Below are 173,232 nucleotides of genomic sequence, written 5' to 3'. Positions count from 1 at the left end.
ACCCCGCTGATCACCCAGCTCAACACGATCCGCCGCGCACACCCCGCCCTGCGGCAGCTGCGCGATCTCCACTTCCACCCGACCGACAACGACGCGGTGATCGCGTACAGCAAGCGCACGGATTCGGACATGGTTCTGGTGGTGGTCAACCTCGACCCGCACCGATCCCAGGAGGCCACGGTCTCGTTGGACATGCCGCAGCTCGGCCTGGATTGGCACGAGTCCCTGTCCGTCCACGACGAACTGGCGGGCGAGACCTACCGCTGGGGCAGGAACAACTACGTGCGGCTGGATCCCGGTCGGGCGCCCGCACACGTGTTCCATGTCCAACGGTCGTCCGCCACGCCGCAGATCGGAGGGTCCCCCGCCTCATGACCGTCAACGAGCCCGTCCACGACACCTTCGAGGACACCCCGGCCAAGGACCGGGATCCCGAATGGTTCAAGCGCGCCGTCTTCTACGAGGTCCTCGTCCGCTCCTTCCAGGACAGCGACGGCGACGGTGTGGGCGACCTCAGGGGCCTCACGGCCAAGCTCGACTATCTGCAGTGGCTCGGCGTCGACTGTCTGTGGCTGCCGCCGTTCTTCAAGTCACCTCTGCGGGACGGCGGTTACGACGTCTCGGACTACACCGCGGTCCTGCCGGAGTTCGGCGACCTCGCCGACTTCGTGGAGTTCGTCGACGCCGCCCACCAGCGCGGCATGCGCGTGATCATCGACTTCGTCATGAACCACACCAGCGACCAGCACCCGTGGTTCCAGGAGTCACGCTCGAACCCGGACGGGCCGTACGGCGACTTCTACATGTGGGCCGACGACGACAAGCAGTACCCGGACGCCCGGATCATCTTCGTCGACACCGAGGTGTCGAACTGGACCTTCGACCCGGTGCGGGAGCAGTACTTCTTCCACCGCTTCTTCTCCCACCAGCCCGACCTCAACTACGAGAACCCGGCGGTGCAGGAGGAGATCCTGGCCGCCCTGCGCTTCTGGCTGGATCTGGGCATCGACGGGTTCCGGCTCGACGCCGTGCCCTACCTGTACGCACAGGAGGGCACCAACTGCGAGAACCTGCCCGCCGCGCACGAGTTCCTGAAGCGGGTACGCCGCGAGATCGACGCCATGTATCCGGACACGGTGCTGCTGGCGGAGGCGAACCAGTGGCCGGAGGACGTCGTCGACTACTTCGGCGACTACCAGAGCGGCGGCGACGAATGCCACATGGCCTTTCATTTCCCGGTCATGCCACGCATCTTCATGGCGGTGCGCAGGGAATCGAGGTATCCCGTCTCGGAAATCCTCGCCAAGACCCCGGCCATCCCCTCGAANACGTCGTCGACTACTTCGGCGACTACCAGAGCGGCGGCGACGAATGCCACATGGCCTTTCATTTCCCGGTCATGCCACGCATCTTCATGGCGGTGCGCAGGGAATCGAGGTATCCCGTCTCGGAAATCCTCGCCAAGACCCCGGCCATCCCCTCGAACTGCCAGTGGGGCATCTTCCTGCGCAACCACGACGAGCTCACCCTCGAAATGGTCACCGACGAAGAGCGCGACTACATGTGGGCGGAATACGCCAAGGACCCCCGCATGCGCGCCAACATCGGCATCCGCCGCCGTCTCGCCCCGCTGCTGGACAACGACCGCGACACGATCGAGCTGTTCACCGCGCTGCTGCTGTCCCTCCCGGGCTCGCCGATCCTCTACTACGGCGACGAGATCGGCATGGGCGACAACATCTGGCTCGGCGACCGGGACGCCGTACGCACGCCGATGCAGTGGACCCCGGACCGCAACGCCGGCTTCTCCACGGCCGACCCCGGCCGCCTATACCTCCCCACGATCATGGACCCGGTCTACGGCCATCAGGTCACCAACGTCGAGGCGTCGATGGCGTCCCCGTCCTCGCTGCTGCACTGGACCCGCCGCATGATCGAGATCCGCAAGCAGAACCCGGCCTTCGGCCTCGGCTCCTTCACCGAGCTCCAGTCCTCCAATCCGGCGGTGCTGGCGTTTCTGCGGGAGTACGAGGACGACCTCGTCCTGTGCGTGAACAACTTCGCCCGGTTCGCGCAGCCGACGGAACTCGATCTGCGTGAGTTCGAAGGGCGACACCCGGTCGAACTGTTCGGCGGGGTCCGCTTCCCGGCCATCGGTGAACTGCCGTACCTGCTGACCCTCGGCGGACACGGCTTCTACTGGTTCCGGCTCTCCCGAGTCGCATCCCGCATCGGTCGACGACTTTGAGCGTGTGCCGACGAAAGGACGCGTCACCATGCCGAAGACCGCATTCCTCCGCCCCAGACGTATGGTCGTCGCCGACCCGATGGTCTCGCTCGGCGGCCTGCTGCGCGAGTGGCTGCCCAGGCAGCGCTGGTTCGCGGGCAAGGACCGGCCCGTCACGGACCTGACTCTGCTGTCGATGACCGAGCTGTTCCCGGGCTGTCTGCACCTGCTGGTGCAGACCAGTCACGCGCCCGTGCCGGCCCCCGGCGGCGGCGCCCCGGCCGGTGACTGCTACCAGCTGCTGCTGGGCGTACGACAGCATCGGTCGCCGCGGCTCGGGCGGGCACTCATCGGCCGTGCGGAACAGGGGCCGTTCGCCGGGATGACGGTGTACGACGCGCTGCACGACCCCCGTTCGGCGCAGCTGCTCCTGGAGCGGCTGCGGCACCCGGGGACGTCCGGTCCCCTGCGCTTCGAATGCGACCCGTCCGTGCCGGTGCCCGCCGGGCTGCCACCGCGGCTGCTGGACGCCGAGCAGTCCAACTCCTCCCTGGTGTACGGCGACGAGTTCATCCTGAAGCTCTTCCGGCGCATCCAGCCCGGCGTCAACCCGGACCTGGAAGTGCCGGGCGCGCTGGCCGGGCAGGGCTGCCGCCGGGTGCCCGCGCCGGTGGCCTGGTTCCGGACGGCGCATCCGCAGGAGGCGACGCTGGGCGTGCTCCAGCCGTATCTGCGGGACGCGTCCGACGGCTGGACGCTGGCGCTGCGCGCCCTCGCCCGCGGTGACGACTTCACCGCGCAGGCGCACGAGCTGGGGCAGGCCACGGCGGAGGTGCACCTCGCGCTGGCCTCGGCCTTCCCGGCCGGCACGCACAGCGAGAGCGGCCGTACGGCGGCGGCGATGACCGAGCGGCTCGACTCCGCCGCGCACTGCGTGCCGGCGCTCAAGCCGTTCGTGCCCGGACTGCGGGCCGCCTTCGGCGCCCTCGCCACCTGCGATGCCGGACCACCGGCCCAGCGCATCCACGGCGACCTCCACCTGGGGCAGGTGCTGCGGGCGGGGCGCGAGTGGTTCGTCATCGACTTCGAGGGCGAACCGTCCCGTCCGCTCGCCGAACGGCGCAGCGCCCACTCCCCGGTGCGGGACATCGCCGGGATGCTGCGTTCCTTCGACTACGCCGCCCGGCAGCGCCGCCCCTGGCGTCCGGAGTGGGCGCGCCGTTGTCGGGAAGCGTTCTGCGCGGGCTACGCGTCCCGCGCCGGATGGGACCCGCGCAAGAAGCACGGCCTGTTGCGTGCCTACGAGACGGACCGAGCTGTGTACGAAGTCCTTTACGAAGCCAGGCACCGACCGGACTGGCTCCCTGTACCCATGGCGGCGATCGAGCGTCTCGCCGTGAGAGGAGACTGACCCGTGGCCCTGCGCGACGATCCTTCGCTGCCCGAGCACTCCGGACCTGCCCGGTGCGGTGCGGCCCCACCGCTCGACCCCGCCGACCGTGGGCGCCTGCTGTCGGGCGCCCACCACGACCCGCACGCGCTGCTGGGCGCCCACCCGGCGCCGGACGGGATCGTGTTCCGGGCGCTGCGTCCGTTCGCCCGTTCGGTGAGCGTCGTGGTCGACGGCGAGCGCAGCCCGCTCGCCTCGGAGGGCGACGGGCTCTTCTCCGGCGTACTGCCGCTCGACACGATTCCCGCGTACACGCTGCTGGTGGCGTACGCCGATGGGGAGCAGGAGGTGCACGACCCGTACCGCTTCCTGCCCGCTCTCGGCGAGACCGACCTGCACCTCATCCGTGAGGGGCGGCACGAGCAGCTGTGGAAGGCGCTCGGCGCCGAGCCGATGACGCATGAGGGCGTGGCCGGCACCCGGTTCACGGTCTGGGCACCCAACGCCCAGGGGGTGCGGGTCGCCGGGGAGTTCACCTTCTGGGACGGACAGGCCTTCCCGATGCGGTCGCTCGGCGCGTCCGGTGTGTGGGAGCTGTTCCTGCCGGGCATCGCCGAGGGCACGCGGTACAAGTTCGAGATCACCTCCCGCTACGGCGGCCGGTTCCTCAAGGCCGACCCGATGGCCCGGCGCAGCGAGGTGCCGCCCGACACGGCGTCCATCGTGACCTCCTCGCAGTACGAGTGGGGCGACCGGGAGTGGATGGCCCGGCGCGGTGACCTGCCCGTGCACGAGGCCCCGTTCTCGGTGTACGAGGTCCATCTGCCGTCCTGGCGAGCAGGGTTGACGTACCGTCAGCTGGCGGACGAACTCCCGGCGTATGTCAAGGACCTCGGCTTCACCCACGTGGAGCTGATGCCGGTCGCGCAGCACCCCTTCAGCGGCTCCTGGGGCTACCAGGTCACCGGCTTCTACGCGCCGATGGCACGACTCGGCACACCGGACGACTTCAGGTACCTGGTCGACGCCCTGCACCGGGCGGGCATCGGCGTGATCATGGACTGGGTGCCGGCGCACTTCCCGAAGGACGACTGGGCGCTGGCCCGCTTCGACGGGGACCCGCTGTACGAGCCGGGAGACGACCGGCGGGCGGAGCACCCGGACTGGGGCACGTACGAGTTCGACTTCGGGCGGGTCGAGGTGCGCAACTTCCTCGTCGCCAACGCGGTGTACTGGTGCGAGGAGTTCCACATCGACGGCCTGCGCGTGGACGCCGTCGCCTCGATGCTCTACCTCGACTACTCCCGCGACTCGGGACAGTGGTCGCCCAACGTGTACGGGGGCCGCGAGGACCTGGACGCGATGGCGTTCCTCCAGGAGATGAACGCGACCGTGTACCGGCGGGCGCCCGGCGTGGTGACGATCGCCGAGGAGTCCACGGCCTGGGGCGGGGTGACCCGGCCCACCGACAGCGGCGGTCTGGGTTTCGGCCTGAAGTGGAACATGGGCTGGATGCACGACTCGCTCGGCTACATCAGCCACGAGCCCGTCCACCGCAAGTACCACCACAACGAGATGACCTTCTCGATGATGTACGCGTACAGCGAGAACTACGTCCTGCCCATCTCCCACGACGAGGTGGTCCACGGCAAGCAGGCCCTGGTCTCGAAGATGCCCGGCGACTGGTGGCAGCAGCGTGCCAACCACCGCGCCTACCTGGGGTTCATGTGGGCCCATCCGGGCAAGCAACTCCTCTTCATGGGCCAGGAGTTCGCCCAGGGCGCCGAATGGTCCGAGGCGCACGGCCCGGACTGGTGGCTGCTCGACCCCGCCTACAGCGCGGAGCCGGACCACCGCGGGGTGCGGGACCTGGTCCGCGACCTCAACACCGTCTACCGCGACTGCCCCGCCCTGTGGCAGCGCGACAGCGACCCCGGCGGGTTCCGGTGGGTGGTGGGGGACGCGGCCGAGGACAACGTCTTCGCGTTCGTCAGGTACGACGCCGAGGGCACCCCTTTGCTCGCGGTCTCCAACTTCTCCCCTGTCGTCCGCCACGACTACGTCCTTCATGTGCCCGGCTCCGTGCCCGCGTGGCAGGAAGCCCTCAACACCGACGCGGCGCGGTACGGCGGCAGCGACCTCACCCGGCCCGACCCGGTCAAGCCGGAGGACGGGGTCCTCAGGCTGACGCTGCCGCCGCTGGCGACGGTGTGGCTGGTTCCGCAGCCCGGCTGAGGTCCCGCGGCGACGGCAAGTGTTCGAACGGCCCCGGAGGGGGCAGTCGGGGTCGTACACGAGCGAGCACCCCCGTCGCCGCAGCGGGGCCGGAGAAAGGCTGCATACAGGTGCGCACCGTCGGAGTGGAGGAGGAACTCCTCCTGGTCGATCCCGAGACGGGTGAGCCGCAGGCGCTGTCCGCCGCGGTCCTCGCCCGCGCCGCGCAGGACGGCGCCGACAGGGACGTCTTCGAGAAGGAACTGCACAACCAGATGCTCGAGTTCGCCACGCATCCGCAGTCGGGCATGGAGGAGCTGAGGGCGGAGATCGTCCGCTGCCGCAAGGAGGCCGCTCGGCACGCCGAGGAGATCGGCTGCACGGTCGCCGCGCTCGCCACCTCACCCCTGCCCGTCAGCCCCTCCGTGGGCGTGGGCCGCCGCTACCAGTGGATGGCCGAGCAGTACGGGATCGCCACCCAGGAACAGCTCGTCATGGGCTGTCATGTGCACGTTTCCGTGGAGTCCGACGAGGAGGGCGTCGCCGTCATCGATCGGATCCAGCCCTGGCTGACGGTGCTGTCCGCGCTGAGCGCCAACTCCCCGTTCTGGCAGGGAAAGGACACGCTCTACAGCAGCTATCGCAGCCGGGTCTGGCAGCGGTGGCCGTCGGCCGGCCCGACCGAGCCCTTCCGTTCGGCCGAGCGCTACCACCGCAGGGTCGCGGACATGGTGGCCACCGGCGTGATCCTCGACGAGGGAATGATCTACTTCGACGCCCGGCTGTCCCGGCGCTACCCGACCGTGGAGATCCGGGTCTCGGACGTCTGTCTGCACTCGGGCACCGCCGTGCTCGTCGCCACCCTGGCCCGCGCTCTCGTCGAGACCGTCGCGCGCGAGTGGCGGGCGGGCCGGGCCCCGCTGGGCCACAGCGTGAGCCTGCTGCGGCTGGCGGCCTGGCGCGCGGCGAGGTCCGGGCTGACCGAGGAACTGCTCCACCCCGTGACCATGCGGCGCATGCCGGCGGCGTCGGTGGTGCGCGCCCTGTTGGACCACGTCAAGGACGCCCTCACCGAGACCGGCGACTACGACCGTGCCCGCGACACCTGCGCCGAACTGCTGAGGCTGGGCAGCGGCGCCGGGGTGCAGCGCGCGCTGATGGAGCGGACCGGAAGCCTCAGGGACGTGGTCACCGAGTGCGTGCACATCACCCAGGCGTGAGGCGGCCGCCCACACTCGTCACCGACGGTCGTCAGCAACTGTTCGCACCAACTGTTCTCACCGCCTGTTCTCACAGCATGAGGATGATGGCGTACACCAGGAAGAACGCCGCGATCAGGATGACGAGGCCGAGAATCAGCGTCAGCGGTGCCTTGGCCCATCCCTTGGGTGGATTGTGCGTCTCCCTCGGGCCCGCCTCGGGCAGGCTGCTCTCGGCCGGCGGGGTCTCGCCGGGAGGCACGCCGCCGCCCGGTTCCAGGCCGGTGGTGCGTTCGGGATCGGGGTCGGGGTTCGTGTGACTCATGCCGTCCGAGTCCCCCGAACGGGCCGAGATCATCGGTGCCGCGGCCAGTTCTCCGATCCCGGCACCGAGCGCCCTCACCTGGGCTAGATTCGAGCACCGCAAGATAACCGTGCACGTCGGCGGAGTCACACCCCGTACACAACAGGAGCAGCGCATGCGCGACCTCGCCCTCGCTCCCCCGGCCACCCAGCCCCTGACCGGCGGACTCGCCGACAGCGTCTTCGAGACGGCGGCCCGCAACCCCACCCTGCCGGTGATCGCGCGTCGCGCCGACGCCGCCTCCTCCGTCTGGGAGGAGGTGACCGCCGTGGAACTGCGGGACGAGGTGGTGGATCTGGCCAAGGGGCTGGTCGCCTCCGGGATCTCGCCGGGGAACCGCGTGGCGATCATGGCGCCCACCCGGTACGAGTGGACGGTCCTCGGCTACGCGCTGTGGGCGGTGGGTGCCGAGGTGGTGCCGATCCATCCGACGTCCTCGCGGGACCAGGTCGAGTGGATCCTGCGCGACGCCGGCTGTGTGGCCGTGGCCGTCGAGGACGAGCAGAGCGTGATGACGGTCGGTTCCGTGTGCGCGGCGCTGCCTCGGCTGCGTCACGTCTGGCAACTGGACGCGGGAGCTCTACGGGATCTGGCCGAGCGGGGCGAGTTCATCCCGTTCGCCACTGTCGACTCGCTGCGCCGCATCGTGCTGCCGGATTCCACCGCCGTCGTGGCCTACACCTCCGGCACGACCGGGCACCCGCTCGGCTGCGCGCTCAGTCACCGCGGTCTCGCGAGCCCCTGCGACACCCTGCTCGCGGGCTGGGGACACACGGCCGCGCCGCCCGGGCAGCAGGCGTCCGTCCTCGCGTTCCTGCCGTTCTCCCACGTGTACGGCCTCATGATCCAGGGCATGTGCGTGCGCGGCGGTCTGCTCATGGCCCATGAACCCGACCTGAGCGGGGAGGCGCTGTCGACGGCGCTGCGCTCCTTCCGGCCCACCTACTTCTACGCCGTACCGTCGGTCTTCGAGAAGATCTACAAGACCTTCCTGCGCACCGCCCAACAGGCGGGCCGCGGCGCCCTGTTCGAGCGGGCGGCCGAGACGGCACGCGACTTCGCCGCGGCGTGCGAGCGGCAGCGGCTGGACGCCGGGCCCGGCCCCGGCCTGGATCTGCGGCTCCAGCACGCCTTGTACGAGCGCACGGTGTACCGCAAGCTGCGGGGCGCGCTCGGCGGCAGGGCCCGCCGCGCCACCTCGGGCGGCTCGCCCCTCAACCGCGACCTCAGCCTCTTCTACGAGGGCATCGGCGTCTACGTCCACGACGGATACGGGCTCACGGAGACCAGCGGCGGGATCACGATGCAGCCGCTGGGCCGGGAGAAGTCCGGCACCGTCGGGCGGGCCCTGCCGGGCACGGACATCCGGGTGGCCGACGACGGGGAGATCCTGGTGCGCGGGCCGTCGGTGTTCCAGGGATACGTGAGCGACGAAGCGGCGACCCGGGCCGCGCTGCTGCCCGGCGGCTGGCTGGCCACGGGGGACATCGGGCGGCTGGACCCCGAGGGCTATCTGACGATCACCGGGCGCAAGAAGGACGTCATCATCACCAACAGCGGCAAGAGCGTCGCCCCGGCCGCGCTGGAGCACCGGCTCCGGATGCACCCGCTCATCCACCAGGCGGTGATCGTCGGCGACAACCGGCCCTGCGTGGGGGCGCTGATCACGCTGGACCCGGAGTTCCTCGCGCACTGGCGGGCGGGCCTGGCCTGGCAGAGCGACGCGCCGAACCGGGAGGCTCGCGAGGAGAACGCGCTGCGGGAGGAGATCACGCGGGCCGTGGCGGCGGCCAACAGTGCCGTGTCGCGCTCGGAGTCCATCCGGGTCTTCCGGGTCCTTCCGGAACCGTTCGACCTGGCCAGCGGGCTGATGACGCCGTCGATGAAGCTGCGCCGGGACCTGATCGTGCGGGCGTACGCGTTCGAGATCGACGCGATGTACCAGGCGCGCTCGCGCGGGGGGCGGCAGGGCGTGCAGGACGATTCGGCGAGCTGGGACGAAGCGGACAACGTGTTCCGGTGAGGACGTGCGTCCGGGGCGGGGCACGTGCGTCCGGGACGGAGCAGGCGCGCCTTGCGCGGCGCACGCCGAAGGGCGCATGCCATGGTGCGCATGCGCCCTTCGATCGCGGTCACGGGCTTCGGGTCAGCCGCCGATGTACCAGGTGGAGCCGCCGTTCGCCGCGGCCAAGGCGAAGAGCGCCGCGAAGATGACCAGGTCGACGATGCCGAGGACGATACCGGCCTTGGCCATTCCCGCCCCGCCCTTGGCCGGTGCCTGGCGCATACCCACGGCGCCCAGCACGATCGCTATCGGACCGAGAATCACGTTGAAGATGATCAGCCCGATGATTCCGCAGATGAGGCTCGCGATGGCCAGACCGTTGGTGCGTGACCTGGGGGACGCGGCAGATGAGCCGCCGTAACTCGTCATCACATTCTCCCGGTGTCGGGTGCTCGGATATCCGGCGAGTTCCCTCCAAAATGCCGCACATACCGGCTAATTGATGTGACATCAGGGAAATTCCGAAATTCTCGATTCCGCTTGTCGGGCGGTCAGCGGCGTCGACCGCGGGCCGCCCAGGAACTGCCCACGCCCGCGAGATGCAGGGCCAGCACCATCAGGCCGAGCAACATGACGTTCGTCGACGTGAAGGCGTCGTTGGTCGAGATCTCGGCGGCGTTGATCAGGAACGCGATGAAGAACAGAACTGCCGCGGCTATGGCGAGCACAAGTCACCCCTTCGTTCGTATCCTCCTACGAAGTCCCTCTGCCCCCGATCCGCGGCGGCAGACAGGAGGACCCCACGCGGTCCGCCGGTCTGATCGTGTGCGGGCGCGTAAGCTCTGTCCGCCTGGGAACTCTGCAGACGGAGGGGGAGCAAGGGAAAGCACTACAGCCCTGCTGACGCCGGGCCGGGAAGGCGAGATGGCAGCCGAGCCGCATAGGGACGACACACTGGCTTCCAAAGAGATGCCGAGCCGCAGCACCCGCTTCTCGGGTGAGCTGCGCAATGTGACAGGTGCGCGCCTTGAAGCGGAGAAATTCCTCTACGACCTGGCACGCACCTCACCGCCGGCCACGCCGGAGTACTGGGACGACATTCTCCTGGTGGTCACGGAGCTGGCCGCCAACGCGGTCCAGTACGCTCCGGGTCCCTTCGAACTGAGCATGCGCCGGACCTTCGACGGCGTACACGTGGTCATGCAGGACACCAACACCACTCCGCCCGCGCCCCGGCCCTTCCATCCCAGCCGCGGTGGCGGCGGTATCGGCTGGCACCTGATCCACACGTTGTGCGACCAGGTCAGCGTCGTCACCGGCGAGAGCGGCAAGGAGATCCACGTCTTCCTGCCCTGGTGAGGCCGGCCCGACGCGGGCGGGACCTCAGGCGGACGCCTCACGCAGCGGCACGAACACGCTGATCGTCTTGCCGCCTCCGGAACGCGGCTCGATCACGATCTCCTTGGCGAGGCGAATGATCAGCGGCCAGCCGTACCCGTTGCCGTGGTGCGTGACGGGCAGGGCACCGGATCCGTACGCGACGTCGGGCACGACCTGACTGTTGTCGTGGACGGCGAGCCGGATCCCCTGGGGGGTGGGCAGGACGTCGAACCCGGCCAGTCCGGCACCGTGCCGGATGGCGTTGGTGACGAGCTCCGAGACGACGAGGAGCAGGTCGATGACGTCCTCCTCCCGAGCGGCGCGGGATTGCGAGCCCCACTCCTCGCGCACCACCGTCTGGACATGAGCGCGTGCCGCCGCCGCGGTGGTCACCGGGGGCGACGTCCGGGTCCCCTGCTCCGCCGCCGTCACGACCGCGTCACTGCCCGGGGACCCTCCGTCGCGACTCCGCCGGCCCCGGCCAGTACGGAGAACCCCGCCGTTCCTGTCACCTCGATCAGCCTTTCCCCATCTGTGTGGGCCCGTACACCCCGGCGGAGTCCGTGTGGCCGCCGCCGGTCGGTTCGACGTCGGCGACCAGCGCTTTCGGCGTCCCCGCTCAGGTGGTGGGCGTCTCGCTCGGCGGCAGCCGATGGTAGTACTCGCCCACGCTCGCCAGATACGCCCGGTCCATGGTCTCGCTGTCCGTGCGGAACCGGGGCGCCGCCTTCACCGCGCTCCTCGTGCACGACAGCGTTATCGTCCGGCTCTCGCTGTCGACGCCCGTCATCACGCCGACCGGAACCAGGACACTCCGGCCGAAGACCCAGACGCCGGTGTCGACGACGAGGTGCCGCATCCCGAAGTGGTCGGCCTGCCGGTCCACATGGCCGATCGTGCCGTCGGTCGCCGCCACGGTGTAACCCGTGAGCTCCTGTCCCTCCACATGACCGCTGTCCGGTGCGTACGACCAGATTCCGTCGATGGCCACACCGCTCCTTCCTCCCCGCGCCGATGTCTTGTCATGAGCCCGCGGATCCAGGTGCGGCCGCAGGTTCCACAGCAGCAGTTACCCGCCGACGGCGTTCGCATTCTGAACAGCACGCCCCAACCGCCGAGCACCTTCACGGGCAGCGGAAGAAACCACTCCCAGTACCCCTGCCGAGTGCGCGCATGCGCGCACTCCGGCTGTTTTCCGTACCCCGGGCACAAGTTCGCGCGACGCTTTGTCCGGCACTCGGCAGCTGGGTTAGCCTACGTCGTCTTTCTCATCACGCAGATCCGTGAACTGCGGAAATGCACGCACGACTTGCGAGGGCCACCCGGCCCGGCTTTGGTTCCGAGTCCTCGTAACCGGGGACTCTTGGGGAGCGGAACGAGGGTACGCATGACCAGCAACACGATCGAGGTCAGCGATGCGGTCCCGGGGGACCACGAGCTGCGGCAGCTCCTGGCCGGGCTGACGGCCGTACGGGACGGCGACTTCGGCACCCGCCTGCCGGACGACGGACAAGGCCTCCTGGGTGACATCGCCACCGTCTTCAACGGCATGGTCGACCAGCTGTCCGTGTTCACCTCCGAGGTCACACGCGTGGCCCGCGAGGTCGGCACCGAGGGCACGCTCGGCGGGCAGGCCGAGGTCCCGGGCGTCTCGGGCACCTGGGCCGATCTCACCGACTCCGTGAATGCCATGGCGGGCAACCTGACGACCCAGGTGCGCGACATCGCGCAGGTGGCCACGGCGGTGGCCAAGGGTGACCTCTCACAGAAGATCGACGTCCCCGCCCGGGGCGAGATCCTGCAGCTGAAGGAGACCGTCAACACGATGGTCGACCAGCTCTCCGCCTTCGCCGACGAGGTCACCCGCGTCGCCCGCGAGGTCGGCAGCGAGGGACGGCTCGGCGGACAGGCGCAGGTGCCGGGGGTCGCCGGCGTCTGGCGGGACCTGACCGACTCGGTGAACGGCATGGCCGGCAATCTGACCGGCCAGGTCCGCAACATCGCCCAGGTGACGACGGCCGTCGCCCAGGGCGATCTCTCGCAGAAGATCACCGTCGACGCCCGCGGCGAGATCCTCGAACTCAAGAACACCATCAACACGATGGTCGACCAGCTCTCCGCCTTCGCCGACGAGGTCACCCGCGTCGCCCGCGAGGTCGGTACCGAGGGACGGCTCGGCGGCCAGGCCGACGTCAAGGGCGTCAAGGGCACCTGGCGGGACCTGACCGACTCGGTGAACTTCATGGCCGGCAACCTCACCTCCCAGGTGCGCAACGTCGCCCAGGTGGCGACCGCCGTGGCCAAGGGCGATCTCTCGCAGAAGATCACCGTCGACGCCCGCGGCGAGATCCTCGAACTCAAGAACACCATCAACACGATGGTCGACCAGCTCTCCGCCTTCGCCGACGAGGTCACCCGCGTCGCCCGCGAGGTCGGTACCGAGGGACGGCTCGGCGGCCAGGCCGACGTCAAGGGCGTCAAGGGCACCTGGCGGGACCTGACCGACTCGGTGAACTTCATGGCCGGCAACCTCACCTCCCAGGTGCGCAACGTCGCCCAGGTGGCGACCGCCGTGGCCAAGGGCGATCTCTCGCAGAAGATCACCGTCGACGCCCGCGGCGAGATCCTCGAACTCAAGAACACCATCAACACGATGGTCGACCAGCTCTCCGCCTTCGCCGACGAGGTCACCCGCGTCGCCCGCGAGGTCGGTACCGAGGGACGGCTCGGCGGCCAGGCCGACGTCAAGGGCGTCAAGGGCACCTGGCGGGACCTGACCGACTCGGTGAACTTCATGGCCGGCAACCTCACCTCCCAGGTGCGCAACGTCGCCCAGGTGGCGACCGCCGTGGCCAAGGGCGATCTCTCGCAGAAGATCACCGTCGACGCCCGCGGCGAGATCCTCGAACTCAAGAACACCATCAACACGATGGTCGACCAGCTCTCCGCCTTCGCCGACGAGGTCACCCGCGTCGCCCGCGAGGTCGGCACGGCCGGAAACCTCGGCGGTCAGGCCCAGGTCCGGGGTGTCTCGGGCACCTGGAAGGACCTCACGGACAACGTCAACGTCATGGCGTCGAACCTGACCGGCCAGGTCCGTTCGATCGCCCAGGTCGCCACCGCGGTGGCCCGGGGCGATCTGTCGCAGAAGATCACGGTCGAGGCCAAGGGCGAGGTGGCGGCCCTGGCCGACGTCATCAACACCATGGTCGACACCCTGTCCGCGTTCGCCGACGAGGTCACCCGCGTCGCCCGCGAGGTCGGCACCGAAGGGCGGCTCGGCGGCCAGGCCCATGTGCCGAACGTGGCCGGCACCTGGAAGGACCTGACCGACAACGTCAACTCGATGGCGAACAACCTCACCGGTCAGGTGCGCAACATCGCGCTGGTGACGACCGCGGTGGCCAAGGGCGACCTGTCGAAGAAGATCGACGTCGACGCCCGCGGCGAGATCCTCGAACTCAAGACGACGATCAACACGATGGTCGACCAGCTCTCCGCCTTCGCCGACGAGGTGACCCGCGTCGCCCGCGAGGTCGGCACCGAGGGGCGGCTCGGCGGCCAGGCCGAGGTCGAGGGCGTCTCGGGCACCTGGAAGCGCCTCACCGAGAACGTGAACGAACTCGCCGGCAACCTGACCCGGCAGGTACGCGCGATCGCCGAGGTGGCGAGCGCGGTCGCCGAGGGCGACCTGACGCGCTCGATCACGGTGGAGGCGTCCGGTGAGGTCGCCGAGCTCAAGGACAACATCAACTCCATGGTCGGCTCCCTGCGCGAGACCACCCGGGCCAACCAGGAGCAGGACTGGCTCAAGACGAACCTCGCCCGGATCTCCGGCCTGATGCAGGGACACCGCGACCTGCCCGTCGTGGCCGAGCTGATCATGGACGAGCTGGTGCCGCTGGTCTCGGCCCAGTACGGCGCCTTCTACCTCGCCGAGGACGGTGACGACGGCCCCGAACTGCGGTTGGTCGGCTCCTACGGCCGTCCCGACGACGACAGCCGGCCCACCCGGATCGCCTTCGGACGCACCCTGGTCGGCCAGGCGGCGCGCAGCCGACGCACCATCACGGTGGACGAACTGCCGTCCGACTACGTCACCATCTCCTCGGGGCTCGGTCAGGTGGTGCCCAGCGCGCTCGTGCTGCTGCCCATCGTGGTGGAGGGCCAGGTCCTCGGCGTGATCGAGCTGGCCTCGGTCACCGCCTTCACCCAGATCCACCAGGACTTCCTGGAACAGCTGATGGAGACCATCGGCGTCAACCTGAACACCATCGTGGCCAACGCCCGGACCGATGAGCTGCTGGGCGAGTCACAGCGCCTGACGGCCGAACTCCAGGCCCGGTCCGCCGAGTTGCAGGCACAGCAGGAGGAGCTGCAGCACTCCAACGAGGAGCTGGAGGAGAAGGCCTCGCTGCTGGTCGCGCAGAACCGCGACATCGAGGCGAAGAACCTCCAGATCGAACAGGCCCGGCAGGAACTGGAGGCCCGCGCCCAGCAGTTGTCGCTGGCCTCCAAGTACAAGTCGGAGTTCCTGGCGAACATGAGCCACGAGCTGCGCACCCCGCTCAACAGTCTGCTGATCCTCGCCCAGCTGCTCGCCCAGAACCCCTCGCGCAACCTCACCCCGAAGCAGGTCGAGTACGCGGGCATCATCCACTCCGCGGGGTCGGACCTGCTCCAGCTGATCAACGACATCCTCGACCTGTCGAAGGTCGAGGCCGGAAAGATGGACGTCGCACCGGAGGTCGTGTCACTGCGCCAGCTCATCGACTACGTGGAGGCCACCTTCCGGCCGATGACGACGCAGAAGAGCCTGGACTTCACGGTGACCACGGCCCCCGGCGCCCCGGCCGACCTGCTGACCGACGAGTCCCGCCTGCGCCAGGTGCTGCGCAACCTGCTGTCCAACGCGGTCAAGTTCACCGAACAGGGCAGCGTGGAACTGCGTATCGAACCCGCCTCCGACGAAGAGGTACCGCAGGGCGTGCTGCGCAGCAGCACCATCGTGGCCTTCCGCGTGAAGGACACCGGGATCGGCATCCCCGAGCAGCAACTGGAGACGATCTTCGGGGCCTTCCAACAGGCGGACGGCACGACGAGCCGCAAGTACGGAGGCACCGGGCTCGGCCTGTCCATCACCCGGGAGATCGCCCATCTGCTCGGCGGGGCGGTCACCGTGGACAGCACACCCGACCAGGGCAGCACCTTCACGCTGTTCCTGCCGGTGGCCCGTCCCGACTTCGGGGAACTGCTGAGCAGCGGCCTGCCCCCCGAGACGGCGGCGGACATGGCGTTCGCCCTCGACGCCGTGGGAAGCCGTCCGACGGCGATCGGCCTGCCGGTCGGGGCCGGGCAGCGGCGGCGCCGTCTGCTGGTGGTGGAGGAACGCGCTCGCGGACTGCTGACCCTGGTCGCCGAGAGCGTGGTCGCCGACGTGGCCCACGGCCGCGGCGGAAACGGCCCCGGGGCGGCGGTGGACGTCATCACCGCCGTCGGCGCCCAGGAGGCAGCGGGCGCCCTGGCCGACGAGCCGTGCCACTGCGTCGTCCTCGAACTGGGCATGCCGGACGGTGAGGCCTCCCGGTTCCTGGAGGCCCTGCGGGGCGACTCCGCGCTGGCGAGCGTCCCGGTGCTGGTGCACAGCGGTCACCGCGCCGACCTCGCCCTGGAGGAGTCGCTGCGCTCGCGCGCGCAGGGCGGGTCGCTGGAGTTCCTGTCCAGCCTGGACGAGCTGCGGGAACGCATCGCGCTGCACCTGTCGGCGGAGGAACCCGGAGACGTGCTCTCACTGGTGCGCCCCGAGGACCCGCAACCGGTCACACCACAGCCGGTCGACGAGTCGTTCGCCGGCCGTACGGTGCTCGTCGTCGACGACGACGCGCGCAACCTCTTCGCGCTCAGCGGGATCCTCGAACTGCACGGCTTCCGGGTGCTGCACGCGGACAACGGCCGCAAGGGCATCGAGGCGCTGCTCGACAACCCGGACGTGGCCCTCGTGCTGATGGACGTGATGATGCCCGAGATGGACGGGTACACGGCCACGGCGGAGATCCGCAGAATGCCGCAGTACGCGGACCTGCCCATCATCGCGGTCACCGCGAAGGCCATGCCCGGCGACCGCGAGAAGTCCCTCGCCTCGGGGGCCAGCGACTACGTCACCAAGCCCGTCGACACCCAGGACCTGATGGCCTGTGTCCGAAGCTGGTTGCCCGTATGAGGCCGCCGAGCTCCGACCAGCCGCAGGCTCACGGCGACGCGGGGGGCCTCGCGTCCGCCTCGCCCCCGGCTTGCCCCGACCCGGAGCCCGACGGCGGGCCCGTTCCCTCCGCCTCGCCGGTGGGCAGGCTGGCCGCGACCGTCGAGCGGTTGCGCCGCGAGGTGCGGGCGGCCCAGGCGGAGGCCGAGGGGCGTGCTCTGATCGAACTGGCCAAGGGCATCCTGGTCGAACGTCTGCAGTGCGGTCCCACGCAGGCCGCCCGACAGCTCGCGGAGCTGGCCGAGCAGGCCAAGGTGACACCTCTGGAGTTCGCGGTCGAGGTCATCAACCAGGCCGCCCGGGACAAGATGTCCGAGGTCACCGAGGCCTTCCTGGCCGGCACGTCCGAGACCGCGGAACAGCTCGTCGACCCCGCGGCCGTACGGCTGCGGGCGGCCGAGAGCGGTGCGCTGGCCGCGGACGACACCCAGGCCGTCGCCGACTCCCTGTTGCAGCAGGCACTGCAGCCGCTCGGGGCGGTGGCCGTGGCCATCTGGGCGGCGGGCCCCGACGGGTCCCTGACCCTGGCGGGCAGCGCCGGGTTCTCCTCGGTCGAGGCGGCGCGCTGGCGCTATGTGCCGCCGGACGTGGCGACGGTGGCGCGGCGCGGCCTGACCGAGCGCGACGGTCAGTGGATCACGTCCCTCGCCCGAACCGGACTGCCCAGCATCGGCCGGCACCAGCATCCGGACGGTGGCCGGGCCGCGCTTCCCGCCGGCACCGGTGGGCGGGTGCACGGCGTCCTGGAGATCGCCTGGCCCGAGCCGCTGGCCCCGCAGTCGCCGCGGATCGTCCGTCAGCTGGAGGCCCTGGCGGAGCTGTGCGCCCACACCCTGGAGACGTACACGCCGGTCCACGACTCCGCACCGGAGCCCCGCGTGCTTCCGGACGCGGCGGAGCTCATGGACCTGGCCGACGGGCTGCACGACCCCGCTCTGGTCCTCGTGCCGCACCTCGACGACTCCGGCCACCTGGTGGACTTCCGCATCCAGCATGTGAACAGCCGGTTCCTCGATCCCGCGGGCCGGCCGCGCGCCGTCGTCAACGGGGCCCTGCTGCTGGAGGCCTACCCGATGGCCGCGGGGGACAGCGAGCTGTTCCAGCGCGTCGAGCGGGTCTACGCCACCGGCGAGCCGTTCCGTGCGCGCCGGATGAACCTCACCGCCCTGGTCGACCAGGTCCCGCTCTCGGCGATCGCCGACATCAGCATCAGCCGGCACGGAACCGGCGTCCTGCTGCTGTGGCGGATCGAGGACGAGACCGCGCGGCTGGCGAGCCTGTTGCAGAACGCCCAGCGGCTCGGGCGGATCGGCGGGTTCGAGGAGAACCTGCTGACCGGCGAGATCACCTGGAACGGGCAGCTGTTCGATCTGTACGGCCGTTCCCCGTCGAGCGCGCCGGTCCCGCTCGAGGAACTGACCGCCCATGCCCACCCCGACGACACCGACGCCATCCGCCGGTTCCTGCGCACGGTGCTGCACCAGCGGCGTCCCACGTCGACGGCGTTCCGGCTGCAGCGGCCCGACGGGGTGACCCGGCACATCCGGGTCGTCGCCGAGCCGGTGCTCGACACGGACGGCCGGCTGTTCGCCGTCCGCGGGGCCTACCAGGACATCTCGGCCCAGCACTGGACGGAGGTCGCCCTCGCGGCCACCCGCGACCAGCTCGCGCACACCGAGCAGCAGGCCACCGAACGCAACCGCCTCACCCTGCAGTTGCAGCACGCCATCATGCCGCCCACCCAGGCCCCGCTCCAGGTCCCCGACCTGCAGGTGGCGGTCCGCTACCGGCCCGCCGAGATGGAGCAACTCGTGGGCGGCGACTGGTACGACGCCGTCGTGCTGCCGTCCGGGATGGTGCTGCTGTGCGTCGGCGACGTGGCGGGGCACGGAATGGAGGCGGCCACCAGCATGGTCGTGCTGCGCAACGCGCTGCGCGGACTGGCCGTCACCGGCGCCGGGCCGGGCCAACTGCTGTCCTGGCTCAACATCGTGGCGCACCACCTCACCGGCGCCGTCACCGCCACGGCGGTGTGCGGACTGTACGACCCCGCCCGGCACACACTGCGCTGGGCGCGAGGGGGCCATCTCCCGCCCGTGCTGGTGCGCGGCGCGGAGGCCACGCCGTTGCCTCTGGTCAAGGGCATGCTGCTCGGTGCCGTACCGGAGGCGCAGTACGAGGAGGCCGAGGTCCAACTCGTGGCCGGGGACACCTTGTTGATGTACACCGACGGTCTGATCGAGCGTCGGGACCGTTCCGTGGAGGAGTCGCTGAAGCAGCTGCTGACCACGGCGCGCACGGCTCCCCGGACACTCGACCTGCAGCTGGACCGGTTGCTGACCTACAGCAAATCGGACACGGACGACGACACGTGTCTGGTGGGCATCCGGGTCGGGTGACATACCTCGTTGATTCGGGGGTAAACGCGGGGCGCGGTGGCAGATGACGACCGGCGACGGAAAGGCGCACAGGATGGGATTCGGTAACTGCGGGACGTGTTGCGTGGCGGGGAACGGAGCCGCTCAGCACCCCCCGGACCGATGAGATCTTGATCACGGAGCACCGACGGAATCGGTGTGCATCGAAGTCGCCCGCAGGGGTAACCAGCCCTGGCCGTAACTTGTGGAGGTACTTGTGTCCATTGCCCAGAACCCCTTGTCCGTCGAGGTCACCCTGCCGCGGGAGGACGTCGCTCTGATCTCGGTCGAGGGCTACTTGGACGTAGACACCGCAACGGAGTTCCAGCATCACCTGGCCAACCAGCTCCACCACGGCCGGCGGCATTTCCTGCTCGACCTGTCGTCCGTCCCGTTCATGGACTCGTCCGGCATGAACATCATCCTGAGGGTCTACCAGCAGGCCCGCGACATACCGGGCAGTGTGCACATCATCTCCCCCACCCCGGCGGTGCGGCGGATCCTGGACCTGACGGGCGTGAGCATCACGGTCCCGGTGTCGGAGAGCCTCGACGAGGCACTGGCCCGCGTCGACGCTCCGGGCGCGGAGCAGAACGGACAGGACGGGCAACATGCCTGATCCGGCGGGCAGTCCGCGGGCCGGCAAAAGGGCTTCCCGCACCATGTGATCGTTTGTCCGGGACGCGGTGTCTCACGACGTGGGGCCATGGTTACAGTGGTCGCCCGGCAGGGTCACATCGCCGTCTCGTTGCCTCCAGCGGGTTCGGTGCGACGCAACCCCGAAGAGGACGCTGAGGAGTAATACAGGTGCCGGAGCACGAAACGGTAGGCCAGCACGAATCGCCGGCACGGGAGGTCGGGGACTTCCTGCGCCGCCGCGCCGAGCAGATCGCCCAGCGATGGGCCGACGAACCCCTGTTCCGTACGGTGTTCACCGTCTCGCGGGACGAGGCGGTGGAAGCGGGCAAGATCGTCGTCGACGCGCTCGCCCAGGTCGCCGACACGGACCAGGTGCACGACCCCGACGCCGCCGGATTCACCGTGGTGCGCGAGCAGTTGGCGCGGATGGGCGCGGCCCGCTCCCGGGCCGGCTTCACCACCGCGCAGGTCTCGAACGACGTGGACGCACTGCGCCCGCCCGTCGAGAACCTCCTGATCGCCGACCTCCCCGAAGAGCCGACCGAGCTGGTCAGGGACTGTACGACGGCCCTGACCGTGCTGATGGGCACCCTGCGGCTGGTCGTGCTGGAGACGGCGCTGAGCGAGGGGCAGGCCCTGATCGAGCGGCAGCGGCTGCAGCTGATGGAAGTGGCCACGCCGGTCATCAAGCTCTGGGACGGCATCGTGGCCGTCCCGCTGATCGGGACGCTCGACAGTGCCCGCAGCCAGGTCGTGATGGAGACGCTGCTGGAGGCCGTCGTCGACCAGCACGCCCGGTTCGCGATCCTCGACATCACCGGGGTGCCGACGGTCGACTCCCTGGTCGCCCAGCACCTGATGAAGACGGTCGCGGCCGCCCGGCTGATGGGTGCCGAGTGCGTCGTCTCCGGCATCCGTCCGGCGATCGCGCAGACCATCGTCCACCTGGGCCTGGACCTGGGAACGGTGATCACCCGGGCGAGCCTGGCCGATGCCCTGGCGTACGCCCTGCACGAACTGGGGGCCAACATCATCAACGCGACGCCCGGCGGTGCGGGTCCCCGGTGAACCACGACTTCTCCTCCGTCCCCGTCACGGGGCACGTGCCGGTGCTCAGGCTCGGCGACGTCCTCCTGGTCACCCTCCAGGGGGACCTGCACGACAGCACGGCGCAGCAGCTCCAGCAGGACATCGGCGAGACCATCGTCGGCACCGGGGTGACCGGTCTGGTCATCGACATCTCCGGTGTCGAGATGGTCGACTCCTTCCTCGGGCGCGTGCTGGCCGAGATCGCCGCACAGGCCACGCTGCTGGCCGCCCGTACCGTCGTGGCCGGTATGCGGCCGGCGGTGGCGATCACGCTGGTGGAGCTGGGGCTGACGCTTCCGGGGCTGCGTACCGCGCTCACCACGGAGGCGGCCATGGACCTGCTCGCGGGACTGGATCCGGCCACCCGCTCCGGCGGACCGCGCCAGGAGAGCCGGTGATGCAGACAGCCGCGGGCGTCGACGCCTGCCTGCCGATCCGTTCGGACATGGATCTGGTGTGGGTGCGCCAGCACGTACGGCAGGCCGCCGGTCTGCTGGGCTTCGGCCTGGTGGAGCAGACCAAACTGGTCACGGCGGCCAGTGAACTGGCCCGCAACACCCTCGTGCACGGTGGAGGCGGCCAGATGGAGACGGCGCGCGTCGACAGCGGGCACGCGCACGGGCTGCGCCTGACCTTCTCCGACGAAGGGCCGGGCATCCCTGACCTGGAACGGGCGCTGAGCGACGGCTACACCTCCGGCGACGGGCTGGGAATGGGCCTGGGCGGTGCGCGCCGTCTGGTGCACGAGTTCGCCGTCGACAGCACCCCGGGGGTCGGCACCAAGGTCACGGTGGTCTCCTGGGCGGCCCGTCCGCCTCACCCGCGCGGGGAGTTCTGATGCCGCGCGTATGGGAGGTCCCGGTCCACGACTCGACCCGGGTGCGGGACGCCAGGGTGGCCGCGGAGAAGGCCGCGATCCTGGCGGGGCTCGACGAACCGCGTACGGCGGCCGCCGCGCTGGTGGCGACCGAGCTGGCCACCAACCTGCTCAAGCACGCCGGGGGCGGTCTGATCCTCATCGAGGTCGTCGCGCCGCCCACGCCCTCGGACGGCGGTGCCGGCCTGGTGCAGATCGCCGCGATCGACCACGGGCCGGGCATGAGCGACGTGGATGCCGCCCTGCGCGACGGTTTCACCACCACCGGTTCCCTCGGAGCGGGACTCGGCACGTGTCGCCGTGTCGCCGACGACTTCGGCCTGCACAGCGCGCCGGGCCGGGGCACGGTGGCGCTGGCCCGGGTCGGTGCCCACCCGAAGGCCTCGGCGCCGGTCGCCGCGGTGCGGGCCGGCGGGGTGAACATCCCGCTCGCCGGTGCGGAGTACTCGGGCGACGCCTGGGCGTGGGCCCGGTCCGGCGACCGGCTGACCCTGATGCTGGCCGACGGGCTGGGGCACGGTCCGGAGGCGGCCCGCGCCTCGACGGCGGCGGTGGATGCCTTGAACCGCGCCGCCCATCTGCCGCCCGCCGAGGCGCTGGTGCACCTCGACACGGCGTTGCGCGGGACCCGTGGCGCGGCCGTCGCCGTCGCCCAGGTGGAGCCCCGGGCCGGGCTGCTGCGGTTCGCCGGCGTCGGCAACATAGGGGCCCGGCTGCGTCAGGGCGACGGCTGGCGGTCCCTGCTGTCCCGGCCCGGAATCGTGGGCGTCCACCGGCACGCCACGCTGCGTGAGGACCGGATGCCCTGGGCGGCGGACCAGCTGCTGATCCTGCACAGTGACGGCCTGCCCAGCCGCTGGACGGCGCCGACGGACGCGGATCTGCTGTCCGCCGACCCTGCCGTGGTGGCCGCCTTGACGGTGCGCGACGCGAGCAGTTCCGCGCGGCCGGTACGGGACGACACGGCCGTGGTGGTGCTGTCCGCGACTCCGGAGGGTCCATGACGCGCAGTTGGCAGATCACCGACGTCGTCGACGCGGCCCGGGCGCGGATCGCGACCGCCCGGCTGGCCGCCGCCCACGGTGTGCCCGCCCTCGACCGCACTCGCCTGACCACCGCGCTCAGCTCCCATCTGCGGCAGTGCCTCACCAAGGGCGGCACCTGGCGGCTCAGCCTGGAAGCCACGGCGGCGCCCGCCGAGGAGGGGATGCTGCACGTGGTGGTGGCCCCCGCGCAGGACACCGGTGCCGCCGCCGCGCAGCCGCCGTGGCGTACGACGGTCCGCTGCCCCGAGACGGCGGACGCGGCCGGTTCCGCCGCGGTGGCGGACGACCCGGCGGTTCTGGCGCAGGCCCTGCTGGGTGCCGACGAGGACACCGCGCTGGTGTTGGAGAGACTCAGCGAGCAGGAGGAGCTGGTCACCTTCCACCGGGAGGAGCTGCACCAGACCAACCAGGGCGTGCTCGCCCTGCATGCCGAACTGGACGCCGCGGGGCGGGCCCAGCGCGACGCGTTCGCCGCCGAGCGCAAGGCGCGCACCGAGGCGGAGAGCGCCCGCCGCAGACTGACGTTCCTGGCGGACGCGAGTGCCGTCCTGACGGCGTCGCTGAACCACCACGAGATCGTGCGCCGGCTGCCGGATCTGCTGGTGCCCGAGTACGCCCGCAGCGTCGACGTCTGGCTCTTCGACGGCGACGGCGACCGGCACCCGCCCGCCCCGCATCCGGCCGCCGCCGTGCTCGCCGCCCGCACCGGGCGCCCGCAGTACGCCGCCGATCATCCCGGTGGCCTGCCCGGCGTCACCGACCAGCCGCCCTCGGCGCTGGACCCGGACCGGCCGCTGCTGTGCATCCCGCTGCCGACGCGGCGCGCCCCGCTGGGCGTGCTGACGCTGTCGCCCCCCGGCAAGCGCTGGGACCCGGACGACGCGGTGATGCTGATCGAGCTCACCCGGCGGGCCAGCATCGCCATCGACAACGCCCGGCGCTTCGAGCACAACCGGGACATCGCCGAGACGCTCCAGCGCGCCCTGCTCACGGACCTGCCCACCACACCGGGCCTGAGTCTGGCCGCCCGCTATCTGCCGGCCACGTACGGGCTGAACATCGGCGGTGACTGGTACGACGCCTTCCGGCAGCCCGACGGCAGCCTGATCACCGTCATCGGCGACGTCACGGGACACGGTCTGCACGCGGCGGTGATGATGAGCCAGCTGAGGACCGCGCTGCGGGCGTACGCCGTCGACGGCGGCAGCCCCGGCCAGCTGCTGACGCGGCTGCACACCTTCCTGCACCATCTCCAGCCGGACCTGTACGCCACCGCGGTCATCGCGCGTTTCCGGCCCGGGGATCCGACGCTCACCTGGGCCGCCGCGGGCCATCCGCCGCCGGTGCTGCGCACTCCCGACGGGCAGGTGCGGACACTGGACGCCAAACCGGGCGCCATGCTGGGCATCCCGCTGCGGCAGGTGATCCACGACCACACCGCGCCGCTCGAGCCCGGCTCCACGCTGGCGCTGTACACGGACGGTCTGGTGGAGCGGCGTGCCCTGGGCATAGATCCCGGCATCGAGCGCCTGGCCCAGGCGCTCGGGTCGTTCCGCTCCGCGGAGCTGGAGGCCGACCTGGACGGTTCGGCGGACCGGATCCTCACCCCGCTGCTGAGCGACTCCGAGCGGGACGACGACGTGTGCCTGCTGCTGTGCCATCTGGCGGCCTGAGGACCTGGTCCACGGCTTCCGTCCCACGATCTTCACGATCGCCCCGGTGCGCTTCTGCGGCCGGGCGGGCATGGTGGTCCTCGACGCGTTCGTCTGTTCGCCGCGCCCGGCGGGCGGGACGGCACCGCGATGGGATCGATGAGGTGCGAAGCAGCGATCCATGGGCAGGCGAATGGCGTTCGAGGCAGACCGCCTGGAGCCGCAGAAAGGGATGAACACCGTGACACGACCCAGGATCCTGGTGGTTGGGGCAGGCTTCGCCGGAGTGGAGTGCGTCCGCCGTCTGGAACGGAAACTCTCCCCGGACGAAGCCGACGTCACCTTGGTGACGCCGTTCGCCTACCAGCTCTACCTTCCGCTGCTCCCCCAGGTCGCCTCCGGCGTGCTGACGCCGCAGTCGATCGCCGTCTCCCTGCGACGCAGCAAGAAGTACCGCACCCGGATCATCCCGGGCGGCGCGATCGGCGTGGACCTGAAGTCCAAGGTCTGCGTCATCCGCACGATCACCGACGAGATCGTCGACGAGCCGTACGACTACATCGTGCTGGCTCCCGGCAGCATCACCCGCACCTTCGACATCCCCGGCCTCACCGACCACGCCTTCGGCATGAAGACACTGGCCGAGGCCGCCTACGTCCGTGACCACGTCATCTCCCAGCTGGACCTCGCCGACGCCAGCCAGGACCCGGCGGAGCGCGCCTCGCGGCTGCAGTTCGTGGTGGTCGGCGGCGGTTACGCCGGCACCGAGACCGCGGCCTGTCTGCAGCGCCTCACGCACGCCGCCGTCAAGCGCTACCCGCGGCTGGACCCGAGTCTCATCAAGTGGCACCTGATCGACATCGCGCCGAAGCTGATGCCGGAGCTGGGCGACAAACTGGGCCGCAGCGCCCAGGAGATCCTGCGCAGGCGGGGCATCGAGATCTCGCTCGGGGTCTCCATCGCCAAGGCGGGACCCGAGGAGGTCACGTTCACGGACGGGCGGGTGGTCCCCACCCGCACCCTGATCTGGACGGCCGGCGTGGTGGCGAGCCCCCTCATCGCCACGCTCGGCGCGGAGACGGTCCGGGGCCGGCTCGCGGTCACCGCCGACATGAACCTGCCGGGCCACGACGGTGTGTTCGCGCTCGGCGACGCCGCCGCGGTGCCCGACGAGGCCAAGGGCGAGGACGGTGCCGTCTGCCCTCCCACGGCCCAGCACGCCCTGCGGCAGGGCAAGCACGTCGCGGACAACGTCATCGCCACGCTGCGCGGCCAGACGACGAAGCCGTACGTGCACAAGGACCTCGGCCTGGTCGTCGACCTCGGCGGCAAGGACGCCGTGTCCAAGCCGCTCGGCATCGAGTTGCGCGGTCTGCCCGCCCAGGCCGTGGCCCGCGGCTACCACTGGTCGGCACTGCGCACCAACGTCGCCAAGACGCGTGTGATGACGAACTGGGTGCTCAACGCCATCGCCGGTGACGACTTCGTCCGCACCGGCTTCCAGGCCCGCAAGGCCGCCAAGCTGAAGGACTTCGAGTACACGAACGCGTACTTGACGCCGGAACAGGTGCGGGCGCACGTGGAGGGGACCGAGCGGCAGGACGGGTGACACCGCACGTGTGACGCCGCTCACTCCTGACCGCCGATCATTTTCCGCCCGGTCGGCGGTCATAGGAGGGACAGCACGACGTCGCACCGAAAGGACACCGTCATGCCCGAGACCGTGAAGGGCCCCGCGAGCTACTTCCCCTCGATCGAGAAGAAGTACGGCCGGCCCGTCGCCGAGTGGCTGGAGCTCATCCGCTCCTCGCCGCTGACCCGGCACATGGAGCTGGTCACCTGGCTGAAGACCGAACACGGCCTGGGGCACGGCCATGCCAACGCGCTGGTGGCGCACACGCTCGCCGAGACCCGGGACCGGTGAGCCCGGCCCCGTCATGTCATGCTGAGGGCGGAGATCATGACGTGACACGGGAGTGAGTACGGCAGCGTGAAGGCGGCGGGACGTTCGGTGCGGGCACGACTGCGGGACGGCGTCGCCGCGTCCGATCCCGGCCTGCTGAGACTGACCGCCGGTCTGCGGACCATGGGCGCGATCGCCCTCACGCTGGCTTTGCTCAGTATCCTGGACGTCGACGTCACGCACCTGGTGGCGGGGGCCATGGCGGCGATGGTCGCGACCTTCGCCATCCGCGAGAAGCAGCGCGGGCCGCAGGCCGTGACGCTCGCGCTGGGGCTGCCGGTGGCGCTGGCGTCGGTGACGCTGGGCGCGCTCCTCAGCTCCCGCGTGGTGGCCGGCGACCTCTTCTTCGTCGCCCTCATCTTCAGCGCCGTCTACGGCCGCCGGTTCGGCGACCGCGGCACCGCGCTGGGGCTGATCGGCTTCCAGGTCTACTTCCTGTCCCTGTTCGTGGGCGCCACCGTCTCCGGCCTGCCCGAGTTGTACGGCGCCATCGTCGTCGCCTTCCTCAGCAGCGGGCTGGTGCGCTTCGTGCTCGTGCCCGAGACGCCGGCGCACCTGCTGGGGCGGCTGCGCGAGGCCTTCCGGGCCCGGCTGGCCCAACTGGTGTCCGCGCAGCTCGAACTGCTCGACGCCGGTCCGGACGAGGTGGAGAAGGCGCTGGAGGACGTGCGCAGCGGCACCGCCCGCCTGCACGAGACGGCGATGATGATCCAGGGCCGGCTGGAGGAGGGCACCTCCGACGAGGCGGCGGCCCGGCTCGTACAGCGCCGTATCGCGGACGCGGAGATCGCCGCCGAGCGGCTGGGCCTGTTGCTGCTGACCGCGCGGAGTGCGGAGCGGGCGACCACCCTGACCCTGCACCTGCCGGGCGCTCCCGTCCCGGCGGGAGGCCATCTGCCGGTGCGGGACGAGTCGACCGCCACCTTGCGCCGCGATCTCCAGGCGCTGCGGATGCTCGTGCTGCGGCCCGTCGCCGGGGGGTCCGGCACGTCGCTGTCCCATGTGCGCAACCGTCTCCTCGGCTACCGCGACGAGGAGAACCTGCCGCCCGCCCCGGCCGCCGTCCAGGACGTCTTCCGGGGCATCGGCGAGGCCGCCCGGGCGGTACTGGGCCTGCGGATCGCTTTGGAGGGCCCTCAGGACGACTCGGACGACACCGAGTCCACGGCCCGCTCGCGCGAGGAGCTGGACGCCGAGGACGCCGCCATCGACGCCGGCGAGGACGACAGCGACGAGGAGGAGCCCACCGGGCTGCGACGGCCGACCACCCGGGCCGCCGTACAGGTCTCCGTGGGGTCCGCGCTGGCCATCGTCGGCGGGGAGCTCCTGTCCAGCCAGCGCTGGTACTGGGCGGTGCTCGCCTGCTGGATCGTGTTCATCAACACCGCGTCCACGGGCGAGATCATGGTCAAGGGCTACCGGCGGCTGCTGGGCACCGTGTTCGGGGTCGTGGCCGGCATCGTGCTGGCCGGACTGGTCGGGCAGCACACATGGACGGCGTTCGCGCTGGTGCTGCTGTGCGTGTTCGCGATGTTCTACACCGCGCCCTTCTCGTACACGCTGATGTCCTTCTTCGTCACGGCGGCCCTGGGCGTGCTCTACACCCTCCTGCACACCTACAGTCCCTCGGTGCTGCTGCTGCGCGTGGCGGAGACGGCGCTGGGCGCGGCCTGCGGAATCGTCGCGGCGGCGTTCGTGCTGCCGGTGCGCACGGACCGCCGGACCAACGACCTGCTGGTCACCGTCCTGGACCGGCTGGCCGACGTCACGGAGGCGGCCGTGGACCAGCTCAGCGGCGGCCCGCCGGCCGACCTGCTGGACAAGGCACGCGACCTGGACCAGGCGCTGGCCGACCTGCGCGCCGCCACCCAGCCGCTCACCCACCCGGTCACGCCGCTGCGGGCCCGCCGGGACACCGCACGTTATGTCGTCGCGCTCCTGGAGACCTGCGCGTACCACGCGCGGTCGCTGGCGGCGACGGCGGAGCTCCTGCCCACCCATCCCTCGATAGCGGCGGACCCGAGGCTGCGCCGGGCGGGGCAGCGCATCGCGCACAACATCGGGGCGATCGCCGCGCACGTCGCCGACCCGCAGGCCGCCGTCGAGATCGAGATCACCGGCTCCAGCATCGCCTCGCTCCTGGAGCCGGACGTGCCGGGCACACCCCGGTACGGCCGGGTCACCGATCGCGTGCTGCGGCATCTGCAGCGCCTGGACGAGTCGGTGAGCGGCCTGGCCAGGCCGCTGAAGACGCCTGTCGCGGCGCCCCGGCGGTGACGGTGGGGGTGCCTGGTCAGATGTCCGTCGGCAGGTCGCTCACCTCGGCGATGCCCCGCAGTTCGTCGTTCATCTGCTGGCGTTCGCGGATGTAGTCGGCGATCTCGCCGAGGCGCACCGGGTCGGACGCGGTGACCGCGTCGGTGACCACGCGGACCGGGCCGGTGTCCTCGATGTTCAGTTCGATCACCTCGTTGTCCAGTCGGCCCGTGACCGCGGTGGCGATGACCAGCGCGGCCTCGTCGCGGACCTCCTGGGGGAGCCCTTCCGCGTGCGCCTCGTCAAGGGCGAAGTCGAGCGCGGGCAGGCGTTGTTCCTCTATCGCCCGCAGAACTGGTTCGACCACGCTGAGCAGGAGGCGGTAGTCCTCCGTGTCCATGCGGACACGCAGCAGGTCGAGGTAGACGTCCACGGGCCGGCCGTCGGGCGGAAGCTCGGGTTCGTTCATCCGGTCCGTGTTCCCCCTGTGACGGATCTCAGACCCTGTGGCGGGTACCGGAAACCGGTCGCCGTTTCTCAGACCCGGCGCCAGCGGGCCATCGCGAACGAGAACAGCCCGAACAGTACGAGCCCGGCCGCCACGCAGACCAGCAGCCACGGCCCGAGCGGGGTGTCGGCGAACGAGCGGAGGGTGTCGTCGAGGCCCTTCGCCTTGTCGGGTTCGTAGTCGACCGCGGCGCGCACGGCGAAGGCGCCCGCCGCGGCGAACACCGCTCCGCGCGCCGCGCCGCCGCCCATGCCCGTGATGTCGACCAGCTGTCGGGTCCGCCGGGTCATGGCGCCGAGCTTGAGCTTGTCGTGGTACTTGCGCAGCAACGCCCGCGCGGCGATCCACACGCCGGCGACGGCGATCCCTGCCCCGGCCGCGCCTACCAGCCACTGCCCGGCGGGGGCCTCCAGCAGCCGGGCGGTGACGTCCTTGGACTGCTTGTCGCTGGATCCGCTGCCGCCCGATCCGGCGGCGAAGGACAGCACGGAGTAGGCGACGAAGGTGTAGAAGACGCACCGCGCGGCCGACAGCAGTCGCTTCTTCGCCTTGTGGCCGTCCGGCCCGACCGCACCGAACAGGGCCTCGGACAGCCGCCACAGCGCCATGCCGACCAGGCCGATCCCCAGCGCCCACAGCAGCACCGCGCCGAACGGCTTGTCGGAGAGCTCCGCCAGGGCACCGCCCCGGTCGGCCTGCCGCTCGCCCTCACCGAAGGCGATCTGCAGCGCCAGAAGACCGACCAGCAGGTAGATCACCCCCCGCGCGGTCAGTCCCGCACGCGCGGCCCCGTCGCGCGCCGAGCCGTTCGCGACCCGGCGGGCGTCCGTCCGGGCGCTTCGCGCTGTGGCACTGGTACTCATGTCCGTCCTCCTGAAATCCGCATGCCCTGGTCGCGGGTGGGCACACCCGGGCGCATTACGTGGGGTTCCAACGGCGCGCGGTCGTGGATGCACGACCGCCGGACCCGCTCGGCCGCGTCTGCCGCGGCCGAGCGACCGCGGGTCGCGCATGGCGTCCCGCAGCCGCTCCCATCAGTTCGTCGCGCTCCGCACTCCGCACCGCCGTTCGGCGGTGCGGTCGTCATGCGGGCGCTGTCATTCGGTCAGTGGTGCGGACCGGGACTCCGGTACCGCCCGCAGGACACGGCGTGCCGCGTCCAGCGCGAGCCGCACGTCACGCGTGCCGGTCGACACGCACAGCGTGTAGGCGAGGTCGAGGGAGCGCGGGCTCGGTGCCGCCAGGCCGCGTGCGGTCTCCTCGGCCCGGAGGGACTCGTACTCCCGAACGAGTCGGCGCAGAAAGGCCGGATGGGGCCTGAGCATCCCTGTCACTCCTCGTTTCCTCAGACCGCCCGGCCGCCGGGGCCGCGCGGGTTCGTCCGCCGGCCCAGCGCCTCGTCGCGCACCCGGGCGCAGCTGCGGCTGATCAGCCGGGAGACGTGCATCTGGGAGATGCCGAGCTGGTCGGCGATGCGGCTTTGGGTCATGTCCTCGAAGAAGCGCATGTAGAGGATGGCCCGCTCCCGCTCGGGCAGTCGGCGCAGGCCCTCCTTGGCGGACTCGCGGTCGACGACGGTGTCGTACGAGGCGTCGGAGGAGCCCAGGGTGTCGGCGAGGCTGTAGCCGTCGTCGCCGGCGGAGAGCTCGGCGTCCAGCGACAGGGTGCTGAAGCTTTCCAGCGCCTCCATTCCGGCGGCGACCTCGTCCTCGGTCAGTCCGGTGTGGGCGGCGATGTCGGCGGCCGACGGTTCGGCGGAGCCGGGGTTCTGGGTCAGCTCGCGCCGGGCCACCCGCACCTTGTTGCGCAGTTCCTGCACCCGGCGGGGCACCCTCAGCGCCCACATCCGGTCCCGGAAGTGCCGCTTCACCTCGCCGGTGATGGTCGGCACGGCGTAGCTCTCGAAGGCGCCCCGTTCCGGCTCGAACCGGTCGATCGCCTTCACCAGGCCGAGGGCGGCCACCTGACGCAGGTCCTCGATGGACTCCCCGCGGTCGCGGAACCGTCCGGCGATCCGGTGGGCCATGGGCAGCCAGGCGTTGACGAGCTCGTCGCGGATGGCGTCGCGCTCGGGGCCGTCCTCCAGGGACGCCAGGCGGGTGAAGAGGGCGATGGTGTCGGGGGCGTCGTCGTGCCGGCGCCGGGTCGGAGCGGCTTCTCCAGTGGGCGTACCGGGACGGTTGGTCGACATGTCGATGAGCATGCGGAATCGCTCCTGAACGGTCGTCTCAGGTCATTACCGCGGAAGGAAAAGGCGCTGCCCGGATGACCTGGAAGGGCCCCGGAGCAGTCATACCGCTCCCGCTGGCGCGCCTCCGGTCCGAAGCACGAAATTGCGTCTGCCCTGCCCCCCTTGGTGCAAACTCCGGTTCCGAAAAAGTCTTCAGGACAGGGGCACCAAGGCGGTGATGCACTTCCCGCCCGAAGGCAGGTCGGTCACCCGGACGTCGCGGGACAGCCGGCAGACGATCGGCCAGCCGTGACCGCCGACGCGTCGGCGCCCGTGCGGGTCCACCGGCGCGTGGACCACCGGAAGTTCGTCGCTGCGGTCGCTCACCGACACGCGCACGCCGGGCCCCACGACGTCGACGTGGAAGTCCGTGATGCCGCCGCCGTGCAGTATCGCGTTGGTGGTGAGTTCCGAGGCGACGAGCAGGGCGTCGGACAGCGTGTCCGCGTCGCACGGTGTGTGGGTGGCGCGGCAGCGTTCGTTCACGGCCCGCTCGACCGCCCTGCGCGCTTCGGCCGGTTTGCACGGCCGCGGGTGCCCGCGCCCGCCCTCCACGGACGACGACTGGAGGGCGAATTCGGTCCTGTGCTGCTCGCACATCCCTGTAGCTCCCTGAATCGCTGAAGAACAAAGCCACGCCCGGTGCAGCCCGCGGCGCTCACGGAAGGGCGCGGACACTCTGCGGGCACTGTGCGGGCACGTCGCGGGACCGGCGGCCGACTGGTCCGGCCGCAGCGGATTCCGCGTCACGCTGCGTGAGATTCCGCAGGTCTCTCTCTTTCGGCTCACCTCTCCCCGGCATGCCAAACCTCTCGCGCCGGGCGGGAACTCGGGCCCATCCCCGCGCCGGGAGCGGGTACGCGGAAGACATGACCGATGTGGTGGACTCAGACGAACTGCTGCGACGTATCCAACGCGCCCGAGCCTGTGCGGCGGAGGAGGAACGGACCTGGCGCACCCGAAGCGACGACCTGCGCCGGGCGGACCAGGACGACAAGGGCGCCCATGACGCGGCCGTGCGGACCCTGGCGTACGAGACCGTGGTCAGGGTGCTGGACGAGATCCTGACGCCGGGCCGGCACGCGGCACAGGGGTGAGCGGCCCTCGGTGGTCGGCGGATTGACGGCCACCGAGTCCGGGAACCCGCGGCCCGGCCCATGGCAGCTGAACACACTCGCGCCCCTGTTCTGGAAGCCCTGGCCGACTACCACCGCAAGGAGCGGATGTCCTTCACGCCACCGGGTCACGAGCAGGCCCGGGGCGCCGATCCCGCGGTGCGTGAGGTGCTCGGTGACGCGGTGTTCCTCGGTGACGTGCTGGCGATGGGCGGCCTGGACGACCGGCTCACCCGGGGGCGGGTGCTGACCGGCTCACCCGGGGGCGGGTGCTGGAACGGGCCGAGGAGCTCATGGCCGACGCGGTGCACGCCCGACCGCACGTTCTTCACGACCTGCGGGAGCTCGCTGTCCGTCAAGGCGGCGATGCTGGCCGTGGCGGGCCCGCACGAGAAGCTGCTGATCGGGCGGGACGCCCACAAGTCGGTCGTGCGGGGCTGATCCTGTCCGGGATCGAGCCGGTCTGGGTCGATCCCCGGTGGGACTGCGCTACCTGGTCACCGGTCTGAAGGCGGGCATGAACCTTCCGGACGCCGCCGACCCCCGGCTGCGGATGATCAGGGTGGCGGCGCGGGACCCCGAGTGAAGAACGAGTGAAACAGGTCACCTGCCCCGAATGTGGTTGCGCACAGGCCCCATGGATGGTTTACGGTTCATTCATACGTGGTCGCGGAGTCGAACGTAACCGTCCTCCGTGTGCCACCCTAGAACGGCCCTGGCTGGTCTCCCCCGTCCAGCCAGGGCTTTTTTCTGCCCTCGGCACCCCATGGCACGCACGACCCGGCGGCTTCCCCGTTCGATTCTTCGGTCCGCCGAGGTGCCCGGGGCGGCGGCAGCCGCTGAAATGGGCGTAGGGAAAAACCGGAATCCATCGCCGGCGAGGAGCCCCGCGTCATGACCAAAGCGATCAAACTGCTCACCGCCCTTCCGTCACCCCAGCGCCAGCGCCTGATGTCGCTCGCCCGGGAGGTCGCCTTCCCCGAGGACGCCCGGATCTTCGAGGCGGGCGGCACGGCCGACCGCTTCTGGGTCATCCGCTCGGGCGCGGTCTCCCTCACCCAGCAGGTGACGGCGCAGCGACGGGTGACCGTCGCCGGCCTCGGCGCGGGCGACCTGCTCGGCTGGTCCTGGCTGTTCCCGCCGTACCGGTGGGACTTCGGCGCGGAGGCCTTCAGCCCGGTCCGCGCCTACGAGTTCGACGCGGCGGCGGTGCTCGGGCTGTGCGAGGAGGACGCACAGCTCGGCATGATCCTGGTGCGGTCCGTCGCCGAGATCCTCGCGCACCGGCTGGAGACCACCCGGGGCAAGCTCATGGAGCAGTACACGACGGGCCGACGGAGCGCCCTGTAGGACCTCAGACCCGGTAACGGCGCAGCGCCGGCACCGCGAAGGCCAGGCTCAGCATCACCACCATCACCAGGATCCCGCCACCCGCGACCGCCGTGGGGGCGCCGAAGGCCGAGCCCGCCGAGCCGTGCAGGACGTCGGCAAGGCGGGGGCCGCCCGCGACCACGACCGTGAAGACGCCCTGCATACGGCCGCGCATCTCGTCGGTCGCGGCGGACAGCAGGATCGCCCCGCGGAAGACCATGGAGACCATGTCGGCCACCCCGGCCAGGGCGAGGAACACCACGGCGAGCCACAGACTGTGGCTGAGGCCGAACCCGGTGATGGCGGCCCCCCAGGCGACGACCGCGCCGATGACCATCCAGCCGTGCCGGCGGGCGCGGGAGAACGTGCCGGAGAGCAGGCCGCCGATCACTGCGCCGATGGGGATCGCCGCGAAGAGCAGGCCGAGGGCGAGGCCCTCGCCGTAGGGGGCGTACGTCTCGGACGCGAGCTGCGGGAACAGGGCGCGGGGCATGCCGAAGACCATCGCCACGATGTCGGCGAGGAAGGACAGCAGCAGCACCTTGTGCAGGGAGATGTAGCGGAACCCGGCCGCGATCTCCCGCACCCCCGCCCGGCGCGGGCCCGTCCCGGTGCCGGCGAGGGGCGGCAGCGAGGGCAGCCGGTAGACCGCCCACACCGTGACGCACAGCGCGAGGGCGTCGATGAGGTACAGCTCGGGCAGGCCGATGACGGGGATGAGGACACCCGCGAGCAGCGGGCCGACCACCTGGCCGGTCTGCATGACGGTCGAGCCCAGGGCGTTCGCGGCGGCCAGCTCCTGCTCGGGGACCAACCGGGCGATGGACGCGTTGCGCGCCGGGGCGTTCAGGCCCCAGAACGCCTGCTGCACGGCGAGCAGGACCATCAGGACGGCCACCGAGTCCAGCCCGGTGACGGCCTGGAGCCAGAACAGGACGGACGTCACGGCTATGCCGCTGTTGGTGATCAGGAGCAGCTTGCGCCGGTCCATGCTGTCGGCGATCGCCCCGCCCCACAGCGCGAACACGATCAGGGGAAGGAGCCCGGCGAGGCTGGCGGCGCCGACCCAGGCCGACGATCCGGTGATGTCGTAGATCTGCTTGGGCACGGCGACGGCGGTGAGCTGGCTGCCGACGGCCGTGACGATCGTCGACGACCACAGGCGGCGGTAGGCCGGCCGGCGCAGGGGGCGGGTGTCCATGGCCCAGCGGCGCCAGCCACGCCCGGCGGTCTGCTTGCCCTCGTCCGCGGCCGCCGTCCGGGGTTCACTGCTGCTCTCGCTGGTGTCCACGGGCTTCCTGGTTGCTCGATACATCTTTCGGACCAGGGATCACTATCGCAGCACCGGCCGAGCGTTCGGGATCCGCATGCTCGGTTCCCGCCGTCAGGCCCGTCAGGCCCGTCCGGTCCGTCCCCCCGTCCCGCCCGTCAGGCCCGTCAGGTCTTGCCAGGCCCCCAAGGCTCCTAGGCTCCGGTGACGAGCATGAGGCCCATCACGATCATGGTCGCGGCGACCAGGCCGTCCAGGACCCGCCAGGCGGCCGGCCTGGCCAGGAAGCGGCCGAGCAGACGGGCACCGAAGCCGAGCGCGGTGAACCAGCACAGACTGGCGAGCACCGCGCCCAGCCCGAACGTCCAGCGCAGCGGGCCGCGGTCGGCGGCGACGGAGCCCAGCAGGAACACGGTGTCGAGGTAGACGTGCGGGTTGAGCCACGTCATCGCCAGGCAGGTCAGCACAGCCCGCCGGACCGACCCTTCCGCCTCGCCCTCGGTGTGCAGGGCGCCGCCCGGCCTGAACGCCCGGCGGGCGGCGAGGGCGCCGTAGCCGAGCAGGAACGCGCCGCCGATCCAGCCGACCGCGGTCAGCGCCCCCGGCCATGCCACCACCACGGCACCGACGCCGCCGACCCCCAGGGCGATGAGCAGGGCGTCGGACAGGGCGCAGATGCCGACGACGGCGAGGACGGCGTGGCGGCGGACGCCCTGGCGCAGGACGAAGGCGTTCTGGGCGCCGATGGCGACGATGAGGGAGAGGCCGGTGCCGAAGCCGGCGGCCGCGGCGGTCAGGGAGGCGGTCATGACGTCGACGCTAGAGACACGATCAGCGCGCGTACAGCTAAAGATTCTTACGTATCATTAGCTGTCGTGATGATGAGCGAACTCCCGCTGGATCAGGTCCGCACGCTGCTCGCCGTGGTCGACGAGGGCACGTTCGACGCGGCGGCCGCCGCCCTGCACGTGACACCGTCGGCGGTGAGTCAGCGGGTGAAGGCGCTGGAGCAGCGCACGGGGCGGGTGCTGCTGGTGCGCACCAAACCGGTGCGGCCGACGGAGTCCGGCGAGGTCGTGGTGCGGTTCGCCCGGCAGCTGGCCCGGCTGGAGCGGGACGCGCGGGCCGCGCTCGGCATGCGCGGGGAGGGGGAGCCGACCCGGGTGTCGGTCGCGGTGAACGCGGACTCCCTGTCGACGTGGTTCCTGGGCGCGCTGACCCGTGTCCCGCAGGAGCCGCGGCTGTGCTTCGAGTTGCGCCGCGAGGACGAGACACGCACGGCGGAGCTGTTGCGGGAGGGCCGGGTGATGGCCGCGGTGACCTCGTCGCCCGACGCCGTGGCGGGCTGCTCCGTCAGGACCCTGGGTCGGATGCGGTACCTGGCGGCGGCGAGCCCGGAGTTCGCCGAGAGGCATCTCGGGGGACCGCTGGGGGAGGCCCTCGCCCATGCGCCCGTGATGACCTTCGACCGGACCGACGACCTCCAGGACGCGTTCGTCCGGCGGCTGCGCCGCGGCGGGGGCGGCGCGAGTGCGGTACGGCACTCCGTGCCCACCTCGGAGGGTTTCGCCGAGGCCGTCGCGGCCGGTCTGGGCTGGGGTCTGGTACCCGAAGTGCAGGCCGACAGGCTGCTGCGTGAGGGCCGCCTGGTGTCTCTGGCGCCGGACCGCCCGGTCGACGTACCGCTGTACTGGCAGCAGTGGAAACTGGACTCCCCGGCGCTGGCCGCCGTGGCCGAGGCGGTGGTGGCGGCCGCCGCCGAGGCGCTCCGCGGCTAGGGTCTTTCGTTTGGATCACGCCGTCAGACGCGGGGTGTGGCACGCCCATCTGCGTTCGCAGGGCGCCGGCGATTTCCTGTGACTTGATCCGAACGACAGGCCCTGGTGTCCCGGCGCTAGGCACCAGCCTTGAGCTGGGCCTCGGCACTGTCCAGGAGCATCTCCAGGGCCGTCGGATAGGCGCTGGTCACCATGCGGGTGGCCAGCAGAGGTGCCGCTTCGGCGATGCGGGGGTGCGTGGTGCGGGGCAGGCGGGCGTAGGTCGAGCGCCACACGTCCTCGTCGGCGTGGAGCGAGTCGCTCGGCAGGGCGAGCGAGGCGGCGTCGAGGGCGGCGAAGGCCAGGGTCTGGTCGATGAAGGCGTGGTAGATGCGCACGGTGTCCGGCAGCGGGAAACCGGCCCGGCGCAGGACGTCCAGGACGGCCTCGTCGGCGGCCAGTTCGTTGGCACGGCCGGTGACCCGGCTCGTGGTCAGCAGCGCGGCCTGCGGATGGGCGAGGTACTCGGCGTGGACGCGCAGTCCGACGGCGCGCAGGTCCGCCCGCCACTCCCCCGTCGGCCGCCAGTCGTCGAGTGCTTGGCCGATGAGCGCGTCGCCGATGGCGAGGGTCAGGTCGTCCATGCCGCGGAAGTACCGGTAGAGCGTGGACGGGTCGGCGTCCAGGGCGAGACCGAGGCGGCGGGCGGTCAGGCCCGCGCTGCCGTGCTCGCGCAGCATGCGCAGCGCGGTCGCCACGATCAGCCCCTCGGACAGCACGGTGCCGCTCCTGGTGGGGCGGCGCCGGCGCCGCTTCTCCTCGGAAACCACTGGTTTCGGCACGGTCGGCTCCTCCCGGTCCTTATGCCAACGCCATTGACCTTATGCGAACCGGCGGCGTTGGATCGCTCCCGGGCCCGCTCTTCGACCACCCGTCGACCCTCGACCGATGGAGTTCTTGTCATGCGCTTACTGCTCGTGGGAGCCGGTGGTGTGGGCACCGCCATCACCCGGATCGCGGCCCGTCGTCCGTTCTTCGACGCGATGGTCGTCGCCGACTACGACCCGGCCCGCGCCGAAGCGGCCGTAGCGGCCCTCGGCGACGACGGGAGCCGGTTCCTGGCCGAGCGCGTGGACGCCGGCGACGAGGAGGCCGTGGCGGCGCTGCTCGGCCGGCACGGCTGCGACGTCCTCCTGAACGCCACCGATCCGCGCTTCGTGATGCCGCTGTTCCGGGCGGCACGCACGGCCGGCGCCACCTACCTGGACATGGCGATGTCGCTGTCCCACCCGCACGCCGAGCGGCCGTATCAGGAATGCGGGGTGAAGCTCGGCGACGAGCAGTTCGCACAGGCGCAGGAGTGGGAGAAGGCGGGGGTGCTGGCGCTCGTGGGCATGGGGGTCGAACCGGGTCTGTCGGATGTCTTCGCCCGGTACGCGGCCGACGAGCTCTTCGACGAGATCGAGGAGATCGGCATCCGCGACGGCGCGAACCTGACGGTGGACGGCTACGATTTCGCGCCCTCCTTCAGCATCTGGACCACCATCGAGGAATGTCTCAACCCGCCGGTCGTCTATGAAGCCGACCGGGGGTGGTTCACCACGGAACCGTTCAGCGAGCCCGAGGTCTTCGACTTCCCCGAGGGCATCGGCCCGGTCGAGTGCGTGAACGTGGAGCACGAGGAGGTGCTGCTCGTGCCGCGCTGGGTCGGCGCGCGCCGCGTCACCTTCAAGTACGGGCTGGGCCGGGAGTTCATCGAGACGCTCAGGACGCTGCACCTGCTCGGCCTGGACCGCACCGACCCGGTGACCGTGCCGAGCGCCGCCGGTCCGGTCGCCGTCTCGCCGCGGGACGTCGTGGCCGCGTGTCTGCCGGACCCGGCGACGCTGGGTGAGCGGATGCACGGCAAGACCTGCGCGGGCACCTGGGTGCGGGGCGTCAGGGACGGGGCGCCGCGCGAGGTGTACCTGTACCACGTGGTCGACAACCAGTGGTCCATGGCGGAGTACGGCTGCCAGGCGGTGGTGTGGCAGACCGCCGTCAATCCGGTCGTCGCCCTGGAACTCCTCGCCACCGGCGCCTGGTCCGGCGCGGGCGTCCTCGGCCCGGAGGCCTTCCCGGCCCGGCCGTTCCTGGATCTGCTGACCGCCTACGGCTCCCCGTGGGGCGTCCGCGAGCAGTGAGAGCGTCTCCCCGCCGCGTCCTCCCGGGGCGTCTCCCGCGGCGTCTCCCGCGGCGTCTCCCGGCCGTGTCTTCCACCGCGTCCCTTCCGTGCCGTCTTCGCGTCGCACAGGACTCGGTTGTTTCACCCACGCCTCGACAGGTGACCCGCAACCGAGTAAGGCATCCCCGAGGGCACACGACTTTCGATCGCAGGTGACATTTCATGGACAACTGGCGAGACCATGCCGCGTGCCGCCAGGAGGACCCGGATCTCTTCTTCCCGATCGGCAGCACCGGCCCGGCGCTGGTGCAGCAGGAGCAGGCGAAGGCCGTCTGCCGTCGCTGCCCGGTCAGGGAGCAGTGCCTGCAGTGGGCGCTGGACACCGGGCAGACTCTTGGCGTCTGGGGCGGCACGAGCGAGAACGAACGCCGTGCGCTGAGGCGGCGCGCGGGCTCCCGGAGGAACTCCGGGTGACGCGGGGCCGCGTCAGCGGCCGGGGCGACGCAGTGGACCCCAGGAAGTGTCCTGGCGGTCCACTGCGTCGCGCGCCTCGTCGATCGTCTGGAAGTCGAGCCGGCACATCGGCCGGACGTCCGCGACCAGCGGCTCGTTGTCGGGCCCTCGACCGGTCTCCCGGCCCCTGAGGACCCACGGGTACACCCCGGGGCCCTTCTCGTGGGGCAGATGGGAGTAGTCGTACAGGCGGCGGGCGACCCAGACCTCCACGGGCCGCCCGTCCCACCACTCCTCGACGTCGAGCGGGTTCGCCGACAGCCCCGACATGCGTACGCCCGTCAGGTCGTCCGCGCTGGAGGCGTCGGCGAGGTCCACCTCGGGGCCGCGGGACCAGCGGACGTAGAGGCCGTGGTGCCGCTCGACCAGGTCGGCGACTTCCGCGAGTGTCCTTACGACCGGCAGGTCGTCCACTGCGCTCATGTCCTGACCTCCCTCTTTGCCGTTCGCGACGAACGGGGTACCCCGTTCGTCGCGAACGGAATCGGACCGGCCGCTACGGCTCCTCGGCCACCGAGGCGGCCGGTTCCCCCGGCGGCCCGTCCTGCCCCGCCGCGCCAGGCAGCCGCAGTGTGAAGACGCTGCCGGCGCCGGGCTCACTCGTCGCGTCGGCCGTTCCGCCGTGCGCGGCGACGAGGTGCCTGACGATCGGCAGGCCGAGGCCGCTGCCGCCGGTGCGACGGCTGCGGGACTTCTCCGCGCGCCAGAACCTCTCGAAGAGGTGCGGCAGATCGTCCGCTGCTATGCCGCTGCCGGTGTCGGTGACCTCCAGCAGGACGAAGTCGCCGTCGCGACGCGCGCCCAGCGTGACGGTGCCGCCCGCGGGCGTGTGGCGCAGGGCGTTGGACACCAGGTTGCCCAGCGCCTGCCGCATCCGCAGCGGGTCGGCGTCCAGCCACGGCGTGCCGTCGAGGGCGGTGCGCAGACGGACGCCGGCGGCGTCGGCCGCGACGCGGTGGGCCGCTGCGACCTGGTCCAGCAGTTCGTCGCAGCGCACGGGCTCCGGGTGCAGGCGCAGGGTGCCGGCGTCGGCGTCGGCGAGGTCGCGCAGGTCGTCGATGACGCGCTGGAGGACGAGGGCCTCGTCGTGCAGGGAGGCAAGGAGGGCCGGGTCGGGGTCGACGAGGCCGTCGCGGGTGACCTCCAGCCAGCCGCGGATGTTGGTGAGGGGGCTGCGCAGTTCGTGGGCGATGTCGCTGACCATCGCCCTGCGCTGCGTTTCCAGGCGTTCCCGGCGCTCGGTCAGCTCGTTGAAGGCCGCGGCGAGGATGCCGGTCTCGTCGCGGGTGGTGACGGGGACGCGGACGTGCCGGTCCGGCGGCTGCTGGGCGGCCTCGGTCAGGGCCCGCAGCGGCCGGACGAGCCGGGTGGCGACCACGGCGGTCACGGCGACGGTGACGGCCAGCACGAGCCCGGCGGCGCCGATGATCTTGGCCTTGTTGTCGGGGGACATGTCGAAGCGCACGGCGGGGGTGTCACCGCCGCCGCCCAGGAACAGTTCGGCGGTGGGGGCGACGTACGGGTCGAGCTGGGTGCGGCGGGCGTCGTCGAGACAGGCCCGGGCCGTCCGCCAGGCCTTTCCGTCCCCCGCTTTCACGAACGCGGGTGCGGGGGTCGACGCCTGGAGCGACCCGCCGGGGGTGAGGTCAGACCCGAGCGCCAGCGGCATGCCGGGTTCCAGGCCGGCCCGGGTCAGACAGCCACGGGCCTGCTTCTCCAGTGCCCTGAGCGCTGTCTCCTCCGTGGGCATCGGCGTGTTGAGCCGGCCGTCGGCGCACGAGTCGGGCACGTACGCGCGGTCTGCGGCACCCTCCGAGGGTGTGAGGACCGGGCGGCCGCTCGGTGTGCGGGTGAGGGTGGTGTCGATGCCGTAGCGGGCGAAGCAGTCCTGCCGTTCCCGGGCCAGGGTGTCGAGCTTGGCGCGTTCCGTCGGCGTCAGACGGTAGGGGCCCACCACCCGCGGGTCCGTTCCGCCGAGTTGGGCCCCGCGTTCGCTGAAGGTGTCGGTGCGCAGCGGGTCGACGGTGGCGGCGGCGCTCACCGGGAGCAAGGTGCCGCGCGGCGCGGAGTCGGCGATCGGTGTGCGGTCGGTGGTGGTGAGGGCGATGCGTCGCCCGGTCTTCGCCGACAGCTCCCGTACGGTCTTCTCCACTCCCCTCCAGTCGGGATGGGTCGCGGCGTAGCCGCTGAGCCGGGCGAGGACGTCCATGTCGTCGGCGAGGACCTGGCCCTGTTCCTCCCGCAGCGCGCGGGTGGTGGTCTCCACGGCCAGCCAGGCGGTCGCCGCCACCGAGCACACGGCGATGAGACCGGAGGCGATCAGCAGCCGGACCAGCAGGCGCTTGCGCAGCGGGATCCGGCCGCTCATCCGCGACCGCCGCTGAGCTTGTAGCCGACCCCGAAGACGGTCAGCAGCCGCACCGGCCGGCGCGGGTCCGCCTCCGTCTTGCGGCGCAGGTTCATGATGTGGACGTCGACGGCCCGTTCGGTGGAGGAGCGGTCGGTGCCACGGGTGATCTCCAGCAACTGGCGCCGCGAGAAGACCCGTTCGGGCTCGGCGGCCATCGCGAGGAGGATCTCGAACTCGGCCGGCGTGCACTCCACGGGCATGCCCTCGCGGCGCACCTCGTGCCGTACCGGGTCCACCGTGATCCCCCCGGCGCTGACGACGGGAACGTCCCGCCGGTCGACGGCCGGGCGGCCACTGCGCCGCAGGACCGTGCGGATGCGGGCCATCAGCTCGCGCGGACTGTACGGCTTGGTCATGTAGTCGTCCGCGCCCAGTTCCAGGCCCAGCAGCAGGTCGTCCTCGGTGGCGCGGGCGGTGAGCATCAGGACGGGCACGTCGTCGTCCCGGCGCAGCACCCGGCACACGCCGAAGCCGTCGATCACCGGCAGCATCAGGTCCAGCACGACGAGGTCGGGCCGCAGCGCGCGGGCCGCGTCCAGGGCGGCCCGCCCGTCGTGGACCACCGTGGCGGTGTGACCCTCCGCCAGCAGGGAGCGCCGTATGAGTTCGGCCTGCATCTCGTCGTCCTCGGCGACCAGCACATGTGCGCACACGCGGCGGATCCTAAGCTGTTCGGGAGACCTCGGCGGGCTCAGCGGGTCAGGGACGTGGCGTCGCCCATGACGACGACGGGGTGGCGGTCCGGGTCGAGCGCGAGCAGAAGTTCCTTCATGTGCTTCCTGCTGATGCTGACACAGCCCTGCGTGGGGCCGTCGTGGTCGACGTGCAGCCAGATGCCGCCGCCGCGGCCCGCGCCGAGCGGCCGGGTCCAGTCCAATGGTGAAGTACCGGGCCTGCGGTTGTAGTTGACGGCGATCACGTAGTCGAAGGACCCGGCCAGCGGCTCCCCCTCGAACCCCGTTCCGGTCGCCGTGAACCCGCTGCCGTGGTCGTAGGGCAGCCGGGTGCCGGGGTCGCGGAGCCGGCCGCCGGCGTCGGTGAGGGTGTAGACCCCGATGGGCGAGCGCAGGTCGCCGGCCCGGTGGTGATCGGTCCAGCCTTTGAGCGCGTTGTGCGCGGGCCAACTCTCCCCGGCGGCCTCCCAGCCGGCCGCGGTGCGCTCGTACAGCACAACCGTGGACTTCGGGGAGTCCTTCCGACTGCCGGTCACCACGACGGCCTGCCGGGCGCTGGAGGGGACCTGCGCGAGGGTCTTCGGCCCCAGACCGGGCAGTTGTCGCGGAGCCTTCTGGACGGAGATCTCCGGGGAAGGCACGGGCACGCTGGTCACCGGGGCGGCCTCGGGCCGGTGGTCCGAGACCGCCGCCGCGCCGCCGCCGCATCCGGTGAGCAGCAGCGACGCGGCGAGCAACGCGGCGGAAGGCCGGTGTCCGATCATGGATCGATCTTGACCGACACTTGTGAGGAACTCGTCAGGTTCCAGGACCTGTTGTGTCGATCCGGCCCTCTCGGTGCTACGGCTTGGCCGGCTTGCCCTCCGTGTACAGCCAGGTCCGGAACAGATCGCCCAGGTCCTTCCCGGACTCCCGTTCCGCGAGGCGCACGAACTGCGGTGTCGTGCCGTGGCCGCCGCGGTGTTCCGCGGCCCAGGCGCGCAGGATCCGGAAGAACACCCGGTCCCCCACGGCCTTGCGCAGGACGTGCAGGGTCATGGCGCCGCGGGCGTAGACGGGGGTGCCGAAGATGTTCGCGCCGCTGCCGGGGTCGCCGGGCGGGAAGGCCCACAGACCGTCGCTCGCCGGGCGGTCGTAGAGCGCGTCGAAGGTCTGCTGGGCGGTCGTGCCGTCGTGCTGTTCGCTGTACAGCCATTCGGCGTAGGTCGCGAAGCCCTCGTTGAGCCAGATCTCCTTCCAGGAGGTGAGGGTGACGGAGTCTCCGAACCACTGGTGGGCGCTCTCGTGGACGAGGGTGCTCAGCCCGGGCGCCGCGTCGTAGACGGGACGCGTCTGGGTCTCCAGCGCGTAGCCGACGTTCGGCGCGCGGTCCACGATCGAGCCGGCGGCGCGGAAGGGGTAGGGGCCGAAGAGCTTGCTCTCCCACTCCAGTACGGAGGGCAGTTGCTTCAGGACGGGTGCCGCGGCCTCGGCCTCACGGGGGTCGACGGCGTCGTAGACCTGGATGCCGTCGCGGGTGGTGTACTGCCTCACCTCGAACTTCCCGACCGTCGCGGTGGCGAGGTAGGCCGCCATCGGCTCCCGCTGGCGCCAGCGGAACGTGCTCTGCCCGTGTGCGGTGCGCTCGCCGAGGAAGACGCCGTTGGCGACGGCGGTCCGCCCTTTGGGGACGGTGATCGTGAAGTCGTAGGACGCCTTGTCCGTGGGGTGGCTGTTCGCCGGGAACCAGGTCATGGCCCCCTGGGGTTCCCCGGCGACGAAGGCGCCGTCGTCGGTGGGGATCCAGCCGTCGAGCGAGCCGTCCGGGTCGGTGACCGGGCCGGGCTTGCCCTCGTAGGTGACGGCGATCCGGAACTTCTGCCCCTTGCGCAGGGCGTGGCGCGGGGTGACGACGAGTTCCTGGCCGTCACGCGTGTGCCCGGCCTTGGCGTGGTCGACTGTGAGGCCGGTGACCTTGAGTCCGTTGAGGTCGAGGTCGAAGCGGGTGAGCCGCTGGGTGGCGCGGGCGGTGAGGACGGCCTTGCCGGCGAGCCGGCCGTTGCCGGGGTCATAACGGAGGGTCAGGTCGTAGTGGCCTACGTCGTATCCGCCGTTGCCGGCGAGCGGGAAGTACGGGTCACCGACGCCGGAAGTGCCGATGGTCGCCGCCGACGCGGGTCCGGCGGCCGCGAGCAGGGCGGCGAGGGCGACGGGGACGGTGGCGAGCACGGCTTCGCGGCGGAGAACGGCGGTACGTCTGACGGGCTGCGGCACGAGCGCTCCTACATGTGGGGGGCCGACGGCCTCAGGCTAGGGCCGACGGCCTCGTGGATCGCCCTCGGTCGGGTCAAGGCGCGTTGCGTGGACCGGACACGGCGGATCACGGCGATACGCTCCCGGCACCTTGGCCCGCTCGAGAAAGGTCCGCCCGTGAGTGTGCGCGTGCGCCGCGTCTACGAACCGCCCGAGCCGGAGGACGGCGTGCGCGTCCTGGTCGACCGGTTGTGGCCGCGCGGCCTGTCGAAGGACGCGGCACGGGTCGACGAATGGCCCAAGGCCCTCACCCCGTCGACCGAGCTGCGCCGCTGGTACCACGCGGGCGAGGGGTCGTACGAGGAGTTCAGCCGGCGGTACGAGGCCGAGCTGGCCGCTCCGGAGGCGGTCGAACTGCTCGATCACGTCAGGGAGTTGGCCGCCACATCCACCACGACCCTGCTGACCGCCGCCAAGTCCCCCGACCACAGCCACGCCGCCGTGCTGGCCCGCCTCCTTCAGGGAGAGGGAGACGGGCCGTAGCGGTCAGGCCGTCTGCCGGGCGGCGGCCCGCCCCGCCGCCCGCCCGGAGAAGAGGCAGCCGCCGAGGAAGGTGCCCTCCAGCGCGTTGTAGCCGTGGACGCCGCCACCGCCGAAGCCGGCCACCTCGCCCGCCGCGTACAGACCGTCGAGGGGCTTGCCGTCGGTGCCGAGGGCGCGCGAGTCGAGGTCGGTCTGGATGCCGCCGAGGGTCTTTCGGGTGAGGGTGTGCAGCTTGACGCCGATGAGGGGCCCGGCGGCCGGGTCGAGGATGCGGTGCGGGGTGGCGACACGGCCGAGGCGGTCGCCGATGTAGCGGCGGGCGTTGCGGATGCCCTGCACCTGGGCGTCCTTGCTGTAGGCGTTGGCGATCTGGAGGTCGCGGGCCTCGATCTGGCGCCGGATCCCGGCGGCGTCCAGCAGCGCCTTGTCCGTCAGTGCGTTCATCTTCTCGACGAGCTGCTCCAGGTTCGGGGCGGACACGAAGTCCGCGCCCTTGCGCAGGAACGCGTCCACGGGGCCGGGCGCCCCCTTGCCGAGCACCCGCGTGCGCAGGAAGCCGGCCCGGTCCTTGGCGGTGATGTCGGGGTTCTGCTCGGAGCCCGACAGCGCGAACTCCTTCTCGATGATCTTCTGGGTGAGGATGAACCAGGAGTGGTCGTGCTCCGCGATGTCCTCGGTGGTGCGCAGGTACTTGAGCGTGCTGAGAGTGTCGTAGCCGGGCAGGCACGGCTCGGGCAGGCGGCGGCCGAGGGCGTCGAACCACATCGAGGACGGGCCGGGCAGGATGCGGATGCCGTGGCCCGGCCATATCGGGTCCCAGTTCTGCAGGCCCTCGGTGTAGTGCCACATGCGGTCGCGGTTGACCAGGCGCGCGCCGGCGTTCGCGCTGATGTCGAGCATCCGGCCGTCGACGTAGGCGGGCACTCCGGTGACCATCTCGGCGGGCGGGGTGCCGAGCCGCTCCGGCCAGTACCGGCGCACGATGTCGTGGTTGGCGCCGATGCCGCCGGTGGTGACGACGACGGCCCGGGCCGTGAGCTCGAAGTCGCCCACGCGGTCACGGTTGGAGGCGACACCGCGGGGGGAGTCGTCCTCCTCCAGCAGAGTGCCGCGCACCCCACGCGCCGTGCCCTCCTCGACGACGAGTTCGTCGACCTGGTGGCGGTGATGGAAGGTGAGCAGCCCGTCGCGCTCGGCCTGCTTGGCGTACTCGACGAACGGCTCCACGACCCCGGTGCCGGTGCCCCAGGCGATGTGGAAGCGGGGTACGGAGTTGCCGTGTCCGTGGGCCGTCAGGTCGCCGCGCTCGGCCCAGCCGACGGTCGGCAGGAACTTGATGCCGTGCCCCTCCAGCCAGGACCGCTTCTCGCCCGCCGCGAACTCGACGTAGGCGCGCGCCCAGCGCACCGCCCAGGAGTCCTCGTCGTCGGTCCGGTCGAACTGCGCGCTGCCCTGCCAGTCGTTCCAGGCGAGGTCGAAGGAGTCCTTGATGCCGAGGCGCCGCTGTTCCGGAGAGTCGACGAGGAACAGCCCTCCGAAGGACCAGAACGCCTGCCCGCCGAGGTTGGCGGCATTCTCCTGGTCCACCAGCGCGACCCTGCGGCCCCGGCTGGTCAGTTCGTGCGCGGCGACCAGGCCCGCGAGTCCGGCTCCGACGACGATGACGTCCGCATCCATGGCGACCGTTGCCCTTCTCATTGGGGTCTCAGGGGGTCTTGTCCGGGTGTGCCGCTGCCGTCGGTCAGCAGCGCGGTGAGCAACTGCCCCAGCCAGACGCGGGCGCGTTCGACGTCCTTGTCCAGCAGCAGTTGGGTGGTGACTCCGTCGTACGCGGCGACGACCGCGCGGGCGGCGCCCTCGATGCCGTCGAGCACGGCGGGCAGTGCGGTGTGTCCCGTGGCCCGGGCGAGCCGGTCCTCGATGGCCCGCCGCAGCCGCTCCCGGTGTTGCAGCAGGGAGTGCGCGACGGCCGGGTCGCGGGCGGCGTGCACCAGGAAGTCCGTCTTCACCAGCAGCCAGTCCACGTCGAGCAGGAGCACCTCGGTGACCCGGTCCACGGACGCCGGCACGTCGAGTTCGGGTCCGTCCAGGGCCAGGGCGTCGGCCACCTGCTCGGCGATCAGGTCGGCCCGCTGCCGGTACAGGGCGAAGAACAGCTCGTCCAGGCTGTCGAAGTTCGAGTAGAAGGCGCCCCGGCTGTAGCCGGCGGCCTCGCAGACCTCCTCGATCGAGACCCGCCCGAAGCCCTTGGCGGCGAAGACCGCGAAGGCGGCGTCCAGCAGGTTGGCCCGCGTGCGGACGCGACGCCTGGTCACGCGCCTGGTCGTCTCCTCGACCGCCATGTCAGAACCTCCGTTCGATACGGGAATGTATCCAATACAGCGATGTATCGAAAGAGCCTGACCCGAGCACCCGCACGCCACCGGCCGAGAACTCGCACCCCATAGGAACAAATATTCGATTAAGGAGTACGCTGGTCTCATGACCAGGCATCTCCAGGGCTCCCTCTTCGACCAGACCGACGAGCTCCGCCTCGGCCCCCTCGACGGGATCCGCCGCACCGCGCTCGGCCTCGGCGCCTGGATCGACGTGCTGCCCGGTTGGCTGAGCGGTTCGGACGAGCTGTTCGAGCAGCTGGCCTCCGAAGTGCCCTGGCGGGCGGAGCGCCGGAAGATGTACGACCACGTCGTCGAGGTACCTCGACTGCTCGCGTTCTACGGGGCCGACGACGCACTGCCGCACCCCTTGCTGGCCAAGGCCCGCGAGTCGCTGTCCGCGCGCTACGCCGAGGAACTGGGCGAGCCCTTCACCACGGCCGGGCTGTGCTACTACCGCGACGGCCGGGACAGCGTGGCCTGGCACGGCGACCGGATCGGGCGGGGCGCCCGCGAGGACACCATGGTGGCGATCCTCTCGGTCGGCGCCCCCCGCGACCTGCTGCTGCGACCGATGCGCGGCGGGGACACGGTCCGACGGCCGCTCGGGCACGGCGACCTGATCGTGATGGGCGGCTCCTGCCAGCGGACCTGGGAGCACTCCATCCCCAAGACCACGCGCGCCGCCGGACCGCGCATCAGCATCCAGTTCCGGCCGCCGGGCGTGCAGTGACGCGCCAGGACGGCGTGCGCCGAGGCGGAGAGGCGGCCGCTTCGAAGGCGCGCGGGGGCCGCCTCCGGCGGACGGTGCCGGAGGCGGCCTCTTGCCCTTGATCGGGGTGCACCCGATCCCCGGCTCACCCGCTGGTTCCGGCCCTGTGATCATCTGCTTTGCTGTCCCCGTCGAGCCGGACCTCATCACGCGGGGACGATCATGCGGGCAGATGTGCAGCAGGTCGCCGACGGCACCTATCTGGTGCACGGCAGCAACACGAACTGGGTGATCCTCACGGAGGGCGACTCCGCCACGCTGGTCGACACCGGATACCCCGGCGACCGGGAGCAGCTTCTCAGCTCCCTTGCGGAGGTGGGCAGTTCACCGGAGGCGGTCACGGCCGTGCTGATCACGCACGCTCACAACGACCACCTGGGCTCCGCCGAGCATCTGCGCGCCGCGTACGGCATGCCCGTCTACCTGCACGAGGCCGAAGTGCCGCACGCCCGGCGGGAGTTCCTGCACCAGGTGAGCGTCGGCACGGTCCTGAGGAACGGCTGGCGGCCCGGTGTCCTGCCGTGGGCCGTGCACGCGATCCGCTCGGGCGGCACCGTCCCGGTCCCGGTCGCCTCGCCCGAGTCGTTCCCGGCGACCGGTCCGCTCGATCTGCCCGGCCGGCCCGTCCCGGTGCACACGCCCGGTCACACCGACGGACACGCCGCCTTCCACCTCCCGGACGCCGGAGTGGTGATCTCGGGCGACGCCCTGGTGAGCGCTCACCCCACCTCGCGGATCAAGGGTCCGCAGCTGCTGCCCGACATGTTCCACCACGAGCGGGCCCGTGCCGTGGCCTCGCTGGACGTACTCGAAGGACTGGCGGGCGACCTGCTGCTGCCCGGGCACGGGCCCGCGCACCGCGGTCCGGTCCGTGAAGCGGCACTTCAGGCCAGGGAGCGCGCGCTCTAAAGTGAGGTGACGATCACCGGCGAGGCAGTACGCGACGCAAGATGAGGACACGCGACCCATGGCACTGCAGATCAGCGCGACCAACCCGGAGCACCCCGCGCTCCTGCTCGAACTGCCGTGGCACCTCCCCCTGGAGGAGTGGCCCGACGAGTACCTGGTGCCGCTGCCGCGCGGCATCTCCCGCCACGTCGTGCGCTACGCCCGTGCCGGCGACGAGGTGATCGCCGTCAAGGAGCTCGCCGAGCGCCCGGCCCTGCGCGAGTACGAGCTGCTGCGCGACCTGGACCGGCTCGGCATCCCCGCGGTCGACCCGCTGGCCGTGGTCACCGGACGCACCGACGCGGGCGACGCGCCCCTGGAGCCGGTGCTGATCACCCGGCACCTCGGCGGCTCGATGCCGTACCGGTCGATGTTCGAGACGACGATGCGGCCCGCGACGATGCACCGGCTGATGGACGCCCTGGCGGTGCTGCTGGTGCGGCTGCACCTGGCGGGATTCGCCTGGGGCGACTGCTCTCTGTCCAACACGCTCTTCCGGCGCGACGCGGGCGCGTACGCCGCGTATCTGGTGGACGCGGAGACCGGTGACCTGCACCCGCAGCTCAGCACCGGGCAGCGCGACTACGACCTGGACCTGGCCCGGGTGAACATCAGCGGCGAGCTGCTCGACCTGGAGGCGTCCGGGGCGCTGCACCCGTCCGTGGACCCGATCGAGTTCGGCATGGAGATCTGCGCGCGCTACGGGCGCCTGTGGAAGGAACTGACCCGCAAGTCCGTCTACCCCGCGGGCAAGTACCACTACATCGAACGCCGGATCCGCCGTCTGAACGAGTTCGGTTTCGACGTGGCCGAGATGCAGATCGAGCACTCCTCCAACGGCGACACCGTCACCTTCGTGCCGAAGGTCGTGGACGCCGGCCACCACCAGCGCCAGCTCCTGCGGCTGACCGGCCTGGACACCGAGGAGAACCAGGCCCGCCGGCTCCTCGGCGACCTGGAGTCCTGGATGGCCACCCAGGACGACTACGCCCCGGGCGACCCCCTCGCGGCCCGCCCGGAGGTGCTCGCCCACCGCTGGGTGCGGGACGTCTTCCGCCCCACCGTGCGGGCCGTGCCCCTCGAACTGCGTGGCTCCATGGACCCGGCCGAGATCTACCACGAGCTGCTGGAACACCGCTGGTACCTGTCCGAGCGGGCCCAGCACGACATCGGGCTGGACACGGTCGTCCAGGACTACATCAACAACATCCTTCCCAAGGCGCGCGAGACGCTCCAGCCCACCCCCTCCGCCGACTGACTCAAACGTGCGGCACCACGGCCACCGGGCAGCCCGCGTGATGCAGGACGCCATGGGCGACCGAGCCGATGCGGGCACCGACGGCCGTCCGGTGGGCGCGGCGCCCGACGACCACCAGCTGGGCGTTTACGGCCACCGACAGCAGCACCTGCCCGGCGCTGCCCATCTCCACATGCTCGACGACCGGCACGTCGGGGAAGCGGTCCCGCAACGGCTGCAGTGCCGCGGACAGGGCCTTCTTCTCGTACGGTTCGAGGCCGCCGGCCTCGTCGAGGAGCTTGAGCGAGCCGGGGCTGTAGGCGAAGACGGGCGGCAAGGTCCAGGCCCGCACCGCACGCACGGTCGCGCCGCGCGCCGCGGCCGCCTCGAACGCGAACCGCAGCACCTCGGTGCTGTCCTCAGGGCCGCCCTGTTGGCCCACGACGATCTCGCGCCCGCCGGCCTCGCCGGAGGGCTCGTCGCCCGCACGCACCAGCACGACCGGCCGTGCCGCCTCCACGATCACCTGCTGGCCGACCGAGCCGACCAGGAAGCCGACCAGCCGGCCGTGCCCGCGTGAGCCGAGCACCAGCATCTCGGCCTCCGCCGCCGCGGCGACCAGCGCGTCCACGTCGGTGCCCGTCAGCACGTCCGTGGACACCTCGAGGTCGGGGTGCCGCTCGGTGACCGTGCGGGCGGCCTCGCCCACCGCCTCCTTGGCCCATCCGGCCTGCACGTCGGGGTCCGCCGCCTCCACCACCTCGTGCGGCTCGTACCGCCAGGCGTGCACCACTCGCAGCGGCAGCCCCCGTCGGACCGCCTCCCGGCCTGCCCAGGCCAACGCGGCCAGGCTCTCCTCGGTTCCGTCGACCCCTGCCGTGATCGGGCGCGTCATGCTGCCGGCCTCCTAGTGTGGTGTTCCCCGTGCCGGTACCCAGTTTTCACTAGCCTTGCCGTCATGACCTTGGAATGGGAGCAGGTTGTCGTGGACGCGGCCGATCCGGCCGCTCTGGGCCGCTGGTGGGCGGAGGCGCTGGGATGGGTGGTCGTGGGTGACCTCCCCGACGAGTTCGAGATCCGGCCGGAGAAGGACAGCCTTCCCGGACTGAACTTCGCGCCGGTACCGGAGGGCAAGACCGTCAAGAACCGCCTCCATCTCGACTTCCGGCCGGACGACCAGGAGGCCGAGGTGGCCCGCCTTCTCGCCCTCGGCGCGCGCCACGCGGATGTCGGCCAGGGCGAGCAGCCGTGGGTGACGCTCAGGGATCCCGAGGGCAACGAGTTCTGCGTGCTCGCACCGCGCCGGGGCTGACCTCCCGGCAGGCTCCCGCATACGTGAGCGAAGCGGCTCGATCGAACATACGATGGGCGGGAACCGGCCCGGTGGCTGCACGACCACGGGTTTCACCGTGCCGTGAGTCCGATCTCGGGTGGGAGACGCATGACACAGGCCGCGGACGCAGCGCGGACCGTCATCTTGACCGTGGACGACGACCCGGGGGTGTCCCGGGCCGTCGCCCGGGACCTGCGACGGCGCTACGGCGAGTCGTACCGGATCGTGCGCGCCGAGTCCGGCGAGTCCGCGCTGGAGGCGCTGCGCGAGCTGAAGCTGCGCGGTGACCTGGTGGCGGTGATCCTGGCGGACTACCGGATGCCGCAGATGAACGGCATCGAGTTCCTGGAACAGGCCCTGGACGTGTATCCGGGCGCCCGGCGGGTGCTGCTGACGGCGTACGCGGACACGAACGCGGCGATCGACGCGATCAACGTCGTCGACCTCGACCACTACCTCCTCAAGCCGTGGGACCCGCCCGAGGAGAAGCTGTACCCGGTCCTGGACGACCTCCTTCAGGCATGGCGGAGCAGCGACTACCGGCCCGTGCCCGCCACCAAGGTGGTCGGACACCGCTGGTCGGCGCGTTCCTCGGACGTCCGGGAGTTCCTGGCGCGCAACCAGGTGCCGTACCGCTGGTACTCGGCGGACGAGCCCGAGGGGCAGCGCCTGCTGGCGGCGGCCGGGCAGGACGCGACGCGGCTGCCGCTCGTGATCACCCCGGACGGCACACCCCTGGTCGAACCGGAGGCCCCTGAGCTGGCCGCGCGAGTGGGGCTGGCCACCACACCCGAGGCGGACTTCTACGACCTCGTCGTCATCGGCGGCGGCCCGGCCGGGCTCGGCGCGGCCGTGTACGGGGCCTCCGAGGGGCTGCGGACCGTGCTCGTGGAGCGGTCGGCGACCGGCGGGCAGGCCGGGCAGAGCTCCCGCATCGAGAACTACCTCGGCTTCCCCGACGGCGTGTCGGGAGCCCAGCTCACCGACCGGGCCCGACGGCAGGCGACGAAGTTCGGCGCCGAGATCCTCAGCGCCCGCGACGTGACGGGACTGGAGATCAACGGCGCCGCGCGCGTCGTACGGTTCTCGGACGGCTCGGCGGTCGCCGCGCACAGCGTGATCCTGGCGACCGGCGTCTCCTACCGGCAGCTCCAGGCGCCCGGCACGAACGACCTGACGGGCTGTGGGGTCTTCTACGGCTCGGCCCTGACGGAGGCGGCCTCCTGCCAGGGCCACGACGTGTACATCGTCGGCGGCGCCAACTCCGCGGGGCAGGCGGCGATGTACCTGGCCCGCGGCGCCAAGTCGGTGACCCTGCTGGTGCGCGGGGAGTCGCTGACGGCGTCGATGTCCCACTACCTGATCCAGCAGATCGAGGAGTCGCCGAACATCTCGGTGCGCTGCCGCACGGTCGTGGAGGCCGCGCACGGCTCCGGGCACCTGGAGCAGCTGACGCTGCGCGACGTCGACAGCGGGCGGACCGAACTGGTCGACGCCCAGTGGATGTTCGTCTTCATCGGCGCGGCCCCGCTGACCGACTGGCTGAACGGCACGGTACTGCGGGACGAGCACGGGTTCATCCTGGCCGGACCCGACCTGACCCCCGACGGGCGACCGCCCGCGGGCTGGGAGCTGGACCGGCCGCCGTACCACCTGGAGACCAGCATTCCCGGCGTGTTCGTCGCGGGCGACGCCCGTGCCGAGTCGGCGAAGCGGGTCGCGTCCGCCGTCGGAGAGGGAGCCATGGCCGTGATGCTCGTCCACCGGTATCTGGAGCAGTCGTGAGCGGGCAGGTGATGCCCTGCAGCCCGCAGGAGGTCGGCTCGCTGTTCCTGTTCGAGAAGCTCTCCCCCGAGCAGCTCGGACGGCTGTGCAGCGAGGGACGAATCGAGAGGTTCGAGCCCGGTCCCGTCTACACCGAGGGCGAGCCCGCGACCTGCTTCTACGTCATGATCGAGGGCACGGTCGTGCTCTCCCGCCGGGTCGGCGGCGACGACGTGGAGGTCAACCGGACCTCCCAGCGCGGGGTGTACTCGGGGGCCATGCAGGCGTATCTCGGTGACCGAGTGCGGCAGGGATACAACAACTCGATGCGCGTCACGGAACCGACGCGGTTCTTCGTGCTGCCCGCGGAGACGTTCGCGAGCTTCATGCGGGAGTGGTTCCCGATGGCGGTGCATCTGCTGGAGGGGCTGTTCTTCGGGGCCAAGAGCACGCAACGGGTCATCGGGCAGCGTGAACGGCTGCTGGCACTGGGCTCCTTGTCCGCCGGCCTCACCCACGAGCTCAACAACCCCGCGGCGGCGGCCGTCCGGGCGACCGCGACGCTGCGTGAACGCGTGGGCAAGATGCGGCACAAGCTGCGGGTGATCTCCGCGGGCTCGTTCTCGCCGGAGACCCTGGCGAACCTCATCGACATCCAGGAACGCACCGCCGAACGCGTCGCCAAGGCACCCTCGTTGAGTCCCCTGGAGGCATCGGACCGCGAGGACGTCGTCACCGACTGGCTCGACGACCACGACATTCCCGAGGGCTGGCGGATCGCGCCCACCTTCGTCCAGGCCGGGCTCGACATCGACTGGCTGGACCAGGTCGCGGCGGCCGTGGACGAGGACATGCTGCCGAGCGCGATCGGCTGGCTCAACTACACGGTCGAGACCGAGTTGTTGATGGACGAGATCGAGGACTCCACCACCCGGATCTCCCATCTGGTCGGCGCCGCCAAGCAGTACTCCCAGCTCGACCGGGCCCCGTACCAGGTCGCCGACGTTCACGAACTCCTCGACAGCACCCTGTTGATGCTGTCGGGCAAGATCGGGCCACGGATCAAGGTCGTCAAGGAGTACGACCGTGAGGTCCCGCGGATCCCGGCGTACCCGGCGGAGCTCAACCAGGTGTGGACGAACCTGATCGACAACGCGGTCCACGCCATCAACGGTACCGGCGGGGAGGGCACGTTGACCGTGCGGACGGCCCTCGACAACGACCGGCTGCTGGTGGAGTTCCGCGACACCGGCCCCGGCATCCCCAAGGACGTCCGCGGCCGTATCTTCGACCCTTTCTTCACCACCAAGCCGGTGGGCGAGGGCACCGGGCTCGGCCTGGACATCTCCTGGCGCATCGTCGTCAACAAGCACCACGGCACGCTCCAGGTCGAGTCCGAGCCGGGTGACACCCGTTTCCAGGTCCTTCTCCCGCTCACGGCCGCGGAGTCCGACACAGCACCCGAGGAGCCGGCATGACCAGCGACAACGCGATCGACGGAATCGAGCCGGGCGTTCCGCCGAGCGGCGCCGGGTGCGTGGAGTGCGACGCGGCCGGCGGATGGTGGTTCCATCTGCGCCGCTGTGCGCAGTGCGGCCATGTCGGCTGCTGCGACTCGTCGCCGGGCAAGCACGCCACCGGTCACTTCCGGGAGACCGGTCATCCGCTGGTGCAGAGCTTCGAGCCGGGTGAGGGCTGGTACTGGGACTTCGCGACGAACGAGATGTACGAAGCCGGGCCGGAACTCGCGCCACCGGCCAGCCATCCCTCGGACCAGCCGGCGCCGGGGCCCGCGGGGCGGGTGCCGGCCGACTGGGCTCGGACGCTGGGGTAGTGAGCGCCTGAGAGCCCGGGGGGTCCGACCGGCCGCGGGCGCAGGTTGTCCGTGGCTGGTCGCGCCCCCGCGGCGGAGCCACATGTCGATAGAGCCCCGCGCCGGCCCCGCGCCCCTTGGGGTCGGCTCGGTCGCCCTTTGTTCGCCGAGGCGCTGTCAGTGCCACCTGCCAGGATGGACGCGTGCCGCAGATCTCGAGCTCCACTCCGCTCATCGGCCGGGAGGACGAACTCGCACGCCTCACCGGTGTACTGGAACGCGCCAGGGGCGGTACGTCCCGGGCGGTCCTGATCGCCGGGGACGCCGGGGTCGGCAAGACGCGGATGCTCGACGAGGTGGCCGGGCGGGCCGCCGCAGCCGGGATGACGGTGCTCACCGGGCACTGCGTGGACCTCGGGGACGTCGGTCTGCCGTATCTGCCGTTCACCGAGATCCTGGGTGTGCTCGCGGGCGACGAGCGGTTCGCGGGCGCCCTCGCCGGGCATCCGGTGGTCGACCGGCTGCTGGGCGGCGGCACGGACGCCGTGCGGGACGTGGGCGGACGGCTGCGGCTGTTCGAAGGCATCGCGGGGCTGCTGGCCGACCTGGCGGACATCACTCCCCTGCTCCTCGTCCTGGAGGACCTGCACTGGGCCGACCAGTCCTCCCGGGACCTCCTGCGGTTCCTGCTCAGCCGGGGCATCCTCCAGCGGGCCGCGGGCGGCGCGCCCACGCACCGGCTGGCGCTGTTCGCCTCCTACCGCGCCGACGACCTGCACCGCCGCCACCCCCTGCGTCCGCTGCTGGCCGAGCTGGTGCGGCTGCCCGCCGTGGAGCGGCTGGAACTGCGGCCCATGGCGGATGCCGAGGTGAGCCGGCTGGTGCGCGCGGTCCAGGACCGTCCGCTACCGGACGCCACGGTCCGCCGGATCGTCGAGCGCGCCGAGGGAAACGCCTTCTACGCGGAGGAACTGGTCGCGGCCACCGAGACGGACGTCGGCGGGGTGCCCAGCGGCCTCGCGGACGTCCTCCTCATCCGCTTCGAGCAGCTCTCCGACACCGCCCAGCAGGTGCTGCGCACGGCCGCGGTGGCCGGGCGCCGCGTCGAGCACGACCTGTTGCGGGAGGCCGTGGGGCTCCCCGAGGACGAGCTGGAGTCGGCGCTTCGCGAGGCCGTGGGACGGCAGCTGCTGGCCCCCGGGGACGGCGACACGTACGCCTTCCGGCACGCCCTGGCCCGCGAGGCGGTGTACGCGGATCTGCTCCCGGGTGAACGGTCCCGGCTGCACGGCGCTTTCGCCCGGCTGCTCGCCGGCCGCGGGCACCGGACCGACAGTGCCGCCGAGCGTGCCCACCACTACCGGGAGAGCCACGACCTGCCCGAGGCGCTCGCCGCCTCACTGGAGGCCGCGGACCACGCCCAGCGGGTCGGCGCGCCCGCCGAGGAGCTACGCCACCTCGAAGCCGTCCTGGACCTGTGGTCGGCGGTGGAACCGACGGCACGGCCCACCGGCGAGGGAATCGACCGGGTGACGCTCACCCTGCGGGCCTCCGCGGCGGCCGCGCACGCCGGTGAGGCACACCGGGCGGTCTCCCTCACCCGGGCCGCGCTCGCGGGCATCGGCCAGGACGCGGACTCCGAGCTGGCCGCCCGAGTGCGGTACACGCTCGCCGGGAACCTGATCACCGTCGACAGCCTGACCGCCGCCTTCGCCTACAGCAGCGAGGCGCTCGCCCTGATTCCCGCCGATCCCCCGTCCCGCACCTGGGTGTGGGCGGCGGCCACGCACGTCATGGCGGCACGTCAGGTCGGTGCGAACGAGACCGCGTTGCGGGTCGCCCGGCAGGCCCTGGCCATCGCCGAGCGACTGGACGTGGCGGACGCCCGGGCCGACCTGCTCGTCTCCCTGGCCAGTCTCGAAGGGGGCGGCCGCCGTACCCCGGAGGGCCGGGAACGGCTGCGGGAGGCCCGGGACCTCGCGCGTGGTGCGGGCAACACGCCGGTGGAGATGCGCGCCCTGTTCAACCTCGCCGTCGGCTGCTTCGAGTCGGGTGACCTCGACGAGTGTCTGCCGTGGCTGACCGAGGGACTGGACCGGGCCCGGCGGGCGGGACTGCTGTCGTCGCCGTATCCGCTGGAGATGCGCTATCTCCGGCTGCTGGTGCTGTACACGCTGGGCCGCTGGGACGAGTGCGTCGATGCGGCCGCCTCGGACGCCGAGGTGCTGCCGGCCGCCGGGGGATACACGGTGGGCCCGGCGTTGTACGTGGCGCTGGCGCGCGGTGACCTGAAGGCCGCCGACCGGGCCGGCGCCCTGCTGGAGGGGCCGTTCGACTGGATGGGCACGCTCGTCGCGGGCATCGTGCTGACCGACGCGGCCGCGCGGCGGGGGGACCCGGAGGCGGCCGTGGAGCGGATGCGGTCCACCGTCGCGGCCCTCACCGACGACGCGGGGACCCTCCCGGACGTCACGGTCCGGCTGGCCGCCCTCGCGCTGTCCGCGGTGGCCGACCGGGCCGTCGCACTGCGCCGCACCGGGGACGAGGCCGGGGCGCGCGGCTGGGTGGCCACGGCGACCGAACTGCGCGACCTGGCCCGCGTCACGGCCGTACGCGGCGAGGACGGCACCCCGCAGGGTCCGGAGGGGCAGGCGTGGCTGGCCCGCGCGGAGGCGGAGTGGGCGCGGGCCGTGACCGGACCGGACGTGGCGGCTTGGGCGAGGGCGGTCGAGGCGTTCGACTTCGGCGATGTGTACGAGCGGGCGCGCTGCCAAGTGAGCTTCGCGGAGACGCTGTTGGCGGCCGACCGGCGTGAGGAGGCGGCCGTCCAGGCCCGCGCGGCCCGCGAGACGGCCGTCCGTTTCGGTGCGGCCCCGCTTCTCGCGCAGCTGGACTCCCTGATCCGCCGCGGCCGTCTGTCGGACACCCCGTCCGCCGCCGACCGCGTCGCGATCCTCACCGCGCGCGAGCAGGACGTGCTGCGGCTCCTCGCCCTGGGCCGCAGCAACCGGCAGATCGGCGAGGAGCTGTTCATCAGCGGCAAGACGGCGAGCGTCCATGTCTCCAACATCCTCGCCAAGCTGGGCGCGGCGAGCCGTACGGAGGCGGTGGCGGTCGCCTACCGGGAAGGCCTGATCACTCCGGAGCCGAGTGGACCGGGCCTAGGATCGCCGTCCGGGACTACGGCAGCGGGTCGGCGCAGTCCAGGCTCTTGAGGTCGACGGCGTCGGCCATGGCCTGCATTCCCTTGTCGTTGGGGTGCAGGTGGTCGCCTCCGTCGAAGGCGGGGTGGATGCGCTCGGGGTCGTAGGGGCTTCGGAGGATGCGGTCGGCATCGGTGACGGTGTCGAACTCGCCGCTGGTGCGGATGAACGCGTTGACCTCCCGGCGTACGGCCTCGGCGTCCGGGTCCCATTCGGACCAGCCCTTGAAGGGGCCGACGGTGGCCGCGGCGACGCACTTGCCGGCCGTGTGCGCCCGGTCGACGATCTCGCGGTAGCCCTCGATCAGATCGTCCGCGGTGACGCCCGTGTGGGCCTTGATGTCGTTGACGCCCTCGAAGAGGAACACGGTGCGCAGGCCGGGCTGGGAGAGCACGTCCCGGTCCAGCCGGTTCAGGGCGCTTGGTCCGGCGCCGTCGGCGAGGACCTTGTTTCCGGCGATGCCCTCGTTGGCGACGCCCTTGACCGAGGTGTTTGCGCGTTGGAGGCGGCGGGCGAGGTAGTCGGGCCAGCGGCGGTTGCGGTCACTGGTGGACTGCCAGCCGTCGGTGACGGAGTCCCCGAGTGCGACCACGGCTCCGGTGCCCGCGCTCGCCCGGAGGGAGACCGCGTCGAGGTAGAACCAGGAGCCGGTGGTCTCCGTCCAGTTCGCGGCGCTCTCCTCGGCGGTGTGGTCGCCCCGGGTGGCGTAGGACGTCTGCAGGGCCATCCAGTGGCCGGTTGCGGGGCCCGCCGCGTCGGACGTGTGGATGCTGACCACCAGGTTGCTCGCGGCGGGCAGCCTTCCCGGCAGCGGGTCGCTCAGTACCGTCTCCCCGGCGGGGACGGTGACGGAGCGCGCCCTGCCGAAGGTCAGGCGCCGGTTGCTGCCGCGGACCAGTTCGGCGCCGTTCTTCTGGAGGCCGGCGTACACGCTGTCGAAGGTCACCGGCTGGTCTCCGAAGGCGTTGGAGAGCCTGATCCGCGGATCGCGGCCCCCGACGCTGGTGTGCACGACCAGCCGGTAGCCGCGGTCGGCGGCGGCCTCGCCGAAGCGGTCGGCGCTCGCACCCCAGGTGACCACGCCGGCGGGGACGTCGAAGGCTCCGGCGGGGCTGGACGTGGACTGGCAGGCGGAGGCCGGCAGCAGTACGACGACTGCCAGGCCCGCACGTACGGCACGGGCCTTCACCGTGCGATTTCCTTCGACGTGACGGACTCTCCGGGCTTCAGACTCACGGTACGGACCCTATCTCCGTGTGCCACGGTGGTGGTCCGGCCGCCCACGCCGCGGATCCGGGCCCGGGCCGGCCGGCCGGCCCGCCAGTCCAGGTCGACGACGAAGCCGCCGCGGGCACCGGCCCCGGTGAGGGAGCCGGACCGCGCCCGGGTCGGGGAGGGCCGGGAGGAGTTCGACGTGGCCCGGGCGGGACGAGAGGAGCATCTCGATCATCGCCGCCGGGGTACCCAGGTTGGCGTCGATCCGGAAGATGCCCCGGCCCCGTACCACTTCGACAGTCAGGACGTCTTCGGTACGTCGATGCGGTCGATGTCGGGTGCGTAGCCCGTACCGCTGTCGAAGGTGACGGTGTTGCTGCCCGCCTTCAGCGCGACCGGCACGGAGACCGTCCCGACGGTTCCCCAGTCGCCGGTGGACGGGAACTTGTGGCGGGTGGCGCCGCCGGTGTTGGCGGAGACGTCGACGGAGCGGGCGTCACCGCTGACGTAGGCCACCTTGACCCAGTAGGTGCCGGCCTTGGGCACGACGACGTCGTTGAAGCGGAGCTTGCCGCCGAGGTACAGGTTGCCGACCTTCTTGCCGCCCGAGCAGGCGGAGCGGTCGGCCGAGGAGGCGTTGCCGCTGAGGGTGTTCGCCGGGGACTCGGCCTCGTAGGCGGTCGCCGTGAGCGCACTGCCCCGCGGGGTGACGGTGAACAGGCGGGAGCCGTGGGCGGGGAGGGCCTGGGTGACCTTGTTCTTGTGCGTGCCGAGGTTCTCGTGGTTCCACAGGTCCCGGACGGCCGCCCTACCGGTGAAGCCGAGGGTGGACCAGTCGGCGGTGACGGCGGCGGGCGCGTCGGCCAGGTTGAACAGGGCGACGGTGTAGGTGCCGTCGGGGTTCGCCGCCCACACCTGCTGGGGGGCGGAGGCGGTCACCGGGCGCGCGGGCGGGGTGGCGCCCTGGTTGACGGCGATGACCTCGCGGTTGGTCAGCAGGGACAGACCGTAGGAGTCGAGGCGGGTGAGGTCGTCGCCGGTGTAGAGGGGGGACTTGGCGATGGCCCACAGCGTGGCGTAGCTCTGCCGCTCGGCCTTGGTGAGGCCGTCCATCTCGCCGTTTCCGACGTCGAGGGCGTCGAGGTCGTTCCAGCCGCCGGGGCCGGCGTGCCGGGTCCAGGCGGGGGTGTCGTCCCAGCGGTCGTCGACGGAGTTCTCCCAGCTGACGAGGGTGTTGCAGTAGCACTCGACGTCGGTGTCGACGCGCCAGCCGTTTGAGCAGGCGGGATGGCGGTGGACTCAGGGCCGAAATGACCTGTTTCGTGCGGTTCGGCAGCGATACTGCGCGCATCCGCATCGCGCAGAGACCCCCGTGTGACCAGGTGAGCTGATGATCAAGCGACCAGGTGCCCAACCGAGGCGCCGCTGTGCCGATGTGACGTTCCGACAGGACAGGAGTGCAGTCGCATGGCAACAGCAACAGTGCGCAGCGGCACGGTGGCGGGGGCGGTTCTACTGTCCCTGCTGGCGGTTCCCGCGCATGCCGCGCCCCAGGAGTCAACGACCCCCGAGACCGGGACCACCTCGGCCGGCGCCCTGCCCAAACCCGACCTCACCGGTCTGCGGAGCGTCCTGCGCACGGCGCTGAAGCAGGGGGCTCCCGGCGCGATGGCGCGGATCGACAGCGGCGGCACGGCACGTCTGGCCGCCGCGGGCGTCGCCGACCGGAAGACCCAGCGGGCCATCGGCGACACGGACCGTTTCCGCATCGGCAGCGTCACCAAGGTCTTCACCGCGACGGTGTTGCTGCAACTGGTCGACGAGGACAAGCTCAAGCTCGACTCCTCGGTCAACCGCTATCTGCCGGGGCTGCTGCCCGACAGCCGGATCACCGTGCGCCACGTGCTGAGCCATCGCAGCGGACTGCACGACTACACGAACGAGATGTTCGCGAGCACGGTCCCGGGGTTCGAGGCGGTCCGCACGAAGGTCTTCACCCCCCGCCAACTGGTGGAGCGGTCGCTGCGCCGACCGCGGACCAACGCGCCGGGCGCCGTCTACTCCTACTCCAACACCAACTTCGTCATCGCCGGGATGCTCGTCGAGAAGCTGACCGGCCACTCGGTCGGGACCGAGTACCAGAGCCGGATCATCACGCCCCTGCGACTGCGGGACACCTTCTACGTGCACCCCGCCACGAAGATCCCCGGCCGGCACGCGCGGGGCTACCTCACTCCGGACCGGTCGGGCGGCGCGCTGGTCGACGCCACCAGACAGACCGCGTCCTGGGCACAGGGCGCGGGCGCGCTCATCTCCAGCACCCGCGACCTCAACACCTTCCTCACCGCGCTGCTCGGCGGCCGGCTGACCTCGGCCGCGCAACTGGCGCAGATGCGGCGGTGGGTGCCGGCGGGCAGCCATCAGTCGTACGGGCTCGGGCTGCGCCGCCGCAGCCTGTCGTGCGGCGTGTCCGTGTACGGCCACACAGGTGCCGTCCAGGGGTACTACACGTACGCCTTCACCACGAAGCACGGCGGGCGCAGCCTCAGCGCGCTCGCCAACACGTCCAACAACGGCACCGTCCTCAACACGATGCTGGGCACGCTGGAGTCCGCGTTCTGCGGCAAGCGGACCAAGGCGACGCGTGGATTCGCCGCGCCGGTCGAACGGCACGAGGACATCGCTCCGGGGATCACCCTGGACTGACCGCCGGCGGGTACGGGCGGGGAACGCTCGCGTGCCGACGCACGTTGTCCGGACGACCCCCCAGGGGTCCCGAACGAGACATCAGGACGGCACGATGAGCGAATTGGTCCCCGGGGGCAATCTGCCCCTCCCGGGCGGTGCCGTGAGCGTCCGGGTGGCCGGCCCCTTCGACGTGTCCGCGCTCATCACGGACGACGGCGGCAAGGTGCGGGGCGACGACGACTTCGTCTTCTACAACCAGCCGGCCGCTCCGGGCGCCCGTCTGCACGGCGACACACTGACCGTCGATCCGCGGGGTCTGCGTGCAGGCGCCACTCGGGTCACGGTGGTGGTCAGCGCCGCCGATCCCGCCACTCCCCTGGGCCGGCTGCCTGCCCCCACTCTGAACGTCACCGACGCGGGCGGCCGCCCCCTCGCCCGGTTCGCCCCACCACGCCCGCGCCAGGAGACCGTCCTGCTCCTCGCGGAGATCTACCGACGCGGCGACGGCTGGAAGGTGCGGGCTTTGGGCCAGGGCTACGCCGACGGCCTGGCCGGCCTGGCCCGCGACTTCGGAGTGGACGTAGCGGACGACCCGCCGCCACCGCCGCGGACCCGCCCGACGCCGTCCGCCAGGTCGGCGACGCCCGGGCCGGCACCGACCGCTCCCTCCGCGACCCGCCAGACACGCCCGACGCCGGGCGCGCCACCTCTCGCCCGTCCAGCACCCCTCGTCCCTTCCCCGGCCCGCCCGGCACCGTCGCCGGCCATGCCCGAACCCGACGGCTTCCTCGGCCTGGTCAACTCCGCCCGCTCCTCGGTCGGTTCGCCGCCGGTCTCCCTCGACGCGCGCCTGTCCGCCGCGGCGCGCGCCCACGCGGCCGCCATGGCCTCGGCCGGGCGGCTCGGCGTGCAGGGCGCGGACGGTGTCTCCGTCCACCAGCGCGTCGCCGCCGCCGGATACGCGTATGTCACGGTCGGCGAGCACCTGGTCTCCGGCCCCCGCACCCCCGCCGAGTTCGTGGCGTACTGCCTGCGTACCGAACAGCCCCGACGCACCCTGCACGACCCGGCGTTCACCCACGCCGGCCTGGCGTACGTCACCGACGCCCGCTCCGGTGACACGTACTGGACCGCACTGTGGGCAAGGCCCCTCACGCCCGCCGACCTGGCGCGTGCGCAGGCCGATGTCGTCGCGCTCACCAACCGGGAACGCGCCCGGGCCGGGCTGCAGTCCCTCGCGGTGGATCCGCTGCTGGCCGCCGCCGCGCAGGCGTACAGCGCGGACATGGCGACTCGTGCCTTCTACTCCCACACCTCGCCCGAAGGCACACAGCCCTGGGACCGGGCCGCCGCCGCGGGCTCCACCCGGCGTACGATCGGCGAGAACATCGCCTGCGGCCAGCGCTCCGCGGCCGAGGTCGTGGAGGGCTGGATGAACAGCCCGGGTCACCGTGCCAACATCCTCAAGCCCGCGTTCACCCACATCGGGGTCGGCTTCGCGGGCGGCGGCCCGGCGGGCACTTATTGGACACAGCTGTTCGGCGCCTGAGAAGGCCCTGCTCCAGGCAGCCGCACCCGAGACAGCCGCAACCGGAAAGCGCCCCGGCCCGCGATCTTGGCGGAACGCATCCCTCCGGGACAGGATGCCCGCATGAAGGGTGACCTGTTTTCCAGCGAGCACATGGTGCAGCCGGCCGCCGCGCCGGGCATGACGGTCCAGAACTCCAAGTGCATCAAGTACGCGGTGAACGGCGAGATGTACTCCCGTCAGGGGGCCATGGTCGCCTACCGCGGCAATCTCCAGTTCGAGCGCAAGGGCCAGGGCGTGGGCGGCATGCTCAAGCGCGCGGTCACCGGTGAGGGGCTTCCCCTCATGGCGGTGCGTGGGCAGGGCGAGGCATGGTTCGCGCACGAGGCGCAGAACTGCTTCGTCGTAGAGATCGACCCCGGCGACGAGTTCACCGTCAACGGCCGCAACGTCCTGTGCTTCGACGCCTCGTTGTCGTACCGGATCGCCACCGTGAAGGGCGCCGGCATGACCGGCGGCGGCCTGTTCAACAGCGTGTTCACCGGGCACGGCAAGCTGGGCCTGGTGTGCGACGGCGATCCGCTGGTCATTCCGGTGTCGCCGCAGTACCCGGTGTACGTCGACACGGACGCGGTCGTCGGCTGGACGGCGGGTCTGGGAACCTCGCTGCACCGTTCACAGTCCATAGGGTCGATGCTGCGCGGCGGGTCCGGCGAGGCCGTGCAGCTGATGCTCCAGGGCCAGGGACATGTCGTCGTCCGGCCGAGCGAGGCCACGCCCCAGAAGCCCCAGCAGCACTGAGGCCTCGTGAGGTGATCTGCGCCTCACGGGCAACCCGTCCGGCTTCGCCCGCGTCTTGATCGGCGACAGACCAAGCCCCGGCCTCCGGGCCGGGGCTGATTCCCGATCCGCTATACACGTCATGTATACACACGATGTAGACATGCGTTGCATAGGCGGGGACATACGGACCGAAAGGCATGCATGTACGGCAAGGCATTCGCCCCGGAGTACCAGGGCGCCCTCACCACCCTGTCGGTGAACTCCTCGCTGACCGACGTACTGGCCGCCGGTACCGAGCAGTTGAGGGCCGCGGAGCGGGCCGGGCAGCACGGGGAGGCGGCCCGCTCCGGGCTCGCGGTCGCCGAGGCGCACCGGCGGCTGGGCCGGATCGGGGAGGCGGACAGTGCGTGGAAGGCGAGCTACCGGGCGGCTCGGTCGGCCGGGGACCTCGCGGCGATGGCCTGGGCGCTGTGGAGCGGCGGCACACTGGCCCGGCAGCGCGGAGCCCTGCCTCTGGCCCGGCGACTTCTGGAACTCGCGGCCGAACTCGGTGAGCGCGGCGAAGACGTCGTCGTCCGCGGCTACTCGCTGGCGGGCCTGGCCGAGACCGGCCGTATCCAGGGCGACTACGAGGCCGTCGGCAGGCTGCACGAGCAGTTGCTCGCCGAGGCCCGTCGGCGCGGCGAGGCACGGCACACGGTGTGGGCGCTGGAGGGCATCGCGCAGATGCACCGCAACACCGGCGCCTACGACACGGCGTACGCGATGTTCGAGGAGGCGGCCGGTATCGCCGCGCGCGCCGACGACCGGCGGGGGCACGCCTGGGCGCTGCGCGGGCTCGCCGACGTCGTCTCCGTGCGCGACGGCGACACCGAGCGGGCGCTCGCCCTGCTGTCCGAGGCGGAGACGACGTGCCGCACGATGAAGCTGTCCAGCGCGCTGGCGTACAACCACAAGATGCGCGGCAACGTCCTCTACCGGGCCGGGCGTTACGCCGAGGCCCGGGACCTGTACGAGCGGGCTCTGACGGAGTTCCGTGCCATGAGCGAGCCACGCGGGGAGGCGCTGGCCCGGCTCGGGCTGGCCAAGTCGCTGGCCCGGCTCGGCCGCGACCGCGCCGAGACCGCGGCCGAACTGGCCGATCTGACCCGCGTGTTGGAGCGGATCGGGTTGCGGCACGCGCGGGAGATGGTGGCGCGGGCGCAGGACGAGTTCGGCCTGCGGGCGGAGGTCGTACGGTGACGGCGCTGACGTCGGCCGTAGTCGCACCCGAAGTCCTGGACCGTTGCCGCGCGTTGGTGCGGCCGGCGTTGCGGGAAGCCGTCGGACGGATGCATCCGTGGGTCGGCGAGATGGCCGCGTACTCCTTCGGCTGGTGCGAGGTGGGCGGAGGGCCCGCCGTCGCGTCCGGCGGCAAGGGGGTTCGGCAGGCACTCGCCGTCCTCGGGGCCGAGGCGGCCGGTGCGTCAGGGCGGGCCGGGGTGCCCGCGGCGGTCGCGGTGGAGTTGGTGCACGCCTTCTCCCTGCTGCACGACGACATCATGGACGGTGACGCGGCCCGGCGCCGCCGCCCGACCGTGTGGAAGGCGTACGGCACCGGTCCGGCCGTCCTCGCGGGTGACGCGCTGTTCGCCCTGGCCGTCGAGACGCTCGCCGCGACGCCGACGGGCGGCCCCGCGGCCCTGCGTCTCCTGTCCGGGGCGCTGGGTGACCTGGTGCGCGGGCAGGCCGACGACCTGCTGTTCGCCTCGCGTCCGTGGACGGGGCCGGGCCGGGTGCGGCCGGGCGCGTACCGCACGATGGCCGAACACAAGACCGGCGCGCTGCTGGGCTGCGCGGCCGCGCTGGGGGCCCTGCTCGGCGGCGCGCCGCCCACCACGGTCACCGCTCTGGACCGGGCCGGGCGGCACCTCGGGGTCGCGTTCCAGCTCGTCGACGACGTGTTGGGGGTCTGGGGAGACCCGGCTGTCACCGGCAAGCCCGTCCACGGCGACCTGCGGGAGCGGAAGAAGACGTTCCCGGTGCTGGCGGCGCTCGACTCGTCGGGCCCCGCGAGCGGACGGCTCGTCGCCCTCCTGGAATCCGCCGAGGAGCCCGAGGAAGCGGCCGCGCTGATCGACGAGGCGGGCGGCCGGGCCGCGGCGCTGGCCGAGGCGCGCCGTCAGGTCACCGCCGTGGACGCGGCCCTCGCCGACGTGCCGATCATGGCGGGCACGGCCGCCGACCTGCGGTCGCTGCTGGACTTCCTCCTGCGGCGCGAGCTCTGATGCCGCCTTGACCCACGCCGCGCCGCGCGCCAGGGTGCGAGGCGGCGTGGATCATCGCCCCGCGCCGGGAGGATGACTGACTTGATCGGGATCACGGAGATCGAGAACGCGGCCGAGCGAATCGCCGGACACGTCGTACGCACGCCGACGATGCCGAGCCCCGGCCTGGCCACGCTGCTCGGTGTCCCCGTCACGGCGAAGCTGGAACTGCTCCAGCGCACCGGCTCCTTCAAGGCGCGCGGGGCCACGGCCAAGCTGCTGTCGCTGAGCGGGGCCGAGCGGGCCGCCGGGGTCGTGGCGGTCAGCGGCGGCAACCACGGGATCGCCCTCGCGGTCATGGCGGCGGCCCTCGACGTGAAGGCGACGGTGGTCATGCCGCGTTCGGCGCCCGCCCGCTCCGTCGAGATCGTGCGGGGGGCGGGCGCGTCGGTGCAGCTGACCGAGGACATGGACGGCGCGTTCTCGCTCGTGACCCGGCTGCGGGACGAGGGGCTGACGCTGGTGCACCCGTTCGACGATCCCGTGGTGATCGCCGGACAGGGCACCGTCGGACTGGAGTTCGCCGAGGACGCCGGCGAGCTCACCGACGTGCTCGTGAGTGTCGGGGGCGGCGCACTGATCGCCGGTGTCGCGACCGCGTTGCGGGCCCGCCGTCCGGACCTGCGGATCTGGGGTGTGGAGACCGAGGGCGCCGAGGCCATGTCCCGGGCACTGGCGGCGGGCGGCCCGGTACCGGTACCGCTCTCCTCGATCGTGTCCACGCTCAGCGCGCCCTCCGTGTCGCAGCTGACCTACGACCATGTGTCCGCCCTGGTCACCGAGGTGCTCGTGGTCCCCGACCGGGAGGCCGTGCGCGGCTCGCTCGAACTCGCCGACCACGCCAAGGTGTGGGCCGAACCGGCCGCCGGCTGCCTGCTGCCCGCGGCCCGGCAGGTCCTGGAGCGGGTCGGTGAGGGAGCCCGGCTGGGCCTCGTGGTGTGCGGGGGCAACACGACGACGGGTGACGTTCTGGCCTGGTCGGAGCGGTTCGGGTTGCTCTAGAAAGGTCAACTCCGGTCGCTGCGTGGGCAGTTCCTACTGGCCTCTCGTACAGCGGGTGAACAAAAGAAAAGAGACGCCGTTCCGTTGAGGATTCATTGAACACATCCCGCCGCGGGCGCCGTACCTGTGTAAAAGGTGAGAGCCAGCGGTTCAGCGAGGGATGACATGGTCAAGGCGCACGTCTCCACACAAGAGTTGGTCGCCGGAAGGTACCGGCTGCTGGAGGTCCTCCACCGCGAGACCAACCGCATCTGCTGGTACGGCGAGGACATCCAGGTCGAACGGCCCTGTCTGCTCACCCAGATCGGGCTGCCGGCCGACCCGGACGGGGACAGCGCGCGCCGGGCCACCGCCCGGGTCATCCGGATGTCGGAGACCATGGGACTGCTGTGCCCGGGCCGGGTCGCCCCGGTCGTCGACGCCGTCGTGGAGTCCGACATCCTGTGGACCGTCACCGAGTGCATCGACGGCATCCCGTTGGGCGAACTCGTCGGCCGGCAGGGCACCTTCAGCTACATGCGGGCGGCGCGCATCGGCCTGGAGCTGCTCGACGTTCTGGAGGCGGCGCACGGCGAGGGCATCACGCACGGCGAACTCAGCCCCGGCCAGGTGTTCGTACGGGAGGGAGGCGCCGTCGTCGTCACCGGCTTCGGCCTGGCCGGCGCGACCCTCGCACCCCGGGTCACCGTGCCGTCGTACGCCTCCCCCGAGCAGGCCCGCGACGAGCGCATCGGGCCGGCGGCCGACCTGTGGGCGCTGGGCGCGATCCTCTACACGATGATCGAGGGCCGTCCGCCCTACCGCGACCGGGACCGGCCCGAGAGCACCCTGAAAGGCGTGGACCGGCTGCCGCTGCGCGCGCCGTTGCGGGCCGGACCTCTCACCCAGACCGTGCAGGGGCTGCTGCGCAAGACCTCCCAGGAGCGGTTGACCCGGCCGGTGGTCCGCGAGGCGCTCACCCGGGTGCTCAACGAGGACCCGGACATGGCCGTGGACTCCATGCCCAGGCCCCGGTTGCGCGGCTTGTACGCGGCCGGCCCGGGGTGGAGCAGACGGACCGTGGTCGCCGGCACCGCCCTGGCCGTCGTCACGGTCGCCGTCGCCGTCCTCGCCGTGACCCGGCAGCTGCCGGGCACCAGTACCTCCGCGAGCGACTCGCCGCCGAGCCCGTCCCCGTCCGTGTCCGCCGTCGCGCCCGGCAACACGGGAGGCACGGGGACCTCCGAACCGCCGGCGACTGTGTCACCCTCGCCGCCGACCCCCACGCCGACACCGACGCCCACGCCCACACCCACGCCCACACCCACACCGTCGGGCAACGCGCTGCCCGCCGGATACAGCCGGTACCACTCCCCCGAGGGCTTCTCCGTGGCCCTACCCAAGGGCTGGAAGCCGCTGAGCACCACGCGCCAGTCGGACCTGGCGTACCGGGTGACCTTCGGCGCGAAGGGCGATCCGCGCACCCTCGCCGTCACCTACAGCGAACGCGTGGGCGAGGACGCCGTGGCGGTGTGGCGGGACGACGTCGAGCCGGACCTCAAAACGTCGGGCGACTACCGGCGGATCGGCGAGATCCGCGCGACGACGTACCAGGGGCGCGAGGCCGCCGACATGGAGTGGCTGGCCGACGTCGGCGGCACCCGCGTGCGCACGTTCGGCCGCGGCTTCCTCATCGGAGAAGGCCGCGGCTACTCGCTGCGCTGGACGGCCCCGGCCGCCGACTGGAACGAGAGCGCGAACCGGGAGGCGCTGAACACTTTCCTGGAAACCTTCCGGCAGGCCTCAGACTGATCCGCGCGGAGCCCTCATCGCCTGCAGCCGCCCTCCGTGCAGCGGCTCCGTGCGCCACCGCGCGGTGCAGGTCCGGTCGGTGAGCGAGCACGTCACCACCAGATGGTGCGGCGTCTCCAGGAAGGCCACGTCGACGACCAGGGTGTCCACGTCGGTCCATCCCCCGCTGACCGCGACGGGGACCTGTCCCTCGGTCACGGTCCAACCGCCTTGTCCGAGAGGCAGTTCCAGCCGGTGACCTTCCTCGACGAGCGTCAGACGCCAGCCGTCCCCGTCCGCCGAGACCTGAGCCTCGGTCAGCGCGCGCAGGGTCTCGCGCACGGCGTCGTCCGGGGCGAACGCGGCGCCGGACCAGTCCTCCGCCCTGTCCGGCGGTGCCGGCTTGCCCGGGGCGGACGGCAGTTCCAGCCGGGTCAGCCGCTCGGCCAGGGCCGCGTCCTCCTCCTGCCGGCCGGACAACGGTCCGGGACCGAAGGCGGGCAGCAGGTGCTCCCAGGCCAGGTTCAGAATCCCCTGCATGTCCTCGCTCGCCGAGGTCATCGCGACCACCACGTCGTACTCGGGCAGCACCAGGCAGTACTGCCCGTACGCCCCGTCACCGCGGTAGCCGTGCCGGGACGTCCAGAACTGGAAGCCGTAGCCCTGCTGCCAGTCCGACAGCGCGCTCTCCGGCGTGCCGTCGGCGTTCGCCACGTGCACACGGCTCGCCTCGGCCGCCCACCCCTCGGGCAGCAGCCGCTCGCCCTCCCACATCCCGTCCCGCAGGTACAGCCGGCCGAGCCGGGCGATCGCGTCGGTGGTGGCGTGCAGCCCGCTGAAGCCCAGCTCGCGGCCCGCCCGGTCCCGCGTCCACGCCACCTCGCCGATGCCCAGCGGATCCAGCAGCCGCGGCCGCAGGTAGGCGCTCACCGACTGGCCGGTGACCCGCTCGATGATCGCGGCCAGCGTGTACGTGGTGGGCTGGTTGTACGCGAACACGGTCCCCGGATCCCGTTCCGGCGGCAGCAGCAGGAAGCCGCGGACCAGCTCGTCCGGGTCGAGCGCGTGCGCCCGTTCGTAGGTCTCGTCGAGGTGACCGCTGGACATGGACGCCACGTGCCGGACGAGCATGGCGCGGCTGCGCGGGTCGGTGATGTCGGCGTCGAGCTCCGGGAAGTACGAGATCACCGGATCGTCCAGCCCGATCAGTCCCTCGGCCACCGCCAAACCCGCGGCCGTCGCCGTGAAGCTCTTGCTGAGGGAGTACAGGAGATGGAGACGATCCGGGGTGTACGGCGCCCACCAGCCGGACGCCACCACGTGGTCGTGCCGCAGGATCATCAGGCTGTGCGGCTCGATGCCGGGGGCGGCTTCGAGGGCGTCGAGGAAGGCGTGGACGCCCGACGCGTCGACACCCTGGGCTGCGGGGGCACTCGTGGGCAAGGAACGACCGGGCAGACGGCGAGTACTCATGCGGTCATCCTCTCCCGATCCCCTGCCGTGATCGAGAGGCGGCCATCGGTCCGTTTTCGCTGCCTCTCACCGGGGACCCGGCCCTTATGGTGCAAATCGGATACACGATGATGACCGAGCAGGCCGGCCCCCGTGAGCTCGTCGACCACCTGGTACGGGCCGAGGAGGCGGGCTACGACTTCTCGGTGACCTCGGACCACTACTTCCCGTGGCTGCGCTCACAGGGTCACTCTCCGTACGCGTGGAGTGTGCTGGGCGCGGCAGCCCAGGCGACCTCGCGCATCCCCTTGATGACGTACGTCACCTGTCCCACCGTCCGCTACCACCCGGCGGTCGTCGCGCAGAAGGCGGCGACCATGCAGTTGCTCTCGGAGGGCCGGTTCCGGCTGGGACTCGGCTCGGGCGAGAACCTCAACGAGCACGTGGTGGGCGGGGGTTGGCCGGCCGTCGACGTACGGCACGAGATGCTCGAAGAGGCGGTGGAGATCATCCGCGCGCTCTTCAATGGTGGCCATGTGAACCATCGCGGGACGCACTTCGACGTCGAGTCGGCCCGGCTGTGGGACCTGCCCGACCAGCCGCCGCCGATCGGCATCGCCGTCTCCGGCGAGCAGTCCTGCTCCCTCGCTGGACGTTTGGCCGACCTGGTCATCGCCACCGAGCCCAAGGCGGGGCTCCTCGACTCCTTCGACCAGCACGGCGGCACGGGCAAGCCGCGCGTGGGCCAACTGCCGGTCTGCTACGACCCCGACCGGGACGCGGCCGTCAAGCGCGCCCACGCCCAGTTCCGCTGGTTCGGCAACGGCTGGAAGGTCAACTCCGAGCTGCCGCACCCCGACGCCTTCGAGTCGGCCACGCAGTTCGTCAAGCCCGACGACGTCGCCGACTCCATCCCCTGCGGCGACGACCCGGAGGACTTCGTCGAGGCGGTACGGCCGTACGCGGAGGCCGGTTTCACCGAGATCGCGCTGGTGCAGATCGGCGGGGACTCGCAGCCCGCCTATCTCGACTGGGCGGAGAAGACCCTGCTGCCCGCGCTGCACGACGCGTTCGACTGAGCGGGCCGGGCCGCCCGGGCCGCACCCTTAGGTGCAATAGGCTTCCGACCTGCACACGGTGCGGTCCGACCAGCCTGCCCAGGAGAATGACCTGTGACCCTTGCCATCGTCCCGTCCGAGACGTCCCCCCTGCCTCTGTCCGACCTCGTGGCGCGGGACGCGCGCGAGTTCGGGGTCTACGCGCGGACCGGAGGATGGGCCTTCGGCCTGATGGTGGCGCGCAGCGTGCGACCCGGCGGCCAGAGCGCGGACGAGACACCGAAGGTGTCCGCGAAGGAGTTCGCCGAACTCGCCGGCTGCTCGCCCGAGCGCGTCATGCGCTACTACAAGGCGTGGGACCGGGCCGCCGACGACGGTCTCGTCCCGCACTTCGAGGCGCTGGCCCCGGGCCAGGAGGTGGAACTGCCGGACGCCGACGTGTGGCTCGGCTACTACGTCTCCCGCAACAGCGCGACCTCCGAGCGCGGTACGGCCATCGCGCAGGCCGCCGAGGCCGAGGGCATCCGCCCGACCAAGGCGCTGGAGGTCGCCGAGAACCCGACCGCGCTGCGTGCCGCGATCCTCGCCGACCCCTCCACCGCCCGCGCGGCCCGCAGCGCGCTGCTCGACCGGCTGCGGGAAGATCCCGAACTCCAGGCCGAGTTGGCGCGTGACGTCGTACGCACCGACGATCTGAAGAAGGCCGTCGCCACCGAGAGCCGGGCGGCCGACCGGATCGGGTACGTGCGCCAGATCGCCGAGTCCGGGCAGGTCAAGACCCCCGCCGGGCAGACCATCGACGCGCCCGTGGACCTGCGCCAGGAGGCCGAGCGGCATCTGTCCCTCCTCGACGAGCTGGAGGAGGACGAGGACACCGGCGAGTGGGCGACCGAGGCGTACGACACCATGAAGTCGCTCGTCGTCGAGGCCGTGGAGGCCGACCCCGAACTGCGCGTCCAGGAACGGCGGACGAAGTTCTACAGCAGCCTGCAGAAGGCCACCCGGGTGTTCGAGGAGCTCACCTTCGACGACGCCCAGGACTTCTACGAGGACGACATGGTCCAGCGTCTGGAGGACCTCCAGAACGCCATCGCCACGTGCATCACGGCCCTTCGCGGGGCGCGGGGGAATCACCCGGAAGGCTGAGCATCTTGTGCGGAACGGGGGTACTAGAGGGCTCTACGACCTGTTCCTTCCGGAGGCCCTCCCGTGAACTCCTTCGTGCACAAGACCCTCGTCGTGCAGCTCCAGACGGGCGGCACGGAGCGTTTCCCCGTGCTCGCCCATCTGAGCTACGACGCGGCGGACCCGTTCGCCGTCACCGTGGTGTTCAGCCATGACGGCCGGGTCCTGGCGCGGTGGCGGCTGGACCGGGAGATGCTCATGGCCGGACTGAGCCGCCCCGTCGGGGTGGGCGACGTCCGCATGGGTCCCGTCTCGACCGGGGTGTGGGAGGAACTGCGCATGGAGTTCCTCGGCGACGCCCGACCCGACGGAGGCCGCCAGCGTGCGGTGGTCTTCGCGTGGGCCCCGGCGCTCGCGACCTTCCTGCGGGAGACCCGCGAGGTCGTGGCGCCGGGACGGGAAGAGGTCCGGATCGACGACTTCCTGCAGGAGGTCATCGCGGGCGGCTGACCCGGGCGTACGCGTCGACCGGTGTCACCTGGCCGGACTCGCCGGTGGCGGTCACTTCGCCGTGTGGCGCCGACGGGTCAGCAGCGGTACGACGAACCAGCACAGCAGATACCAGGCGACCACTCCCGCGACCAGCCAGGGGACGTAGCCGTCGTGGGTCGCGACCCGGAGGATCAGCAGGAGCGCGGCCGTCATGGTGGCGAGGAGCAGCACCAGACCGACGAAGGTCAGCCGGGAGGCCGCCTCGACCGCCTGTGGTTTGACCCTGCGCCCGGACACCAGGCGGTGCAGGGACACCGGGCCGATCAGCGCACCGGTGGCGGCGGCGCCCAGGACGACGGTCACGATGTAGATGGTCTTGTCCGTGTCCGTCAGGTCCGCGTACTTCGGGGTGAACACGACGGTCAGCAGGAACCCGAACAGGATCTGCACGCCCGTCTGGGCGACCCTGACCTCCTGGATGAGCTCGGCCCACTTCCGGTCGGCTCTCTCCTCCTCGGTCTCGTTGCGTCCGGTCTTGTGCTTGGCTGCTTCGCCCTCGGTGGCCGACAAGCTTCCTCCCCGCCGATCGAACCGCGCTTCGTCCTGTGCACCGTGTTCCCTGTTTCGCGCGTTTCTGACCGACCGTCCGCCTGTCACGGCATCGAGAGAAACGGGACGTGACGGAACGTGTTTGCGATGCAGTCGAACGGCAATGCGGATCCCATGACGGAATCGGACAAGGACACGAGCAAGAAGACAGCAACCGCTACGACCGCCGCCTCCAAGGCACGGCAGAGCGCGGACAAGGCGACGGCCCCGGCCACGCAGACCGCCCGGGCCGCGGCCACGAAGACCGACGAGGCGGCGTCGGCCGCGAAGGGCGGCGCGCAGCGGGCGGCCGACGCGACGAGCGCGGCCGCACACACCGCGGCCAAGAGCGTCGAGGTGAGCCGCCAGGCGATCGTCTCGGCGTCGGGCCAGGTCGCGGCCGGCGCGAAGACGGCGTGGACGGTGCTCAGCCAACGCAAGCTGGTCGCCGCGGGCGTCGGCGCCGGCCTGACCGCCCTGGGCGCCGCGTCCTTCGCGGCGGGCCGCCGAGCGGAGCGCCACACCTACGGCCCGGTCACCCGCCTGACCGGCGGCCGCATCTGAGCTGCGGCACCGGTGAGGCGGCGGCCCCCTCAGAGGGGCCGCCGCCCTTGGGCGCGGCTCTCCCCGGGGGCTTTGCCCTGGAGCGCGGCTCCACCTGGGGGCCCTGCCCTTGGTGCGGCTCCCCGGGGGGCCGCTGCCCTTGAGCGCGGCTCCACCTGAGGGCTCTGCCCTTGGTGCGGCTCCCGCGGGGCCGCTGCCCTGGGAGCCGGTCCTCTTGAGGGACCGCTGCCCTCAGGGGCGGCTCCTTCTAGGGGTCGCTCCTCTCAGGGCCTTCCCCTTGAGGTCAACTCCGTTGAAGACCGGCTCTCCACTGGGGTGCGGTGCGGCCTTCGCTCAGCGTCGGTGGCGCCCGGCCGGGTGGGCACGGCCACAGGCCCGTCAGCCGCCTGACCGGCCGCCACACAGCAGTACCCGAAGACCGCCTCCCCCGAAGCACAGAACCCCCGCAGGGCACCGACTCCCTCCGAGGGACGGCCCCCTCTCAACATCGAGGGCCCCCGGCAGGTGGCACGGCCACAGGCCCATCACCCGCCTGACCGGCCGCCACACCCGCCGCCACACCCGCCGCCCACGGCAGTACCCGAAGACGGCCTCCCCCGAGGCACAGCACCCTGGCAAGGCCGGCCCTCTCCACGGGGCGGCCCCTCCCGGCGTCGCGGCCTCTGCGGCAGGGGCTGTTTCAGCGATCACCGGGCGGTTACACGGAGCACGAGCGGGCCGTGGGCGGGTGGTGCAGCCGCATCAGCCGTCCCGCCCCGCCCCAGACGCCGACCATTTGAGGAGTCCCGTTGACCACGCCCGGCACCGAACTCACCGTCACACTCTCCGGCGGCAGCGCCGACGACGCGCAGAAGGTCGTACGCGCCCTGGAGCCCGCTTTCGGCGCCCCCGACGAGCTGCCGACCGACGAGAACGCCACGGTCCACACGGCCACGTTCGCCGCCGGCGAGGCAGGGTCTCCTCAGGAGAGCGTCGGGCACCTGTCCGCGCCGGTCACGGTCACCGTGCAGGGCACGCCGGAAGCCGTCGAGAAGGCGAGCGACACCCTGGCCCGCGCCTTCTCCGCACAGGACCAGGGAATCGCCTCGGGCGACCAGGAGCAGGAGCGCCAGCTCCTCCTCACACCCTGACCGGGCCGGCGGCCGGGTGACCCACCCGGCCTACCAGCGGCCTTCCACCTGGTCCTTGATCCGCCGGTCGTACAGCTCGCGGATCGCGGTGAGCGTCGCCTCCGGCAGCTCCGGCAGCTTCGCGGCGGCCGCGTTGGCGCGGGCCTGCTCGGGCGAGCGGGCGCCCGGGATCACGCTGGTCACGCCGGGCTGCTGCACGATCCAGCGCAGCGCGAGCTGGGCCGGCGTGTACCCCTCCGGGGCGAGCGCGGCGAACTCGGCGGCGGCCTCGACACCGGTCGCGTAGTCCACGCCGGAGAACGTCTCGCCCTGGTCGAAGGACTCGCCGTGCCGGTTGTAGGTGCGGTGGTCGTTCTCGGGGAAGACGGTGTCCTTGGTGTACTTGCCGGACAGCAGGCCGGAGGCGAGGGGGACGCGGGCGATGATGCCGACGCCGGCCTCCCGGGCCGCGGGCAGCACCTCGACGAGGGGCTTCATGCGGAACGGGTTCAGGATGATCTGGACGCTGGCCACGCCCGGCCGGGCGATCGCGGTGAGCGCCTCCTGGCAGGTCTCGACGCTGACGCCGTAGGCGGCGACGCGCTCCTCCTCGACCAGGGTGTCCAGTGCGTCGAACACCTCGTCGCTGGAGTAGACGGGCGTGGGCGGGCAGTGCAGCTGGACCAGGTCGAGGCGGTCGACGCCGAGGTTGCGCCGGGAACGGTCGTTCCACGCCCGGAAGTTGTCCAGGACGTAGTTCTCCGGGATCTGGTCGACGCGGCGGCCCATCTTCGTCGCGACCAGCACGTGCAGGTCGGGCCGGCCGCTCAGGAAGGCGGCGATGGTCTGCTCGCTGCGTCCGTCCCCGTACACGTCGGCCGTGTCGAAGAAGGTGACGCCCGACTCCGCCGCCGCCTCCAGAACCGTGAGGGCTTCCTTGTCGTCGACGTCCCCCCAGTCGGCACCCAGTTGCCAGGTGCCGAGACCGACGACGGATGCGTGCTGTTGCGACCTGCCGAATGTGCGCTCGTCCATGGGGTCAGTCTGTCACCCGCCGCCACCTCGCGTGGAACCGACCGCTCCGGCCCGTCACCTGTGAGTCTTTCACCCACACGAGTGAATGACCCCACGGAAAGACATGCACGTGTCAACCGGGCCCTAGCGTGATCACGTGACTGATCGTTCCGTAGGCAACTGCTCACCGCAGGACTCGTCCTGGACCCGCCGCGGCTTCCTCCGCTCCGCCGCCCTGGCCGCCGTCCCCGTCCTGGTGGCCGCCGATCCGACGGTCGCGGCCGAGGAGTTGCCTGATTTCCCGGCCGGCGTCGCCCTCTACCGCTCGGCGTACCGGAACTGGGTCGGCGAGATCACCACCGACGGGCTGTGGGCCTGTGCGCCGGAAGACGGCGAGCAGGCGGTCGCCGTCGTCAACTGGGCCCGGCTGCACGGCTGGACGGTACGCGCCCGGGGTTCCTCGCACGGCTGGTCGCCGCTGACCGTCACGGAGGGGACGGCGGCGGACGCGCGGGTCCTTCTCGTCGACACCGCCTCCCATCTCACCGGCCTGGCCCTGGAATCCGCCTCGTCCGTCCGGGCCGGTACGGGCGTCACTCTGGAGGCGCTGCTCACCTATCTGGAGGAGCACGGCCTCGGTGTCACGGCCGCGCCCGCCCCCGGCGACCTCACTCTCGGCGGAGCGCTGGCCGTCGACGCGCACGGCACCGCCGTACCGGCCGAGGGCGAACGACGGCTGCCCGGGCACACGTACGGCTCGCTGAGCAATCGGGTGCTGTCGCTGACGGCGGTGGTGTGGGACGAGGGCAGCGGCGCCTACGTGCTGCGGACGTTCCGCCGCGACGAGGCGGACTGCGCCGCGCTCCTCACCCATCTCGGGCGGGCCCTGGTCACCGAGGTGGTGCTGCGGGTGGGGGCGAACAGCAACCTGCGGTGTGTGAGCCGGGTGGACATCCCGGCGGGCGAGCTGTTCGCGGCACCCGGGCAGGACGGCCGGACGTTCGCGAGCTTCCTCGCGGAGTCCGGGCGGGTCGAGGCGATCTGGTTCGCCTTCACGGAGTTTCCATGGCTGAAGGTGTGGAGCGTCTCCCCCGCCAAACCCCTCACCTCGCGGCGCGTGACGTCGCCGTACAACTACCCGTTCTCCGACAACGTCCCGAGGCCGGTGGCGGACCTGGCCGGGCGGATGGTGTCGGACGCGGCCTGGTATCTGGCGCCGGTGCTCGGCAACGCGCAGTACGACGCGGCGGCGCTCGGGCTCGTGACCACGCTGTCCGCCGACATCTGGGGACCCTCCAAGAACACGCTGCTGTACCTCAAGCCCACCACGCTCAGGGTGACCGCGAACGGGTACGCGGTCCTCACCTCCCGGGACCAGGTGCAGCGTGTCGTCGCCGAGTTCACCTCCTACTACCGGGAGCGGCTGACGGCGTACGCGGCACGTGGCCGCTATCCCGTGAACGGCACCGTCGAGATCCGGGTGACCGGTCTCGACGACCCGGCCGAGGCCGAACTGGACGGCGCCCGTGCCCCGCTGCTGTCGGCGCTGCGGCCGAGCGAGGAGCATCCCGAATGGGACACGGCCGTCTGGCTGGATGTGCTGACGCTGCCCGGCACGCCGTACGCGGAGATGTTCCTGCGCGAGATCGAGCGGTTCCTGCTGGCCACCTACGACGGCGGGCACGCCCTCACCCGGGTCGAGTGGTCCAAGGGGTGGGCGTACACCGACGAGGCCGTGTGGAGCGACGAGGAGGTGCTGGGATCGGTCGTGCCCGCCTCGTTCGGCGAGAGCGTGTGGGGGCAGGCGGCCGGCACACTCGACCGGCTCGACCCGCACCGCGTCTTCGGGAACGGCTTCCTCGACCGGCTGTTCCGGTGAGGCTCCGGCGCGGTCACTTGCGGGACGCCAGCGCCCTCGCGTGGACGGTCCGCGCCACCTTGGGGCCGAGCCAGCGCTTGAACCGGCGCAGTGCCTCCAGTTGCCCGGCGGCCCGGTCGATCCGGTAGTACAGCTGGGGCGGGACGTAGGGCAGCAGGGGCGAGTGGCGCTGGCCGAGCAGGGCGAACATCTGGTGTGGGGGCAGGTGGATGTAGCGCGGCAGGTTCTCGTACCACTGGGCGCTGTAGCGGGCCGCGCTCTGGATGGACAGGAGTTCGGACTTGCGCTGCCGCTCGTAGTGCGCGAGGGCGTGCGGGACAGACGCGTGTTCGCCGAGGGCGTCGGCCAGCGCGACGGCGTCCTCCAGGGCGAGGGTGGTGCCGGCGCCGACGGAGTAGTGCGTGCTGTGGGCCGCGTCGCCGAGCAGGACGAGGTTGTCCCGGTGCCAGGTGTGGTTGGTGAGGGTGCGGAAGTTCAGCCACTGGGCGCCGGGCCGGGCCGCGGAGCGCCCGATCAGGGGGTGGCCGTCCAGTACGTGGGCGAAGAGTTTCTCCAGGACGGCCACGCCGTCGGCCTCGTTGGCCTGGTCGAGGCCGAGACCCGTCCAGGTCTGAGGCGCACACTCGACGACACAGGTGCTGTGCTCGGGGCCGAAGGCGTAGCCGTAGCACCAGATCCAGCCGTGGTCGGTCTCGACGAACGCGAAGGTGAAAGCGTCGAAGACCTTGGTGGTGCCGAGCCAGATGTACCGGTTGCGGCCGGTCCTGACCTGGGAGCCGAAGTGGTCGGCGTGGCCGGTGCGCAGCGTGCTGTGCACGCCGTCGGCGGCCACGACCAGGTCGGCGTCGGGAAGGTTGCCCGCCGTGATCTCGTGTGCGAACTCCAGCCGCACCCCCAGGGAGCGGGCCCGGCCGGCGAGGATCTCCAGCAGGCGGTGGCGGCCGATGCCGAAGGCCTCGTCGCCCTTGTGCCGGGTCGCCAGGTCCCCGACGTGGGCGACGCCCTCGCTCCAGCGGACCGAGTGCTCCTCCACGGCTCGGGCCGACTCGGGGTCGCACTCATGAAGTTTGTCCAGCAGACCCCGCCAGTAGGTCACGCCCCAGCCGTACGTCGAGCCCTCCGGGTCGCGTTCGTGGACGGTGATGTCGTGGGACGGGTCCCGTCGTTTCAGCAGGATCGAGAGATACAGGCCGGCGGGCCCGCCGCCGACGCAGGCGACCTTCACACACACCCCTTTTGATTACTCAACGATGTCGATTGGCAACGCAGGGTAGCAGGGGTGGAGGGTGCGGTGGCCGGCTTCCGGATCGCGTCACCTTCCGCAGGTGAGGCACGCCACAGAGGGCGTCGCGATCCGAAAAGGATCACCGAAAACACCCTCCCGGCGAGAAGGAATTCCCCCTTCCGGGGTGCGGCGGACCCTCCCCACAGCAAGATCAACTTCGTTCAACTCTGCACGACATTTTGGTAATTGTCCTGATCGCAGCCAACCAGTCGCGGCGCTCCGGACCGGGCGGATAGGCATGCGGGGTCACCAACCGAACGCACCCCAGGAGTTCCCGCATGCCCGAACTCAGCCGTCGCCGCGCGCTCACCGCCGCGGCCGCCCTCGCCGCCACGGCCGGTGCCACGGCATCCGCCGCGCCCGCCGCATCCGCAGCGCCCGCCGCCGGCCACGGCCACGACTCCCCCGCCTCGTTCGACGAGGTCTACAAGGGCCGCCGGATACAGGGCCGTCCGGTCGCCGGGGGCGGTCACCAGCACGGCACTCCCGGGCACAGCGGCGGCCACGGCACCGGATACACCGTCTTCGTCGACGGCGTGGAACTGCACGTGATGCGCAACGCCGACGGCAGCTGGATCAGCGTCGTCAGCCACTACGACCCGGTGCCCACCCCCCGTGCCGCCGCCCGCGCCGCGGTGGACGAACTGCAGGGCGCGGCCCTCCTGCCCTTCCCCGCCAACTGACCTCCGCACGATCCTTGGAGACCCGCACATGACCGTCCGCAAGAACCAGGCGACCCTGACCGCCGACGAGAAGCGCCGTTTCGTCGCCGCCGTCCTGGAACTCAAGCGCAGTGGCCGCTACGACCCCTTCGTCACCACGCACAACGCCTTCATCGTCAGCGACACCGACAACGGCGAACGCACCGGCCACCGTTCGCCGTCCTTCCTGCCCTGGCACCGCAGATTCCTCCTCGAGTTCGAACGCGCCCTGCAGTCGGTGGACGCCTCGGTCGCGCTGCCGTACTGGGACTGGAGCAGCGACCGTTCGGCACGGTCCTCGCTGTGGGCGCCCGACTTCCTCGGCGGCACCGGGCGCAGCCGGGACGGCCGGGTGACGGACGGGCCGTTCGCGGCCGACTCCGGCAACTGGCCGATCAGCGTGCGCATCGACGGGCGTACGTATCTTCGGCGCGCGCTCGGCAGTGGTGTGCGGGAGTTGCCGACCCGGGCCGAGGTGGAGTCCGTCCTGTCCATACCGACGTACGACATGGCCCCCTGGAACAGCGCGTCGGACGGTTTTCGCAACCATCTGGAGGGCTGGCGGGGCGTCAACCTGCACAACCGGGTCCACGTCTGGGTCGGCGGGCAGATGGCCACCGGTGTCTCGCCGAACGACCCGGTGTTCTGGCTGCACCACGCGTACATCGACAAGCTGTGGACCGAGTGGCAGCGCCGGCACCCCGGGGCCGGTTACCTGCCGGCCGCCGGGACGCCGGACGTGATCGATGCCGGCGAGACGATGAAGCCGTGGAACGACACGCGTCCGGCCGACCTGGTGGACCACACCCCCCACTACGCCTTCGACACCGACTGACGGCCCCATTACGGGGTTTGCTCCGCAGGTCACGGGTACTCGCGCCCTTCAACCCGACGAGACGAAGGAGGCGATGACCTGTGTCGCAGGTCGAGGAATCCATCGAGGTCGGTGTCCCCGTGCACACGGCCTACAACCAGTGGACGCAGTTCGAGACGTTCCCCGAGTTCATGAACGGTGTGGAGCGCATCGAGCAGCGCACGGACACCCTCACGCACTGGGTGACCAGCGTGAACGGCGTGCACCGGGAGTTCGACGCGGAGATCACCGAGCAGATCCCGGACGAGCGGGTCGCCTGGACCACGGTCGGCGGCGAGGCCAAGCAGGCCGGTGCGGTGACGTTCCACCGGCTCGACGACCAGCACACCAAGGTGATGCTGCAGATGGACTTCCATCCGGACAGCGTCACCGAGAAGGTCGGCGACAAGCTCGGGTTCGTGAAGCGTCAGACCAAGGGGGACCTGGAGCGCTTCAAGAAGTTCATCGAGCAGCGCGGACAGGAGACCGGGGAATGGCGCGGCGCGGTGCTGTGACCGCCGCCGCGCGCTATCCGGCAGCGGCCGTACGGCACTCCGGATGGCCCCAGCCCTGATCGTTCTTGGCGATGGGTTCCCCGGCCGCGTACGAGCGTCCGCAGACGCAGCGGCCGGGGAACTTCGCCTTGATGGTCCGTGCGGAGCCGCCGCTCCCGCCGGACGCTTTGGCCCCGCCGGACCGCTTGCGCGGTGTGCGGACCGCGGGCGCGTCCGGTGCGGGCGGCGGCTCCGGCGAACCGAGACCGCTGCCCGCGGGCTCCTGCACGATCGCCGCCTGGCTCGCGGCGCGGTCGGCGAAGTCGTTGAGCGGGTCGCCGTCGACCTGGTGGGCCGGCACATAGCGGAACTCGACCGAGCGGCCGTCCAGCAGTTCGTCGATCCGTACGACGAGGTCCTGGTTGGCGACCGGCTTGCCGGCGGAGGTCTTCCAGCCGTTGCGCTTCCAGCCGGGCAGCCAGGTGGTGACGGCCTTCATCGCGTACTGCGAGTCCATCCGGATCTCGATCGGCACGTTCGGGTCCGTCGAAGCCAACAGGCGTTCCAGCGCGGTCAGTTCAGCGACATTGTTGGTGGCCTTGCCGAGCGGCCCCGCCTCCCAGCGGGCGGGAGCCTCCGCATCGTCGGCAACCACCCACGCCCAGGCCGCCGGACCCGGGTTTCCCTTCGAAGCCCCGTCGCACGCGGCCACCACACGTTCACGCATACGCTCGATCATGCCATGGCCGCGCGGGGTGTCCGGACGCCGTTCAGGACACGTCCGAGACCTGCGGCATCTCTCCCGACGTGGTCGTGACGTCGATCACCGAGAAGCTCGCGCCCTGGGGGTCGCTGAGGGCCGCGAAACGGCCGAACGGGGTGTCCATCGGCCCGAACCTGAGGACGCCACCGAGCTTGGTGGCCCTGGCGACGGCGTCGTCACAGTTGTCGACGGTGAAGTAGACGTTGATGTACGGCGGCACCTCGGGCGGGAACTCCTCCGTCATCTTCATGCGGCCGAGGACCGTCTCGCCGCCGACCTCGAACAGGCGGAAGTCGACCGCGTCGTCCTGCATCTGCTTCGCGGTGTACGGGAAGACGGCCGGGAAGAACACGTCCGACTTCTCGGGCTCACGGGTGAAGACCTCGGCCCAGCAGAACGCGCCGACCTGCTCGGGCGGCGCCTCGAACCCCTCGTGGACGCCGGCCTGCCACACGCCGAAGACGACGCCGCTGGGGTCGCGGCCCAGGCACATGGTGCCGAAGTCGCCGACCTGCATCGGCTCCATCACCACCTCGCCGCCGTTCTCACGGATCTTGCCGGCGGTGGCCGCGGCGTCCGGCGAGGCGAAGTACAGGCACCACTGCGACTGCCCCTCCTGCCCCTCCTGCCCGGGCATCGGCGGTACGACGGCGGCGACGGCCTTGCCGTTCGCGTAGGCCTGGGTGTAGTTGCCGTACTCCGACGACGACTCGCCGAAGGTCCAGCCCAGGACGTCGCCGTAGAAGCTCTTGGCTCCCTCGACGTCACTGAACATCGCATCGGCCCAACAGGGGGTTCCCTCAGGTTGTACGGCCATGTCCGCGGCCCTCTCCGACTCGGTGGGTGGTCCGTTTACGGTGGTCCGCTTCCTCACGCTAGCCACCGGTTCGCCGGACCGCGCGTCGAACGGTCCGGGTCGTCCCGGACCGGACAGAAGCGGGCGGCTTTCGGCGGGTATCGGTTCGATTACGCCAGGCCCATGGCGTCGGCCCGACCGCGTGTGAGCCATGGTCGTGGGCTTGGCCGGTCGTAGGTCTTCCGCCCTGAGTCCGGCTGTGCTTGCCTGGGGAGCCGTTTCGCCGGCCGGGGCGGGAGTGGTCGCATGCGCAGGGTGTGGGTCGTGGGGGTACTGCTCGTCGGGCTGCTGCTCGGTGCGTGCACGGATCCGTCGTCCGGTCCGGAGGACGCGCCGCCCTCCCCCGACATGCCGGCCTCGTCGCCCTCCACCGAGTACCGGCGCCCGGCCGCCTCACCGCGTCCTTCGGCCAAGGCGCCCACCGTGCTGTACCTCGGCGACTCCCTCGCGATGGAGAGCCGGCGGGTGCTCGGGCAGGAGCTGGAACGGGACCTGGGCGCGAAGTACACGAGTGCCCCCTATTCGGGCACCACGGTGTGCGACTACCTGGAGGGCACCGGGGCGCGGTCGCTCGTACCGGACCGGGACAAGGCGGCCGTCCTCGTGCGGTCGCTGCACCCGGACATCGTGGTCCTGCAGTTCTGGGGCAACGCCTGGGGCTACACCTGGTGCATGGACGGGATCACCCACGCCGCCTCGCCCACCGAGTACTTCAGGCGGTACGCCGCCGACATGAAGCGGCTCACCGGACAGATCGCCGCGGCCGGCGGATCGAAGCGGCCGAAGATCGTGTGGGTGCTGCAGGGCCCGGACCCGATGACGCCCGACCGGATCAGGCGCGTGAACAGCCTCTACGCGGAGCGGGCCGCCGCCTCCGGCGACCTCGTCGCCGACGCGGGTGGGACGGTCAGCCCCGCCGGTGCCCGCCAGAGCTGGGTCCAGTACCTGCCGTGCACCGCCTACGAGCACGACCACCCGGACTACTGCACCCAGCCCGACCGGGACCGCACGGCCCTCCACCTCGACAAGGACCCCCTGCACTTCTGCCTGGCCCCCACGACGCCCACGCCGAAGCCCTGCCCGGTCCGCTCCCCCGGCATCCTGCGCATCGCCCGGGAGATCACGCGGGTGATCGGCGAAAGCCTCGGGCGGTGAGGGTCACTCGCCTGCGGCCGCCTTCTCCAGGGCGGCGATGTCGATCTTGCTCATCTTCATCATGGCCTTCATCGCACGGCCCGCCTTCTCCTGGTCGGGGTCGGTGGTCAGCTCGATGAGGCGGTCCGGGACGACCTGCCAGGACACGCCGTACCGGTCCTTCAGCCAGCCGCAGGGGCCGGGCTCGCCGCCGCCCTCGGTGAGCTTGGTCCAGTAGTGGTCGACCTCCTCCTGGTTCTGGCAGGAGATCATGAAGGAGATCGCCTCGGTGAACGTGAACTGGGGGCCGCCGTTGAGCGCGAGGAACCTGTGGCCGTTGGCCGTGAACTCGACGGTCAGCACGCTGCCGGCGGGCTGGGGCGCTCCCTCGGAGTAACGCGAGATCGTGCCGATGCTGGAGTTCTTGAAGACCGAGACGTAGTAGTGGGCGGCCTCCTCGGCCTGGCCGTCGAACCAGAGACACGTGGTGAATCCGTCGGTGGTCATGCGTACCTCCCGGGCGTGAAACGCGATGTGGCGCTGATGTGGAACGCGGTCATGTGTGTCGACCGGCCCTGGCCCCTGAACTCATCGGTCGGGCGCCGGCCAATTCAGGTGGCAGATACACCGTTCCGAACTAGCATCCGGATCATGACCTCTTCGCCCATCGACACGGTCCGGCCCTTCCGCATCGACATCCCGCAGGGCGATCTCGACGACCTGCACGACCGTCTCGACCGCACCCGCTGGCCGGACGAGCTGCCGGGGGTGGGCTGGGCGTACGGCGTTCCATCGGACTACCTGCGCGAACTGGTGCGCTACTGGCGGCACGAGTACGACTGGCGGGCGGCCGAGACGCGGCTGAACCAGTGGCCGCAGTTCACGACCGAGATCGACGGCGCGCACGTGCACTTCGCGCACATCCGCTCCCCGGAGCCCGACGCCACCCCCCTGATCATCACGCACGGCTGGCCGGGGTCGATCGTCGAGTTCCTCGACATCGCCGGGCCGTTGACGGATCCGGCGGCTCACGGCGGTGACCGCGCCGACGCCTTCCACCTCGTCCTGCCGAGCATTCCCGGCTTCGGGTTCTCCGGACCCACCCGGGAGACCGGCTGGGAGGCGCGCCGGATCGCCGACGCCTGGGCCGAGCTGATGACCCGCCTCGGCTACGAACGCTTCGGCGCCCAGGGCGGCGACTGGGGCGCCGGCATCTCCCGCGAGCTGGGCCGCGTCCACCCGGACCGCGTCATCGGCATCCACCTCAACCTGCTGCCCGGCGCACAGGCGGCCACCGAGCCGACCCCCGAGGAGCTGGCGGCGCTGAGCCCCGGGGAACGGGAGCGCACGCTCACCTCCTGGCGCCGGTGGGACAAGTGGTTCCGGGACGGGACGGGCTACTTCCATGTGCAGTCCACCCGCCCGCAGACCCTCTCGTACGCGCTCACGGACTCGCCGGTCGGCCAACTCGCCTGGATCGTCGAGAAGTTCGGGGAGTGGACGGACTCCGAGGAGCTGCCCGAGGAGGCCGTCGACCGGGACCTGATGCTGACGAACGTGATGCTGTACTGGCTGACGGGGACGGCGGGTTCGTCCGCCCGGATCTATTACGAGCGCGCCCACGCCACGGGCGAGCGGATCGCCGCTCCGCACGAGCCCTCGACCGCCCCGACCGCGGTGGCCTCCTTCCCCGGCGACCCGCAGATCCCGCTGCGCCACAAGGCGGAGCGGACGGAGAACATCGTGCGCTGGACGGAACTCGACCGCGGCGGACACTTCGCGGCGATGGAGGAGCCCGACCTGCTGGTGGACGACGTGCGCGCCTTCTTCCGGCAGCTGCGCGAGAAGCGCGTGGTCTGACGCGGGCAGGGCTGACCCCCCGCTTTGGCCCTCTGCTCGCAGCGAATCTGCCACGGGCAGAGAATCAGCCTCCCGGCACCGTCCGAGGTCAACAGTGGAGTCGACGGCATCCCCGCCACCACGAGGAGAACCGATGACTCCACTCAGCACGCTCGCTCCGCGGGCCGAGGAGGGCGACACCCCTCCCTCCCGCTTCGACGACCACCTGGCCGCCCAACTGCTCGGACAGCGCATCGTCCTGCTGGGCACCCAGGTCGACGAGGTCTCCGCGAACCGGGTCTGCGCCCAGCTGCTGATCCTGTCCGCGGAGGACCCGCGCACCGACATCAGCCTGTACGTCAACAGCCCGGGCGGTTCCGTGCACGCGGGGCTGGCCATCTACGACACCATGCGGCTGATCCCGAACGACGTGTCCACACTCGCCATGGGCTTCGCCGCGAGCATGGGCCAGTTCCTGCTCAGCGTCGGCGCCCCCGGCAAGCGCTACGCGCTCCCCAACGCGCGGATCATGATGCACCAGCCGTCGGCGGGCATCGGCGGCACCACCGCGGACATCGAGATCCAGGCGGAGAACCTGGAGCACACCAAGCGGACCATCGAGCGGATCACCGCGGAGCACACCGGGCAGAGCCCGGAGACCATCGCCCGGGACGGTGACCGCGACCGCTGGTTCACGGCCGAACAGGCCCGGGAGTACGGCATGGTGGACCGGGTCGTCGAGTCCCTCGCGGACGTGCGCCCGGCCGCATCGAAGCGACGGATGGGGCTGTGACATGGGGAGCTACACGATTCCGAACGTCGTCGAGCGGACCCCGCAGGGCGAGCGGTCGTACGACGTGTTCAGCCGGCTGCTGGCGGAGCGGATCATCTTCCTCGGCACCGAGATCGACGACGGCGTCGCCAACGTCGTCATCGCCCAGCTCCTCCACCTGGAGGCGGCGGCCCCGGAGAACGAGATCGCGATCTACATCAACTCCCCCGGCGGATCGTTCACTTCGCTGATGGCGATCTACGACACGATGACGTACGTACAGGCGCCGATCTCGACCTTCTGCGTCGGGCAGGCGGCCTCCACGGCGGCCGTGCTGCTGGCCGGAGGGGATCCCGGACGGCGGTCCGTCCTCGAGCACGCGCGGGTGCTGCTCGGGCAGCCGGCCAGCGGCGGACGGCAGGGCACCGTGTCCGATCTCGCCCTCCAGGCCAAGGAGATGGTGCGGATCCGCTCCCAGGTGGAGGAGGTGCTGGCCCGTCACACGCACCACGACGTCGCGACGCTGCGCGCGGACATGGACCGCGACAAGGTGTTCACCGCCGAGGAGGCGGTGGCCTACGGGCTCGCCGACGAAGTGGTGAGCCGGCGCCTCGTGACGGTCTGAGGCGCCGGCCCGCCCGGTTCGTCAGGCGGCCAGGCAGAGCCCGTTGTACGGCGCTGTCGATCGGCTGTGGCTCCTGGCGGGCCGGGCCCGGCGGTTGAGTTCGCCCTGCGCCAGCGACAGCAGGTCGCCGAGGCCGAAGCCGAGGGCGTGGGCGGCGGCCGCGAGAACCTCCGACGAGGCCTCCTTGCGGCCGCGCTCCACCTCCGAGAGGTACGGCATGGAGATCCGGGCCGCGTCGGCGACATCCTTGAGCGTGCGCTCCTGCGCCAGGCGCTCGCGACGCAGGACGTCACCGACCAGGTCCCGCCAGAGAGGTTCCCTGGCGGCGGGCTCCACCGGGGCGGTGGCGGGACGTTCGGACACGGGGCGGGCGGTCCCGGGGCGCGCGGAGGGCGGGCGCAGGGGGATCACGCGGGCTTGGTTCGGCGCTTGGCTGCTCACCTTCCCAGGTTAGGTTTCCTGGGCCCCAGGGGAAGGGACCGGCATTCCGCCCTGGGTGGAATCGTGACGGCGAAGGGCGGGCGAAGAATGCTGCGAGAGACGTTCAACGAGGTCGCGGAACTGTACGACCGGGCGCGGCCCCGCTATCCCCGGGCCCTGGTCGACGAGTTGGCGCGCGTCGCGGGCCTCGGACCGGGCAGCCGGGTCCTGGAGGTCGCCCCGGGGACCGGCCAACTCACCGTGCCGCTCGCCGAGTTCGGCTGCCGGATCACCGGCGTGGAGCTGGGGCCCGCCATGGCGGCCGTGGCCCGACGGCGGCTCGGGCGGTTTCCCCTGGTGGACGTGGAGGTGGCGGACTTCGATCAGTGGCGGCTGCCGCGTGAGCCGTACGACCTGGTGGTGTGCGCCACCGCGTTCCACTGGCTCGACCCGGCCCTGCGCGTACGGAAGCCCGCGGACGCGCTGCGCCCCGGAGGCCGGCTCGCGGTCGTCACCACCGAGCATGTGGCGGGCGGCAGCACGGACTTCTTCGCACAGGCCCAGCGCTGCTACGAACGCTGGGATCCGGCCACCCCACCCGGGCTGCGCCTGCAGGACCAGGCGGACGTCGCCACCGACACCGGCGAACTGGAGCGGGGCGGGCGCTTCGCGAACGTCGTGTCGACCCGGTACCTGCAGGACATCACGTACACCGCCGACCAGTACATCGACGTACTGCTCACGTATTCGGGCCACCGGGCGCTCGACGAGGCCTCCCGGGAAGGCCTGCTCGGCTGCGTCCGGGAACTGATCGTCAGCCGGCACGGCGGCAGCGTCACCAAGCGCTACCTGCACGAGCTGATCGTCGCCACCCGCACCTGAGCGGCTCTCACACCGATTTTCCGCCGCGCCGCAACAGAACAAGCATGTGTCGTCACAGCCCGGGTAGGCGCTAACAAGAGGAATCGCTCGGTGGCCGGTGTGCATACGTCGGCGCTGAGTGGGTACCCGCAGCCAGCACACTCGTAGCAGGACCCGATGTACAACCGAGGCCGAAGAGGCAGACGTCGAGCCGTGACTTTCGTGGGAGAGGTAATGGACACCGCCGTGATCCGGTCGGAGGCACAGGTCGTCGAGGAGACCGCCAGGACCCGGACGACGGGTGACGGACCGCTGCCGGGAGTCGAGAATCCGCGGACCGTGGCTCCGCGTGATGCGCGAGAGCTGTCCCGTCAGTTCTTCCAGCGCCTGACGGAACTCGAGGAAGGCACCCACGAGTACCAGTACGCGCGCAACACGCTCATCGAGATGAACATGTCCCTCGTGCGTTTCGCGGCCGGCCGGTTCCGCGGCCGCGGCGACGACATGGAGGACATCGTCCAGACCGGCATGATCGGCCTGATCAAGGCCATCGACCGCTTCGACCTCACCCGCGAGGTCGAGTTCACGTCGTTCGCCCTTCCTTACATCGTGGGCGAGATCAAGCGGTTCTTCCGTGACACCACCTGGGCGGTACACGTGCCGCGCCGGCTCCAGGAACTGCGTGTGGAGCTTGCCAAGGCCCGTGAGGAACTCGCCAGCCGCCTGGACCGCGAGCCGACCGTCGGCGAGCTGGCCACGCTGATGAACATCGCCGAGAACGAGGTCGTCGAGGCGCAGATCGCCTCCAACGGCTACAACTCCTCTTCGCTGGACGCCGCGCTCACGGGCGACGGCCCCGAGGGCGGCGAAGCCGTTCTCGCCGACTTCATCGGCGTGGAGGAGAACGGCCTTCGGCTGGTGGAGGACTTCCAGTCGCTGATCCCGCTCATGGCCGAGCTGAGCGAGCGCGACCGTCAGATCATCCACATGCGGTTCGTGGAGGAGGCCACCCAGGCGGAGATCGGCGAACGTCTCGGCTGCTCCCAGATGCACGTCTCGCGGCTGATCAAGCGGATCATCTCGCGGCTGCGCGAGGGCATGCTGGGCGAGCTGGGCTGCGCCTGATCCGGACGGACCAAGAGCGGGTGCCGCCCCACACGCGGGTACGGGGCGGCACCCGTGACTGGGCAGATCGACCGGGCAGATCGAGGAGTCACTCTCTGCCGATGCGCACGACGGCGCGTACGCGCTTGCCGACCGGGACCCGTTCGACGGCGAGGTCGGCCGCCAGCACGTGGACGATCTCCAGGCCGTGCCGGCCGATGCGTTCGGGGTCCTTCGGGAAGCGGTGGGGCAGGGCCTCGCTGCTGTCGTAGACGATCACCGCCACCTCGGCGTCCGTGCCCTCCAGCTCCAGGATGTACGGCCCGTTGCTGTGCCGGTCGGCGTTGGTGACCAGTTCGCTCACCACCAGCAGCACCGCGTCCCGGGCCCGGCCCGCCACCTCGGCGCACCACTCGGTCGTGAGCTGCTCGAGGAAGACCGCGGCGAAGGACCTCGCCTCCGCTATGCATCCCGGTTCGCCCGTGTAGTGTGCCGCCCGCCGCAGCGGTTCCACGGGCACGTCGAAACCAGTCGGTATCACTGCCCCGTCCAGATGCTCGATCATGCGTTTCTCTCTCGGAAGCCGGACTGGCCGGACGCTGCTGCACCAGTGCTCGTACCCCGAGCCGCGCGCCCCAGTCCCCGAGTCCCCGTGACGGCGCTTACGCCCTGGTCGAACAGCCCGAGGAGTTACGTCCCGGGGGACGCGGGGGCTGAGCCCGTGGACGCGGACTGTGGCGTCGTGTCGGGCTCCAGCGGGGGCTGCGGCGAGGTGGTGGGTGGCTCCGGCTCACTCGGGTCCGGGTCGAGGGTCGGCGTCTCGGACGAGGGCGGCTTGGACGAGGGCGGCTTGGAGCTCGGTGAGGACGGGGCGGCCGAGGTGGACGGGCACGGGCGAGCCGAGCCGCTGGGCTTCGGCGTCCTGCCGTTGTCGGCGGTCAGGGTGACACACGGCGACGGGGAGCCCGGTGACCTCGGCGTGCTCACCGACGGGGTGGGCTGATGGGCGGGCGGGTCGGTCTTCTTGTCCTTGCCCCCGGTGTCGCCGCGCTGCCGGGCGAACCAGTCGCCGCGGTCGGGGTCGTAGACCACGAAGACGTTGACGACCTGCACGGAGGGCACGACCACGACCACGTTCGAGGAGTTGTACGACGGCCAGGAGTCGCCGGTGCGCCGGGGCGTGGTCTGCTGGGCGACGGGCGGGGTGAGCGGGTTGCCGCACGCGCAGCGGACCCGGGGCACTCCGTGGTCGTCGACGAGGACGGCGGTGCCGGACTGCAGGACGGCCTGGTAGCTGGTGGCGGATCCGTCGCGGTAGCCGTGGTTGGTGACGCGGGTGTCCATGCGCAACTGCAGGGGCGTGAGGGAGCGCAGGTAGCCGGGGACCTCGGAGGGGGCCACGCCGGCGACGGAGGCGAACGCCGCGTTCTTCGGCGGGGCCGCCTGGAGGGCGGTGATCTGCTTCTCCACGTCGCAGCTGGAGACCTTGCGGGTGCCGCCGTAGAGGCCGGGGGCCCCGCCGTCGACGCCGCGTACCGCGTTGGCGGGGGTCGACTCGGTGCTCGGAGAGGTCGAGAGCGGCGGGGCGGAGCTGTCCGCCGCCGTCGACTCGGTGAAGGGGTCGGGGCCGGTCTTGCCGGCCGCCTGGAGGAAGACCTCGCCGCCCTTGGCCGAGCCGCCGCCGTCGGACCGGGTGAAGACGACCGCGAGGAGCACGGCGGCCACGACCAGGGTGGCCAGCACCGCGACCCGTGGGACGGACCGCCACCAGGGGCGGCCCGGTTCCGGCGTGTGCCCTCCGTCCGCTCCGCCGCCCGGGGGCTGCGAGGGCGGCCCCGAGGGCGGCTGGGAGGGGCCGGACAGCGGGCCGGAGGGGGGTCCTGTGGGGCGGCCGGACGATGGCGGTTCGACGCTCACTAGCTCTTCTTCCCGACGAAGGACACCAGCGTTTTGTCTGCAAGTGGATGTTTTGTCAGATTATTTTCGGAACATCACCATTGTGTGCTCCGTTCCCGTGCCGCCCGCAAGCCGACGCGGACGGCCCCTCCCGGCGGGCGCGCCGCACAGGCTCTGCTTAGCGTGGCAGCGTGAGTGTCCGAACCCGCTCCGACGAGGCGGTCGTCGCCCGCCACGGCTGGGTGCAGGCCGTGGTCACGGTGCTGGCCGCGCTGATCGCGATGGTGGTGGTCGCCGGGCTGGGGCTGTGGGCGGCCGGTGCGTCGGACCTTCCGGACAACGCGTTCCCCCGGGTGGTGGCGGCGACCGTGGTGACGGCCGTCGGCGGCACGATCGAGCTGTCGGGGAACGCCGGTGGACTCGCGGACACGAATGCGGGTCTCACGGTGATCCCGCTCTCCGTCACCCTCGTCGGGGCGCTGGTCCTCGGTGCGGGCTTCCTCCGGCCGCTGCGGCACCGGGCGGTCGCGGGCGCGGGGGAACTGGCCGGATGGGCCGGGCGGATCGCCGTACTGTGGCTGCTCGCCCTGGCCGGCCTGGCCCTGGCGGCCCGCCAGACCTTCCAGCTCTCCCTCGGCGACGAGACGCTGGGCGACCTGGGCGACCTGTTCGGCGTGTCGCCGAAGGTCGGTTTCACCACGGACGTGCCGCCGACCCTGTTCTTCGGCCTGTTGTGGCTGGCCGGAGTGCTGGTGCTGGCCGTTCTCGTCTCGCGCGGGGCGCCGCTGCCGCCCCGGCTGCTGCGGTTCCAGGCATCGGTGCGGCCGGCCGCGTACGCCATGGTCGTGCTGCTGCTCGCGTACGTCGTCCTGGGCCTCGTCATCGCCCTGGTCGTCGCGGCGACGCGGGGCCGTGCGACGGAGACCCTCGCGGTGATCCTGCTCGGCATGCCGAACCTGGCCTGGCTCACGCTCACCATCGGCCTCGGCGCCACCTGGAACGGCCGGGTGGAGGGGCCCTTCGGGCTGCCGATGCCGCACGTCCTCGACGAGGTGCTGCGCTCTTCGGACACCGCCACCCTGAATCTGGGCACGCTCGCCGAGCACGACGGCAGGGTGTGGTGGCTCGTGGTCGTGGACGCGGTGCTGCTGCTGGCCGCCGCCTTCGTCATGGCGGCCCGCTCCCCGGCCCGGATGCGCGCCTGGCAGCACGCCGTGCACATGGCGGTCGCCCTCGCCCTGACGGTGCTGATGATCTGCCTGGTCGGCCGGATCTCCGCGCACTACGGCCTGTCGGTCCTCGGCATCGGAGACCTGGGCGGGGACTTGGGCGGAGACCTGTTCCTGAAGCCCGAACTGTGGTCGGCGATCGGCCTGGCCCTGCTGTGGGGGCTGGTCACCGGCTTCCTGGGCGGACTGCTGGCCAGACCGGTACGACGGCGGGGCGCGGCGGGAAACGGCTGGAAACCCTGACGTCGCGTGTGCGAGCGTACGGCCAGTCGAAGAAGAAGGACCGGGTCAGGACATGACGCTCACGCTCGAAGACCGGCTGGCCATCAACGAGTTGATCGCACTGCACGGGCATCTGATGGACGCCGGGGACCTGGACCGCGCGGCGGAGCTCTTCACCCCGGACGTCGTCTACGACCTGTTCGACTTCGGCCAGGGCCAGGTCACCGGGATCGCCGCCCTCAAGCAGGCGGCCCTGGCCCTGGGCGCGGCGAACCCCGTCGCGCACCACGTCACCAACGTGGTGATCGAGGAGACGGCCGAGGGCCGGGCGCATGTGCGCTCCAAGGGGCTGGCCGTCATGGCGGACGGTTCGTGCGGGTCGGTGACGTATGAGGACACCGTGGTGCGGGCCGCCGAGGGGTGGCGGATCCGTCGGCGTGAGGTGGTGGCGCGGCGGGTGCCGCTGGGCGGGCTCGGTCAGGGCTGACGGCCCGGGTGCCGGAAGACCGCCTCGGCCCAGCGTGGCGGCGGTTTCGGCCGGTCGCGCGCCGGTTCCACGACACCCCGGTCGACCTCGGTCGGCGGGTGGCCGCCCGCCGGGGCCCCGCGCAGGGCCGCGACGAAGGTGAGGCAGGAGTCGTAGCGGTCGTCGGGGGTCTTGGCCAGGGCCTTGGCGAAGACGGTGTCGAGGTGGGGGGCGAGGTCGGGTCGGGACTCGGTCAGGGGTGGCGGTTCGTCGTACTGGTGGGCCCACAGCAGGGCCATGTCGTCGTCGCGGCGGAAGGGCGGGCGGCCCGCGAGGGTCTCGTAGACGACACAGGCGAAGCCGTAGACGTCGCAGCGGCCGTCGACGGGACGTCCGGAGATCTGCTCGGGGGCCACGTAGTCGAGCGTGCCGACGAACTGGCCGACCGTGGTGAAGCCGGTCAGGGACAGGGACTTCTTCGTCAGGCCGAAGTCGGTGAGGTAGACGTGCTCGGGGTGGTCACTGTCGGTGCCGCGGGCCACCAGGATGTTGCCGGGCTTCACGTCGCGATGGACCAGGCCGTATTCGTGGGCGGCGTCCAGCGCGGACCCGACCTGGGCGGCGATCCGGATCGCGGTCGCGAGCGGCAGGGGTCCGTCGCGGTCCAGGAGGTGGCGCAGGTCGCTGCCGGGGACGTAGCGCATCGCGATGTACAGGACGCCGTCCGTCTCGCCCGCCTCGAAGACCGGCACGATGTTCGGGTGGTCGATCGCGGCGGCCACGTGGGACTCGTGGGTGAAGCGGCGGCGGAAAGTGTCGTTGCGGGCGAGTTCGGGGGCGAGCAGTTTGAGGGCGACGGTCCGGTCCAGGCGCAGGTCCCGGGCGCGGTAGACGACGGCCATGCCGCCGCGGCCGATCTCGTGCTCGATGCGGTAGCCGGCGACCTGCTTGCCGATCAGCTCGGAGGGCCGCCCTGAGAAGAGGCTCGCTTCATGTGCCATCGGGTGTCACGACCTGGGTCGGGGCGTGCCCGGGATCCGCGGCGGCGGCGCGGGGCCCGTCGTCCGTGGCGTAGGTGGTGAGCCGGGCCCCGTCCGCGTACGCCCACCGCCCGCCTTCGTCGTCGTAGAGCCACATCGACTCGCCGTCCACGACGACGCCGAGCCGCAGTCCTCGCGTCCGCACGCGAAAGGCCTCCCCCTCCAGCGCGCCGGCCGCCAGTTCCTCGACCGCGGCCCGGTAGCGGGCCAGGGCGTGTTCGGCGCGGGTGAGCAGGGGGCGGGGGTCGGCGGCGTGGCCCAGCGGGCCGTCGGCGAGCGGTGGGTCCTGGGGTACGGCGACCAGGTGGCGGCCGTCGACCCAGGCCGACCAGCCGTTGGCGCACAGGACGTACCCCCAGTCGCCGCGTCGCTCCACGAGCTGGACCGGCAGCAGCGCGTCGAGGGGCACGGTGGGCCGGGCGGGGTCGGGGGCCTCCCAGGCGGGCATGCCGTTCTGGGGCACGACGTGGGTGGGCCGGAATCCGGGGGCCGTCATCGCGCGCCCCTACTTCCGCATCACGGCGGGTTCGTGCCGGCGCAGCAGCCGGGAGACGAGGAACCCGAAGGCCGCCGACAGGACGACCAGCATGGCCAGGTTGAGCAGCCACACCCCGGCCGAGTGCTCGAACAGCGGATCGCCGGTCAGCTCGCCGGGCACGATCCGGGACAGGCCGACGGTGCCGGCCATCGCGCCGAGCGCCCACCGCGAGGGCACCAGCCATGCCAGTTGTTCCAGGCCGGGCACGCCGTCCAGTTTCAGCAGGGCGCCGCAGAAGACCACTTGGACGATGGCGAGCAGCACGAGCAGTGGCATCGTCACCTCCTCCTTGCGCACCATCGCGGAGACCAGCAGGCCGAGCATCATCGCGGTGAACGCCAGCAGGGCGACGGCGACCGTGATTTCGGCAAGGGGCGGCATCAACACGCCTTCGCCGCCAGGGGCGTTGAGGTCGACGCCGAGCAGGGCGACCAGGGTCAGCACCACGGCCTGCAGGACGGTGATCGTGCCGAGGACGACGACCTTGGACATCAGGTACGCGGATCTGGACAGGCCCACGGCTCGCTCGCGCTGGTAGATCACGCGTTCCTTGACGAGTTCGCGCACGGCGTTGGCCGCGCCGGTCAGGACTCCGCCGACGCACAGGATCAGCAGGGCGTTCATGGCCGTTTCCTGGGTCAGCTTGCTGCCGGCCAGGGCTCTGCCCATGGCGCCCATCACGAACGGCAGCGCGATCATGATGGCGAGGAAGGTGCGGTCGGCGCTGAGAGCGGCCGCGTACCGGCGCACGAGGGTGCCGAGCTGGGCGCCGCGGCTGCGGGGCCGGGCCGGGGGGGTGATGAGGACGGGGCCCTCGCGGGGCCGCCTGGGCTGGGCGGTCGCGTCCTGGACGTACCGGCGGCGGGACGGCGAGGTGTGGAAGTCCCCCGCCCAGTCGCGCTCGCGGTCCCGTTCGAAGGCCTCGAAGGCCTCCGGCCACTGGGTGAAGCCGAAGTAGGCGAGGGCGTCCTCGGGCGGGCCGTAGTAGGCGATCTTCCCACCGGGCGCGAGGACGAGGAGCCGGTCGCAGACGTCGAGGCTGAGGACGCTGTGGGTGACGACGATGACCGTGCGGCCGTCGTCGGCGAGACCGCGCAGCATGTGCATCACCGAGCGGTCCATGCCGGGGTCCAGTCCCGAGGTCGGTTCGTCGAGGAACAGCAGGGACGGCTTGGTCAGCAGCTCCAGGGCCACGCTGACCCGCTTGCGCTGGCCGCCGGACAGGCTGTGCACGGGCTGCCGTGCCCGCTCCTCCAGGCCGAGTTCCCGGATGACCTCGTCGACCCTGGCGCGGCGCTCGGCCTTGGCGGTGTCCTGCGGGAAGCGCAGTTCGGCGGCGTAGGACAGGGCGCTGCGGACGGTGAGCTGGGCGTGCAGGATGTCGTCCTGCGGGACCAGGCCGATGCGCTGGCGCAGTTCGGCGTAGTCGCGGTAGAGGTCGCGGCCGTCGTACAGGACGGTGCCGTGGTCGGCGGGGCGCTGTCCGGTCAGGGCGTTGAGGAGCGTGGACTTCCCGGCGCCGCTCGGGCCGACGACCGCGAGCAGGCACTTCTCGCCCACCGGGAACGACACGTGGTCGAGCAGGGTCTTGCGGCCGCGGTCGACGGCGACCGTGAGGTCCTGCACGTCCAGGGAGACCTCGCCGGTGTCGACGTACTCCTGCAGCTGGTCGCCGACCAGGCTGAACGCCGAGTGGCCGATGCCGACGATGTCGCCGGGGCCGATGAGGGCGCGGGTGACGGCCAGACCGTTGAGGAAGGTGCCGTTGTGGCTGCCGAGGTCGGCGATCTCGTACGTCCCGTCCGGCAGGGCGCGCAGCTCGGCGTGCCGGCGGGAGACGCCGAGGTCGTCGATGACCAGGTCGTTGTCCTCGGCGCGGCCGATGCGGACGGTGCGGGTGGGCAGCGGCCGTACGGTGGTGGGCTGCCGGAAGGTGCCGGTCAGGGCGGGCATCTGGACCGCGGAGGGGCGTTCCGGTGCGGGGGGCGGGAGGCCGGCGAGGACGGCGCACGGGCCGTCAGCCGGGCTGCCGAAGCGGATGACGCTGCCGGGGCCGACGCCCCACTCGTGGACACGGCGGCCGTCGGCGTAGGTGCCGTTGGTGCTGTTCTCGTCCTCGAGGGTCCAGTGGCCGTCCTCGGGTCGCAGCACCGCGTGGTGCCAGGAGACCCGGGCATCGTCGATGACGATGTCGCACAGGGGATCGCGGCCGACGTGGTAGTCGTGGCCCGGACTCATCACCGTGGAGCCGGTGTCGGTCTCCACCACGAGTTCGGGCGCCGTGGGTGCCATCGGCCGCTCCGCCATATGGGCAATTCTACCGATTAGTACCGGTCTGCGCCCGGCGTCGCCGTTCAGGCCACGGGCGTGAACAGCAGGGAGGCGGTGCGCTGCATGCGCAGGGCGTCCACGGACTCCGCCAGCAGCTCGTATTCGGTGGTGTCGTCGCTGGCGGCGATCCGCACCAGCCGCCCCGCGGCCAACTCGTCGGCCACCCACTCCTGTTGGGCCGGATCTCCGCACCAGGTCCGGAGCACGGCGGGCACGTCGGGCACCGTCGCGGCGACCGGGACGAGCGCGCCGGCCGGTAAGTGGTCGGCCTCCGGCTGGGGGTCGAGGCGGTCGGCGATCCAGGCGGCGCGGTCGCGCAGCCACCACAGGGCGAGCGCGAGGGTGGGAGCCCGGTAGGTTCCGAGAGGCACGCCGATGCGTCGGCCGCCGCAAGTGCCGTACCCCGTGACATGGCACAGGAATTCGTCGTGCACGATCCACTCCCCCGCTGCTTCGCTAGCCTGTCGGCCGGGCCTCGCTTTCCCTGCGGCTCATGTGCTGTGCGTGACTGGGGCTTCGCTGGATGTGAGGCCCTAACAGTCGAGTATGTTCACTACTGAAACACTGTCACCACGACTTTTTGGCCAGTCTCCTGGCATATTCACCACCCGCCATGGCCGAAAAATGGCGAGTACATGCCGATGTCGTCATTACCTGCGGGGTAATCGACCAGCCGCAGCGCTCGGGGCATGGTTGCGGTACCGGGTCGCCGGCACCCGGACCCCGGTTCCGACCAGCAGGAACGACCTCGATGGAGGCTGATCGCCATGCCCGCGAACACCGATCGCTACGAGAGTGCCGTCGCCCGCTATTTCGAGGCCTGGAACGCCCGGGAGACCGAGGCCCGGGTCAAGGCGGTCGCGGCCGCCTGGGCCGCGGACGGCACCTACACCGACCCGTTCAGCGATGTCGACGGCCACGAACAGATCGCGGCCGTCATCGCGGCGACCCACGTGCAGTTCCCCGGCTTCGCCTTCCGGCTCACCGGCGCGGTGGACGGCCACCACGACACGGCGCGCTTCTCCTGGGAGCTGGTGAGCGAGAGCGACGGCTCGGCACCCGTGGCCGGCTCCGACGTGATCACCCTGGACACGGACGGGCGGATCAGCAGCGTGCTGGGCTTCCTGGACCGGATACCCGCCGGAGCCTGACGACCGGTCCAGCGATGAGTTTGCGCGCTCCCGGCGGTCTCTTGGGGAAAGAACCACCGGGAGCGGAGAGACACCATGGATACGACCGCGGAACTGGACGCCGAGTTCACCGCCGTCCTGCGCAAAAGCCCGCAGGAGGGCGGCTGGACCTATCTCGTCTGGCCCGGCTCCGTCGCCTTCTTCGGCACCCGGGGACTGGTCAAGGTGCGCGGCACGATCGACGGGCACCCCTTCCGCAGTTCCTTCATGGCCCTGGGCGACGGCACCCACAAGCTGCCTGTGAAGGCAGAGGTGCGCAAGGCGATCGGGAAGGAGGAGGGCGACACCGTGACCGTGCGGCTGGAGGAGCGGATTACGGCTTGATCACCGCGTCGATGCGGGCCAGCTCGTCGGCGTCGAAGTCCAGGTTGCCGAGGGCGCCGACACTGTCCTCCAGCTGCCGTGCGCTGCTCGCACCGACGAGGGCGGAGGTCACCCGGCCGCCGCGCAGCACCCAGGCCAGCGCCAGCTGGGCCAGGCTCTGCCCACGGGACTTGGCGATGTCGTCGAGGTCGCGCAGCCGGCCCACCAGGTCCTCGGTCACCGCGTCCGAGTTCAGGAAGGGGCTGTCACTGGCCGCCCGCGAGCCCTCGGGGATGCCGTCGAGGTAGCGGCCGGTGAGCAGGCCCTGCTCCAGCGGGGAGAAGACGATGGAGCCGACCTGGAGCTCGTCCAGCGCGTCGAGCAGGCCCTCGTCCTCGGGGCGACGGTCGAGCATCGAGTAGCGCGGCTGGTGGATGAGCAGGGGGGTGCCCAGCTCGCCCAGGATGCGGGCGGCCTGCCGGGTCTGCTCCGCGGAGTAGTTGGAGATGCCGACGTAGAGCGCCTTGCCCTGCTGGACCGCCGAGTGCAGGGCGCCCATCGTCTCCTCGAGCGGAGTCTCCGGGTCCGGGCGGTGTGAGTAGAAGATGTCGACGTAGTCGAGGCCCATCCGCTTCAGGCTCTGGTCGAGCGAGGACAGGACGTACTTGCGCGAACCCCACTCGCCGTACGGGCCGGGCCACATCAGGTAGCCGGCCTTGGTGGAGATCACCAGTTCGTCGCGGTACGGCGCGAAGTCGTCCTTCAGGGCCTCGCCGAAGGCGGACTCGGCGGCGCCGGGGGGCGGGCCGTAGTTGTTGGCCAGGTCGAAGTGGGTGATGCCGAGATCGAATGCGCGGCGCAGGATGGCGCGCTGCGTCTCCACCGAGCGGTCCGGGCCGAAGTTGTGCCACAGGCCGAGCGACAGCGCGGGCAGCTTCAGGCCGCTGCGTCCGGTGCGCCGGTAGGGCATGTCCGCGTAGCGGTCGGGGTGTGCGGTGTACAACGCGACTCCAGAAGGGTTGACACGGTGGAACCAGGTTCCCTGAGAACCGGTTCCCACTCTTTCGCGACCTGGGGGCAGTGGTCCAACAGGAGAATCCGATGGAATTCAGCGGATAAGCTTCTCAATCATGGAACTGCGCCATCTTCAGCACTTCGTGGCGGTCGCCGAGGACCAGCATTTCACCCGGGCCGCCGAACGCCTGCTGGTGTCCCAGTCCGGCCTGTCCGCCTCCATCCGCGTCCTGGAGCGGGAGCTGCAGACCCCCCTGTTCGTCCGCACCACCCGTCGGGTGACGCTCACCGAGGCCGGGCGGGCACTGCTCGGTGAGGCCGAACGGATCCTGGCACAGGTGCGTTCGGCGCACGAGGCCGTCGCCGCCGTGCAGGGCGTGCTGCGCGGCACGCTGGCGCTGGGCACCGAGCAGTGCATCGCGGGCGTGCACGTGGCGAGGCTGCTGGCCGCGTTCCGGCGGCTCCATCCGGACGTGGAGATCCGGCTGCGGCAGGCGGGCGCGGGCGCTCTCGCCGAGGAGGTCGCCGCGGGCCGGCTCGACCTGGCGTTCGCGGTCCGTACCCAGGCCGACTCCGACCAGCTGCGTTCCGTACCGCTGACCAGTGAGCCGATGACCGTGCTGTGCCATCCCAGCCACCGGCTCGCGACCGGCGGCGCGGCGGTGACACCGGACGAGATCGGCGGCGAGGTCTTCGTCGACTTCCACCCCGACTGGGGGCCGCGCCGCATCACCGACGCCGCGTTCGCCGCCGCCGGCGTACGGCGGACTGTCTCCCTGGAGGTGAACGACGTGCACAGCCTGCTCGACCTGGTGGACGAGAACCTGGGCATCGCCGTCGTGCCGCGGCATTTCCGGCGCAAGCGGGAGGCACTGACCGCCCTCCCGCTGAAGGGCACCGACGAGGCGGCGTACGAGACGGTCGCGCTGCTGCCGCCCCCGGAGGCGGCCAGCCCGGCGGCGCGGGCGCTGATGACCCTTCTGGAGACAGAGGGCGCGTGACGGTCGCGGATGCGCGATGGTGGAGCGTATGCATGCCAAGGACATCCTCATCGACGCGTACGGCCGCATCCAGGAAGAAGTCCATGCCGCGGTCGAGGGCCTCGGCCCTGACGACCTGGGCGCCCGTCCCGCCACCGACGCGAACTCCGTCGCGTGGCTGGTCTGGCACCTCACCCGGGTGCAGGACGACCATGTGGCCGACGCCTCCGGGCTCGACCAGGTCTGGTTGTCACAGGGCTGGGAGAAACGCTTCGGACTCGACCTCCCGCGCCGGGACACCGGCTACGGGCACAGCTCGACGAAGGTCGCCAAGGTGCGGGTCGACTCCGGCGACCTGCTGACCGGCTACTACGACGCCGTGCACGAACAGACCCTCACGTACGTGCGCGGACTGACCGCCAAGGACTTCGAGCGCGTCGTGGACGAGCGCTGGGATCCGCCGGTCACCCTGGCCGTACGGCTGGTCAGCGTCCTGTCCGACGATCTCCAGCACGTCGGACAGGCCGCCTACGTTCGCGGGCTGCTTCAGAGCGCGGACGCGTAGCCCGGCAGGACGACGTCCTCGATCAGGGCTCGGCGCTCGTCGAACGGCACGAACGCGCTCTTCAGGGCGTTCACCGTGACCGTGCGCAGGTCCTCGACCGTCCAGCCGGCCTCCTCGACCAGCAGGGACATCTCCCGGGTCATCGTCGTGCCCGACACCAGCCGGTTGTCGGTGTTGAGGGTGACGCGGAAGCCCAGGTCCTTCAGCTCGGTGATCGGGTGTTCGGCGATCGAGGTGGCCGCGCCGGTCTGGAGGTTGGACGTCGGGCACATCTCCAGGGCGATGCGGCGGTCGCGCACCCAGCCGGCCAGCCGGCCGAGCTTGCCGTCCACGATGTCGTCGGTGATGCGGACGCCGTGGCCGATGCGCTGGGCGCCGCACACCTGCAGGGCCTGGTGGATGCTGGGCAGGCCGTGCGCCTCGCCGGCGTGGATGGTGAAGGGCACGTTCTCGCGACGCAGGTGCTCGAAGGCGGCCAGGTGGTCGGCGGGCGGGAAGCCGTCCTCGGCGCCCGCGATGTCGAAGCCGACGACGCCCGCGTCGCGGAAGGCGACGGCCAGGTCGGCGGTCTCCTTGGTGCGGTCGAACATCCGCATGCCGCACAGCAGCGTGCCGACCCGCACCGCGGTGCCCGAGGCCGCCGCCTTCGCCATGCCCGCGGCCAGACCCTCCTGGACGGACTCGACGACCTCGGGCAGGGCCAGCCCGCCGTTGACCATCAACTCGGGGGCGTAGCGCACCTCGGCGTAGACGACCCCGTCCGCGGCCAGGTCGAGGACGTATTCCTCGGCCGTGCGCAGCAGGCCCTCGCGGGACTGCATCACGGCGAGGGTGTGCTCGAAGGTGGCTATGTAGCGGACCAGGTCACCGGAGTTGGCGGCCTCGAAGTACCAGGCGGCGAGGGCGTCGGGGTCGGTGGTCGGCAGGGTGTGGCCGACCGCGTCCGCGAGCTCCACCACGGTGGCGGGGCGCAGACCGCCGTCGAGGTGGTCGTGCAGCACGGCCTTGGGCAGCCGGCGGAGGGTTTCGGTGTCGATGCGGGGCGCGGTCATGTGCGTGTTCCTCGGCAGTGGTTCTCAGTCGGTGGCGGGCTGGAGGTCGGTGGCCGGCTGGAGCAGGTCCCAGCGGTTTCCATACAGGTCCTGGAAGACGGCGACCGAGCCGTACGGCTCGTGGCGCGGCTCCTCCAGGAAGGTCACTCCCGCGGCGAGCATGCGGGCGTGGTCGCGGGCGAAGTCGTCGGTGTGCAGGAAGAAGCCGACGCGCCCGCCGGTCTGGTCGCCCACCCGGCTCTGCTGCGACTCGCCCTTCGCGCGGGCCAGCAGCAGATCGGAGCCCGACTCCCGCGCGCTCGGCCGAACGACGACCCAGCGGGAGCCGTCGGGGCGCGGGGTGTCCTCGACGAGCCGGAAACCGAGGGCCTCGGTGTAGAAGCGGATCGCCTCGTCGTAGTCGTCGACGACGAGGGTGACCAGGGCGATGCGTCTCATCGGGACCTTTCGGGACGGGTGATTGACGGGAGAGGTTATACGTAAAACGCCATGTGTGCCAGTCAGCCGGTTCACGTGCGCCGGTCAGCCCATTCACGTGCGCCGGTCAGCCCGGAGGGGCACGCGCAAGAGGCCTCGCCCGCGTGACAGGGTGGAGATCACCTTCGGGGCATGCCCCCGCCAGTACTGCCGTACAGGAGTCGAGTGCCATGACCGAACTGCCGAAGTCGACCGGTGCCCCCGCCCGTCAGAACGTCACGTTTTCCAGTGGCGGGACCACCGCGCACGGCTATCTGGCGCTGCCGCCCGCCGGGCGCGGACCGGGCGTCATCGTCATCCAGGAGTGGTGGGGCCTGACCGACCACATCGCCGACGTGGCCGACCGGCTCGCACGGGAGGGTTTCGTCGCCCTCGCCCCCGACCTCTACGGCGGCAACGTGGCCCACGAGACCCAGGAGGCCCTGCGGATGATGCAGGCCCTCCCCGTCCCGCGCGGTGTCGAGCTGCTGTCCGGCGCCGTCGACCACCTGCTGTCACTGCCCGAGGTCACCTCGGACACCGTCGGTGCGGTCGGCTTCTGCATGGGCGGCGGCTTCGTGCTGTACCTGGCCGCGGCCGACCCGCGGGTGAGCGCCGCCGTGCCGTTCTACGGCGTCATCCAGGGGGAGATGCCCGACTTCACGGGGCTCAAGGCGCAGATCCTGGGCCACTTCGGCGAACTCGACGAGAGCATCCCCGCCGAGACGGTCGACGCGCTGGCCGACGCCATTCGACGGGAGTCGGGGATCACCCCCGACTTCCGCCGCTACCCGGCCGGCCACGCCTTCTTCAACGACGGCCGCCCGGTCCACCACCCCGAGTCCGCCGCCCGCGCCTGGCAGAGCACCGTGCCCTTCCTGCACGAGCAGCTGGGCTGAACCGCTCCTAGGGCACTCCTAGGGCCTGTCATCACATTCCCGTCGTCCGCCCGGAGGGCGGGCCTGCGGCGTCAGGTGCGTGCTCTCGGCGTGCCGGGGGCAGGCCCTCGTACCGGTTGTACGTGGGCCTGCGCCCGGTGCGGCGAGTGGGGGCACTTCCTACGCCCTCGACGCAGTGGGGGAGCGTGCACGGCGTCGCGGGGCAGGCGGGAATGTGACGACAGGCCCTAGCTCCCCGCACCGGGGCGCAGGACCGCGACGAGCCCCTGGGCGCGTGTGCCGTCCGGTGCGTTCCACGGGGCGGCGACGTGGCCGATCGCACCCTGCGGCAGGAGGGAAACGCCGTCCGGGGCGGGGCGCAGGATCCTGTGCAGGTGGAGCGACGCGCCCTGCGGGAGGGACAGGTGGGTGCCCTCCTGGTCGTCGGTGACCGTGAGAGCGGCGGAAGGGGCGGCCGCCTCGGCCACGTAGGAGCGGGTGACGTCCCGGTCGGGGGTGTCGTTGACGCTCTGGGCCTGGGCCTGCGCGCGGCCCTCGATCAGGGCGAGCAACTCGGCCACCAGCACCGGGTCGTGGCAGCCGTCGTAGGCCCAGCGGCGTCCCAGCACACCGTGCTCCATGGTGCCGACGAGGGCGTGCTCCGCCCCGTCCAGCGGTGCACCGCGATAGGTCAGCGGCACCAGGTAGGTGACCGGCCGGCCACTGGAGGTGTCCGTGACGACCATGAACTCCATGCCGACCTCGCCGGCCGGATCGTCCAGCCGGAACCCGCCGGCCCTCGCCAGTTCCGGTTCGCCCGGCCCTGTGGAGTACCAGGAGCGGGTGGGCAGCCAGGCGGTGAGCAGTTCGAGCTTGGTCGGCTTCAGGGTGGTGTGGTGGATGACGGCCATGCCGCGGACTCACTTTCCGTGGTGGATGCGGGCCTTCACACTGTCGCACCGGCGCCTGGCGGGTAGCGTCCCCTTCATGAAGATCACCGAGCCGGCCCGCCCCGCCGAGCAGCGCAAGCGTGACGTACTGGCCCGTCTGGAAGGGGAGTTGGACGTCTGGGTGGCCACGGCCGACGCCGACGGGCTGCCCTGCCTGGTGCCCCTGTGGTTCGTGTGGGACGGGGACGACGTGTGGATGTGCACGCGGCTGACCAGTCCCACGGGCCGCAATCTGCGCGACGGCGGCCGGGCCCGGCTGGCGTTCGGGGACACCCAGGACGTCGTGCTCCTCGACGGTGAGGTGCGGACGTTCGAGGGGCCGGACGCTCCGGACTCGGCGGTCGGCGCGTTCATGACCAAGACGGGCTGGGATCCGCGGCAGGACAGCGCGTCGTACGCGTTCTTCAGGGTCCGGCCGCGCGCCGTGCAGGCCTGGCACGGGGAGCACGAGCTGCGCGGGCGGTACCTGATGCGCGACGGGGTGTGGGTGGTCTGAGGCGGGAGCGAGCCGCACCTGACAACCGCGTCCACGTCCCTCGACCGGCCTTGGGGTGCGGCCTGTTTCAACCCACCTTCTGGTGAAGCCCGTTGAGCGCGGCCACCTCTTCGTCGGTGAGGCGGACGGCGCCCGCGGCCACGTTCTCGGCGAGGTGGTCCGGGTTGCCGGTGCCCGGGATGGACAGGACGTGCGGGCCCTGGTGCAGCGTCCAGGCGATCCTTACCTGGGCGGGGCTGACGCCGTGGGCCCGAGCGACCGCGAGGACCTCCTCGTCGTGGGCGGTGGTGGCGCCCTGCGGCCCTGCCTCACCGGCGACGGCGTAGAACGGCACGAAGGCGATGCCCTGTTCTCCGCAGAGGCCCAGGAGTTCGTCGGTGGCGGGGTCGCGGTGGTCGAGCCCGAACCGGTTCTGCACGCACACCACGGGCGCGATGGCCTGCGCCTCGGCGAGGTGCCGGGGCTCGACGTCGGAGATGCCGAGGTGCCGGATCAGGCCCGCCTCGCGCAGTTCGGCGAGGGCCCCGAAGTGCTCGGCGATCGAGTCCTGCCGCATGCGGCGGAGGTTGACGACGTCGAGGTGGTCGCGGCCGAGCTGGCGCAGGTTCTCCTCGACGTGTCCGCGCAGCTCGTCGGGGCGGGCCGAGGTCCCCCACTGCCCCGAGTAGTCGCGGTACGGGCCGACCTTGGTGACGACGACCAGGTCGTCGGCGTACGGCGACAGCGCGCTGTTGATGAGTTCGTTGGCGGAGCGCAGGGCGGAGAAGTAGAAGGCGGCCGTGTCGATGTGGTTCACACCGAGCTCGACCGCCCTGCGCAGAACGGCGATCGAGCGCCCCCGGTCACTGGGGGTCCCGTGGTGGAAGGCCGCGCTGCCCGTCAACCGCATCGCGCCGAGACCGACGCGGTTGACGGTGAGGTCGCCGAGTTTCCAGGTGCCCGCGGCGTCCGCGGTGATCGTTTCGGAGGTCATCGGCGGAGTCTGGCATACGGGCGTTTTCCCGCCGCACGCACTTTGCGAACTCCTGTACAGCGCCTCAGCAGTACAGGTTGGCGCCCGGCGAGACCCCGAGGATCTGGGAGAACTGCTGGTACTTGGTCACCCTGCTCTGCACCTGCGCCGGGTTCTTGCCGTCGCACTCCAGGGAGCCGTTGATGCTGCGGATCGTCTGGCCGAAGCCTGCGCCGTTGACCATGGCGTTGTGCGGGGTCATGGTGCCGGGGCCGCTCTGGGTGTTCCAGTACCACAGGGCGGTCTTCCAGGCGACGGCCGCGTCGTTCTGCACCAGCCAGGGGTTGCCGAGGAGGTCGATGCCGAGCGCGTCGCCCGCGGCCTTGTAGTTGAAGTTCCAGCTGAGCTGGATCGGACCTCGGCCGTAGTACGCCGCCTGCCCCGCCGGACAGCCGTACGGCCGGCTCCAGTCGCAGTAGTGCGGGTAGTTGGCGGTGTTCTGCTCGACGACGTGCACGAGCCCGCCGGTCTCGTGGCTGACGTTGGCGAGGAAGGCCGCGGCCTCCTGCTTCTTCACCGTGTCGCCGCCGGTGTTGGCGAAGCCGGGGTAGGCGCTGAGGGCCGCCTTGAGGCCGCTGTAGGAATAGAAGGAATTCCGGCCCGGGAACATCTGGTTGAACTGCGCCTCGCTGACCACGAAGGTGCCGACGGGCGTGCCGGGACCGTTGTCACAGGCGTAGGGCTCCCAGTACCAGGTGCTGATCGTCGGGTCGTAGCCCGGGTTGGCGTGTTCGGCGACGTAGGCCTTGCCGTCGGTGTAGCGGACGATGTCGCCGGCGGCGTACGCCCGTCCGGCCACCCAGCTCGGGTAGCTGGAGCAGGCGGCGGCGGACGCGCTGGTGGCGGGCAGGAAGGCCGGCACGGTGCTTCCGAGGACGAGTGCGGTCACGACTGCGGCGATGCGGCGTCTCGACACGAGGTCAACTCCTCTGCGGAGCACGGCCGCTCCCTGACAAGGGCAGCGCGAGGCGGACCCTTGTGCGCACGTGCCGGCCTGGCCGGCCACGGCGTGGGGGCGGCCGTGGTGGGGGGTGTGGAGCCACACTCAACCGCTTTGGTATGTACCAGTCAAGGGTGTAGACCAGTTCACTCGTGTCAGCGTGATCGCGTCAGCGCAACGGCTTGCGCAGCACCGCCTTGCGGTGGCTGAACGTCTCGATCGAGTAGCGGCCGTGGTAGTTGCCCATGCCGCTTTCCCCGACGCCGCCGAACGGCAGGTCGGAGACCGTGAGATGGGCGAGCGGCAGGCCGTACCCAAGGCCGCCGGAGGAGGTCTCCTCGGCGATCCGGCGCCGCGTCTCGTCCGCCTCCGAGAAGACGTACAGCGCCAGGGGCTTGTCGCGGTCGTTGATGAAGTCGATCGCCTCGTCGAGGCCGGGGACCGTGACGATCGGCAGGATCGGACCGAAGATCTCCTCCCGCATCACGGGCGACTTGGGGTCGACGTCCGCGAGGACGGTCGGGGCGAGGTACTTCGTCGTACGGTCGCCGGCGCCGCCGACGACCACGCGGCCCGAGGCGAGCAGGCCCGACAGACGGTCGAAGTGCCGTTCGTTGACGATGCGGCCGTACTCGCCGGAGGCCGCCGGGTCACCGCCGTACAGGGCCTCGACGGCTCTGGCGAGCGCCGGCTCCAGGGCGGCGGCGGTGGCCGGGTCGGTCAGGACGTAGTCGGGGGCGACGCAGGTCTGGCCGGCGTTGAGGAACTTGCCGCGGACCAGCCGGTCGGCGACGACGTCGAGGTCCGTGCCACGGTCGACGAACGCCGGGGACTTGCCGCCGAGTTCGAGGGTGACCGGGGTGAGGTGTTCGGCGGCGGCGCGCATCACGATGCGGCCGACCGTGCCGTTGCCGGTGTAGAAGACGTGGTCGAAGCGCTCGGCGAGCAGGGCCGTGGTCTCGGGAACACCGCCCTCGACCACGGCGACCGCGTCGGTGTCGAGGTAGGCGGGCAGCAGCCGGGCCAGCACGGCGGAGGTGGCGGGGGCCATTTCGCTCGGCTTGGCGACCACCGCGTTGCCGGAGGCCAGGGCCCCGACCACCGGGGCGAGCAGGAGCTGGGCGGGATAGTTCCAGGGGGCGATGACGAGGACGACACCGAGGGGGTCGTACTGCGTCCAGGCCGTGGCGTCGGCGCCGAGGTGGGCGGGGACCGGCGCCGGTTCGGGGCGCAGCCAGTCGGCGAGGTGCTCCAGGGTGTGGTCGATCTCGCGGACGGTGAAGTCGATCTCGGTGCGGTGGGCCTCGGTGACACTCTTGCCCAGGTCGGCGTGGAGGGCGGCGGCCAGGTCGGCGCCGTTCTCCGTGAGCATCTCGCGCAGACGGCGCAGTTGGGCGGTACGCCACTCGACCGGCTTGGTGCGGCCGGTGCGGAAGGTGGCGCGCAGGCGGGCCACGATGTCGGCGGGCTGCTCGGGGGTGGGCTGGTTCACGGTGCCTCGCTGGTCTGTCATGGGCGTTCAGATATCAGATGTATATGCCAACCATTAAACTACAGAAATGATTCCGGGTACACGGAAAGCACCGTACGTGATCTTTTCCCAACAGTCCGTGATCAGCCGGAGGACTCCGCCGACGCCCCTTCGAGCGTGTCGACGAGCCGCTCCAGCAGGGCGCGCAGCAGCTCGTCGTCGCCCTCGTTCAGGACCGGCCAGCGCTCGCGGACCTCACGGCTGACGCGCCGCCAGTAGGTCAGGCCGCGCGGGGTGAGGTGGGCGAGTATGCGACGGCGGTCCAGGGGGTCCACCCTCCGGTGGACGAGGTTCTGGTCGACGAGGTGGTCGATCAGTTTGGTGAGCGTCGGCGGCGGCAGGAACACCGCTTCGGCGACCGCCGTCATGTAGTGACCCTCGCCGTCGGCGAGCAGGGCGAGCACCCGCCAGGAATCGAGCGAGCAGCCGTCCTCGTCGAGGACGGTCTGAAGCCTCCGCGCGGCCAGTCGTTCGGCCCGCGTCAACAACCGCATCAGATCCTGGGGCTGGCGCGGAGGTGGGGTGGGCATCCTTCTCCTCGGTCCCGGGGTGCGGACATCGTACAAGTGCCGCCTGCGTAAAGGGCCGTCCCCTCCTCGCACCTGCCCGCCACTCCCCCGCCCCGCCGCACCGACCGGTCCACGAGACGCACTGGAGTTCACCGGGCCGACCCGGAATCATGACCACATGTTCGAGCTCGATCCCCACCCGCTCGACTGGTTCACAGTCGACGACTCCACGATCAGCGTGGCGCTCGTGTTCCCGATGCAGGGCGCGGCAGGGATCTTCGGACCGACCTGCGAGCTGTGCGCGCGCCTCGCCATGGAGGAGGTCAACCAGGCGGGCGGGGTGCTCGGCAAGGAGCTGCGGCTGCTGCCCGTCGACGGCGGCGCCGAACCGGGCGAGATCGCCGACCGCGTCGAGGCGCTGGTGCGACTGGGCGTCGTCCAGGGCGTCACCGGCTGGCACATCTCCTCGGTACGGCAGGCGCTGGCGCCGCGGATCGCGCACCGCGTGCCGTACGTCTACACCGCGCTGTACGAGGGCGGCGAGCACACCTCGGGCGTCTTCCTGACCAGCGAGACACCCGACGACCAGCTTCGCCCCGCGATCCGGCTGCTGGCGGGCGAGCGCGGGGTGCGCCGCTGGTTCGTGGTCGGCAACGACTACGTGTGGCCGCGCCGCACCGCCCGGGCCGCCCGCGCCTACGCGCACAGGTCCGGGGGCGGCATCTGCGGCCAGGCCTATCTCCCGCTCGGCACCCACGAGTTCGACGCGGTGCTGCGCCGCATCGAGGAGTCGGAGGCGGATGCCGTCCTGATGCTCCTGGTGGGCAGTGACGCCGTGCGCTTCAACCGGGCGTTCGCCGCCGCCGGGCTCGACCAGCGCTGCCTGAGGCTGAGCACGCTCATGGACGAGAACATGCTGATGGCCAGCGGCCCCACGGCCACGGCGGACCTCTACAGCACCGCCGGGTTCTTCGCCTCGCTGGCGAACCAGGACACCCTCGACTTCCACGGGCAGTACGCGGGACGGTTCGGCGTCGAGGCGCCGGCCGCGGGCAGTCTCGGCGAATCCTGCTACGAAGGCGTCCTGTTGCTCGCGGCGCTCATCGCCCGCGCGCGGACCCTGGACGTAACGGCGATCGGCAGGGCGGCCGAGTCGGTGTCGTACGAGGGGCCGCGAGGGCTGCTGCGGCTGCGGGGCAGTCATGTACGGCAGCGGATCTACCTCGCCCGGGCGGACGGGGTGGACTTCGACGTGCTGGCCCAGCTGGACCTCGACCCAAGCCGCCCTTGACATGTACCCACCCCGCCTGGATACTTCACGCAGGAAGTAAATAGAATGCCTCGGGCGTCGTGTGAATTCCGGTGAGGAGTTCGGCCCGGGGTTTTTTTGTTTCCCGTTTCGTTTCCCGTGGAGAGTCGGAAGATACAGCCGGGTAAGTACCGCGAAACGCGTCGGAAACAGGCTGACTTGAGGCTGTGGACCGCACTTCAGGGAACCAGCCGGTACACCAACAGGGGAAAGCTGGGCGTTCGCGCCACCACCGCGCCTGAAGGGCTGTTCTTTTCTTCCCTTTCAGGTGTCCTCCAGGGGACAAGGAGGTTCTTTTGTCCAGCGTTCCCAGCATTCACCGGCGCCGGCTTCTGGCCGCTGCCGCGTCGCTCGCAGCCGTCGTCGCCCTCTCCGCGTGCGGCGCGAAGACCGACGCGGCAGGCTCGTCCGACAAGGCCGCGAAGATCGACACCAGCGGCGACACGGTCAAGGTCGGACTGCTCAACTCGCTCTCCGGCACGATGGCGATCAGCGAGGTGACCGTACGCAACTCGCTGCTGCTCGCCATCTCGGAGATCAACGCCAACGGCGGCGTGCTCGGCAAGAAGATCAAGCCGATCAGCGAGGACGGCGCCTCCGACTGGCCGACCTTCGCCGAGAAGGCCACCAAGCTGATCAAGGAGGACAGCGTCGCGGCCACCTTCGGCTGCTGGACCTCCGCCAGCCGCAAGGCCGTCAAGCCGGTGTTCGAGAAGAACAAGTCGCTGCTCTTCTACCCCGTGCAGTACGAGGGCCTGGAGGAGTCGCCGTACATCTTCTACACGGGCGCCACGACGAACCAGCAGATCATCCCGGCCCTCGACTACCTCAAGAGCCAGGGCAGGAAGAAGCTCTACCTGGTCGGCAGCGACTACGTCTTCCCGCGGACCGCCAACAAGGAGATCAAGGCGTACGCGAAGGCCAACGGCATGACGATCCTCGGCGAGGACTACGCGCCGCTGGGCTCCACGGAGTTCAGCACGATCGCCAACAAGGTGAAGGCGTCGAAGGCGGACGCCGTCTTCAACACCCTCAACGGCGACTCGAACGTGGCCTTCTTCAAGGAGTACAAGTCGGCCGGCCTGAGCGCCGCGACCATGCCGGTCGTCTCGGTGTCGATCGCCGAGGAGGAGGTCAAGTCGATCGGAACGCAGTACCTGGAAGGCCAGTTGACGGCCTGGAACTACTACCAGACCACTCCGGGCGCCGCGAACACCACGTTCGTGAAGGCGTACAAGGCCAAGTACGGAGCGGACAAGCCGACCAGTGACCCGATGGAGGCCGCGTACACCTCGGTCTACCTGTGGAAGGCGATGGTCGAGAAGGCGAAGTCCTTCGACCCGGAGAAGGTGAAGGCCGCCTCCGACGGCATCACCTTCGACGCCCCCGAGGGCAAGGTCACCGTGGACGGCGCCTCGCAGCACATCTACAAGACCGCCCGGATCGGCAAGATCGGCAGCGACGGTCTGATCGAGCAGGTGTGGGACTCCGGCAAGCCCATCAAGCCGGACCCGTACCTCAAGGGCTACTCCTGGGCCTCCAGCCTGTCCTGACCGCTCGTCGCACGGGGGCCTCGCTCGCCGGGGCCCCCGCGCCCGCCCGCACCCCCTCCCGGGAGCCGCCGCATGACCGTGATTCTCGGTCAGACCTTCACCGGCATCAGCATCGGTGCCGTCCTGCTGCTCATCGCGCTCGGTCTCTCCCTCACCTTCGGCCAGATGAACGTCATCAACATGGCCCACGGCGAGTTCATCATGGCCGGCGCCTACACCACGTACGTCCTCCAGAAGTCCATTTCCAGCGCGGGAATATCCCTTCTCGTCGCACTTCCCGTCGCCTTTCTCGTCTCGGGCGCCCTGGGCGCACTCCTCGAATGGCTGCTGATACGACGTCTGTATCTGCGGCCACTTGACACACTTCTCGTCACCTGGGGCGTCTCGCTGATGCTCCAGCAACTCGCCCGGGACGTTTTCGGCGCCCCGAATGTGCAGACCCGGGCGCCAAACTGGCTCACCGGGAACATCACCGTGATCGGCGGCGACGACCCGCTCACCTTCGCCAACAGCCGGCTGTTCATCCTGAGTCTGGCCGTCGCGGCGGTCGTCGCACTGTCGCTGACGCTGCGGCTGACGCCCCTGGGCCGCCGGGTGCGGGCCGTCGTCCAGAACCGGGACCTCGCCGAGGTGTCGGGCATCTCCACGAGCCGCGTCGACCGCACGGCGTTCTTCCTCGGGTCCGGACTCGCGGGGGTCGCCGGGGTGGCGCTGACGCTGGTCGGACCGATCGGGCCGACGATGGGCACCAACATCATCATCGACGCCTTCCTGGTGATCGTGGTCGGCGGCATCGGGCAGCTCAAGGGCACGGTCATCGTCGCCTTCGTGCTGGGTGCGCTGCAGTCGGTCCTGGAGTACTCCACCACCGTCAGCGTCGCCAAGGTCCTGGTGCTCGTCGCCATCGTCGCGTTCCTCCAGTGGCGGCCCCAGGGGCTGTACACGCTGCGCACGAGGAGTCTCGTATGAACCTGCTGAAAGGCCGTTCCGCACGGGCCGCGGCAGGCTTCGCGTCGGCCGCCGTCGCGCTGTTCGCCGTCGCCCCGCTCGTGCTGTCCGACTTCCGGCTCGGACTGCTCGCCAAGTACCTGTGCACCGCGATCGTCGCCGTCGGCATCTGCCTGGCCTGGGGCCGCGGCGGCCTGCTGACGCTCGGTCAGGGCGTGTTCTTCGGGCTCGGCGGCTACGCCATGGCGATGCACCTGAAGATCGCCGACGCCGGTTCCGGCAACCTCCCCGACTTCATGCAGCTGTACGGCACCGCCACCGAACTCCCCTGGTGGTGGCGGCCGTTCGCGAACCCGCTGTTCGCGATCGCCGCGACCGTACTGCTGCCGATGGCGGTCGCCGCGCTGCTCGGCCTGTTCGTCTTCCGGCGCCGGGTCAAGGGCGCCTACTTCGCGATCCTCAGCCAGGCCCTCGCCGCCGCGTTCGCGATCTGGCTGATCGGCCAGCAGGCCACCACCGGCGGCACCAACGGACTCACCGACATCCAGGGCTTCTTCGGCTACTCCCTCGACGACCCGGTCAACCAGCGGATGGTGTACTTCGTCATCGCCGCCGTCCTGTTGCTCCTGATCGCCCTGGCACGTCAGCTGATCCAGAGCCGCTACGGCGAACTCCTGGTCGCCGTGAGGGACTCCGAGGAGCGGGTGCGGTTCCTCGGCTACGACCCGGCGAACGTCAAACTGGTCGCGTACGTCGTCGCGGCGGGCATGGCCGGTCTCGCGGGCGCGCTGTTCGTGCCGGCGGTCGGCATCATCTCGCCCGCGCTGATCGGCATCGTGCCGTCCATCGAGTTCGTCATCGGCGCCGCCGTCGGCGGCCGGGCGAGCCTGGCCGGCGCGGTGCTCGGCGCGGTCGCGGTCGCCTGGGTCAAGACGGCCCTGTCGGAGGAGTTCCCGGCGGCCTGGACGTACTTCCAGGGCCTGTTGTTCATCGTCGCCCTGGCGTTCCTGCCCGGCGGTCTGGCCTCACTGGCGGTGTACGTACGCCGCCGCCGGGCCCCCGAGGCGCCGGAGCAGAAGGCGCCCGTCGTACCGGTGGGAGAAGCGGCATGAGTGAGCTCTCGGGTCTCGAGATACGGCAACTGCGGGTGTCCTTCGACGGGTTCACCGCGGTCGACGGGGTGGACCTCGACGTCCGCCCCGGCGACCTGCGCTTCCTCATCGGGCCGAACGGCGCGGGCAAGACCACCCTGGTCGACGCGGTCACCGGCCTGGTGAGGGCGACGGGTTCGGTGCGCTTCGGCGAGCAGGAGCTGCTCGGGCGGAGCGTGCACAGGATCGCGCGGTCCGGGATCGGCCGTACCTTCCAGACGGCCACCGTCTTCGAGGAGTTGACGGTCCTGCAGAACCTGGACATCGCGGCGGGCGCCGGCCGGAGCATGTGGACCATGCTGCGGCGCCGCAAGGACGTTCCCGAGCCGGTCGCCAGGGCGCTGGAGACGGTCGGGCTCACCGAGCTCGCCGACTCCCTGGCCGGGACGCTCGCGCACGGCCAGAAGCAGTGGCTGGAGATCGGCATGCTGCTCGTGCAGGACGTACGGCTGCTGCTGCTCGACGAGCCGGTCGCCGGCATGAGCCACGACGAGCGCCAGGCGACCGGCGAACTGCTCCAGCGGATCAGCGAGGAACGGACCGTGGTCGTCATCGAGCACGACATGGACTTCATGCGGTCCTTCGCGCGCAGCGTCAGTGTGCTGCACGCCGGCAAGGTGCTCAGTGAGGGCGCGGTGGCCGAGGTCCAGGCGGATCCGAAGGTGCAGGAGGTGTACCTCGGGCACGCGGCGGACGCGTCAGCCGCCGAGGACGCGTCGGACACCGCTGTCGTACAGGAGGCGTGATGCTGCAGATCGAAGACGTCCGGGTCGGCTACCACCGCAGCAGCGTCCTGCACGGGGTCACCGTCGAGGTGCCGAAGGACGGGGTGGCCGCGGTGCTCGGACACAACGGTGCCGGCAAGAGCACCCTGCTGCGGGCCGCCGTCGGACTGCTCACGCCGAGCAGCGGCACCGTCCGCCTCGACGGCGAGGACATCACCCGCCGCAAGCCGCACGAGCGGGTGGCGCGCGGCATGGCGTACGTCCCACAGGGCCAGCAGGCGTTCCCGCACCTGACCACCGCGGAGAACCTCCAGCTCGTCGCGGACGGCCGCAGACGCGGCAAGGCCGCGATCGGCGAAGCCCTGGACCTGTTCCCGGCGCTGCGGGCGCTGTCCCACCGCCGGGCGGGCCTGCTGTCGGGCGGGCAGCGGCAGCAACTCGCCATCGCCCGCGCCCTGGTGACGGAACCCCGGATCCTGCTCCTGGACGAGCCGACCGAGGGCATCCAGCCGACGGTCGTCGCCGAGATCGAGGACACGATCCTCGCCCTGGCCGCCCGCGGCGGGCTGTCGGTGCTCCTGGTCGAGCAGCATGTCGGCTTCGCGATGCGGGCGGCACAGCGGTACTACGTCCTGGAGGCCGGGCGGGTCACCTCCTCCGGCGAGGGCGGCCAGGATGCCGAGCGGTCCGTGCGGGAGGCGCTGAGCGTGTGACGGGATCCTCGCCCCCGCCGCCCCTTCCCTTTCCCGACGTTCTGGGGCTCCGCCCCAGACCCCGCTCCTCAACCGCCGGAGGGGCTGATTTCAGCCCGTCCGGCGTTTGAGGACGAGGCCGTTCAGGCCGAAGCGGGGGTCGGGGAGCGGCAGCCCCCAGGGACGGGAACGGGAAGGGGCGGCGGGGGCGGCCCCCCTGTGAGCAGCCCCGGCTAGGCGTGGTGCAGGGTCCGTCGGGCGCGGTCGAGGTAGGCGCGTTGGGCCGGGTTCTCGGTCAGGGCGGCGGCGGTCGCGTACGCGTCGGCGGCCTCGGCGGCTCGGCCGAGGCGCCGCAGCAGGTCCGCCCGTACGGCGTGGAAGACGTGGTACCGCTCCAGGCCGAGGGCGTCCACCAGAGCGAGGGCCGGCCCCGGACCCTCCACCTCGGCCAGCGCGACCGCCCGGTTGAGGGCCACCACGGGACCGGGCGCCACCGCCGTCAGCTGGTCGTACAGCTGACGGATCTGCCCCCAGTCGGTGGCGTCGGCGGTCGGCGCGTCGCTGTGGACGGCCTGGATGGCGGCCTGGATCTGATACGGCCCGGGCCGGTTCCGGCGCAGACAACGACGTACGAGCGACTGTCCCTCGGTGATCAGGTCACGGTCCCAGCGCTCGCGGTCCTGCTCGGGCAACGGCACCAGCACCCCGTCGCCGTCCTGCCGCGCCGCCCGGCGGGACTCGACGAGGAGCATCAGCGCGAGCAGCCCGGTGGCCTCGGGCTCGTCCGGCATGAGTTCGCTCAGGAGGCGTCCCAGGCGTACGGCTTCCGCGCACAGTTCGGCCGGACCGTCGTACCCCTCGTTGAAGATCAGGTAGATGACGGCGAGGACCCCCTTGAGCCGGTCCGGAAGGTCCGCGTCCCGGGGCACGCGGTACGGGATCCGGGCGTCGCGGATCTTCGCCTTGGCGCGGACCAGGCGCTGCGCCATGGTCGGCTCGGGGACGAGGAAGGCGCGGGCGATCTGGGCGGTGGTGAGTCCGCCGAGGAGGCGCAGGGTCAGCGCGACCCGTGCCTGCGGGGCGAGCGCGGGGTGGCAGCAGGTGAAGATCAGGCGGAGCCGGTCGTCACGCACGGGGCCCTCCTGCGCGGGCGGGTCGGGGGCGTTCAGCCGGGCCGCCTCGGCCTGCCGGGCGTCCCGGGTGGACTCGCGACGCAGCCGGTCGACGGCCCGGTTCCGGGCCGTGGTGATGATCCACCCGGCCGGGCTGGGCGGCACGCCGGTCTCCGGCCAGCGCCGTACGGCCGCGGTGAACGCGTCCTGGACGGCTTCCTCGGCGAGGTCGATGTCGCCGAGGAGGCGGACGAGGACGGCGACGGCACGGCCGTACTCCGCGCGGAAGACCGCCTCGACGTCCGTGGTGTCCGGCATCGGTCAGTGGGTGTCCGTGAAGGGGCGCACCTCGATGGGGAGGGTGGTGGCCAGGGCGGCCTTCCTGCCCCACTCCAGGGCCTCGTCCAGGTCGGCGGCCCTGATCAGGCACAGCCCGCCGAGGTACTCCTTGCCCTCGGCGTACGGCCCGTCGGTGACCAGCACGTCGCCGTCCTTCGGCCGCAGCATCGTGGCCGTCTCCGGTCCGTGCAGCCCGCCGGCGAAGACCCAGGCCCCGGCGGCGCGCAGCTCGTCGTTGTACGCCTGAACGCGGCGCATGATCTCGGACAGCTCGTCGGGCGGGGGCGGCTCACCGCCGGCCGGCTGGACCACACTGAGCAGATAGTGCTTCATGACGTCCTCCTTGGCTTCGTGCCGCTCTCTCACCTCCTACACGAACGGCAGTCCCCCGGATCGACAGTCCACACCGTGAAACCGGAAAGAATCTTGTCCATGACCGCACCGCACCCCCTCGTCGTCCGGGCCCGCCGTCTCGCGGACGACCTCCTCGCCCCGCACGCCGAACAGGTCGACCAGACTCAGGTGCCCGCAAGCCATCTCGCCGAGATCAGGAGCTCGGGCCTGCTCGGCCTGAACGCGCCGCGGGAGTACGGCGGGGCCGCGGCGTCCGCTGCGGTGGTGCGCGAAACGGCGGAGATTCTGGCCGGGGCGTGCTGCTCGACCTGGTTCGTGCAGACGCAGCACCACACGCCGGTCCTGACCCTCACGAAGAGCGAGGGCCCGGTGCGCGAGCGCCTGCTGGCCCGGCTGGCGAGCGGCGAGCTGCTGTCCGGGGTGGCGTACGCCCATCTGCGGGCCTACCCGCGGACCCCCGTGCGCGTCAGCCGGGACCGGGGCGGCTGGCGGTTCGACGGTTCGGTGCCCTGGTACACGGGGTGGGGTCTGAACGACGTCATGCTGCTCGCCGGAGTGACCGACACGGACGAGGCCCTGTTCGCCTTCACGGAGGCGAGGGAACAGCCCGGCCTGCGGGCATCGGAGCCGATGCGGCTGGCGGCCCTCACCGCGTCCCGCACGGTGTCGCTGGAGCTCGACGGCCTGTGGCTGCCGGAGGAGGCGGTGGCCCTGCGCACCCCGTACGACCGCTGGGCGGCGACGGACCGTCTCAAGACGCTGAACGCCAACCCGGCGGTCTTCGGCGTCGCGGAGGCGGCCCTGCCCTTCCTCGACGAGGAGACGGCGGCCCCCCTGCGCGCCCGGCTGAGCGAAGTGCGCGGCCGTGCCTACGCCCTGGTCGCGGACGCGGCACCCCATGAGCGCGTCGCGGAACGACTCGCGCTCAGGACACAGGCGTACGAGGTCTTGCAGGCGGCCACCACGGCAGCCGTGGTGAGCGCGGGAGGCCGCTCGATGCTGCTGACGAACCGGGCCCAACGCCTGGCCCGGGAGGCGCTGTTCCTGTTGGTGCAGGGCCAGACGCGGGAGTCACGCACGGCTCATCTCACCGCGCTGACCAGCTGATGCCGGTCGGCCACAGGCCCGGTTCACCGCGTGGCCGGGCGCGGCCCGGCCGGCCCTTCCGGTTGTTCCACCGGCGCTTCCTCGACCAGGCTGCCGTGGGCTCCTTCACCGCCCCCGTCCCGGGCGGTCGGTGGTCCGTTCGTCCAGGCCTCCTCGTGCACGCTGCCCTCCATGACGGCGGCGTTCTCCGGATCGACGACCGAGTCGGTGGGTCTGCCCACCTCCGACAGCGTCAGCTGCGCGCGGTCGTCCACCAGTCGGGTCACCAGGTGCTGCGCGGCGCCGAAGGCCGCTGCCCAGGCGAGGACCTGCGCTCTGCTGTCCAGGTCGCTGAGACCGGGGACGAAGGCGCCCCTGATCAGCAGTACCCCGAGGAAGGCGGACAGGGCGCCGGTCGGGAATTTCAGGACCGCCGACGCCAGGGGGAGCATGTAGGGGGCGCTGGTTCCCCGGATGCGGCGCAGTGACGCGATGACGGTGAACGCCGCACCGGCCAGCCCGGCGATCTCGACGGTGAGGATGTCCCTCGACTGGGCGAAACTGCTGGGAACGCTGCCTGCCGACTCGTTGTTGTAGTCCTTGCTGGGGCAGACGATGTCCATGCCGGCAGCGACGGGGCCGGGCCGGGGCGCGAAACACAGGCTGAGCGACTGGGGGAAGAACCAGCCGTAGACGGCGAGGCCCGCCACACCGGCCATCACCACGAACGTGGCCGCCCAGAGGATGTTGCGCAGACTCCTCACCCTGGACAGTTCAGCGTCCAGGGCGGTGTACGCGCTGTCCAGGGCCCGGGTCAGCAACTCACGGTCGGTGTAGGTCATCTCACCGGAGACGATGTGACGGATCCGCTGGACGAGGCTGACCCGCTGCGGATCGTCCTTGTCCAGATGGCGTTTGACCAGCGCCATGACCTCACTGGCGCGGCCCGCGACCTCCGCGTCGGACGCCAGCTGGAACAGCAGCACCTCGGCACTGCGCAGGTTCGACCAGACGCCTTCCTGGGCGGTCGAACACGACCACAACCGACGCCAGCCGAACGACTCGTCCGCCGCCGAGCAGGCCTTGCCGAGATGAACTGCCGTTCCCTCGATGAGGGCTTTGCGGTCGTCCGAGGGCGGCTTGGCCTGCTCGCGCCTCAACTGCACCTCGAGATAGGCGAGACGGGTCTTGGCTCGTGCCCGCCAAGGCGACCGCGGCGGTCGGGGACTCGGGCCGGCCCCGAGCCGCCGGCGCGTACGGGCCCACGTTCTTTCCCGGGCCGCCGCGGAACTAGCCACAGCCGGTCTCCCTTGTTGCCCGGGAGGGCTATTCGCTCATGTGGAGGGCGGGCACATGAAGTCTCTCCCACGACACCCGACCCGGAATTCCGTCGGCGTCGCTGCCGGAGAAGCCCAGTTTCCGTTGGAACTTGGCATAGGACTGCCGGTCCGCCTCGCTCCACCGGAAATCGGGCTCGTCGGGATACGCCGAGCACCCCTCCTCGATGAGGCGCCAGCCCATGGCCGCGATGATCGGGCTGCTCACGGACGGCCGGAAGAAGTCCTTGCCCGGAAAGGGCTCGTCCTCGCCGCCATGCCCTCCGCCGTGCGCCCCGCTGGGCGCGACCACACGAACCCGGTCGTTGGGGTGAATGAGGTTCTTGTTCTTGATCTGAGGATTCCACTCCAGGATCTGGGCCAGTGACACATGATGCCTGGCCGCGATTGCGGAGAGCGTGTCGCCCTCCCTTACCACGTAGAACTCAGGTGTGCCGTTCATACGTCCATGCTAGTGACGGCTCGGGAATAGTTCGACTTGGGAAAACGACCGGAAATTCCCGCGAACGGCGGCCAGTTGAATATTCACTGAATTCGGCCGGCGGGGTCGTGCCGGCCCTTCGTCAGGTCGCGAAGGGCACCTGCGCCGAGGGGGCACTCTCCGTGCGGAACGGATGGCGCCACACGCCCTGCGCGGCCAGCCTCGGCAACACCCCTTCGCCGAACCAGTAGGCCTCCTCCAGATGCGGATACCCGGACAGCACGAACTCCTCGATGCCGAGCGCCGCATACTCCTTGATCCGCTCGGCGACCTCCTCGTGGCTGCCCACCAGCGCGGTCCCCGCACCCCCGCGCACCAGCCCGATACCGGCCCACACATTGGGGTGGATCTCCAGTCCGTCCCGGCTGCCGCCGTGCAGAGCGAGCATCCGCTGCTGCCCCTGGGACTCGCTGCGCGCCAGCCCGGCCTGGACGGACTTCACCGTCTCCGCGTCGAACCCGTCGAGCAGCCGGTGCGCCTTTGCCCAGGCCTCTTCGGAGGTGTCCCGGGTGATGACGTGCAGCCGGACACCGAACCGCACCGTCCGCCCTTCCTTCGCCGCGAGCCCCCTGATCCAGGCGATCTTCTCGGCGACCTGGGCCGGCGGTTCGCCCCAGGTGAGGTAGACGTCGACGTACTTCGCGGCGACCTCGCCGGCGATCGGCGAGGACCCGCCGAAGTACACCTCGGGGACGGGGTCCGGCACCCGCGCCAGCTTCGCGTCCTCGACCTGGAGGTGCTCACCCCGTAGATCGACGGTCTTGCCCTCCCACAACTCCCTTACGATCTGCAGGAATTCACCGGTACGTCGGTACCGGTCGTCCTTGTCGAGGAAGTCGCCGTAGGCCCGCTGCTCGTGGCTCTCGCCGCCGGTGACGACGTTGAGCAGGAGCCGTCCGCCGGACTGGCGCTGGAAGGTGGACGCCATCTGCGCGGCGAGCGTCGGCGAGACGAAGCCGGGGCGGAAGGCGACCAGGAACTTCAGGCGCTCCGTGTTCTGGCTGACCATCGCGGTCGTCAGCCACGCGTCCTCGCACCAGGCGCCGGTCGGGGTGAGCGCGCCCACGAAACCGAGATCCTCCGCGGCGCGGGCGATCTGGCTCAGGTAGGCCACCGTCGGGGGCCGGTCCCGTCCGGAGGCGGTGGCCGGGGTGCCGTGGCCGCCGCCGACGACATGGCGGCTGTCCCCGTTGGTGGGGAGGAACCAGTGGAAGGTGAGGGACACGGGGGTCTCCGTTCCGGAAGATCTCTTAAAGGAGGCCGTGGCGCGGCGGCCGCGTGCCGGTGAGGACGTACCTGCCGATGTGCTGGACCTTCCAGCGGGCGGGGTCGTGCAGGGTGTGGGTGCGCGCGTCGCGCCAGTGCCGGTGCAGGTTGAGGGAGTCGAGTGCGGAGCGGGTGCCGGATACCTCGAACACGGCGCTCCCGACCTCCACGGCGGTCTGCGCGGCGTGCGCCTTGGCCGCGGCGACCGCGATGGACGCCTCGGCCGCCGAGTCGTCGGTGAGGTCGGCGCGGGCCGACTCGACGGCACGGGCGGCCTCCCGGAGAAGTGCTTCGGAGGCACGTACCTGGATGGCGAGTTCACCGAACCGCTGGATCAGCAGCGGGTCCTCGGCGGCCGTCTCGACGCCGCTCTCGAACCAGGGGCGGCTCTTGGTGCGGACGAACTCGGCGGCCTCGGCCAGAGCTCCGCCCGCGATGCCCGCGTCGATGGCGGCGTGCAGCAACTGGGCGACCGCCCCGTGGAGTTGGGGTCCTTGAAAGGTGAGGTGGTGCGGGAGGACCCGGTCGGCGGGCACCGGTACCGCCTCCAGACGTACCGTGCCGCTGGCGGTCGTACGCTGGCCCATGCCCTCCCAGTCGTCGATCACCGTGAGCCCCGGTGCGTCCCCGGGTACGTACGCCACGTGCAGGTGGTCGTCCTCGGCGCGGGCGAGCACCGGGATCCAGTCGGCGAAGAGGGCGCCGGTGGAGTAGTGCTTGACGCCGGTCAGCGTGTACGAGCCGTCGGGGCGGGGTTCCAGACGGGTGCGGATGTCCTGGACGTGTCGGGTGCCCGCCTCCGACTGGGCGTTGCCGAAGCGGCGCCCGGCGAGGACCTCGCCGAAGAAGAACTCCCGCTGCTCCGGCGTGCCCTGACGGCGGAGCACATTGACGTACACGAAGTGGCTCTGCGGGATCTGGGCGAGGCTCGCGTCGGCCGAGGCGAGCAGCCGGAACATCTCGGCGAGGGTCTCCTGGCGTACGTCCGCTCCCCCGTGCTCGGCGGGCACGGTGACCGCGAGGAGGCCGGAGGCGGTGAGGCGGTCCAGTTCCTCCCGGGGCAGGCGGCGTTCGGCGTCCCGCTCGGAGGCGGTGACGCGGAACTCGTCGGCGAGGGCGTGGGCGACGGTCAGGGCCTCCAGATCGTCGGCGATGACTTTCGCGGTCATGGGTCAGCCCGCCGCGGCCAGCAGGGGCGTACGGCCGAGGGCGGTGGAGAACTGGTCGAGCACCTGGGTGAGGGCCTCACGCGCGGCGGGGGCGACGGTGAGGGAGCCGTCCTCGTGGGCGGTGATGTCCTTGTCGAGGGTGAACCAGCCCTGCACGATGTGTCCCGCGCCCATGGAGCTCAGCACCGGCCGCAGGGCGTAGTCGATGGCCAGCACGTGGGCGGTCGAACCGCCCGTGGCGAGGGGAAGGACGGTCTTGCCGGCGAGGGCGTACTGCGGCAGCAGGTCGAGAAGGGCCTTGAGGACGCCGGAGTAGGCCGCCTTGTAGACGGGGGTGCCGATGACGAGACCGTCGGCGCGCTCGAAGAGCTCGGTCGCCTCGACGATCGCGGGATGCCGGAAGTCGGCGCCGAGCAGGGCCTCGGCCGGGATGGTGCGGACGTCGAGCGGGATCACCTGGTGCCCCTGGGCGGCGAGGCGGCCGTCGAGGTGGCGCAGGAGCCTTGCCGTGCGGGAGGAGGCGGAGGGGCTGCCGGAGACGGACAGGACGGTGGCCATGGGTCCTCTTTCGGGGAGGAGGGGCGCCTCCGAGCGGGAGGCGCCCCCGGTGGTGGTCAGGAGTACCAGGTGGGTTCGGGCAGTTCGCCTTCGAGGACCCAGCGGCCGACCTCGCGCCGCTTGTAGGCGACGGGGTCGTGGAGGGTGTGGGTGCGCACGTTGCGCCAGAAGCGGTCGAGGCCTTGCGCGGTGGCCGTGGAGCGGGCGCCGGTCACCTCGAAGATGCGGTTCGAGATCTCCAGGGCGACGTCGGTGGCGCGGGCCTTGACCGCGGCGACCCGCACCTCGAAGTCGCCGCGGGTCTGTTCGGTGACCGCGTCGGGGTCGTCGTGCAGCCTCTGCCCCTCGGCGGCGACGGTGTCGGCGAGGGCCTCGACGGCCCAGAGCTTCGCGGTGAGGTCGCCGTAGGTGTCGATGACGTACGGCTCGTCGACCGCCCGCTCGTGGCCGCCGTGCAGCCAGGACCGCGCCTTGGTGCGGGTGTAGGTGGCGGCCGTCTCCAGCGCGCCGCCCGCGATGCCGAGGTAGAAGTTGACGAAGACCAGCTGGATGGTGGGGACGTTGAGGGTGTTGTACGTGCGCGGCCGGAACACCTTGTCGACGTAGCCGGCCGCCGAGGACCACGGCGTGCGCACACCGTCGAGGGTGACGCCGCCGCTCTCGGTGAGGCGCTGGCCGATGTTGTCCCAGTCGTCGTGGAAGGTCAGACCCTCGGAGTCGGAGGGCACGATCGCGAAGACGTGGCTGTCGGTGCCTTCCAGGACGCCTTCGAGGACGGTGACGTCGGAGACCTTGCTGCCGGTGGAGAAGGACTTGCGGCCGGTGAAGACGAGGTCGTCGCCGTCCTCGGTGACGGTCACGTCCTTGTCGCGGGGGTTGACGGCCCCGCCGAAGAACCAGCGGCCCCGGGCGGCCTCGGCCTCCACGTGCTCCCACTGTTCGCGGGTGCCGACCAGGCGGGCCGCCCAGTTCCACAGGTAGTGGTAGCCGAGGAGCTGGCCGATGGAGCCGTCGGCCTTGGCCACCTCGCGGACCACCCGGTAGGCGGTCGGCCAGTCCTGGCCCGCGCCGCCGTGCTCCGTGGGACCGAGCAGGGTGACCAGACCGGAGTCCTTGAGGAGTTGGACCTCGGCGTACGGGGTGGCGCCGGCCCGGTCGCGGGCGGCGGCGTCGGTGGCGAGGACGGCGGCGACCTCGGAGGCGCGGGCGATCCAATCCTCGGCGCTCTGCGGGGCGGGGCTCGTGTGCCAGTCGGTGGGCGTGACGGTGCTCATGCTGGGGTGACCTCTTTCGCCGTGCGGTGCGGAAGCCGTGGGGGTGGTCAGGCGTGGGCGGGGACGGACTTGGGGTCCGTGTCCGGGAGTTGGGCCTCCAGCTCGCGGACGAGGGGCAGCACCCGGCGGCCGAAGTACTCGACCTCCTCGTGGTAGTGCAGGAAGCCCAGGAGGAGAAGGTCGACGCCGAGCTTCTTGTAGGCGACGACGCGCTCGGCGATCTGCTCCGGGGTGCCGATCAGCCCGGTGCGGAATCCGTCGTTGTACTGCACCAGATCAGCGAAGCCGGAGTCCTGCCACATGCCCTTGCCGTCGGCGGCGGACTGCCCCGCCTGCTTCACGGCGGCACCGAAGCCCTCGACGGCCTCGGTGTCGGCCTTCGCGACGATCTCCCGGAGGGTGTCGCGGGCCTCGGCCTCGGTGTCGCGGGCGATGAGGAAGCCGTTGAGCCCGAACTTGGGTGCGCGGCGGCCGACTTCGGCGGCCGACCTGCGTACGTCCTCGATCTGTTCGACGACCCCGTCGAAGTCCTTGCCGTTGGAGAAGTACCAGTCGGAGACGCGGCCGGCCATGGCGCGGGCGGCGGTGGAGTTGCCTCCCTGGAAGATCTCCGGGTGCGGGCGCTCGGGGGTGTTGAGCGGCTTGGGCTTGAGGGAGAAGTCACGCAACCGGTAAAAGTCACCGGCGAGTTCGGCGTGGTCCTCGGTCCAGATCTGGCGCAGGGCGCGGATGAACTCCTCTGAGCGGCGGTAGCGTTCGTCGTGCTCCAGCCAGGGCTCGCCGAGGGCGGTGAACTCGCCCTTGAACCAGCCGGAGACGACGTTGACGGCGAAGCGGCCCTTGGACAGGTGGTCGTTGGTGGCGCCGAGCTTGGCGAGGACGCCGGGGTGCCACAGGCCGGGGTGGACGGCGGCGATGACCTTCAGACGCTCGGTGGCGAGCAGCAGGGCGAGGCTGAAGCTGGTCGACTCGTGCTGGTACTCGGCGCCGTAGCTGGCCATGTAGCGGACCTGGCTGAGGGCGTAGTCGAAGCCGTTGTTCTCGGCGAGGACGGCGAGGTCGCGGTTGTAGTCGTATCCCCAGTCGGTGCGCTGCTCGATCTTGCTGGTGACGAGGCCGCCGCTGACGTTGGGGACCCAGTAGGCGAATTGAAGGGGCGCTGCGGGCATGCGGAACTCCTGTTGCGGAAGGAGGACTCACTCACGCCGAATGCGAAAGGCATACGTTGTCGCCGATGCGTGATCGCCGAATTCAGGCGGTGAGGTGAAAACGCGGCACATGACTGTCCGACGACAGGCGCGGATGCGGGTGCGGCGTGGAAAAGAGACGAGGCGGCGGATCGGAGGGATCAGGCCGCGCGGCAACAGGAGGCGCTGGAGACGCGCGCGAGGTCGACATGGCGTCGCCGCGTGAGGTCCAGTCGCTTCTTCATGCCGTCGATCGTCGCAGTCGGCCGCGACGGCCGTCAAGGAAAACCCGACCGGTCTCGTATCGCGGACCATTGGATTTCACGAACGTGTGACAGGGAAACCCTTGAACGGCCCGTGAAATCACCCGCATTCTGCTGGAGTGCGAACCGAACAGCTGGAATACATAGCGGCGGTGACACGGCTCGGTTCCCTGCGCCGGGCGGCGGAGGAACTGCGCCTGTCGCAGCCCGGGTTGAGCGAGACCGTCAGAAATCTGGAGCGGGAGCTGGGAGTCGACCTCCTGGAGCGCAAACGGTCCGGGGCGACGATGAGCGCCGAGGGCCGGGAGCTGCTGCCGTACATCGTCCACGTCCTGGAGGCGGTGGACCGGCTGCGGGTGGCGGCGGGAGAGCAGCACCGCATCAGCCGTATGGTGCGCGTCGGCACGGTGAACGCCGCTACCGTGCCGCTGCTCGTCCCGGTGGTCCGCGACTTCCGCGCGGCGCATCCGGTCACCCAGGTCGAGGTGGTCGGCGCACAGCAGACGGAGATCCACCGGGCCCTGTCCGAGGGCGGGTTCGACCTCGGACTGGTCAACCACCTGGACGGCGACGACGTGCCCGCCGGCGTCGAGTCGACGCCGTTGCTGCACGGCCGGCCGGTCGTGTGCGTGCGCCCCGACAGCCCGCTCGCCTCGCGGGCCGCGGTGACGGTGGACGAACTGCTCGCCGAACCCCTGATCGCGATGCGCTCCGGCTACGTCATGCACCGCTACGTCCACCGGCTCCTGGACGGCCGCGCCGCGTCCTTCTCGTACTCCACCGACGGCGCCGAGATGGGCAAGCTGATGGTCGCCGAAGGGCTCGGCGCGACGGTCCTGCCGGACTTCAGCGTGGCCGGGGATCCCCTGGAGCGGCTCGGCACGATCACCTACCGGCCGATCGAGGGCGACACGACCCGGGTGCTGCTGATGCTCCAGCGCCGCAAGGCCGAATCGGTGCCCCGGGCGGCGCAGGACCTGCACGAGGTGTTCGTACGCCGGGCGCGGGAGCTGGGCGGAACGCTCAGCGAGCGCTGAGCCCGCCCGCTCCTGTCAGGGCCCGGAACACGGCCTCCGTCAGTCCTCTTCGTGCGCCGGCACCACCACGAGGAACGCGTCGGACTTCAGGTCCATGACGACCTTCGCCGGTTCGCCCGCGGCGCGGCGCGCCGCCGCGTACTCCTCCGCCGGCCACGATCCGCGCGGAGCTCCCGCAGGAAACCGCTCCAACACCTTCGCGCCCATAGCGGCAGCCACCTCCAGCTCGACTCTCGACTTCAAGGACGACCTCTCTCGTACGGTTTCGCCTGCCCGCGAACGGCCCGGGCATGTGTCGCTCTGCGCAACCCATCGGATACTCCCGATGAAATCCCTGCAAATCGCCGCGTCCGATCCGGTTCGGTGGAAGGGATGAGGGGGGACACCGACACCGAGGGAGCGAGGCGTGATGAGCACGGACGATTCCGGACCGGGACTGCGCTGCCTGGTCACCGGCGCCACGGGGTACATCGGCGGCCGGCTCGTGCCGGAGCTGCTCGCCGAGGGGCATCGGGTGCGCTGTCTGGCCCGCTCCCCCGGAAAGCTGCGCGATCACCCCTGGGCGGGTGACGTGGAGGTGGTGCGCGGGGACGTCACCGACGCCGCGTCCGTCGCCGGGGCCCTGCGGGACACCGACGTCGCCTACTACCTGGTGCACGCCCTGGGCACCGGCGACCGCTTCGAGGAGACCGACCGCGAAGCGGCACGCATCTTCGGCGAACGGGCGCGCGCCGCCGGGGTGCGGCGCATCGTCTACCTCGGTGGCCTCACGCCCGCGGGCGTGCCCGAGCGGGAACTGTCGCCGCACCTGCGTTCCCGCGCCGAGGTGGGCCGCGTCCTGCTGGACTCGGGCGTTGCGACGACCGTGCTGCGAGCCGCGGTGGTCATCGGCTCCGGGTCGGCCTCCTTCGAGATGCTGCGCTACCTCACCGAGCGGCTGCCGGTGATGGTCACGCCGAGCTGGGTGCGCACCCGGATCCAGCCCGTGGCGGTACGGGACGTGCTGCGCGCGCTCGTCGGCAGCGCACGCATGCCGGACGACGTGAACCGGACCTTCGACATCGGCGGGCCGGACATCCTGACCTACCGGGACATGATGAGCGGATACGCCGCCGTCGCCGGGCTTCCGCGCCGCGTCATCGTCCCCGTCCCCGTTCTCACCCCCGGCCTCTCCAGCCACTGGGTCGGGCTGGTGACGCCCGTCCCCGCGGCGATCGCGCGGCCGCTCACCGAGTCGCTGCGTCACGAGGTGGTGTGCCACGAACACGACATCGCCCGGTACGTTCCCGATCCGCCCGGCCACCCCCTCGGCTTCGACGAGGCCGTCCGGCTGGCGCTGCAGCGCGTCCGGGACGCCCAGGTGGCCACCCGCTGGTCCTCCGCCTCCGTTCCCGGCGCCCCGAGCGATCCGCTGCCCACCGACCCCGACTGGGCCGGCGGCAGCCTGTACACGGACCACCGGGAGCTGCCGGTGGACGCCTCCCGCGAGGCTCTGTGGCGGGTGATCGAGGGGATCGGCGGGGACAACGGCTGGTACTCGTTCCCGCTCGCCTGGGCGATGCGGGGCCGGCTGGACCGGCTGTTCGGCGGGGTCGGTCTGCGCCGGGGACGCCGGGACGCGGCCCGGCTGCGGGCGGGCGACTCGCTGGACTTCTGGCGTGTCGAGGAGATCGAGCCGGGGCGGCTCCTGCGGCTGCGGGCGGAGATGCGGCTGCCCGGTCTGGCCTGGCTGGAGATGTACGTCGAGACGGAGGGCGAGGAGGAGCACGGGACCGACCCCGCGCGCGGCGGCACGGCCCACCACGAGGGCCGTACGCGCTACCGCCAGCGCGCCCTGTTCCACCCTCGCGGACTGCTGGGGCACGCCTACTGGTGGAGTGTCTCCCCCTTCCACGCCCTGGTGTTCGGCGGCATGGCGCGCAACATCGCGAAGGCCGCGGCCCGCGCCCAGCTCACACCCGCGCCTGGCCGGACGCCCGCTCACTGAGCACCGCTTCCACGACGGGGGTCACCCCAGAAGCGGGTCACCACATCCACGACGGCGGCCATCCCGAAAGCAGATCACCGCATCCACGACGGCAGCCACCTCGGAAGCAGACCACGGCACCGTCCCCTCGTCCCCGGAGCACGCGTCATGAACGTCTCGATCGTCCTGTTCACCGCCGACCTGCGGCTGCACGACCATCCGCCCCTGCGGGCGGCAGGCGACGGGGCCCGCCAGGTGGTGCCCCTGTTCGTCCGTGACCGGGCCGTGGACAGGGCCGGCTTCGCCGCCCCCAACCGGCTGGCGTTCCTGGCCGACTGCCTGCGGGAGCTGGACGCCGGTCTGCGCGAGAGGGGCGGCCGGCTCGTCGTCCGTTCCGGGGACCTGGTCGACCAGGTGTGCAAGGTGGCCGCCGAGGCGGACGCCGACGAGGTGCACCTGGCGGCCGACGTCAGCGCCTACGCGCACCGGCGCGAGGAACGTCTGCGTCTCGCCCTGGAGGCGCAGGGGCGCCGGCTGCACGTCCACGACACGGTGACCACGGCCGTCGCGCCGGGTGCGGTCACCCCGGCGTCCTCCGACCACTTCGCCGTCTTCACCCCGTACTTCCTCCGGTGGTCCGGCCGGCACCTGCGCGGCACTCTCACGGCACCGTCTGCCGTACGGGTGCCGGACGGCATCGGATCCGAGGACCTCCCCACCTCCGGCGGCCTCTCCGGGGTGTCGCGGGGGCTGGCCCGGGGCGGCGAGCAGGAGGGCAGGAAACGCCTGTCGGCGTGGCTGCGTGACGGTGTCGCCGCGTACGAGGACCGGCACGACGACCTCGCCGGTGACGCCACCTCGCGCCTGTCGCCGCACCTGCACTTCGGCACTCTCTCCCCCGTCGAGCTGGTCCACCGGGCGCGCCGGACGGGCGGCCCCGGCGCGGAGGCCTTCGTACGGCAGCTGGCCTGGCGCGACTTCCACCGGCAGCTCCTCGCGGCGCGGCCGGGCGTCGCCACCGCCGACTACCGCACCAAGCACGACCGTTGGCGGTCCGAACGCACGGCCCGCGAGGACATCGAGGCCTGGAAGGAGGGCCGCACCGGCTACCCGGTGATCGACGCGGCGATGCGCCAGCTGCGCCACGAGGGCTGGATGCACAACCGCGCACGTCTGCTGACCGCCTCCTTCCTGACGAAGACGCTCTACGTCGACTGGCGCGTCGGCGCCCGGCACTTCCTCGACCTGCTGGTCGACGGCGACGTCGCCAACAACCAGCTCAACTGGCAGTGGGTGGCCGGGACCGGCACGGACACCCGCCCCCACCGGGTCCTCAACCCGACGGCCCAGGCAAGGCGCCACGACCCCGACGGGGCGTACGTGCGGCGCTGGGTGCCCGAACTCTCGGCTCTCTCCGGGCCGTCGGTGCACGAGCCCTGGAAACTCCGGGGCCCGGACCGGGCGGCGATCGACTATCCGGACCCGATCATCGACCTGTCCGACGGGCTGGCCCGCTTCAGGCAAGCCCGTGGACACGAGTGAGGAGGCGGCACACCGGCAGGCCGGGCCCTCCTTGACGGCGTACCGCCCACCTCTACACATAAAGGAAAAATAAGAGCAGAATGAACCAACGCGGCGTTCACCGCACCCGCACCAGACGCGGTCAGGCCAGCAAGTCGAAGGAGACGCGTCATGGCCAACGTCTCGCCCACCCGAGGTGACATCACCACCCACCCTGATGCTCCTGAAATGCGGGAACGCTACGCCCGCATGCTCGGCGGTCGCGATGTGGCGCTCGTGGACGGACCGGTGTTCCTGCTCGGTCTGTACTGCGCCGTATCCCCCTGGATACTCCACTACACGACGAGCCAGCCCGACCTGGTGACCCACAACCTGATCGTGGGCATAGCGATCGGTCTGCTGGCCCTCGGGTTCACCCAGACCCCCGAGCGCATGTACGGCCTGAGCTGGGCCATGTGCGCGCTGGGCGTGTGGATGATCGTCTCGCCGTGGATCGTCGGCGACAGCCCGGACGCCGGGGTCGTCTGGAACAACATCATCATCGGTGCCCTCGCTGTGATCCTGGGGCTGATGTGCATCGCCACGGCGGCGAGGAGCGCCCCGAGGGCGTAGGCGCCCGCGCGAAGGACAGATGCCCCCAGGCCGGTCCGCGCCCGTGCGGACCGGCCCTCGCACGCCCGCTCAGGGCGCGCACGGCGCCGACGTCAGCCCAGCGGGGCGCCCAGCTCGCGACGGTGCTCGGTGACCCACGCCCAGGCCTCGCGCACCTCGTCGACGGCGCCGGCCTCGCGCAGGGCGACCATGGCCGGCTCCCCGCGGTCCGCGCCGGCGTCGATGCCCCGCCGGCATCGGTCCTGCCACCACAGGACCGTGTCGACGAGGTCGCCCCGCTCGTCGAGTCCGTAGGCGTCGCACACGAGACGGATCCGGCGCACCGCCTCCGGCACGTCGCTCACCCGCGGACCCAGGTCCAGGTACTGCCAGCACAGGTGGGCGACGTCGTGGACGCGCTCACCCGGAGCCGCGAGATCCCAGTCGACAAAGGCCAGCGGCCGCCAGTCGTCGCCGTCCACGGCGTACACGGTGTTCTTCGGGGCGAGGTCGTTGTGGCACACGACGTCCCGGCCGCCGGCCGACGGCGTGCCGTGTGTCAGGTCGTGGAAGGCGCGGACGAGCCGGGCGACTCGGACCAGGCTCGCGTCGGTGCGGGCGGCGGCCCGGTCCCCGGGGGACAGGGCCGACCGTCCCTCGATGTAGCCGAACATCTCGCGGCCCTGCTGGTCCCTCCCCAGGAAGCGCGGCGCACCCGGCCACGCCCGCCGCTCGAACAGCGCGAGCAGTTCCCGCACGTAGTCCGACCGTGGCGAGGGCGTACGCCGCACGGTCGCGCCGATCCGCACGACCTCGCTGACGGCACCGCCTTCGAGGAACGTCTCCTCCACCCCGACCGCCTCCCTGTCACCGTTCGACTCCGATGGTGCTACGCCTTGGCCAGAGGGTGAAACGGGACCGGACTGTCCGCGGTTCCCGGGGGCACACGCACTGGTGCGGGGGTCTTGACAAAAGTGCGTGGGTCTTGACGAAAAGGGGCGGAGATGGAAGTCGACGGCATCATCAGTGCCATCGTGATCGGCATCGTCATCGGTGTCCTGGGCCGGCTCGTGGTCCCCGGGCGCCAGCGCATCGGGATCCTGTGGACCATTCTCGTCGGCATCATCGCCGCGCTGATCGGTTCCGCGATCGCCGGCGCGTTCGGCGTGGCCGACACCAAGGGCGTGGACTGGGTCGAGTGGCTCATCCAGATCGGCCTCGCCGCGCTCGGAGTGACCGCGCTGGACCGGTCGAAGGCACGTCGCCGCTGAGGCGTGCGAGCGGCGGCGGGTGGCAGGCGGCGTACGCCCGGGGCAAGGCGACGGGCATGGAGGGATACAGCGCGCGCAGAGGGCCGGGCGCCGTGTGTGAGGCGAGGCGCGTCCTGCACAGGCAGGGCGCGCCTCGTCGGCTTCGTGCACCTCTCGCGCGCCGAGCGACGCTGCCCGGGCGCCGCAGATCGCATCGAAACCGCACCCGAACCGCACTCGGCGCCCCGCGCACCCGCCCCCGCCCCCGCCCCCGCCCGGGAATTCCGTTGCGGACGGCGCGTCACGACGGTTAGCTTCGGCCGCTCGCGCCCGAATCGACCGTGACGGAGTCCCCGTTGACCCCGCGCATCACCCCGCTCACCGATCCCGAGGCCGGCGCCTCCAGCCGCCGTCTGGCCTGGCTGGCCTCCGGGGCCGAGGGGGTCCCCCTCGGCCCCGCGTTCCTCCGGCTGTTCACGAGGGCGGGCCAGGAGCATCTCGCCGAGGTGGACATCGCGGTGCACGGCGCGGAGCGGCGGCATGGTGTCGGCACGCGGCTGCTGGAGGCCGCCGTGACGGCGGCGCGCCAGGAAGAGCGGCGGTCAGTGCTCGCGCAGGCCGAGCGGGGCTCCCCCGCCGATCTGTTCCTGGCGGCGCGGGGTTTTCGCCGGGTACTGGGACTGACGTACGCCCGCCTGCCGCTGGCCGACGCCGACCTCGCGGCGATCGAGAAACTAGCCCAACTCCCCTGCCCGGGCTACCGGTTGACGGAGTGGAACGGCACCGTCCCGCCCGAGCGGGCGCGGTCCTACGCCGACGCGCGGCGCGCCATGGACGACATGCCGATGGAGGGCACCGACCACGGCACGGTCGCCTGGGACGTGGAACGAGTGATCGCGGTCGCCGAGGCGGTCGCGAAGCGCGGGGACCTGCTGCACACCGTCGCCGCCCTGGACGAGTCCGACGGCTCGGTGGTCGGGTTCTCCGAGCTGGTCGTCCCCGGGGACGGCCGGGGCGACGGTCAGCACTACGGCACGGCGGTGCTCCCTGAGCATCGCGGCCACGGCCTCGCCCGCCGGATGAAGGCCGTCTCGATCCTCCGGGCCCGGGCCCGGCACCCGGAACTCGCCGGGCTGTGCACCGACACGGCGGACAGCAACGCGCCGATGCGCGCGGTCAACGAGGCGCTGGGTTACCTACCGACACATCGGGCGGTGGAGTACCAGCTCGACCTGTAGGCCGCTCACCGAGCCGTGGCACTGCCGGCCGCTCAGCAAGCCGTGGCGCTGCAGACCGTTCACCGAGCGGTGCCCCTCGCGTCCCTCATCGCCGCGAGTCCGTCCCGGGTCGACGGATACGCCGGCGTCCACCCCAGTTCCCGTTCCGCCTTCGCCGTGGAGACGCGCAGGGTCGTCGACATCACCGTGTGCGCGTACGACATCGGCTTCATCAGCCACAGTGGTACGGTCATCGGCTTCGGCGGCCCGAACTCCTCGGCCACGCACAGCACATGGGCCCGGAAGCCGAGCGGTGTGCGGTCGGCGATGTTGTACGCCTGGCCGGGCCGGCCGCGTTCGACGGCGGCCACCACCGCCCGTGCCGCGTCGGTGAGTTCCACCCAGGGCAGGACCCGGCCGTGGTCGTCGGGCACGGGCAGCTGCCGCCTGCGGAGCAGGGGCAGGAGGGCGTCGGTGCCACCGGGGCCGTAGAACAGGCCGAAGCGGAGTGCGATGCCCTCCAACCCCGGGCTTTCGAAGGTGAGTTGTTCCTTGGTGCGCATGGCCGCGAGGTGCCCTTCCAGTTCGGGCGTGGTGCCGTGCGGGCCGAAGAGACCGTCCTCGGTGAGCGCGTGGTCGCCGTGGTCGCCGTAGCCGTATCCGAAGACCATCGACTCGGTCACGAAGCGGCGGGCGCCGACCGTCCGCGCGGCCTCGACGAGGTGGGCGGTGCCCTTGGTGCGCAAGGCGTTGGTGGCGTGCATGTCGCGGTGGCGCATGGGGGCCTTGCGCAGGGCGGTCGCGGCGTGGATCACCGTGTCGAAGCGGTGTCCGTCGACGGCTCGGAGCAGCGCGTCGCGGTCCATGAGGTCGGCGCGGAGGCCGGCCGCCGGTCCGCGGCCGAGTCCGGTGACCTTGTGGCCGGCCTCGGTCAGCGCGTGGGCGATGTGTCGCCCGAGGACGCCGGTCGCGCCCGCGAGGAGGATGCTCTGGTTCTGGTGGATCGTGTCGTTGGTCGCCATGACAGTGCGACGGATCGGGCCGCCGGGGATGTGACATCCCGGCGGCGGCGCCTCCTCCGCCTCACTGCTGCGCGAGCCATTCGCCGTACCAGGCCACCGTGGCGTCGACCGTCTCGGTGAGCGGTGTCGGCGTCGCGCCGAAGGTCCGCTCGAAGGCGGAGGAGTCCACGATCTGGGGCTCGATGTGCTGGTAGAACATCTCCGCGTACTCGGCGACGAACTGCTCGTCGAACGGCCCGAAGGGGCGGAGCTCCGCCATGATCATGACGTCCAGGGCCCGGCCCACCCGCTTTTCGATCATGGTGAGGATCTCGCGTGTGCTGACGGCGGGCGCGGTCGGCAGGTGCCAGACACGCCCGTCGCCCTCCGGACGCTCTCCGAGGATCGCGAGGCCCCGGGCCACGTCCGCGATGCCCGTGTAACTGTGCGGCAGGTCGATGTCCCCGAGACCGAGGACCTGCCCGCCGGTGAGCGCGCCCGGGAACACGGCCGCGCCGAGTGACGAGTTGAGCACCCCCGGCCCGACGAAGTCGGCGGACCGGCCGAGGGCAACCCGGGCCCGGCCCTCGCGATGCGCGGAGAGGTACTTCTCGTCGAGTTCCGCGCGCATCCTGCCCTTGCGGCTGGTCGCCTTCCACGGGGAGTCCTCGGTCATCACCGCTCCCCCGGTCTCGCCGTACGGGTAAAGCGTGTCGAGCACGACCAGCCGCGCACCGGACGCCTCGACGGCCACGAGAAGGGCTTCCTGGACGCGGGGCATCACCTCCGCCTGGAGGTGATAGGCGACGTTGACGCAGTGGTACACGACGGCGGCCCCGGCCACGGCCTCGCGCGCGCCCTCGACGGTGCTGACATCGGCGGCGTACCGCTCGGCCCCTTCGACGGCGGGCCCCTGCCCCTTGCGGTCCACCAGGCGTACCGCATGGCCCCGGCGGACGAGTTCGCGGGCCAGCGCGGTGCCGGCGGGGCCGGAGCCGAGAACGGTGTGCAGGGAGCGAGCGGTGTCGGCGTGGGCAGTCATGGTGATCCCTTCCCCTGGAGACGAGCGAGTACTCATCACTTCTGTTAGAGACTGTAACTCTTACGAATATCTCTAGCAAGAGTGGGAGGTTCGGGCTGCCATTAAGGTGTGTCACACGCATCGACAGAGGAGTCACCCATGGCCGGGAGCGTGCAGAGCCCGAGGGCCCGTTACCGCGAGCAGACACGCACGGAGATCAAGGAGATCGCGCTGCGGCAGTTGGCCGAGGGAGGCACGGCGGCGGTGGCCCTGAGCCGGATCGCCAAGGAGGTCGGCCTCTCGGGGCCGGCCCTGTACCGCTACTTCGACAGTCGTGACGCGCTGCTCACGGACCTGATCCGGGACGCGTACGCCGACCTGGCGGCGGCCGTCGTGGCGGCCGGGGAGGCGCTGGCGCCGGACACCTCACCGCGTACGCGGATGCGGGCGCTCGCGGTGGCCTGCCGGGAGTGGGCGGTGAGTCAGCCGCACCGTTATCTGCTGATCCAGGGCACGCCGGTGCCGGGTTACACGGCGCCCCCGGACACGCTCGACAGCGCGCGGGCGGTGCTCTCGCCGTTCTTGCGGGCCTTCGAGGGGGCCGAGGCGTCGGCGGCCGTGGCGCCGGTGGTGGCGCAGATGAAGGCCTGGGCGGACGACGACCCGGCGGTGGCGGCCTGGGCGCGCGGGCATGTGGCCGCCGGGTCCGAGGGCCCGGCGCTGGCCGGAGCGGTGCTCGCGTGGGCCCACCTGCACGGGGCGGTCAGCCTGGAGGTGTCGGGCCAGTTCACGGGCATGGGCCACGACGGAGGCACGCTGGTCGCGGCCCAGATCGACGCGCTGGCGGACGCGTTCGGCCTCGGCTGAGCCGCGACAAGGGAGCCGGGGGGACGACGGGAGGGGCGGGGCTGCTACGGCACGTACACGTACGGCGTCGTCGTGGTGAGGGGATGGAAGCCGAGGCGCTCCAGGATGGGCCTGCTCTGGCTGGTGGCGTCGACCTGGAGGTAGCGGTAGCCGCGGTCGACGGCGGCGCGGGCCCGCTGGGCGACCAGGGCGCGGTAGATGCCGCGGCCACGCCAGGCCTCGACGGTGCCGCCGCCCCAGAGGCCGGCGAAGCGGGTGCCGGGCACCAGCTCCATGCGGGCGGCGCTGACCGGTGTGTCACCGGCGAGCGCCACGACGGCGACGACGGTGTCCGGGTCGTCCGTCAGCCGGGCGAGCAACTGGTGGCGCAGTCGGGAGCTGTCGGTGCCGAACGCCTTCTCGTGAACCTCCGCCACGAGGTCGACGCCCGCCCGGTCGGTCGCCGGAAGGAAGCGAATCCCCTCGGGCGCTTCGTCGTCCAGCGTCAGCTCGGCGACCTCGGCGATCATCAGGGTCTCCTCCGGCTCGGGCGTGAACCCGGCGGCAGCCAGCCGCGGCCCGAGATCCACGGGCAGGTCGTGCCCGTAGAGCTTCCACTCGAAGTCGAGACCGAGACCGCGGTAGTGGGCGAGCTGCTCGGCGATCGCCGCGTCGGCGCTCGCCTCGTCCAGGTCAGACCAGACGACGCCGTTCCAGCCGTGCCCGGCGCAGACCTGACGGACCACGTGCCCCGCCCGCTCGATCCTGGCACCGGGACCGTCCGGCTGAGCACCTTCACGCATGTCCCGGTCGTACAGGGCAAGTATCGCGGCATGATCCATGCGCTCACTCCAGCACCCGACCCCTGACGGGGCAACAGCTTTACCGTCCTCCCGTTCGGCGTGCTCCCCGTTCGCCGTGCTCCCCGTTCGGCCTCCTACCCGTTCGGCGTCCGCACCGCCGCCGCTCGGCCTTGCCTTTCGGCCCCCGTACCGGCGGCCGTAGGCTGCGCCACGGAGATCACGTCACGAGGAGGTTCTTCGCCATGGCCGTGAAGGACGCGGAGCTGCCGTACCTACGCCGCTGTGTGGAGCTTGCGGCCCGGGCGCTGGAGGTGGGCGACGAGCCGTTCGGGTCGGTGCTGGTGGGCGCTGACGGCACGGTGCTCGCCGAGGACCACAACCGGGTGGCCTCCGGCGACCGCACCCGGCACCCCGAGTTCGAGCTGGCGCGCTGGGCGGCGGCCGGTCTGTCGCCCGGGGAGCGGGCCGCCGCGACCGTGTACACGTCGGGTGAGCACTGCCCGATGTGCGCGGCCGCGCACGCCTGGGTGGGCCTCGGGCGGATCGTGTACGTCGCCTCGTCGGAGCAACTGGCCGGGTGGCTCGCCGAGTTGGGGGTGCCCGCGCCGCCGGTGCGCACCCTGCCGGTCAACGAGGTCGCGCCCGGTGTGCCGGTGGAGGGCCCGATCCCGGAACTGACCGAGGAGGTACGCGCCTTGCACCACCGTTTCCATCGCGGTGAGCACTGACGGCCACACAGTCCGTAACCCGCGCGGTACAGCCCCTGACCGCCCGAGATGCGGGCGGCGTCCCGCGGTGCCTACGATCGAGTAAGACCCAGGCCAGGTGGACCGCCCGGTCTCCCTCCGTCGGGGGGAGGCGCTTGCTTTGCTGTCGGCACGTCGGCTGATGACCGCTCATCTCGCGGTGGTGACGGTCACCACGAGCGTCTACATGACGATTCCGGCGGCCCGCACCCCCCTCTGGGCCGTCATCGGCCTCGCCGGTGTCGCCGCCGTGGTGACCGGCTCGCACGTGTACCGTCCCGCGCACCGCTGGCCCTGGTGGATCCTCGCGGCCGGACTGCTCACCTTCGTCACGGGCGGCACGTACTACAACGTGATGGAGGAGTACTTCCACGCCTCCAACCCGTTCCCCTCCCCCGCGGACGGCTGCTACCTGGCCACCTACCCGCTGTTCGCCGCCGGGCTGTACGGCCTGGTCCGCTACCGCTGGGCGGGCAACGACCTGCCCAGTCTCCTCGACGCGTTGATCTTCACCGTCGGTCTCGCGCTACCGGTGTGGGTGTACCTGGTCCAGCCGCTCACCGAGGTCGAGGGGCTGACCTGGCAACAGCACGCCATCAGCATCGCCTACCCCCTGGGCGACGTGCTGGTCCTGGCACTGCTGGCCCAGCTACTGACCCCTCATCCACTGAAAGGGCGCAACCGGTCTCTCCAGTTGCTGGTCCTGGGCACGGTGACGCTGCTCGTCTTCGACATCGCGTACGGGATGCTGCAACTCAACGACATGGGGCAGGCGGGCACAGTGCTGGACTCCGGGTGGATCGTCTTCTACACGGCCTGGGGCCTGGCCGCACTGCACCCGTCGATGGTGGAGCTGACCGCTGCCGTGCCACAGCGAACGTCGCTGCTCCCGCCGCCGCGCCGGCTGGTCCTGCTCGCTGTGGCCACGCTCATCGCACCGGGGATCCTGCTGTACGAGGGCCTCGTGCGCGAGCCGCACGACGCCGCCGTGATCGCCGCCTTCTCCGGCATGCTCTTCCTGCTGGTCATCCTGCGTCTGGCCGGGATGGTCGTGGCGCATCGCAGGGCGGTGGCACGGGAACAGGCGCTGCGCTCGGCGGCGGCCTCGCTGGTGTCGGCCGTCCGGCAGCAGGAGGTGACGCGGTCGTGCGAGGCGGCCGTCGACACGCTCCTCGGGTCCACGGTCCACCACCGGACCCTGCTGCTGCCCGCCGAACGGGCGGCGGACCTGGCACCGGGCGATACCCGGTTCGTCGCCGCCGACGACCTCGATTCCGACCTGGCCTCCGAGCTGGGCGGTCTGCCGACCGTCCTGGTGTGCCCCATGACCCCGCCCACCCGTCCGACGGCCTCGGAGGGACGGGGCGTGCTGCTGGTCGCCGGTCCGCCCGGGCACCTCACCGAGACGTGGAGCTCGCTGGAGATCCTCGCCTCGCACGCGGGCCTGGCGATGGATCGCGTCGTGCTCCGCGAGGAGGTCGTCCGCCGGGAGAGCGAGGCGTACTTCCGCACGCTCGTGCGCAACACCTCGGACGTCATCCTCATCCTGGAGGAAGACAACACCATCCGGTACGTCAGTCCGTCCGCCACGGCCGTCTTCGGCACCGCGGACCTGGAGGGTACTCCGCTGCCCGACCTACTGGACCCCCGCGACCGGCAACGGGCGATCCGGGAGCTGACCGCGGTTCGGGACCACGGGCCGCGGACGACCCACGACCACTGGTGGATACGGAACCGGGGCGGGCGGGTCGAGGTGGAGGTGCGGTGCAGCGACTTCCGGGACGAGCGCACCGTGGCCGGGCTGGTCGTCACGCTGCGCGACGTCACCGAGCAGCGGCGACTGGAGCAGGAGCTGACCGAGCGGGCCTTCCACGACTCGCTGACCGGACTGCCCAACCGGACGCTGCTGCTGGAGCGGATCGAGCGTGCGCTGCTGCGCGGTCGCCGGGAGTCGTCCCTGACCTGTCTGCTCTTCGTCGACCTGGACGACTTCAAACTGGTCAACGACACACTGGGGCACTCGGCGGGCGACCACCTCCTCAACGCCGTCGGGCGCCGCCTGACCGGGGCGCTGCGGCGCACCGACACCGCGGCCCGGCTGGGCGGCGACGAGTTCGCCGTACTGATGGAGGACGCGCGGGAACCGCTGGACGCCGAACTGTTGGCTGCCCAGGTGATCCAGACGCTGACCAGGCCGTTCGTGCTCGGCGAGGAGTCGGTGACCGTGTCCGCGAGTGTGGGAGTGGCCACCGCGCGCGACAGCGCCGACGCGCAGGAACTGCTCGGTCACGCGGACCTGGCCCTCTACGCGGCGAAGACGGCGGGCAAGCGACAGTGGCGGCGCTTCCAGCCGATGCTGCGGGCCAGAATGGTCGAGCGGCACGATCTGCAGAACCGGCTCGCCCGGGCGGTCACCGACCAGGAGTTCGCCCTGCGCTACCAACCGGTCGTGGACATCTCCGTGGGCGAGGTGGTCGGCTTCGAGGCGCTGGTGCGCTGGCCGGGTGCCCCGCGCCCCCCGGCGTCGCCGGAGCAGTTCATCAGCCTGGCCGAGGAAACCGGGCACATCGGGCCTCTCGGGTCGTGGGTTCTCAAGAACGCGGTGCAGGACGTCACGGCACTGCAGCACTTGCCCGGCCCGGGCATGCCGCCGTACGTCAGCGTGAACGTGTCCGCCCGCCAGTTCCGCGACGTCGGGTTCGTGGACCAGGTCGGCGAGGCGCTGCGGACACCGGGACTGGCGCCGGGATCGCTGCAGCTGGAACTCACCGAGACGGTGCTGCTGCGCCACGACAGCCAGATCCAGGAGATGCTGCGGGCGCTGAAGGACCTGGGCGTGAGCATCGCGGTCGACGACTTCGGCACCGGCTTCTCCTCGCTGCGCTATCTGCGGGACTTCCCCATCGACGTACTGAAGATCGACAAGACGTTCATCGACGACATCACACGCCACGCGCAGCAGGGCGCACTCGTCGAGGGCATCGTGCGCCTCGCCGACACGCTGGGCGTCCAGGTCATCGCCGAGGGGATCGAGAACGCGGCGCAGCGGGATCTGCTGGCGGGCATGGGCTGCCGGTTCGGGCAGGGCTTCCTCTTCGCGCGGCCGATGACGGTGGAGCAGAGCGAGCGGCTGTTGCGGCGGCGGGACGGGGCAGGCCGCGCACCCGCGAACGGTGTCGCACCCAAGGGGGCACAGCAGGGGGCGCCGGAGCGCAAGCGGCGCTGCGCCGACCTGGAGCATCTGCGGCGGACCAGCCCGATGACAGACGCGGTCATCGACGAGGTGCGCGGCCGGCACATTCGCAGCCGCGGCCACTGGCTGATCGACTTCGCCTCCTGCAACTACCTGGGTTTCGACTGGGACCCGGAGATCGCCGCCCGCATCGAACCCGCGGTACGGCGCTGGGGCACCCACCCGAGCTGGTCGCGGCTGCTGGGCAGTCCGCGGCTGTACCCCGAGATCGAGGAGCGGCTCGCCGCACTGCTGGGCGCGCCGGACACACTGCTGCTGCCGACGCTGACCGTCATCCACTCGGCGGTGATCCCGGTCCTCGCCGACGCGGGCCATGTGTTCGTCGAAGCGACGGCACACCGCACGGTGCACGACGGCTGTGTCGTCGCCCGCGGGCAGGGTGCCGCCCTGCACCACTTCCACGCCGAACGGCCCGAGGAACTGGAGGCCCTGCTCTCCGCGGTGCCCGCGGGCGCGCCCAAGCTGGTCTGCCTGGACGGCGTCAACAGCATGAGCGGCAACGTCTCCGAGCTGCCCACCCTGACCACGCTGTGCCGCGATCGAGGCGCGACGCTGTACGTCGACGACGCCCACGGTTTCGGCGTGATCGGGGAGCGCGGGCCGACCGAGCTGTGTCCGTACGGCTCGCGCGGCAACGGCGTGGTGCGGCACACCGGTAAGTCGTATGAGGGGATCGTGCTGACCGGGGGTTTCTCCAAGGCGTACTCGTCGCTGCTCGCCTTCCTCGCTCTGCCCACCGACCTGAAGAACCGCCTCAAGACGGCCGCCGCGCCCTACCTGTACTCGGGCCCCTCCCCCACCGCGTCCCTGGCCACCGCGATGGCCGGACTGGACGTCAACGACCTCCGCGGCGACACACTGCGCGCCGACCTCTACCGCAAGACGGTCCGGGTGCTCGAGCATCTCGACCGCCTGGACGTCGCCACCCTCAGCACGGACCGGCTGCCCATCATGGAGGTCCCGCTGGGGAACCCGGCCGACCTGGACGCGGTCGCCTCGTTCCTGTGGGAGGAGGGCGTCTACGTGACGCTGTCCGCGTATCCACTCGTGCCGCGTGACCGGGTGGGCTTTCGTATCCGGCTCACCGCGCTCAACTCCGACGAGGACATCGACCGCCTGACCGGCGCGCTGACCCGACTGGCGGCACGGTTCCCCCTGCGGTCGAAGGAGCCGGAGGGCCATGCCAAGGGCTGAGAGGACCATGCCGATGACCTGGAGAGTCACGCCGAAGTCCGGCGAGGCCGCGACGACGCACAACGACGACGTGGACTGGGACAGCTGGCCGATCGCGGACTATCTCGCCGAGAACTACCGCGAGGTGCACCCGTCGGACGCGGCGGTCATCACCCACCACTGCGCGTTCTACCGGCGGCTCGCGCCGGGCAGCGTCGGCCGCTCGGTGGAGTTCGGGGCCGGCCCGAACCTCTACCCGCTGATCCTCGCGTCCGCGGCGAGCCGCCGTATCGACGCCGTCGAGGCGGGGGCCGGCAACGTCGCCTATCTGGAGCGGCAGATCCAGTGCGAGCCCGACGCCAGCTGGCTGCCGTTCCACGCGCTGTGCCGGGAGCTGAACCCGGCCCTGCCCACGACCCTGGCCGGGGCACTGGCCCATGTGGACGTCGTCCACGGCGACGTCCGCGACCTCCCACCGGGCGGGTACGACCTGGCATCCATGCACTTCGTCGCGGAAGTGGCGACCGAGGACCGCGCGGAGTTCGCCGACTTCTGCCAGGCCTTCGTGCGCAGTGTCGCGCCGGGCGGGTACCTCGTGGCCGCGTTCATGGAGAACATGCCGACCTATCGCATCGGGCCCGCGTCGCGCTGGCCGGGCTGCCCGGTCGACCCGCAGGTCGTCACGGACGTGTTCGCGCCGCTGACCCGGGAGCTGACCGTCACCCGCATCGACGCCGACCCCACCCTGCCCGACTACGGGGACTCGGGGATGGTGCTGCTCACGGCGGTGTCGGCAGGGTGAACACCTGAACCGTGGAGCCGGCCGACCGCGTCGCCGCCAGCGCTCAGGCCCCACCGGTCGTGTCCGGTGGGGCCTTCCGTGCTCCGTCGAGGGCGGTCAGCGCGTCGCCCTCGGGCGGGAGCGCCGGTACACGGCCGCTCCGCCGAGGATCAGCGCCGCGCTCCCCACGACGGCGGGCAGGGTCCGGTCCGTCCCCGTCTCGGCGAGTTCGGCGGCGAAGTGCGGCTGCGGGGCGGGCGGCGGCGTCTGCGGACCCGCGTCCGCCCCGGGCGACGGGGTCGGCTTCGGTGCCGGCTGCCCGGGTGTCCAGGGGCTCTCGGGCCGGTCGCCGGAGGTGTTCCCGGACTCGTTGCCGACGGCCGCGTTGCCGATGCCGACGACGTTCACGCTGTTGCCGCTGACGTTGACCGGCGCGTGGACCGGGAGTTGCACACCGTTGCCGGACAGCACGCCGGGTGAATCCTTTCCGCCCCCGCTCGCGGTCGCCCCGCCGTCCGCGGTAGCCCCGCGGTCCGTGGCCGCCCCTTCGGGCGTGTCGGCCCCGTCGCCACCGGACTCCGCGTCGGCGCAGCTGTTGCCCGCCGCCGGATTGAGCAGCCCCACCACGTTCACGGTGTTCCCGCACACGTTCACCGGGACGTGCACCGGGAGCTGGACGGTGTTGCCGGAGATCACTCCCGGCGAGCCTGCCGCGACGCCGTCCGCGCCGGAACTCGCGTACGCGGGCATCGCCACCGCCATCGCGCCGGACGCGGCGGCGACGGCGATCACACCGTTTCGGGTAACCCGTCTCATAGGGTCCCTGCCTTCCAGACATGGTCGCGGGCACTCGCCCGCACCGGATAAAACGGCAGGTGAACCATCGGAGTTATGGCTTATCGGCCTTTCACCCCATCGAGCGTCACGGTCATCGAACTGTCGGCAAAACCGTCGAATGCGCATCGAGGGCGCGCAGGGTAGGGCACAGCCCGACGTCCCGCTCGTCCGGAGGCGGGCCCCGCGAGGTGCGCCTATCGTGATCGAGGGCGCTCGGACCGGGCGCCGGTCCCGGTCCGCGGCAGGCGTCCCTGGAGGCATTCATGCCGGCCAAGCTGTCGACTCGGCCCACTCTCCGGCGCTGCGCGATCACCGGAGGCGTCGCCCTGGCACTGCTCGGGGCGGGTCTGCCGGCGACGTCCGCGGACGACCCCGAGGCCGGCCTGGCGCGGTTCTACCGCCAGAAGGTCACCTGGTCCACGTGCGACGGCGTGGACATGCCCGAGGACCTCCAATGCGGGAAGGTCACCGTCCCCCTCGACTACGACAGGCCGCGGGCGGGCACTCTCGAGCTGGCCCTCGCCCGCTATCGCGCGACGGGGAAGTCGCGCGGCTCGGTGCTGCTCAACTTCGGAGGTCCCGGAGGCGCGGGGGTCAGTGAACTCGCCGCCAGCGGCAAGGACTTCATGAGTCTGACGAACGGCTACGACGTGGTGTCCTTCGACCCCCGCGGCGTCGGCCGGTCCTCACCTGTGACGTGCGGCAACGGCTCCGCCGAGGTCACGGTGGACGAGGACGCGGACATGGCCGGCGATCCGCAGGGCGTCCTCAGGCAGTTGCGGAAGGCCGCCCGCACCTGCGCCGAGCACTCCGGGCCCGTCCTGCCCCACATCGGCACGGTGAACGCCTCGCGCGACCTCGACGTGATGCGTCAGGCCGTCGGCGACAAGAAGCTCAACTACCTCGGTTTCTCCTACGGAACGCGGCTCGGCGCGGTGTACGCGGCCCAGTTCCCCAAGAAGGTGGGCCGGATGGTGCTCGACGGCGTGGACACGCTCACCGAACCACTCACCGAACAGGGCGTGGCGGGTGCCGCGGGTCAGCAGACCGCCCTGGAGGACTTCGTCGACTGGTGCGCGCAGGACATCGCCTGTCCCTTCGGCACCGATGCGCGCACGGGCCGGGAGGAGGTCGAGCGTCTCGTCGAATCGCTCGACCAGGACCCGGTGCCGACCGACTTCGGCGAGGCGTTCACCGGACAGGACCTCGTGGGCGCGATAGGCCAGGCCCTCTACAGCAGGCAGTTGTGGCCGTCCCTGCAACGGGCGCTCGCCGCACTGGTGGAGGACGGCGACACGCGGCCGCTCCTGTGGTTCTCCGGCGGCGGTTCGGGGGTCCGTGCCACCGGCGCCGCCCTCCGCGCCGACGACGGGACGGACGGCGGCCTGGTCGACCAGGAGGACGTACCACTCGACAATCTTCCGGCGGCGCTGATGGCGATCAACTGCGCGGACGATCCCGACCGCCCCAGCGCCCGCCGGATCTCCCAGCAGCTCGGCCGGCTGCGCGCCGAGTACGAGCAGGCGTCCCCGGTGTTCGGCCGGTACCGGCTCACCGAGGTGCTGATGTGCTACGGCCGCCCCAAGGGCACCGATTTCATCCGTGACGACGTCCGCGACGTCCGTACCCCGAAGATGCTCCTGGTGGGCACCCGGGGCGACCCCGCGACGCCGTACCGCTGGACCGTGGAGACGGCCGAGCGACTGGGCGACTCGGCCGTGGTGCTCGACAACAGGAGTGAGGGGCACACCGGTTACGCCTCCTCCAAGTGCGTGCACCGCAAGGTCGACGCGTTCCTGCTGTACGGCTCCCTGCCGCCCGACGGGAGCTCCTGCGGACCGGAGCGCGACGGTCACTGACGTACGCCACGGTCGTCCGGCCGCTCCCTATCGACGGCCACGCCGTTCGGCGACTCGAGCGACCCCGGAAGCGAGTTGCCGGTATTGCCCGACGTGATCACCCCTGATGCCCTATCGGCGATTCGGCCCTATCGTGCTGTTATGGAGCACGCACTCAGTCCCACGACCCTCACCGAGCTGCGGCGCCCGCGCCCCTATCCGGCCGTGTCCGTGCTGACGCCGACACATCGCCGGGAGCCCGAGAACGCCCAGGATCCGGTCCGGCTGCGCAATGTCGTGGCCGAGGCCAAGAAGCAACTGGAGGCCGATCCCGCGATCCCCCGTGACCGGCGCCTCGACGTCGCCCGGCAGCTCGACCAGGCCCTCACCGAGATCGACCTGGCGCACGCCGAGGACGGTCTGGTGATCTTCGCCGCCCCGGGTGAGCACCAGGTGTGGTCGCTCGCCCGCCCCGTGCCCGAACGCGTGGTGCTCTCGGACACCTTCCTGACCCGCAACCTGGTCTCGGCGCAGGCCGCCGAGCAGCCGTTCTGGGTGCTCTCGGTCTCCGCCGCCCACGTCACCCTGTGGAGCGGCGGCACGGACCGCGTCACCGAGCACCACACCGGCGGTTTCCCCCTGACCAGGCTGACCAGGAGCCGCGAGAACTTCGACGCCGAACGCCAGGAACGGGTCGGCGACCAGCCGAGCACCTTCCGGGACGAGGGCACCCGCCAGTTCCTGCGCGAGGCGGACACCGCGATGAGCGCGGTCCTGCGCGAGGCGCCCAGGCCGCTGTACGTCACCGGCGAGACGGCCGCGCTGTCCCTGATGGACGAGGTCGGCAGCGTCACCAAGAGCGCCGTCCACGTACCGCACGGCGGACTCGCGCACGGCACGCCCGACGCCGTGTGGCAGGCGATCCGGCCGCTGGTCGCCGCCGAGGCGCGCAAGAACACCGACTCCGTGACGCGGGAGCTCGCATCGGCCCGCGGCCACCGGGCGTTCGCGGCCGGGATCGACGAGCTGTGGCAGAGCGCGCGCGAGGGCCGCGTACGCCTGCTGGCCGTCGAGGAGAACTTCCGGGTGACGGTCCGTGACGACGGCGGGGACCATCTGATCCCGGCCGTCAGCGGCGATCTGGACGCCCGCGAGGACATCGTGGACGAGATCGTCGAGCAGTGCCTGGAGACCGGCGCCGAGGTGCGCTTCGTACCGGACGGCACGCTGGCGGACGCGGACGGGATCGCGGGCGTACTGCGGTACTGAACCCCGTCGCACCACGGCACCGAGGCATGTCAGACGCCGCCGAAGAGCGAGGCCAGCCCGTGCTCGACGGCGGCGCCGAGATCCTCCTGGCCGGCGCCCACCACGGCGTACGTCCGCAGCAGGAACCGGCGCAGGGCCGCGGTGTCGAACTGGAGCAGGGCCAGACCGTACGGCGAGTGGAGTTCGACGACGGTGCGGGCCCGGCCGCACGGCCACAGGTGCACATCACCGTCCCCCGCCGGACCGGCCAGTCCGCCCTCCAGCAGGGCCCGGGCGAAGGTCCAGGTGACCCGCTCGCCGTCCAGGGCGACCTCGGGCGGGAAGTCGACGTACACCGCGAGGGGGTCCGCGGAGGTGTAGCGGAGCGTGGCGGGAACGGAAAGTTCCCGGTTCTCCGCGGTGACCAGGCGGGCGCGGGCGGGCTGCTCGAGCGTGATGTCCATGCTCTTACGAGCTCGCAGGTGCCGTTCGCATTACGCCGAACCCGGCATCAATTAATGTGACCTGCATCACACGCTACTGTCGCACCCCCTACACCACCCCCGCCCACGCCCCCTGGCAGGGCCTGTTCCACATATGCCACACTCCTCTAGAACACACGACCGTCGAACACGCAACTGAACACCGTGTCGGCCACCCCGAAGAACCATCAAGTCACGTACGCCTCCTACGACTTGATTCACCCGGCGTCGCACACCAGACGTACGTCGACCTCACCCCGTGAAGACTGTGGCATATGCCAGAAGCACCACCGTATCGGGTGTCGCCGAATCCCTTACAGGGCGTCGCGGGCTGTGCAACAGTCGTAACGGTCCTTCCCTCCGCCTTGGTCGAACCGTCCCCGCATCGGAGTGCGTCATGCCGTCCCATCTCTCTGCGGACCGCCCAGCCGCCCAACCGCCAGGACGCGGTTCGGTCGACGCGCTCATTTCGCAGGCGCGCCGGCTCAAGGGCGAGGTGGACGCCGTGCGCCGGGACACACAGAGTGACGGTCTGGACCCCCAGGAGCGTTGGCAGCGCGCGCTGTGCGACCTCGCGCTGCACCAACTCGACGATCTGGACGAGCACTTGGCACAGCTGCGGGACGGCCCGCCGCCCGTGCCCGCCTCGCCCGAGGCGGCGACCGCCGTCCGAGCCGTGCCGCCCGCTCCCCGGCGCGGCTCGCTGCTCAGCCGGGTCGGCAGTGCGGAGTGGAACCTGCTGACGGACGAGGCCAGTTGGTCCGGAGAGCTCTACCAGATCCTGGGCCGGGACCCCGCCGCTCCCCCGCTGACCCTCGACGAGCTGCCGTCGCTGGTGCTGGACGAGGACCGGCCGAAGCTGACGGCGATGGTCACCGACTGCCTCGTCGACGCCAAGCCCATCGACGGTGAGTTCCGCGTGCTGCGGCCGGACGGGGGCGTCCGGACCGTGCACATGATGGGCGAGCCCGTGCTCGACACCGACGGAAGCACCGCGTCCATGTGGGCGGTGCTGCGGGACGTCAGTGAACTGCGCCGCAGCCAGCGGGCGGTGAGCGAGACCCGTGACTCGTTACAGCGTCACCGGCACCGCGCGCAGACCGAGCACCGGCTCGCGGTCGAGCTGCAGGAAGCCGTGTTGCCGCCGTGGCGCGGCTCCCTGCGGCTCCCGCACCAGGGACCCGAGACGCTGGACCTCGCGGCCCACTATCTGCCGTCGTCGACGAGCGCGACGATCGGCGGCGACTGGTACGACGCGCTGGAACTCGCCGACGGCGAGACGCTGCTCAGCGTCGGCGACCTCACCGGCCACGGAGTCGCCGTGGCCTCCGGCATGGCGACCCTGCTGGGCGCCGTACGCGGCATGGCGATGGCCGGCACCCAGCCGGGTCAACTGATGGCCTGGCTCAACCAGTTGCTCGACGCCACCGTGCAGCCGGCCCTCGGCAGCGCGGTCTGCTGCCGCTACCGGCCCGACACCCGCACCCTGGTGTGGGCCCAGGCCGGCCACCCCGCCCCGCTGCTGTTCCGCGACGGGACGGGGCGCAGGCTGCACGCACCGGACGGCGTTCTCCTCGGCGCGACCTCGGGAGCCGTGTACGAGCAGACCGAAGAGACCCTCCGACCGGGCGACCTGCTCCTGCTGCACACCGACGGGCTGGTGCCCGGGCACAGCGGCACGGCGGCGGTGAACCGCCTCCTCGGCCTGGCCCCGCGGTTCGGCGAGGCGCGCACCGCACAGGACTGCGTACGGATGGTCGTCGAGGAGTTCGGTGAGGCCGAGCGCGAGGACGACGCCTGTGTGCTCCTCGCCAGGGTGGCCCCGTAACGACGACCGCCGATCGGAGGGGCACGGCGTCCCGTTCCCTGTGCTGTAGCGGTTCCCGTGGTGTGTCGGTTCCTATGCCTTGGCGCTGCTGCCGCTCCTGCCCTTCGTCTTCGCCTTCGGCAGCGCCAGCCTGATCTCCTCCCGCAGCTCGTGGATCTTCGGGTAGCCGGAGTACTCGGCGGTGAGCCGGTACATCTGGCCCAGCCGGTCCCAGGTGCGGCGCGAGGAGTTCGACCCCATCGCCATCAGGGCCAGCCGTGCGTACCGGTCCGCCTGTTCGGGGTCGTCCGCGATGAAGCAGGCGGAGGCCATGGACAGGTGATCGAAGATCTTCGACCGCTCCCGGCCGTCGATGCGCAGGGCCAGGGCCTTCTCCGCGTAGTACTGGGCGTGCACGGCCGCGCCCGGCTCGTGCTCGGCCAGTGTGCGGTAAGCCAGGGCCTGCATGCCGTACAGGTCCTCCTCCTTGAAGGTCTGCATCCAGCTCGGCGGCGGCACGTCGCCCCGGTCGGAGACGAAGAGGTCCTCCGCCTGTCCGAGGGTGCGTCGCATGGCCTGCCCCTTGCCCATGGAGGCCTGCGCCCAGGCCTCGATGGTGTAGAGCATCGCCCTGGTGCGGGGCAGCACCTCGTCGCCGGAACCGGACTGGGCGAGCTTCATCAGGTCGAGTGCGTCGTCGGGCCGGCCCAGGTGCACCATCTGGCGAGCCGCCCGGGAGAGCGCCTCCCCCGCTCGGGGCCGGTCGCCGCCCTCTCTTGCCGCATGGGCTGCGATGACGAAGTACTTCTGGGCCGTGGGCTCCAGGCCGACGTCGTGCGACATCCAGCCCGCGAGGACGGCGAGGTTGGCGGCGACGCCCCACAGGCGCCGCTGGAGATGGTCGGGGTGTCGGTAGGCGAGCATGCCGCCCACCTCGTTGAGCTGGCCCACGACTGCCTTGCGTTGCAGTCCGCCGCCGCGGGCCGCGTCCCAGGCCCGGAACACCTCTACGGAGCGCTCCAGTTCCTCGATCTCCTGCGATCCGATGGGGGCGGCCTCGTAGCGGTCGAACCCGGCGGGATCGGCGTGCAGGGGGTCGTCGTACTGGGGAGCGTCGGCGGTCAGGGCCGGATCGGTGTGCAGCCAGTCGTGCATGGCGCTGCTGAGTGCTGATCCCGCGGCGAGCGCGGCACCCGCGCCCACCAAGCCGCGTCGGTTGAGCATGAGGTCCATTCCCGTGAATTCGGTGAGGACCGCAGCAGTCCGCTCGGGCGCCCACGGCACTCCGTCGGGATGTTCCGCACTCCCGCCGCCCTGCCGTTTCCCCGCGCGCCCGTGCCGGACCAGACCGAGGTCCTCTATGGTCACGACACGGCCGAGACGCTCGGTGAACAGAGCCGCCAGCACCCGCGGTACCGGATCGCGCGGGATCTCTCCCATGTCGATCCAGCGCCGCACCCGGGAGGTGTCGGTCGAGAGCTGGGGGTGGCCCATGGCCGCCGCCTGCCGGTTGACCAGCCTCGCGAGTTCGCCCTTGGACCAGCCGGCGAGGCCGAACAGGTCCGACAGACGGGTGTTGGGTTGTCCGCTCACGTCAAGCCCCCAGGTACTCGGCTGAGTTGAATGTAGCCCCGTGAGAGTTGCCGGGCGACTATTCGCCAGGCTTCGCCAGGGCACGCCAGATGGTGTGCCACTGGGCATCGGGTGTCAGGTAGGAAAGCGCCACCCCGACCCGGTCGCCTTCTGGAACAAGGGATGCATTCCCCAGGGTGCACCTGGGCGACCGGGCCGGGCAGCGCACTGTCGTCGCAGGCACACGAAGGGATCTGTTTCGCCCATGTACACAGCATCGTCCTCCGTGTCCGCCCCGCCCCGGTCGTTGCACCCCCGTCCGGCGGGCGGTGGCGGCCCCTACCTCGACCCCGCGCGTCCGGCGGCTCCCGTGCTCGGCGCGGGCAGGACGCGGCGCGTTCCAGGGGTCGGCACCCAACCCGTCAGCGGGAGACTCGACTTGTCCGGCCCTCAGGGCGCCCAGCTGCGCACGGCGATCGCGTCGGTGCACCGGATCTGCCCGGAGTTCGCCCCGGTGCAGGTGCTGCGCCGCAGCGGACGCTCCGTGCTCCTCGTCGGTACGACAGGACGCAGCACCGCCGTCGCCAAGTGTTTACTGGATCACTCCCCCGCCTGGGCCGAGCGGATCCGTCACGAGATAGCCGCGTACCGCTCGTTCGTCCGGCACCGCCCTCCAGTGCGTGTGCCGAGACTGATCGCGGCGGACCCGGACAACTGCACACTGGTGATCGAGCGGATGCCCGGCCGGGTGGCGGCACTGCACCGGCACCCGGCGGAGGCCCCGCCCCGGGCGGACATCCGGGCGGCACTCGGCGCGATCTGCCGGCTGAACGCCTGGCAGCCGCCGGCGGGCACCTTCGGCGCCCCGCTCGACTACGCGACCCGCATCAACCGGTACCACGAGCTGGGGCTGCTCACCGACCGGGATCTGGGCGACCTGCAGAAGCTGCTGCACGGCATCGCCGCGACCTCGGGCCGGCACGGCATGGGCCAGTTCTGCCACGGCGACGCACTGTTGTCGAACATCCTCCTGTCACCGGCCGGTCCAGTGCTGGTGGACTGGGAGCACGCGGGCTGGTATCTGCCGGGCTACGACCTGGCGACGCTGTGGTCGGTCCTCGGCGACGCGCCGGTGGCCCGCCGGCAGATCAGCCAGATCGCCCAGTCGGCCGGCCCGGCCTCACGGGACGCGTTCCTGGTGAACCTGATGCTCGTCCTGACCCGTGAGATCCGTACCTACGAGATGGCCGTGCAGCGTTCGATGCACGACACGACCCCGGCGGCACCGGGAGTGGCCCACCCGGGTGCTGCGCCGTCCGGCGAGGAACAGCGGCTGCTGCTCAGGCGGCTGCACGACGACTGCCAGCTGGCCCGCCGGGCCGTGCGCGCGGCGGTCGGCACTCGCTGACGGGGACGACGGTCCGCGGTGCGCCGAGAGCGGCGCACCGCGGACCGTTGTATGTCCGGATCCACGGCTCGTCCCGTACGGCCCATTGGCGTACGCCACTGACGCCCCGCAGGCCCGCGGGGCACCGCCGCGAAACTCCCACCCACCTGGACCGACGAGGGAAATCGCCTGCTCCTGGGCATCATTGACGGATCGTCGGCAGGCCGGTACCACTGACGGACCCGGCCCCGCACGGCGCATCGCGCTCGACCGTCCCAGGAGGCTGCATTGCGAGAATCCGCCACCGCCACCGACCGAGCCGCCGGGCACAGACGTCTTCGCAGGGCCGCGGGCGCGGTGGGCTGCGCCGCCCTGCTGCTGCCGCTGCTCGGCGCGGCCCCGTCCGACGCCCGGGCCACCGCGGGCCTGCAGTCGGCGTTCGCCGCCGCGGCCGCCGAGTACCACGTGCCGCAGAGTGTGCTTCTCGGCGTTTCCTACCTGCAGTCCCGCTGGGACGCGCACGCCGGGGCGCCGAGCGTGACCGGCGGGTACGGCCCGATGCACCTCACCGACGCCCGCACCGCGCTTTTTGAGGCATCGTCGCACCACAGCGAGGGCACGGAGGACGCGCGCGGCGACAGCGCCCGCGCACCCGTGCACCCCGAGGCGAAGGTGCCGCACAACACCGACCTCCCGTCCCGTCTCAGGACCCTGCCGAAGGCGGCCGAACTCACCGGCCTGCCCGCCGAGCGGTTGCGGACCGACCCGGCGGCGAACGTGGCCGGCGGCGCCGCCCTGCTCGCCGCCGCCCAGAAGGACCTCGGCGAACCACTCAGCGAGGACCCCGCGGACTGGTACGGGGCGGTGGCCCGCTTCTCCGGCGCGGACGACAGCGCGACGGGGGCGGCGTACGCGAACGACGTGTTCGACGTGCTGCGCACCGGCGAGCGGCGCACCACCGACGCCGGTCAGCAGGTCGCGCTCGCCGCCCAGCCCGGTCTGGCCCCCGACACCGCGCAGTTGGCGCGGATGGGACTGCGCACGCTCGCCGCGGACGGCACCGAGTGCCCGAAGACGGTGTCCTGCGAATGGATCCCGGCTCCCTACGAGGAGTTCGGCGAGGGCGACTACGGCAACCACGACCTGGGGAACCGTCCGTCGTCCCAGAGCATCGAGTACATCGTCATCCACGACACCGAGGGCGCCTGGGAAGGCGTCCTCGACCTCGTGCAGGACCCGACCTATGTGTCGTGGAACTACTCGCTGCGCTCCACCGACGGCCACATCGCCCAGCACGTGAAGGCCAAGGACGTGGCGTGGCACGCGGGCAACTGGTACGTCAACGCCAAGTCGGTCGGCCTGGAGCACGAGGGCTTCCTGGCCAGTCCGGACGCCTGGTACACGGAGGCGATGTACCGGTCGTCGGCGCGGCTGGTGGTGTACCTGGCCAAGAAGTACGGCATCCCGCTGGACCGGCAGCACATCCTCGGCCATGACAACGTGCCCGGTCCGACCGCCGGGACCGTCGGCGGCATGCACACCGACCCGGGTCCGTACTGGGACTGGCGACACTACTTCGCCCTGCTGGGCCGTCCCTTCGAGCCCACGGCCGGCACGAACGGCGGCCTGGTGACGATCCGCCCCGACTACGCCACGAACCGGCCGGGGTTCACGGGCTGCGTCGCCCCTGGCGAGCCGTGCGCGGCCCACGGGTCCAGCGCGGTGCGGCTCTACTCCGGGCCCGGCGTGTCCTATCCCCTGATCAAGGACATCGGTCTGGGGACGACGCCGAGCACCGGGGTGAACGACCTGTCCTCACGGGTCTCCGCCGGCCAGCAGTACGCGGTGGCGGGCCGCGAGGGGGACTGGACGGCGATCTGGTACCTCGGCCAGAAGGCCTGGTTCAAGAACGCGAAGAAGAACCCGGCCTCGGTGGACGCGACCGGCCTGGTGGTGACGCCCAAGGACGGGCTGCCGAGCATCCCGGTCTACGGGCGCGCCTACCCGGAGGCGTCCGCGTACCCGGCGGGAGTGCCCGCCCAGACCGTGTCGCCGCTGCCGTACAAGCTGCTGGAGAAGCAGAGGTACGTGGTCGGGGACAAGGTGCCCGGCGAGTACTACTACGCGGTGACGTTCGGCGAGGCCTCTCACCAGGTGGTGGCCGGCGAGGACCTGTACTACGAGATCCAGTTCGGCCACCGGGTGGCGTTCGTGCGCGCGGCGGACGTCCGAGTGGAGCAGTCGGCCGGGTAGTCGACCTCAGTCCTGCTGGAAAAGCTCCGCGGGGAGCGGCTTCAGCAGGGCGTACAGGTCGTCGGTGATGGGGCGGTCCCAGGCGGCGATGGTGACCAGGACGTTGTCGCTGCGGTCGAACTGCACGCAGGAGATCCGGCTCTCCGACAGCTTCAGGCGGCGCACGATCAGGAGGTTGTCGCCCTGCATCACCGGCATGTCCTCGGAGCCGACGACGGTCACCTCCTCGTCGTTCTCCAGCGCCAGCAGCAGCTGGCCCACCTCGAAGGGGATCTCGTCCTCGGTGACGTCGCGGGCCGGGGAGCCCTCCGGCAGGTTGCCGATGATCATCGCGGGGCCGCGGCCGCCGAAGAGGTCGTAGCGAAGGTAGACGCCCTGGCAGCTGCCGTCGGGCGCGGGCAGCAGACCGGCGCCCAGATTGCCGGGCCAGTCGCCCGGGTCCATGGCCAGTACGTCGAAGTCGGGCCCGGCGGGCGTGGCGCTACGGCGGCGGAGGAACGACATGCCGCAATGGTACGTGCCCGGACCCGTCGTGTGGCGTGCGGGCGGCTCTTCTCCGCTAGGCGCTGTCGCGGTGCCGTTCGTGATGGCGCGCGACGCGGGCGCGGTTGCCGCAGGACGGCTTGCACCACTCCTGCCGCGGGTGCTCCTTGAGGAAGTACCGCACACAGCGCGGCGCGTGGCAGGCCCGCAGCCGCACGCGCTCGGGACCGTCGAGGAAGGCGATCGCGGCGTGCGCGAGCGTCGCGGTGAGCTCGCCGCCGCCCTGGGCGGCCTTGTGCCGTACGAGGGGTTCGGCGCCCTCGGCCCAGTGCAGTACGGGAACGGTGGGCGTGCGGGCGGCCGCCTCGTTGAGTTGCCGCACGGCCTCGGGGACGGGCAGGAGGCGGGCCGCGTCGGCGGGGCTCGGCTCCGCGGGGCGTACGGCCCGGGCGAACAGGGCACGGACGGCGGCGCGCAGGTCACGGACGGCGGCCAGCGCGGACGCGTCGGCGACGAATCCGGCGGTCTCCGGAAGGGCGTCCACGTGGGCGCGGACCCAGGCGGTGAGACCGGCGGGGTCGGCGAGGTCGTCGGCGACCCCGCCGCGCCCGTCGTGCCGGACGGTCAGGGCGAGGTCGAGGGTGAGGCGGGCGTCCCTGCTGAGCGTGTCCTGCATGGAGCTAATGATAGACGCGGCGACATCCATTAGATGAAGGGTGTCTCAGTCCTCCGGTGGCGCCGGCGGCACCACCGCGACCGGACTTGCCGCGTGCAGCAGGACGGCCTGGGTGACGGAGCCCATCATGCGGGCGGGTGCCAGCAGGCGGCGTCGGTGGCGGCCGACGACGACCAGGTCGGCGTCCTTCGAGGCGGCGACCAGGTGACCGGCCGCGTCGCCCGGTGTCACGTACGGCTCGGTCCGGACGTCGGGGTGGCGGGCGCCGTGCGGGGCGAGGAAGCCCTCGGCGAGGACGCGGGTCTCGCTCTCGACGGCGTCCTGGTCGATCATCACCGGGGCGAGTTCGCCGGGGACCGCCCAGCTCTGGATGGGCCACGGGTAGGCGGCGACGACCTGGAGGCGCGCGCCGCGCAGAGCGGCCTCCGTGAAGGCGAAGGCGAGGGTGGCCTCGTCGGGGCTGTCCACCTGGAGGCCGACGACCACACGGGGGCCCGGCACGGTCGGCGCCTCGCCGTGCACCTCGCGCCCAGGGCGGGGCACCACGACGACGGGGCACTCGGCGTCGCGGGCGGCGGCCATGCCGTTGGAGCCGAGCAGCAGGCTGGCGAAGCCGCCGCGGCCCCGGGAGCCGAGCACCAACAGCTGGGCGGTGGAGCCGAGTTCGGGCAGCAGTGCGCCGGGGGCGCCCTCCAGAAGGAGGTACTCGACCGCCGGCGGACCGTCCCGGCCCTCCAGACGGCCACGCACCTGGTCGAGCACCGGGTCGTCGCTCGGGTCGGGCGGTCCGGCGGCTAGGACCTCGGGCTGGGCCCAGGCGGCGTACTGCCGCACATGGGCCACCCGCAGCGGCGCCTCGCGTCGGCGGGCGGCGTCGAGGGCGAACTCCAGGGCGCGCAGACTGTCGTCCGAACCGTCGACCGCCGCGACCACCGGCAGAGTGCTCATGCGTTCCTCACCTCCGGAGTACGACCTTCCGTTTCCTGGGGTCAGCCTTGCTCAGGCTTCGGCGCCAGGAGAGCGCTCGAGGTCGCGTGTCCGGAAAAACGGTCGGAACACCGCCGGATCGGCCCGTCGGCTCAGGTCAGGTCGAACTCCCCTTCCCTCGCGCCCGACACGAACGCGCCCCACTCCGCGGGCGTGAAGATCAGGGAAGGGCTTTCGGGCCGGCCGCTGTTGCGCATCGCGATGAATCCCTCGACAAAGGCTATCTGGACATCCCCCAGGCCACGGCTGCTGGAGTGCCAGTCGGCGGTGCTGAGGTCCAGCTCGGGCTTGTCCCAGCCCGCGAGCGGCTGCTGCTGGATGGTGGTCTCGGCCACGTCCGTGCTCCTCCCGATTGCGTCGTCCGCGGCCAGCCTAGCGACCGGCCCCGGACGCCGACAGGCCACGTGAGGGGGACCTTTCAGGAGGCGGGGGGCTCGGACCCCACGAGCCACATGGAGAAGAACTGCGATCCGCCGCCGTAGGCGTGCCCGAGCACCCGCCGCGCCCCCTCCACCTGGTGCTCCCCGGCCAGGCCGCGGACCTGGAGCGCGGCCTCCGCGAAGCGGATCATGCCGGAGGCTCCGATGGGATTGGTCGACAGGACGCCGCCGGACATGTCGACGGGCAGGTCCCCGTCCAGTTCGGTCACGCCCGACTCGGTGAGCTTCCAGCCCTCGCCCTCGTCGGCGAAGCCGAGGTTCTCCAGCCACATCGGCTCGTACCAGGAGAACGGCACGTACATCTCGACGGCGTCGATCTCGCGGCGCGGGTCGGCTACCCCGGCCTGCCGGTACACGTCGGCCGCGCAGTCCTTGCCGGCCTGCGGCGACACGAAGTCCTTGCCGGCGAAGAGGGTGGGTTCGCTGCGCATCGCGCCGCCGTGCATCCAGGCGGGCGGCCGGGGCGAGCGGGCGGCTCCCGCGCGGTCGCTGAGGACCATGGCGCAGGCGCCGTCGGAGGAGGGGCAGGTCTCCGAGTAGCGGATCGGGTCCCAGAGCATGGGCGAGGCCTGGACCTTCTCCAGGGTGATGTCGTGCTCGTGCAGGTGCGCGTACGGGTTCTTCAGCGCGTTGCGCCGGTTCTTGTACGCGACCAGCGAGCCGACCGTGTCGGGCGCTCCGCTGCGGCGCATGTACGCGCGCACGTGCGGGGCGAAGAACCCGCCGGCCCCGGCCAGCAGGGGCTGCTGGAAGGGGATGGGCAGGGACAGCCCCCACATGGCGTTGGACTCGGACTGCTTTTCGAAGGCGAGGGTGAGCACGGTGGCGTGGACCCGGGCGGCGACCAGGTTCGCGGCGACGAGCGCCGTCGACCCGCCGACCGAGCCCGCGGTGTGCACCCGAAGGATGGGCTTGCCCACGGCACCCAGCGCGTCGGCCAGGTACAGCTCCGGCATCATCACGCCCTCGAAGAAGTCGGGCGCCTTGCCGATGACGACGGCGTCGACGTCCGCCCAGTCCAGTCCGGCGTCGTCCAGGGCCCGTCGGGCGGCCTCCCGCACGAGCCCGGCGATGGACACGTCCCGGCGTGCCGCCACGTGCTTGGTCTGGCCGACGCCTATGACGGCCACGGGCTCCTTGCTCATCGCGGATCCCCTTCGAGTACGGCGACCAGGTTCTGTTGGAGGCAGGGGCCGGAGGTGGCGTGGGCGAGGGCCCGGTCGGAGTCGCCGCGGTGGATGCGGGCGGCGGCCTCGCCGATGCGGATGAGCCCGGCGGCCATGACCGGGTTGGCGGCGAGCGCGCCGCCGGAGGGGTTGATCCTGACGTCGTCGTCCAGCCCGAGCGCCTTGCGCAGGACGACCTCCTGCGAGCTGAAGGGTGCGTGCAACTCGGCGGTGTCGACGGGCCGTTCGAAGGCGCCGGCCTTCTCGGCGGCCAGCCGGGTGGAGGGTGAGTCGGTCAGGTCGCGGACGCCGAGGCCGTGTGCCTCGATGCGGTGGTCGATGCCGCGGATCCAGGCGGGCCGGGTGCACAGGTCCCGGGCCCGGTCCCCCGCCGCGAGGACGACGGCGGCGGCGCCGTCGCCGACGGGCGGGCAGTCGCCGGTGCGCAGGGGCCGTACGACGTAGTCCCGCCGCGAGGCCGTGCCCGCCGGGGAGTTGCGGCTGCGGTCCGCCACGGCGGCAAGCGCGGGCTCGTCGGTCTCGCCCGCGTCGATGAGTGCCTGTGCCTGGAGGGCGGCGAGGGCGACGGAGTCGGGCCACAGGGGCGCCACGTAGTACGGGTCGAGCTGGCGGGTCAGGACGTCGCGGACGGAGCCGGGTGACGACTTGCCGTAGGAGTACACCAGTGCGGTGTCGGCGTCGCCGGTCAGCAGCTTGGTCCACGCCTCGTACAGCGCCCACGCGCCGTCCATCTCGACGTGGGACTCGGAGATCGGCGGCCAGGCGCCCACTCCGTCGAGGGCGAGCGTGAAGGAGAAGGCGCGGCCGGCGAGGTAGTCGCAGGAGCCGGAGCAGGTGAAGCCGATGTCCGCGGTCTTCAGGCCGGTCTGGCCGAGCACGTCGTGCAGGACGGGCATGAGCATCTCCACCTCGGAGAGCTCGTCGGTGCTGCGCAGGTGGCCGGTGTGCGCGAAGGCGACGACGGCCACCTCCCTGAGGGGCGGCATCTACACCAGCTCCTTGTACGTCTCGTAGTCCGCGTCGGGCTCACCGGTCGGCCGGTAGTGGTCGGGGTGGCCGCCGCCCGCCGCCCACACGGGTTCGACGCGCAGGCCCATGCGTACCTGGTCGTAGGGGATGCCGGCGATGCGGCCGTGCAGGGCGAGGTCGGCGCCGTCCAGGGCGATGTGCGCGTAGACGTACGGGACCTCGATGTCGAGGTTCTTCGCCTTGATGTTGACGATGCAGAAGGTGGTGACCGTGCCGCGCGGACCTACCTCGACTTGTTCCGATGTGGGCACGCCACATGTGGGGCACGCACCCCTGGGCGGGACGTACACCTTGCGGCAGGATGGGCAGCGCTCGCCGACGACCCGCTGTTGGGCGAGGGCGTGGATGTACGCGGACTGGGCGCGGCCGGGCGAGTAGGTGTAGTCGAGGCGGGCCGGGGCGACGATGCCCGTGACGGGGTCCTCGAACTCGCCGGTGTGGCCGGACGGCCCGGCCCGGTCGCCGTCGTACGGCTCGAAGCAGGCGATGTCCGTGATGGCGCCCGTGCGTTCGCCGGCCCAGCGGACGCGGACGCGCATGCCGGTGTGGACGGCGTCGGGGCCGGGGGCGTCGAGGGCGTGCAGGAGGGCGGTGTCGGCGCCGTCGAGGCGGACCAGGGCCCAGGCGAAGGGAGTGGTCAGGGGCTGGCCGCGGCGGGGGGCGTGGTTCCATGCCCAGGTGGTGACCGTTCCGGTGGGGGCCACCTCGATAAAGCCGCCGAGGTCGCGTATCTCCTCGGCGGTGACGGGGTCGTACTCGACGGGCGGAACGAGCACGCGGCCGTCGGCGGTCTTCACCCCGAGGACGACGCGTTCGCGCAGGCCGGTGAGGAAGGCGCTCTGGACGGGGCCCAGGGAGCGGGTGAAGGGGAACTCGACGACGAGCGGCGCTTTGAGGACTTCGGGCATCCCGGGTGTCTCCTTCTGCGGGAGGTCGGACGCGCTGGTACGAGAGGTCAGGCGCGCTTGTACTCGGGCGGTCGTTTCTCCGCGAAGGCGCGGGCTCCCTCCTTGGCGTCGGCGGTGTCGAAGACTGGCCAGCCGCGCTTCAGTTCGGCGGCGAGTCCGTCGGTCTCGGTCATCTCGGCGGTCTCGTACACCGATGCCTTGACGGCCTCGACGGCGAGCGGGCCGCAGGCGTTGATCTGTCCGGCGATCTCCAGGGCCTTGTCGAGTGCCGTGCCGTCGGGGACGACATGGCCGATCAGGCCGATGCGGGCGGCCTCCCGGGCGGTGTAGGGGCGGCCGGTGAGCAGCATCTCCAGGGCGTGGGTGCGCGGGATCTGGCGTTGCAGCCGGACGGTGGAGCCGCCGATCGGGAAGAGCCCGCGTCTGACCTCGAAGAGCCCGAAGGTCGCCGACTCGCCCGCGACCCGGATGTCGGTGCCCTGGAGGATCTCCGTGCCACCGGCGACGCAGTACCCCTCGACGGCGGCGATCACCGGCTTGCGGGGGCGGTGGTGGCGCAGCATCGCCTTCCAGTGCAGGTCCGGGTCGGCCTTGAGGCGGTCCCGGTGCTGCTCTCCCTCCATGCCCTGCCCCGCGAGGGCCTTGAGGTCCATGCCGGCGCAGAACGCGCCGCCCGCCCCGGTCAGCACGATCGAGCGGACCTCGTCGTCCTCGTCGGCCTCGGTCCAGCCGTCGTGCAGGCCGACGAGCATGGACAGCGAGAGCGCGTTCCTGGCGTCGGGCCTGTTGAGCGTGAGCACCAGTGTGGCGCCTTCGCGCCGCACGGTGAGGTGTTCCGTCCCACCCATTGCCCATCTCCCCTCTGAAAGAACGAGAACAGGTTGCAGGAGGCGCCTGGGCACTTCAAGAGTTTTCTGACAGTCAGTCAGATTTCTTCGGCGCGGGCCCTTCCCAGTTGCGGCGCGCTTTGCTCAGATGACCGGCGAACCGTCAGAGAACCAGGGCCCGTCAGAGGTCAGGAGGAGCGGTGGAGTACAACCTTGCCGACCTGTTCGAGTCGGTCGTCGACGTGGTCCCGGACCGCGAGGCGCTCGTGTACATCGACCACCCGGGTACGGGCGCGGAGCGCCGTCTGACGTACGCGGAACTGGACGCCGCCGCCAACCGGATCGGCCACCACCTGGCCGACAGCGGGCTACGCCCGGGCGAGCACGTGGGCCTCCACCTCTACAACGGCATCGAGTACCTCCAGGCCGTGCTCGGCTGCCTGAAGGCGCGGCTCGTCCCGGTCAACGTCAACTACCGTTACGTAGAGGATGAGTTGGTCTATATCTACCGCGACGCCGACTTGGTGGCCCTGGTCTTCGACGCGGAGTTCACCGACCGGGTTGCGGCGGCGCTGCCGCACACGGACACGCTGCGGCACCTGGTGCGCGTCGGGGCGCCCGGACCGGCGGCGGCCGAGGTGGCCGCCGTGGACTTCTCGGACGCGGAGGCTTCCGGGGCTGCGGACCGCGGGTTCCCCGCCCGCTCGGGCGACGACCAGTTCATCATCTACACCGGTGGCACCACCGGCATGCCCAAGGGCGTGATGTGGCGCCAGGAGGACCTGTTCTTCTCGGGGCTCGGAGGTGGCGCGCCGACCGGCGAGCCGGTGAAGAAGCCGGAGGAGCTGGCCGAGCGGGTCGCGGCCGGCGGCGCCGGGATCACTTTCTTCCCCGCTCCCCCGCTGATGCACGGCACCTCCACCCTGACCGCGTTCATCGGCTTCAACTTCGGTCAACGGGTCGTGCTGCACCGTAAGTTCGTTCCGGAGGAGGTGCTGCGGACGATCGAGAGGGAGAGGGTCACCAGCATGTCGCTGGTGGGCGACGCGATGCTGCGGCCGCTGATCGACGCGCTCGAAGGGTCACTGAAGGGCATCGACATGTCGTCGATGTTCAGTGTGTCGTCGTCGGGGGCGATCATGTCGGACACCGTGCGCAGGCAGTTCCAGGCGCTCGTCCCGAACGTGATGCTGCTGAACAACTTCGGCTCCTCCGAGTCCGGTTTCAACGGCACCGCCACGGAGGACTCCGGCCCCGAACGCGGCTTCCGCGTCCGCGTCAACGCCCGCACCCAGGTGGTGGATCCGGCCAGGCACGAGCCCGTCGCCGTCGGCGAGGTGGGCCGGGTCGCGCAGTGCGGCCATGTGCCGCTCGGCTACTACAACGACCCGCGAAAGACCGCCGAGACCTTCTTCGAGAAGGACGGCGAGCGGTGGGTGCTGCTCGGCGACATGGCCACCGTCGACGAGGAGGGCGTGGTCACCGTCCTCGGCCGCGGCTCGCAGTGCATCAACACGGGCGGCGAGAAGGTGTACCCGGAGGAGGTCGAGCAGGCGCTCAAGTCCCACCCCGACGTGTACGACGCGCTGGTCGCCGGGGTGCCGGACGCGACGTGGGGCCACCACGTGGCGGCCGTGGTACAGGTGCGCCGGGGCGCCGCGCAGCCGTCCCTGGAGGACCTCCAGGCGCACTGCCGTTCCCGGCTCGCCGGATACAAGATCCCGCGCCGGCTGGTGATCGCGGAGACGCTCCGTCGGTCACCCAGCGGCAAGGCGGACTACCGGTGGGCCCGGGAGGTGGCGACGTCGGCGGAAGGATCAATTCCGGGGCCGTCGGCTTGAACCGAAGGCGACGTGCGGACGTACTGGGGGATGGCAGGCTGGGCCTTCGAGCCCCGATTGCCATGCCCTCGCACGACCGCACGGAAGGACCTCCGAGTGTCACTCTTCACTCGCTCTCGTCAACTGCCGGATACCGCTGGGGGCGAGGCGGATGCGGGGGCGAGAGGGGCTGCGGGGGAAGAGGTCGCCGAGCACGTCGTGAAGGAGGCCCGGTCGGCCGAGGACGTCGAGGCGCGGGAGCACGAGGAGTCCGCCGACGAACCCCAGCCCGTCGTCCCCTCCCCCGGCTGGTTCGGCTGGCGGCGTCGCCATCCCCGCGCGTCGCGTGGGGTGTCCGTGGGGACGAGCGTGCTGGCCGCGGTGCTGGTGGCGCTCGCGCTGCTCCTGCCCAACCGCCTCGACCGGACCTCCCTCCTCTCGTTCGTCCGTCTCCCCGTCGAGGGGATCCTTCTCGCGGTCGTCCTGCTCGCCCTGCCGCCGCGACCACGTCGGTTCATGGCGATCGGCGCGGGCTTGTTCCTCGGGCTGTTCACCGTCCTCAAACTCACCGACATGGGCTTCTACCAGTTCCTTGCACGGCCGTTCGACCTCGTCTTCGACTGGATCCTGTTGAACGACGCGACGGACTTCCTCAGGGAGTCGTTCGGGCGATCGGGCCAGGTGCTCGTGGTGACCGGGGTGATCGTCCTTCTCGTCGCCGTGCTCACGCTGAGCACGTGGGCGGTGGTCCGGCTGGCGAACGTCGTCGACCGACACCGCACCGTGGCGGTCCCCACCACCCTCGTCCTCGGCACCGCGTGGGTCGCCTGCTTCACTCTGGGCGTGCAGTCCGGCGGAACCCCCTTTGCCAGCAAGGGCAACTCCGAGGTCCTCGCCAACCGTGTGGAGTACGTCCGCAACGGCCTCGGGGACGCCAAGGTGTTCCGGAAACAGGCCGCTGTCGACGCCTTCGCCGACACCCCGCCCGACCAGCTGCTGACCGGGCTGCGCGGCAAGGACGTCCTGTTCACCTTCGTCGAGAGCTACGGCCGTGTCGCGATCGACGACCCGGCGATGGCGCCCGAGATGGACGCGACCCTCGCGGAAGGCACGAGCCGGCTCGAGGCGGCCGGTTTCGACTCGCGCAGCGGCTGGCTGAGGTCGCCGGTGGCGGGTGCCGGCAGCTGGCTCGCCCACTCGACCTTCCTGTCCGGTCTGTGGATCAAGAACCAGCAGCGCTACCTGAGCCTGACCACCGGCGAGCGCGCGACCCTCACCAGCTACTTCCAGAAGACCGGCGCCTGGCGCACGGTCGGCATCGTCCCCGGCGTACGGAAGGCCTGGCCCGAGGGCAAGTACTTCGGCCTCGACAACATCTACGACTCCACGCACCTCGGCTACCAGGGTCCCTACTTCAGCTGGACGCCGGTGCCGGACCAGTTCAGCCTGGAGGCCTTCCAGCGCCTGGAGCACGGTAAGAAGAACCGCGACCCGATCATGGCGGAGATCATCCTGGCCTCCAGCCACAACCCCTGGTCGCCGATCGCCCACACGATCGACTGGGACGACCTCGGTGACGGCACGGTCTTCCACCAGATCAAGAAGGAGGGCACGGATCCGACGGAGGTCTGGAAGAGCCGGGAGCGCGTGCGCACCGAGTACCGCAAGGCCGTCCAGTACTCCGTGGACAGCCTCACCCAATGGCTGGAGCGCTACGGCGACGAGAACACGGTCCTCGTCTTCCTCGGCGACCACCAGCCGGTTCCGACCGTCACCGGGGGCAGCGCGAGCAAGGACGTGCCGATCACGATCGTCGCCAAGGACCCGAAGGTGCTCGACCGGATCTCCGACTGGGGCTGGACGGACGGTCTCAAGCCCGCCGAGAACGCGCCGACGTGGGGCATGGACAAGTTCCGCGACCGCTTCATGACGGCGTACGCGAAGTAGGCCGGCCCGGCGCCCGTACCGGAGCCGACGGTCACCGTGGCGTGGGCGGAGCGGTCCCTTCGCCGTCCAGGAACGCGACGGCACGCCGTACGAACCACTCGGGGTCGTCCAGCCAGGGGTAGTGACCGGCGCCCGGCTGGACCGTGAACTCGGCGTTCGGGTAGGCGTCGACGGCACGGCGGGCGAGGCCTGGGCGCGGGCCGCCGTCGAGTTCGCCCGCCAGGACGAGGACGGGTGCGGTCAGCCGGGCCAGGGCGGCCCGGGTCGCGGGCGGGTCGTAGGCGCCCTCGGAGCCGTACACGTCGGCGGCCTCGTCGTTGCACTCGTCGTCGCCGCGCGCCTCGTGCTCCCTCGCCTCGTCGTTCCAGCGCCCGTAGAAGAAGGGCGCGAACACCGGGTCGAAGTCACCCGTCCCCCTCACCCAGTGCGCGAACGCCTCGAACGCCTCCTCGAACCACGGCTCGCCCTGCCGCAGTCGGGCCGCCGCCAGCCGGTCCTCGGCCGTCGCCGGCATGCCCAGCGCCCAGGGCGTGGCGGTGACGAGCATCAGCCGGCCCACCCGCTCCGGGTACCGGGCGGCGTACAGCGTGGCCAGACTGCCGCCTGCCGAGTGCCCGAGCATGTCCATGTGCTCCAGGCCCATGTGGTCTCGCAACGCCTCCACGTCGTCCACGAGCCGGTCGCAGCGGTAGGTGGCCGGATCCGCCGGCACGGCCGAGTCGCCGGTGCCGCGCAGGTCGAGCAGCACCAGCCGGCGGTGGGCGCCGAGCCCGCCCAGGTCTCCGAGGTAGGCGGAGGCCCGCATCGGACCGCCGGGCAGCACGACGAGCGGATCGCCGGCGCCGCGGACGTGGTAGGCGAGCCGGGTTCCGTCAGGTGTGGTGAAGGTGGGCATGGCGCCCCATTATGCGGACCCGACACGACGAGAAAATCTCCGCCGCCCCCTTGCCCGCGTCCGAGCCGCCTGGATTACTGATCCCGAGCACCTCAACCGAATGATCGGTCGCCCGGATTGGTACGGTCAGCGAGGGAGAAAAGCCCCATGACGGACGCCACGGAACTCCTGGACCCGGGAGAACGGCTCGGCGCGGACGCCCTGCGGGCGTTGCAACTGGAGCGCCTGCGCAGCTCGTTGCGGCACGCGTACGACCACGTGCCCTTCTACCGGGAGTCCTTCGACAAGGCCGGCATCCGTCCGGAGGACTGCCGCTCCCTCGCCGACCTGGCCCGCTTCCCGTTCACGACCAAGGCGGACCTGCGCGAGAACTATCCGTACGGGATGTTCGCCGTACCCCAGGACCGTATCCGGCGCATCCACGCCTCCAGCGGCACCACCGGACGCCCGACCGTCGTCGGGTACACCGAGAGCGACCTCTCCCTGTGGGCCGACCTGGTGGCCCGTTCGCTGCGCGCGGCGGGCGGGCGGCCCGGGGACAAGGTGCATGTGGCGTACGGATACGGGCTGTTCACCGGGGGCCTCGGCGCGCACTACGGAGCCGAACGGCTCGGCTGTACGGTCATCCCCGCGTCCGGCGGCATGACGGCCCGCCAGGTCCAACTGATCCAGGACCTCGGGCCCGGGATCATCATGGTGACGCCGTCGTACATGCTGACGATCCTCGACGAGTTCGAGCGGCAGGGCGTCGACCCGCGCGGCACCTCCCTGCGGGTGGGCGTCTTCGGGGCCGAACCCTGGACCGAGCGGATGCGGCAGGAGATCGAGGGGCGGTTCGCGATCGACGCCGTCGACATATACGGGCTGTCGGAGGTGATCGGTCCGGGGGTCGCGCAGGAGTGTGTGGAGACCAAGGACGGGCTGCACGTGTGGGAGGACCACTTCTTCCCCGAGGTCGTCGATCCGATCACCGGCGAGGTGCTGCCGGACGGCGAGCGGGGGGAGTTGGTCTTCACCTCGCTCACCAAGGAGGCGATGCCGGTCGTCCGCTATCGGACGCGGGACCTGACGCGGCTGCTGCCGGGCACGGCCCGGGTCTTCCGGCGGATGGAGAAGGTCACCGGCCGCAGCGACGACATGGTGATCCTGCGCGGGGTGAACCTCTTCCCCACCCAGATCGAGGAGATCGTGCTGCGCACACCGGGGGTGGCGCCCCACTTCCAGCTCCGGCTCACCCGCGAGGGCCGCCTCGACGCCCTCACCGTACGGGCGGAGGCCCGTCCCGGCGCCACGCCCGACGACCGGGAGACGGCCGCGTGTGCCATCACGACGGCCGTGAAGGACGGCATCGGGGTGTCGGTCGCCGTCGAGATCGTCGATCCGGAGTCACTGGAGCGTTCCGTGGGCAAGATCCGCCGGATCGTGGACCTGCGCCCCCGCTAGACGCCGCCGAGGTCAGCCGCCCGCGAACCGGTCCCGCAGCTCCCGCTTGAGGATCTTCTCGCTCGCGTTGCGCGGCAGCTCGTCCACGAACACGACTCGCTTCGGTGCCTTGAAGTGGGGGAGCTTCTCGCGGGCGTGGGCCATGAGGTCCTCCTCGGTGACCTCGCCGCGCGGGACGACGACCGCGGTGACGGCCTCGATCCACCGCTCGTCGGGCAGACCGACGACGGCGACCTCGGCGACCGCGTCATGCGTGTACAGCGCGTCCTCGACCTGGCGTGAGGCGACCAGTACGCCACCGGAGTTGATGACGTCCTTCACGCGGTCGACGATCGTGAAGTAGCCGTGGGCGTCGCGCACCGCGAGGTCGCCTGAGCGGAACCAGCCGTCGCGGAAGGCCTCGGCGGTCTCCTCGGGCTTGTCCCAGTAGCCCTCGCACAGTTGCGGGGAGCGGTAGACGATCTCGCCGGGCGTGCCGTCGGGCACGTCCTTGCCGTCCTCGTCGACCACCCGGGCGTCCACGAACAGGACGGGCCGGCCGCAGGAGTCCATGCGGCCCTTGTGCTCGTCGGGTGCGAGGACGGTGGCCAGGGGACCGATCTCGCTCTGCCCGAAGCAGTTGTAGAAGGCGAGTTTCGGCAGGCGTTCGCGCAACCGCTCCAGCACGGGCACCGGCATGATCGAGGCGCCGTAGTACGCCTTGCGCAGACCGCTCAGGTCACGGGACGGGAAGTCCGCACGGTTCGTCAGGCCGATCCACACGGTGGGCGGCGCGAACAGGCTGTCCGCGCGGCCGGCCTCGATCAGGTCGAAGAGACGGTCGCCGTCCGGCGCGTCGAGGATGATGTTCGTGGCGCCGACGGCCAGGTAGGGCAGCAGGAACACATGCATCTGCGCCGAGTGGTACAGCGGCAGCGAGTGCACGGGCCGGTCGCCCGCGCTGAGGTCGAGCGCGATGATCGCGCTCAGGTACTCGTGCACCAGGGCGCGGTGCGTCATCATCGCGCCCTTCGGCAGGGCCGTCGTCCCGGAGGTGTACAGCAGCTGCACCAGGTCCTCGCTGCGCGGTTCGGGACCGTCGTACGCGGGTGTCGTGGCCAGCCGCGCCAGCAGGGAGTCCTCGGCGTCGCGCAGGGGCAGCGTGCGGACCCCGTCGGCAAGTCGCGCGGCCAGATCCGGGTCGGTGAGGACCAGGGAGCTGCCGGACTGGCCTACGAGGTACGCGAGGTCGTCGCCGGTGAGGTTCTGGTTGACGGGCACGTGCACGAGGCCCGCGCGAGCGCAGGCGAGAAAGCCGATGAGATAGGCGTCGGAGTTGTGGCCGTAGGCGCCGACCCGGTCGCCGGGATCCAGGCCCTGGCCGAGCAGGAGGCTCGCCGCGCGGGACACGGCCTCGTCGAGTTCCTCGTACGTCCAGGAGCGGTCGCCGTACTCCACCGCGACCCGCGCCGGGGTGCGTCGGGCGCTGCGTCGCAGCACTCCGTCAACCGTGCTGCCGTGTCCGGGCGTCATGACACATGATCCTCGGTCCGCGGAAGAAGGAGGTCAAGCACCGGGCCGAAGGCCATGTCCGCACGGGGCTCGAAACACCTACCTGCCAGTACGCTCAACCATCCCTTCCCTCAATGACGTTGGGAGGCACGATGCGCATCCGCCTCAGACGAACCGCTGTCGCGGCCGTCGCCCTGCTCACCGCCGCCACCGCACTGCCCGAGGCCGTCGCCCACAGCCGGGAACGACAGGAACGTCCGTCCCACGGCGGGCTGTCCGCCGTCGTCCGCTACACCGAGTACGGCATCCCGCACATCCTTGCGAAGGACTACGCGAATCTCGGCTTCGGCACCGGATGGGCGCAGGCCGCCGACCAGGTGTGCACGCTCGCCGACGGCTTCGTGACCGTACGCGGCGAGCGCTCCCGTTTCTTCGGGTCCGACGCGGCGCCCGACTTCTCGCTCTCCTCGGCCACCAGGAACCTCTCCAGCGACCTGTACTTCCGCGGGGTGCGGGAGGCGGGCACGGTGGAGAAGCTGCTCGCCGAACCGGCGCCGCGCGGACCGAGCCGGCCGGCGAAGGACCTGATGCGGGGCTTCGCGGCGGGCTACAACGCCTGGCTGAAGCAGAACCGGATCACCGACCCGGCGTGCGAGGGGGCCGCCTGGGTGCGGCCGGTGACGGCCCTCGACGTGGCCGCGCGCGGTTTCGCGCTGTCCGTGCTCGGCGGCCAGGGCCGGGGCGTGGACGGCATCGCGGCGGCGCAGCCGCCGGCGGCCACCACGACGGCATCCGGCACTCCGGACGCCCAGGACACCGCCCGGGCCGCCCGCGAACTCCTCGCCGACACCGCCGACATGGGCTCCAACGCGGTCGCCTTCGGCGGCACCACGACGGCGAACGGCCGCGGGCTGCTGCTCGGCAACCCGCACTACCCGTGGCAGGGCGGCCGTCGCTTCTGGCAGGCGCAGCAGACCATCCCGGGCGAGCTCAACGTCTCTGGCGGCTCACTGCTCGGCTCGGCGACCGTGTCCATAGGGCACAACGCCCATGTGGCGTGGAGCCACACCGTCGCGACGGGCGTCCCCCTCAACCTCCACCAGCTGGCTCTCGATCCGGCCGACCCGACCAGGTACCTCGTGGACGGCACGCCGGAGCGGATGACGAAGCGCACGGTCACCGTGACGGTCAAGGACGGCACCGCGGTGACACGGACCCAGTGGTGGACGCGGTACGGCCCGGTCGTCACCTCGCTCGGCGCCTCGCTGCCGCTGCCGTGGACGACCACGACGGTGTACGCGCTCAACGACCCCAACGCCGCCAACCTGCGCGCCTCCGACACGGCGCTCGGCTTCAGCCGGGCCCGCAGCACGGGCGAGGTCCTCGGCTCGCTCGCGCGCACGCAGGGGCTGCCCTGGGTGAACACGGTCGCCGCCGACTCCGGCGGGCACACGCTGTTCACCCAGTCGCAGGTGCTCCCGCGGATCACCGACGAACTGGCCCAGCGCTGCTCCACCCCGCTCGGCAGGGTCACCTACCCGTCGTCCGGGCTGGCGATCCTCGACGGCTCACGAGGGGAGTGCGCGCTCGGCAACGACGGGGACGCCGTGCAGCCGGGGATCTTCGGCCCGGCGAAGATGCCGGTCCTCAAGGACGCCCCGTACGCGGAGAACTCCAACGACAGCGCCTGGCTGGCCAACGCGGACCGGCCGCTGACGGGGTACGAGCGGGTCTTCGGCACGGTCGGCACCCCGCGTTCGATGCGGACGCGGGGCGCGGTCGAGGACGTGGCGGCGCTGGCCGGCAAGGGCGGCCTGACCGTACGGGACCTGCAGGGGCAGCAGTTCGCCAACCGGGCGCCCGCGGGCGACCTGGCCGCGGCCGACGCGGCGCAGGCGTGCGCCGCGCTGCCGGGCGGCACCGCGACGGGCGCTGACGGCAAGGCCGTCGACGTCCGTGAGGCGTGCGCGGTGCTCGCCGGCTGGGACCGGTCGACGGACACCGGCAGTCGGGGTGCGCTGCTCTTCGACCGGTTCTGGCGGAAGCTGACGTCCGCCGTGCCGCCGGCGCAGTTGTGGAAGGTGCCGTTCGCGGCGACGGACCCGGTCCGCACGCCCCACACGCTCAACACGGCCGCGCCGGGCTTCGCCACCGCCCTCGCGGACGCGGTCGGCGAGCTGCGGGCAGCGGGCATCGCCCTCGACTCCCCGCTCGCGCGGCATCAGTTCGTCGTCCGGAACGACCGGCGCATCCCCGTTCCGGGCGGCACCGAGTCGCTGGGCGTGTGGAACAAGATCGAGCCGGTGTGGAACCCGGCGGGCGGCGGCTACCCGGAGGTGACGACCGGCTCCAGCTACATCCAGGCCGTGGGCTGGGACGGCGGCCGCTGCCCGGTCGCCCGTACGCTGCTGACCTACTCCCAGTCCTCCAACCCGAACTCGCCCCACTACAGCGACCAGACCCGGTTGTTCTCCAAGGAGAAGTGGGTGACGTCCCGGTTCTGCGAGAGGGACATCCTGTCCTCGCCGGCGCTGAGGATCCTCCTCGTGCGCGAGCGCTGATCATGTGGTCCCGCCCC

At 71.4% G+C, this 173,232-nt stretch carries 160 protein-coding genes and 4 pseudogenes; 90 read left to right on the top strand and 74 right to left on the bottom strand.

The annotated features are described in order from the left end of the window. The 6 genes and pseudogenes from ACWBNA_RS13695 to ACWBNA_RS13670 form a co-directional block, all read left to right on the top strand. A partial coding sequence (locus ACWBNA_RS13695; protein ID WP_482704602.1) for an alpha amylase C-terminal domain-containing protein occupies positions 1–375 on the top strand: 375 nt, incomplete at its 5' end. Then, a pseudogene (locus tag ACWBNA_RS13690) lies at positions 372–1,313 on the top strand (alpha-amylase family glycosyl hydrolase); the annotation flags it as partial. The gene ACWBNA_RS13695 and the pseudogene ACWBNA_RS13690, both read left to right, overlap by 4 nt. A 155-nt stretch (positions 1,314–1,468) precedes the next feature. Then, positions 1,469–2,248 (top strand): annotated as a pseudogene (locus ACWBNA_RS13685) (alpha-glucosidase C-terminal domain-containing protein); the annotation flags it as partial. A 28-nt stretch (positions 2,249–2,276) separates the two neighbouring features. After that, the gene (locus ACWBNA_RS13680) at positions 2,277–3,638 is read left to right on the top strand and encodes a maltokinase N-terminal cap-like domain-containing protein (RefSeq protein WP_482704601.1); all 1,362 of its coding nucleotides are present in this window, start codon (positions 2,277–2,279) and stop codon (positions 3,636–3,638) included. Positions 3,639–3,641: 3 nt separating this feature from the next. Further along, positions 3,642–5,852 (top strand): 1,4-alpha-glucan branching enzyme, encoded by a 2,211-nt coding sequence (glgB, locus tag ACWBNA_RS13675; protein WP_482704600.1) that lies wholly within the window; start codon positions 3,642–3,644, stop codon positions 5,850–5,852. 110 nt (positions 5,853–5,962) lie between these two features. Continuing rightward, positions 5,963–7,051: a glutamate--cysteine ligase 2 gene (locus ACWBNA_RS13670; RefSeq protein ID WP_482704599.1), complete on the top strand. Its 1,089-nt coding sequence runs from the start codon at positions 5,963–5,965 to the stop codon at positions 7,049–7,051. 70 nt (positions 7,052–7,121) lie between these two features. Here ACWBNA_RS13670 and ACWBNA_RS13665 read toward each other — a convergent pair whose 3' ends face one another. Further along, positions 7,122–7,355 carry a DUF6480 family protein gene (locus tag ACWBNA_RS13665; protein ID WP_482704598.1) on the bottom strand — a complete coding sequence of 78 codons (234 nt, stop codon included), beginning with the start codon at positions 7,353–7,355 and terminating at the stop codon, positions 7,122–7,124. 154 nt (positions 7,356–7,509) lie between these two features. On the opposite strand from ACWBNA_RS13665, the gene ACWBNA_RS13660 reads away from it, so the two are divergent. Further along, positions 7,510–9,417, top strand: coding sequence for an AMP-dependent synthetase/ligase (locus ACWBNA_RS13660; protein WP_482704597.1), 1,908 nt, complete (start codon positions 7,510–7,512; stop codon positions 9,415–9,417). Positions 9,418–9,540: 123 nt separating this feature from the next. Here the strand turns inward: ACWBNA_RS13660 and ACWBNA_RS13655 are convergent, their stop codons facing one another. Together ACWBNA_RS13655 and ACWBNA_RS13650 are read right to left on the bottom strand one after the other, a co-directional pair. Beyond that, entirely contained in the window at positions 9,541–9,828 is a 288-nt protein-coding gene (locus ACWBNA_RS13655) for a DUF4190 domain-containing protein (RefSeq protein ID WP_482704596.1), read from the bottom strand. A 122-nt stretch (positions 9,829–9,950) separates the two neighbouring features. Further along, positions 9,951–10,127 carry a hypothetical protein gene (locus tag ACWBNA_RS13650; protein ID WP_482704595.1) on the bottom strand — a complete coding sequence of 59 codons (177 nt, stop codon included), beginning with the start codon at positions 10,125–10,127 and terminating at the stop codon, positions 9,951–9,953. 196 nt (positions 10,128–10,323) lie between these two features. Between ACWBNA_RS13650 and ACWBNA_RS13645 the strand changes: the two genes are divergently transcribed. Then, a complete protein-coding gene (locus tag ACWBNA_RS13645) occupies positions 10,324–10,758 on the top strand; it encodes an ATP-binding protein (protein ID WP_482704594.1) in 435 nt (144 codons plus the stop codon). Positions 10,759–10,782: 24 nt separating this feature from the next. Here the strand turns inward: ACWBNA_RS13645 and ACWBNA_RS13640 are convergent, their stop codons facing one another. Together ACWBNA_RS13640 and ACWBNA_RS13635 are read right to left on the bottom strand one after the other, a co-directional pair. Continuing rightward, positions 10,783–11,172, bottom strand: coding sequence for an ATP-binding protein (locus ACWBNA_RS13640; protein WP_482704593.1), 390 nt, complete (start codon positions 11,170–11,172; stop codon positions 10,783–10,785). 226 nt (positions 11,173–11,398) lie between these two features. After that, positions 11,399–11,770, bottom strand: coding sequence for a PRC-barrel domain containing protein (locus ACWBNA_RS13635; protein WP_482704592.1), 372 nt, complete (start codon positions 11,768–11,770; stop codon positions 11,399–11,401). A 396-nt stretch (positions 11,771–12,166) separates the two neighbouring features. Here ACWBNA_RS13635 and ACWBNA_RS13630 point away from each other — a divergent pair, with 396 nt between their 5' ends. The 11 genes from ACWBNA_RS13630 (at position 12,167) to ACWBNA_RS13580 (ending at position 28,998) form a co-directional block, all read left to right on the top strand. After that, a complete protein-coding gene (locus tag ACWBNA_RS13630; protein ID WP_482704591.1) occupies positions 12,167–16,999 on the top strand; it encodes a HAMP domain-containing protein in 4,833 nt (1,610 codons plus the stop codon). Then, positions 16,996–19,437: a SpoIIE family protein phosphatase gene (locus ACWBNA_RS13625; protein ID WP_482704590.1), complete on the top strand. Its 2,442-nt coding sequence runs from the start codon at positions 16,996–16,998 to the stop codon at positions 19,435–19,437. Before ACWBNA_RS13630 ends, ACWBNA_RS13625 begins: the two co-directional genes overlap by 4 nt. Before the next feature lie 235 nt (positions 19,438–19,672). Beyond that, on the top strand, positions 19,673–20,074 hold the full coding sequence (locus tag ACWBNA_RS13620; protein ID WP_482704589.1) for an STAS domain-containing protein: 402 nt from the start codon (positions 19,673–19,675) through the stop codon (positions 20,072–20,074). Between the two features lie 188 nt (positions 20,075–20,262). Then, the gene (locus ACWBNA_RS13615) at positions 20,263–21,162 is read left to right on the top strand and encodes an STAS domain-containing protein (protein WP_482704588.1); all 900 of its coding nucleotides are present in this window, start codon (positions 20,263–20,265) and stop codon (positions 21,160–21,162) included. Then, positions 21,159–21,581, top strand: a complete 423-nt coding sequence (locus tag ACWBNA_RS13610; protein ID WP_482704587.1) for an STAS domain-containing protein — start codon at positions 21,159–21,161, stop codon at positions 21,579–21,581. The genes ACWBNA_RS13615 and ACWBNA_RS13610 overlap by 4 nt, the downstream gene beginning before the upstream one ends. Then, entirely contained in the window at positions 21,581–22,021 is a 441-nt protein-coding gene (locus ACWBNA_RS13605; RefSeq protein ID WP_482704586.1) for an anti-sigma regulatory factor, read from the top strand. Before ACWBNA_RS13610 ends, ACWBNA_RS13605 begins: the two co-directional genes overlap by 1 nt. Further along, positions 22,021–23,064, top strand: coding sequence for a SpoIIE family protein phosphatase (locus tag ACWBNA_RS13600; RefSeq protein ID WP_482704585.1), 1,044 nt, complete (start codon positions 22,021–22,023; stop codon positions 23,062–23,064). The genes ACWBNA_RS13605 and ACWBNA_RS13600 overlap by 1 nt, the downstream gene beginning before the upstream one ends. Continuing rightward, on the top strand, positions 23,061–24,779 hold the full coding sequence (locus ACWBNA_RS13595; RefSeq protein ID WP_482704584.1) for a PP2C family protein-serine/threonine phosphatase: 1,719 nt from the start codon (positions 23,061–23,063) through the stop codon (positions 24,777–24,779). The genes ACWBNA_RS13600 and ACWBNA_RS13595 overlap by 4 nt, the downstream gene beginning before the upstream one ends. 211 nt (positions 24,780–24,990) lie before the next feature. After that, entirely contained in the window at positions 24,991–26,367 is a 1,377-nt protein-coding gene (locus ACWBNA_RS13590; protein ID WP_482704583.1) for an NAD(P)/FAD-dependent oxidoreductase, read from the top strand. A gap of 102 nt (positions 26,368–26,469) precedes the next feature. After that, positions 26,470–26,682 (top strand): DUF4287 domain-containing protein, encoded by a 213-nt coding sequence (locus ACWBNA_RS13585; protein WP_482704582.1) that lies wholly within the window; start codon positions 26,470–26,472, stop codon positions 26,680–26,682. Between the two features lie 66 nt (positions 26,683–26,748). Further along, positions 26,749–28,998: an FUSC family protein gene (locus ACWBNA_RS13580; RefSeq protein WP_482704581.1), complete on the top strand. Its 2,250-nt coding sequence runs from the start codon at positions 26,749–26,751 to the stop codon at positions 28,996–28,998. Between the two features lie 16 nt (positions 28,999–29,014). Here ACWBNA_RS13580 and ACWBNA_RS13575 read toward each other — a convergent pair whose 3' ends face one another. The 5 genes from ACWBNA_RS13575 to ACWBNA_RS13555 all read right to left on the bottom strand — a co-directional run bounded on the left by ACWBNA_RS13575 (position 29,015) and on the right by ACWBNA_RS13555 (position 32,315). Next, on the bottom strand, positions 29,015–29,446 hold the full coding sequence (locus ACWBNA_RS13575; protein ID WP_482704580.1) for a hypothetical protein: 432 nt from the start codon (positions 29,444–29,446) through the stop codon (positions 29,015–29,017). A 68-nt stretch (positions 29,447–29,514) separates the two neighbouring features. Beyond that, the gene (locus ACWBNA_RS13570; RefSeq protein WP_482704579.1) at positions 29,515–30,348 is read right to left on the bottom strand and encodes a DUF1206 domain-containing protein; all 834 of its coding nucleotides are present in this window, start codon (positions 30,346–30,348) and stop codon (positions 29,515–29,517) included. A gap of 234 nt (positions 30,349–30,582) precedes the next feature. Continuing rightward, positions 30,583–30,810, bottom strand: coding sequence for a DUF5133 domain-containing protein (locus tag ACWBNA_RS13565; protein WP_482704578.1), 228 nt, complete (start codon positions 30,808–30,810; stop codon positions 30,583–30,585). A gap of 20 nt (positions 30,811–30,830) precedes the next feature. Continuing rightward, positions 30,831–31,688 (bottom strand): SigB/SigF/SigG family RNA polymerase sigma factor, encoded by an 858-nt coding sequence (locus ACWBNA_RS13560; RefSeq protein ID WP_482704577.1) that lies wholly within the window; start codon positions 31,686–31,688, stop codon positions 30,831–30,833. Positions 31,689–31,868: 180 nt separating this feature from the next. Next, positions 31,869–32,315, bottom strand: a complete 447-nt coding sequence (locus ACWBNA_RS13555) for an ATP-binding protein (RefSeq protein WP_482704576.1) — start codon at positions 32,313–32,315, stop codon at positions 31,869–31,871. Positions 32,316–32,584: 269 nt separating this feature from the next. Here ACWBNA_RS13555 and ACWBNA_RS13550 point away from each other — a divergent pair, with 269 nt between their 5' ends. The 3 genes from ACWBNA_RS13550 (at position 32,585) to ACWBNA_RS13540 (ending at position 34,180) form a co-directional block, all read left to right on the top strand. Beyond that, on the top strand, positions 32,585–32,812 hold the full coding sequence (locus ACWBNA_RS13550; protein WP_482704575.1) for a hypothetical protein: 228 nt from the start codon (positions 32,585–32,587) through the stop codon (positions 32,810–32,812). 60 nt (positions 32,813–32,872) lie between these two features. Beyond that, positions 32,873–33,271, top strand: a complete 399-nt coding sequence (locus tag ACWBNA_RS13545) for a PLP-dependent aminotransferase family protein (RefSeq protein ID WP_482704574.1) — start codon at positions 32,873–32,875, stop codon at positions 33,269–33,271. 453 nt (positions 33,272–33,724) lie between these two features. Further along, a complete protein-coding gene (locus ACWBNA_RS13540; protein WP_482704573.1) occupies positions 33,725–34,180 on the top strand; it encodes a cyclic nucleotide-binding domain-containing protein in 456 nt (151 codons plus the stop codon). Positions 34,181–34,184: 4 nt separating this feature from the next. On the opposite strand, the gene ACWBNA_RS13535 is transcribed toward ACWBNA_RS13540, so the two are convergent. Both ACWBNA_RS13535 and ACWBNA_RS13530 read right to left on the bottom strand, forming a co-directional pair. Next, positions 34,185–35,492 (bottom strand): MFS transporter, encoded by a 1,308-nt coding sequence (locus ACWBNA_RS13535; RefSeq protein ID WP_482704572.1) that lies wholly within the window; start codon positions 35,490–35,492, stop codon positions 34,185–34,187. Positions 35,493–35,665: 173 nt separating this feature from the next. Continuing rightward, positions 35,666–36,280 carry a LysE/ArgO family amino acid transporter gene (locus tag ACWBNA_RS13530; protein WP_482704571.1) on the bottom strand — a complete coding sequence of 205 codons (615 nt, stop codon included), beginning with the start codon at positions 36,278–36,280 and terminating at the stop codon, positions 35,666–35,668. A gap of 69 nt (positions 36,281–36,349) precedes the next feature. Between ACWBNA_RS13530 and ACWBNA_RS13525 the strand changes: the two genes are divergently transcribed. After that, entirely contained in the window at positions 36,350–37,249 is a 900-nt protein-coding gene (locus tag ACWBNA_RS13525) for a LysR family transcriptional regulator ArgP (protein WP_482704615.1), read from the top strand. 116 nt (positions 37,250–37,365) lie between these two features. Here ACWBNA_RS13525 and ACWBNA_RS13520 read toward each other — a convergent pair whose 3' ends face one another. Beyond that, on the bottom strand, positions 37,366–38,070 hold the full coding sequence (locus tag ACWBNA_RS13520; RefSeq protein WP_482704570.1) for a TetR/AcrR family transcriptional regulator: 705 nt from the start codon (positions 38,068–38,070) through the stop codon (positions 37,366–37,368). Between the two features lie 120 nt (positions 38,071–38,190). Between ACWBNA_RS13520 and ACWBNA_RS13515 the strand changes: the two genes are divergently transcribed. Both ACWBNA_RS13515 and ACWBNA_RS13510 read left to right on the top strand, forming a co-directional pair. Continuing rightward, positions 38,191–39,411 (top strand): saccharopine dehydrogenase family protein, encoded by a 1,221-nt coding sequence (locus tag ACWBNA_RS13515; protein WP_482704569.1) that lies wholly within the window; start codon positions 38,191–38,193, stop codon positions 39,409–39,411. A 203-nt stretch (positions 39,412–39,614) separates the two neighbouring features. Next, entirely contained in the window at positions 39,615–39,866 is a 252-nt protein-coding gene (locus ACWBNA_RS13510) for a WhiB family transcriptional regulator (protein ID WP_217242745.1), read from the top strand. A gap of 12 nt (positions 39,867–39,878) precedes the next feature. Here ACWBNA_RS13510 and ACWBNA_RS13505 read toward each other — a convergent pair whose 3' ends face one another. The 5 genes from ACWBNA_RS13505 to ACWBNA_RS13485 all read right to left on the bottom strand — a co-directional run bounded on the left by ACWBNA_RS13505 (position 39,879) and on the right by ACWBNA_RS13485 (position 45,242). After that, on the bottom strand, positions 39,879–40,328 hold the full coding sequence (locus ACWBNA_RS13505; RefSeq protein ID WP_482704568.1) for a DUF6098 family protein: 450 nt from the start codon (positions 40,326–40,328) through the stop codon (positions 39,879–39,881). A 73-nt stretch (positions 40,329–40,401) separates the two neighbouring features. Then, positions 40,402–42,273: a sensor histidine kinase gene (locus tag ACWBNA_RS13500; RefSeq protein WP_482704567.1), complete on the bottom strand. Its 1,872-nt coding sequence runs from the start codon at positions 42,271–42,273 to the stop codon at positions 40,402–40,404. Further along, entirely contained in the window at positions 42,270–42,968 is a 699-nt protein-coding gene (locus tag ACWBNA_RS13495) for a response regulator (RefSeq protein WP_482704566.1), read from the bottom strand. The genes ACWBNA_RS13500 and ACWBNA_RS13495 overlap by 4 nt, the downstream gene beginning before the upstream one ends. Before the next feature lie 38 nt (positions 42,969–43,006). Next, positions 43,007–43,753, bottom strand: coding sequence for a L,D-transpeptidase family protein (locus ACWBNA_RS13490; protein ID WP_482704565.1), 747 nt, complete (start codon positions 43,751–43,753; stop codon positions 43,007–43,009). 76 nt (positions 43,754–43,829) lie between these two features. After that, entirely contained in the window at positions 43,830–45,242 is a 1,413-nt protein-coding gene (locus ACWBNA_RS13485) for a M1 family metallopeptidase (RefSeq protein WP_482704564.1), read from the bottom strand. A gap of 156 nt (positions 45,243–45,398) precedes the next feature. Here ACWBNA_RS13485 and ACWBNA_RS13480 point away from each other — a divergent pair, with 156 nt between their 5' ends. Then, positions 45,399–45,764 carry a DUF488 domain-containing protein gene (locus tag ACWBNA_RS13480; RefSeq protein WP_482704563.1) on the top strand — a complete coding sequence of 122 codons (366 nt, stop codon included), beginning with the start codon at positions 45,399–45,401 and terminating at the stop codon, positions 45,762–45,764. 3 nt (positions 45,765–45,767) lie between these two features. On the opposite strand, the gene ACWBNA_RS13475 is transcribed toward ACWBNA_RS13480, so the two are convergent. After that, positions 45,768–47,441: an FAD-binding dehydrogenase gene (locus ACWBNA_RS13475; protein ID WP_482704562.1), complete on the bottom strand. Its 1,674-nt coding sequence runs from the start codon at positions 47,439–47,441 to the stop codon at positions 45,768–45,770. 17 nt (positions 47,442–47,458) lie between these two features. Beyond that, a complete protein-coding gene (locus ACWBNA_RS13470) occupies positions 47,459–48,106 on the bottom strand; it encodes a TetR/AcrR family transcriptional regulator (RefSeq protein ID WP_482704561.1) in 648 nt (215 codons plus the stop codon). A 139-nt stretch (positions 48,107–48,245) separates the two neighbouring features. Between ACWBNA_RS13470 and ACWBNA_RS13465 the strand changes: the two genes are divergently transcribed. The 3 genes from ACWBNA_RS13465 (at position 48,246) to ACWBNA_RS13455 (ending at position 51,117) form a co-directional block, all read left to right on the top strand. Then, a complete protein-coding gene (locus ACWBNA_RS13465; protein ID WP_482704560.1) occupies positions 48,246–48,872 on the top strand; it encodes an alpha-ketoglutarate-dependent dioxygenase AlkB in 627 nt (208 codons plus the stop codon). 201 nt (positions 48,873–49,073) lie between these two features. Next, positions 49,074–49,820 (top strand): MBL fold metallo-hydrolase, encoded by a 747-nt coding sequence (locus tag ACWBNA_RS13460; protein WP_482704559.1) that lies wholly within the window; start codon positions 49,074–49,076, stop codon positions 49,818–49,820. Positions 49,821–49,878: 58 nt separating this feature from the next. Beyond that, complete coding sequence (locus ACWBNA_RS13455) at positions 49,879–51,117, top strand: DUF4032 domain-containing protein (RefSeq protein WP_482704558.1); 1,239 nt, start codon at positions 49,879–49,881, stop codon at positions 51,115–51,117. Position 51,118: 1 nt separating this feature from the next. On the opposite strand, the gene ACWBNA_RS13450 is transcribed toward ACWBNA_RS13455, so the two are convergent. After that, positions 51,119–51,991, bottom strand: a complete 873-nt coding sequence (locus ACWBNA_RS13450) for a universal stress protein (protein WP_482704557.1) — start codon at positions 51,989–51,991, stop codon at positions 51,119–51,121. A 63-nt stretch (positions 51,992–52,054) separates the two neighbouring features. On the opposite strand from ACWBNA_RS13450, the gene ACWBNA_RS13445 reads away from it, so the two are divergent. The 5 genes from ACWBNA_RS13445 to ACWBNA_RS13425 all read left to right on the top strand — a co-directional run bounded on the left by ACWBNA_RS13445 (position 52,055) and on the right by ACWBNA_RS13425 (position 59,221). Beyond that, a complete protein-coding gene (locus ACWBNA_RS13445) occupies positions 52,055–52,408 on the top strand; it encodes a VOC family protein (RefSeq protein ID WP_482704556.1) in 354 nt (117 codons plus the stop codon). A 129-nt stretch (positions 52,409–52,537) separates the two neighbouring features. Continuing rightward, complete coding sequence (locus ACWBNA_RS13440; protein ID WP_482704554.1) at positions 52,538–54,214, top strand: NAD(P)/FAD-dependent oxidoreductase; 1,677 nt, start codon at positions 52,538–52,540, stop codon at positions 54,212–54,214. Next, entirely contained in the window at positions 54,211–55,671 is a 1,461-nt protein-coding gene (locus ACWBNA_RS13435; RefSeq protein WP_482704552.1) for an ATP-binding protein, read from the top strand. The genes ACWBNA_RS13440 and ACWBNA_RS13435 overlap by 4 nt, the downstream gene beginning before the upstream one ends. Then, positions 55,668–56,027, top strand: coding sequence for a UBP-type zinc finger domain-containing protein (locus ACWBNA_RS13430; protein WP_482704551.1), 360 nt, complete (start codon positions 55,668–55,670; stop codon positions 56,025–56,027). The genes ACWBNA_RS13435 and ACWBNA_RS13430 overlap by 4 nt, the downstream gene beginning before the upstream one ends. Positions 56,028–56,209: 182 nt before the next feature. Continuing rightward, positions 56,210–59,221 carry a helix-turn-helix transcriptional regulator gene (locus ACWBNA_RS13425; RefSeq protein WP_482704550.1) on the top strand — a complete coding sequence of 1,004 codons (3,012 nt, stop codon included), beginning with the start codon at positions 56,210–56,212 and terminating at the stop codon, positions 59,219–59,221. On the opposite strand, the gene ACWBNA_RS13420 is transcribed toward ACWBNA_RS13425, so the two are convergent. The 3 genes and pseudogenes from ACWBNA_RS13420 to ACWBNA_RS13410 all read right to left on the bottom strand — a co-directional run. Beyond that, positions 59,187–60,398 (bottom strand): SGNH/GDSL hydrolase family protein, encoded by a 1,212-nt coding sequence (locus tag ACWBNA_RS13420; RefSeq protein ID WP_482704549.1) that lies wholly within the window; start codon positions 60,396–60,398, stop codon positions 59,187–59,189. The two genes, ACWBNA_RS13425 and ACWBNA_RS13420, sit on opposite strands and share 35 nt — an antisense overlap. After that, positions 60,395–60,719, bottom strand: a pseudogene (locus ACWBNA_RS13415) (glycoside hydrolase family 95-like protein); the annotation flags it as partial. The pseudogene ACWBNA_RS13415 and the gene ACWBNA_RS13420, both read right to left, overlap by 4 nt. Before the next feature lie 5 nt (positions 60,720–60,724). Continuing rightward, positions 60,725–61,702: pseudogene (locus ACWBNA_RS13410) on the bottom strand (carbohydrate-binding protein); the annotation flags it as partial. A gap of 189 nt (positions 61,703–61,891) precedes the next feature. Here ACWBNA_RS13410 and ACWBNA_RS13405 point away from each other — a divergent pair. From ACWBNA_RS13405 to ACWBNA_RS13375, 7 genes are all read left to right on the top strand, one after another. Beyond that, positions 61,892–63,130: a serine hydrolase domain-containing protein gene (locus ACWBNA_RS13405; RefSeq protein WP_482704548.1), complete on the top strand. Its 1,239-nt coding sequence runs from the start codon at positions 61,892–61,894 to the stop codon at positions 63,128–63,130. A 94-nt stretch (positions 63,131–63,224) separates the two neighbouring features. Continuing rightward, the gene (locus ACWBNA_RS13400) at positions 63,225–64,661 is read left to right on the top strand and encodes a CAP domain-containing protein (RefSeq protein WP_482704547.1); all 1,437 of its coding nucleotides are present in this window, start codon (positions 63,225–63,227) and stop codon (positions 64,659–64,661) included. A 102-nt stretch (positions 64,662–64,763) separates the two neighbouring features. Next, positions 64,764–65,441 carry an AIM24 family protein gene (locus ACWBNA_RS13395; protein WP_482704546.1) on the top strand — a complete coding sequence of 226 codons (678 nt, stop codon included), beginning with the start codon at positions 64,764–64,766 and terminating at the stop codon, positions 65,439–65,441. A 183-nt stretch (positions 65,442–65,624) separates the two neighbouring features. Continuing rightward, positions 65,625–66,665: a tetratricopeptide repeat protein gene (locus ACWBNA_RS13390; protein WP_482704545.1), complete on the top strand. Its 1,041-nt coding sequence runs from the start codon at positions 65,625–65,627 to the stop codon at positions 66,663–66,665. Then, on the top strand, positions 66,662–67,690 hold the full coding sequence (locus ACWBNA_RS13385) for a polyprenyl synthetase family protein (protein ID WP_482704544.1): 1,029 nt from the start codon (positions 66,662–66,664) through the stop codon (positions 67,688–67,690). The genes ACWBNA_RS13390 and ACWBNA_RS13385 overlap by 4 nt, the downstream gene beginning before the upstream one ends. Positions 67,691–67,771: 81 nt before the next feature. Then, on the top strand, positions 67,772–68,731 hold the full coding sequence (locus tag ACWBNA_RS13380) for a threonine/serine dehydratase family protein (RefSeq protein ID WP_482704543.1): 960 nt from the start codon (positions 67,772–67,774) through the stop codon (positions 68,729–68,731). Between the two features lie 165 nt (positions 68,732–68,896). Then, positions 68,897–70,522 carry a serine/threonine protein kinase gene (locus ACWBNA_RS13375; protein ID WP_482704542.1) on the top strand — a complete coding sequence of 542 codons (1,626 nt, stop codon included), beginning with the start codon at positions 68,897–68,899 and terminating at the stop codon, positions 70,520–70,522. Here ACWBNA_RS13375 and ACWBNA_RS13370 read toward each other — a convergent pair. Further along, positions 70,514–71,974 (bottom strand): serine hydrolase domain-containing protein, encoded by a 1,461-nt coding sequence (locus ACWBNA_RS13370; RefSeq protein WP_482704541.1) that lies wholly within the window; start codon positions 71,972–71,974, stop codon positions 70,514–70,516. The genes ACWBNA_RS13375 and ACWBNA_RS13370 overlap by 9 nt on opposite strands. Positions 71,975–72,060: 86 nt before the next feature. Here ACWBNA_RS13370 and ACWBNA_RS13365 point away from each other — a divergent pair, with 86 nt between their 5' ends. The 3 genes from ACWBNA_RS13365 (at position 72,061) to ACWBNA_RS13355 (ending at position 74,646) form a co-directional block, all read left to right on the top strand. After that, positions 72,061–73,032, top strand: a complete 972-nt coding sequence (locus tag ACWBNA_RS13365) for an LLM class F420-dependent oxidoreductase (RefSeq protein WP_482704540.1) — start codon at positions 72,061–72,063, stop codon at positions 73,030–73,032. Between the two features lie 93 nt (positions 73,033–73,125). Next, a complete protein-coding gene (locus ACWBNA_RS13360) occupies positions 73,126–74,157 on the top strand; it encodes a hypothetical protein (RefSeq protein ID WP_482704539.1) in 1,032 nt (343 codons plus the stop codon). A gap of 63 nt (positions 74,158–74,220) precedes the next feature. After that, entirely contained in the window at positions 74,221–74,646 is a 426-nt protein-coding gene (locus ACWBNA_RS13355) for an SsgA family sporulation/cell division regulator (protein ID WP_482704538.1), read from the top strand. A gap of 51 nt (positions 74,647–74,697) precedes the next feature. Here the strand turns inward: ACWBNA_RS13355 and ACWBNA_RS13350 are convergent, their stop codons facing one another. After that, positions 74,698–75,198: a DUF6328 family protein gene (locus ACWBNA_RS13350; RefSeq protein ID WP_482704537.1), complete on the bottom strand. Its 501-nt coding sequence runs from the start codon at positions 75,196–75,198 to the stop codon at positions 74,698–74,700. Between the two features lie 153 nt (positions 75,199–75,351). Here ACWBNA_RS13350 and ACWBNA_RS13345 point away from each other — a divergent pair, with 153 nt between their 5' ends. After that, complete coding sequence (locus ACWBNA_RS13345; protein WP_482704536.1) at positions 75,352–75,780, top strand: hypothetical protein; 429 nt, start codon at positions 75,352–75,354, stop codon at positions 75,778–75,780. A 788-nt stretch (positions 75,781–76,568) separates the two neighbouring features. Then, positions 76,569–76,910: a hypothetical protein gene (locus ACWBNA_RS13340; protein WP_482704535.1), complete on the top strand. Its 342-nt coding sequence runs from the start codon at positions 76,569–76,571 to the stop codon at positions 76,908–76,910. Positions 76,911–76,940: 30 nt separating this feature from the next. Here ACWBNA_RS13340 and ACWBNA_RS13335 read toward each other — a convergent pair whose 3' ends face one another. Next, positions 76,941–77,924: an aldo/keto reductase gene (locus ACWBNA_RS13335; protein WP_482704534.1), complete on the bottom strand. Its 984-nt coding sequence runs from the start codon at positions 77,922–77,924 to the stop codon at positions 76,941–76,943. A gap of 136 nt (positions 77,925–78,060) precedes the next feature. Between ACWBNA_RS13335 and ACWBNA_RS13330 the strand changes: the two genes are divergently transcribed. Next, entirely contained in the window at positions 78,061–79,782 is a 1,722-nt protein-coding gene (locus ACWBNA_RS13330) for a cholesterol oxidase substrate-binding domain-containing protein (RefSeq protein WP_482704533.1), read from the top strand. Between the two features lie 13 nt (positions 79,783–79,795). Here the strand turns inward: ACWBNA_RS13330 and ACWBNA_RS13325 are convergent, their stop codons facing one another. Next, positions 79,796–81,013 carry an FAD-dependent monooxygenase gene (locus ACWBNA_RS13325; protein WP_482704532.1) on the bottom strand — a complete coding sequence of 406 codons (1,218 nt, stop codon included), beginning with the start codon at positions 81,011–81,013 and terminating at the stop codon, positions 79,796–79,798. Positions 81,014–81,345: 332 nt separating this feature from the next. On the opposite strand from ACWBNA_RS13325, the gene melC1 reads away from it, so the two are divergent. The 3 genes from melC1 to ACWBNA_RS13310 all read left to right on the top strand — a co-directional run bounded on the left by melC1 (position 81,346) and on the right by ACWBNA_RS13310 (position 83,136). Continuing rightward, positions 81,346–81,750: an apotyrosinase chaperone MelC1 gene (melC1, locus tag ACWBNA_RS13320; protein WP_482704531.1), complete on the top strand. Its 405-nt coding sequence runs from the start codon at positions 81,346–81,348 to the stop codon at positions 81,748–81,750. Positions 81,751–81,778: 28 nt separating this feature from the next. Beyond that, positions 81,779–82,603, top strand: coding sequence for a tyrosinase MelC2 (melC2, locus tag ACWBNA_RS13315; protein WP_482704530.1), 825 nt, complete (start codon positions 81,779–81,781; stop codon positions 82,601–82,603). Positions 82,604–82,683: 80 nt separating this feature from the next. Then, a complete protein-coding gene (locus ACWBNA_RS13310) occupies positions 82,684–83,136 on the top strand; it encodes an SRPBCC family protein (RefSeq protein ID WP_482704529.1) in 453 nt (150 codons plus the stop codon). Positions 83,137–83,149: 13 nt separating this feature from the next. On the opposite strand, the gene ACWBNA_RS13305 is transcribed toward ACWBNA_RS13310, so the two are convergent. Both ACWBNA_RS13305 and ACWBNA_RS13300 read right to left on the bottom strand, forming a co-directional pair. Beyond that, positions 83,150–83,854 carry a ribonuclease H family protein gene (locus tag ACWBNA_RS13305; protein WP_482704528.1) on the bottom strand — a complete coding sequence of 235 codons (705 nt, stop codon included), beginning with the start codon at positions 83,852–83,854 and terminating at the stop codon, positions 83,150–83,152. Between the two features lie 31 nt (positions 83,855–83,885). After that, entirely contained in the window at positions 83,886–84,695 is an 810-nt protein-coding gene (locus ACWBNA_RS13300) for a VOC family protein (protein ID WP_482704527.1), read from the bottom strand. Positions 84,696–84,980: 285 nt separating this feature from the next. On the opposite strand from ACWBNA_RS13300, the gene ACWBNA_RS13295 reads away from it, so the two are divergent. After that, the gene (locus ACWBNA_RS13295; protein ID WP_482704526.1) at positions 84,981–85,889 is read left to right on the top strand and encodes an SGNH/GDSL hydrolase family protein; all 909 of its coding nucleotides are present in this window, start codon (positions 84,981–84,983) and stop codon (positions 85,887–85,889) included. A 3-nt stretch (positions 85,890–85,892) separates the two neighbouring features. On the opposite strand, the gene ACWBNA_RS13290 is transcribed toward ACWBNA_RS13295, so the two are convergent. Then, positions 85,893–86,375, bottom strand: coding sequence for a VOC family protein (locus tag ACWBNA_RS13290; protein ID WP_482704525.1), 483 nt, complete (start codon positions 86,373–86,375; stop codon positions 85,893–85,895). 144 nt (positions 86,376–86,519) lie between these two features. Here ACWBNA_RS13290 and ACWBNA_RS13285 point away from each other — a divergent pair, with 144 nt between their 5' ends. From ACWBNA_RS13285 to ACWBNA_RS13275, 3 genes are all read left to right on the top strand, one after another. Then, complete coding sequence (locus ACWBNA_RS13285; protein WP_482704524.1) at positions 86,520–87,728, top strand: epoxide hydrolase family protein; 1,209 nt, start codon at positions 86,520–86,522, stop codon at positions 87,726–87,728. 133 nt (positions 87,729–87,861) lie between these two features. Further along, entirely contained in the window at positions 87,862–88,500 is a 639-nt protein-coding gene (locus ACWBNA_RS13280; RefSeq protein WP_482704523.1) for an ATP-dependent Clp protease proteolytic subunit, read from the top strand. Between the two features lies 1 nt (position 88,501). Beyond that, on the top strand, positions 88,502–89,104 hold the full coding sequence (locus ACWBNA_RS13275; protein WP_482704522.1) for a ClpP family protease: 603 nt from the start codon (positions 88,502–88,504) through the stop codon (positions 89,102–89,104). A gap of 21 nt (positions 89,105–89,125) precedes the next feature. On the opposite strand, the gene ACWBNA_RS13270 is transcribed toward ACWBNA_RS13275, so the two are convergent. Next, the gene (locus ACWBNA_RS13270) at positions 89,126–89,545 is read right to left on the bottom strand and encodes a helix-turn-helix domain-containing protein (protein WP_482704521.1); all 420 of its coding nucleotides are present in this window, start codon (positions 89,543–89,545) and stop codon (positions 89,126–89,128) included. Positions 89,546–89,632: 87 nt separating this feature from the next. Here ACWBNA_RS13270 and ACWBNA_RS13265 point away from each other — a divergent pair, with 87 nt between their 5' ends. Further along, a complete protein-coding gene (locus ACWBNA_RS13265) occupies positions 89,633–90,406 on the top strand; it encodes a class I SAM-dependent methyltransferase (RefSeq protein ID WP_482704520.1) in 774 nt (257 codons plus the stop codon). A gap of 213 nt (positions 90,407–90,619) precedes the next feature. Then, positions 90,620–91,510, top strand: a complete 891-nt coding sequence (locus ACWBNA_RS13260; RefSeq protein ID WP_482704519.1) for an RNA polymerase sigma factor SigF — start codon at positions 90,620–90,622, stop codon at positions 91,508–91,510. Positions 91,511–91,598: 88 nt separating this feature from the next. On the opposite strand, the gene ACWBNA_RS13255 is transcribed toward ACWBNA_RS13260, so the two are convergent. Further along, positions 91,599–92,054: an ATP-binding protein gene (locus ACWBNA_RS13255; RefSeq protein WP_482704518.1), complete on the bottom strand. Its 456-nt coding sequence runs from the start codon at positions 92,052–92,054 to the stop codon at positions 91,599–91,601. Positions 92,055–92,179: 125 nt separating this feature from the next. Then, on the bottom strand, positions 92,180–93,406 hold the full coding sequence (locus ACWBNA_RS13250; RefSeq protein WP_482704517.1) for a DUF6777 domain-containing protein: 1,227 nt from the start codon (positions 93,404–93,406) through the stop codon (positions 92,180–92,182). Between the two features lie 170 nt (positions 93,407–93,576). On the opposite strand from ACWBNA_RS13250, the gene ACWBNA_RS13245 reads away from it, so the two are divergent. Together ACWBNA_RS13245 and ACWBNA_RS13240 are read left to right on the top strand one after the other, a co-directional pair. After that, positions 93,577–94,857 (top strand): streptophobe family protein, encoded by a 1,281-nt coding sequence (locus tag ACWBNA_RS13245; RefSeq protein ID WP_482704516.1) that lies wholly within the window; start codon positions 93,577–93,579, stop codon positions 94,855–94,857. A 52-nt stretch (positions 94,858–94,909) separates the two neighbouring features. Further along, positions 94,910–95,323, top strand: coding sequence for a nuclear transport factor 2 family protein (locus ACWBNA_RS13240; protein ID WP_482704515.1), 414 nt, complete (start codon positions 94,910–94,912; stop codon positions 95,321–95,323). Here the strand turns inward: ACWBNA_RS13240 and ACWBNA_RS13235 are convergent. From ACWBNA_RS13235 to ACWBNA_RS13220, 4 genes are read right to left on the bottom strand one after another with little or no spacing between them, the layout of a single operon-like run. Beyond that, positions 95,314–96,303, bottom strand: a complete 990-nt coding sequence (locus ACWBNA_RS13235; RefSeq protein ID WP_482704514.1) for a serine/threonine-protein kinase — start codon at positions 96,301–96,303, stop codon at positions 95,314–95,316. The genes ACWBNA_RS13240 and ACWBNA_RS13235 overlap by 10 nt on opposite strands. Continuing rightward, positions 96,293–96,838 (bottom strand): SH3 domain-containing protein, encoded by a 546-nt coding sequence (locus ACWBNA_RS13230; protein WP_482704512.1) that lies wholly within the window; start codon positions 96,836–96,838, stop codon positions 96,293–96,295. The genes ACWBNA_RS13235 and ACWBNA_RS13230 overlap by 11 nt, the downstream gene beginning before the upstream one ends. A 9-nt stretch (positions 96,839–96,847) precedes the next feature. Next, positions 96,848–99,187, bottom strand: coding sequence for an ABC transporter ATP-binding protein/permease (locus ACWBNA_RS13225; RefSeq protein WP_482704511.1), 2,340 nt, complete (start codon positions 99,185–99,187; stop codon positions 96,848–96,850). A gap of 47 nt (positions 99,188–99,234) precedes the next feature. Beyond that, the gene (locus ACWBNA_RS13220; RefSeq protein ID WP_482704510.1) at positions 99,235–99,645 is read right to left on the bottom strand and encodes a hypothetical protein; all 411 of its coding nucleotides are present in this window, start codon (positions 99,643–99,645) and stop codon (positions 99,235–99,237) included. A 333-nt stretch (positions 99,646–99,978) separates the two neighbouring features. Between ACWBNA_RS13220 and ACWBNA_RS13215 the strand changes: the two genes are divergently transcribed. Further along, complete coding sequence (locus ACWBNA_RS13215; RefSeq protein WP_482704509.1) at positions 99,979–100,362, top strand: nuclear transport factor 2 family protein; 384 nt, start codon at positions 99,979–99,981, stop codon at positions 100,360–100,362. A 75-nt stretch (positions 100,363–100,437) separates the two neighbouring features. Continuing rightward, positions 100,438–100,725 carry a DUF1905 domain-containing protein gene (locus tag ACWBNA_RS13210; protein ID WP_482704508.1) on the top strand — a complete coding sequence of 96 codons (288 nt, stop codon included), beginning with the start codon at positions 100,438–100,440 and terminating at the stop codon, positions 100,723–100,725. Here the strand turns inward: ACWBNA_RS13210 and mgrA are convergent. Further along, positions 100,715–101,707 carry an L-glyceraldehyde 3-phosphate reductase gene (mgrA, locus tag ACWBNA_RS13205; protein ID WP_482704507.1) on the bottom strand — a complete coding sequence of 331 codons (993 nt, stop codon included), beginning with the start codon at positions 101,705–101,707 and terminating at the stop codon, positions 100,715–100,717. The two genes, ACWBNA_RS13210 and mgrA, sit on opposite strands and share 11 nt — an antisense overlap. A 127-nt stretch (positions 101,708–101,834) precedes the next feature. On the opposite strand from mgrA, the gene ACWBNA_RS13200 reads away from it, so the two are divergent. Further along, a complete protein-coding gene (locus ACWBNA_RS13200) occupies positions 101,835–102,719 on the top strand; it encodes a LysR family transcriptional regulator (protein ID WP_482704506.1) in 885 nt (294 codons plus the stop codon). A gap of 28 nt (positions 102,720–102,747) precedes the next feature. Next, positions 102,748–103,263 carry a mycothiol transferase gene (locus ACWBNA_RS13195; RefSeq protein WP_482704614.1) on the top strand — a complete coding sequence of 172 codons (516 nt, stop codon included), beginning with the start codon at positions 102,748–102,750 and terminating at the stop codon, positions 103,261–103,263. Here the strand turns inward: ACWBNA_RS13195 and ACWBNA_RS13190 are convergent. Further along, positions 103,245–104,315 carry an adenosine deaminase gene (locus tag ACWBNA_RS13190; RefSeq protein ID WP_482704505.1) on the bottom strand — a complete coding sequence of 357 codons (1,071 nt, stop codon included), beginning with the start codon at positions 104,313–104,315 and terminating at the stop codon, positions 103,245–103,247. The two genes, ACWBNA_RS13195 and ACWBNA_RS13190, sit on opposite strands and share 19 nt — an antisense overlap. A 24-nt stretch (positions 104,316–104,339) precedes the next feature. Then, the gene (locus tag ACWBNA_RS13185) at positions 104,340–104,753 is read right to left on the bottom strand and encodes a VOC family protein (RefSeq protein WP_482704504.1); all 414 of its coding nucleotides are present in this window, start codon (positions 104,751–104,753) and stop codon (positions 104,340–104,342) included. A 209-nt stretch (positions 104,754–104,962) separates the two neighbouring features. On the opposite strand from ACWBNA_RS13185, the gene ACWBNA_RS13180 reads away from it, so the two are divergent. Further along, positions 104,963–105,670 carry a dienelactone hydrolase family protein gene (locus ACWBNA_RS13180; RefSeq protein ID WP_482704503.1) on the top strand — a complete coding sequence of 236 codons (708 nt, stop codon included), beginning with the start codon at positions 104,963–104,965 and terminating at the stop codon, positions 105,668–105,670. Between the two features lie 227 nt (positions 105,671–105,897). Here ACWBNA_RS13180 and ACWBNA_RS13175 read toward each other — a convergent pair whose 3' ends face one another. Continuing rightward, positions 105,898–106,560, bottom strand: coding sequence for a maltokinase N-terminal cap-like domain-containing protein (locus tag ACWBNA_RS13175; RefSeq protein WP_482704502.1), 663 nt, complete (start codon positions 106,558–106,560; stop codon positions 105,898–105,900). Positions 106,561–106,636: 76 nt separating this feature from the next. On the opposite strand from ACWBNA_RS13175, the gene ACWBNA_RS13170 reads away from it, so the two are divergent. Further along, positions 106,637–107,095 carry a pyridoxamine 5'-phosphate oxidase family protein gene (locus ACWBNA_RS13170; RefSeq protein WP_482704501.1) on the top strand — a complete coding sequence of 153 codons (459 nt, stop codon included), beginning with the start codon at positions 106,637–106,639 and terminating at the stop codon, positions 107,093–107,095. Positions 107,096–107,162: 67 nt separating this feature from the next. Here the strand turns inward: ACWBNA_RS13170 and ACWBNA_RS13165 are convergent, their stop codons facing one another. The 4 genes from ACWBNA_RS13165 to ACWBNA_RS13150 all read right to left on the bottom strand — a co-directional run bounded on the left by ACWBNA_RS13165 (position 107,163) and on the right by ACWBNA_RS13150 (position 111,108). Continuing rightward, the gene (locus tag ACWBNA_RS13165) at positions 107,163–108,068 is read right to left on the bottom strand and encodes an oxidoreductase (protein WP_482704500.1); all 906 of its coding nucleotides are present in this window, start codon (positions 108,066–108,068) and stop codon (positions 107,163–107,165) included. A 64-nt stretch (positions 108,069–108,132) separates the two neighbouring features. Further along, positions 108,133–109,023 (bottom strand): glycoside hydrolase family 19 protein, encoded by an 891-nt coding sequence (locus ACWBNA_RS13160; protein WP_482704499.1) that lies wholly within the window; start codon positions 109,021–109,023, stop codon positions 108,133–108,135. A gap of 193 nt (positions 109,024–109,216) precedes the next feature. Beyond that, the gene (locus tag ACWBNA_RS13155) at positions 109,217–110,539 is read right to left on the bottom strand and encodes an aldehyde dehydrogenase family protein (protein ID WP_482704613.1); all 1,323 of its coding nucleotides are present in this window, start codon (positions 110,537–110,539) and stop codon (positions 109,217–109,219) included. A gap of 122 nt (positions 110,540–110,661) precedes the next feature. Beyond that, entirely contained in the window at positions 110,662–111,108 is a 447-nt protein-coding gene (locus tag ACWBNA_RS13150) for a MarR family winged helix-turn-helix transcriptional regulator (protein ID WP_482704498.1), read from the bottom strand. Between the two features lie 157 nt (positions 111,109–111,265). Between ACWBNA_RS13150 and ACWBNA_RS13145 the strand changes: the two genes are divergently transcribed. The 6 genes from ACWBNA_RS13145 to urtE all read left to right on the top strand — a co-directional run bounded on the left by ACWBNA_RS13145 (position 111,266) and on the right by urtE (position 117,486). After that, complete coding sequence (locus tag ACWBNA_RS13145) at positions 111,266–112,378, top strand: substrate-binding domain-containing protein (protein ID WP_482704497.1); 1,113 nt, start codon at positions 111,266–111,268, stop codon at positions 112,376–112,378. A gap of 314 nt (positions 112,379–112,692) precedes the next feature. Beyond that, positions 112,693–113,949 carry an urea ABC transporter substrate-binding protein gene (gene urtA / locus ACWBNA_RS13140; protein WP_482704496.1) on the top strand — a complete coding sequence of 419 codons (1,257 nt, stop codon included), beginning with the start codon at positions 112,693–112,695 and terminating at the stop codon, positions 113,947–113,949. Positions 113,950–114,021: 72 nt separating this feature from the next. Beyond that, the gene (gene urtB, locus ACWBNA_RS13135) at positions 114,022–114,918 is read left to right on the top strand and encodes an urea ABC transporter permease subunit UrtB (RefSeq protein ID WP_482704495.1); all 897 of its coding nucleotides are present in this window, start codon (positions 114,022–114,024) and stop codon (positions 114,916–114,918) included. Beyond that, positions 114,915–116,009: an urea ABC transporter permease subunit UrtC gene (gene urtC, locus ACWBNA_RS13130; protein WP_482704494.1), complete on the top strand. Its 1,095-nt coding sequence runs from the start codon at positions 114,915–114,917 to the stop codon at positions 116,007–116,009. The genes urtB and urtC overlap by 4 nt, the downstream gene beginning before the upstream one ends. After that, entirely contained in the window at positions 116,006–116,794 is a 789-nt protein-coding gene (urtD, locus tag ACWBNA_RS13125) for an urea ABC transporter ATP-binding protein UrtD (RefSeq protein ID WP_482704493.1), read from the top strand. Before urtC ends, urtD begins: the two co-directional genes overlap by 4 nt. Next, positions 116,794–117,486 carry an urea ABC transporter ATP-binding subunit UrtE gene (urtE, locus tag ACWBNA_RS13120; protein ID WP_482704492.1) on the top strand — a complete coding sequence of 231 codons (693 nt, stop codon included), beginning with the start codon at positions 116,794–116,796 and terminating at the stop codon, positions 117,484–117,486. Before urtD ends, urtE begins: the two co-directional genes overlap by 1 nt. A gap of 212 nt (positions 117,487–117,698) precedes the next feature. Here urtE and ACWBNA_RS13115 read toward each other — a convergent pair whose 3' ends face one another. Both ACWBNA_RS13115 and ACWBNA_RS13110 read right to left on the bottom strand, forming a co-directional pair. Beyond that, positions 117,699–118,895 carry an RNA polymerase sigma factor gene (locus ACWBNA_RS13115; protein ID WP_482704491.1) on the bottom strand — a complete coding sequence of 399 codons (1,197 nt, stop codon included), beginning with the start codon at positions 118,893–118,895 and terminating at the stop codon, positions 117,699–117,701. 3 nt (positions 118,896–118,898) lie between these two features. Further along, entirely contained in the window at positions 118,899–119,249 is a 351-nt protein-coding gene (locus tag ACWBNA_RS13110; protein ID WP_482704490.1) for a YciI family protein, read from the bottom strand. Positions 119,250–119,348: 99 nt separating this feature from the next. Here ACWBNA_RS13110 and ACWBNA_RS13105 point away from each other — a divergent pair, with 99 nt between their 5' ends. Then, positions 119,349–120,377 carry an acyl-CoA dehydrogenase family protein gene (locus ACWBNA_RS13105; RefSeq protein ID WP_482704489.1) on the top strand — a complete coding sequence of 343 codons (1,029 nt, stop codon included), beginning with the start codon at positions 119,349–119,351 and terminating at the stop codon, positions 120,375–120,377. 23 nt (positions 120,378–120,400) lie between these two features. Here ACWBNA_RS13105 and ACWBNA_RS13100 read toward each other — a convergent pair whose 3' ends face one another. The 8 genes from ACWBNA_RS13100 to ACWBNA_RS13065 all read right to left on the bottom strand — a co-directional run bounded on the left by ACWBNA_RS13100 (position 120,401) and on the right by ACWBNA_RS13065 (position 127,873). After that, the gene (locus ACWBNA_RS13100) at positions 120,401–121,522 is read right to left on the bottom strand and encodes a hypothetical protein (RefSeq protein WP_482704488.1); all 1,122 of its coding nucleotides are present in this window, start codon (positions 121,520–121,522) and stop codon (positions 120,401–120,403) included. A gap of 160 nt (positions 121,523–121,682) precedes the next feature. Next, positions 121,683–122,135: a peptidoglycan-binding protein gene (locus tag ACWBNA_RS13095; protein WP_482704487.1), complete on the bottom strand. Its 453-nt coding sequence runs from the start codon at positions 122,133–122,135 to the stop codon at positions 121,683–121,685. Positions 122,136–122,256: 121 nt separating this feature from the next. Continuing rightward, positions 122,257–123,399, bottom strand: a complete 1,143-nt coding sequence (locus ACWBNA_RS13090) for an LLM class flavin-dependent oxidoreductase (RefSeq protein ID WP_482704486.1) — start codon at positions 123,397–123,399, stop codon at positions 122,257–122,259. A 25-nt stretch (positions 123,400–123,424) separates the two neighbouring features. Then, positions 123,425–124,609 (bottom strand): SfnB family sulfur acquisition oxidoreductase, encoded by a 1,185-nt coding sequence (locus tag ACWBNA_RS13085; protein WP_482704485.1) that lies wholly within the window; start codon positions 124,607–124,609, stop codon positions 123,425–123,427. A 3-nt stretch (positions 124,610–124,612) separates the two neighbouring features. After that, positions 124,613–125,167, bottom strand: a complete 555-nt coding sequence (gene ssuE / locus ACWBNA_RS13080) for an NADPH-dependent FMN reductase (protein ID WP_482704484.1) — start codon at positions 125,165–125,167, stop codon at positions 124,613–124,615. 56 nt (positions 125,168–125,223) lie between these two features. After that, complete coding sequence (locus ACWBNA_RS13075) at positions 125,224–126,441, bottom strand: acyl-CoA dehydrogenase family protein (RefSeq protein WP_482704483.1); 1,218 nt, start codon at positions 126,439–126,441, stop codon at positions 125,224–125,226. Positions 126,442–126,488: 47 nt separating this feature from the next. Then, a complete protein-coding gene (sfnG, locus tag ACWBNA_RS13070) occupies positions 126,489–127,610 on the bottom strand; it encodes a dimethylsulfone monooxygenase SfnG (RefSeq protein WP_482704482.1) in 1,122 nt (373 codons plus the stop codon). A gap of 179 nt (positions 127,611–127,789) precedes the next feature. Beyond that, positions 127,790–127,873, bottom strand: coding sequence for a putative leader peptide (locus tag ACWBNA_RS13065; protein ID WP_482704612.1), 84 nt, complete (start codon positions 127,871–127,873; stop codon positions 127,790–127,792). Positions 127,874–128,010: 137 nt separating this feature from the next. Between ACWBNA_RS13065 and ACWBNA_RS13060 the strand changes: the two genes are divergently transcribed. Continuing rightward, positions 128,011–128,928, top strand: coding sequence for a LysR family transcriptional regulator (locus tag ACWBNA_RS13060; RefSeq protein WP_482704481.1), 918 nt, complete (start codon positions 128,011–128,013; stop codon positions 128,926–128,928). A 39-nt stretch (positions 128,929–128,967) separates the two neighbouring features. Here ACWBNA_RS13060 and ACWBNA_RS13055 read toward each other — a convergent pair whose 3' ends face one another. Continuing rightward, positions 128,968–129,171 carry a hypothetical protein gene (locus ACWBNA_RS13055; RefSeq protein ID WP_482704616.1) on the bottom strand — a complete coding sequence of 68 codons (204 nt, stop codon included), beginning with the start codon at positions 129,169–129,171 and terminating at the stop codon, positions 128,968–128,970. A gap of 166 nt (positions 129,172–129,337) precedes the next feature. Between ACWBNA_RS13055 and ACWBNA_RS13050 the strand changes: the two genes are divergently transcribed. From ACWBNA_RS13050 to ACWBNA_RS13040, 3 genes are all read left to right on the top strand, one after another. Beyond that, entirely contained in the window at positions 129,338–130,915 is a 1,578-nt protein-coding gene (locus ACWBNA_RS13050; protein ID WP_482704480.1) for an SDR family oxidoreductase, read from the top strand. Between the two features lie 147 nt (positions 130,916–131,062). Next, entirely contained in the window at positions 131,063–132,436 is a 1,374-nt protein-coding gene (locus ACWBNA_RS13045) for a cryptochrome/photolyase family protein (protein WP_482704479.1), read from the top strand. Between the two features lie 150 nt (positions 132,437–132,586). After that, complete coding sequence (locus ACWBNA_RS13040) at positions 132,587–133,027, top strand: SPW repeat protein (protein WP_482704478.1); 441 nt, start codon at positions 132,587–132,589, stop codon at positions 133,025–133,027. Positions 133,028–133,119: 92 nt separating this feature from the next. Here ACWBNA_RS13040 and ACWBNA_RS13035 read toward each other — a convergent pair whose 3' ends face one another. Continuing rightward, positions 133,120–133,857: a phosphotransferase family protein gene (locus tag ACWBNA_RS13035; protein WP_482704477.1), complete on the bottom strand. Its 738-nt coding sequence runs from the start codon at positions 133,855–133,857 to the stop codon at positions 133,120–133,122. A gap of 153 nt (positions 133,858–134,010) precedes the next feature. Between ACWBNA_RS13035 and ACWBNA_RS13030 the strand changes: the two genes are divergently transcribed. After that, on the top strand, positions 134,011–134,277 hold the full coding sequence (locus tag ACWBNA_RS13030) for a GlsB/YeaQ/YmgE family stress response membrane protein (protein ID WP_482704476.1): 267 nt from the start codon (positions 134,011–134,013) through the stop codon (positions 134,275–134,277). Positions 134,278–134,612: 335 nt separating this feature from the next. Further along, a complete protein-coding gene (locus tag ACWBNA_RS13025) occupies positions 134,613–135,494 on the top strand; it encodes a GNAT family N-acetyltransferase (protein ID WP_482704475.1) in 882 nt (293 codons plus the stop codon). 59 nt (positions 135,495–135,553) lie between these two features. On the opposite strand, the gene ACWBNA_RS13020 is transcribed toward ACWBNA_RS13025, so the two are convergent. Then, positions 135,554–136,495: an NAD-dependent epimerase/dehydratase family protein gene (locus ACWBNA_RS13020; protein WP_482704474.1), complete on the bottom strand. Its 942-nt coding sequence runs from the start codon at positions 136,493–136,495 to the stop codon at positions 135,554–135,556. Between the two features lie 61 nt (positions 136,496–136,556). Then, positions 136,557–137,516: an NAD-dependent epimerase/dehydratase family protein gene (locus tag ACWBNA_RS13015; protein WP_482704473.1), complete on the bottom strand. Its 960-nt coding sequence runs from the start codon at positions 137,514–137,516 to the stop codon at positions 136,557–136,559. Positions 137,517–137,654: 138 nt separating this feature from the next. Here ACWBNA_RS13015 and ACWBNA_RS13010 point away from each other — a divergent pair, with 138 nt between their 5' ends. Next, the gene (locus ACWBNA_RS13010) at positions 137,655–138,362 is read left to right on the top strand and encodes a TetR/AcrR family transcriptional regulator (RefSeq protein WP_482704472.1); all 708 of its coding nucleotides are present in this window, start codon (positions 137,655–137,657) and stop codon (positions 138,360–138,362) included. A gap of 44 nt (positions 138,363–138,406) precedes the next feature. Here ACWBNA_RS13010 and ACWBNA_RS13005 read toward each other — a convergent pair whose 3' ends face one another. Next, positions 138,407–139,183, bottom strand: a complete 777-nt coding sequence (locus ACWBNA_RS13005) for a GNAT family N-acetyltransferase (RefSeq protein ID WP_482704471.1) — start codon at positions 139,181–139,183, stop codon at positions 138,407–138,409. 203 nt (positions 139,184–139,386) lie between these two features. Here ACWBNA_RS13005 and ACWBNA_RS13000 point away from each other — a divergent pair, with 203 nt between their 5' ends. The 3 genes from ACWBNA_RS13000 (at position 139,387) to ACWBNA_RS12990 (ending at position 145,118) form a co-directional block, all read left to right on the top strand. Further along, complete coding sequence (locus ACWBNA_RS13000) at positions 139,387–139,872, top strand: nucleoside deaminase (protein ID WP_482704470.1); 486 nt, start codon at positions 139,387–139,389, stop codon at positions 139,870–139,872. Between the two features lie 160 nt (positions 139,873–140,032). Continuing rightward, complete coding sequence (locus ACWBNA_RS12995; RefSeq protein ID WP_482704469.1) at positions 140,033–144,337, top strand: aminotransferase class I/II-fold pyridoxal phosphate-dependent enzyme; 4,305 nt, start codon at positions 140,033–140,035, stop codon at positions 144,335–144,337. Between the two features lie 13 nt (positions 144,338–144,350). Further along, positions 144,351–145,118 carry a class I SAM-dependent methyltransferase gene (locus ACWBNA_RS12990; protein WP_482704468.1) on the top strand — a complete coding sequence of 256 codons (768 nt, stop codon included), beginning with the start codon at positions 144,351–144,353 and terminating at the stop codon, positions 145,116–145,118. A gap of 96 nt (positions 145,119–145,214) precedes the next feature. On the opposite strand, the gene ACWBNA_RS12985 is transcribed toward ACWBNA_RS12990, so the two are convergent. Next, positions 145,215–145,913: a chaplin gene (locus ACWBNA_RS12985; protein WP_482704467.1), complete on the bottom strand. Its 699-nt coding sequence runs from the start codon at positions 145,911–145,913 to the stop codon at positions 145,215–145,217. Between the two features lie 284 nt (positions 145,914–146,197). On the opposite strand from ACWBNA_RS12985, the gene ACWBNA_RS12980 reads away from it, so the two are divergent. After that, entirely contained in the window at positions 146,198–147,793 is a 1,596-nt protein-coding gene (locus ACWBNA_RS12980) for an alpha/beta hydrolase (RefSeq protein WP_482704466.1), read from the top strand. Positions 147,794–147,934: 141 nt separating this feature from the next. Next, the gene (locus ACWBNA_RS12975) at positions 147,935–149,041 is read left to right on the top strand and encodes a baeRF3 domain-containing protein (protein WP_482704465.1); all 1,107 of its coding nucleotides are present in this window, start codon (positions 147,935–147,937) and stop codon (positions 149,039–149,041) included. A 29-nt stretch (positions 149,042–149,070) separates the two neighbouring features. Here the strand turns inward: ACWBNA_RS12975 and ACWBNA_RS12970 are convergent, their stop codons facing one another. Next, positions 149,071–149,484 carry an SsgA family sporulation/cell division regulator gene (locus tag ACWBNA_RS12970; RefSeq protein ID WP_482704464.1) on the bottom strand — a complete coding sequence of 138 codons (414 nt, stop codon included), beginning with the start codon at positions 149,482–149,484 and terminating at the stop codon, positions 149,071–149,073. A gap of 415 nt (positions 149,485–149,899) precedes the next feature. Between ACWBNA_RS12970 and ACWBNA_RS12965 the strand changes: the two genes are divergently transcribed. Beyond that, positions 149,900–151,330, top strand: a complete 1,431-nt coding sequence (locus tag ACWBNA_RS12965; RefSeq protein WP_482704463.1) for a PP2C family protein-serine/threonine phosphatase — start codon at positions 149,900–149,902, stop codon at positions 151,328–151,330. Positions 151,331–151,402: 72 nt separating this feature from the next. Here the strand turns inward: ACWBNA_RS12965 and ACWBNA_RS12960 are convergent, their stop codons facing one another. Further along, entirely contained in the window at positions 151,403–152,902 is a 1,500-nt protein-coding gene (locus tag ACWBNA_RS12960) for a DNA-binding protein NsdB (RefSeq protein WP_482704462.1), read from the bottom strand. Positions 152,903–153,146: 244 nt separating this feature from the next. Here ACWBNA_RS12960 and ACWBNA_RS12955 point away from each other — a divergent pair, with 244 nt between their 5' ends. Both ACWBNA_RS12955 and ACWBNA_RS12950 read left to right on the top strand, forming a co-directional pair. After that, complete coding sequence (locus ACWBNA_RS12955; protein WP_482704461.1) at positions 153,147–154,289, top strand: aminoglycoside phosphotransferase family protein; 1,143 nt, start codon at positions 153,147–153,149, stop codon at positions 154,287–154,289. Between the two features lie 267 nt (positions 154,290–154,556). Beyond that, a complete protein-coding gene (locus tag ACWBNA_RS12950; protein WP_482704460.1) occupies positions 154,557–156,521 on the top strand; it encodes an N-acetylmuramoyl-L-alanine amidase in 1,965 nt (654 codons plus the stop codon). A gap of 6 nt (positions 156,522–156,527) precedes the next feature. Here the strand turns inward: ACWBNA_RS12950 and ACWBNA_RS12945 are convergent, their stop codons facing one another. From ACWBNA_RS12945 to ACWBNA_RS12910, 8 genes are all read right to left on the bottom strand, one after another. Further along, positions 156,528–157,025, bottom strand: coding sequence for a hypothetical protein (locus ACWBNA_RS12945; RefSeq protein WP_217242644.1), 498 nt, complete (start codon positions 157,023–157,025; stop codon positions 156,528–156,530). A 55-nt stretch (positions 157,026–157,080) separates the two neighbouring features. Then, positions 157,081–157,680: a CGNR zinc finger domain-containing protein gene (locus ACWBNA_RS12940; RefSeq protein WP_482704459.1), complete on the bottom strand. Its 600-nt coding sequence runs from the start codon at positions 157,678–157,680 to the stop codon at positions 157,081–157,083. A 45-nt stretch (positions 157,681–157,725) separates the two neighbouring features. Further along, the gene (locus ACWBNA_RS12935; RefSeq protein ID WP_482704458.1) at positions 157,726–158,628 is read right to left on the bottom strand and encodes a universal stress protein; all 903 of its coding nucleotides are present in this window, start codon (positions 158,626–158,628) and stop codon (positions 157,726–157,728) included. A 131-nt stretch (positions 158,629–158,759) separates the two neighbouring features. Next, positions 158,760–159,002 carry a DUF397 domain-containing protein gene (locus ACWBNA_RS12930; protein ID WP_383873907.1) on the bottom strand — a complete coding sequence of 81 codons (243 nt, stop codon included), beginning with the start codon at positions 159,000–159,002 and terminating at the stop codon, positions 158,760–158,762. An 83-nt stretch (positions 159,003–159,085) separates the two neighbouring features. After that, entirely contained in the window at positions 159,086–160,252 is a 1,167-nt protein-coding gene (locus tag ACWBNA_RS12925; protein ID WP_482704457.1) for a thiolase domain-containing protein, read from the bottom strand. Beyond that, a complete protein-coding gene (locus ACWBNA_RS12920; protein ID WP_482704456.1) occupies positions 160,249–161,280 on the bottom strand; it encodes a thiolase domain-containing protein in 1,032 nt (343 codons plus the stop codon). Before ACWBNA_RS12920 ends, ACWBNA_RS12925 begins: the two co-directional genes overlap by 4 nt. Continuing rightward, positions 161,281–162,231 (bottom strand): Zn-ribbon domain-containing OB-fold protein, encoded by a 951-nt coding sequence (locus ACWBNA_RS12915; RefSeq protein WP_482704455.1) that lies wholly within the window; start codon positions 162,229–162,231, stop codon positions 161,281–161,283. Positions 162,232–162,278: 47 nt separating this feature from the next. Next, positions 162,279–163,079 carry a crotonase/enoyl-CoA hydratase family protein gene (locus ACWBNA_RS12910; protein ID WP_482704454.1) on the bottom strand — a complete coding sequence of 267 codons (801 nt, stop codon included), beginning with the start codon at positions 163,077–163,079 and terminating at the stop codon, positions 162,279–162,281. Positions 163,080–163,258: 179 nt separating this feature from the next. On the opposite strand from ACWBNA_RS12910, the gene ACWBNA_RS12905 reads away from it, so the two are divergent. Together ACWBNA_RS12905 and ACWBNA_RS12900 are read left to right on the top strand one after the other, a co-directional pair. Beyond that, positions 163,259–164,899 carry an acyl-CoA synthetase gene (locus ACWBNA_RS12905; RefSeq protein WP_482704453.1) on the top strand — a complete coding sequence of 547 codons (1,641 nt, stop codon included), beginning with the start codon at positions 163,259–163,261 and terminating at the stop codon, positions 164,897–164,899. Positions 164,900–164,995: 96 nt separating this feature from the next. Further along, entirely contained in the window at positions 164,996–166,825 is a 1,830-nt protein-coding gene (locus ACWBNA_RS12900) for an alkaline phosphatase family protein (RefSeq protein WP_482704452.1), read from the top strand. 31 nt (positions 166,826–166,856) lie between these two features. On the opposite strand, the gene ACWBNA_RS12895 is transcribed toward ACWBNA_RS12900, so the two are convergent. Further along, positions 166,857–167,720 carry an alpha/beta fold hydrolase gene (locus tag ACWBNA_RS12895; RefSeq protein WP_482704451.1) on the bottom strand — a complete coding sequence of 288 codons (864 nt, stop codon included), beginning with the start codon at positions 167,718–167,720 and terminating at the stop codon, positions 166,857–166,859. Between the two features lie 147 nt (positions 167,721–167,867). Here ACWBNA_RS12895 and paaK point away from each other — a divergent pair, with 147 nt between their 5' ends. After that, positions 167,868–169,163, top strand: a complete 1,296-nt coding sequence (paaK, locus tag ACWBNA_RS12890; protein ID WP_482704450.1) for a phenylacetate--CoA ligase PaaK — start codon at positions 167,868–167,870, stop codon at positions 169,161–169,163. A 12-nt stretch (positions 169,164–169,175) separates the two neighbouring features. On the opposite strand, the gene ACWBNA_RS12885 is transcribed toward paaK, so the two are convergent. Next, positions 169,176–170,675 (bottom strand): acyl-CoA synthetase, encoded by a 1,500-nt coding sequence (locus ACWBNA_RS12885; RefSeq protein WP_482704449.1) that lies wholly within the window; start codon positions 170,673–170,675, stop codon positions 169,176–169,178. Between the two features lie 131 nt (positions 170,676–170,806). On the opposite strand from ACWBNA_RS12885, the gene ACWBNA_RS12880 reads away from it, so the two are divergent. Continuing rightward, positions 170,807–173,215: a penicillin acylase family protein gene (locus ACWBNA_RS12880; protein ID WP_482704448.1), complete on the top strand. Its 2,409-nt coding sequence runs from the start codon at positions 170,807–170,809 to the stop codon at positions 173,213–173,215. The last annotated feature ends 17 nt before the right edge of the window (positions 173,216–173,232 follow it).

It is taken from the genome of Streptomyces sp. Q2, assembly GCF_056820935.1.
Note: the sequence above shows the minus strand (reverse complement) of the source record. Positions and strands in the feature narration are given on the sequence as shown.

Bases quoted from the DNA above. Each gene is read 5' to 3' on its own strand.
- ACWBNA_RS13680 (WP_482704601.1), top strand. From the start codon at position 2,277: ATGCCGAAGACCGCATTCCTCCGCCCCAGACGTATGGTCGTCGCCGAC.
- ACWBNA_RS13665 (WP_482704598.1), bottom strand. From the start codon at position 7,355: ATGAGTCACACGAACCCCGACCCCGATCCCGAACGCACCACCGGCCTG.
- ACWBNA_RS13660 (WP_482704597.1), top strand. From the start codon at position 7,510: ATGCGCGACCTCGCCCTCGCTCCCCCGGCCACCCAGCCCCTGACCGGC.
- ACWBNA_RS13655 (WP_482704596.1), bottom strand. From the start codon at position 9,828: ATGACGAGTTACGGCGGCTCATCTGCCGCGTCCCCCAGGTCACGCACC.
- ACWBNA_RS13645 (WP_482704594.1), top strand. From the start codon at position 10,324: ATGGCAGCCGAGCCGCATAGGGACGACACACTGGCTTCCAAAGAGATG.
- ACWBNA_RS13630 (WP_482704591.1), top strand. From the start codon at position 12,167: ATGACCAGCAACACGATCGAGGTCAGCGATGCGGTCCCGGGGGACCAC.
- ACWBNA_RS13625 (WP_482704590.1), top strand. From the start codon at position 16,996: ATGAGGCCGCCGAGCTCCGACCAGCCGCAGGCTCACGGCGACGCGGGG.
- ACWBNA_RS13605 (WP_482704586.1), top strand. From the start codon at position 21,581: ATGCAGACAGCCGCGGGCGTCGACGCCTGCCTGCCGATCCGTTCGGAC.
- ACWBNA_RS13600 (WP_482704585.1), top strand. From the start codon at position 22,021: ATGCCGCGCGTATGGGAGGTCCCGGTCCACGACTCGACCCGGGTGCGG.
- ACWBNA_RS13595 (WP_482704584.1), top strand. From the start codon at position 23,061: ATGACGCGCAGTTGGCAGATCACCGACGTCGTCGACGCGGCCCGGGCG.
- ACWBNA_RS13590 (WP_482704583.1), top strand. From the start codon at position 24,991: ATGAACACCGTGACACGACCCAGGATCCTGGTGGTTGGGGCAGGCTTC.
- ACWBNA_RS13585 (WP_482704582.1), top strand. From the start codon at position 26,470: ATGCCCGAGACCGTGAAGGGCCCCGCGAGCTACTTCCCCTCGATCGAG.
- ACWBNA_RS13575 (WP_482704580.1), bottom strand. From the start codon at position 29,446: ATGAACGAACCCGAGCTTCCGCCCGACGGCCGGCCCGTGGACGTCTAC.
- ACWBNA_RS13570 (WP_482704579.1), bottom strand. From the start codon at position 30,348: ATGAGTACCAGTGCCACAGCGCGAAGCGCCCGGACGGACGCCCGCCGG.
- ACWBNA_RS13565 (WP_482704578.1), bottom strand. From the start codon at position 30,810: ATGCTCAGGCCCCATCCGGCCTTTCTGCGCCGACTCGTTCGGGAGTAC.
- ACWBNA_RS13560 (WP_482704577.1), bottom strand. From the start codon at position 31,688: ATGCTCATCGACATGTCGACCAACCGTCCCGGTACGCCCACTGGAGAA.
- ACWBNA_RS13555 (WP_482704576.1), bottom strand. From the start codon at position 32,315: ATGTGCGAGCAGCACAGGACCGAATTCGCCCTCCAGTCGTCGTCCGTG.
- ACWBNA_RS13550 (WP_482704575.1), top strand. From the start codon at position 32,585: ATGACCGATGTGGTGGACTCAGACGAACTGCTGCGACGTATCCAACGC.
- ACWBNA_RS13545 (WP_482704574.1), top strand. From the start codon at position 32,873: ATGGCAGCTGAACACACTCGCGCCCCTGTTCTGGAAGCCCTGGCCGAC.
- ACWBNA_RS13540 (WP_482704573.1), top strand. From the start codon at position 33,725: ATGACCAAAGCGATCAAACTGCTCACCGCCCTTCCGTCACCCCAGCGC.
- ACWBNA_RS13530 (WP_482704571.1), bottom strand. From the start codon at position 36,280: ATGACCGCCTCCCTGACCGCCGCGGCCGCCGGCTTCGGCACCGGCCTC.
- ACWBNA_RS13525 (WP_482704615.1), top strand. From the start codon at position 36,350: ATGATGAGCGAACTCCCGCTGGATCAGGTCCGCACGCTGCTCGCCGTG.
- ACWBNA_RS13515 (WP_482704569.1), top strand. From the start codon at position 38,191: ATGCGCTTACTGCTCGTGGGAGCCGGTGGTGTGGGCACCGCCATCACC.
- ACWBNA_RS13510 (WP_217242745.1), top strand. From the start codon at position 39,615: ATGGACAACTGGCGAGACCATGCCGCGTGCCGCCAGGAGGACCCGGAT.
- ACWBNA_RS13505 (WP_482704568.1), bottom strand. From the start codon at position 40,328: ATGAGCGCAGTGGACGACCTGCCGGTCGTAAGGACACTCGCGGAAGTC.
- ACWBNA_RS13500 (WP_482704567.1), bottom strand. From the start codon at position 42,273: ATGAGCGGCCGGATCCCGCTGCGCAAGCGCCTGCTGGTCCGGCTGCTG.
- ACWBNA_RS13490 (WP_482704565.1), bottom strand. From the start codon at position 43,753: ATGATCGGACACCGGCCTTCCGCCGCGTTGCTCGCCGCGTCGCTGCTG.
- ACWBNA_RS13475 (WP_482704562.1), bottom strand. From the start codon at position 47,441: ATGGATGCGGACGTCATCGTCGTCGGAGCCGGACTCGCGGGCCTGGTC.
- ACWBNA_RS13470 (WP_482704561.1), bottom strand. From the start codon at position 48,106: ATGGCGGTCGAGGAGACGACCAGGCGCGTGACCAGGCGTCGCGTCCGC.
- ACWBNA_RS13465 (WP_482704560.1), top strand. From the start codon at position 48,246: ATGACCAGGCATCTCCAGGGCTCCCTCTTCGACCAGACCGACGAGCTC.
- ACWBNA_RS13460 (WP_482704559.1), top strand. From the start codon at position 49,074: ATGCGGGCAGATGTGCAGCAGGTCGCCGACGGCACCTATCTGGTGCAC.
- ACWBNA_RS13455 (WP_482704558.1), top strand. From the start codon at position 49,879: ATGGCACTGCAGATCAGCGCGACCAACCCGGAGCACCCCGCGCTCCTG.
- ACWBNA_RS13450 (WP_482704557.1), bottom strand. From the start codon at position 51,991: ATGACGCGCCCGATCACGGCAGGGGTCGACGGAACCGAGGAGAGCCTG.
- ACWBNA_RS13445 (WP_482704556.1), top strand. From the start codon at position 52,055: ATGACCTTGGAATGGGAGCAGGTTGTCGTGGACGCGGCCGATCCGGCC.
- ACWBNA_RS13440 (WP_482704554.1), top strand. From the start codon at position 52,538: ATGACACAGGCCGCGGACGCAGCGCGGACCGTCATCTTGACCGTGGAC.
- ACWBNA_RS13430 (WP_482704551.1), top strand. From the start codon at position 55,668: ATGACCAGCGACAACGCGATCGACGGAATCGAGCCGGGCGTTCCGCCG.
- ACWBNA_RS13405 (WP_482704548.1), top strand. From the start codon at position 61,892: ATGGCAACAGCAACAGTGCGCAGCGGCACGGTGGCGGGGGCGGTTCTA.
- ACWBNA_RS13400 (WP_482704547.1), top strand. From the start codon at position 63,225: ATGAGCGAATTGGTCCCCGGGGGCAATCTGCCCCTCCCGGGCGGTGCC.
- ACWBNA_RS13395 (WP_482704546.1), top strand. From the start codon at position 64,764: ATGAAGGGTGACCTGTTTTCCAGCGAGCACATGGTGCAGCCGGCCGCC.
- ACWBNA_RS13390 (WP_482704545.1), top strand. From the start codon at position 65,625: ATGTACGGCAAGGCATTCGCCCCGGAGTACCAGGGCGCCCTCACCACC.
- ACWBNA_RS13375 (WP_482704542.1), top strand. From the start codon at position 68,897: ATGGTCAAGGCGCACGTCTCCACACAAGAGTTGGTCGCCGGAAGGTAC.
- ACWBNA_RS13370 (WP_482704541.1), bottom strand. From the start codon at position 71,974: ATGAGTACTCGCCGTCTGCCCGGTCGTTCCTTGCCCACGAGTGCCCCC.
- ACWBNA_RS13365 (WP_482704540.1), top strand. From the start codon at position 72,061: ATGGTGCAAATCGGATACACGATGATGACCGAGCAGGCCGGCCCCCGT.
- ACWBNA_RS13345 (WP_482704536.1), top strand. From the start codon at position 75,352: ATGACGGAATCGGACAAGGACACGAGCAAGAAGACAGCAACCGCTACG.
- ACWBNA_RS13335 (WP_482704534.1), bottom strand. From the start codon at position 77,924: ATGGACGAGCGCACATTCGGCAGGTCGCAACAGCACGCATCCGTCGTC.
- melC1 (WP_482704531.1), top strand. From the start codon at position 81,346: ATGCCCGAACTCAGCCGTCGCCGCGCGCTCACCGCCGCGGCCGCCCTC.
- melC2 (WP_482704530.1), top strand. From the start codon at position 81,779: ATGACCGTCCGCAAGAACCAGGCGACCCTGACCGCCGACGAGAAGCGC.
- ACWBNA_RS13305 (WP_482704528.1), bottom strand. From the start codon at position 83,854: ATGATCGAGCGTATGCGTGAACGTGTGGTGGCCGCGTGCGACGGGGCT.
- ACWBNA_RS13300 (WP_482704527.1), bottom strand. From the start codon at position 84,695: ATGGCCGTACAACCTGAGGGAACCCCCTGTTGGGCCGATGCGATGTTC.
- ACWBNA_RS13295 (WP_482704526.1), top strand. From the start codon at position 84,981: ATGCGCAGGGTGTGGGTCGTGGGGGTACTGCTCGTCGGGCTGCTGCTC.
- ACWBNA_RS13290 (WP_482704525.1), bottom strand. From the start codon at position 86,375: ATGACCACCGACGGATTCACCACGTGTCTCTGGTTCGACGGCCAGGCC.
- ACWBNA_RS13285 (WP_482704524.1), top strand. From the start codon at position 86,520: ATGACCTCTTCGCCCATCGACACGGTCCGGCCCTTCCGCATCGACATC.
- ACWBNA_RS13280 (WP_482704523.1), top strand. From the start codon at position 87,862: ATGACTCCACTCAGCACGCTCGCTCCGCGGGCCGAGGAGGGCGACACC.
- ACWBNA_RS13275 (WP_482704522.1), top strand. From the start codon at position 88,502: ATGGGGAGCTACACGATTCCGAACGTCGTCGAGCGGACCCCGCAGGGC.
- ACWBNA_RS13265 (WP_482704520.1), top strand. From the start codon at position 89,633: ATGCTGCGAGAGACGTTCAACGAGGTCGCGGAACTGTACGACCGGGCG.
- ACWBNA_RS13260 (WP_482704519.1), top strand. From the start codon at position 90,620: ATGGACACCGCCGTGATCCGGTCGGAGGCACAGGTCGTCGAGGAGACC.
- ACWBNA_RS13255 (WP_482704518.1), bottom strand. From the start codon at position 92,054: ATGATCGAGCATCTGGACGGGGCAGTGATACCGACTGGTTTCGACGTG.
- ACWBNA_RS13240 (WP_482704515.1), top strand. From the start codon at position 94,910: ATGACGCTCACGCTCGAAGACCGGCTGGCCATCAACGAGTTGATCGCA.
- ACWBNA_RS13235 (WP_482704514.1), bottom strand. From the start codon at position 96,303: ATGGCACATGAAGCGAGCCTCTTCTCAGGGCGGCCCTCCGAGCTGATC.
- ACWBNA_RS13230 (WP_482704512.1), bottom strand. From the start codon at position 96,838: ATGACGGCCCCCGGATTCCGGCCCACCCACGTCGTGCCCCAGAACGGC.
- ACWBNA_RS13225 (WP_482704511.1), bottom strand. From the start codon at position 99,187: ATGGCGGAGCGGCCGATGGCACCCACGGCGCCCGAACTCGTGGTGGAG.
- ACWBNA_RS13215 (WP_482704509.1), top strand. From the start codon at position 99,979: ATGCCCGCGAACACCGATCGCTACGAGAGTGCCGTCGCCCGCTATTTC.
- ACWBNA_RS13210 (WP_482704508.1), top strand. From the start codon at position 100,438: ATGGATACGACCGCGGAACTGGACGCCGAGTTCACCGCCGTCCTGCGC.
- ACWBNA_RS13200 (WP_482704506.1), top strand. From the start codon at position 101,835: ATGGAACTGCGCCATCTTCAGCACTTCGTGGCGGTCGCCGAGGACCAG.
- ACWBNA_RS13195 (WP_482704614.1), top strand. From the start codon at position 102,748: ATGCATGCCAAGGACATCCTCATCGACGCGTACGGCCGCATCCAGGAA.
- ACWBNA_RS13190 (WP_482704505.1), bottom strand. From the start codon at position 104,315: ATGACCGCGCCCCGCATCGACACCGAAACCCTCCGCCGGCTGCCCAAG.
- ACWBNA_RS13185 (WP_482704504.1), bottom strand. From the start codon at position 104,753: ATGAGACGCATCGCCCTGGTCACCCTCGTCGTCGACGACTACGACGAG.
- ACWBNA_RS13180 (WP_482704503.1), top strand. From the start codon at position 104,963: ATGACCGAACTGCCGAAGTCGACCGGTGCCCCCGCCCGTCAGAACGTC.
- ACWBNA_RS13175 (WP_482704502.1), bottom strand. From the start codon at position 106,560: ATGGCCGTCATCCACCACACCACCCTGAAGCCGACCAAGCTCGAACTG.
- ACWBNA_RS13170 (WP_482704501.1), top strand. From the start codon at position 106,637: ATGAAGATCACCGAGCCGGCCCGCCCCGCCGAGCAGCGCAAGCGTGAC.
- ACWBNA_RS13165 (WP_482704500.1), bottom strand. From the start codon at position 108,068: ATGACCTCCGAAACGATCACCGCGGACGCCGCGGGCACCTGGAAACTC.
- ACWBNA_RS13150 (WP_482704498.1), bottom strand. From the start codon at position 111,108: ATGCCCACCCCACCTCCGCGCCAGCCCCAGGATCTGATGCGGTTGTTG.
- ACWBNA_RS13145 (WP_482704497.1), top strand. From the start codon at position 111,266: ATGTTCGAGCTCGATCCCCACCCGCTCGACTGGTTCACAGTCGACGAC.
- urtB (WP_482704495.1), top strand. From the start codon at position 114,022: ATGACCGTGATTCTCGGTCAGACCTTCACCGGCATCAGCATCGGTGCC.
- urtC (WP_482704494.1), top strand. From the start codon at position 114,915: ATGAACCTGCTGAAAGGCCGTTCCGCACGGGCCGCGGCAGGCTTCGCG.
- urtD (WP_482704493.1), top strand. From the start codon at position 116,006: ATGAGTGAGCTCTCGGGTCTCGAGATACGGCAACTGCGGGTGTCCTTC.
- urtE (WP_482704492.1), top strand. From the start codon at position 116,794: ATGCTGCAGATCGAAGACGTCCGGGTCGGCTACCACCGCAGCAGCGTC.
- ACWBNA_RS13115 (WP_482704491.1), bottom strand. From the start codon at position 118,895: ATGCCGGACACCACGGACGTCGAGGCGGTCTTCCGCGCGGAGTACGGC.
- ACWBNA_RS13110 (WP_482704490.1), bottom strand. From the start codon at position 119,249: ATGAAGCACTATCTGCTCAGTGTGGTCCAGCCGGCCGGCGGTGAGCCG.
- ACWBNA_RS13105 (WP_482704489.1), top strand. From the start codon at position 119,349: ATGACCGCACCGCACCCCCTCGTCGTCCGGGCCCGCCGTCTCGCGGAC.
- ACWBNA_RS13095 (WP_482704487.1), bottom strand. From the start codon at position 122,135: ATGAACGGCACACCTGAGTTCTACGTGGTAAGGGAGGGCGACACGCTC.
- ACWBNA_RS13085 (WP_482704485.1), bottom strand. From the start codon at position 124,609: ATGACCGCGAAAGTCATCGCCGACGATCTGGAGGCCCTGACCGTCGCC.
- ssuE (WP_482704484.1), bottom strand. From the start codon at position 125,167: ATGGCCACCGTCCTGTCCGTCTCCGGCAGCCCCTCCGCCTCCTCCCGC.
- ACWBNA_RS13075 (WP_482704483.1), bottom strand. From the start codon at position 126,441: ATGAGCACCGTCACGCCCACCGACTGGCACACGAGCCCCGCCCCGCAG.
- sfnG (WP_482704482.1), bottom strand. From the start codon at position 127,610: ATGCCCGCAGCGCCCCTTCAATTCGCCTACTGGGTCCCCAACGTCAGC.
- ACWBNA_RS13065 (WP_482704612.1), bottom strand. From the start codon at position 127,873: ATGAAGAAGCGACTGGACCTCACGCGGCGACGCCATGTCGACCTCGCG.
- ACWBNA_RS13050 (WP_482704480.1), top strand. From the start codon at position 129,338: ATGAGCACGGACGATTCCGGACCGGGACTGCGCTGCCTGGTCACCGGC.
- ACWBNA_RS13045 (WP_482704479.1), top strand. From the start codon at position 131,063: ATGAACGTCTCGATCGTCCTGTTCACCGCCGACCTGCGGCTGCACGAC.
- ACWBNA_RS13040 (WP_482704478.1), top strand. From the start codon at position 132,587: ATGGCCAACGTCTCGCCCACCCGAGGTGACATCACCACCCACCCTGAT.
- ACWBNA_RS13030 (WP_482704476.1), top strand. From the start codon at position 134,011: ATGGAAGTCGACGGCATCATCAGTGCCATCGTGATCGGCATCGTCATC.
- ACWBNA_RS13020 (WP_482704474.1), bottom strand. From the start codon at position 136,495: ATGGCGACCAACGACACGATCCACCAGAACCAGAGCATCCTCCTCGCG.
- ACWBNA_RS13015 (WP_482704473.1), bottom strand. From the start codon at position 137,516: ATGACTGCCCACGCCGACACCGCTCGCTCCCTGCACACCGTTCTCGGC.
- ACWBNA_RS13010 (WP_482704472.1), top strand. From the start codon at position 137,655: ATGGCCGGGAGCGTGCAGAGCCCGAGGGCCCGTTACCGCGAGCAGACA.
- ACWBNA_RS13005 (WP_482704471.1), bottom strand. From the start codon at position 139,183: ATGGATCATGCCGCGATACTTGCCCTGTACGACCGGGACATGCGTGAA.
- ACWBNA_RS13000 (WP_482704470.1), top strand. From the start codon at position 139,387: ATGGCCGTGAAGGACGCGGAGCTGCCGTACCTACGCCGCTGTGTGGAG.
- ACWBNA_RS12995 (WP_482704469.1), top strand. From the start codon at position 140,033: ATGACCGCTCATCTCGCGGTGGTGACGGTCACCACGAGCGTCTACATG.
- ACWBNA_RS12990 (WP_482704468.1), top strand. From the start codon at position 144,351: ATGACCTGGAGAGTCACGCCGAAGTCCGGCGAGGCCGCGACGACGCAC.
- ACWBNA_RS12985 (WP_482704467.1), bottom strand. From the start codon at position 145,913: ATGAGACGGGTTACCCGAAACGGTGTGATCGCCGTCGCCGCCGCGTCC.
- ACWBNA_RS12980 (WP_482704466.1), top strand. From the start codon at position 146,198: ATGCCGGCCAAGCTGTCGACTCGGCCCACTCTCCGGCGCTGCGCGATC.
- ACWBNA_RS12975 (WP_482704465.1), top strand. From the start codon at position 147,935: ATGGAGCACGCACTCAGTCCCACGACCCTCACCGAGCTGCGGCGCCCG.
- ACWBNA_RS12970 (WP_482704464.1), bottom strand. From the start codon at position 149,484: ATGGACATCACGCTCGAGCAGCCCGCCCGCGCCCGCCTGGTCACCGCG.
- ACWBNA_RS12965 (WP_482704463.1), top strand. From the start codon at position 149,900: ATGCCGTCCCATCTCTCTGCGGACCGCCCAGCCGCCCAACCGCCAGGA.
- ACWBNA_RS12955 (WP_482704461.1), top strand. From the start codon at position 153,147: ATGTACACAGCATCGTCCTCCGTGTCCGCCCCGCCCCGGTCGTTGCAC.
- ACWBNA_RS12945 (WP_217242644.1), bottom strand. From the start codon at position 157,025: ATGTCGTTCCTCCGCCGCCGTAGCGCCACGCCCGCCGGGCCCGACTTC.
- ACWBNA_RS12940 (WP_482704459.1), bottom strand. From the start codon at position 157,680: ATGCAGGACACGCTCAGCAGGGACGCCCGCCTCACCCTCGACCTCGCC.
- ACWBNA_RS12935 (WP_482704458.1), bottom strand. From the start codon at position 158,628: ATGAGCACTCTGCCGGTGGTCGCGGCGGTCGACGGTTCGGACGACAGT.
- ACWBNA_RS12925 (WP_482704457.1), bottom strand. From the start codon at position 160,252: ATGAGCAAGGAGCCCGTGGCCGTCATAGGCGTCGGCCAGACCAAGCAC.
- ACWBNA_RS12920 (WP_482704456.1), bottom strand. From the start codon at position 161,280: ATGCCGCCCCTCAGGGAGGTGGCCGTCGTCGCCTTCGCGCACACCGGC.
- ACWBNA_RS12915 (WP_482704455.1), bottom strand. From the start codon at position 162,231: ATGCCCGAAGTCCTCAAAGCGCCGCTCGTCGTCGAGTTCCCCTTCACC.
- ACWBNA_RS12910 (WP_482704454.1), bottom strand. From the start codon at position 163,079: ATGGGTGGGACGGAACACCTCACCGTGCGGCGCGAAGGCGCCACACTG.
- ACWBNA_RS12895 (WP_482704451.1), bottom strand. From the start codon at position 167,720: ATGCCCACCTTCACCACACCTGACGGAACCCGGCTCGCCTACCACGTC.
- paaK (WP_482704450.1), top strand. From the start codon at position 167,868: ATGACGGACGCCACGGAACTCCTGGACCCGGGAGAACGGCTCGGCGCG.
- ACWBNA_RS12885 (WP_482704449.1), bottom strand. From the start codon at position 170,675: ATGACGCCCGGACACGGCAGCACGGTTGACGGAGTGCTGCGACGCAGC.
- ACWBNA_RS12880 (WP_482704448.1), top strand. From the start codon at position 170,807: ATGCGCATCCGCCTCAGACGAACCGCTGTCGCGGCCGTCGCCCTGCTC.